The sequence below is a fragment of the Paraburkholderia sp. J10-1 genome, from assembly GCF_905220165.1.
Lineage (GTDB): Bacteria > Pseudomonadota > Gammaproteobacteria > Burkholderiales > Burkholderiaceae > Paraburkholderia.
The window spans coordinates 797237-1027922 of record NZ_CAJMYW010000001.1 but is presented as its reverse complement, the minus strand read 5'-3'; the positions used below and the strand labels follow the sequence as shown (position 1 = coordinate 1027922).

The 230686-nt window shown below is 64.5% G+C and carries 200 protein-coding genes and 1 pseudogene (2 of these 201 cut by a window edge); 67 read left to right on the top strand and 134 right to left on the bottom strand.

Annotated features, from left to right (window positions below):
• The 4 genes from U5A65_RS04505 to U5A65_RS04490 form a co-directional block, all read right to left on the bottom strand.
• Positions 1-530, bottom strand: the 5' portion of a protein-coding gene (locus tag U5A65_RS04505) for an OsmC family protein (protein ID WP_321945587.1). The gene continues 43 nt to the left of window position 1, outside the view; 530 of the gene's 573 nt are visible here — the first part of the coding sequence; it begins with the start codon at positions 528-530; the stop codon falls past the left edge of the window.
• A 47-nt stretch (positions 531-577) separates the two neighbouring features.
• Positions 578-1510 (bottom strand): hypothetical protein, encoded by a 933-nt coding sequence (locus U5A65_RS04500; RefSeq protein WP_321912031.1) that lies wholly within the window; start codon positions 1508-1510, stop codon positions 578-580.
• Between the two features lie 232 nt (positions 1511-1742).
• Entirely contained in the window at positions 1743-2786 is a 1044-nt protein-coding gene (locus U5A65_RS04495; protein ID WP_321945586.1) for an AraC family transcriptional regulator, read from the bottom strand.
• A gap of 714 nt (positions 2787-3500) precedes the next feature.
• Positions 3501-3842 carry a hypothetical protein gene (locus tag U5A65_RS04490; protein ID WP_321912034.1) on the bottom strand — a complete coding sequence of 114 codons (342 nt, stop codon included), beginning with the start codon at positions 3840-3842 and terminating at the stop codon, positions 3501-3503.
• A gap of 426 nt (positions 3843-4268) precedes the next feature.
• On the opposite strand from U5A65_RS04490, the gene U5A65_RS04485 reads away from it, so the two are divergent.
• Together U5A65_RS04485 and U5A65_RS04480 are read left to right on the top strand one after the other, a co-directional pair.
• Positions 4269-5552 carry a diguanylate cyclase gene (locus tag U5A65_RS04485; RefSeq protein WP_321912251.1) on the top strand — a complete coding sequence of 428 codons (1284 nt, stop codon included), beginning with the start codon at positions 4269-4271 and terminating at the stop codon, positions 5550-5552.
• Between the two features lie 24 nt (positions 5553-5576).
• Positions 5577-5963: an MAPEG family protein gene (locus tag U5A65_RS04480; protein WP_321912036.1), complete on the top strand. Its 387-nt coding sequence runs from the start codon at positions 5577-5579 to the stop codon at positions 5961-5963.
• A 41-nt stretch (positions 5964-6004) separates the two neighbouring features.
• Here U5A65_RS04480 and U5A65_RS04475 read toward each other — a convergent pair whose 3' ends face one another.
• On the bottom strand, positions 6005-7354 hold the full coding sequence (locus tag U5A65_RS04475; protein WP_321945889.1) for a pyridoxal phosphate-dependent decarboxylase family protein: 1350 nt from the start codon (positions 7352-7354) through the stop codon (positions 6005-6007).
• Between the two features lie 43 nt (positions 7355-7397).
• Positions 7398-8579, bottom strand: a complete 1182-nt coding sequence (locus tag U5A65_RS04470; protein WP_321945888.1) for an MFS transporter — start codon at positions 8577-8579, stop codon at positions 7398-7400.
• Positions 8580-8763: 184 nt separating this feature from the next.
• Here U5A65_RS04470 and U5A65_RS04465 point away from each other — a divergent pair, with 184 nt between their 5' ends.
• Positions 8764-9210: a helix-turn-helix domain-containing protein gene (locus tag U5A65_RS04465; protein WP_321934716.1), complete on the top strand. Its 447-nt coding sequence runs from the start codon at positions 8764-8766 to the stop codon at positions 9208-9210.
• Positions 9211-9243: 33 nt separating this feature from the next.
• Here U5A65_RS04465 and U5A65_RS04460 read toward each other — a convergent pair whose 3' ends face one another.
• From U5A65_RS04460 to U5A65_RS04440, 5 genes are all read right to left on the bottom strand, one after another.
• Positions 9244-10644: an amidase family protein gene (locus U5A65_RS04460; protein ID WP_321912040.1), complete on the bottom strand. Its 1401-nt coding sequence runs from the start codon at positions 10642-10644 to the stop codon at positions 9244-9246.
• A gap of 38 nt (positions 10645-10682) precedes the next feature.
• Positions 10683-11873, bottom strand: a complete 1191-nt coding sequence (locus U5A65_RS04455) for an MFS transporter (RefSeq protein WP_321912043.1) — start codon at positions 11871-11873, stop codon at positions 10683-10685.
• A 157-nt stretch (positions 11874-12030) separates the two neighbouring features.
• Positions 12031-12819 carry an alpha/beta hydrolase gene (locus tag U5A65_RS04450; protein WP_321945585.1) on the bottom strand — a complete coding sequence of 263 codons (789 nt, stop codon included), beginning with the start codon at positions 12817-12819 and terminating at the stop codon, positions 12031-12033.
• Positions 12820-12870: 51 nt separating this feature from the next.
• On the bottom strand, positions 12871-13218 hold the full coding sequence (locus tag U5A65_RS04445; RefSeq protein ID WP_321945584.1) for a DUF4148 domain-containing protein: 348 nt from the start codon (positions 13216-13218) through the stop codon (positions 12871-12873).
• Positions 13219-13478: 260 nt separating this feature from the next.
• Positions 13479-15332 (bottom strand): cytochrome c biogenesis protein DipZ, encoded by a 1854-nt coding sequence (locus tag U5A65_RS04440; RefSeq protein WP_321945583.1) that lies wholly within the window; start codon positions 15330-15332, stop codon positions 13479-13481.
• Between the two features lie 304 nt (positions 15333-15636).
• On the opposite strand from U5A65_RS04440, the gene U5A65_RS04435 reads away from it, so the two are divergent.
• Positions 15637-16200, top strand: coding sequence for a thioredoxin family protein (locus U5A65_RS04435; protein ID WP_321912050.1), 564 nt, complete (start codon positions 15637-15639; stop codon positions 16198-16200).
• 85 nt (positions 16201-16285) lie between these two features.
• Entirely contained in the window at positions 16286-16696 is a 411-nt protein-coding gene (locus U5A65_RS04430) for a GFA family protein (protein WP_321945582.1), read from the top strand.
• 6 nt (positions 16697-16702) lie between these two features.
• On the opposite strand, the gene U5A65_RS04425 is transcribed toward U5A65_RS04430, so the two are convergent.
• The 3 genes from U5A65_RS04425 to U5A65_RS04415 form a co-directional block, all read right to left on the bottom strand.
• On the bottom strand, positions 16703-17110 hold the full coding sequence (locus tag U5A65_RS04425) for a GFA family protein (protein ID WP_321912054.1): 408 nt from the start codon (positions 17108-17110) through the stop codon (positions 16703-16705).
• Positions 17111-17185: 75 nt separating this feature from the next.
• On the bottom strand, positions 17186-17737 hold the full coding sequence (locus U5A65_RS04420) for a cytochrome P460 family protein (RefSeq protein WP_321912056.1): 552 nt from the start codon (positions 17735-17737) through the stop codon (positions 17186-17188).
• Positions 17738-17749: 12 nt separating this feature from the next.
• On the bottom strand, positions 17750-18793 hold the full coding sequence (locus U5A65_RS04415; RefSeq protein ID WP_321934711.1) for an alpha/beta hydrolase: 1044 nt from the start codon (positions 18791-18793) through the stop codon (positions 17750-17752).
• A 408-nt stretch (positions 18794-19201) separates the two neighbouring features.
• Here U5A65_RS04415 and U5A65_RS04410 point away from each other — a divergent pair, with 408 nt between their 5' ends.
• Positions 19202-19450 carry a DUF4148 domain-containing protein gene (locus U5A65_RS04410; RefSeq protein WP_321945581.1) on the top strand — a complete coding sequence of 83 codons (249 nt, stop codon included), beginning with the start codon at positions 19202-19204 and terminating at the stop codon, positions 19448-19450.
• A 40-nt stretch (positions 19451-19490) separates the two neighbouring features.
• Positions 19491-19913: an organic hydroperoxide resistance protein gene (locus U5A65_RS04405; protein WP_321912061.1), complete on the top strand. Its 423-nt coding sequence runs from the start codon at positions 19491-19493 to the stop codon at positions 19911-19913.
• An 89-nt stretch (positions 19914-20002) separates the two neighbouring features.
• On the opposite strand, the gene U5A65_RS04400 is transcribed toward U5A65_RS04405, so the two are convergent.
• Both U5A65_RS04400 and U5A65_RS04395 read right to left on the bottom strand, forming a co-directional pair.
• Entirely contained in the window at positions 20003-21037 is a 1035-nt protein-coding gene (locus U5A65_RS04400; protein WP_321912063.1) for a 2-hydroxyacid dehydrogenase, read from the bottom strand.
• Between the two features lie 234 nt (positions 21038-21271).
• Positions 21272-21631 carry a DUF4148 domain-containing protein gene (locus U5A65_RS04395; RefSeq protein ID WP_321945580.1) on the bottom strand — a complete coding sequence of 120 codons (360 nt, stop codon included), beginning with the start codon at positions 21629-21631 and terminating at the stop codon, positions 21272-21274.
• Positions 21632-21953: 322 nt separating this feature from the next.
• Between U5A65_RS04395 and U5A65_RS04390 the strand changes: the two genes are divergently transcribed.
• Complete coding sequence (locus U5A65_RS04390; protein WP_321945579.1) at positions 21954-22079, top strand: hypothetical protein; 126 nt, start codon at positions 21954-21956, stop codon at positions 22077-22079.
• Between the two features lie 82 nt (positions 22080-22161).
• Here U5A65_RS04390 and U5A65_RS04385 read toward each other — a convergent pair whose 3' ends face one another.
• Genes U5A65_RS04385 through U5A65_RS04370 form a run of 4 tightly spaced genes read right to left on the bottom strand, consistent with a single transcriptional unit; the run spans position 22162 to position 26840 of the window.
• Positions 22162-23106, bottom strand: coding sequence for a YkgJ family cysteine cluster protein (locus U5A65_RS04385; protein ID WP_321945578.1), 945 nt, complete (start codon positions 23104-23106; stop codon positions 22162-22164).
• Positions 23100-23891 (bottom strand): MetQ/NlpA family lipoprotein, encoded by a 792-nt coding sequence (locus U5A65_RS04380; RefSeq protein ID WP_415764130.1) that lies wholly within the window; start codon positions 23889-23891, stop codon positions 23100-23102. The genes U5A65_RS04385 and U5A65_RS04380 overlap by 7 nt, the downstream gene beginning before the upstream one ends.
• Positions 23888-24934, bottom strand: coding sequence for a formylglycine-generating enzyme family protein (locus U5A65_RS04375; protein WP_321945577.1), 1047 nt, complete (start codon positions 24932-24934; stop codon positions 23888-23890). Before U5A65_RS04375 ends, U5A65_RS04380 begins: the two co-directional genes overlap by 4 nt.
• 10 nt (positions 24935-24944) lie before the next feature.
• On the bottom strand, positions 24945-26840 hold the full coding sequence (locus tag U5A65_RS04370; protein WP_415764128.1) for an arylsulfatase: 1896 nt from the start codon (positions 26838-26840) through the stop codon (positions 24945-24947).
• A gap of 321 nt (positions 26841-27161) precedes the next feature.
• On the opposite strand from U5A65_RS04370, the gene U5A65_RS04365 reads away from it, so the two are divergent.
• The 5 genes from U5A65_RS04365 (at position 27162) to U5A65_RS04345 (ending at position 33404) form a co-directional block, all read left to right on the top strand.
• Complete coding sequence (locus U5A65_RS04365) at positions 27162-28718, top strand: nodulation protein NfeD (protein WP_321934705.1); 1557 nt, start codon at positions 27162-27164, stop codon at positions 28716-28718.
• The gene (locus U5A65_RS04360) at positions 28715-29488 is read left to right on the top strand and encodes a slipin family protein (protein ID WP_321912074.1); all 774 of its coding nucleotides are present in this window, start codon (positions 28715-28717) and stop codon (positions 29486-29488) included. The genes U5A65_RS04365 and U5A65_RS04360 overlap by 4 nt, the downstream gene beginning before the upstream one ends.
• Positions 29489-29673: 185 nt before the next feature.
• On the top strand, positions 29674-31728 hold the full coding sequence (fusA, locus tag U5A65_RS04355) for an elongation factor G (protein WP_321907927.1): 2055 nt from the start codon (positions 29674-29676) through the stop codon (positions 31726-31728).
• A 120-nt stretch (positions 31729-31848) separates the two neighbouring features.
• Entirely contained in the window at positions 31849-32406 is a 558-nt protein-coding gene (locus U5A65_RS04350; RefSeq protein WP_321907928.1) for a TetR/AcrR family transcriptional regulator, read from the top strand.
• Between the two features lie 77 nt (positions 32407-32483).
• On the top strand, positions 32484-33404 hold the full coding sequence (locus tag U5A65_RS04345) for an alpha/beta hydrolase (protein WP_321907930.1): 921 nt from the start codon (positions 32484-32486) through the stop codon (positions 33402-33404).
• Between the two features lie 12 nt (positions 33405-33416).
• On the opposite strand, the gene U5A65_RS04340 is transcribed toward U5A65_RS04345, so the two are convergent.
• The 3 genes from U5A65_RS04340 to U5A65_RS04330 are packed head-to-tail and all read right to left on the bottom strand — an operon-like array spanning position 33417 to position 34668.
• Positions 33417-34160 (bottom strand): response regulator, encoded by a 744-nt coding sequence (locus tag U5A65_RS04340; RefSeq protein WP_321907932.1) that lies wholly within the window; start codon positions 34158-34160, stop codon positions 33417-33419.
• A complete protein-coding gene (locus tag U5A65_RS04335; RefSeq protein WP_321907934.1) occupies positions 34157-34288 on the bottom strand; it encodes a hypothetical protein in 132 nt (43 codons plus the stop codon). Before U5A65_RS04335 ends, U5A65_RS04340 begins: the two co-directional genes overlap by 4 nt.
• Complete coding sequence (locus U5A65_RS04330) at positions 34285-34668, bottom strand: GFA family protein (RefSeq protein ID WP_321907936.1); 384 nt, start codon at positions 34666-34668, stop codon at positions 34285-34287. The genes U5A65_RS04335 and U5A65_RS04330 overlap by 4 nt, the downstream gene beginning before the upstream one ends.
• A 371-nt stretch (positions 34669-35039) precedes the next feature.
• Between U5A65_RS04330 and U5A65_RS04325 the strand changes: the two genes are divergently transcribed.
• A complete protein-coding gene (locus U5A65_RS04325) occupies positions 35040-35405 on the top strand; it encodes a hypothetical protein (protein WP_110383838.1) in 366 nt (121 codons plus the stop codon).
• Positions 35406-35439: 34 nt separating this feature from the next.
• Here the strand turns inward: U5A65_RS04325 and U5A65_RS04320 are convergent, their stop codons facing one another.
• Both U5A65_RS04320 and U5A65_RS04315 read right to left on the bottom strand, forming a co-directional pair.
• Positions 35440-36789 (bottom strand): ATP-binding protein, encoded by a 1350-nt coding sequence (locus U5A65_RS04320; RefSeq protein ID WP_321945575.1) that lies wholly within the window; start codon positions 36787-36789, stop codon positions 35440-35442.
• A 113-nt stretch (positions 36790-36902) separates the two neighbouring features.
• The gene (locus tag U5A65_RS04315; RefSeq protein WP_321945574.1) at positions 36903-37844 is read right to left on the bottom strand and encodes a LysR family transcriptional regulator; all 942 of its coding nucleotides are present in this window, start codon (positions 37842-37844) and stop codon (positions 36903-36905) included.
• 139 nt (positions 37845-37983) lie between these two features.
• Here U5A65_RS04315 and U5A65_RS04310 point away from each other — a divergent pair, with 139 nt between their 5' ends.
• Positions 37984-38967 (top strand): aldo/keto reductase, encoded by a 984-nt coding sequence (locus U5A65_RS04310; RefSeq protein WP_321945573.1) that lies wholly within the window; start codon positions 37984-37986, stop codon positions 38965-38967.
• Between the two features lie 19 nt (positions 38968-38986).
• On the opposite strand, the gene U5A65_RS04305 is transcribed toward U5A65_RS04310, so the two are convergent.
• Positions 38987-39925 (bottom strand): helix-turn-helix domain-containing protein, encoded by a 939-nt coding sequence (locus U5A65_RS04305; protein WP_321907943.1) that lies wholly within the window; start codon positions 39923-39925, stop codon positions 38987-38989.
• Between the two features lie 87 nt (positions 39926-40012).
• Between U5A65_RS04305 and U5A65_RS04300 the strand changes: the two genes are divergently transcribed.
• Positions 40013-41425 carry a cytochrome P450 gene (locus U5A65_RS04300; RefSeq protein ID WP_321945572.1) on the top strand — a complete coding sequence of 471 codons (1413 nt, stop codon included), beginning with the start codon at positions 40013-40015 and terminating at the stop codon, positions 41423-41425.
• Between the two features lie 19 nt (positions 41426-41444).
• Here U5A65_RS04300 and U5A65_RS04295 read toward each other — a convergent pair whose 3' ends face one another.
• A complete protein-coding gene (locus tag U5A65_RS04295; protein ID WP_321907947.1) occupies positions 41445-42188 on the bottom strand; it encodes an SDR family oxidoreductase in 744 nt (247 codons plus the stop codon).
• A gap of 100 nt (positions 42189-42288) precedes the next feature.
• On the opposite strand from U5A65_RS04295, the gene U5A65_RS04290 reads away from it, so the two are divergent.
• Positions 42289-43194: an AraC family transcriptional regulator gene (locus U5A65_RS04290; protein ID WP_321945571.1), complete on the top strand. Its 906-nt coding sequence runs from the start codon at positions 42289-42291 to the stop codon at positions 43192-43194.
• Positions 43195-43200: 6 nt separating this feature from the next.
• On the opposite strand, the gene U5A65_RS04285 is transcribed toward U5A65_RS04290, so the two are convergent.
• The 3 genes from U5A65_RS04285 to U5A65_RS04275 all read right to left on the bottom strand — a co-directional run bounded on the left by U5A65_RS04285 (position 43201) and on the right by U5A65_RS04275 (position 47663).
• A complete protein-coding gene (locus tag U5A65_RS04285) occupies positions 43201-44655 on the bottom strand; it encodes an MFS transporter (RefSeq protein ID WP_321945570.1) in 1455 nt (484 codons plus the stop codon).
• Positions 44656-44704: 49 nt separating this feature from the next.
• Positions 44705-46675: an aconitase family protein gene (locus U5A65_RS04280; RefSeq protein ID WP_321945569.1), complete on the bottom strand. Its 1971-nt coding sequence runs from the start codon at positions 46673-46675 to the stop codon at positions 44705-44707.
• A 94-nt stretch (positions 46676-46769) separates the two neighbouring features.
• A complete protein-coding gene (locus tag U5A65_RS04275; RefSeq protein ID WP_321945568.1) occupies positions 46770-47663 on the bottom strand; it encodes a LysR family transcriptional regulator in 894 nt (297 codons plus the stop codon).
• 641 nt (positions 47664-48304) lie between these two features.
• Here U5A65_RS04275 and U5A65_RS04270 point away from each other — a divergent pair.
• Together U5A65_RS04270 and U5A65_RS04265 are read left to right on the top strand one after the other, a co-directional pair.
• Complete coding sequence (locus tag U5A65_RS04270) at positions 48305-50239, top strand: hypothetical protein (protein ID WP_321945567.1); 1935 nt, start codon at positions 48305-48307, stop codon at positions 50237-50239.
• A gap of 227 nt (positions 50240-50466) precedes the next feature.
• Complete coding sequence (locus U5A65_RS04265) at positions 50467-51126, top strand: M24 family metallopeptidase (protein ID WP_321945566.1); 660 nt, start codon at positions 50467-50469, stop codon at positions 51124-51126.
• 24 nt (positions 51127-51150) lie between these two features.
• Here the strand turns inward: U5A65_RS04265 and U5A65_RS04260 are convergent, their stop codons facing one another.
• From U5A65_RS04260 to U5A65_RS04250, 3 genes are read right to left on the bottom strand one after another with little or no spacing between them, the layout of a single operon-like run.
• Positions 51151-52485, bottom strand: a complete 1335-nt coding sequence (locus U5A65_RS04260; protein WP_321945565.1) for an MFS transporter — start codon at positions 52483-52485, stop codon at positions 51151-51153.
• A 4-nt stretch (positions 52486-52489) separates the two neighbouring features.
• Positions 52490-53356, bottom strand: a complete 867-nt coding sequence (locus tag U5A65_RS04255) for an alpha/beta hydrolase (RefSeq protein WP_321945564.1) — start codon at positions 53354-53356, stop codon at positions 52490-52492.
• Between the two features lie 45 nt (positions 53357-53401).
• Entirely contained in the window at positions 53402-54535 is a 1134-nt protein-coding gene (locus U5A65_RS04250; RefSeq protein WP_321945563.1) for a C45 family peptidase, read from the bottom strand.
• A gap of 168 nt (positions 54536-54703) precedes the next feature.
• On the opposite strand from U5A65_RS04250, the gene U5A65_RS04245 reads away from it, so the two are divergent.
• Positions 54704-55585, top strand: coding sequence for a LysR family transcriptional regulator (locus U5A65_RS04245; RefSeq protein ID WP_321945562.1), 882 nt, complete (start codon positions 54704-54706; stop codon positions 55583-55585).
• Between the two features lie 138 nt (positions 55586-55723).
• Positions 55724-56161 (top strand): hypothetical protein, encoded by a 438-nt coding sequence (locus U5A65_RS04240; protein WP_321907971.1) that lies wholly within the window; start codon positions 55724-55726, stop codon positions 56159-56161.
• Positions 56162-56166: 5 nt separating this feature from the next.
• Here U5A65_RS04240 and U5A65_RS04235 read toward each other — a convergent pair whose 3' ends face one another.
• From U5A65_RS04235 to U5A65_RS04225, 3 genes are all read right to left on the bottom strand, one after another.
• A complete protein-coding gene (locus tag U5A65_RS04235; protein ID WP_321907973.1) occupies positions 56167-57549 on the bottom strand; it encodes a sigma-54 dependent transcriptional regulator in 1383 nt (460 codons plus the stop codon).
• Complete coding sequence (locus U5A65_RS04230; protein ID WP_321945886.1) at positions 57539-59413, bottom strand: sensor histidine kinase; 1875 nt, start codon at positions 59411-59413, stop codon at positions 57539-57541. The genes U5A65_RS04235 and U5A65_RS04230 overlap by 11 nt, the downstream gene beginning before the upstream one ends.
• A 129-nt stretch (positions 59414-59542) precedes the next feature.
• Positions 59543-60814, bottom strand: coding sequence for a 2-hydroxycarboxylate transporter family protein (locus tag U5A65_RS04225; protein WP_415764298.1), 1272 nt, complete (start codon positions 60812-60814; stop codon positions 59543-59545).
• A gap of 498 nt (positions 60815-61312) precedes the next feature.
• Here U5A65_RS04225 and U5A65_RS04220 point away from each other — a divergent pair, with 498 nt between their 5' ends.
• Positions 61313-61612, top strand: a complete 300-nt coding sequence (locus tag U5A65_RS04220; protein WP_321907975.1) for a hypothetical protein — start codon at positions 61313-61315, stop codon at positions 61610-61612.
• Positions 61613-61676: 64 nt separating this feature from the next.
• On the opposite strand, the gene U5A65_RS04215 is transcribed toward U5A65_RS04220, so the two are convergent.
• The 4 genes from U5A65_RS04215 to U5A65_RS04200 form a co-directional block, all read right to left on the bottom strand.
• Entirely contained in the window at positions 61677-62816 is a 1140-nt protein-coding gene (locus tag U5A65_RS04215) for a porin (protein ID WP_321908567.1), read from the bottom strand.
• A 172-nt stretch (positions 62817-62988) separates the two neighbouring features.
• A complete protein-coding gene (locus U5A65_RS04210) occupies positions 62989-63669 on the bottom strand; it encodes a response regulator (RefSeq protein ID WP_321907978.1) in 681 nt (226 codons plus the stop codon).
• 19 nt (positions 63670-63688) lie between these two features.
• Positions 63689-65065, bottom strand: coding sequence for a sensor histidine kinase (locus tag U5A65_RS04205; protein ID WP_321945561.1), 1377 nt, complete (start codon positions 65063-65065; stop codon positions 63689-63691).
• A 60-nt stretch (positions 65066-65125) separates the two neighbouring features.
• Positions 65126-66145 carry an ABC transporter substrate-binding protein gene (locus U5A65_RS04200; RefSeq protein WP_321945560.1) on the bottom strand — a complete coding sequence of 340 codons (1020 nt, stop codon included), beginning with the start codon at positions 66143-66145 and terminating at the stop codon, positions 65126-65128.
• 681 nt (positions 66146-66826) lie between these two features.
• Between U5A65_RS04200 and U5A65_RS04195 the strand changes: the two genes are divergently transcribed.
• A complete protein-coding gene (locus U5A65_RS04195) occupies positions 66827-67186 on the top strand; it encodes a hypothetical protein (protein WP_321945559.1) in 360 nt (119 codons plus the stop codon).
• Positions 67187-67283: 97 nt separating this feature from the next.
• Positions 67284-68036, top strand: coding sequence for a hypothetical protein (locus tag U5A65_RS04190; protein WP_321945558.1), 753 nt, complete (start codon positions 67284-67286; stop codon positions 68034-68036).
• 60 nt (positions 68037-68096) lie between these two features.
• Here the strand turns inward: U5A65_RS04190 and U5A65_RS04185 are convergent, their stop codons facing one another.
• The 3 genes from U5A65_RS04185 to U5A65_RS04175 form a co-directional block, all read right to left on the bottom strand.
• Positions 68097-68951, bottom strand: a complete 855-nt coding sequence (locus U5A65_RS04185) for an AraC family transcriptional regulator (RefSeq protein WP_321945557.1) — start codon at positions 68949-68951, stop codon at positions 68097-68099.
• A gap of 120 nt (positions 68952-69071) precedes the next feature.
• Entirely contained in the window at positions 69072-69335 is a 264-nt protein-coding gene (locus U5A65_RS04180) for a hypothetical protein (protein WP_321907986.1), read from the bottom strand.
• A gap of 22 nt (positions 69336-69357) precedes the next feature.
• Positions 69358-70428, bottom strand: a complete 1071-nt coding sequence (locus U5A65_RS04175; RefSeq protein WP_321945556.1) for an MBL fold metallo-hydrolase — start codon at positions 70426-70428, stop codon at positions 69358-69360.
• Positions 70429-70710: 282 nt separating this feature from the next.
• Here U5A65_RS04175 and U5A65_RS04170 point away from each other — a divergent pair, with 282 nt between their 5' ends.
• The gene (locus U5A65_RS04170) at positions 70711-71070 is read left to right on the top strand and encodes a hypothetical protein (protein ID WP_321945555.1); all 360 of its coding nucleotides are present in this window, start codon (positions 70711-70713) and stop codon (positions 71068-71070) included.
• A gap of 91 nt (positions 71071-71161) precedes the next feature.
• Here U5A65_RS04170 and U5A65_RS04165 read toward each other — a convergent pair whose 3' ends face one another.
• Together U5A65_RS04165 and U5A65_RS04160 are read right to left on the bottom strand one after the other, a co-directional pair.
• Positions 71162-72121: a hypothetical protein gene (locus U5A65_RS04165; RefSeq protein ID WP_415764296.1), complete on the bottom strand. Its 960-nt coding sequence runs from the start codon at positions 72119-72121 to the stop codon at positions 71162-71164.
• A gap of 337 nt (positions 72122-72458) precedes the next feature.
• Complete coding sequence (locus U5A65_RS04160; protein ID WP_321945553.1) at positions 72459-73400, bottom strand: LysR family transcriptional regulator; 942 nt, start codon at positions 73398-73400, stop codon at positions 72459-72461.
• A 102-nt stretch (positions 73401-73502) separates the two neighbouring features.
• Here U5A65_RS04160 and U5A65_RS04155 point away from each other — a divergent pair, with 102 nt between their 5' ends.
• Positions 73503-73967 (top strand): RidA family protein, encoded by a 465-nt coding sequence (locus U5A65_RS04155; RefSeq protein ID WP_321945552.1) that lies wholly within the window; start codon positions 73503-73505, stop codon positions 73965-73967.
• 50 nt (positions 73968-74017) lie between these two features.
• Here the strand turns inward: U5A65_RS04155 and U5A65_RS04150 are convergent, their stop codons facing one another.
• The 4 genes from U5A65_RS04150 to U5A65_RS04135 form a co-directional block, all read right to left on the bottom strand.
• Positions 74018-75121: a nitronate monooxygenase gene (locus U5A65_RS04150; protein ID WP_321907994.1), complete on the bottom strand. Its 1104-nt coding sequence runs from the start codon at positions 75119-75121 to the stop codon at positions 74018-74020.
• A gap of 29 nt (positions 75122-75150) precedes the next feature.
• A complete protein-coding gene (locus U5A65_RS04145) occupies positions 75151-76431 on the bottom strand; it encodes an MFS transporter (RefSeq protein WP_321945551.1) in 1281 nt (426 codons plus the stop codon).
• Between the two features lie 7 nt (positions 76432-76438).
• Complete coding sequence (locus U5A65_RS04140) at positions 76439-77647, bottom strand: YbfB/YjiJ family MFS transporter (RefSeq protein WP_321945550.1); 1209 nt, start codon at positions 77645-77647, stop codon at positions 76439-76441.
• Between the two features lie 150 nt (positions 77648-77797).
• On the bottom strand, positions 77798-78724 hold the full coding sequence (locus U5A65_RS04135; protein WP_321908000.1) for a LysR family transcriptional regulator: 927 nt from the start codon (positions 78722-78724) through the stop codon (positions 77798-77800).
• Positions 78725-79088: 364 nt separating this feature from the next.
• Here U5A65_RS04135 and U5A65_RS04130 point away from each other — a divergent pair, with 364 nt between their 5' ends.
• Positions 79089-80438: an MFS transporter gene (locus U5A65_RS04130; protein WP_321945549.1), complete on the top strand. Its 1350-nt coding sequence runs from the start codon at positions 79089-79091 to the stop codon at positions 80436-80438.
• On the opposite strand, the gene U5A65_RS04125 is transcribed toward U5A65_RS04130, so the two are convergent.
• A complete protein-coding gene (locus U5A65_RS04125; RefSeq protein ID WP_321945548.1) occupies positions 80432-82660 on the bottom strand; it encodes a SulP family inorganic anion transporter in 2229 nt (742 codons plus the stop codon). The genes U5A65_RS04130 and U5A65_RS04125 overlap by 7 nt on opposite strands.
• Positions 82661-82868: 208 nt before the next feature.
• Between U5A65_RS04125 and U5A65_RS04120 the strand changes: the two genes are divergently transcribed.
• On the top strand, positions 82869-86192 hold the full coding sequence (locus U5A65_RS04120) for an adenylate/guanylate cyclase domain-containing protein (protein ID WP_321945547.1): 3324 nt from the start codon (positions 82869-82871) through the stop codon (positions 86190-86192).
• A gap of 98 nt (positions 86193-86290) precedes the next feature.
• On the top strand, positions 86291-86695 hold the full coding sequence (locus U5A65_RS04115) for a hypothetical protein (RefSeq protein WP_321908006.1): 405 nt from the start codon (positions 86291-86293) through the stop codon (positions 86693-86695).
• Between the two features lie 25 nt (positions 86696-86720).
• On the opposite strand, the gene U5A65_RS04110 is transcribed toward U5A65_RS04115, so the two are convergent.
• The 5 genes from U5A65_RS04110 to U5A65_RS04090 all read right to left on the bottom strand — a co-directional run bounded on the left by U5A65_RS04110 (position 86721) and on the right by U5A65_RS04090 (position 92652).
• Complete coding sequence (locus tag U5A65_RS04110; protein ID WP_321934681.1) at positions 86721-87836, bottom strand: malate/lactate/ureidoglycolate dehydrogenase; 1116 nt, start codon at positions 87834-87836, stop codon at positions 86721-86723.
• Between the two features lie 41 nt (positions 87837-87877).
• Positions 87878-89152 (bottom strand): MFS transporter, encoded by a 1275-nt coding sequence (locus U5A65_RS04105; RefSeq protein WP_321945546.1) that lies wholly within the window; start codon positions 89150-89152, stop codon positions 87878-87880.
• A gap of 71 nt (positions 89153-89223) precedes the next feature.
• Positions 89224-90771: an altronate dehydratase family protein gene (locus U5A65_RS04100; RefSeq protein ID WP_321945545.1), complete on the bottom strand. Its 1548-nt coding sequence runs from the start codon at positions 90769-90771 to the stop codon at positions 89224-89226.
• Positions 90768-91688: an SMP-30/gluconolactonase/LRE family protein gene (locus U5A65_RS04095; protein WP_321908012.1), complete on the bottom strand. Its 921-nt coding sequence runs from the start codon at positions 91686-91688 to the stop codon at positions 90768-90770. The genes U5A65_RS04100 and U5A65_RS04095 overlap by 4 nt, the downstream gene beginning before the upstream one ends.
• Positions 91689-92013: 325 nt before the next feature.
• Positions 92014-92652, bottom strand: a complete 639-nt coding sequence (locus U5A65_RS04090; protein WP_321934677.1) for an FMN-binding negative transcriptional regulator — start codon at positions 92650-92652, stop codon at positions 92014-92016.
• Positions 92653-92774: 122 nt separating this feature from the next.
• Here U5A65_RS04090 and U5A65_RS04085 point away from each other — a divergent pair, with 122 nt between their 5' ends.
• Positions 92775-94262 (top strand): PLP-dependent aminotransferase family protein, encoded by a 1488-nt coding sequence (locus tag U5A65_RS04085; protein ID WP_321945544.1) that lies wholly within the window; start codon positions 92775-92777, stop codon positions 94260-94262.
• Between the two features lie 7 nt (positions 94263-94269).
• On the opposite strand, the gene U5A65_RS04080 is transcribed toward U5A65_RS04085, so the two are convergent.
• The gene (locus U5A65_RS04080) at positions 94270-95208 is read right to left on the bottom strand and encodes a LysR family transcriptional regulator (protein WP_321945543.1); all 939 of its coding nucleotides are present in this window, start codon (positions 95206-95208) and stop codon (positions 94270-94272) included.
• A 110-nt stretch (positions 95209-95318) separates the two neighbouring features.
• Between U5A65_RS04080 and U5A65_RS04075 the strand changes: the two genes are divergently transcribed.
• Positions 95319-96401, top strand: a complete 1083-nt coding sequence (locus U5A65_RS04075; protein WP_321908022.1) for a tartrate dehydrogenase — start codon at positions 95319-95321, stop codon at positions 96399-96401.
• A 101-nt stretch (positions 96402-96502) separates the two neighbouring features.
• The gene (locus U5A65_RS04070) at positions 96503-97810 is read left to right on the top strand and encodes an MFS transporter (protein ID WP_321934675.1); all 1308 of its coding nucleotides are present in this window, start codon (positions 96503-96505) and stop codon (positions 97808-97810) included.
• A 99-nt stretch (positions 97811-97909) separates the two neighbouring features.
• Here the strand turns inward: U5A65_RS04070 and U5A65_RS04065 are convergent, their stop codons facing one another.
• Positions 97910-99178: an MFS transporter gene (locus U5A65_RS04065; RefSeq protein WP_321945542.1), complete on the bottom strand. Its 1269-nt coding sequence runs from the start codon at positions 99176-99178 to the stop codon at positions 97910-97912.
• 303 nt (positions 99179-99481) lie between these two features.
• Between U5A65_RS04065 and U5A65_RS04060 the strand changes: the two genes are divergently transcribed.
• The 4 genes from U5A65_RS04060 to U5A65_RS04045 all read left to right on the top strand — a co-directional run bounded on the left by U5A65_RS04060 (position 99482) and on the right by U5A65_RS04045 (position 102413).
• Positions 99482-99838 carry a FecR domain-containing protein gene (locus U5A65_RS04060; RefSeq protein WP_321908026.1) on the top strand — a complete coding sequence of 119 codons (357 nt, stop codon included), beginning with the start codon at positions 99482-99484 and terminating at the stop codon, positions 99836-99838.
• A 5-nt stretch (positions 99839-99843) separates the two neighbouring features.
• Positions 99844-100449: an OmpA family protein gene (locus tag U5A65_RS04055; protein ID WP_321908571.1), complete on the top strand. Its 606-nt coding sequence runs from the start codon at positions 99844-99846 to the stop codon at positions 100447-100449.
• 83 nt (positions 100450-100532) lie between these two features.
• Positions 100533-101936 carry a CHASE2 domain-containing protein gene (locus U5A65_RS04050; RefSeq protein ID WP_321945885.1) on the top strand — a complete coding sequence of 468 codons (1404 nt, stop codon included), beginning with the start codon at positions 100533-100535 and terminating at the stop codon, positions 101934-101936.
• Between the two features lie 69 nt (positions 101937-102005).
• On the top strand, positions 102006-102413 hold the full coding sequence (locus U5A65_RS04045) for a DUF1801 domain-containing protein (protein WP_321908027.1): 408 nt from the start codon (positions 102006-102008) through the stop codon (positions 102411-102413).
• A gap of 10 nt (positions 102414-102423) precedes the next feature.
• Here the strand turns inward: U5A65_RS04045 and U5A65_RS04040 are convergent, their stop codons facing one another.
• Together U5A65_RS04040 and U5A65_RS04035 are read right to left on the bottom strand one after the other, a co-directional pair.
• Positions 102424-103527 carry an aromatic ring-hydroxylating dioxygenase subunit alpha gene (locus U5A65_RS04040; RefSeq protein ID WP_321945541.1) on the bottom strand — a complete coding sequence of 368 codons (1104 nt, stop codon included), beginning with the start codon at positions 103525-103527 and terminating at the stop codon, positions 102424-102426.
• Positions 103528-103635: 108 nt separating this feature from the next.
• Entirely contained in the window at positions 103636-104547 is a 912-nt protein-coding gene (locus U5A65_RS04035) for a LysR family transcriptional regulator (protein WP_321945540.1), read from the bottom strand.
• Positions 104548-104630: 83 nt separating this feature from the next.
• Here U5A65_RS04035 and U5A65_RS04030 point away from each other — a divergent pair, with 83 nt between their 5' ends.
• Positions 104631-105557, top strand: coding sequence for a carbon-nitrogen hydrolase family protein (locus U5A65_RS04030; protein WP_321908033.1), 927 nt, complete (start codon positions 104631-104633; stop codon positions 105555-105557).
• A gap of 27 nt (positions 105558-105584) precedes the next feature.
• Here the strand turns inward: U5A65_RS04030 and U5A65_RS04025 are convergent, their stop codons facing one another.
• Positions 105585-107033, bottom strand: a complete 1449-nt coding sequence (locus tag U5A65_RS04025; RefSeq protein WP_321945539.1) for a PLP-dependent aminotransferase family protein — start codon at positions 107031-107033, stop codon at positions 105585-105587.
• A gap of 250 nt (positions 107034-107283) precedes the next feature.
• Here U5A65_RS04025 and U5A65_RS04020 point away from each other — a divergent pair, with 250 nt between their 5' ends.
• From U5A65_RS04020 to U5A65_RS04005, 4 genes are all read left to right on the top strand, one after another.
• Complete coding sequence (locus U5A65_RS04020; protein WP_321908038.1) at positions 107284-108423, top strand: mandelate racemase/muconate lactonizing enzyme family protein; 1140 nt, start codon at positions 107284-107286, stop codon at positions 108421-108423.
• 81 nt (positions 108424-108504) lie between these two features.
• Positions 108505-109545, top strand: coding sequence for an ABC transporter substrate-binding protein (locus tag U5A65_RS04015; RefSeq protein ID WP_321908040.1), 1041 nt, complete (start codon positions 108505-108507; stop codon positions 109543-109545).
• A gap of 107 nt (positions 109546-109652) precedes the next feature.
• Positions 109653-110789, top strand: coding sequence for a porin (locus U5A65_RS04010; protein ID WP_321908043.1), 1137 nt, complete (start codon positions 109653-109655; stop codon positions 110787-110789).
• 81 nt (positions 110790-110870) lie between these two features.
• Positions 110871-111809, top strand: a complete 939-nt coding sequence (locus U5A65_RS04005; protein ID WP_321908044.1) for a LysR substrate-binding domain-containing protein — start codon at positions 110871-110873, stop codon at positions 111807-111809.
• A gap of 37 nt (positions 111810-111846) precedes the next feature.
• On the opposite strand, the gene U5A65_RS04000 is transcribed toward U5A65_RS04005, so the two are convergent.
• The 3 genes from U5A65_RS04000 to U5A65_RS03990 all read right to left on the bottom strand — a co-directional run bounded on the left by U5A65_RS04000 (position 111847) and on the right by U5A65_RS03990 (position 116021).
• Entirely contained in the window at positions 111847-112899 is a 1053-nt protein-coding gene (locus U5A65_RS04000) for a hypothetical protein (RefSeq protein ID WP_321945538.1), read from the bottom strand.
• Positions 112900-113473: 574 nt separating this feature from the next.
• Entirely contained in the window at positions 113474-114943 is a 1470-nt protein-coding gene (locus tag U5A65_RS03995) for an amidohydrolase family protein (protein ID WP_321908046.1), read from the bottom strand.
• 28 nt (positions 114944-114971) lie between these two features.
• Positions 114972-116021: an AI-2E family transporter gene (locus U5A65_RS03990; protein ID WP_321908050.1), complete on the bottom strand. Its 1050-nt coding sequence runs from the start codon at positions 116019-116021 to the stop codon at positions 114972-114974.
• 321 nt (positions 116022-116342) lie between these two features.
• On the opposite strand from U5A65_RS03990, the gene U5A65_RS03985 reads away from it, so the two are divergent.
• Positions 116343-117428: a S1C family serine protease gene (locus tag U5A65_RS03985; RefSeq protein ID WP_415764107.1), complete on the top strand. Its 1086-nt coding sequence runs from the start codon at positions 116343-116345 to the stop codon at positions 117426-117428.
• A gap of 34 nt (positions 117429-117462) precedes the next feature.
• On the opposite strand, the gene U5A65_RS03980 is transcribed toward U5A65_RS03985, so the two are convergent.
• The 6 genes from U5A65_RS03980 to gcvA all read right to left on the bottom strand — a co-directional run bounded on the left by U5A65_RS03980 (position 117463) and on the right by gcvA (position 124898).
• Positions 117463-118923: an alpha/beta hydrolase gene (locus U5A65_RS03980; RefSeq protein WP_321945537.1), complete on the bottom strand. Its 1461-nt coding sequence runs from the start codon at positions 118921-118923 to the stop codon at positions 117463-117465.
• A 56-nt stretch (positions 118924-118979) separates the two neighbouring features.
• On the bottom strand, positions 118980-120812 hold the full coding sequence (locus U5A65_RS03975; protein ID WP_321934665.1) for an SLC13 family permease: 1833 nt from the start codon (positions 120810-120812) through the stop codon (positions 118980-118982).
• 158 nt (positions 120813-120970) lie between these two features.
• Positions 120971-122086, bottom strand: coding sequence for a sensor domain-containing diguanylate cyclase (locus U5A65_RS03970; RefSeq protein ID WP_321945536.1), 1116 nt, complete (start codon positions 122084-122086; stop codon positions 120971-120973).
• Positions 122087-122230: 144 nt separating this feature from the next.
• Positions 122231-122518, bottom strand: a complete 288-nt coding sequence (locus U5A65_RS03965; protein WP_321945535.1) for a hypothetical protein — start codon at positions 122516-122518, stop codon at positions 122231-122233.
• A gap of 695 nt (positions 122519-123213) precedes the next feature.
• A complete protein-coding gene (locus U5A65_RS03960; RefSeq protein ID WP_321908058.1) occupies positions 123214-123585 on the bottom strand; it encodes a BON domain-containing protein in 372 nt (123 codons plus the stop codon).
• Positions 123586-124007: 422 nt separating this feature from the next.
• Positions 124008-124898, bottom strand: coding sequence for a transcriptional regulator GcvA (gene gcvA / locus U5A65_RS03955; protein ID WP_321945534.1), 891 nt, complete (start codon positions 124896-124898; stop codon positions 124008-124010).
• Between the two features lie 109 nt (positions 124899-125007).
• On the opposite strand from gcvA, the gene U5A65_RS03950 reads away from it, so the two are divergent.
• On the top strand, positions 125008-125850 hold the full coding sequence (locus tag U5A65_RS03950; RefSeq protein ID WP_321908060.1) for a DMT family transporter: 843 nt from the start codon (positions 125008-125010) through the stop codon (positions 125848-125850).
• Positions 125851-126047: 197 nt separating this feature from the next.
• On the opposite strand, the gene U5A65_RS03945 is transcribed toward U5A65_RS03950, so the two are convergent.
• From U5A65_RS03945 to U5A65_RS03925, 5 genes are all read right to left on the bottom strand, one after another.
• Positions 126048-126824: a radical SAM protein gene (locus tag U5A65_RS03945; RefSeq protein ID WP_321945884.1), complete on the bottom strand. Its 777-nt coding sequence runs from the start codon at positions 126822-126824 to the stop codon at positions 126048-126050.
• Positions 126825-126869: 45 nt separating this feature from the next.
• Entirely contained in the window at positions 126870-127439 is a 570-nt protein-coding gene (locus U5A65_RS03940; protein ID WP_321908063.1) for a 3'-5' exoribonuclease, read from the bottom strand.
• A complete protein-coding gene (locus U5A65_RS03935) occupies positions 127436-128263 on the bottom strand; it encodes a toprim domain-containing protein (protein WP_321945533.1) in 828 nt (275 codons plus the stop codon). Before U5A65_RS03935 ends, U5A65_RS03940 begins: the two co-directional genes overlap by 4 nt.
• 183 nt (positions 128264-128446) lie before the next feature.
• On the bottom strand, positions 128447-130048 hold the full coding sequence (locus U5A65_RS03930) for a DUF2357 domain-containing protein (RefSeq protein WP_321945532.1): 1602 nt from the start codon (positions 130046-130048) through the stop codon (positions 128447-128449).
• Positions 130045-132309: a hypothetical protein gene (locus U5A65_RS03925; RefSeq protein WP_321908068.1), complete on the bottom strand. Its 2265-nt coding sequence runs from the start codon at positions 132307-132309 to the stop codon at positions 130045-130047. Before U5A65_RS03925 ends, U5A65_RS03930 begins: the two co-directional genes overlap by 4 nt.
• Before the next feature lie 425 nt (positions 132310-132734).
• On the opposite strand from U5A65_RS03925, the gene cysS reads away from it, so the two are divergent.
• Positions 132735-134141, top strand: a complete 1407-nt coding sequence (gene cysS, locus U5A65_RS03920) for a cysteine--tRNA ligase (RefSeq protein WP_321908070.1) — start codon at positions 132735-132737, stop codon at positions 134139-134141.
• A gap of 160 nt (positions 134142-134301) precedes the next feature.
• On the opposite strand, the gene U5A65_RS03915 is transcribed toward cysS, so the two are convergent.
• The 3 genes from U5A65_RS03915 to fae are packed head-to-tail and all read right to left on the bottom strand — an operon-like array spanning position 134302 to position 137322.
• Positions 134302-135756 (bottom strand): NAD-dependent succinate-semialdehyde dehydrogenase, encoded by a 1455-nt coding sequence (locus U5A65_RS03915; protein WP_321945531.1) that lies wholly within the window; start codon positions 135754-135756, stop codon positions 134302-134304.
• Positions 135753-136772 carry an aldo/keto reductase gene (locus tag U5A65_RS03910; protein WP_321908075.1) on the bottom strand — a complete coding sequence of 340 codons (1020 nt, stop codon included), beginning with the start codon at positions 136770-136772 and terminating at the stop codon, positions 135753-135755. The genes U5A65_RS03915 and U5A65_RS03910 overlap by 4 nt, the downstream gene beginning before the upstream one ends.
• Before the next feature lie 28 nt (positions 136773-136800).
• A complete protein-coding gene (gene fae, locus U5A65_RS03905; RefSeq protein ID WP_321945530.1) occupies positions 136801-137322 on the bottom strand; it encodes a formaldehyde-activating enzyme in 522 nt (173 codons plus the stop codon).
• A 268-nt stretch (positions 137323-137590) separates the two neighbouring features.
• Between fae and U5A65_RS03900 the strand changes: the two genes are divergently transcribed.
• The 5 genes from U5A65_RS03900 (at position 137591) to U5A65_RS03880 (ending at position 142717) form a co-directional block, all read left to right on the top strand.
• On the top strand, positions 137591-138628 hold the full coding sequence (locus U5A65_RS03900; protein ID WP_321908078.1) for an ABC transporter substrate-binding protein: 1038 nt from the start codon (positions 137591-137593) through the stop codon (positions 138626-138628).
• A gap of 60 nt (positions 138629-138688) precedes the next feature.
• The gene (locus U5A65_RS03895) at positions 138689-139654 is read left to right on the top strand and encodes a proline/glycine betaine ABC transporter permease (protein WP_321945529.1); all 966 of its coding nucleotides are present in this window, start codon (positions 138689-138691) and stop codon (positions 139652-139654) included.
• Between the two features lie 89 nt (positions 139655-139743).
• Complete coding sequence (locus U5A65_RS03890) at positions 139744-140568, top strand: betaine/proline/choline family ABC transporter ATP-binding protein (protein WP_321945528.1); 825 nt, start codon at positions 139744-139746, stop codon at positions 140566-140568.
• A gap of 7 nt (positions 140569-140575) precedes the next feature.
• Positions 140576-141748, top strand: coding sequence for an MFS transporter (locus U5A65_RS03885; RefSeq protein WP_321945527.1), 1173 nt, complete (start codon positions 140576-140578; stop codon positions 141746-141748).
• 90 nt (positions 141749-141838) lie between these two features.
• Complete coding sequence (locus U5A65_RS03880; RefSeq protein ID WP_321908574.1) at positions 141839-142717, top strand: LysR substrate-binding domain-containing protein; 879 nt, start codon at positions 141839-141841, stop codon at positions 142715-142717.
• Here the strand turns inward: U5A65_RS03880 and U5A65_RS03875 are convergent.
• The 4 genes from U5A65_RS03875 to aldA all read right to left on the bottom strand — a co-directional run bounded on the left by U5A65_RS03875 (position 142690) and on the right by aldA (position 148531).
• On the bottom strand, positions 142690-144366 hold the full coding sequence (locus U5A65_RS03875) for a choline dehydrogenase (RefSeq protein ID WP_321934657.1): 1677 nt from the start codon (positions 144364-144366) through the stop codon (positions 142690-142692). The genes U5A65_RS03880 and U5A65_RS03875 overlap by 28 nt on opposite strands.
• A 17-nt stretch (positions 144367-144383) precedes the next feature.
• Positions 144384-145601, bottom strand: coding sequence for a mandelate racemase/muconate lactonizing enzyme family protein (locus tag U5A65_RS03870; protein ID WP_321945526.1), 1218 nt, complete (start codon positions 145599-145601; stop codon positions 144384-144386).
• A 13-nt stretch (positions 145602-145614) separates the two neighbouring features.
• Positions 145615-146946: an MFS transporter gene (locus tag U5A65_RS03865; RefSeq protein WP_415764293.1), complete on the bottom strand. Its 1332-nt coding sequence runs from the start codon at positions 146944-146946 to the stop codon at positions 145615-145617.
• 163 nt (positions 146947-147109) lie between these two features.
• Entirely contained in the window at positions 147110-148531 is a 1422-nt protein-coding gene (gene aldA, locus U5A65_RS03860) for an aldehyde dehydrogenase (protein ID WP_321908090.1), read from the bottom strand.
• 253 nt (positions 148532-148784) lie between these two features.
• On the opposite strand from aldA, the gene U5A65_RS03855 reads away from it, so the two are divergent.
• Entirely contained in the window at positions 148785-149513 is a 729-nt protein-coding gene (locus tag U5A65_RS03855) for a DeoR/GlpR family DNA-binding transcription regulator (RefSeq protein WP_321945525.1), read from the top strand.
• Positions 149514-149558: 45 nt separating this feature from the next.
• Here U5A65_RS03855 and U5A65_RS03850 read toward each other — a convergent pair whose 3' ends face one another.
• The 12 genes and pseudogenes from U5A65_RS03850 to U5A65_RS03795 form a co-directional block, all read right to left on the bottom strand.
• Positions 149559-150596, bottom strand: coding sequence for an ABC transporter permease (locus U5A65_RS03850; protein WP_321934655.1), 1038 nt, complete (start codon positions 150594-150596; stop codon positions 149559-149561).
• A 35-nt stretch (positions 150597-150631) separates the two neighbouring features.
• Positions 150632-152152: a sugar ABC transporter ATP-binding protein gene (locus U5A65_RS03845; RefSeq protein WP_321908096.1), complete on the bottom strand. Its 1521-nt coding sequence runs from the start codon at positions 152150-152152 to the stop codon at positions 150632-150634.
• A 74-nt stretch (positions 152153-152226) separates the two neighbouring features.
• Complete coding sequence (locus U5A65_RS03840; RefSeq protein ID WP_321908099.1) at positions 152227-153231, bottom strand: autoinducer 2 ABC transporter substrate-binding protein; 1005 nt, start codon at positions 153229-153231, stop codon at positions 152227-152229.
• 143 nt (positions 153232-153374) lie between these two features.
• Entirely contained in the window at positions 153375-154412 is a 1038-nt protein-coding gene (locus U5A65_RS03835; protein WP_321945524.1) for an ABC transporter permease, read from the bottom strand.
• A 53-nt stretch (positions 154413-154465) separates the two neighbouring features.
• Positions 154466-155407, bottom strand: coding sequence for a ribokinase (gene rbsK / locus U5A65_RS03830; protein ID WP_321945523.1), 942 nt, complete (start codon positions 155405-155407; stop codon positions 154466-154468).
• Positions 155404-155883, bottom strand: a complete 480-nt coding sequence (locus tag U5A65_RS03825; protein ID WP_321945522.1) for an RbsD/FucU family protein — start codon at positions 155881-155883, stop codon at positions 155404-155406. The genes rbsK and U5A65_RS03825 overlap by 4 nt, the downstream gene beginning before the upstream one ends.
• Before the next feature lie 173 nt (positions 155884-156056).
• Positions 156057-158438 (bottom strand): aldehyde dehydrogenase family protein, encoded by a 2382-nt coding sequence (locus tag U5A65_RS03820; protein ID WP_321945521.1) that lies wholly within the window; start codon positions 158436-158438, stop codon positions 156057-156059.
• A gap of 13 nt (positions 158439-158451) precedes the next feature.
• Positions 158452-159465: a deoxyribose-phosphate aldolase gene (gene deoC / locus U5A65_RS03815; protein WP_321945520.1), complete on the bottom strand. Its 1014-nt coding sequence runs from the start codon at positions 159463-159465 to the stop codon at positions 158452-158454.
• A gap of 190 nt (positions 159466-159655) precedes the next feature.
• Positions 159656-160822 (bottom strand): annotated as a pseudogene (locus U5A65_RS03810) (GNAT family N-acetyltransferase).
• Positions 160823-161060: 238 nt separating this feature from the next.
• Positions 161061-162341, bottom strand: a complete 1281-nt coding sequence (locus U5A65_RS03805; protein ID WP_321945519.1) for an MFS transporter — start codon at positions 162339-162341, stop codon at positions 161061-161063.
• A 2-nt stretch (positions 162342-162343) separates the two neighbouring features.
• The gene (locus U5A65_RS03800; protein ID WP_321908113.1) at positions 162344-162850 is read right to left on the bottom strand and encodes a flavin reductase; all 507 of its coding nucleotides are present in this window, start codon (positions 162848-162850) and stop codon (positions 162344-162346) included.
• 53 nt (positions 162851-162903) lie between these two features.
• Positions 162904-164277 carry an LLM class flavin-dependent oxidoreductase gene (locus U5A65_RS03795; RefSeq protein ID WP_321945518.1) on the bottom strand — a complete coding sequence of 458 codons (1374 nt, stop codon included), beginning with the start codon at positions 164275-164277 and terminating at the stop codon, positions 162904-162906.
• A 172-nt stretch (positions 164278-164449) separates the two neighbouring features.
• Here U5A65_RS03795 and U5A65_RS03790 point away from each other — a divergent pair, with 172 nt between their 5' ends.
• From U5A65_RS03790 to U5A65_RS03780, 3 genes are all read left to right on the top strand, one after another.
• Positions 164450-165016: an XRE family transcriptional regulator gene (locus tag U5A65_RS03790; RefSeq protein ID WP_321908116.1), complete on the top strand. Its 567-nt coding sequence runs from the start codon at positions 164450-164452 to the stop codon at positions 165014-165016.
• 181 nt (positions 165017-165197) lie between these two features.
• Complete coding sequence (locus U5A65_RS03785; protein ID WP_321945517.1) at positions 165198-165605, top strand: VOC family protein; 408 nt, start codon at positions 165198-165200, stop codon at positions 165603-165605.
• Between the two features lie 95 nt (positions 165606-165700).
• On the top strand, positions 165701-166381 hold the full coding sequence (locus U5A65_RS03780) for an O-methyltransferase (protein WP_321945516.1): 681 nt from the start codon (positions 165701-165703) through the stop codon (positions 166379-166381).
• 111 nt (positions 166382-166492) lie between these two features.
• Here the strand turns inward: U5A65_RS03780 and U5A65_RS03775 are convergent, their stop codons facing one another.
• Both U5A65_RS03775 and U5A65_RS03770 read right to left on the bottom strand, forming a co-directional pair.
• Positions 166493-167659, bottom strand: coding sequence for a porin (locus tag U5A65_RS03775; protein ID WP_321908120.1), 1167 nt, complete (start codon positions 167657-167659; stop codon positions 166493-166495).
• Between the two features lie 567 nt (positions 167660-168226).
• Entirely contained in the window at positions 168227-169012 is a 786-nt protein-coding gene (locus tag U5A65_RS03770; protein WP_321945882.1) for a helix-turn-helix transcriptional regulator, read from the bottom strand.
• A 92-nt stretch (positions 169013-169104) separates the two neighbouring features.
• On the opposite strand from U5A65_RS03770, the gene U5A65_RS03765 reads away from it, so the two are divergent.
• On the top strand, positions 169105-169929 hold the full coding sequence (locus U5A65_RS03765; protein ID WP_321945515.1) for an alpha/beta hydrolase: 825 nt from the start codon (positions 169105-169107) through the stop codon (positions 169927-169929).
• A 17-nt stretch (positions 169930-169946) separates the two neighbouring features.
• On the opposite strand, the gene U5A65_RS03760 is transcribed toward U5A65_RS03765, so the two are convergent.
• From U5A65_RS03760 to U5A65_RS03750, 3 genes are all read right to left on the bottom strand, one after another.
• Positions 169947-171185, bottom strand: a complete 1239-nt coding sequence (locus tag U5A65_RS03760) for an amidohydrolase family protein (RefSeq protein ID WP_321945514.1) — start codon at positions 171183-171185, stop codon at positions 169947-169949.
• A gap of 24 nt (positions 171186-171209) precedes the next feature.
• Positions 171210-172517 carry an MFS transporter gene (locus tag U5A65_RS03755; RefSeq protein ID WP_321908124.1) on the bottom strand — a complete coding sequence of 436 codons (1308 nt, stop codon included), beginning with the start codon at positions 172515-172517 and terminating at the stop codon, positions 171210-171212.
• Positions 172518-172675: 158 nt separating this feature from the next.
• Positions 172676-173584 (bottom strand): LysR substrate-binding domain-containing protein, encoded by a 909-nt coding sequence (locus U5A65_RS03750; protein ID WP_321908125.1) that lies wholly within the window; start codon positions 173582-173584, stop codon positions 172676-172678.
• 150 nt (positions 173585-173734) lie between these two features.
• Here U5A65_RS03750 and U5A65_RS03745 point away from each other — a divergent pair, with 150 nt between their 5' ends.
• Positions 173735-176515: an HAD-IC family P-type ATPase gene (locus U5A65_RS03745; RefSeq protein ID WP_321934643.1), complete on the top strand. Its 2781-nt coding sequence runs from the start codon at positions 173735-173737 to the stop codon at positions 176513-176515.
• 39 nt (positions 176516-176554) lie between these two features.
• The gene (locus tag U5A65_RS03740; protein WP_321945513.1) at positions 176555-178297 is read left to right on the top strand and encodes a Na/Pi cotransporter family protein; all 1743 of its coding nucleotides are present in this window, start codon (positions 176555-176557) and stop codon (positions 178295-178297) included.
• Between the two features lie 22 nt (positions 178298-178319).
• On the opposite strand, the gene U5A65_RS03735 is transcribed toward U5A65_RS03740, so the two are convergent.
• The 15 genes from U5A65_RS03735 to U5A65_RS03665 form a co-directional block, all read right to left on the bottom strand.
• The gene (locus U5A65_RS03735) at positions 178320-179840 is read right to left on the bottom strand and encodes an ATP-binding cassette domain-containing protein (protein ID WP_321945512.1); all 1521 of its coding nucleotides are present in this window, start codon (positions 179838-179840) and stop codon (positions 178320-178322) included.
• Positions 179837-180763 (bottom strand): branched-chain amino acid ABC transporter permease, encoded by a 927-nt coding sequence (locus tag U5A65_RS03730; protein ID WP_321934640.1) that lies wholly within the window; start codon positions 180761-180763, stop codon positions 179837-179839. Before U5A65_RS03730 ends, U5A65_RS03735 begins: the two co-directional genes overlap by 4 nt.
• Positions 180764-180784: 21 nt before the next feature.
• Positions 180785-181660, bottom strand: coding sequence for a branched-chain amino acid ABC transporter permease (locus U5A65_RS03725; protein ID WP_321908130.1), 876 nt, complete (start codon positions 181658-181660; stop codon positions 180785-180787).
• An 88-nt stretch (positions 181661-181748) separates the two neighbouring features.
• On the bottom strand, positions 181749-183014 hold the full coding sequence (locus tag U5A65_RS03720) for an ABC transporter substrate-binding protein (protein WP_321908132.1): 1266 nt from the start codon (positions 183012-183014) through the stop codon (positions 181749-181751).
• A 260-nt stretch (positions 183015-183274) separates the two neighbouring features.
• Positions 183275-183721: a lipocalin-like domain-containing protein gene (locus U5A65_RS03715; protein WP_321945511.1), complete on the bottom strand. Its 447-nt coding sequence runs from the start codon at positions 183719-183721 to the stop codon at positions 183275-183277.
• Positions 183722-183754: 33 nt separating this feature from the next.
• Positions 183755-184006, bottom strand: a complete 252-nt coding sequence (locus U5A65_RS03710; RefSeq protein ID WP_321945510.1) for a hypothetical protein — start codon at positions 184004-184006, stop codon at positions 183755-183757.
• A 169-nt stretch (positions 184007-184175) separates the two neighbouring features.
• Positions 184176-184574 carry a VOC family protein gene (locus U5A65_RS03705; protein ID WP_321908135.1) on the bottom strand — a complete coding sequence of 133 codons (399 nt, stop codon included), beginning with the start codon at positions 184572-184574 and terminating at the stop codon, positions 184176-184178.
• A gap of 97 nt (positions 184575-184671) precedes the next feature.
• Complete coding sequence (locus U5A65_RS03700) at positions 184672-186237, bottom strand: methyl-accepting chemotaxis protein (RefSeq protein WP_321945509.1); 1566 nt, start codon at positions 186235-186237, stop codon at positions 184672-184674.
• A gap of 238 nt (positions 186238-186475) precedes the next feature.
• The gene (locus U5A65_RS03695; RefSeq protein ID WP_321908138.1) at positions 186476-186916 is read right to left on the bottom strand and encodes a CBS domain-containing protein; all 441 of its coding nucleotides are present in this window, start codon (positions 186914-186916) and stop codon (positions 186476-186478) included.
• Positions 186917-187079: 163 nt separating this feature from the next.
• Positions 187080-188090 carry a DUF2891 domain-containing protein gene (locus tag U5A65_RS03690; protein ID WP_321945508.1) on the bottom strand — a complete coding sequence of 337 codons (1011 nt, stop codon included), beginning with the start codon at positions 188088-188090 and terminating at the stop codon, positions 187080-187082.
• A gap of 10 nt (positions 188091-188100) precedes the next feature.
• Entirely contained in the window at positions 188101-189051 is a 951-nt protein-coding gene (locus tag U5A65_RS03685) for a DUF979 domain-containing protein (RefSeq protein WP_321908142.1), read from the bottom strand.
• Positions 189048-189758 (bottom strand): DUF969 domain-containing protein, encoded by a 711-nt coding sequence (locus U5A65_RS03680; RefSeq protein WP_321908143.1) that lies wholly within the window; start codon positions 189756-189758, stop codon positions 189048-189050. The genes U5A65_RS03685 and U5A65_RS03680 overlap by 4 nt, the downstream gene beginning before the upstream one ends.
• Before the next feature lie 287 nt (positions 189759-190045).
• On the bottom strand, positions 190046-190774 hold the full coding sequence (locus U5A65_RS03675) for a 2OG-Fe(II) oxygenase (protein WP_321908144.1): 729 nt from the start codon (positions 190772-190774) through the stop codon (positions 190046-190048).
• Position 190775: 1 nt separating this feature from the next.
• Positions 190776-191327, bottom strand: a complete 552-nt coding sequence (locus U5A65_RS03670; RefSeq protein ID WP_321945507.1) for a methylated-DNA--[protein]-cysteine S-methyltransferase — start codon at positions 191325-191327, stop codon at positions 190776-190778.
• A 27-nt stretch (positions 191328-191354) separates the two neighbouring features.
• The gene (locus tag U5A65_RS03665; RefSeq protein WP_321945506.1) at positions 191355-192080 is read right to left on the bottom strand and encodes a 2OG-Fe(II) oxygenase; all 726 of its coding nucleotides are present in this window, start codon (positions 192078-192080) and stop codon (positions 191355-191357) included.
• Positions 192081-192323: 243 nt separating this feature from the next.
• On the opposite strand from U5A65_RS03665, the gene U5A65_RS03660 reads away from it, so the two are divergent.
• The gene (locus U5A65_RS03660) at positions 192324-192773 is read left to right on the top strand and encodes an ester cyclase (protein ID WP_321945505.1); all 450 of its coding nucleotides are present in this window, start codon (positions 192324-192326) and stop codon (positions 192771-192773) included.
• A gap of 31 nt (positions 192774-192804) precedes the next feature.
• Here the strand turns inward: U5A65_RS03660 and U5A65_RS03655 are convergent, their stop codons facing one another.
• The 10 genes from U5A65_RS03655 to U5A65_RS03610 form a co-directional block, all read right to left on the bottom strand.
• On the bottom strand, positions 192805-193140 hold the full coding sequence (locus tag U5A65_RS03655) for a Rieske (2Fe-2S) protein (RefSeq protein ID WP_321934631.1): 336 nt from the start codon (positions 193138-193140) through the stop codon (positions 192805-192807).
• A gap of 3 nt (positions 193141-193143) precedes the next feature.
• Positions 193144-193464 (bottom strand): YciI family protein, encoded by a 321-nt coding sequence (locus U5A65_RS03650; RefSeq protein WP_321945504.1) that lies wholly within the window; start codon positions 193462-193464, stop codon positions 193144-193146.
• Positions 193461-194333 (bottom strand): intradiol ring-cleavage dioxygenase, encoded by an 873-nt coding sequence (locus U5A65_RS03645; protein ID WP_321945503.1) that lies wholly within the window; start codon positions 194331-194333, stop codon positions 193461-193463. The genes U5A65_RS03650 and U5A65_RS03645 overlap by 4 nt, the downstream gene beginning before the upstream one ends.
• Positions 194334-194373: 40 nt before the next feature.
• The gene (locus U5A65_RS03640) at positions 194374-195441 is read right to left on the bottom strand and encodes a maleylacetate reductase (protein ID WP_321945502.1); all 1068 of its coding nucleotides are present in this window, start codon (positions 195439-195441) and stop codon (positions 194374-194376) included.
• A 7-nt stretch (positions 195442-195448) separates the two neighbouring features.
• Positions 195449-196915 (bottom strand): aldehyde dehydrogenase family protein, encoded by a 1467-nt coding sequence (locus U5A65_RS03635; protein ID WP_321908154.1) that lies wholly within the window; start codon positions 196913-196915, stop codon positions 195449-195451.
• A 51-nt stretch (positions 196916-196966) separates the two neighbouring features.
• Complete coding sequence (locus U5A65_RS03630) at positions 196967-197986, bottom strand: hydroxyquinol 1,2-dioxygenase (RefSeq protein WP_321934627.1); 1020 nt, start codon at positions 197984-197986, stop codon at positions 196967-196969.
• A 42-nt stretch (positions 197987-198028) separates the two neighbouring features.
• On the bottom strand, positions 198029-198523 hold the full coding sequence (locus tag U5A65_RS03625; RefSeq protein WP_321908157.1) for a hydroxyquinol 1,2-dioxygenase: 495 nt from the start codon (positions 198521-198523) through the stop codon (positions 198029-198031).
• A gap of 141 nt (positions 198524-198664) precedes the next feature.
• A complete protein-coding gene (locus U5A65_RS03620) occupies positions 198665-199594 on the bottom strand; it encodes a LysR family transcriptional regulator (RefSeq protein WP_028204520.1) in 930 nt (309 codons plus the stop codon).
• 117 nt (positions 199595-199711) lie between these two features.
• A complete protein-coding gene (locus tag U5A65_RS03615; RefSeq protein ID WP_321945501.1) occupies positions 199712-200986 on the bottom strand; it encodes an MFS transporter in 1275 nt (424 codons plus the stop codon).
• 352 nt (positions 200987-201338) lie between these two features.
• Positions 201339-202424 (bottom strand): FUSC family protein, encoded by a 1086-nt coding sequence (locus U5A65_RS03610; protein ID WP_321908162.1) that lies wholly within the window; start codon positions 202422-202424, stop codon positions 201339-201341.
• On the opposite strand from U5A65_RS03610, the gene U5A65_RS03605 reads away from it, so the two are divergent.
• Together U5A65_RS03605 and U5A65_RS03600 are read left to right on the top strand one after the other, a co-directional pair.
• Entirely contained in the window at positions 202423-202686 is a 264-nt protein-coding gene (locus tag U5A65_RS03605; RefSeq protein WP_321908164.1) for a hypothetical protein, read from the top strand. The genes U5A65_RS03610 and U5A65_RS03605 overlap by 2 nt on opposite strands.
• A 64-nt stretch (positions 202687-202750) precedes the next feature.
• A complete protein-coding gene (locus tag U5A65_RS03600) occupies positions 202751-203761 on the top strand; it encodes a glycosyltransferase family 2 protein (protein WP_321945500.1) in 1011 nt (336 codons plus the stop codon).
• Positions 203762-203769: 8 nt separating this feature from the next.
• Here the strand turns inward: U5A65_RS03600 and U5A65_RS03595 are convergent, their stop codons facing one another.
• From U5A65_RS03595 to U5A65_RS03580, 4 genes are all read right to left on the bottom strand, one after another.
• A complete protein-coding gene (locus U5A65_RS03595; protein ID WP_321945499.1) occupies positions 203770-205188 on the bottom strand; it encodes an MmgE/PrpD family protein in 1419 nt (472 codons plus the stop codon).
• Positions 205189-205295: 107 nt separating this feature from the next.
• On the bottom strand, positions 205296-205979 hold the full coding sequence (locus U5A65_RS03590) for an MmgE/PrpD family protein (RefSeq protein WP_321945498.1): 684 nt from the start codon (positions 205977-205979) through the stop codon (positions 205296-205298).
• Positions 205972-207330: an MmgE/PrpD family protein gene (locus tag U5A65_RS03585; protein ID WP_321945497.1), complete on the bottom strand. Its 1359-nt coding sequence runs from the start codon at positions 207328-207330 to the stop codon at positions 205972-205974. Before U5A65_RS03585 ends, U5A65_RS03590 begins: the two co-directional genes overlap by 8 nt.
• Positions 207327-208739, bottom strand: a complete 1413-nt coding sequence (locus U5A65_RS03580) for an MFS transporter (RefSeq protein ID WP_321945496.1) — start codon at positions 208737-208739, stop codon at positions 207327-207329. The genes U5A65_RS03585 and U5A65_RS03580 overlap by 4 nt, the downstream gene beginning before the upstream one ends.
• A 213-nt stretch (positions 208740-208952) precedes the next feature.
• Here U5A65_RS03580 and U5A65_RS03575 point away from each other — a divergent pair, with 213 nt between their 5' ends.
• Entirely contained in the window at positions 208953-209636 is a 684-nt protein-coding gene (locus U5A65_RS03575) for a GntR family transcriptional regulator (RefSeq protein WP_321945495.1), read from the top strand.
• A 162-nt stretch (positions 209637-209798) separates the two neighbouring features.
• Entirely contained in the window at positions 209799-211133 is a 1335-nt protein-coding gene (gene argG, locus U5A65_RS03570) for an argininosuccinate synthase (RefSeq protein ID WP_110383903.1), read from the top strand.
• A gap of 508 nt (positions 211134-211641) precedes the next feature.
• Here argG and U5A65_RS03565 read toward each other — a convergent pair.
• The 5 genes from U5A65_RS03565 to U5A65_RS03545 all read right to left on the bottom strand — a co-directional run bounded on the left by U5A65_RS03565 (position 211642) and on the right by U5A65_RS03545 (position 215357).
• The gene (locus U5A65_RS03565; RefSeq protein ID WP_321945494.1) at positions 211642-212127 is read right to left on the bottom strand and encodes a lysozyme inhibitor LprI family protein; all 486 of its coding nucleotides are present in this window, start codon (positions 212125-212127) and stop codon (positions 211642-211644) included.
• On the bottom strand, positions 212111-212671 hold the full coding sequence (locus tag U5A65_RS03560) for a lysozyme (protein ID WP_321945493.1): 561 nt from the start codon (positions 212669-212671) through the stop codon (positions 212111-212113). The genes U5A65_RS03565 and U5A65_RS03560 overlap by 17 nt, the downstream gene beginning before the upstream one ends.
• On the bottom strand, positions 212672-213205 hold the full coding sequence (locus U5A65_RS03555; protein WP_321945492.1) for a PAAR domain-containing protein: 534 nt from the start codon (positions 213203-213205) through the stop codon (positions 212672-212674).
• Between the two features lie 171 nt (positions 213206-213376).
• The gene (locus tag U5A65_RS03550) at positions 213377-213520 is read right to left on the bottom strand and encodes a hypothetical protein (RefSeq protein WP_321945491.1); all 144 of its coding nucleotides are present in this window, start codon (positions 213518-213520) and stop codon (positions 213377-213379) included.
• Positions 213521-214013: 493 nt separating this feature from the next.
• Positions 214014-215357 carry a replication initiation protein gene (locus U5A65_RS03545; protein ID WP_321908184.1) on the bottom strand — a complete coding sequence of 448 codons (1344 nt, stop codon included), beginning with the start codon at positions 215355-215357 and terminating at the stop codon, positions 214014-214016.
• A 1393-nt stretch (positions 215358-216750) separates the two neighbouring features.
• Between U5A65_RS03545 and U5A65_RS03540 the strand changes: the two genes are divergently transcribed.
• The 6 genes from U5A65_RS03540 to U5A65_RS03515 all read left to right on the top strand — a co-directional run bounded on the left by U5A65_RS03540 (position 216751) and on the right by U5A65_RS03515 (position 228315).
• Entirely contained in the window at positions 216751-217959 is a 1209-nt protein-coding gene (locus U5A65_RS03540) for an AAA family ATPase (protein WP_028208684.1), read from the top strand.
• Complete coding sequence (locus U5A65_RS03535; protein WP_321908187.1) at positions 217956-218951, top strand: ParB/RepB/Spo0J family partition protein; 996 nt, start codon at positions 217956-217958, stop codon at positions 218949-218951. Before U5A65_RS03540 ends, U5A65_RS03535 begins: the two co-directional genes overlap by 4 nt.
• A gap of 3040 nt (positions 218952-221991) precedes the next feature.
• The gene (locus U5A65_RS03530) at positions 221992-223242 is read left to right on the top strand and encodes a DNA repair exonuclease (protein WP_321945490.1); all 1251 of its coding nucleotides are present in this window, start codon (positions 221992-221994) and stop codon (positions 223240-223242) included.
• Positions 223243-223245: 3 nt separating this feature from the next.
• The gene (locus U5A65_RS03525) at positions 223246-226716 is read left to right on the top strand and encodes an ATP-binding protein (RefSeq protein ID WP_321945489.1); all 3471 of its coding nucleotides are present in this window, start codon (positions 223246-223248) and stop codon (positions 226714-226716) included.
• Positions 226717-226949: 233 nt separating this feature from the next.
• Positions 226950-227408 (top strand): H-NS histone family protein, encoded by a 459-nt coding sequence (locus U5A65_RS03520; protein ID WP_321908192.1) that lies wholly within the window; start codon positions 226950-226952, stop codon positions 227406-227408.
• 109 nt (positions 227409-227517) lie between these two features.
• Positions 227518-228315 (top strand): sulfite exporter TauE/SafE family protein, encoded by a 798-nt coding sequence (locus U5A65_RS03515; RefSeq protein WP_321908193.1) that lies wholly within the window; start codon positions 227518-227520, stop codon positions 228313-228315.
• Between the two features lie 12 nt (positions 228316-228327).
• Here U5A65_RS03515 and U5A65_RS03510 read toward each other — a convergent pair whose 3' ends face one another.
• Positions 228328-229653 (bottom strand): MFS transporter, encoded by a 1326-nt coding sequence (locus U5A65_RS03510; RefSeq protein ID WP_321945881.1) that lies wholly within the window; start codon positions 229651-229653, stop codon positions 228328-228330.
• 295 nt (positions 229654-229948) lie between these two features.
• A protein-coding gene (locus tag U5A65_RS03505) for a GGDEF domain-containing protein (RefSeq protein WP_321945488.1) crosses the window boundary here: on the bottom strand, positions 229949-230686 show its 3' portion. It continues 654 nt past the right edge of the window; the window shows 738 of its 1392 coding nt (coding positions 655-1392); its start codon lies beyond the right edge, outside the window; its stop codon occupies positions 229949-229951.

Sequence of the window (230686 nt, the reverse complement as noted above, 5' to 3'; positions counted from 1 at the left end):
AGGTTGTAGACGTTAGGGGACGTCGCCATCACCGCGTCATGCACTTGCTCGAATTGCTCCCTGGTGCCGTTGCCCCTGATACGAACGGTGTACCGCAAAGACTCGTAGCCGTTCGCGATCTGCGGGTCGAGACCGAGAAAGCCCCTCAGGTCGATGTCGCCCTCGGTTTCTATCTCGAGCGACTGCAACGTGATCCCGCGGACGGCGCATTGTGCGACGTAGCCCACCGTCATGCACGCGTTCAACGCCGCGATCAGATGTTCCTGGGGATTTGCAAACCGATTCGCACCGCCGAGTTCGCATGGCTCGTCGATATCGATCGTGAACCGGCGCGGCACCTGCTGGCCACCGATCGAAAACCCGTGGACCTCGGCGCGACTGCGCGTCTGGCCGAGCCAGGCAGTCGCGACGCGCCAGTTGGTCGCCGCTTTCGACGTATCGCGCTTGACGTCTTCGATCAGTGCGAGCAGATCGTCGACGTTGAGCCCGTTGACGACGTTCGCTGCGGTTGACTGTGCATTGGCATTCATGATTCTCTCTCCTTGAACTTGAATGTTTCATTCACGTTGCGTCACGCTCAATGCAGTGTGGCGAGCGCAGCGCGGATACGCATTCCTTGCTCTTCGGAAACGAGCCGATCGAGCACCTGTGCGAAATGGGGATGATGCATGCCGGAATGAATGTACTGCCACCGGTAGGCGTGATGGAAATTCGCTTCGATTGACGTGGCTTCGTCCTCGTCGACCACGCGCCCGCAGTTCGCCATGAAATATCGCGAGTCCGCAGCCGCCTGCGCGCGCAAGAAGCCGTCGAACGCGACCACCAGGTCGATGAACTCGTTGACTGCGCTATCGCGCGCTGCATCCGTGAGGGTGGCGTCGTTTCGTTTCCACTCGAGTTCGTCGAGAATGGCGTGCTGACTTTCTTCCTTCCAGTGGTAAAGAAATACATCCTTGAACAGTTCGGATAGCTGATCGTCTGCATGAATACTCTGTCGATAGTGAATCTGCGAGAAGAGTTCGATATGCAGCGTCATGGCCTGCACCGCCCAGGTACTCTTGCCAAGGACCACGGCGGCGAGCGCGTCGGGGTCGACGTCGAAGCGATAACCAGCAGGCAGCGTTTCGCCGATCATGTGCTCGATACGGCGAAACAGCGCCTGGTGTTTGAGCTCTTCGTCGCTGAAGCGAACGAGCGCTTCGAGCGCCACCTGATCGCCGAGCCAATAGTCGCGGCTCACTTCCAGCACTTTGGCGTTGATGAAGCGCTCGACCAGCCCGAACACGTTCGCGTAAGTGCGCCCCTGAATCTGGCTGACGAACCGCTTCTCGCTTTCCGAGAGCGTGTTGAAATCCGGCACTAGCGAGAGGCCGTCGGGCAAATATTTCTGGGACATATCGAAGGCACGGCCGCCAATCACGTCGCGGTCGATGTCCCAACTGACCCTCTTCGAAGCGCGAATGCATCGGGCGTACCGATCGCGATCGGACTCGGGCAATACCAGGTTCATGGAAGTTCTCCCAATAGAGACCGTGGAGCGGTCTGGTGTTGAGCGTGGACTCGCCGGGCATAGCCAGTTGAGCGAACTGGCATTCCCGGCACGCTCAATCTACGATTGGGTGTTTTGAAGTTCTATGATCGAGTCGCCGGGCGATATGACTGAAACGCCTTTTCGGCTCGCTGGCGGACATGCTTCGAGCCAGACGATGCTGTCGAGAGTGCACTGCGTCTCGCGGCATGCATCACGAATCCGGCGATGCCGCAACGCCACTCAAGTGTTGTGAGTGCCGAGCTGATGCGTCCAGGTCGTCCGTCTTTTCCTTGCTCTTGCGCCAGCCGGCCGGCGGCATGCCGAATTCGCGTCTGAATGCGCGACTGAACGCGGCTTCCGACTCATAGCCGATCTGTTCAGCAACAGCGATCATCGACTTGCTACTGGTCAGAAGTTCGTGCGCGGCAATCTGCATGCGCCATCTCGCAAGGTATTGCATGGGCGGCTGGCCCAGAAGCTCGGTAAAGCGTTGCGCCAGCGCGGAACGCGACAAGCCCACTTTTCGTGCGAGCTCGTCGACGGTCCACGCATGCGCCGCTTGAGCATGAAGCAACGACAGCGCGCGTCCAACGTAGCGGTCACGCACGCCGGCAAGCCAGCCGGTCTGGTCCTCAGGTAGCGCTTCAATACAGCTACGGATCGCTTCGACAAACAACAGCTCCGAGAGCCTCGCAAGCACAATCGTGCCGCCCGCGCGCGCCTCGGCCGCTTCGGCGGCGGCCAGCTTGAGAGAGGATTCGAGCCAGGCGGCACGCGGATCCTGGCGCATATCAATCTTGAAGAGCCGCGGCAGCGTTGAGAGCAGCGGGTTGTTCAGGGTGTCGTCGCAGGCCAGAAAGCCGCACACGATGCGCGTCGCCGCCCCGCCGCCGCCATGGCACAGCGTCATCACTTCACCGGGCGCTGCCGCCATCTGCCCGGCCAGCAGCGAGTCCGACGGCACGGGCGCAAGATCGATCGCGCTACCCATGATGTGCGTCTCGCCCTGCGGCACCACGATCAATTCCCCGGCATGGACGTGAATAGCCGAACCGGGATCGTCGGCGAGCTGCGCCCAGCAATTTCCCTCGACGACCAGATGATAGGAAACGATACGCTCGGAAGGGGGCAAATACGCGCCGCAGAGCGACGCATCGGTGCGACCGATCAGACACCACGGCGCGGTGAATGTCCCGTTCAGAAACACGGCGCCGCTTAGACGAATGGCGCGCAGAACATCAGAGACTGCATCCATGAATAGCTCGCGTGAAATGCGATTTCCCTGGCGGCAATTCGTGCCGCCGGTCATTCGTCACGATGGACAAGGGCTACATGTTATACCCGCAATCTCACTCAATGACAGTTCCCTTACTGACGATTTCAACCTGCTTAATGAAGCACTTTGCGCGTATCGGACGCTTGCCATATCGCCGCGCGGCCACCGGAGCGCACGCTCGATCAGGATGACCTGGTAATTTTTGGACGCCCGGCAATGGGCACGCAACGCATCGTCAAGAAGTGGACGATCGGTCAAAAAAGATCGACGTACGAGCAGGACTGCAAAGGCTCCACGCAGGCAATGTTCGTCACAGGAAGGAACATCACGGACCGGCGTCATCCCTGCATCGCAATCAAGCCTTCCTCGGACTCTGGAAACCTGGCGCGCCAACCCACTCGCACGAATCGGTTCACACACAGTGACTTACCGCTTCGGGCAAATGCGAAAAGCGTGAGATACCGATGAAATGCCTGATAAGCCGTGTGATCCATCACCCAATGGTCGCGCTATCCGTTTTCTATGTGGCCGACGTGATGCATCACGTCGATTACAGCGTCTCTGGCGCTCTTCTGGTTCTGACCGCGAAAACGGTCTCGCGCATTTTCAGTGTATTGAACAGGCAATAGCGCGGAGATATAAAGCGGTTACGGATGAATTCCCAGGCGCAGCGCGGGGCTTGCAGGGTCAATTTCAAATGTTTTGTGCGAGTTGCGGATTCAACTCGAGATGCAGCACGACGAGCCAGCGGCGGGGGCACGCGTTGGCAATGTCGAGTGGCGTTCCCTGAGCGCCGCCGGTCGGCGCGGGCCCGATGAATCCCTGCTCTTTTGCCGCAGCCCATGCAGCCCGCGCGTCTGCCACCAGCCAGTGGCTCACGAGAAAGCACGTAATGCAGCTGAAGATCACCGTCTCGACGTCCGAAATGCCCGGATCGATTCGTTGGGTCGCGTAGCCGAACACGGCAGTCAGTATCTGGTCCACGGAAAACGTGAGCAGCGCGAGCTTGAGCCAGCCTCGAAAGCGCATTGGCATGATTAACGGAGTACCACGGGATTGAACGGCGGGTGATCAAACACGGCAACGCCTCGGGCAGATTCGACGCGCAAGTGTAGGCGTGGCGTTGTTGCCCGCACAAGAAAAAATGCCGTAAAAATCGCTGCATTGACGCACCGGCAGCCGATCTTTTACCGCGTAAGGCGTGCCGTACCGCCACGCTCCGGGACCCGCGGAGCGCGGCATCGCAGCGTGCGTGGAACGCGGCGGCGCAATAGCACCGCGCCACGTGAATGCGCGGTCAACGCGAGGTCAACCCGAACGCGTGCATGGCGACAAGGCACAGGGACCATCCGAGCCATGGCATGTTCGAAAACGTGCAGCGTGCGACATTGCCGTGCCGCCGCCGCGCAATGCGGGCTACTATATTGTCAGTGTATTGGGCTAGCTGGCAAAGGAGGCTCGATGGCCGACTGGTCGAACATGATTCGAGATTTCGTCGACGAGATCGCTGCGAGCGTGGCCATGATCGGCCGCGACGAGCGGGGGCAGTTCGTCGTCTCGGCCTGCAACGATCATTTCATGCGGATGACGGGCGGCAGACGCAATGCGATCAAGTCATTCCCGGCGTCGTTCGATGCGCTCATTCCCAACTACGCCAGAACCGAATTCCGCCAGAAACTGACCGAATGCTTTGAATCCGGCGTCGCCCGGGAACTCGAGCAAGCCTACGACCTGAGGGACGGAACGCACTGGTGGCGCTTGTCGTTGAAGCCGATACGGCACGCCGAAAGCGGCGTCTCCGTGCTCGAAATCATGGTGACGGGTCTGGAAATCACCACGAAAATGTTGCTGACACATGAACTCGAAGTCAGCACTTCGCGCTTTCGCTCCGTCGTGGATGCAGCGTACGACGCGATCATCACGATCGACCAGCAGCATTGCATTACGCTGTTCAACCGTGCCGCCGAAAACCTGTTCGGCTACTCCGCCACGGAAATGCTCGGGCACCCCATTACGGAACTTCTGCCGGAGCGCTACCGCGCCAATCATTCGCAATACGTCCACCAGTTCGCGCGCTCGCCCGTACGCTCGCGGCAAATGGACGAACGCAATCGTGTTTATGGGCTCCATCGCGACGGTTCGCTATTGCCGGTTGAAATCGCGATTTCGAAAATCAACGTGGGCGGGCTGATCGAATTCACCGCCGTGATTCGCGATATTGCCGATCGCGTTCAATTGATGGACTTGCTCCAGAAGCAGGCCGTGACCGACGAGCTGACCGGCCTGCCGAACCGCCGTGAATTCGCTGACACCGTTGAAAAGCTGCTCGAATCGGACAACACGCTCTCCGTGTTCATTCTCGATATCGATTACTTCAAGAAGATCAACGACAGCTACGGACACGACATTGGCGACGAAGTGCTGCGTGTCCTGGCCAAGGTCGTGATGAACTCCGACTGCCGGATTCGCGTGTTTGCCCGCTGGGGCGGCGAAGAATTCGTCGCTGCATTGCCCGACTTCGATATCGAGCAGGCAACGGCGGCAGCCGAAGAATTGCGGCTTACGATCGAGCAGCGCAATTTCGAACACACCTGGCGGCTGGGCAAGCCCGTTCCATTTACGGTTAGCATTGGCGTGACCGAGCGCCTGCCGGGCGAGTACGACCTGGGTCCGCTCATCAAACGCGCGGACCTCGCGCTCTATCGAGCCAAGGACAACGGACGCAACCGCGTGGAAATCGGTTAGTCCTCTCTCGCCAAGGAGCCTCTAATGGACAGAATCGCGCTGGCCTGTGTGGCCGTGCTGGGTCTTTTGCTGTTTGGCCTCGGCGTGAGCATATCCATGCTGCGCTTTCGCGAGGGCACACTCTCGGGTTGCGCAACGGACCCGGCCAGCCTGCTGCACAAGCTGGTTCGCGCGCACGCGAACACCGCCGAATATGCACCCTTCCTGGCCGTGCTGTTTCTCTATCTGGGCGCACACTCGCCCTCGCCCGCAACGCTCGCGCTGATCGTGGCGGCAACACTCTGCCGGTGCCTGCTCGTGGTCGGGCTGATCGCGTTTCCCTCGATGGCGAAGCCCAATCCCGCCCGATTTGTCGGCGCGCTCGGCACTTACGCTGCCGGCATCGCGTTGAGTTTTGCGTTGCTGCGTTGAGTCGGGGGGGGCGTGAGCCGTGCGCGGCGACGCCCCCTTCATTATGCGCGCAACGATGCGAGCAATTGCACGAGCGCTTCGATGTCTTCATCCCGCGTGCGCCACGACGACACGCTGATGCGCAACGCGGGCCGCCCTTGCCACGTCGTACCGCCGAACCACGTTTCGCCACTGGCCTGCACGGCGCTGCGCAGCGCCTGCGTTTGCACGTCGGTTTCGCAGCGGAACAGCACCTGATTCAGCACAACGCGATTGAGCACCTCGTAGCCGAGGCGCTCGAGTTCCGCACCGATGCGCTGCGCCTGCGCGTGGTGGCGCTCGACCATGGCCGCGACACCGCCGCGGCCCAGCGTGCGCAGCGCCGCCCACACGGGAATACCGCGCGCGCGGCGTGAAAACTCCAGGGTGAGGTTCTTCTGCGCGTCGGCACTCGCGGACAAATAGGCCGCGTCGCTGTTCATCGCCTCGGCCAACGCCTGCGCGTCGCGGCAAATAACCATCGCGCAGTCGTACGGCGTGTTCAGCCACTTGTGGGCATCGGTCGTCCAGCTATCGGCGCCTTCGATGCCCTCGGTCAACGCGCTCAACGCGGCTGACGGTGCGGTGCGCGCCCACAGGCCGAACGCACCATCGACATGCACCCACGCGCGTGCCTCCCTCGCACGCGCAATGATCGACACAAACGGGTCGAATTCGCCGGTATTCACCTCGCCGGCCTGCAGGCAGAGGATCGTATGGTCGTCGAGCGCCGGAAGGCGCGCAACATCCACGCGCCCATGAGTGTCGACGCTCGCATAGACGATGCGATCGAGCCCGAAGCCCAGAATGCGCAGCGCCTTCTTCACCGTGATGTGGGCGAGTTCCGATATCACGACCTTGATCTCGGGCGCGCCGATCAACCCCTGGCGGTCGAAATCCCAACCTTGCCGTGCAAGCAGCGCGCGCCGGGCGGTCGCGAGCGCGCCGAGCGTACACGCCGTGGCGCTGGTGCCGAAACCCACGGCGCTTTCGCGCGGCAGGTCGAGCGCTTCGAGCACCCAGCGGCCCGCAATGCGTTCCACCGTGGCGGCGACCGGCGAATTGTCGAACGTCGAGGCGCACTGGTCCCACGCCAGCATGAGCCGCTCCACCGCGGCTGCCGCAGGCAGCGCCGCGCCGATCACGAAGCCGAAGTAGCGCGGGCCGTTCGAAGCCGTGGTCGCCGGCGAGCCGACACGGTCGAGCAAAGACAGCGTGTCTTGCGCGGGCAATCCGCTTGCGGGCAGCGGCTCGTCGAACGCACTGAGCGCCGCGATGGCTTCGTTCGAGGGGAAAACACGCCGCGTGGCGTTTCCTTCGACATAGCGCAGCCCGCGTGTGTCGGCATCCGCCAGTAGTTTCAGTTCGTCCATTGATGCCCCCTGTTCGATGTCCATTCATATCTCAGTTCAACGTTCACGCACGCGAGGCCGCGCACGGCATGCTTCGCACCGTAACGGCCCAGAACAGCAGCGCCAGAAAACTGACTGCCGCACCTAGCATACACACGCCATGCCAGCCAGCCACGGCATACGTCGCCGTCGTGCCAATCGCGCCCAGCCCGCTGCCAACCGCATAGAACAGCATGTAAAGGCTCACGAGCCGGCTATGCAGTTGCTCGCTGCCGCGAAAGATCAAGCTTTGATTGGTTACATGCAGCGCCTGGCCGCCAAGATCGAGCAACACGATTCCAGCCAGCAGCATCCACAGCGAATGCCCCGGCATCGAGAGCGGCCACCACGCCAGCAACAAGAGCACCAGCGCGGCAGCGCTGGTGCGCTGGCCCCAACCCCGGTCGGCCCATTGGCCGGCGCGCGCGGCGGCAAGCGCGCCCGTCGCCCCGGCGATACCGAACGCTCCAATCGCCGTATGGGAAAAATTGTAGGGTGGCGCACTCAACGGCAGGACCAGCGCGCTCCAGAAGATATTGAGAATCGCGAACATCAGCAGCGCGAGCACGCCGCGCGTCTGCAGCACGCGATCCGAGCGCAGCAACGCGAACATCGAGATGATCAGTTGTCCATAGCTCATCGTGGCCTGCTCGGTGCGCCCAAGCTTCGGAAGCCGACGCCACAGCGGCACGGCAAGCGCGAGCATGACGGCGGCGGAACAGCCATACACCCCGCGCCAGCCCGCCAGATCGCTCACGCCACCGGCGAACACGCGAGCCAGCAGCAGGCCAATGAATACACCGCTGCCCGCTGCGCCCACCACTCGCCCGCGCTCGTCGGGCGCGGCCGCCGCCGCCGCATAGGCGATCAAACCCTGCGTCATGGCCGTACCCAGCATGCCAACACCGAGCATGCCAGCCAGCAGCACCGCGACGGATCGCGCGAGACTGACCACGCACAGCGCGCCCGCCAGCGCCAGCAATTGCACGAGCATCAGGCGGCGGCGCTCCACCCTGTCGCCCAGCGGCACGAGCAGCAGCAACGCCAGCGCGCAACCGGCCTGCGTCGCCGTGACCACGCCGCCAACCGCGGCGCGGGTAATGCCGAAATCGCGCGCCAAAGCGTCCAGCAAAGGCTGCGCATAGTAGACGTTGGCAACGCTCAGGCCGCTCGCCACAGCGAACAGCAGTACACGGCCGCGCGGCATCGGCGCGCGCGACCGGACGAAAGCATCGCGGGCTGGCGATGCAAGCGCGATGGAATCCGCGTCCATGATTTGCAATCCAGTTTCAAAACAAAACTGGTTGAATGGTAGGGCAGCTAGTTTTAAAATGCAACTACGTGAGGCGAGCCCATTTCGTCGCTGCGTACCCGCAAATCAGGAAATCGCCATGGCAAGCCGCAAATCCGCGAAGAAGGAAACCTGTCCCGTTGCACGCTCGGTTGACGTGATCGGCGACCGGTGGTCGCTGATGATCCTGCGCGACGTCTTCGACGGTGTTTACCGCTTCGGTGACATTCAGCGCAATCTGGGCGTGGCGCGCAATATTCTCTCTGGCCGTTTGAGCCAGCTGGTCGAGGCCGGCATTCTCGAAACACGGCCGGCCTCCGACGGCACGGCCTATCAGGAGTACGTGCTAACGAAGAAAGGGGAAAGCCTCTTCCCCGTTATCGTCGCCCTTCAGCAGTGGGGCGAGCGCCATTTGTTCGAACGCAACGAGAAGCATTCGTGGTTGATCGACAAAGCAACGGGCAAGCCGTTGCTTTCCATGTTCCCGCAGACCCGCGAAGGGCACCCGCTCACGCCTCACGACACCGTGGTCAAGAAACCCGCGTGACGGCCCTTTCGTCAGGCGCAGCGCCTGCCCGGCTCACACGGCCGGGTCGATAGGCGAAGGCGGCGCGCCGCGTTCTTCGATCGCCTGGCCCGCCAGCAAACACAGGTCCTCGCGAAAGTGCCCGGCCACGATCTGCACGCCCACCGGCACGTCCTTCACCATGCCCGTCGAAACGACGAGTCCCGGCAAGCCCATTGCGGGCAACGCGCGCATGGTGAGTTGCGCATCCCATACGCGCTGGAAGCCCGCTGCGCCCTGCATGTCGAGGTTATCGGGGAACGGCAGTTCGCCCGAAACCGGCAGCAGCAGCACGGGATACTCCGCAAGGAACAAGCGCCATGCGCGCGTGAGCGTCGTGCGGCGCACCAGCGACGGCACCACCACGTTCTCGGGCATCGCCGCGACCTTGGCGCGCACGCCATCCACCACGGCCTGCGCACCCGGGTCGCCGTCGCGCGCCACGGCGTCGGCGAGCGCAGGGAAACCGTCGCCGAGCCACAGGCGCTCCTGCACTTCGCCGGCGTCGCGCAAGAGCGGCACGTCGTCGATCTGCTCGACCGTCCAGCCCGCGTCGGCGAGCCGGCGGCCGGCGTCGAGCAAGGCGTCCTCCACTTCCTTCGTAATGCTCATGCCGCCCGGGCGCAGGCACAGCGCCGCACGCCGCGGCACGTCGGGCCCGATGAGCGGCGCAGGCGCCCACCAGGGGTCGCGCAGGTCGGGCGCCGCCAGCGCCGCGAGCGCCACGCGCAGGTCCTCGACCGTGCGCGCCATCGGGCCCGCGCCCGACATCATCTGCGCGCCGATCGGCCGCTCGGGCGACGACGCGTTGAACGCCGGCACGCGCCCGATGCTGGGCCGCAAACCATGCACGCCGCACGCATACGCGGGGTAGCGCACCGAGCCGCCAATGTCGGTGCCGAGTGCGATATGGCCGATGCCGGCCGTCACCGCCGCCGCCGCGCCGCCGCTCGAGCCGCCCGGCGTGAGCGACGCATTGCGCGGGTTCTTCGTATGCCCGTGCACCTGGTTGCTCGTGAACCAGCGCAGCGCGAAAGTCGGCGAATTGGTGCGGCCGAGCAGCACTGCGCCCGCGCGCACGAGGTTCTCGACAGCGGGGCTGTTCACCTGCGCGATCAGATCCTTTTGCAGGCGCGTGCCGTTGGTCGTGGCAAAGCCCGCCTGGTCGATGTTGATCTTCGTGGTCACGGGCACGCCCGCGAGCGGCCCCGGGTCTTCGCCGCGCGCGAGCGCCGCATCGATCCTGTCGGCCTGCTGGAAGACCCATTCGGGCCGATAGTCGATCACCGCGTTGATGAGCGGATTGACGGCTTCGAGGCGCTCGAGCGCGGCCTTCGCGGCCTCGCGGGCGGACACCTCGCGCGCGCGAACCTGCTTTGCGAGTTCAGTTGCGGTTAAACGCCAAAGTTCAGTCACGATCCCTCCGGTTCGTTGGCAAATTGAGAATGAGTCGGTCAGGCGCTCGCCGATAACGTCTCGACACGCCGCCTGTCACGCAGGACGGCCAGCGCGAGCGCCGCCAGCCCGCACGCCGCGATGAGCGCGAGCAGCGCCGCGCGGCCGCCGTGCACCAGCACCCAGCCGCCCACAGTCGGAAACCCGAATGCGCCGACGAAGTACGCCGCGACGAACCACGTGAGCGCGGCGCGGCGGTGCGCGGCGACGGAGTCGTTGACGGCCTGAAGCTGGACGATCGGGTAAGCGAGCCCGTACCCGGTGCCGAGCAGCACCGCGGCGGCCGATTGAAACAGCACGTGAAACGGCACGACGAACATCGCCGCGCTGCCGAGCACCATCATCGTGAGCAGCACTTTCGTCGCCGTTTCGGAGCGCAGCTTGATGACCACGCGCGAGAGCAGCCAGCGCGTGGCGATGACGGTCACCGTGTAGACGCTGAAGAAGGTGGTCGCTTTCGCCTCGGTGCCCTGCACAAGCGACATCTGGAATGTCATGAGGCCCGAGAACACGCAGCCGCCGAGCGCGATGATGACGATGGGATACACCGCGCGCGTGCGGGCGATCACGCCGGCCTTCAGGAGCCACGGGTCCGGCGAGGCCGGCTCCTGCGTCACGGAAGCGGAGCGCACGTGCGGCGCAATGCGGCCGAATAGTTCGAGCAGCACGGCCGCCAGCACGCACAGGCCGCCGATCGCGTAGAGCACGCCGCCAAGCGGCATGCGCCAGAAGCGGATCGCAAAGCCCGCAATCGCCGGGCTGCCGCCGATGCCCGTCATCTGCATGGTGGCGAAGCGCAGGAACCAGAGCCCGCGTTCGGCGTCGTTCGTGCGCTCGGCGAGCGCCATGGGGGCGGCGAGACAAAACGCACCCCAGCCGAAGCCCACGAGGAAGCCTGGCACGACATCGAAGCTGCTCACGTGCTCGACGAGCGCGAAGCTCACCACGCCCGCGCCCACACAGAGCGCCGCCAGCGCCGCCATGCGCGCCGCGCCCACATGCTGGGCGACCCAGCCGGTGAGCGAGACGCCCACGAAGGTGCCGAGGGCCGCGCCTGCGAGCGCCACGCCGGTGTTGATGTCGTTCCCGCCGATGGCGTGCACGCGCATGGAGAACAGGAACGTCGCGCCATAACCTGCCGATGCGAGCAGGACGCCGACGAGCATGATGAGGGCACTGAATGGACGCACGGCAGGCCTTCCGGACGATGAGGCAAGCGTGCACATTATCAGTCCCTGTGCCCAGCGCTGCATTCGGGTGCTCCTCGGGGTGCGATGACGGTGGCATGCGGGCCGCCGGGCAGTGGAAGCGCTTCCACTGCCCGGCGGGTTACGGGCGGCGTGCGGGTTACTTTGCGTCCTGCTGCGCGTGCTCGGCAGCGTCGATGATCGCGTCGGCCACCGCCTTCGGCTGGCTCAGGATCGAGACGTGGCTGCCGTTCACGCGCGTCACCTTCGCGCCGATATGCTTCGCCATCGACTCCTGCAGCGCGGGGGCGATCATGCGGTCGCGCGCCGTCACGACGAAATACGAAGGCTTGTCATGCCACGCGGCCTGCGTGACCTTCTGCGAGAGCGCGCCGCTGAACCACGGGCCCTGAGTGGCCGCCACGACGCGTTGCTGCGCGGGCGGCAGGTCGGGTGCGAAGTCCTCGCGAATCGCCTTGTCGGAAAGCGTCAGGTAGCCCGCCGAGTCTTTGCGCAGTTCGCTCGCCCACGGTGCGTCCGGCTGGCCCTGCGTGATATCGGCGATCGACTGGCCGTTGTCGGGCGCGAAAGCCGCGACGTACACGAGCGACTTCACCTTCTCGTCGTTGCCCGCCTCGCTGATCACGACGCCCGCCCACGAATGGCCAACCAGCACCACCGGGCCCTTCTGCTGCTCGATCACGCGCTTCGTCGCGGCCGTGTCGTCGGCGAGCGAGCTGAGCGGGTTCTGCACGGCGACCACGTGCAGGCCGCGCGCTTCGAGCAGCGGGATCACGCGGCTCCAGCTCGAGCCGTCGGCGAACGCGCCGTGCACGAGCACGACGTTGGTGCCTTTCAGATCCTGCGGCGGCGCGGCGTGCGCCGCCTGCAGCGCGAAGAGGCCGCCGATGAGCGCCACGGAAGTGAAAATCTTTTTGATCGAAGCCATCGTCTTTCTCTCTTCTTTTATCGGGTCGTTCGGTGGGTCGGGACGGGCGTATTACGAATGCGCGTAGATCGGGCCGAGGCCGGGGACATCGTCCTGCGCAGCGCGTGCGGCGTTCGCGTCGCGATGCGCCGCGCCCGAAGCGGACGAGCCGTTCGCCACGCCGCCATACGACGGCGCGGTGGCTTGCTGCGCGGCCTGCGAGGCTTCCACGCGCGAGAGCGCTGCCTGGATGTTGCGCGGGTATTGGGTTTCGTCGGCGGCGGGGTTGTAGCCTGCCTTCTGCAACTGCACGAGTTCGGCGCGCACCTGCGCACGGGTAACGGGCTCGTTCGACTGCGCGAACGAAAGAACCGGGGCGGCGGCGAGAGCAGCAAGGGCGAGGAGCTTGAGGGCTTTCATGACGTTCTCCAAAGATGAGGTCGGGTTCGAATCGGGTTGCCGTTCAGCGCGAGGGGTGTATCGAGCTGGTGTAGGGGTATTTGAACGCCCGGATGTATCTGCCGTGTTTCCATTTGGGGCGCGGTTTGCGTATCAACGTGTCCGGATTGCGCGCAGATACATTGCGCTACAAAAAGCCCCCATGAGGCGCGGCGCGGGCCGCAACGCAAACGCCGCCGCGCCCGCGAGGGCACGGCGGCGTGGCGTGGGGTTAGCGCGTATCAGCCGAACGTGAAGCTGTAGACGTGCGCGCCCGGGTCGAGAAAGCGGATCTCGAAGGTGTGATCCCCGATGCGGCCGGACTGGCGCACGAGCTGATACAGGCTCGGGCTCGTGGCGACGCCCGTGCCGTCCGCTGCGACATCGGCGCCATGCGCGGCGCCCGGCGGCGCGCCGTCGATGCTGATGCGAAAGCGCACGGGCTTGCCGTCGGCGGCGGGCGCAAGCACCAGGTGCAGGTCGCGCGCATGGAAGCGATAGGCGATGCTCGCCTGCGGCGCCCCCGCCACGGCGGATTCGGCGCCCACGTTCCACTGCCCGCCGAACGCCCACTGGTTCAGGCCGAGCTGCCCGGGCAATGTGTAGGCCGCGGCCGTATCGCCCTGCACGCGCTGCGGGTTCGCATTGCCCTGCGCCTCGCGATAACCCACGTACGTTTCGCCCGAGCCGATGTCGCGCAGGTCCGCCGGCGCCAGCGCGCCGCTCGCCTGCGGCGCCTGCGGCGTGGCGGCGGGCGTGGCGCGGCCGTTGTCGGCGAGCAGTTGCTGGATCGCCTGCTCGGCCTGGGCGTAGTCCCCTTCGCCGAAGTGGTGATAACGCACGCGGCCCTGGGCATCGACGAGATAGAACGCCGGCCAGTACTGGTTGCCGAAGGCGTTCCAGATGCGGTAGTCGCTGTCCACGGCAACGGGATAGCGGATGTTCAGGTCGGCCAGTGCCCGCTTGACGTTGCCCGTGTCATGCTCGAAACCGAACTCGGGCGTGTGCACGCCGATCACGACGAGACCGTCGTTGCGGTAGCGCTCCGCCCACGTCTTCAGATACGGCAGGGCTCGCAGGGAGTTGATGCACGAGTAGGTCCAGAAGTTGACCAGCACGACCTTGCCGCGCAGCGCTTCGGGCGTGAGCGGCGCGGAATTGAGCCAGGTGATCGCGCCGTCGAGCGGCGGCAAACGGCCTTCGACCGGCAGATCGGCGGCCGCGTGAGCGGGCAGTGAGACGCGCACGATGTGCGCGGACAGATCGGCTGATTGAGAGGCGAACTGCGAGGTCAACCGCGGCGCCGGGCTCAACTGTGCCTCCCGTTCCAGATGCGGCGCCGGTTCCGCGCGCTTCGCGTGATTCGCGGCGGGCGACGCCAGCAAATCGACGAGGCGCGCTTCCACGCCATTAGTCGGCGCCCCTGGCAAGAGGACGAGCAAGCGCGTATCCAGACCCAGCGCGATCGCACCGACCGTGAGGACCACGAGCGCACCCATTGCGCGCCGCACATGCTCGCCCACGCCGAGCGAGCGCTTGAGCGCGGCCATCGCGCGATGACCCAGACCCGCCACTACCGCGAGCGAACTGGCGGCGCCCACGGCGTAGCCCGCGAGCGCGGCCCACGTCTGCCAGGTCACGCCGTGGCGGGCTGCACCGGTAATGATGAGACCGAGGATCGGCCCGGCGCACGGCGCCCAGAGCAGCCCCGTCGCCGCACCGAGCAACATGGCGGAGCCGATGCGGCGCGACGCGCCGTCGTCCTGCGAGCGCGCCATGAAGCGGTCGGCGAGCGCAGTAAGCGGCCCGGAGAGACGCGCAGCAAGCGCGGGAAAGAGCAGCGCCGCGCCGAACAGCGCGAAAAGCCCGAGCGCGATCCAGCGGCCGTACTCGCTCAACTGCGCCGCGCCGTTCAGACCCGCGGCGCCCAGACCCGTGAGCAGCGCGAACGTGAGCGCGAGGCCGAGAAGCATGGGCAGGCGGCCGCTCAGGAACGGCTCTTCGGAGCGCGCGAACACGAACGGCACGACCGGCAGGATGCAGGGGCTCAGGACGGTGAACGCACCGCCCACGAATGCGACGACGATGAGTAACATGAGTTCGGTCTCCAGACGAATGTCGGCGGACTTGCCATGTGGCGTATTTCAGCGCGAGCATGTATCCGGGGAATGTCTGGAACGCGTGCGTCGTGCATCGTCATGTATCGCGAAAGCGGTTTGATACATGCCGATACAAACGCGCAGCGGTGGACGCGCTGTGGATGCGCAGCGAGCGATTTGTATCGCTACGTATCGCGCCCCGGCGGCGACACACTACGTTTCAACAGTGCCGCGGCGGGGACACGCGCCAGATACGTGGGAGCGTTCCAATACGCTCGTCGTCCACACAAGGAGAACCCTCATGATCTCTCGTCTCAAGATTGCCGCTGTCGCCATCGGCCTCGCCGCTAGCGCCGGGCTCGCCGCCTACGCCTCCAGCGAGGAACCTTCGCTCGGCTCGGCCGCGCTGCAAACCGGCGCGCAGGCGCCCAACTTCACCGGCATCAACAACTGGCTCAACAGCCCGCCGCTCGACCTCAAGCAGTTGCACGGCAAGGTCGTGCTCGTCGACTTCTGGACCTTCGACTGCATCAACTGCGCGCACACCATCCCGCATATCAAGGAGCTGGATGCGCGCTATCGCGACAAGGGTCTGGTGGTGGTCGGCGTGCACACGCCCGAGTATTCGTTCGAGCGCGACACCGACAACCTGAAAAAGGCGATCAAGCGATACGGCATTACGTACCCGGTTGCGCAGGACAACGGTTACGCGACGTGGAATGCCTACGGCAACCAGTACTGGCCGGCGGTGTATCTGATCGACCAGAACGGCAAGCTCGTTTATACGCACTTCGGCGAAGGGGATTACGCGCAGACCGAGCAGAAGATTCGCGATCTGCTGGGCATTCAGGGCAAGCAAGGATGATCGACTGGCGCGCGCCGCTCCGGGTTCCGGGGCAGCGCGCGTACCATGCGATATTGGGCGCAAACCCGAAAAAGGAAAAAGGCCAATGTCGAATGCCTGGAAAGGCCGCTGCCTGTGTGGCGCGGTGCAATACCACGCGCGCGGCGCCGCGCTGACGCAACTCATTTGTCACTGCCGCGATTGCCAGCGCGCTTCAGGGTCGGGCGGCTTGCCTGTCGTCGTCGTGAGCGCGGGCGAGTTCTCGTTCGACGGCAAAATCCGGTCTTACACGATAACCGGCGGCAGCGGCATGCCGACCACGCGCAATTCGTGCGCACGTTGCGGCAGCCTGCTCTTTGGCACGCCCCAGCATGCGCCGGATATCGTGACGATCTACGCGGGAACGCTCGACGACCCTTCACGGTTCCATGCCGAATTCGTTCAGTTCACGTCCGAACGACATCAGCTCGATGCCCGCGAGCCCGGCATCGCTCAATATTCGGGACGCGCGCCCTGAGGCGATTCAAAGATGCCGCGTTTCCGGAGGCGGATTGCCCCAATCGTTCGCGAGACCATTGGCGTAGGAGATCGGTGCATTCAACGCTTCGTTCAGGTCGAAGTCGTCGATACACATGATATTCACGTTGATGTACGGATAGCCCGTGCCGTTGGGCATGTCGATGCGGTCGAATACGTGCACGCCGCAGTGTTTGCAAAACGGATGATGGGCGACCGGGTTTTTCCCTTCGTAGTGCGTGAGTTCGCTTGCGCCGGAAAGTAGAACAAAGTCTTCCGGGCGGACCTGCACCAGCCAGAGCCGGAGTTTTCCACAGAAGCTGCAGTTGCATTTTCCCGTGCCCTTGCTGAAATCGATCAGGGCTTCGAACTTTATCGACTGGCAATGGCAACTTCCACGGTATGTCCGCTGCATGAGGGCGCTCCCGATCGGTTTGGCGACAACTGCGGATTATGTCACCGAATGCGCGGCTAGCACCCGTGCCTCCCATCAAGGCGCAAAGCGCGTAAACACGTAGTCGCGATCCTTCACCTTCGAAGCGTGGCACGCAAAACAGGTTTGATGCTGCGCCAGGTCGGCAGGCACGCCGTTCACGAAACGCCCGTACCCCCAGCCGCCCGTGGACGCATAGCGGCGCGAGTCCTTCACCATGACCTGCACGGTCGTGGGCTGGCCCGGCACCGTGGCGGTTGCGAAATCATCGGACTGCTTACGCTTGTACGCAAGCTTCACGAGGATCGTGCCGTCCGGATATGGCAGCGTCGCATTCTCGATGGCCTTGATCGCCACCGGATTGCCGAGCACCACGCGCAGTTCGTCGAGCGGCGCGGCCTCCTCCGCCGGGGCGATCATTTCCCACTTGCGGTAGCCGGGTGGAATCGTCACGCCGTAGATCGGCGAAGCCGCGTGGCCCGGCGCCTGCGATCGTGCTTGCGGCTGCGCTTGCGCGCCTTGCTGCGCCCATGCGGCGTGACCTTGCGTCAGACTCGCGAGCAGCGCGCCCGCGAGGAGCGCGCGACGCCTGAAAAAACGTATTTGCATCGCGGCCTCCGATCACAGATGCGTGACTTGCAGAATGGCCTGCGCGAACTCCTTGGGCGCTTCCTGCGGGAGATTGTGGCCAATGCCGCCGTCGATCGTGCGGTGCAGGTACTTGCCCGTGAACTTCTTCGCATAGGCGGCCGGCGCGGGATGCGGCGCGCCGTTGGCGTCGCCTTCGAGCGTGATGGTCGGCACGGTAATGGCCGGTGCGGCGGCGAGACGCTGTTCGAGGCTGTCGTACTTCGCTTCGCCCTGCACGAGCCCGAGGCGCCAGCGGTAGTTGGAGATCACGATGGCCACGTGGTCGGGATTCTGGAACGACGCTGCACTGCGCTCGTAGGTCGCGTCGTCGAAGTTCCACTTCGGCGAGGCAAGTTGCCAGATCAACTTGTTGAACGCGTCGCGATTCGAGGCATAGCCCTGCGCGCCACGCTCGGTCGAGAAGTAGAACTGGTACCACCACTGCAGCTCGGCTTGCGGCGGCAGCGGCTTGCGGTTCGCCTCCTGGCTGCCGATCAGATAGCCGCTGACCGAGACGAGACCCTTCACGCGCTCTGGCCACAGCGCCGCGACGATGTTCGCCGTGCGCGCGCCCCAGTCGTAGCCGCCCAGAACGGCCTGATCGATCTTCAGGGCATCCATGAACGCAACAAGATCGACAGCGGTGACGGCCTGCTGGCCGTTGCGCGGCGTCTCGTCCGAGACAATGCGCGTGCTGCCGTAGCCGCGCAGATACGGCACGATCACGCGGTAGCCCGAAGCGGCCAGCATCGGCGCGACCTCGACATAGCTATGGATGTCGTACGGCCAGCCGTGCAGCAGGATCACCACCGGGCCGTTCTTCGGTCCCGCTTCGGCGTAGCCCACATTGAGCAGGCCCGCGTTGATCTGCTTGATCGGGCCGAACGACACGCCGTTGCCCGTGCGCGTGTTGCCTTCCGTACCGCCAGCCGACTGTGCGTGCGCGAGACCGCCGAATGCGAAGTCCGCGAGCGTGAGGCCGGCAAGCGACGTGCCGAGAAGACGACGGCGACGGACGTTGACGGGATCTGACATGACCACTTCTCCTTGATGTGCATGCATGCAGGCCGCGCCCGAACGGCTTGGCCTCGTTGATTGAGCCCGCGGCAGCAGATCGGTCGATCGCGCTCGCGGCGGCAGGCAAAACGCCCCGGTGAATTTATATCCGAGCAGGAAAAGCGCCATGTATCCCAATGTGTCTGTTGCGAGCGTGGACACACAACGAATCAAAAAATGTCGGCGTGGCGCGATCGGTCGCGGAGAGCGCGAGGTTGAACGAACGGCGGGTTTGTATCGCAATGTATAAGCGCCTGGACGAGATACATACCCTTGCAAAACGCGGCGTTCATGAAACACGGCAGATACGTCCGGCGGTTGTAATGCATCAACGCCGGAACTTGCTGATGACCGGACGGATTTCCCAACCCATCCCAGGAGAAAGTCATGAACGCATCGAAGCTCGCCCTCGCCTTTGCCGCCAGCGCCGCAGTCCTCGCCGCCACGCCGGTGTTCGCCGCCATGCCCGCTCAGTCGAGCGCAGCACAATTCACGGTTGCGCAAAGCCAGGCATGGACGCCCGCCAGCAATGCGGCGAACGCGAAGCTCACGCGTGCACAGGTTCGCCAAGAACTGATCCAGGCGCAGCACGACGGACAGCTCGCCGCCATCCAGCAGCTGTATCGCGGCAGCTAAATCACTGCCATCACGAAGCCAATTTCAGGAGATACACACCATGACTCAGGCAGAAAAAGTGCTGTACACCGGCAAGACCCACACCACCGGCGGCCGCGACGGCGCAGCCCGCAGCGAAGACGGACGTCTGGACGTGAAGCTCTCGCCGCCCGGTTCGAGCGCGCCGGGCACGAACCCGGAGCAGATGTTCGCGGCGGGCTGGTCGGCGTGCTTCATCGGCGCGATGGGCCGCGCCGCCACGAAGCTCGGCACGACGCTGCCGCGCGACGTGGCGGTCGACGCCGAGATCGACCTCATCAACGCCGACGACGCCTTCAAGCTGCGCGGCCGCCTGAACGTGACGCTGCCGGGCGTGGATCGCGAACTGGCGCAGCGTATCGTCGAAACGGCCCATCAGATCTGCCCGTATTCGAAGGCGACGCGCGGCAATATCGACGTTACGCTCGCAGTCGTCGAGGCGTGATCGCGTAGCGGTAGAAAACGGAGAAAGCAAAAAAGCGGGGCGGCTTGTGCGCGCCCCGCTTTTTTGCGTGTCGCTGTGTGCGTTGCGCTTTAGCCGTGCCGCGCGTCCACGAGATTGCCCGGCGTGCCGTTACGCCAGGCTTCCACGTTGCGCAGTGTCGTTTGCGCAATCTCGCTCATCGCCTCGCGCGTGAAGAACGCCTGATGCGACGTGACGATCACGTTCGGAAACATCAAGAGACGCGCGAGCACATCGTCCTGCAGCGGCGCGTCCGAATGGTCCTCGAAGAACAGGCCGCCTTCTTCCTCGTACACGTCGAGGCCGAGATGACCCAACTGGCCGCTCTTGAGCGCATCCACGAGCGCGCTGCTTTCCACGAGCCCGCCGCGCCCGGTGTTGATGAGCATGGCGCCGCGCTTCATCTTCGCGAGCGCGTGGCGGTCGATCAAATGACGCGTGGCTGGCACGAGCGGGCAATGCAGACTCACCACGTCCGACTGCGCAAGCAGCGTATCGAGCGGCACATAACGCACGCCGAGCGCGAGCAGGTCGGCGGCGGGCGTGCCCGGGTCATGGGCGAGCACCTGCATGCCGAAGCCCGCCATGATGCGCGCAAAACACCGGCCGATAATGCCCGTGCCGACCACGCCGGCCGTCTTCCCATGCAGATCGAAACCGAGCAGCCCCGCGAGCGAGAAGTCGCCTTCGCGCGTGCGCGACACGGCGCGCGGCAGCTTGCGGTTCAGCGCGAGGATCAGCCCGACGGCGTGCTCGGCCACCGCATGCGGCGAATACGCGGGCACTCTCGCGACGGTGATGCCAAGACGCTGCGCCGCTGCGAGATCGACGTGATTGAAGCCGGCCGAGCGCAGCGCCACGAGCCGCGTGCCGCCCTGATGAAGGCGCTCGAGCGTGGCGGCGTCGACCGTGTCGTTCACGAACGGACACACCACGTCGTAGCCGTCGGCGAGCACGGCGGTCTCGGCGTCGAGGTGCGATTCCTGGAAGTGCAACTCATACTGGAAAGCGGCGTTCGCCTCGGCAAACGTATCGACGTCGTACTGGCGCGCGCTGAACAGGATCATGCGTGGGCGAGCGGAAGTGGGGAGCTGGGTTCCCGGCATGTTGACCTCGTGCGAGCTTCGGGGGTAGGCGCGCATTGCGCGTTGACGCGCGGGGATGCGTCTTGAACTCGAACGCGTAACGTTCGCGCGTGCCGCGTGGGCACGCTGGCACATGGTATCAGCAGGAAGGCGAGCGATCAGGAACAAGCGGCAACAGGCGGGCGAGGCATGGACGCGGCAAAGCCGCGAAGCTTGCCGAAGTGCGGCGAACTTCGCGGCATGGTGCCGCGCGCATTACGAGTGAGCGTAGATCGGTTCGAGGCCAACGACATCCTGGTCCGCCGCATTCGCACCGGAGACCTTCGATACGGCGCGAGCGTGCGTGCTGCCTCCCGCGGACGCGCCCTCAACCACCCCGCCGAATGCCGACGCCGCTGCGCCATTTTCCGCGCTCAGGCGCGAGAGCGCGGCTTGCAGGTTCGCGGGGTATTGCGTGTCGTCGCTGGCAGGGTTGTAGCCCGCCTTCTGAAGTTGCACGAGTTCCGCCTTCACTTCGGCGCGGGTGACCGGCTGGCTCGACTGTGCGAACGAGAGCGCGGGAACGGCAACGAGGGCAGCAAGAGCGGCGGCGGCGAGCGATTGAGCGAGCTTCATGGTGTTTCTCCTGACGTTGGCTGAGTGGTTGCGCACTGTTGTGTATCAACCTTGCGTAGGAGACATTTGAACGCCGCGATGTATCTGGCTTGTTTGCGTGCGCGCCCGTTTTTGCAAGCGCGCTTGTCCCGCGGGCGGCCAGACACAGTGCGATACAAGAAGGCGCCCAGCCGCCCGCGCGCCGCCCGCTAACACGTCAATAAGGGGCGAATCAAAAGTGTTGCTGCACTGCACACTTAGCGCCCTTGAGCCTTGCATTCTGTCCCGAGATCTCTATAATAAGGGTTATCCCTTAGGCACTAACCCTAGCAAAGAGGAAATCATGGGTGTAATCGTCGAAAAGCTGGCTCAAGCCCTGGCTGCACTGCGTCGCCTGGGCGCCGAAGCGCTGGACCGTCACCTCGAATACTGCGAACTGCTCGCAGAAGCTCAGCGCCGCTGGTACTAATGCGCGCCTGACTGCGGCAAGCGTCCCTGCCCGTGCACACGGGGGACGAGTAGCAACACGCGACCGCACTGCGCGGTCGGGTTTATGCGGCGCCCAGCCATGCCTCGATTTCGGGGGCATCCGCGCGCGCCGCATCGGGCCGCCATCCTGGCGCCACCAGAAGTTCGCGAGCGCCGGCGTAGGCCTGCGCAAAGCCACGCAGTTCACGCGTAACCGGCCGGTCGTCCAGACGACGCCGGACTAGCGCCGCTTCCACGGTGCGCTCGATCAGCGCGACCTGGTTGTCGATATACGCGACGCAAAGCTCGCGGCAGCGCGCCGACACACGCGCCGCCGCCATGAGCGCCGGAACGAGCGAAACCGTGAGATGCCCGCCCGCGCCAAGCCGGGCCAGCGCGCCGCGCAGGTCCGCGGCTGCCTCGTGGAGCGAGGCGAACACAGCGTCGCGCCAAACGCCGCGCTCGAACACGAGCGCGCCGCGAAAGCGCGCCAGCGCCTCGGCATCCGCCACCCTCCCCTCGAGCACCAGCGGTGCGGCGCCCGCCGTCGCCGTCGTACGGATGCAATCCGCACCGAGCCATTGCGCACTTTCGCGCCTTCCTTCCAGCACCCGCGTTTGCAGACGATCCGGCAATAACGGATCGAGCGGCACCGCTGCGCACATTGCGGGCTTGCCGGTTTCGTGCAGCGTGCAACGCCCGTCGTCGGCCAGCGCCGCGCAGCGGCCAAGCGACGGGTAGTCGTAGCCCTGCAGCGTCAGCACGATCCAGTCGCTGCCGAATGCCGCGCTGCGGTGAAAAAGCGACTGCGAGAGTTCGTCGATCGCCACGGCGTCGGCGGCGGCAAGCCGGTGCTCGCGCGCGCGGCGCACCGGCTGACGCCCGATTGCAAGGCACCCGACAAAGCGCTCCCCATGCCGCAGCAGTTCCGCCAGCGACATCGACGGCGCGCTGTTGCAGCATTTCCCGCACGCCGTGCACGCGAGCGCGTAGTGCGGCATGCCGTGCCCTGCATCGTGACCTACCATGGCCGCCGCACCGAGTCCTGGTAGCGCGTGAGGATGAAATGCGCGACCTCATTCGAGTGGTACGCGTCCACCAGTTCGCGCGCCCAGGGCTGCGTCCGGTCCGCGTCGCGCACGGCGAGCACGTCGGCGTAAGGCGAGCGCGCGTCTTCAATGCCGATGCTGTCGCGCGCCGGCTGCAGCCCGGCGCGCGCCGCGTCATCGACTTCCATCGCCACGAAGGCCGCCGTGTCGAGCGCATGCGCAAGGCGTGCGTGCGGCACGCGGACGATCTTGAGTTTTAGCCGGTTGCCCGTGATATCCGCCGTCGTGGCGTGCAGCCCGGCGCTTTCGCGCAGCGTCACCAATGTGTAGTTCTGGAGCAGGATCAGCGCGCGGCCCATGCCGCGCGCGTCGTCGGGAATCGCGATTGTCGAGCCGGGGCGCAGTTGGCTGAGGCTCGGCAGTTTGCGCGAATACAGCGCCATCGGCAGCGCGACCGTGGGCGCAATGGCCGCGATCGCGTAGCCATGCACGTGGCGCGCGTCGGCCAGGTCCGCTTCGTCCTCGAAGCTCGCCGCGTCGATACGGCCCGCCGCCAGCGCGCCGTCGATCTTCGCGGCGTCGTCGAACACGACGACGTCGAGCGCCAGGCCGCGCGCCGCTGCCGTGCGTTGGACCTCGCCCATGATCTCGGCGTGCGTGCCGCGCGTCACACCCACGCGAACGGGATCAGGCGCCGCATGGGCCATGCCGCTCAGCGCCGCGCCAAGCACCCATGCGGCCAGCGGCCAGCGGCTTGCGTTCATGACGCGTCCCTCAAAATCGTGCGAAAGCCAATATGCGAAGCCGCGAGATCGGCCTCCTGCTGTTCCCGCGACGAGGCCCGATAGCGCACGCAATAGTCGCGCGCGCACAGGAACGAGCCGCCCTTGATGACCATGAGCGTGTCGTGACGCCGCCCCGCCGGCGCGACCGCCGCCGTGTCGCCATTCGTGTGCGACTGGTGCGAGCCCGTGTACGCATCGCGCGTCCATTCCCAGGCATTGCCGATCATGTCGTAGAGGCGAAACGCATTGGCCGCGTAGCAGCCCACGGGAGCGAGGCCGGCATGGCCGTCCTCGACGGTGTTGAGCACCGGAAATACGCCCTGCCAGTAGTTCGCCGTGGGCTTGCCGTTGGCGTCGGTGGGCGCGGTGTCGAGGTCCGCGCCCGCGCGGCCCGCCTTGCCCGCGTATTCCCACTCGGCTTCCGTCGGCAAATCGCGGCCCAGCCAGTGCGCGTACGCGAGCGCGTCGCGTAGCGTTACGAGCGTGACGGGCAGGTTGCCCCGGCCCTCCACGTCGCTGCCCGGCCCTTGCGGATGCCGCCACGACGCGCCCGGCACCCACGACCACCAGGCGAGATCGCGCGCATTCATCTGCTCGGCCGTGGGCACGCGAAACACCGCTGCGCCGCCCTGCTGCTCCGCTTCGCTCACGTAGTGCGTGGTTTCGACGAACGCGGCGAACTGCGCCACCGTCACGTCGGTCTGGTCGATCCAGAAACCCGCCACGCGCGTCTTGCCGCCGCCGGGCGCGGGGCGCTCGTCCGGGTAGCCCGCCGTGCTGCCGAGCACGAACGAGCCGCCTTGAAGATGCACCATGCCCGCCTTGCGGTCGCTGCCCCAGTTGTCAGGCAGACCCGAATAGCGTTCGCACTGACGCTCGTTGCCGAGCGGCGCGAGCGGCCGGCCGCGGTTGAGCGAATCGAAGCCGTCGCCGGGCGATGTGAGTGTCGAGGCGCTCGATGCCGCGAACGCCGCAGCGAACACCGTCACGGCCAGCGCCGCGAGTGTCAGTCGATACCGCATGGCCACGCCCTTAGTAATAACCTTGCGGACGCAACGGTTCGACACCGCCCACGTTGCTCATATACGTGTTCCACTGGTTCACGAGGCTTTGGATCACCGAGGGATTCTGCGTCGAGACGTCCGTGGTTTCGCCGCGGTCCTTCGTGAGGTCATAGAGCTGCCAGTGGCCGTCCGTGGGTCCGAGCGGCGGCTCCGTCCATAAGGCCTTCCAGCGGCCATCCGCGCTGCGCAGATACGCACGGCCGTAGGCTTCGTCGCCGAACGCTTCCGTGTGGGCTTCCGCAGTCGTCTTGCCATTCAGTTGCGCAAGCAACGACTTTCCGGTGACCGGATACACATAGCGGTTGTTGTAGACCACCTTGCCCTTGTTCTGGTCCACGCCCGTGAGCGCATTGATGAGCGCGGGCGCGGGCTGGCTCGGCGGCGTTACGCCGGCCACGTCGAGGAAGGTGGCCGTGTCGTCGGTAACGTGCGTGAAAATGCTGAGCGACGGCAACTGCGTAGCCTGCCCCGGCAAATGAACGATGGCCGGCACCGACACGCCGCCCTCCGCCGAATACCCCTTCGTGAGCCGCAGCGGCGTGGCGCTCACTTCGGCCCAGCGCAGGCCATACTGCAGGCGCTTCGCATTCTGCAAACCGTTGTCGGTCCCGAGCGACGAATACACGGGTTCCTGGGCGTTCGCCGTATCGGTGGCGGTGGGGTCGGCGCCCGAGTCGATCGGCCAGCCTTCCGCGCCGTTATCGGACTGGAACATGATGAACGTATTGTCGTATTCGCCGATGTCCTTCAAATGCTGGATCAGGAGTCCGATGTTGTAGTCGAGATTCTCGACCATGCCCGCGTAGATCTCCATGTAGCGCGCCTGCGCCTTGCGCTCGTCCGCGGAAAGGCTGGCCCACGCCTTGTCGACGTTGCCCTGGCCGTAATCGGCGTACCCATCCGACGCCGGATGCACGGCGCTGATGTACTTCGCGTTAGCCGTGCCGTTGTCTGTCGTGGCGGGCGAACGCGTGAGCGCTTCGGGCAAGCCTTCGAACGGCGTGAAGTCGGCGGGAATCAGGCCGAGCGCTTTTTGCCGCGCGATGCGCGCGTTGCGGATCGCGTCGTAGCCTGCGTCGTACACGCCCGCGTATTTGTGCAGCCACGGGTCCGGCACCTGGAGCGGCCAATGCGGCGACGTATAGGCCGCGTAGGCGAAGAACGGCTTGCCGTCGCCCTTGTTCGAGTCGATGTACGCGATGAGCTTCTGCGTGTAGAAGTTCGTGGAATAGAACACGGCAGGACTGCCGCCTGAGCCGCCGGGCTGCCCCGGTTGACCGGGCTGCACGTACTGGCCGTCTTCGGTGTAGTTCTTCGAGCCCGCGAGTTCGTGCGCGAAGTGATTGGTCGCGGCGCCGCCCAGCAGCGCGTAGCTGTGCTCGAAGCCCCATTGGTCGGGGGTTTGCCCGCTACCCGTAGCACTCCCAACGATACCGGAGCCGAGATGCCACTTGCCCGCCATATAAGTGTGATACCCGGCGTCCTTGAGCAGTTGCGCAACCGAAAGGGCGCGGTCGTTGAGATAGCCTTCATAGCCGGGCAGGCCGCGCCGCTCGTCGGTAGGCACGCCCATGGTGCCCTCGCCCACGAGGTGATGGTCGGTGCCCGAAATCAGCATGGAGCGCGTGATCGCGCACACCGTGCCCGCGTGATGGTTCGTGAGAATGCGGCCCGACTGCACGAGCGCGTCGAGGTTGGGCGTGTTGATCTCGCCGCCGAACGCATGAATGTCCGAGTAGCCCAGATCGTCCGCCATGATGTAGAGGATGTTGGGCTGCTTGTGCGTGACGGCGGCGCTCGCCACCGGCGAGCCGCTGCTGTTCGTGCCGCCGCACGAGGCAAGCGCGACGACGCTGGCGACCATGGCGCATGCGATGCGGATACGGGGAACCTGCGTCGACCGGTGAGCTTTTTTCATTGTTCTCGTGCGCTGCTTGTAAGGGAGTGCAATGGTAGCCACGAAGCCCGGTGCGCCAAATCTCGATTCCTCCATTGCTTTCGGAGCGGTGGAATAAGTGTGCGGCGCAACGTTCGGCGCGTGTAGCGGCCGTTCATGCCGACCATGCATTCCGGTCATTCGGGCCGGTTCGCGCTTTGCGCGGAAAGCGCCTAATCTTGAGGTATCGGCTCTTGCCCCATCTGTGAACCGGAACCTGCGCCAGCTGCGCCATGCTCCGGACGCCCGATGCGCGATCATCGCCCCTCGCATGTCGCGGTGCACGACGCGCCGCCTGCTCACCCGCACCATCCGCTCACGGCGCGGCTTGCCCGCGCCGTTGTGTTCGTCGCCTTGCTGCTCGCGTGGGCCGCTCTGGCGGCTGGGATCGCTTTGCCGGCGGCCTTCGCTGCAGCCAGTCCGCCCGTCGTCGTGATGACCGTGAACGGTGCGATCGGACCCGCCAGCGCCGATTTCATCGTCCGTTCGCTGGAGCGCGCCGCGAGCGAGCGCGCGCCGCTTGCGATCCTCGAACTGGATACGCCCGGCGGCCTCGACACCTCGATGCGGCAGATCATCAAGGCAATCCTGGCCTCCCCGGTGCCGGTCGCGGCATTCGTCGCGCCCGGCGGCGCACGCGCCGCGAGCGCGGGCACCTATATCGTCTACGCAAGCCATTTCGCGGCCATGGCGCCGGGCACCAATCTCGGCGCGGCTTCACCGGTGCAGCTTGGCGTGGGCGGCGGCGGTGGCCCCGCGGGTGGGCCCATGGGTGGTCCGGCAGGCTTTCCGGAAGCCGCCTCCGGCGCCTCGGCCCCGCGCGCCGACGACAACGCCTCGACGGAAGCCCGCAAGGTCATGCACGACTCCGCCGCCTATATTCGCGGCCTGGCGCAACTGCGCGGGCGCAACGCGGCGTGGGGCGAGCGCGCGGTGCGCGAGGCCGTGAGCCTCTCCGACGAAGAGGCGCGCGACCAGCACGTGATCGACCTGATCGCGCAGGACCCCGCCGATCTCGCGCGCCAGCTCGACGGCCGCACCGTCACGACCACGGCCGGCACGCTGCGCCTCGCCACCGCGCACGCGCCGCTGGAAGCCGTCGCGCCCGACTGGCGCAACCGCTTCCTTGCGATCATCGCCGACCCGAATGTCGCGCTGATCCTGCTGACCATCGGCGTGTATGGGCTCTTCTTCGAGTTCGCCAACCCTGGCTTCGTGCTGCCCGGCGTGGCCGGGGCAATCTGCCTGCTCGTGGGTCTGTTCGCCATGCAACTGCTGCCCGTGAACTACGCGGGCCTCGGGCTCGTGCTGCTCGGGCTTGCGTGCCTCATCGCGGAGGCTTTTTTGCCGACGTTTGGCGTGCTGGGCTTTGGCGGTATCGTGGCCTTCGCCATCGGCGCGCTCATGCTGATGGACACCAGCGCGCCCGGCTACGGCATCCCCTTGCCGCTCGTTGCGGGCCTGGCACTCGGCGGCGCGGCGTTCGTCGCCACCGTGTCCAGCGTGGCCCTGCGCGCGCGGCGGCGCCCCGTGGTGACCGGCGCGGAGGCCATGGTGGGCGCCGTTGGCGAAGTGATCGACGAGGGTTTGCATCCCGAATCGCGGCCCGGCCACGCGGCATTGTCCACGGGCTGGGCCCGCGTGCACGGCGAGCGCTGGCGCGTGGCCTGCGCCACGCCGCTCGCCGCCGGCAGCCGCGTGCGCGTCAGCTCGCGCAGCGGACTCACGCTCACCGTCACCCCGCTGCACGGCGCGGTGCACGACAACGCACACGACAAGGCACAAAACGAGGGAGAACGTTCATGATCGGCTTCACGTTCGGCTTCACAGGTCTACTGATCGCGCTCGTGGTGCTGATCGCGTTATCGTCCATCCGCATCTTCAAGGAGTACGAACGCGGCGTCGTGTTCATGCTCGGACGCTTCTGGAAGGTCAAGGGGCCGGGCCTCGTGCTCATCATTCCCGTCGTGCAGGTGGCCGTGCGTATCGACCTGCGCACCGTGGTGTTCGACGTGCCTTCGCAAGACGTCATCACGCGCGACAATGTTTCGGTGAAGGTGAACGCCGTGGTCTATTTTCGCGTGGTGGACCCGGAAAAAGCCGTGATTCAGGTCGCGCGCTACGTCGAGGCGACGAGCCAGCTCGCGCAAACCACGCTGCGCGCCGTGCTCGGCAAACACGAACTCGACGCCCTGCTCGCCGAGCGCGAGCAACTGAACGCGGACATCCAGAAAGTGCTCGATGCGCAAACGGACGCGTGGGGCATCAAGGTGTCGAACGTCGAGATCAAGCACGTCGACCTCAACGAAACGATGATCCGCGCGATCGCGCGCCAGGCCGAAGCTGAACGCGAGCGCCGCGCAAAGGTCATTCACGCGGAAGGCGAACTGCAGGCGTCCGAAAAATTACTGCAAGCCGCGCAATGTCTCGCACAGCAGCCGCAGGCCATGCAACTGCGGTATCTGCAGACGCTTACCACGATCGCCGCCGACAAGAATTCCACCATCGTCTTCCCGCTGCCGATCGAGTTGCTCAACGCGCTGATCGACCGAGCCGGGCCGCCGCGCGGGCCTTGAGTGATCCGTCCCCTCAGTTCAGGCATCCAGCGTCTTCTCCAGTTCACCTGAATATTGCAGCGCAGCGAAAATAGCCGGCCAGCGCGCTGCGCGCGTTCGTGCACGCTTCTTTTGCGCGTGGGATTGGCAGAGCGCGGAAATATCGCCAATAATTGCCGAACATCCACTAACGGACGACGGCGGCCATGGATTACAGTCCCGAAGCCATCCGCACGATCGCTCTGGTCGGCCATGCCGGCTGCGGCAAGACCTCGCTTGCCGAAGCGCTCCTGCACCAGGGCGGCGCGCTGCACGCGCCAGGCAGCGTGAATCGCGGCACCGCCCTCTGCGATTTCGATCCCCTCGAACGCAAATATCACCACTCCCTCAACTCCGCCATCGCCCACTTCGAACACGAAGACACGCGCATCTACCTGCTCGACACGCCCGGCTACCCCGACTTCGCCGGCATGTCGATGAGCGCGCTGCCCGCGGTGGAAACGGCGGCCATCGTCGTCAACGCGCGCACCGGCATCGAAATGACGACGACGCGCATGATGGCGTACGCGCAGCAACGCAAGCTGTGCCGGATGATCATCGTGAACGGCATCGACGCGGAGAAGGTCGATTTACCTGGACTGCTTGCGCAGATACAGGAGACCTTCGGCAAGACGTGTTTGCCGATCAATCTGCCTGCACAAGGCGGACGTGAAGTGGTGGACTGCTTTTTCAACCCCGCGGGCGAGGCCGATTTCTATTCGGTGGAAGCCGCGCACAATGCACTCATCGACCAGGTGATCGAACTCGATCCCGAGTTGATGGAGCTGTACCTCGAACAGGGCGAAGCCATCAGCCCCGAGCAACTGCACGCGCCGTTCGAACGTGCGTTGCGCGAAGGGCATCTCGTGCCGGTGTGCTTTACCTCTACGGCGACGGGCGCGGGCATCGCGCAGCTGCTCGACGTGTTCGTGAAGCTCTTGCCCAATGTCACCGAAGGCAATCCGCCGCTGTTTTACCGCGAGGTGGACGGCAAGGAAGGCAAGGAGCCCGTGCGCGCCGAACCGGACGCCGATAAACACGTGCTCGCGCATGTGTTCAAGATCGTGATGGACCCGTATATCGGCAAGGTGGCCGTGTTTCGCATTCATCAGGGCACGGTAACGCGCGACAGCCAGCTGTATATCGGCAACGCGCGGCAGCCGTTCAAGGTAGCGCATTTGCTCATGCTGCAGGGCAAGGAGCATACGGAGGTCCAACGCGCGGGGCCCGGCAATATCTGCGCGGTGGCGAAGGCCGACGATATCGGCTTCGACGCCGTACTGCACGACGCCCCCGAAGACGGCAACATCCACCTCACGCCACCGGCGTTTCCGAATCCGATCTACGGTCTCGCTATCGAACCGGCGCGCCCTGGCAACGAGCAGCGCGTGTGGGAAGTGCTGCAAAAGCTCGCGGCGGAAGATCCTTGCCTGCAGATCGATCACCCCGAGGGCACCAACGAGACCGTTGTACGTGGGCTCGGCGAACTGCATTTGCGCTACATGCTGGAGCGGCTAACCGATCAGTACAAACTCGAAGTCGTAACACGTCCGCCTACGATCGCATGGCGCGAGACGATAGGCGGCAAAGCCGAGGGACATTGCCGCCACAAGAAGCAGACCGGCGGCGCGGGCCAGTTCGGCGAGGTCATGCTGCGCGTCGAGCCCTTGCCGCGCGGTGCGGGCTTCGAGTTCGTGGATGCCGTGAAAGGCGGCGCGATTCCTTCGCAATTCATGCCAGCGGTGGAAAAAGGCATCTTGCAGGTGATCGACAGCGGGCCGCTCGCCGGTTTCCCCATGCAGGACGTGCGCGTGATCGTGTATGACGGCAAGCATCATCCGGTCGATTCGAAGGAAGTCGCGTTCGTTACCGCGGGGCGCAAGGCGTTTATCGATGCGGTCTTGAAGGCGCAGCCTATCGTGCTCGAACCGATTGTCGATATCGAGGTGATGACGCCCGAGGCCGCGATGGGCGACATCATCGGCGATCTTTCCTCGCGGCGCGGGCAGGTGCATGGCACGCGCACGATGGGCGGCCAGGCCATGGTCATTGCGGGGAAGGTGCCGCTGGCCGAACTCAACGACTATCAATCGCGGCTGAATTCGCTCGCGGGCGGGCATGGGAATTACAGCATTCAGCTGAGCCACTATGATCCGGTGCCGCCGACGCATCAGGAAAAGCTCGCGGCACAGCACAAGGGGCGGGGGGAGAGTGTGGAGTGAGGGTGTCTTGAATGAGGCAGTTGATTAGGAAATGAACATTTCCTATAATCCCCCCTCATGGCATCCGAGCACCCGTCCCAACCCGTGGCCCGCAGCCCAGGCCGCCCGCGCGAATTCGACATGGACACCGTCGTGGACGGCGCCGTGCGCGTGTTTCGCGAGCGCGGCTACCACGCCACGTCGGTCGGCGATCTCAGCGAAGCAACGGGCCTGACCGCAGGCAGCCTCTACAAAGCCTTCGGCGACAAGCGCGGCGTCTTTCTCGCGGCGTTCGATCACTACGTCACCACGCGCCACGCCGAATTGCGCCATCGCCTCGACAAGCAGTCCAAAGCAAGCGAGAAGATCCGCGTCATCTTCATTTTCTACGCCGAATCGTCGCATGGCAGCGAGGGCCGGCGCGGGTGTCTCGTCGTTTCAAGCGCCACGGCGCTCGCCACCTTCGACGACGAAATCGCCACGCGCATCGAAGCCGCCATGCGGCGCACCGAAGAGATGCTGCGCGAACTCCTCCAGCAAGGCCAGAAAGACGGCTCCGTTGCACCGGAAATTCATGTCCCGGCCATGGCGCGCACCTTGCTCGCCCTGCTCCACGGCTTTCGTTTGATCGGCAAATCCGGGCGCACACAGCGCGAGATGCTAGCCGCGGCTGAAGAAGCCATGCGTTTGCTGCGTTGAAATTTTTTTGGCCAATTTGGAAATGATTATTTCCAATTTATGTCTGCGTTTTTCTGCAACCACAGGAGCTTCACGTCATGAGCACGCCCTCCCGCATGATCGACCACGGTTCGGCCTCGCTGCCCGACCCCATCCTCCCCGGCTTCGCGCATCGCTTCGAAACCGTTGAAGGCACGCGCCTGCACTACGTCATCGGCGGAAAAGAGGAAGGCGAGACCGTGGTGCTGCTGGCCGGCTACCCAGAAAGCTGGTTCGCGTGGCGCAAGGTCATGCCGCTCCTCGCGCAAAACTACCGCGTGATCGTCCCCGACCTGCCCGGTCAGGGCGACTCGGACCGGCCGCAAGACGGCTACGACACACAATCGCTCGCCACTGCCCTGCATTCGTTGCTCGGCAAGCTCGAAGCGCGCCGCCACCATCTCGCCGCCCACGACGTCGGCGCATGGGTCGCTTATCCTTATGCGGCCCTATTCGGCGACGAAGTGTCGAAGCTCGCATTGCTCGACGCCGGCATTCCCGGCATCACACTGCCGGATGCGCTGCCCGTTGCGCCCGAGCGCGCGTGGCGCACCTGGCACTTCGCCTTCCATGCAGTTGCCGATCTGCCGGAGTTGCTGATAGCGGGCAAGGAGCGCGCGTACCTGGACTGGTTTCTGCGCCGCAAGACGGCCAATCCGCACACCTTCACGGAGGCTGATATCGACGAATATCTGCGCGTGTTCACGAAGGAAGGCGGATTGCGCGCGGGACTGGCCTACTACCGCGCGGCCCATATTTCAGCGCGCCAGAACCGCGAGTTGAGCAAGCGAGGCAAATTGCGGATGCCCGTTCTCGCGCTGAGCGCCGATCAGGGCTCGATTGCGGATATGGCGAGTCCGCTGCGCGATTACGCCGATGAGGTGCAAGGCGCGACGATCGCCCACTGCGGCCACTTCTTGCCGGAGGAACAGCCCGCAGCGGTTGCCGAAGCGCTGCTGCGTTTCTTCGCTCAACCCTGACGCTCGCCGTCCTTACTCCGGCGCCTCGACCGTGGTCACCGCCGAGGAAAACACATACCCCTCGCTGCGCAGCGTCTTGATGTAACGCGGCTCACGCGCCTCGTCGCGCAGGCGCTGGCGCAGCCGGCTCACGAGCAGGTCGATCGAGCGGTCGAACGCATCGGCCTGGCGGCCTTGCGTGAGGCTCAGCAGCTGGTCGCGCGTGAGCACGCGCTGCGGGTGGTCGAGGAACACGCGAAGCAGCCGGTATTCCGCGCCGCTAAGCGCGACGATCGTGCCTTCGGCGTCGAGCAGATGGCGCGCCGTGGTATCGAGCCGCCAGTCGCCGAACGCGAGCAGTTGCGCCGATTCGCTCACTTCCATGCCCGGCGGCAGCATGCGCGTGCGGCGCAGCACCGAGCGGATGCGCGCGAACAGTTCGCGCACGGCAAAGGGCTTGGGCAGATAGTCGTCGGCGCCCATTTCGAGGCCGACAATGCGATCCGTCTCCTCATTGCGCGCGGTGAGCATCACCACGGGCACGGCGCGGAACTTGCCCGCGCGCAGCTCGCGGCACAGCACGAGGCCGTCGTCGCCGGGCATCATGAGGTCGAGCACGATCAGGTCGGGCGCGCCGCTCTCGAGCACCGTGCGCATCTCGCGCCCGTTCGCGGCCAGCGACACGCGCATGCCGTTCTTTTCGAGGTAGGCCCCGACCAGTTCACGTATGCCGCGGTCGTCGTCGACGATCAGGACGTGATCGATCTTTTCCGTCATGGGTTCTTTTTCTCCTTGCGCGCGAGGCGTGAACGGGTTTCCGCGATGCACGAACAGTACACCGGATGGGCAATCTCCGCAGCCAGGCCGCTCGCCGCGAAGAACAGGATCGCGAACAGGCGTTTCATGCGTCCTCCAGGACCGAAAGGCTCGCACCGTCGGCAACCGACGCTTCGAGCGCGTAGACATCCACGCCTTCCAGGCAGCCGAGATTGACGCGCCAGCGCGCCGGGTCCCTTCGCGTCTGGTGAAACGGATAAATGCCGCAGTGCTTGCAGAAATAGTGCTTCGCCACGCGCGTATTGAACTGGTACAGCGTGAGCGCGTCTTCGCCCGCGAGGATCGTCAGTTCGCGAGCCTCGAACATCGGGCTCATCAGCGCGCCCTTGCGGCGGCACAGGCTGCAGTTGCAGCGCCCCGCCGGCTCGATGGCCGTGTGGACTTCGAACTTTACTGCACCGCAATGACAGGACCCCGTCCAGCGAGTCGTACCGGTCGACGTGCTCATATTGCCCTCCGCTCGATTGATTTCGTTGGCTGATTGATAACGCAGCGCGCGCGAGGCGCGGTATCACACCGTATCCACCGCGCCGCCAGACACAACACATTGCAATGCGCTCGCAAATTAGTTCAAAGCGCAGTGCAACAAGCAGTGCACATCGCAGTGCACAACGCGCGACACGGCGCGTACAACCCACAACCGCGCCACCCGATTCGGGACCACAATGTGCGCTAGCGCGTATCCGGCGCGCCGCCCATCGACCCGACATGACCTGAAGCGACCGGCAATGACCGCTGCCGGTCGAGCAACAAACCGGCATTGTTTATGCGCGTTTGCTGTAGCGAGCGAAACTCATAGAACGGCTCCAGGAGGTCTCCATGAAATGTCTGCGAATCTACGCCGACGCCCAGGGTGAGTCCCATTTCGAGGACATCGATATCCCGCTCACGCCGCTGGAGCTCTTTCCCAACATCCCGCCCATTTATCTTTCGACATGGGAGCAGGCGAAGGCGGTGCGCTTTGGCTGGGTGCCGGCCGGTCTCAAGGAGGCGGACTGGCACACCACGCCGGTTCGTCAGTTCGTGATCTGGATGACCGGCTGGGTCGAGTTCGAAACGAGCGACGGCGACACGCGCCACTGCGAACCGGGCACGGTCGTGCTGTGCGAAGACACCGTGGGCAAGGGCCATCGCTCGCGCCACCCCGAGGAAGGCCAGTTCAACGTGTTCATTCCGCTTGCGTGAGCGACATGGGCGCGCGCTCATGGCGCGCCGCCTTTCACGCATCCGCGCCGCCAAGCACGAGCCGTCCTTCCAGCCCGCCTTCGGGCCGGTTGCGCAGCGTAAGCTGCGCGCCCATCGCCACGGCAAGCTGGCGCGAGATCGCAAGGCCGAGACCCGTGCCGCCCGTGCCCCGGTTGCGCGAGGTTTCGAGCCGGTAGAACGGCTCGAACACCTTTTCGAGCGCTTCTTCGGGAATGCCGGGGCCGCTGTCGAGCACCGAGATCGTGACAGTCTTGTCGCGCGGCGACGCGCTCACTTCAATGGCCGCCGTGCTGCCGTACTTCAGCGCGTTATCCACAAGATTGCCGACGATGCGGCGCAGCGCCTGCACGCGCGTGACGATCGCCACGTTCAAACGCCGCTCGAAGGTCACGGGCGAGCCCGCATCCACGTAGTCGCACACGAGGCTGTCTAGCAGCGCGTCGAGATCGACGCGGGCGGGCGCTTCACCGGTGCCATGCAGCGTGCGCGCGTAGGCCACGCCCTCCTTCACGAGTTGCTCCATCTCGTGCAGGTCCTGCGCGAGCTTTTCCGCCTGCGTGCTGTCGTCCATCTGGTCCACGCGCAGGCGCATGCGCGTAATCGGCGTCTGCAAATCGTGCGAGATGGCCGCGAGTATCTGCATGCGCTCGGCCACGTGCGCCGAAATGCGCTCCTGCATGGCGTTGAACGCGCGCGCCGCGCGCGCCACTTCGGAAGGCCCTTCTTCCTCCAGCCGCTCCGCCTTCAGGTCCGGACCCAGTGCATCGGCCACGCGTGCGAGTTCGTGCAGCGGCCGCGTGGCCGTGCGCACCGCGAACCAGCAGCATGCCGCCAGCACGACGAGCTGGGCGACGAGCACGGCCGGCAGCCAGCCCGACAAGGGCAGCGCGGCGCCCGGGCGGTAATCGATGGTGAGCGGCGAGCCGTCGGAAAGCCGCAGATGGATCTGCAGACGTTCGCCGTCGCCGGGCACCGAATTGGTCGTGAGCGCGTACTTGTCGGCAATGCCCGCCGCAATGGCCGACGCCACGGTCTTCGAGCGGCTTGCGTCGGGCGCTTCGCCTGGGGTGCCGGGGCCGAGAATGAAGCTATAGGTGCGCCGCGCGAGCTGCGGCAGCCACGCCGCGCGTTCGGCCGCGGGCAGATGGTCGAGCAGCGCCACGGAGATGGCGACTTCACGCGAGATGTAATTGGTCATCATGTTCGCGGTGGCGTCGTTACGCTCGGTCATCGTGAGCTTGAACGACAGCAACTGCGCGAGCGCGAGGCCGACACAAAGGATCAGGGCGAGGCGCGCGAACAGCGTGCGCGGCCAGTGCAGCGCGCTCATCGCCGCCCCGCCCGCAAAACCAGCGGCTTGCATGTTCGGACTCCGTATGCAGGGAATGATGGGTTTATACCGCATGCCGCGCGCGGCTTTGTATCTCACTGTATCGGCGCAGGCGCGGGACACAATACATTGCAGCCCGGTTCATTTCAGCGCGTTTGCGTCTTGCGCTGCGGCGCGGCATCGGCCGTGCCGGCCGGGTCGGCCCATTCGCGCACGGCCTGCGCAAAGAGGCGCAGCGCCGCGGGCGGATGCCGGTTGGACGGATAGTAAAGGCAGAGCCCCGAAAACACCGGCCCCCATTCCGGCAGCAAGTGGACGAGCCGGCCGGCGGCCACATGCTCGGCCACAAGCGACTCCGGCACCCAGGCCACGCCGACCCCGGCGAGCGCGGCCTCGACCATCAGGTTCAGATTGCCGAGCGTAAGCGGCCCGTCCACGTCGATGCTGGCGCTCTTGCCGCGGTGCGCGAAATCCCAACGGAACAGCGCGCCGCTCTCGAAACGAAAGCGGATGCAGCGGTGCTGCTCCAGGTCGTGCGGCGCGCGCGGCGGCGCATGCTGCGCCAGATACGCGGGCGAGGCCACCGCGCCAAAACGCATGTCCTGCGTGAAGCGAATGGCGATCATGTCGCGCGGCACGTCTTCGAGCACGCGCACGCCGGCGTCGAATCCGCCGGCCACGATGTCCACGAGCCGCGAGTCGACCACGAACTCCACGCGTATGTCCGGATAGCGGGCGAGGAACGCCGGCAACACATGTCGAATGAGCGGGCGCGCCCCCGATTCCGAAGCGCTGATGCGGATCGACCCCGAAGGCCGGTTGCTCGCGGACGTGACGTCGTTCACGGCGTCTTCGAGATCGGCCATGGCGGGCCGCACGCGGCTGAGCAACTGCTCCCCCGCCTCGGTCAGCGCCACAGAGCGCGTGGTGCGGTTCAGGAGACGCACGCCGAGTTTCGCCTCCAGGTTGCGCACGGTGTGGCTGAGCGCGGACGGCGAGACGCCCAGCACACGCGCCGCGCCGCTGAAGCTGCGTTGCTCGGCGATCGTCACGAAAGCCGTCAGTTCGGATAAGCCGGTGCGCACCATTTGTGAATTTTCCTCAGTACCCCATGCAAGTCTAGCGGGATTGTTGAGCGGCATGCAGCAACCTACACTCGTTTGGGTAGAAGGCGGCTCGCGCGTGAACACGGGGGCCGTCCGTCCAATCGCTTTCAAGGAGCAAGACATGCAAAAGCGCACACTCGGCAAGAACGGCCTCGAAGTTTCGGCGTTGGGCCTCGGCTGCATGGGGCTCAGCTTCGGCTATGGGCCCGCCACCGAAAAGGCGGACGCGATCCGCCTGATCCGCACGGCGTTCGAGCGCGGCGTCACGTTCTTCGACACGGCCGAAGTCTACGGCCCCTTCGTCAACGAAGCGCTCGTGGGCGAGGCGCTCGCGCCGATTCGCGACCAGGTGGTGATCGCAACGAAGTTCGGCTTTCAGGACGGCGACTCGAAAAAGCCCATGGACAGCCGGCCCGAGCGCATCCGCGCGGTGGCCGAAGCGTCGCTCAAACGCCTGAAGACCGACCGCATCGACCTCTTCTACCAGCACCGCGTCGATCCGAACGTGCCCATGGAAGACGTGGCGGGCACGGTCAAGGATCTGATCCGCGAAGGCAAGGTGAAGCACTTCGGCCTTTCCGAAGCGGGCGAGCAGTCCATTCGCCGCGCCCACGCCGTGCAGCCCGTAGCCGCGCTGCAAAGCGAATATTCGCTCTGGTGGCGCGAGCCGGAGCACAAGGTGATGCCGGTTCTGGAGGAGCTGGGCATTGGCTTCGTGCCGTTCAGCCCGCTCGGCAAGGGCTTTCTGACCGGCGCGATCGATGAGCGCACGTCATTCGATCAAAGCGACTTCCGCACGATTGTGCCGCGCTTTTCCGAAGAGAACCGCAAGGCCAATGCCGGTCTCGTCGACGTGCTGGGCCGCATTGCCGAGGGCAAAGGCGCCACGCGCGCGCAGATCGCGCTGGCCTGGCTGCTCGCGCAGAAGCCGTGGATCGTGCCGATTCCTGGCACCACGAAGCTTTCGCGGCTCGACGAGAACATGGGCGCGGCCAGTCTCGAGTTGAGCGCAGGCGATCTCGCCGCCATCGAAGCGGCGCTCAAGGCGATCCAGGTGGTGGGCGACCGGTATCCGGCGCAGATGCAGCAGCGGGTGGACCGCTAGGTTCGCGCGCGCGGCCCGCTCATACCCACAACCGGTACATCCAGAACGACTCGTCCTCGACATAGCGCTGCGCGAAGTCGGTGGGCGAGAAGCCGGTCATGCGGCGGGTCGTGCGGCTCAGGTGCGCCTGATCAGCGAATCCTTCGTCGTGGGCGAACGCCGCCCAGTCGAAGGACTGACCGTTGGCGAGGCGCTCCGTTGCCGCGAAATACGCGCCCTCGGCCTTCACGAGCGAGTGCCACTCGCGCAGCGAGCGCCCGCTGTAAGCCTTGATGCGCCGCTCCACCTGCCGCGCGCTATGGGTGCGCCCCCATTCGCGCGCCTGCCAGGCAAGACGCCCTACCCAGCGGCGGCCCGCCTGGCGCAGCGTGGCAACGGAGGAGCGCTGGCCGCGAACAGCTTGCCAGCGTGGCGCGAGATGCGTTTCGAGCGTCGCGAGCGTCTGCGCATCTTCGGCAGTGCAAAGCAACGCGTCGAGGAGCGCGAGCCACTCGCGGCCCAGCGTTTCGCGCGCGCACAGAAAGCGGTCGTGGACCGCAGCCAGATTGAGATCGAACAAGGCCTTCGCTGCGTCGGCGTTGAAGCACACCATGCCGCCGAAGCCCGCGGTGGGCGCCCAACTCGTGGTGGGCTGCGACTGGCTGCCCGAGAGCGTGATCGCCGTGCCGAAGGGCCGCCACCGCGGCCCGTTCGCGGTCGATTCCACGAGCCCGGCATCCAGGTCCCGATACCACGAGAGGCACACGAGCGGCGAGGCCGGGAAATGCGAGAGGCGTTGCGCGTCGTTCAGGTCGAAGCCGCGCGTGTCGCGGCAGGCCACGGCCACAATGGCATCCGCCAACGCCGCAGGCGGCGGATAGAGCCGCGCGTGAGGACGCTCGGCGCCGCGCAATACGCGCGGGCCGCGTGCCCAACGGTCGGGGCAAGCAATCGAACTGGAAGGCGTAGCGGTGGACATGACCGCGCAGTATAGGCGAGCGCTGCAAGAGCGTCGATGTCGTTTGCGTTCAAGACGCGCGGCGGCCGTTGGTGTGCAATGCGTGGCATGAAAACGCCATCGACCGCTCAATGTCCGTTCCACGCGAAGCGCGACGGGACGCCGCCTTCGCCCCCGCCCACCGGCGCATGGCCGCCCGGCCCGCCAGCCGGCCTGACCGGCTGGGGCCTGTTGCGCCGCATGTCCCGCGACCTGCTCGGCACGCTCGGCGAGTGGCAGCGCAGCTACGGCGACGTCGTGCATGTGCGCTCCTTCCCCGAGCACGCGGTCATGGTGGCCGACCCACAGCTTGCGCGCGACCTGCTGGTCACGCATCACGACGCGCTGGTCCGCTGGGAACGCGGCACGAGCATATTCGCGCAGCTACACGGCCACAGCGTGCTGACATCCGAAGGCGATGCATGGCGCGTCAAACGTCATGCGATGCAGCCCGGCTTCGCGCCGAAGACCGTGCAGGCCTTCGTGCCGGGCGTGGCGGCGGCAACGGCGGCCGCGCTCGCGCAGTGGCCGCAGCAGTATGCGCGCTGGCCGGTGGAAAACGCGCTGACCTCGCTGACCATGGACGTGATCTTGCGGATGATGTTTTCCGCGCAAGTCGGCGCGCAGGCTCGCGAGGCCGAAGACGCCGTGCGGGTGGCGAGCGAAGCCGCCAATGCCGAATTCTATTGGCCTGCCAGCGCACCCGACTGGATGCCCTGGAAGCGCGCGAAGCGACGGGCCATACGCGTGCTGAAGGGTCTCATCGAGCAGCATCTGCAAGCACGCCTTGCGCTCTCCGCTAGCGCGTGGCCCGACGACCTGCTCTCGCGTCTCTTGCATCTTCATCGCGAAGACGCGGCTACATGGCCACTGCAGGCGGTGCGCGACGAATGCATGACGACGTTTCTCGCCGGTCACGAGACGACTGCGGCCACGCTCACATGGTGGGCATGGTGCATGGCCTCGAACCCATCGGCGCAAGCGGCCGCGCGTGCGGAGGTGAGCGAGGTGCTGCAAGGCCGCGCGCCGGGCGCCGATGTCCGCACCGCGCTGCCGTGGGTGACGCAAACCCTCGAGGAAACGCTGCGCCTCTACCCCGCCGCGCCGGTGCTCATCAGCCGCCGCGCGACGCGTGCGGTGGAACTCGGTGCGTGGCGGTTTCCGGCGCGCACGCTGTTCATGCTGCCCGTGCAGTTGATGCAGCACGACGCGCGCTGGTTCGCCGACCCGTCCGCATTCAAGCCCGAGCGCTTCGCCCGCGAAGCCGCGCCTGCCCAGCGCGGCGCGTGGTCGCCGTTCGGCATGGGTCCGCGTGTGTGCCTGGGGCAGCATCTGGCGATGACCGAGATGACGGTGATCGCCGCAATGGTCTTGCAGCGCTACACGCTCGCGGTGCCGAACGGCACGGCGGCCCCGCGCCCCGTGCTCAACGTGACGCTAAGGCCGCAGGCGCCGCTACATCTGGCGCTCGCACCGGCTTAGCCTTAGCGGTTCGGGGGGATCACGGCGCCCCGGCCAACGCCAGCGCATCCGCACCCGCGACGATGCGGGCCGGAGCCGCCGCATCGGTCGCCGCGCGCCAGACCGCCTCGGCCACGTCCTGCGAGCGCGTGATCGCCGTGGACTGCGCCCACTGCTCGAACACGCGCTGTCCCAGCTCGACATAAGGCTCGGGAATGCTGCCCTCCATGCGTTGCTGCGCGTTCTCGCCGAAGCGCGTGTCGGGCGCGCGGCCCGGCAGCACGACGCACGTGCGCACATTGAACGGCGCGAGTTCGTGCGCCAGCGACTCCGTGAACGCGTTGACCGCCGCCTTGCTCGCCGCATACACGGCGAGCAGCGGCAACGCGCGCAGCGTCACGCTCGACGTGACGTTCACGACGACACCGCTCTTACGCTGCCGAAACTGCGGCAGAACCGCCTGCGTGAGCGCAATGGTGCCGAGCGTATTCGTCTCGAACACGTCGCGCGCGGTCTCCATCGACATGCCTTCGAGCGCGCCCAGCACGCCAATGCCCGCGTTGTTCACGAGCACGTCGATCGGCCCGGCGGCCTCCACGGCCTCGCGTATGCTCTGCGCCTGCGTGACATCGAGCGCGAGCACGCGCAGGCGCGGCGACCGCGGCAGCACATCCTCGCGCGGCGTGCGCATCGTCGCGACGACGTTCCAGTCGCGGTCGAGAAAGTAGCGGGCGATTTCGAGGCCGAAACCGGACGAGCATCCAGTGATCAAGACGGTTTTCATCAACGCTCCTGCAGGTGGGTTGGCAGTACCGAGACGATAAGCCTCCGTAGCCGGACTTGCTACAATCAAACGTCCACGTTTCATTTGCAGGAGTCCGGTCATGATCGACCCACTCGCGGAAGTGGTCGCGCTGCTCCAGCCGGGCGCCTCGATCTCGAAACGAGTGAGCGGTGCGGGCGCCTGGCGTATCCGGCGCACGGATGCCGGGCAGCCCTTCTACTGCGCGATCCTCGAAGGTTCATGCCGCCTCGAGGTAGATGGCCAGGCGCCGCTCACGCTCGAACCCGACGATTTCGTCCTGATTCCGGAGGCCCACGGCTTCGCGATGTCGAGCCTCGACCCGGCGACGACGCAGACCACGGACACCACCCCCGTCGCGCAGCTCAGCGGCGAATACCGGCTTGGCGACCTGAGCGGCCCGCCCAATGTGCAGATGCTCGTGGGTTACTGCGTGTTCGGCTCGCCCGATGCGGCATTGCTCGTCTCGCTGCTGCCGCAGCGCATTCATGTGCGCGGCGAAAAGCGCCTCGCCACGCTCGTACAACTCGTGCGCGACGAGTCGCGTGCGCAGCGGCCCGCGCGTGAGGTCGTCCTCGCGCGCCTGCTGGAGGTGCTGCTGATCGAAGCGCTGCGCTCGACAGGGGATGCGTCGGCTACGCCGGGCCTGCTGCGTGGGCTCGGCGACCCACGCCTTGCGCCCGCGCTGCGGCGCATGCACGAAAGCCCGACCGTGCCCTGGACCGTCGCTCAGCTCGCGAAGGAAGCGGCGCTGTCGCGCTCGGCGTTTTTCGAGCGCTTCCGGCGAGCCGTGGGCGTCGCGCCGATGGAGTATCTGCTCGGCTGGCGCATGGCGATCGCGAGAAACCTGCTGCGCCGCGAGACGCAGGGCGTGGCCGAAGTTGCGCTGCGTGTTGGCTACAGTTCGGCCAGCACATTCAGCGTCGCGTTCACGCGACATGTGGGCGTGCCGCCTGCGCAATACGCACGGGAGCAGGCGGCGGGTTGAGGGCGCTCAGTGCGAAATGCTCTCCAGCGACTTGCCCAGCGTGCGCGGCCCCATCAGGCCGATGGCGACCATCACGAGCGCCATCGCGCCCGCGATGAAAACGAACACGCCAGTCACGCCGAACTCCTTGAGCGTGAAGGCGATGACGAAGGAACTGAACACGGCCGAGAGCCGGCTCCACGAATAGACGAAGCCCACGGCGCGCGCGCGGATGGCCGTGGGGTAAAGCTCCTGCTGATACGTGTGATAGGTGAACGAGATGACGTTGCCCGCGAGCGTCAACAGCACGCCAAGCGTGACGATCGCCACCGCCGCCGACGCCTGGCTGAACAACAAGCCGCTCACGATATTGATCGCCGCCATGCCGACGATCACATGCTTGCGCTCGAAACGGTCGGCAATCCAGTAGCCGAGCAGCGGACCCAGCGGCGCAGCGAGCCCGATCACCGTGGTGTACATGAGGCTCGACGTGACCGTGATGCCTTGCTTCACGAGCAGCGTGGGCACCCAGTTCGCGAAGCCATAAAAGCCCACCGTCTGGAAAACATGGAAGACGATGAGCATGACGGTGCGCTTGCCGTACGGCGGCTTCCACATGTCCGCGAATCCCGCCTTTCGCGGCACCGGGTCGGCGGGTCCTGGGGCAGGGAGCGGCGCTCCGTATTGCCGCGCCACCTTCTCTTCGAGATCCGCCAGCACCGCAGCGGCTTCTTCGGTGCGGCCTTTGCCCGCGAGCCAGCGCGGACTCTCGGGCAAATTGCGCCGGAAGTACCAGACAAAGAGCGCGCTAATGCCGCCAAGCAGCACGACCCAGCGCCATCCGTCGAGTCCCAGCAGCGCACGCGGCACGAGCAGCCACGAAAGAAACGCCACGACAGGCACAGCCGAAAAGCCGATCGCCTGGCACACCGCAAACGCTCTGCCGCGCAAATGTTTCGGCGCAAGCTCGGACAGGTACGTGCCGATGGTCACCAGTTCGACGCCTATGCCCACGCCCGAAACGAAGCGCCAGAAGTTCAGGCCGCTCGCCGTATCCTGGAAGGCCATGACCGTGTTCGCCGCGACATACCACAGCAGCGACCACGTGAAGATGGCGCGCCGGCCAAAGCGGTCCGCGAGAAAGCCACACGCGGCCGTGCCGATAAAGAGTCCGCAAAACAGCGCGGCGATGAAGCTCGCCACACCCGAGGTGCCGAAAAGGCCCGGTGTGGTCGAAGTGAGAATGCCGCTTTTGACGAGACCCGGCGCGACGTAGCCTGTGAAGAGCAGATCGTACAGTTCGAAGAAGAACCCGAGGCTCAGCAACAGAATCAGCTTCCATACCGCGCGCGTGGCTGGAAGCCTGTCGAGACGGGCCGATATCGACCCGTACTGCCCGCTGCCGTCGGCCAGCGCGTTCGCATCGCCGGGGGTTCCATGGTCAGCGGCGCGCAAGCTCGCCGTGCCCTCCAGAATGGCCATGTTTTGTCTCCAATGTAGTCATTCGAATGAATTGTTCTTGACGCTGCGCTCACGGATACCGCGCTTTCAGCTCGTCAAACGAAGCGATCTCTCCCGCAAGCGCGCTCGCCACGACCGTCGGCGGGCTCGCGAGCCAGACGCGGCCAGGACCCGAGCGTCCCGGAAAATTACGGTTGATCGCGCTGATCGTAACCTGGCCCGCGTCGACAGAGGCGCCAGGTCCGCAATTCGCGCACGCACCGCATGAGGGTTGCAGGAGAACCGCGCCCGCCTGTTCGAAAGCTTCGATGTAGCCGCGCTGCACGCAATAGTCGCGCACGTCGGACGTACCGAATTGCAGATAGAGCTTCACATCGGCGGGCACGCGTATGCCGCGCGCCGCCGCCCACGCCAGCACTTCGTGGTAGTGGTCGAAGTCTTCGCGCTTGCCCGCCGTACACGAGCCGCCGTAGGCGATGTCGACGCGCGGCCGCGCTTCAAGGTCATGCAGCGCAATGCCGTTGCCGGGGTCGCCCGGCGCGGCGAGCATGGGCGAGAGGCGCGTGCAGTCGATGTCGATCACTTCGGCGTAGGGCGCGCCGGGGTCACTGCACATCCACGGCTCGATGGCAAACTCGATACCGCGACGCTCCCGCAGAAAGCGCACGGTTTCTTCATCGGGCGCAACGATGCCCGTGAAGCCGCCCAGCTCCGCCGTCATGTTCGTGAGCGTCGTGCGCTCGTCGGTGCTCAACTGCGCGATCGCGGAACCGGCGAACTCGAACACTTTTCCTACGCCCGCGCCGGCGCGGATTCCTGGTTGCGCGAGCAGGTGCAGCACAAGGTCCTTTGCCGTCACGCCGGCGGGAATCGGGCCGTGGAAATTCACGCGCAAGGACTGCGGCACGGTCATGCGCACCGCTCCCGTCACGAATGCATTCGCCATGTCGGTCGTGCCCACGCCAAACGCGAGACACCCGAGCGCGCCGCTGTGCGGCGTATGCGAATCGGTCCCTGCCACGACCTGCCCCGGCAGCGCGTAACGCTCGGACATCATCGCGTGGGAAATGCCTTCTGAGCCTTCTTGTATGCCGCTTTCGAGTTCGCTCAAATAGCCGTGATTGCGCACCCCATAGTCGTGCGCGAATTGACGGTGTGCAGCCGAAAGCTCGCGTACGTCAGGCAGCAGGCCGTTACGCACATGCAGCTCGCTCTTGTGCGAATAGGAAAGGTGATCTTCGAACGCGAGCAGGGTTTCGGGCTCATGCAGTGAAAGCGGCTTGCCGAACGTGGCATGCAGCATGTGCGTGGCCATCCCCGTGTAGTACTCGTGGATGAAGCGCCAGTCCGCGCGAACGAAAACGCCCGCGCCCGGCGCGAGCGATTCGCCCGTGTGCTCCGTGCGTAACACATGCCGTTCGAGGATTTTCTGCGCGAACGTACGCGGCGCGTGATTGACGGACCGCGCGACAGGCTCGATCTGCCGCATGTATTGCGCGCCGTATTTCAACAGCCCGCCGCTGCGCAGAATCGACGCCGCCAGGCCGTCGCGGGAGGCGACCAGCTCCTCGATGTCGATCGGCTCGCCGCGCCGGATGCGCTCGATCAGGCCGAAATCCGTCGATGTGAACAAGCCGATGTTGTCCGCGTTCTGACGATAGATGCGCTCGAAGCTGCGCGCGATGACGAGCCGGATGCCCGCACGGTATTCCGCCAGCGGGCTGTGCTCGCGCGATGAGCCCTTGCCATAGCGACTCCCTGCCACGGTCACGCTGAAGCCGCCATTTCGTACGGAATCCATACCAATTGGATTGCGCCCGCCGGCCTGAAAGCCGACGTAGGGCACGCGGCCAAGACGGTCGTCGAAACGCGTGAGCACGCTCATGGGCGTGATCTCGTCGGTCGAAACGTCGTCTCTCAACGCGTCGGGCGTGACGCCGTCCAGATCGGCGCCTCGCATGTCTGCATGCAATTGCCGCTCGACCCGCTCCGGGTCATTGCAAAGAAACAGCACGCGGCCAGTCAATTCCAGTGTTGCCATCCATTTTCTCCTTGAGAGGAAATCTAGACGGCAGCAAGCGGCGCAATGAAGTGCTCGATCGGCAAAGGGGGCATCGCCGTTCGCGATGTCCTCGTTAACCCTCGCGCTGGACGAGCGTATCGATCAAGGCCTGCACGGCCCTCAGGCGCGGCGACTTGCGCAACGCGTGCAAGCGCAGGCTGCGGCTCGTCGCCCAGGGCTCATCGAGCGGCCGGCGCACGAACCCCTGCGAGCCCGCGAAGGCAGACGCCGCGCTGGTCGGGACGATGCCGATGCCAAGCCCGGCCTCGACCATGCGGCACTGCGCGTCGAAGCTGTTGACCGTCACCGGAATCTTGAGCGGCACGCGCGCAGCGGCGGCGCGCTCCTTGAGCATCTGGTCGAGCGAGCCGCCCGCCTGCAGCGCCACGAGCGGAAAACGCAGTACGTCGTGGAACGTGAGCGCCTGCATGGCGGCCAGTTCGTGTTCGGGCGGAAGCACGACCATGAGCGGGTCGGCGGCGAAATGCCATGAGTCGAGCGCGCCGGGAATCCTGCCGTTCGCGGAGATCCCCACGTCGGCGCGATCTTCCATGCAGGCCCGCACGACCTCGTCGCTGATCTGTTCGGTCAGCGCGATCTGCACGAGCGGAAAGCGCGCCTGAAAGGCCTTGAGCCGCTCCGGCAAAAAGCCGACGATCGCGGACGCGTTCGCGAACAGGCGTACGACGCCCGCCACCTCGCCGCTGAGCGACTGGACTTCGCGCGCGAGCGACTGCAACTGGTCGTGCACCGCCGCCGCACGAGAAAACGCGTGACGGCCCGCCTCGGTCAATTCGACGCCCGCAGGAGAACGGATGAGCAAAGGCAGCCCCATTGCCGCTTCCAGATCCGCCATGCGGCGGCTGAGTGCCGAAGGCGCAATGTGATTGCGGCTGGCCGCCCGGGCAATGGAACCTTCCTCCACGACCGAAATGAACAGCTCGAGGCTATAGGGATCGATTCGCATGCCCGCAATCATATCAGCAGAGTCAATTAAATTCCGACCCGATTTAAATCAGAAAGGCATTTAAAAGGGAGATATAGACAAAAGAATGAATGACATCTGCGCTCTTCAGATCGCCCCATAGTTGCCGATATAGCCGGAAATAGCGGGTGAAACACGCGATCGATGCAGCAAGCATTACCGTCTTCTTTTGAGGTAATTCATACCTTGCTATTGGCGGAAATTCACTAAGTTTCGGTAATTGAAACTGATGTGAATTCGTGTGACATTTTGTTACGTCTGATTTTCACATGTCAGGGGGAATTATCGGTAACATCCGCCGCGCGTCTGACTTCAAGCAGTGACTTAATACTTCTTCGTCCGAAAATATTGCGCACGTCTCCCCTCCTCCAGGGATCCAGCGCAGGGCCGAAATTCCCGACGGGCAGCCGTAGCGAGGGCGCAATATTTACCCCCGCGAAAGCAAAGGACAGATACGCACGTTCGCGCAGTAGCGCGAGCCGCGCGGCGCACGTAGCGGGCGCAGGGCTCATCGAGCCGTTGTGCGGCGTCTGCCAAAACTCATTCTTCAGACCTTAGCCAGCCTCTGAGCGCGCACCGCGCGCCGTCGCCGGCTGGGCGTCGCTTTGTCTTTTTCGAGCACGATGAAACTCTTTTATCTCTTGCTGTCCTCGTCGCTATTCCTCGCGGCGTGCGGCGGCGGCGGTTCCGGAAGCTCCGGCGATGCAACCAATGCCTCGGCCACGTCGCAAAACTCGAGTGGCGCCAATGGCGGCAGCAACGCGGCCGCAGCGAATGCGGGCACGACCGCGCTCAAGCCCGGAACGATGACCTGCGGCTCCGCCTCGACATCGAGTGCGAGTTCCGGCAGCGCGCTCGTTTCAGCCGATACGCCGACCACACAAAGCGGCCGCATCTTCGCCTCGGCCACAGCGTTCCCTGTGGCCTTGACGACCAACGCGCCCGCCGCCGACACGCTGATCTGGTCGATCGCCGACCAGTTCGGCAACGTGGCCGCGAGTGGCCGCCTGCCCGTGACGGCAGGCCCCCTGACGACCACGCTGTCCTGCTCGTCCACGCTCGCGGGCTACTTCGCCGTGTCCGCCACGCTCGCCAACGCCGGCGGTCAGCTGCCCTCGCTCGGCACCCGGCCCGCGGGCACCGCGACCTTCGGCGTGCTGCCCAATCTGGCCAACATCGTGCCGACGGTCACGTATGCGCATCAGGACCTGCATCGCTTCGGCATGCAAGGTGAGGACGACAACACCTCCGTGCTCTCCTCGCTCGGCATTTCGTGGACGTACGACCATCGCGAGCTGTACAACATGGAGCCGAACGGCCCCAACACCTTCAACCCGAACGCCAATAACCTCGATCCGTTCTACACCACGGGCCAGGTGATGCGGCTCGTGCGTCTGGACGGCATTCCCGCGTGGGCGAGCCCCACGGGCGCGTTCGAGGACGAAGCGCTTGCGCCTTCCGATCTCTCGTACTACCAGAACTACATGGCCCGGATCGGCACGGAGTCGAATCTCATTCGGACGACTTATTTTCCGAACCAGTCGGCCAACTACTACCAGCTCACCTGGGAACCGGATGCGCAATGGCAAGGCACGAACGCGCAGTTCGTGCAGCTCTATCAGACCGTTTATCAGGGCATCCATTCGACTGACCCGCACGCTGTCGTGATGGGTCCGACCGATACGGCGCCCTCCGGCACCGCCAGCCAGCTCAAGACGCTCGCGCCGCTCGGCTACGCGCAGTACATCGACGGCGTGACGACGCACGGCTACTACGACATCAATGGCACTTCGCCTTCGTATGCGCCGGAACGTCTCGCGACCGACCCCGCCAACGCATCCGGCTCGCTGATCGGGCAAATGCGCGCGCTGCGCAGCGAAATGGCCGCCGACTACAAGCCGGGCATGAAGCTGTTCAGCACGGAGCTAGGCATCAGCTATGACAACGGCTCGTCGTACGGCGCCAACTATCCGAGCGCCAACATCCTGTACGCACAAGGTGCACTGGTGGCGCGCAGCCACGTGATCATTCTGGGCGAAGGCGCCGATCAAACCTGGATCTTCTATGGCGCGGACTTCCCGGGCCTCGTGGGCTATGGCACGTTCTTCGATCTCGCCGACGCCCAGGGCCAATACGGTGCGCAGAACATCAGCCCCAAGCCGGCGGCGATGGCTGTCGCGGCGATGACGCGCATTCTCGACGGCACCAACACGCTCGGCCCGGTGAACGGCACGCCCTCGGGTGTCTACGCCTATGCGTTCCAGCAGTTGAACAACGGCGCGGTCATCACCGCGCTCTGGACGCACAACAACAGCGTGTGGAGCGCGAGCAGCGGTTACAGCTCGACCTATAGCGTGGCCTATAGCCTCGCAGTGGATGCGCCCGGCACGAGCGGCACGGTCACCGTGCTCGACGAGATGGGCAACCCGACCACGATGAGCTACACCAATGGCCAGCTCGCGCTGAATCTGACTGAATCGCCGGTATACGTGGTTTCGCAGAATGCCTCGGTGGCGAGCGCCAATGCGACGCTTCCCACGGGCTACATGGCGAACTAAGCGAACTGCGCGGCCACCTGACCGCGCGAAAAGCGGCACCCCGAAGCGCCCGGCCCGCGGACACGGTTCCGCGGGCCGGGCGCTTCGGCCGTTTACCGTCGACAGGCTTGCTCCCCTTGAGCCGCACATCGTTGCGGTTGGCAACGAATCGAAATATACGCGAGAATATAGCGCTACCGCCCCGGTCCCCTCCTCAATGGGCGGCAAGACAACTGGAGCGACATCAGGTGAACACTGGCAGCAAGGAAGCGGTGGGAGAAAAATTCTCGGCCGACGCCATGGAGCACGCACGCGTGATGACCTGGAAGGCAATCGAGCAGATTGCGGCGGCTATCCGGCCCGGCATGCGCGAATCGGAAGCCACGGCGCAAAGCAAGGCCATCCTCGAAGCGCTGGGCATGGACCGCATCTGGCATCCCGTGCTGATCCGCTTTGGCGAGAACACGCTGCGCATCTTCAAGGAGCGCTCCGAAGGCGACCCCGTTCTGGGCGCGGACGACATCTTCTTCATCGACCTTGGCGTCGTGTGGAACCAGCATGAAGGCGACGCGGGCGCGACTTTCGTCACGGGCAGCGACCTGGAAATGCGGCGCTGCGCGCGCGACGTCAAGATCATCTACGACGAGGTGGCCATCCACTGGCGCAGCACGGGCTGCAGCGGCAAGGCGCTCTACGAATTCGCCGCGGAACGCGCGAGCGCCTATGGCTGGCGCCTGAACGTCGATATCAAGGGCCATCGCGTGAGCGACTTCCCGCACGCCATCTACCGGGCCGGCGACCTCGGCGACTTCGAAACGGTGCCGGCCGCCGGGCTGTGGATCCTCGAAATTCAGATCGCTCACCCCACGCGTGCGTTCGGCGCGTTCTACGAGGACCTGCTCGCGTAGCGCCAGGCGTTGCGGGTAACGCAATCAGGCTGACGACGTCTGCGCCTCATAGCTGCGCTGAGCGCGGTCGTCCTGCAACACGCGCCGCCCCGTGCGCGTGAGCAGCACGAGCACGATGGCCATCAGACTCGTGCCGAACAGATAGCCCGGTGGAATGAATCTGGCGTCCGTGAATCGCGCCACGACCGAGATATAAAAAGGCGCCAGCCCGCCGAACAGCATCACCGCCGTGTTGTATGCGATCGCCACGCCGGTGGAGCGGCCTTGCACCGTAAAGATCTTCACGAGCATGCCGGGGTGGGCGGCGCCTTGCAGCGTCAGGAACAGCATGCCGACGACCTGCACGAACATCAGCCTGTTCTCGCTCGGCTGGGCGAGCAGGTACCAGAAGAGCGGAAAGACGCACACCATCCACCCCGCAATAAATAAGCAGAACAGACGATAGGCGCCAATGCGGTCGGCGAGCTTGCCGAACACGGGTGAAAGGATCGACATCACGAGGCTCGTCACGAACACGCCGCGCAGCGTCGAGCCCAGCGAAAGATGCAGCTGGAACTGCGCATAGTTCGGCAAATAGGCATTCCACACGTAATTGAGCGAGGTGCCCGCGATCATCACGCCCATCGCGCACACGAGCGCATCGCCGTTTTCGCGCACGAACTGGCGCGCACGCACGAGCGTGGGTGCCTGCGCGGCGGGGCGCGCCTGCATGCGCTGAAAGTCGTCCGACTCGCCGATATGATGCCGCAGATAAAAGCCGATGGGCCCGACGAGCGCGCCGACCAGGAACGGCACGCGCCATCCCCACGCGGCGAGCGCGTCGTGCGAAAGATGACTCGTCAACAGGTAGCTGCAACCCGAAGACAGCATGGCCGCGACACCGAGCGAGACCATGTTGAAGCTACCGTAGAACATCTTCTTGCCCGGCGGCGCCACCTCGTAGATCGTGACCGACGAAAGCGCGAACTGCGCGCCCACCGCAAAGCCCTGCACGAGGCGGCCGATCACCACCAGAATGGGCGCCGCGAGCCCGAGCGTGGCGTAGCCCGGCGTCAGCGCGAGCAGCAGCGAGGCCACGGACATTGCCACCATGATCCACGAGAGCGCCTTCACGCGCCCGGCGCGGTCGGCGTACATGCCCATCACGACGCCGCCTATCGGCCGCACGAGAAAGCCGACCGCGAACGTTGCGAACGTCAACAGCAAGGACTCGCCGCGATTCACGCCAGCGAAAAACGTCCGCGCAATCAAGCTCGAAAAATAGGCGTATACCGCGAAGTCGAACCATTCGAACGTGCCGCCCGCCACGGTCGTGATGATGACTTTGCGGATCTTTCTGGCTTCGCTGACCGTTTCCATCGGCTTAGGCTCCCGTGCGCATCGCGCGCAGGCTTTGCGCGAAGAAGTCCTGGACCACCTCGACCACCTGCAGGCCGCTGTGGGCGATGTTCTCGAGTTCGTCGAAGCGTACGTCGATACCGGCCGCCTCGAACGATGCCTTGAGCGCTCTAAGGCGCTCCGGGCGCGTTCTACCCGCATCGTTGATACCCGGCAGGTACATCGGGCTGTCGTCGCGCACGGTGATTTCCCACGTTTCGAGGTCCGCGCGGCCCACCACCATCTGCACCGGCACCCGGCGCAGCGCGGCGAGATCGAAAGGCTTGCCGAAATGCCGCTCGAAGCCGCCCACGCCCAGCCACCAGTCCTTCGACGCGTCCAGCAGCGTGACGTTGCCCGGCGCGCCGATGGTAGCCGCCCACAAGCGTTCGGGGTGAACATACGCGAAACGGTTGACGAACTGGCCGCCGCCCGAGTAGCCGAACAAGGCGAACTTCTCAAAGTGCTTGCCGTAACGTTCGCCGACTTCGCTCACCATGTCGAGCAGAACTTTGTCGTAGTGGATGTCGCCTTCCACGAGGCGCTTGAAGCCACTGCGATCGCCGTCGCCGCGCACGCCCACCGGAAAGAGCGGACAGAGCACGATGCAGCGGTTCCAGCGGCCGAAGCCCGCAAATGCATCGCGGTACTGAATGAATTGCCGGCCGGTGCCGTGCATCACGACAACCAGCTCGACGTCGTTGCCAGGCGTGGTCACTTCGGGCGGCACGTAAAGCGTGTAGGGGAACCGCGCATCGTGCCGGCTCGCGTACACCGTGGTCGAGCCCAGGTCATAGAGCGCTTCGGCTTTCGCTTTGTCCACCGTAAGCGGCCTTTCTGCAACTTCGGACATCGGTCTCTCCTCCCAATTCGTTTCGGGTATGGCGTTTATCAAGCTTCAAGCCGCTTCGGCAATCGGCTCGTGCTGGAGGCTGTAGCGAGTGAAAACGCGGTTCAGCGCAGGCATCGGCGCGACGTCCATCTCGCCGCTGGCCGGTTCCATGACGATCATCGCGACCGTTGCACTCAGCGTGTGGCGCGTGCCCGGGCGCGGCGGACGGCAAACCGAATGCGGCGTGCCGAACGCGTCGAACAGCGCGGCTTTCACCGCATTGCGGTCCACCTTCGGCGCGGCGTTGAGCAACTGACGCACGCGCCAGTCGCGGTAGTAGCTGTCGGGCGAGTTTTCGCAGCCGGTGTCGCGCAGCTTCGTGCGGGCGACCGGACTCATCCAGTGGTTCGCATGCACGATCAGTTGATCGTCGTTTGGCCAGATCGGAAACGCCTCATCCGGCGCGCATTCGAAATCGATGCCGAAGCCCTCGGCCATGCCCAGCATGATGTTGTTCGAGCACGACTTGGGCGTCGTGGCGATCGTGCGCATCGCGTTGGCGAAGACCGGCTCTTCGAGCACGCGGCGGCGCAGAAGCGAAAGCGGCACGCCCATCTGCGTGAAATCGCGATCCGATTCGAGGTAGTTCGCCGTGATCGACACGCCCGCCGCGTTCAGGCCGCTGCGCGCGAGGCCGCCCGCTTCGACGAAGGTCAGATAGTCGGGGCCCTCGTCGTTGCGCACGCGCAGCACGATGCCGGTATCCACGCAGTCGGCTTTCCAGTCCCAGTTCTGCGCGTGGATCAGCCGCCCGTTCGCGGAACGCGAAGGCAGCACGAGCACGCCCGTGCAGCCGTCCTCGTCTTCGGCATCCGCCGGTGTCGTCTTGTCGGCGCGCGCCTTGGCCAGCACCTCGGTGCGGGCATTGATCATGACGATGTCTTCGAACGGCACGTCCGCGCCCGCCGCAATGCCGCGCATTTCGTCCAGATACGCCGGCTGAAACTCGCCGATCGCCTGTTCGAGCGAGCGGATCAGCGCCGTTTGCGACGCTTCGCTATAGCCGATATTGCGCAGCGTCTGGCCGTAGCGCGACGCGCTCAAACGAACGCGGCCGGCCACGGCGCGGCCATATTGCACCCCGCGCTCATAGGGCTTGCCGGAGACGCTGACGAACGGAAACGGCTGGATTTGCGGCATCGAATCACTCCCACGCAAGAAACGAATGAACTTGATGAAACGATTCTCGGGCGAGAGAAATAAAATAAAAAGCGTTATTTTGTTTACTGAAAGGAAAGATTTTTTTGTGCTTCGTGCGATCATGCGGGCACGGCATGACATGCCAGAAACGGCCCGAGGAGGCGAAAGATGAGCGAAATCCGGATGCTCCGGACCTTTCTGGCGATCGAGAAGCACGGCACCATGGCCGCCGCCGCCGATCGCATGGCGCTGACCCACGCGGCGGTCGGCGCGCAAATGCGCACGCTGGAACGCGTGTGCCAACGCCAGCTGTTCGACCGCAGCGGCCGCAGCATCCAGCTCAACGACGCGGGCCGCTCGATCATCGAGCAGGCGCGCACGGTGGTGGCGGCCTACGACTCGCTGCTGCGCGGCGTGGCCGACACGCACAGCATCGAAGGCACGGTCACGATCGGCTCGACCGTGTCGTCCATGGGCTTTCTCGCCGCCAACGTCATCAAGCTCAAGGTGCCGTACCCCGCGCTGAACGTGCGCCTCACCCATGGCAGCAGCCCGGAACTGGAGCGCCAGGTGCGCGCGGGCGAGATCGACGCTGCGGTGCTCATCAGCGAACCGCGCAACACCACGCTGCCGGAATCGTGGGAGTCGCTCTATGAGGAGCCACTCGTGCTGCTGGCCAATCCGGCAGTCGGTCCCGCCGACGCGTCGGCGGCCTCGCTGCTCAAGCGCTTGCCGTTCATCGGCTTCGAAGCAGCATCGCTCACAGGCAGGCACGTGGCGAGCCTGCTGCGCCGTTTGCGCGTGGAGGTCAATCCGGTGCTGGAAATGAATTCGATCGCGGCTATTGCCGATCTGGTACGGCAGAACGTGGGGGTGTCGATCGTGCCGAGCCTGCGGCACGCCGCGTGGGCCGACGACCCGCAACTGTTCGTCAAGCCGATTCCCGGCGCCACATGGCGCCGGCACGTGGCCTGGTACGAGTTCGGCCGCCAGCCGCGGGCAACGGCGATCGTGAAGAATCAGCTGCTTGCGGCGCTCTCGAATTCGTAAGTCTTCCTGATTGATTTCATCGCGTGGCGAAGAAAGCCGGAATGGCGGATGCGACCAGCGACCCCGTCCAACGCGATCGCAGGATTCGACGCAGCGACCAAAATCAACGAAAATACCGCGAACCTACTGGAAAGAAACATGAAACGACTGTTACTCGCCGCGCTCACCGCCGCCTCGTTCGCCACCTGCGCTCATGCACAGAGCAACGCGGCCGGCTCGTTCGCCACCCCCGCAGGCACGGTGCAATTCGTGCGCGACGACCGCGACTTCGTGGCGGTCCTCGGCAAGGACATCTTCGACCGCTTCGACGCGAAAACGCTCGCGCATTTCGACGAAGTGGGCCACGACAACAGCACGATTACGCGCATGCTCGTGCAGACCGACTTCGGCCCGGTGCTGTACGACTTTCGCCGCAATCCGCCGCTCGTGCAGCACGTGAGCGCGCGCATGACGATCAAGCGCGTGTTCTGGCAACCCGACGAAGTCGTGATGCAAGGCTCGGAGGGTTGGTTCCGGCTCAAGAACGGCGCGCTCACCAAGCTGCAATCGTCGACGACCACCTACCGCACCAACTAGACCGCTCAGGCGTCTTTTTCGTCCTTCTCCTCGCCCTGCGAGTCGCGAGCCGCGATCTTCAGCTGACGCAGCTTGTGATAAAGCGTTTTCTTCGGCATGCCAAGCTCGTCGCTCGCCTGGGCGACGTTGCCGTGATGGCGCCGCAGGGTGTTCTCGATCAGCATGCGTTCGAAGTACGCAATCTGGTCCGCAAGCGTCTCCCCTTTCGCCGTCGCCGCGCCTGCGGAAAGCAGGCTGTCGCCGGTTAGTCCAAGCACGAAGCGGTCGGCGACATTCTGCAGCTCGCGCACGTTGCCGGGCCACGCATGCGTCATGAGCTCGGACACCTGCGCGGCGGTCACGACCGGCGCCGGCGTGCCGAAGCGGCGCGCGGCCGCGAGCACGAAATGTTCGAACAGCAGCGGGACGTCTTCGCGCCGCTCGCGCAGCGGCGGCAATTCGATCTGCGCAACGTTCAGCCGGTACAGCAGGTCCGCGCGGAAGTTGCCCTCGGCGGAGACTTCGGCGAGGTCCGCCTTCGAAGCGGCGACGATGCGGCAATCCACCGGAATCAGCTCGTTCGCGCCGAGGCGCTCGACCACGCGCTCCTGCAGCACGCGCAGCATCTTGATCTGCAGCGGCATCGACATCGTTTCGATTTCGTCGAGAAAGAGCGTGCCGCCGTTCGCCCATTCGATCTTCCCAACACGCTTCTTGATCGCGCCCGTGAACGCGCCCGCCTCGTGCCCGAACAGCTCGCTCTCGAACACCTGCTCGGGCAGGCCGCCGCAATTCAGCGCCACGAAATGCGCGTCGCGCCGCGCGCTGAAGTCGTGCAGGCTGCGTGCGATCAGTTCCTTGCCGGTGCCCGTTTCGCCGGTAATCAGCACCGACACGGACGTATCGGCGAGGCGCAGAATTTTCTTGCGGACTTCCGCCATGGCCGGCGACTTGCCGAGCACGAGCGCCTCGATCCCCTGCCAGTTGTGCAATGACGCGCGCAGCCCCTCGACTTCGAGTGTGAGCCGCCGTTTCTCGACCGCGCGGGCCACGCGGCCTGCGATCACGTCGGACGAGAACGGCTTTTCGATGAAGTCGTAGGCGCCCACGCGCATCGCGCTGACCGCCGTCGAAATGTCCGCGTGCCCGCTGATCAGCAACACCGGAATTTGCGGGTCAATCGCCATCACATGGTCGAGCAGCTGCAACCCGTCGATGCCGGGCATGCGCACGTCCGAGACGATCACGATCGGGGCGCCCGGGGCGATGTCGGCATAGGCATCGGCCGCCGACGCATACGCGCTCACTGGAAAGCCCGCGAGCGCCACCGCCTGCTCGACGCCGATGCGCACGTTCTCGTCATCCTCGACGACCAGCACGCGAATCTCATTTGCCCTGTCATCTGCCATGTTCTGTCCTTTGCGGCTCCGCGGCCGCGAATTCGATCGTGAAGCGGGCCCCGCCTTCGTCGCGATTCGTGGCCGTAATTTTCGCGCCAAAGCCTTCGACTATGCGCGACGTGATCGCGAGCCCCAGCCCGAGGCCTTGCCCGCGCGGCTTGGTCGTCACGAACGGCTCGAACAGGTGCGCCAGCACTTCCGGCGCGATGCCGGGGCCGCTATCGTCGATCGTAAAGCGCACGCGGCCGTGTGCGTCGGGCTCGCTCGCCTCCATCGCGATCACACGCTTGCTCGCGTCGCGCACCGCGTCGAGCGCGTTGCCAAGCAGGTTCACGATCACCTGCTGCAACTGGCTCGACTCCGCGTACACGGTGGTGCCCGGCGCGATCCGCACGTCGAGCTGAACCGCTTCGTCGCGAATGCGCGACTCGTAGATGAGCCTTGCATGCGCCACCGCTTCGCCTAGCGACACCGCTACACGCTCCACGTCCGGCTTGCGCGCGAACGCCTTCAGCTCGCTCGTGAGCACCGCCATGCTGTCCACGAGACGCCCGACGCGCTCGAGATTGGCGATCGCCTGCGCGGGTTGATTGCGTTCGAAGAAGGTGCGCGCATTGTCGCAGAGCGTGCGGATCGCGACGAGCGGCTGATTCAGCTCATGCGTGAGCGCGGCCGCCATCTGGCCGATCACGGCGAGCTTGCCGGCATGCACGACTTCCTGCTGTGTAGCACGCAGGCGCTGCTCGGTGCGTTCGCGCTCGGCGATCTCACGCTGCATCTGCGCATTGGCCTGAGTGAGCGCGGCGGTGCGCTGCGCGACGGTCGTTTCCAGCTGGTCGTTCGCGCGCCGCAAGGCTTCTTGCGCCTTGAGCTTTTCCACGATCACGCGGCGGCGCTGCACCGCATAGAGCGCATAGAGCGCGGCAATCACAAACAAGCCCGTCACGAACGCGAACGCAAGCCGCTGCTGCCGTCGCGCGCCCGCCGTGTCGAGCAGCACCATGATCGTGTCCTGGCCTTGCGGCGCGGGGCGCGACATCACGAGAAAGCGTGCGGTGCGGCCCGCGCGGCGCAGGTCGGGGAAGAGGCCGATCCACGCGTTGTCGTTCCAGTCGCCAACGCGCCGGTATTGCAGCGCCTCGACAATGCGGCCCGCGTATTGCCGCGACGCCTGAATGTCGCGCTGCTGCGGCTCGGTCATCGCCCGCATGGCGGTGAATTTCCATTCGGGCTGGGTCGAGATCACGATCACGCCGTTGCTGTCGACGACGACGGCCGCTTCGCCAGGCGTGCGCCATGCCGATTCGAGCGCGTCGACGCTGACCTTCACGGCCGCAGCTCCAATTGCCGCATTGCCAACATTGCCATCGTGAATCGCATTCGCGAAGTACAGCCCCGGCACGCCGGTGTTCGTGCCAATGCCGAAGAAGCGGCCGCGGCCCTGCGCGAGCGCGTCCTTGAAGTACGGCCGATACGACACGTTGGTGCCGACGAAGCTAACCGGCTGGTTCCAGTTGCTCGCGGCGATCACGGTGCCGTGCGCGTCGATCACGTCTACGGCGCCGCTGCCGACATCGTTGTTGACCGCTTCGAGGTAGGCATTGACTGCGGGCAACATGCCGCGCGCTTCATCGGGCGATGCCTTGAGCAACGCGCGCACGCTGTCCTGGCGCGCCACGAGCGCGGGGACCATCTCGAAGCGTCCCAGCTCGCTTTTCAGGCTCGCGGCGTAGAGATCGAGGCGATGCTCGCCCACGTCGGCGAGCGCGTCGATCGCGCGGTTCCATGCGAACTCCACCGCGGCGGCGGCCGCGCCGACATACAGCACGGCCGCCGCCGCCCATCCCCACCATGGAATGCCCTTGTAACGCATCTGCACGTTCACCCTCGTCGATTGGCTGCCGCCAGACGGCGGGTTCAGCGAACACCGCGCGCCGATTGGACCGGCGACGCTATCGCGAAGGCGCGTGCGAGGCTCGCTCGAGAGGCGCACGGCGGCGCGTCACGCGCCGAAATGCGCGAGCAGGATGAGCGTCACGGTCACGACGATGGCGCCGCCAATGCGCGTGGCGATCTGCGCAAACGGCATGAGCTGCATGCGGTTCGCGGCGGTAAGGATCGCCACGTCGCCGGTGCCGCCCTGGCCGCTGTGGCACGCGTTCACGATTGCGGTGTCGATAGGGTACATCTTCATCAGGCGGCCCACCACGAAGCCCGTGCCCATGAGCGTGACCACGGTCGCGGCAATCGTCACGACGTTGACGAGCGTGAACGCGGCCATGAGCTTGTCCCACGGCGTCATTGCCACGCCGATGGCGAACAGCAGCGGGTACGTAACCGCCGTCGAGAAGAACTTGTAGACGACGAACGCGCCTTCCTGCAGCGGCGGCGAAACCGCGCGCGCGAGCTTCACGAGCACGGCGAGGAACAGCATGGCCACCGGCGCGGGCAGGCCGAACAGCTTGTTCGCCATCAGGCCGATCAGGTACAGCGTGATCGCCGTAATACCGGCCGCAGCGATGTGGCTCACATCCACATGCCCGCGAATTTCGTCGTTCGACGACGACGCCAGTTCATCGGTTGCGCCGACTTGCAGGCGGCCGTTGCCGGTGAGATGCGGCATGCGCCGGCCCAGCATGTCGAGCATGCCCGAGAGGATGATGGCGATGAGGCTGCCGAGCATCACGGGCGGCAGCACCTGTGCGAACAGATCGCCTTGCGCCACATGCATGATTTCCGAGTAGCCCACCGAAAGCGGAATCGCGCCTTCGCCCACGCCGCCCGCCATGATCGGCACGACGATATACAGCAGCGTGTGTTTGACGCCGAGGCCGAGCGCAGCACCCACCGCCGTGCCCACGATAGTCGCCGCAACCGTGCCGGCCGCGAGCGGAATGAAGATCTTCAGGAAGCCTTGAATCAGCACGCGCCGGTCCATGCTCAGAATGCTGCCGACGATGATCGAGGCGATGAAGAGATACAGGAAATTGGTCTGCTTCGTGAACTCGACCGTGAGGTGCTGCACGGGTTGGGGCAGCACGTGGTAGTACACGAGCGCCGAAGGCACGAAGGTCGCGAGAATCGCCGCCGCGCCGATATTGCGCAGGAGCGGCAGGCGCTTGCCGAGTTCGGCGCACGTGAAGCCGCAGAACGCGAGCACGGCGATGGCCATCGAGATTTCGCCGGGCACCTTGCCGGTCACCGCGAAGCCAGCGATGAGCGCAAACAGGATCACGTAGATCGGCAGCGGAATGATGCCGATGCGGATTTCCATCAGCTTCCACCAGCCTTCGGGCCAGAAGCGGGTTGGAGTCGTGGAGGATGATTCGGGGACCGACTGGCTCACTTGCGAGGCGGTGGATGCGGATGCGCTGTTCTGCACGGGATGTCTCCTTCGTTTTCGCGACCGGACTGCGTCGCGTCTCCGGTGCTTGTTTAATAACGGGTGCGGACTATCGAGGAATAGGCCGCCGGGCGTCTATATAGCAGTAGCCGTGCCAGCGCGTTTCATCCTGCCGCGCCAACCATAACTTGTTGATTTTTTTATTATTTTCAAGAAACGCCTCCACTCCCGTCACCCCATCGCTCCGAAATTTCAGAATCGGCCCGAGCCGCAGGCTGAAATCTCGGCCTGCCTGCCGACCGCTTGCATCCGTCGCCAATAACAACGGCCCGACCCTTGAGCCCATCGCAAGAATCATTTTCAGAATTTGTTCTGGTACAGCACCGAACGTTGGCCGAAGATGAATCACCGCAACTTGAGGAGCGAGCCATGAAGATCGTCTTGCCAGGATGCGCCGCTGTTTGCGCCGCGGTGCTGTGGAGTACCGGCGCGCTGGCCGCGCCACCGGGTTCCGCTTACCAGACGCCGGTGCAGTTATCGAGCGGAAGAAACCTGCTTTGCAGCGTGAACGAATCACAGCCTGCCGGCGAAACCGCGGTGCTCACGCGCCGCGAGCAAGTGGAGGCCGATGTCCTCGCCACGCAGCGCTTGCGGCTCGTGAGCGGACCGGAGTCGCCTTATCCCTCTGCCTATACGGCGCCGAGCGTGGCCTGCGTGAACGCAGGTTGATGCCGCAACAAGACAACGGGCTCGATTCGCCTGACGAATCGAGCCCGTTTGTTTTGAACGCGGATCAGAAGCGCGTACGCACGCCCGTCGTCACTTCGACCTGATTGGTCGCCCCGAAGGTCGTGCCAACCGTGTAGCCGCCGTGCAGCTTCATGTAGTCGCCCGCCAGGTACACTTCGGTGCGCTTCGAGAGGTGATAGAAGACCGAGCCGTAGAGCGTTTCCTTGAAGCCGTTGTGCAGCCCGCTCGCAGGATCGAATGCGCCTACGTTGGCGTTCGGAATATCGCCATCGACGTTGTACGCAGCGTTGTGCGTGCGCATTTGCTGATAGCCCAGTTCGTAGTCGAACGCGCCCTTCGGCACGAGCTTGAACGACACCGTCCACGCGTTGTCCTGACGCTGCCCGAGCGCACCCTGATTGCCCCAGTAGCGGAAATAGCCCGCATTGGCGCGCACGATGCCGATCGTGTAGTTGCCGCCCACCGAGAACGCCTGGTTCGTGTTGCCGTTGTTGTTCACATGGTTGTAGAACGTCGAGGCCGTCCAGGTCGGCGCGTTGTAGCCGAGCGCGAACTGATAGTTTGCGTTATTGCCAAAGCTCGTTGAATTGCCGAACGCGTAGCCCGCTGCCGCGTAGATCCCGTTGTCGAACACCTTCTTCCATGCGACGCCATTGTTATAGCGGGTGCCCGTTGCGCTCGCAGCGTAGAAAATCATCTGCTTGAAGTTGTTCGCGTTGGTCCAGCCGCCCTCTTCCGTCGTGAGCTTCGCGTTGCCGTACGGGTCGCCGTAAATGGCCGCGGCGTCGCGCGCAATGGTGTTCTGGAAGCCCGCGGTGATCTTGCCGAAGCGGTCGTCCTCCAGGCCCACCCACGCATCGCGGTCGAAGATCTGGCCAGGGTCTTCCATCTGGCCGTCGCTCACGCGGTATTCGCTTTCGAGCCGGAAGATCACCTTCGTGCCGCCGCCAATGTCTTCAGCGCCCTTCAAGCCCCAGCGGCTGCCGCTGAACCACGGTTCACCGGCAATGCCCATGCCGATCACGTGATTGCCGTTGGCGTCGGCATGCGACTGATACGTGGGAACGCTCAGGTCGATAAGACCATAGAGTTGAACGCTCGACTGCGCGTGTGCGCCGCTCGCCGCCAGTGCGCCAACCGTCACGGTGAATGCAAGGTGCCTTCTCTTCAAGATCGTCTCCAGGGGTGCTGTGTTGAAGTTTTCATGGACCCGCTGGCATCACTCACCGGTTGCGGCGAGCCGTGTGAATCAGCGGGTGAGACGAATAGTAGAGAGGTGAATCCTTCGCGATTCTTTCACGACCGCTTGGTAATGCTAAGTAAAATCACTAATACCGGTAGAGAAGCGGACCTGTTCACGCCGGCATGGGCTCCTTCGCGCGAAGGATGTAGCCAAGGCCGCGCAGCGTGGTGATTTGCACGCTCGACTCCGCGAGATGTTTGCGCAGCCTGTGAATGTAGATGTCGATCGCGTCCACACTCGGGTCGTCGCTCAGGCTGCAGATGCGCTCGAGCAGCGCATGCTTGGGCACGGCCTTGCCCTGGCGCAGCATCAGTGCTTCGAGTATGGAATGCTCGCGCCTGCGTAGCGTGAGCGGCGCGTCCTTGTGACGGAATTCGCGCGTGTCGCAAACGTACCGCAGGTCGCCGCAGGTGAGCCAGCCCGACTTCTCGCCCGTCTGCCGCCGTATCAGCGCCTTGATGCGCGCCACCAGTTCGCGGCTGTCGAACGGCTTGACCACGTAATCGTCGGCGCCGGCGCCGAAACACGCCACCTTGTCGTCGATCGAGCCATGGGCGGTCAGCATGAGCACGGGCACGTTATTGCGCCTGCGCCGCAAGCGGTTGAGCACGTCCTTGCCGCTCAGGCGCGGCAGGCGCATGTCGAGAAGCACGAGATCGTAGCTCTGCGTAAGCAGCACGGAATCCGCGGCCTCTCCGTCGACCACGCAGTCCACCGTGAAATTCTCGGCGCGCAACAGGTTGACGATCCAGTGCGCGAGTTCGGCATTGTCTTCTACGAGCAGCAGCTTCATGGTCCTTCCTCACTTCCTCTCATCCGGGCCATACAGGCAAGCGCACCGTCGCAACAAGACCCACGCGCGCGGCCCCCGCGGCCACGCTCACCGAGCCGCCGTGCGAGCGCGCGACCTGGTGCACGATGGCAAGACCGAGGCCTGTGCCTTCGGTATCCGCCGCCACGCGATAGAAGCGCTCGAACACATGCGCGCGCGCCTCGGCGGGAATACCTGGGCCGTTGTCCACCACCTGCAGCATGACCTCGCTGCCTTCGCTGCGGCAGATGGCGGTCACGCGGCCGCCGGGCTGTGTATAGCGTATGGCGTTGTCGATCAGGTTCGACACGAGCGATGCAAGCAGGCCCGTGTTGCCCGCCACGTGCACGTCGTCGGCAAGTTCCGCGCCGAGATCGATGCCGCGCCGCTCGGCGGCCTGAACCATCTCCTCGAGCACCGAAGACACGACCTCAGTGAAATCGACACGTGTCTGGCTGCGCGACGACTGCGCCATCGACTCTGCCTGCGCGAGCAGAAGTAGTTGATTCGTCAACTCCGCCATTTTCTGGCTGGTGCGGCGCACGCCTTTGAGCGCGTCGTAAAGCGCGGGGTCGCGCGCGTCGCATTGACTCGCGAATTGCGTTTGCGTGGTGAGCAGCGTGAGCGGGGTGCGCAACTGGTGCGCCGCGTCGGCAATGAACTGACGCTGCATGGCGGCGTGCACCTTGAGCCGCGCGATGCACTGGTTGATCGCTTCGACGATGGGCCTCAGCTCCGAAGGCAGATGGTCCGGGCGGATCGGCTCCAGTTGCACGGGCTCGCGGTCGGCCACGTCGTCCTTGAGCTTCATGAGCGGCCGCAGTTCGAGCGTGAGCCCGAGCGGCACGAGCAGCGCGACGAGCGCGAGCATGAGCCACTGGCGTGCAAGCTGCGGCCTCCACAAGGCGCTGATCATCGCTTCGCGCGACGCGCTCGTCTTGCCGACGATCACCACGACGCGTTCGGCGCGGCCCGAGTCGTAGAGCATGCGCTCGTAAGCCACGGCGCGAATCGGCATACCCGCGTACGCGGTGTCGTAGAACACTGGCGCGTTGGCGGTATCCGCACGCGGCAGCGGCAAGTCCGGCGCGCCGCCCAGCAGGCGGCCATTGCCGGCCAGCACCTTGTAGAAAACGTGGTCCTGCCACGGCGATTCGAACAGCTCCAGCGCCGCAGGCGGAATCGACGCGCGGAGGGAACCGCTGTCCCAGTCGACGTCTTCGATGATCGTGCGCGCCGAATTCAGCAGCGAATGGTCCTGCACGAGATCCGCGGTCTGACGTGCGGCGTCATACGACACACCGCTCGTCACGACGACAAATACGGCGAGCGGCACCAGCAGCCACAACAGCAATCGCGCACGCAGGCTATGCACCATGTCACGCTCTCTCTGGTACGAGCCGCGAGACGGCGCGCGCAGAACGGCGCTCGGCGTGCTTCATTTCGCGCTGACGAATTCGTTCGTATACGTGCCAGACAAATCCACGTGCTTCCCCTTGACCGAAGGATTGAAACTCGAAAGCACCTTCAGCACGGTCGCCGGACCGTCGGCCGGCATCTTGCCGTCTGCGGTGTACATCGGCAGCGAGGCCTTGAGTGCGCTGACATACAGCGCCTTGTCCTTTTGATAATCGGCCGGCATTTGCGCGGCGATTTCCTCGGCGCTATGCGTGTGAATGAACTGCATGGTGCGCACGAACGCGTGCGCGAGCTTCGCCGCCTGCGCCTTGTGCGACTCGGCCCACGCGTTCTGCACGTAAAGGCTCGCGGCGGGATAGGTGCCGCCGAGCGCGGCGCGCGTGCCTTCCACCGAGCGCATGTCCACGAGCACCTTCGCGTCGCCGGCTTTCTGCAGCGCCGAAACGGTCGGCTCGGTCGTCATGCCCGCGTCGATGCGCCCTTGCTTGATGGCGGCAATGAAACTCGCGTCCGCACCCACCGGCAACATGGTGTATGCGCTGGACGCGACGCCGTGCTGGCTCGCGAGATACTGCGTGAGAAAGCTGGTCGAGGAGCCCAGGCCCGTCACGCCCAGCGTTTTGCCTTTGACGTCGCCCATGGACTTGATGGTGTCGGCCGCTTTAGACGACACCATCTCCACTTCGCCCGGCACCTGACCGAACACGACGATCGCCTTGACGTCCTTACCTTTGGTCTGCAAGTCGATGGTGTGATCGTAGAAGCCCACAACGCCCTGCACTGCGCCCGCGAGCAGTTCGTTCTCGGCATCCACGCCCGCGGGTTGCGAGAGCAACTCGACATTCAGCCCTTCGTCCCTGAAATAACCCAGTTGCTCGGTGAGGCGCGCGGGCAGGTAAATGAGCTTCGTAATTCCGCCCACCATGATGGTGATCTTGTCGCCGGCATCGTCGGCGGCATGAGCGCCGTGAAGCGCCATGGCAAACAGCAGGCCGCCAGCGAGTGCGACTTGACGCAGCGCGCCAGAACTGGGTTGCATTGAGTGTCTCCGTCAGAATGGGCCGGCGGCGCAAGGCTGGCCGCCTCGATCGTTTCGGGGATTTTAGTGATCCAAACCCTTCCCGAAGCTTTCGCGGGTCGCGCCGATTTATACGGGATTTCCATGAGCGGCGGCGTTATTTATACTTTTTATTTTTCTGAATAAAAATAGCTTTTATTCAGCGTGAATCGCTCGGCAATTCGATGCGTCGTGGCGCTGGAATCTGCTACTGGACCGAAGTCGAACGCCAGCGGCAGCATCGCTATGACTGACTTCTACAGGATTACTTATTGATTCACGGCACGGAACGCATCGACGTTCCGTGTTCATTCAGCAGGAGCCCGCTCCAGCCGTTACCTTCGATCGAGCGGCTATCCGGCCACCCGAAGCGCCAGTCAAATAGCGCGCTGAACGGCCCGTGCAGAGTCCGTAATGTCCTGCCCGAAACCGGCAATCGTATTGCAGCCCGCCAAGGCGGCCAGTACGCCAACCATCGATACCACCACCAGAAGCCGTCCCATCATTTTTACTACCCCGTAAGCTCATTTTTAGATTGATGCGCGTGCGGCGGCGCATAGCGCGAACCCACCGCGCATAGCGTCTTTGCATCCGCTGGAATGGCGTATTCTGCCTGTGGTCGGTCCGCGTGTGCAAATTGCCCCCGCTGCGGCCTGGAGGTTCTTGCGTCAATCGATGCACGCGCAACGTGTGCAGCTTACTGAGCCTGATGAATGGGCTCCGGGCGAGAACAGTCCAAAAACACGCTCATCGAACGGCAACGCTAGCATTCACGACAATCCTGCCATCGCCCCAATGTGGCGCAACCATGACCAAGCCATCGAGGACTGCCTTATTTTCCGCAGCCCGCATGTGGGACTGGAAGCCGGTGGCAGCGCTATGCGCAGCCGCGCCCGGGCAGGTCGAAGCAAGCGAGCCGAACGGCGCGAGAGTGTTGCACTTGCGAGGGAACGCAAGCTGCCCGCGGGTATCATTGAAAGGATGGCGTCGATGCAGCGCAAACTGCGCAAACGTCGGCTTTGATCCGCGAGCGTGAGGTCGATTCGACGACCTGGGACGACTCGCCATGCCTGAAGCAGAACCACGCACCGGCAACGCACCACAACGGACCCTCTCGCCAATGCGCATATTCGGAATCAGCCTTTACGTCATCATCGCCCTGCTCTTTGCAGTGCATGCCATCCGCAACCAGCAGAACATGTACTGGCTGCTGATCCTGTTTCTTTTCCCCGGCCTTGGCAGCCTCGTCTACTTCTTCGTGATTTATTTGCCGAGCCTGCGCCAGTCGCGCGGGGCGAGGGCGACTGGCCGGGCCATCTCGCAACTGGTCGATCCCAACCGCGCGGTGCGCGAGGCGCGCACGGACTTCGACCGCGCGCCGACCGTCGCGCACCGTATGCGGCTGGGCGCGGCGCTGCTCGACGCGGGCAATGCCGTCGAAGCGCTGGAGCATTACGAGGCGGCGGCAACCGGGCCGTTCGCCTCCGATCCCGCCCTGCTCGAAGGCCTCGCGCGCGCACAGTTTGCAAACGGCAATGCCGCTGCCACGCAAGAGACGCTCGAAAAGCTGTTCGCCGTGCAGCCTGTCGCCCGCCAGCAGCCGGACCCCACTTTGCTGTATGCACGGGCGCTCGCCGCCAATGGCGCAGCGGGCACGCGCGCCGCGTTCGACGCCGCGCTTTCTTGCGCAAGCGACGCCGCTCCGCGTTGCCTCTTCGCCGACTGGCTGGCCAAGCAGCCAAGCGACGCCGACCGCCAGCGCGCACGCGAGCTTTACGCCGATATCGTGCACGACGCAAAGCACTGGCCGCGCCATGCCCGCGAACACAATAGCGAATGGCTGCAACGGGCCCAGGCCGGGTTGAGCCGCTAGCGCAGCCGCAGACCTTTCCCGCGAGGCGCGCCCATGCGAAACGCCAATCGCGGAATTCGCCTAGTCGCGCCTCTCCTCGCACATGCGCCGGTAGGTGGCCGGCGTCATCCGGTACGCGCGGCGAAACCAGCGTCCCAAATGGCTCTGGTCCGCGAAGCCGACTTCCGCGGCAACCTGGGCCGGCGTGCGCCCCGCCGCCAGCAGTCTGCGAGCGGCGCGCAGACGCAAGCGCACCAGGTATGCATGGGGCGACGTTCCGAACTCGCGCTGGAACAGGCGCGTCAAACGAAACCGGTCGATGCCCGAGCTATCGACGAGTTCGTCGAGCCCGATGTTCGCGGCCATGTGCTCGTGCAGCAGGTCACGCACGCGAGCCAATGCGGGCGGCGCCGGGGCCGCTGCTGCGGCCGTATCGACCAGATGGCCGCCCAGGTGCTCCAGCAAGCGGTCGAGCGCCTCGTCGCGCGCGAGCCGGCCTTCCTCGCCGTATAGCGCGAGAAAGGCGCGGCGGATTGCGTCGGTCAGGCGCGGGTCGTCAACGAGCGTCTGGCCGAAAGCGGCCTCCACGGCGCCCAGACCCGCAATGTTCAGCCTGCGCGCCGCACGTTCGACCCACGGCTGCGGCAGATACAACATCGCGTAGGTGAAGCCGCCCGGTTCGGGCGCGTGGCCGTCGTGCAGCGCGCCCGGCTCGATCAGGATCGCGCGGCCCGGCACGCTCGTGTGCAAGGACCGGTGACACTGAAAACGCTGCACCCCCTGCTCCGTATAGCCGATCAGCATGTCGTCGTGATCGTGGGGGTCGTAGGCGTGGCCGCTGAAATGCGCGCGCAAACTCTCGATACCTGTTTGCGCGTCGCGCCGCGCGACGAGCCAGTGATCGTTCCGGCCCTCAGTCACCGTCGCGTTCGTCATGGCCAGCGTCGCTCCTCGTTCCCGGTTCCTTGCCCAAGGGCACGAGTGTACGCCAGCCCTGCGCGAAGCACGCCGCGCGCTCGCGGCGTTACCGGGTTCCCGGCGCCCGCTCGGCCTGGTTCAGTCGTCGAACTCGCCGGCCTGCAGCGCTTCGTCGAAATCCGTGATCCACGGGGCGAAGTGGTCGGTGTCGTAGGTGGCCGTCTTGCCATTGGCGATCCGTGTGACGGATACCTGCCGCATCGCCGCGCGCTCGCCCCCCGCAGGGCTTTTCTCGTTGTCCGAGATGCGGAACTCGCGCAGCTCGAGCCCCCGGCTGGCGAGCACAGCCTTCACGTCTTCCTGTTCGTCCCAGGAAAACTCGGCGAAGTCGTGGGCTGTCATGTTCGTCTCCTCCAGGGCGTCATCACGGACTGCACGGCGCGACGGGCAGTCCCTCGGCCTTCCAGCGCAACATGCCGCCGGCGAGATTGGCCACCTTGCCGAAGCCCGCCTTCGTGAGCAATACGCTTGCCTGCGCGGAGCGCACGCCGGAACGGCACACGGCCACGACCGGCCGGTCGCGATCGAGCTCGTCGATGCGGGCAATCAGTTGCGAGAGCGGCACGAGCTTCGCATCGGGCAGATGGCCGAGCTGGTCGATGAACTCGGGCGGCTCGCGCACATCGACGATCTGCATGGCCGCCACATGCTCCAGCAACGCCATGGGCTCGATTTCCCACACGCCGCTAAAACGCAGCGTGAGCGGGGCCCAGTCGGGCGTTTCCTGGATCGGCGCCTCGCCCTCGGGCTTGCCGCAGCGCAGGTTGGCGGGCACCGCGACGGCCATCTGCTTGGGGTGCGGCAAATTCAGGTTGTGCATGTAGCCCGCGAAGTCGCCGAGATCGACGTCGCCGCCCAGGCGCGGATTGAAGCGCCGCTCTTCGGCCACGCTCGTGACCGTAATGCCGCGATAGTCGTGCGCCGGGTAAAGCAGGCAGTCGCCGGGCAGCGTGAGAATCTGCTCGCGCACGGAAGCGAACAGCTGCTCCGCGCTCCCGCCCTGAAAATCGGTGCGGCCGCAGCCGCGAATCAACAGGCTGTCGCCGGTGAAGGCCATGCTTGCGTCGTCGAGCACGTAGGTCAGGCAGCCGCTGGTGTGGCCGGGCGTGGCGCGCACCTCCAGATACCGCTTGCCGAAAGCGATGCGGTCGCCATGCCGCAGCGGGCGGTTCACGCCCTCGGCGCCCACCGTTTCGGCAAGCGCGATCTGGCTGCCGCTGCGCTCGCGCAAGCGCCACGCGCCGGTCACATGGTCGGCGTGCACATGGGTGTCGAGCGTCGCCTGCAGACGCAGGCCCAGTTCCTGCAGCAGCGCGAGGTCGCGCGGCACCTGCTCGTAGACAGGGTCGATCAGCAGCGCCTCGCCGCTTTCGGGGTCGCCGAGCAGGTAGGTATAGGTAGACGATACCGGGTCGAAAAGCTGGCGAAAGATCATCGCGGCTCTCTGTAATGGCAAACGCGTGGTGCGCTTTGCAGTATGCCGCATCCGCCTTCGGCCCGGTGGCTCGACGTGCGCGATAGGCCCGCGTTTATCCGCCGTTTGTTCGCTGTGTGTTCGGCACCGAACGTAGGGCGCGCGGCGGCCATTTCACCTGCCCTCGAGAAAATGGATGTCACGCGCCGCGGAGCGCTTCCCAACGACGAACCGAAAATGGAAGAAAGCCAGCCGTCAGCCGTTTATCACGTATCCCAGCGGGTTTTTACAAGGACTGAAATCATGACCAAAATCTTGTTGTGCGCCGTGGTTTGCTTTCTACCCATTGCGGTGTTCGCGGAACCGCCGAAAGTGGCCAACGGCATGGTCGTCGACGACGACGGCATGACGCTCTATACGTTCGACAAGGACACCGAGCAGGGCAAAAGCGCGTGCGCCGGCGCATGCGCAACCATGTGGCCAGCCGCGCTCGCCGACCCTTACGACAAGGCCAGCGGCGACTGGGGGTTGATCGCTTCCGCAGACGGGAAGCATCAATGGACCTACAAGGGCCACCCCCTCTATCGCTACTCGAAAGACACACACGCTGGACAGATGACCGGCGACGGCTTCAAAGACATGTGGCACGTCGTGAAGCCCTGATATTCTTTCGGCACACTAAGCAATTTCCACCACCTGCCCCGCTCCAGCGCTTCGGAGCGGGGCATGGGTCATCACGTTGCGCGCTTGCTGATCAGTTGCCGGTGCGCAGCGTCCAGACCGTCGTCGTGTTGGTGGCGTCGTCTACGGCGGCAAACTGCGAGTGATGCTGGCTGTCCATGCCAAATGCCAGCCCGAATGCAGAACCCGCCGCGGGATCGACCGACATCTGAGCGACGAATTGCCCGTCCACCGTGAACTCGACGATTTCGCTAGGCTGTTTCGGGTCGGCGTTCACGGCGTCGCCGTTGGCCGTGACGAGATGCCCGTTGGGTGCGAGTGCAAGGGCAAGCGGTCCATGCAGATGGGTGTTGTCCTGATAGATCAGCCGCCCCATTCCGCCGCTATGGCTCGCGAGCGCCGCGCCGTAAATGGCGAACACCGCGTTGTCGCCGGTCGAGGCGACATAGAGCACGTCGCGCAGGCCGTCGTAGGCGAGCCCCGTGGGGCCGACAACCAGCGCCGCCGGATCGGTCCGATGCAGGTAGCCCGAGGCGACGATCGTCGAGGTCGGCAACTCGGTCACGCCGTTCTCGCCGATCAGGAGGTCGATTCTCGCGACGGTGCCGTTCAGCACGTCCGAGACGAATACCTTCACGAATGGCCCGCCGTCGATCACGGTGAGGTCCCAGGGGCCGTCGAGCAGGCGCGCATCTTTCAGTTCCTTGACGAGCCGGCCTTGCGGATTGATGACGAGCAGCGAGCCCGGCGCGATGACGTTCTTGCCGTCGGCGGTCGGCACGTTGCCCACCAGCACGAAGCCGCTTCTCAGCACGGCGAGCGCCGTTGTGAGACCGAGGTTGTGCCCCGCGAAGAAGGTCACTGGCTGGCTATTGGGAACGATCTTCACGATCGTCGTGCCGGTGCCTTGCAGATTCGATTGCGCATTGAAGTTGGACACCACCACGTCGCCGGGTTTGAGCGGACTCCACGACGGCACGCCGGCCGGTACGAATGCAATGCCGTACGGATTGACGTCGCCATTGGTCGGCACAGTCGATGAAGTCGCAAACGCCGGCGGCAGGATCGCTTGCTGGGCGTCCACGCTAACCGCGCCGAGTGAAAGGGCGAGGAGCCCGGCGCCCAACGCCAGGTGACGCAGTCGCGGCACGAACGCCGTGCGGTTCCTGCCGATGTATGAACGACATGCAGACAACGAGCGAGAAGCTTTCATCTGACACCTCCTTCTCGCGGGGACGGGCCGCCAATGCCATGACGACTCGCGCGGCCGGTGAACCCACCATGCTTCGCGCGCCCCGCGTCTTGCATAAACGCAGCAGCGGCGGGGCTATTCCCTGGCAAGCAATGAATTCAGGCCGTCGCCCGAGCCCTCATGTTGCACGCTTCGCACGCGGCGCAGGCGCCGCCAGTTGCTCCACCAGAAAATCCACAAAGGCCCGCACGCGCGACGTCAAATAACGCGCGTGCGGATACAGCAGAATGAAAGGCCGGGTACGCCCGCCCTCCTCGCGCAGCACCTCAACGAGCCTGCCTTCGCGCAGGTCGTCCGCCACCACGAAGCGATACGTCTGAAAGAGCCCCGCCCCCGCACGCGCGAGCGTCACGCCTGCGAGCGCGTCGCCGGAGGTTCCGTAACTTCCGCTCGTCGCCACATCGCCATCTTCATTGGCATTGCCGTCGAACGTCCAGACAACATGGCGCCCGCTACTTGGCAGTTCGAACTGTATGCATTCGTGCTTCTGCAGATCGGCCACGGTCTTCGGTGTACCCGCACGCTTCAGATAAGCGGGCGTGGCCACCACCACCATCTCCGCGTCTTCCAGCTTGCGGGCCACCAGGTTGGAATCGGCAGGCGCACGCCCGCGAATCGCCAGGTCGAAGCCTTCGTCGGCGAAGTCGATGTTGCGGTTGCTCAGGTGCGTGTCGACCTGCACCTGCGGATAGCGTTCGCGAAACGCCGGCAAAAGCGGCAGCACGCGATAGTGCCCGTAGGGCGTGGGCATGCTGATGCGCAGCACGCCGGCCGGCGTGGTCTGCTCGCCCGTGACCTCGCGCTCGGCGTCGACGAGTTGCGACAGCGCCTCGCGGCACTGCTCGAAGTAGCGTCGCCCCGCATCGGTCAGGCGGATCTGGCGCGTCGTGCGCACGAACAGGCGCACGCCAAGCCGCTCTTCGAGCCGCGCGACGGACCGGCTCACCGCAGCGGGCGTGACGCTCGCCGCATTGGCCGCCAGCGTGAAGCTGCCCAGTTCCGCCGCCTGGCAGAACAGCTCGATGCTGCCCAGCAGCAGATCGTCGAATTTGCGTTGCATGCCCGTTTTCTCCTGCCTGCTCCGATTCGCGCCCGCTGTTTTCGCTCTATTCTGAAGGCGCCAACATGAGGCGAATGCTCACCACCACTCAAGGAGAACATCGTGTCCGTCGAACAGAAACTTGCCGATCTCGGTCTCGCCCTGCCCGCCGCGCCGCAGCCGCTCGGCAACTACACGGCCGCTTCCGAGGCGGGCGATCTGCTCTTCATCTCCGGCCAGGGGCCGCTCGCCGACGGCAAGCTGCGCTGGACCGGACGCGTGGGCGCGGAGTTGACGCTCGAACAAGGCCGCGAGGCCGCGCAGCTCACCGCCTTGAACGTGCTCGCGCAAATCAAGCGCCACCTGGGCGGCTTCGAGCGTCTGCATCACATCGTGCGTATGGAAGGCCACGTGAGCAGCGCCGAAGGCTTTCTCGATCAGCCTGCCGTGCTCGACGCCGCATCGGATCTCTTCGCCGCCGCGCTCGGCGAGAAGGCCGGCCACGCGCGCTCGGCGTTCTCGCATTCGCAACTGCCGCTGAACTTGCCCGTCGAACTCGTGGTGATCGCGCAAATCGTGCCTGCCTGAGCGCGTCTTTTGCGGCGGGCGGCGAAACGTTGGCGGCAGTCAGACCCGGCTCAACCCCACACGGACTGCAAGCGCGCGATGCTTTCGCGCGTCTCGCGCTCCAGTTGCGCCACGAGTTCCGCCGCCGGCAACGCGCGAGCGAGCGGCGCGGCCTGGCCCGCCCATTGCGCGCCGTAGCCGGATTCGCCCTTGGCCTTCGCAGCCGCGATCAGGGATTTGCCCGCGTCGTAGGCGATCGGGTAGGACGGAATGCGCGGCGCCTTCGGGTCCTCGCCAAGTGCGGTGAACCGGTTGACGATGCTGCGCGCAAGGCGCCCCGAAATCGCCGAGGTGAAGGTGGTATGCCGCGCCGCGTCGCCAAGCAAGGCCGCGCGATAGCCCTCGTCGGCCGCGCTCTCCGGGCAGGCCACGAACGCGGTGCCCAGTTGCGCCGCCTGCGCGCCGAGCGCCAGCGCGGCGGCAATGCCCGCGCCGTCCATGATGCCGCCCGCCGCGATCACGGGTACGTCGAACTCGCTCACGAGCAGGCGCGTGAGCGCGAACGTGCCAAGGCCGTCGTCGCGGGCGTTCTGATCGAACACGCCGCGATGGCCGCCCGCCTCCACGCCCTGCGCGACGATGGCATCCACGCCCGCCTCCACGGCTGCGGCCGCTTCGTCGAGACTCGTTGCGCTCGCAAACAAACGGATGCCCGCGTGTTTAAGTTCGGCGATCACCGCATCGGGCGGCAGGCCGAAATGGAAGCTCACCACCGCGGGTTTTTCTTCGAGCAGCATGCGCTGCATGGCCTGATCCGCGACGAAGCTCGTGTAGATCTCCGAAAGCGATTGCGGCGGCGTGGCGCCGTATTGCTCGAACACCGGTGCGAGCCAGTCCAGCCACGCGCGCTCGACCGCCGCATCGGGCGTGGCCGGGCGATGGCAGAACACGTTGACGTTGAACGGCTTGGCCGTCAGTTCGCGCGTCTGGCGAATGGCGTTGCGCGCGTTCTCCGCGCTCATCGCGGCCACGCCCAGCGAGCCGAGCGCACCCGCGTTCGACACGGCGGCGGCCAGCGCGGGCGTGGTGGTGCCCGCCATGGGCGCCTGAATGATCGGCTTTTGAATGCCGAGCGAGCGCAACAACGCGCGTTCGTCCACTTGAGTGCTGCTCATGTTGCGTTACCTCCGGATGCGTTCCACTTTCAAGCGTGAGCGCGGCGCTGCGCCCAGTGCGCGAGTCCACCGCATGCGACCAGCAGTGCGCCGGTCGCGAAGAACACGGCGTGCAGGCCGAAGTGAACGCCGATCACGCCGCCGATCACCGGGCCCACCACCTGGCCGCTGAATTGCGCCGATTGCAGATAGCCGAGCATGCGGCCCGTTTTGCTTTCGTCTACCGATTGCCGCGCGAGCTTGCCGATGGAAGGCAGGAGCCCCGCGAGCGTCATGCCCATCACCACGCGCAGGCCCGCGAGCTGCCACCAGTGCGTGACGAACGCTTGCGGCACCATGGCGAGCCCCGTGAGCACGAGGCACGCGACGATCACGCGCCAGCTCCCGAAGCGGTCGGCGAGCGCGCCAAGGCGCGCCGCCGTAAGCATGCTGCCAAGCGCCGAGCATGCCATGACCACGCCCGCCACGCGCGCGAGATGCGCCGCGCCCACGCCCAGACTGCCGATAAAAACCGTGATGACGGGTTCGATCGACATGTTGGCGAGCAGCACCATCATCGCGGTCACGAGCAGCGCGGCTACGACCGCGTAATCGGGGCGGCGCGCGCCACTGCCTGAACCCGCTGCTGCATGGCGCGCGTGTGGCTTCGCGTCGCTTTCTGGATGAAACTCTTCCTTCACCACGAAGATGGTCAGGAGCGCCGCCACGGCGATCATCGCGCCGCCGGCGAAAAAGGTGCCGCGAATGCCGATCCAGCCAGGCAGCACGCCGCCCACCAGCGGCCCGACGAGATTGCCCGCCAGCGCGCCCGTGGAAAGGATGCCGAGGGCCCAGCCCGCGCGCTCGCGCGGCGCCTGGGTGCCGACCATCACGGTGGAAGCCGACGCATAGCCCCCCACGAGACCGGCGATCAGACGCAGCGCGACGAGCTCGTACACATTGTGCGCCACGCCGATCAACGACATCACCACGGCCATGCCGATCGCCGCGCGCACGAGCATGGGCTTGCGGCCATAGCGGTCGGCGAGACGCCCCCAGATCGGCGCGGTAAGCGCCGTGCCGAGGAAGGTCGCGCCGAATGCGACGCCCGACCACTGGATCACGGCGGACTGCGAGCTCACGCCGAGCTGCCGCACGTAGAGCGGCAGGAACGGCAGCAGCATGCTCAGGCTCACGAGCGTCGTGAACGAGCCGATCACGCACACCACGAGATTGCGCTGCCAGTACGGCGCATTGCGCTCCACATAGCCGCGCGGCGCAGGCGTGGCCTGCCGCAGCGCAGCGGCGGGGGAAGATGCGGTGGTATTCACCTGGCCCTCACTTGGCGCGCAGCGCGGAGCAGAGATCGACAAAGAGCGCGAGCACGAGAGCCGCAGCGCCGATGGCGAACAACACGAGGTAGTTGCCGCCGCTCGACGAGAACACGAACGACAGCCCGTAGGCGGCGGCCGCCTGCATCACGGCAAAGCTCGTCGTGGCGCGGCTCCACGCGCTTTTCACGGCGGACGGATGATGCGCGAGCAGCTCGTTCACGCGGCCGAGCACCAGCGGCACGATGGCCGGTGTAAAGGCGCCCACCAGCACGGCGGAGACCATGAGCCCCTGCGCGCCGAACATGCCAAGCGCCGGAATGGCGACCGCGACGGCCTGCAGCAGATACGCCGCGCGCAATGCCGGCGCGAAGCCCGAGCGGTCGGCGAGATGTCCCGCCGCGAGCGGGCCGACGATCGCGCCGATGCCGTACAGCACCCAGAATTCGGCGCCTGCATCGACGCCGCGACCGAGACCGCGCGCCACGTAGTCGACGAGGAAGATCATGTGCGGCACGAGCCCCACGGCGTTCAGCCCGTATTCGACGTAGAGCGCGCGCAGCTTCGCGCGGGGGTAGGCCTTGGCGTGTTCGAAGCGTGAAGGCGTATGAGCGGGCGCGCTCGCGCCGTGCTCGGGCCAGCCGTTCCACGCCACGGCCGTGAGCAGCGCCGAGACGACGGCGAGCCCGAGCCACGTGGCGCTCAGGCCCTGGCGCAGCAGGATCGGCACGATCGTGCCCGAGGCCGCAATGCCGAGCCCGATGCCCGTGAAGATGCCGCCGCTCGCAAAGCCCCTGCGCGCCGCAGGAACGTGCGCAAGGATCGTGGGCGCGGCGAGCACCATGAGCGCGCCGCCCGACAGGCCCGAGGCGAAGCGCCAGGCGAAGAACCAGAGGAACGAAACGGGCACCGCGCAGGCGGCGAAGGCGAGCGTCGCGAGCAGCATCATCGCGCGCAGCACGGTGGCGGGCCTCGCGGCGCGAGCCATTGCGCCCGCGAGCAGCGCACCGGCCAGATAGCCGCCCAGGTTCGCGGCGCCGAGGTAGGCGGCGGTCGAGGCGGGGAACCAGTGCGCGCCGATGATGGCGGGCAACAGCGGCGTGTAGGCAAAACGTGCAAGGCCAATGCCGATGAGGCTGGCGCTGGCCCCGGCGAGCGTGCCGCGCCACACGTTGTAGGCGGCAGGCGTGGACGGATTCGAAACGGCTTGATGCATGACGACTCCCGGCAAGCGAGGCAATGAAGCACCTGCTGAAGATGGGAGTCAGTCTAGGTTAGATCGAATGGCGGGAGAATCGCCGCAGTACGGAAGTCATTCTTCCGCGCCGCGAACGAATGCGCGTATGGCGGCCACGTCGAATATCGCTTAATCGGCGTCGGTAATGCGCCGGGCCTGCGCGAAGTACTCGCGCAGCCGGGGCGCGGCGAAATCGACGAAACTGCGCACCTTGGGCACCGAAAGACGCCCGTGCGGCGTGACGAGATTCGCGGGCAGCGGCGCATGCTCGCTGTCGCGCAGCACGATCTCGAGCCTGCCCGCCTCGACCTCCTCGGCCACGTGGTACGAAAAGAGCCGCGTGAGCCCATGCCCCGCCACGGCCGAAGCTCGCGCCGCGCGTATCGTGTTCACGATGAAGCGCGGCGAGAACTGCACGACCTGGGGCAGCGCCGTCTGGCGCGCGGCCGGGAAGCTCCACGAGTCGAGCCCGAAATGCGTCATCGAAATGATCGGGTGGCTCGCGAGATCGGCGGGCGCCTCGATGGCCGCATGCGTGGCGAGATAGCCGGGCGAAGCGACCACCACGCGCCGCACCTCGCCCACCGGAATGGCGACGAGCGTGGAGTCCTGCAAATGCGCAATGCGCAACGCCACGTCGATGCCCTCGTCGATCAGGCTTGCGGGCCTGTCGAGCAAGTGCAGGCGGATCGACACCTCGGGGTGGCGGTCGATGAACTCGTCGATCATCGGGCGCAGCACCTCTTCGCCCACCGCCACCGCCGCCGTGACGCCGAGCAGCCCGCGCGGCGCGGAGCGCTCGTCGGCGGCGAGCAAGTCCGCCTCCTCGAGGTCGGCCAGAATGCGCCGGCATGCGAGCGCATAGCGCTCGCCCGCCTCGCTCAGCCGAATCGTGCGCGTGGTGCGGTACAAGAGCGGCGTGCCGGTGTGCTCCTCCAGGAACGCAATGGCCCGGCTCACCGCCGCGGGCGAGCGGCCCAGGCGGCGGCCCGCGCCCGCGAGACTTCCCTCGTCGAGCGTGGCGACGAAAACCTTCATGGCGTCGATTCGGTCCATTGCGTATTTCTGGTTGGGTGGCCGCTTTGCGTTGTGACCTTGTATCACGAACGCGCATTCCGGTTGGCACGTCGTGCAGGCGCATTCAATCGAAAAGGCAATGGCGATTCGACCGGAGCGACCGGCTCTCGCTGAATAAAACCATTCAAAAAAACGGCATTGTCTGGTCATCGCGCGACAGCAAAACCGGATGTCGCTTCCAGCGCGTCACCATGTCGCCTTTGTTCTAGGAGCGCCATTTATGGTCGCATTTACTGTGCAAACCAATACCGTGCGACTTCAGCGTTAAACCGCTCGCCTCAAGTGGCTCTGCCATTCATGGTGATACGCACACCTTATTCAACGCATAAGGGACGGCCAGAACATGAAAGCGTATCAGCCAGACGTGGACCCAAAAACGCTTCGCAAGGTGATCATCGCCGCTGCGGTAGGCAATTTCGTCGAATGGTTCGACTTTGCCGTTTACGGATTTCTGGCAACCCTGCTGACTCGCCAATTCTTTCCGAACGGCGACCCCGCGATCGCGTTGATGAAAACCTTCGCGGTTTTCGCCGTCGCTTTTGCATTCAGACCGCTCGGCGGCATTTTCTTCGGCGTGGTGGGCGACAGGGTAGGCCGCAAGAAAACGCTCGCCATGACCATCCTGATCATGGCAGGTGCAACTACGGTTATCGGCTTGCTGCCGACCTACGCATCGGTCGGCATGCTCGCACCGTTGCTGCTCGCGATCGTGCGATGCGTGCAAGGCTTTTCCGCCGGCGGCGAGTACGCAGGCGCCTGCGCGTATCTGATGGAACATGCGCCGAAGCACCAGCGCGCGCGCTACGGCAGCTTCATTCCGGTCTCCACGTTCCTTTCGTTCGCGAGCGCCGCCGTGGTGGCATCCGGACTGGACGCCCTGCTGTCCGCAGAGGCAATGAGCAACTGGGGCTGGCGAGTCCCGTTCATCGCTGCTGCGCCTATCGGCCTCGTCGGACTGTATCTGCGCACGCGCCTTGGCGAAACGCCGTCGTTCGCCGCAGTCGAACACGATCACGACCTGGCCCACGCCCCGCTGCGTGAAACGCTCAAGACCCAAGCAAGCGCGATTGTGCGCCTTGGGGCCTTTGTTTCCGTCACTGCGCTCTCGTTCTATACCTTTACGACCTACTTCGCCACGTATCTGCAGGTAGTCGGTCATCTGAGCCGGGCCAGCGCGTTGTTGATCACGGTAATCGCGCTGGTCTTCGCCGCGGCACTCTGCCCGCTTGCCGGCCTCTACTCGGACGCAGTGGGAAGACGCAAAACCGTTTTCACGGTATGCGCCATCCTGATCGCCGCGGTCTACCCTTCTTTCGTGCTCGGTGGGTCAGGCGATTTCCGCTCCGCACTGCTTGGCGCAGCCATGCTCGCGGTCGGCGCGGTCTTGTCGGGCGTGGTCACGGCGGCCCTGCTGTCCGAAGTCTTTCCGACCCGAACGCGCTATACCGCTTCGGCGATCACGTACAACCTTGCCTATACGATCTTTGGCGGAACGGCGCCGCTCGTTGCCACCTGGCTGATCGAGACGACGGGCAACAACATCTCGCCCGCTTTCTACCTGATCGCCGTCTCGCTGCTGGCGCTGGTTGGCGGCATGTCCTTGCCGGAAACGTCGCGGATATCGCTCGACGATCACCTGCATGAAGAGGCCACTGAAGGCGTACGCGACTGGCAGGCTCCCACCGCTCAGTAGGCCGCGCGCAGAGCCTCCGTGGCGAGGGCGAGGCGCGACGCAATGACCTTCACCAGAAAGCGGTGAAACTGCTGGGCGGCTGCGGGGTCGTCCCGCTCCAGCGCAACGAGCGCGGCCAGCGACAACCTGCGCACCCGCGTCGGCACCTCGGCGAACACATCCGCGCTGCGCGGCCGCTGCGTATACACGGCCATTTCCCCGATGACCGTACCCGGAAGGCAGGCGCGCAACCGCACCGAGCGCCCGTTGCCGAGCGGCAGCGAAACGGCGACGCGCCCGCGCTCGATGATGTACAGCGCGTCGCCGGGATCTCCACGAAGAAACAGCGCCTGGCCCGCTTGCAGATCGTGCACTTCGAGCCGGGTGGAGAGCGTGATCAGCGCGCTGGCCGTGAAATGCAGCGCGAGCAATGCGTTCAGGTCGTCCCCGCGCTTCGGCGCGAACGCGCTTGACGCGAGCAACTGGTCTTCCACCCATTCCAGGCCCGCATCGAGCGTGTCGAATTCACGAATGCGCAGATTGAGCGTGCCGGTTTTGGTCAGCAGGTCGCGCGAGCGCGGCGGCAGCGCGGTCAGGATCAAGTCCGCGTTCAAGGCCGCGCAGAGCTGCCGCAGCTTGACGAAGCTGATCGAAACCGACGCGTCGATGCCTTGCGTCGACGCGAAATCGAGCACGACGAAATGAACCGGCACCGCGTCGCGCGCGGCTAGCCGCTCCCGTATGCGCTGGAGGATCGAATTGGCCGTGCCGAAAAAAAGAAATCCTTGCAGGCACATTCCGCACACCTGCGCGCCGAGTGCGCGCAATGCTTCGGTCTCCTCGATGTTGCGCTCGACATTCGATCTGCGGGTGCGAAGGTCGAACTCCATGCGTATGCAACTCACGCGGCCGTAGAGCAGCGTGAACATGATGCACGCGGCGATCACGCCCGCGCCTACGCCGACAATCACGCCCCAGGCCGCGATCGTGCCGAGAATGACGGGCACGAGCAGGTACTCGTACCAGGCGAGCTTCGTCCATGCGCCGACAACCCACTGCACGATGAGGCGCAGCCCCATGAACAGCTGGAGGCCGACGAGCACCGGCACGGGAAAGAGCGCGACAAAACCTGGCGACGACGCCAGCACGACGAGACACGCGAGCGATGCGAACACGCCCGCCATGCGGCTCGTCGCGCCAACGCGCGCATTGAGCATCGAGCGATTGAACGATTGATAACCCACCATGCCGCCCAACAGTCCGCTCGCGAGATTGGCGAGGCCCGCAGCCTTCATTTCGCGGTTCAGATCGACTTCCTCGCCCGTTGCCGCGCCGATCGCCGTCGAATTCATCAGGATTGTGACGGCCGAAACCGACGTGACCACGAGGCTTTCGGGGAGGTGAGAGGCAATCGCTGTCCAGTCGACGCCACCCTGCGCGAGCTGCGCCCGCAAGTGCAGCTCCGGTATGCCCGTGAGCCGCAGCGCCACGCGCGGCAGCAGCAGCCCCATGTCGCGCGCCTGATCGATCGACAAGCCAGCAGCATGTAGCAGAACGTAGAAAAGGACGATCCCGAAGGCGAGCGTGAGCGGCAGCGCCGCAACGTGTTTCCAGCTGCGCATGAGGACAGTGGCCAGCACGCCTACGATGAGCGCGGGCAGCCAGGCGAGCCAGTGAAGATGGGTCAACAGCGCGAGCGTGTGCCATTGCAGCGACTCGCCCGTCATGACGCGAAATGCGCCGGCGAGCAGCAGATAACCCGTGCCCGCGAGAAAACCGCCGAGGACCGGATAAGGCAGGAACTGCAGCGAGCGGCTGCGCTTCGAGGAGCCGATCGCGTAAAGCACGACGCCGGTCACGAGCGAACACAGCGCGATGGCGATCAGCACGGTGAGGAGGAGCGTCTGCGGGGAGCCGCCGTCCGCGCGCACGCTGCTCGCCACGCCCGCCGCCACCCCCGCGAGAAACGCAGCCGCATTGCTGTCGGGGCCGCCAATGTTCAGACGCATCGAGCTAGTCAAGGCAATCACAAGCGCCGTGACGACACAGCTGACGAGCGCGGTGGGCACGCCGAGCATCGCGTAGCGGGCGAGATCGGCGCTGAAGATCATCGTGCCGAGGCTCATTGCGTAGCACAGCATGACGAGCGCCGATACCGCGCCGGCCGCCAGATCGCCGGGCAGCGCCGCCATACGCGAGCGCGGCGGGGCGGCGGCGACGGTAGCGGTCTTGCCCGGCTTCACGTGAATGCTCAGTGGAATGCGCGAGGCGCGATTGGGGAGCGATGGGGTGCGATCCAGTATCCGTCCGCAATCGAAAGCCTGTCAAACGCCGGAAGCAGGCCATACGCGGCGCGTGGCGCGCGCCTACACTGAATATTCATCGGCACGAGTGCCCACAGGCTCGCGGCGGTTCGCATCGGGCGAGCGGCATGGGATCCAGACGGCGAACATGGATACTGAGCAATGGCTGCGCGCCCTCGGACTTGAGCAGTACGCACCCGCGTTCGCGGCAAACGATATCGATCTGTCGCTGCTCGCGCAGCTGACCGACGCGGACCTGAGGGAGCTCGGGGTGCAGTCGCTCGGCCATCGCAAACGCATCCTCGCTGCCGCCGCGCAGGGCCTGGCGCCGGCGTCCGGGCCGCAGGCGCAGACGCCGAACACACCCACCGCACCCGACGCTGGGGACATCCCCACGGACGAGCGCCGGCAGGTCACGATCCTCTTTGCCGATCTCTGCGGCTTCACCGCGCTCTCGCGCACGCTCGATCCGGAGGAACTGCGCGCGCTGATCGGCCGCTTCACGGCGCTCGTCGACGGTATCGTGCTCGCCTACGGCGGCACGACCGACAGGCACATCGGCGACGCGGTCATGGCGCTGTTCGGCGCGCCCCGCGCGCACGAGACGGACACGCTGCGCGCGGCGCGTGCGGCGCTCGACATCCATGAGGCGCTGACGCAGCTGAGCGCGCAGGCGGCGCGCACGCTGCAGGCGCATATCGGCATCGCGAGCGGCGAAGTCGTCGCGGGCGCGCTCGGCTGCGTCGACGCGCGGGACTACACTGTGACCGGCAATCCGGTGAACCTGGCCGCGCGGCTGCAGGTGGCGGCGGCGCCCGGGGAGACCTGGCTTTCCGATGACGTGGCGCGCGCGCTCGGCGACGCCGCCGTGTGCGACGCGCTCGGCGAGCAGCGCTTCAAAGGCATCGACACGCCGCTGCGCGCATGGCGGCTGCGCGCGATTTCGAACGACCCGGCGAGCGAGTCGGCCAAGGCGAGCCAGAGCCTTTTCGTCGGACGTCAGGCCGAGCTCGAGCAGTTTCACGGTATCGTCCACGCGTGCATGGCGAGGCGGGCCGGCCACATCGTCCATGTGCGCGGCGAAGCGGGCATCGGCAAGACGCGTCTTGTCGACGAGATGCGCCGCTACGCGCAGTCGCAGGGTTTCGAGATCCACCGCGGGCTCGTGCTCGATTTCGGCGTGGGCAAAGGGCAGGACCCCGTGCACACGATCGTCGCCAGCCTGCTCGGCCTGCCGGCCGGCGCTTCGGGCGACGCGCGCCAGGCCGCCGCCGATCGTCTCGCCGCTGAAGGCGTCGTCAAGGCCGAACAGCGCGCATTTGTCCACGACCTCCTCGACCTGCCGCTCGCGCACGAGTGGCGCGCCCTTTACGACGCGATGGACCACGGCGCGCGCAAGCGCGGCAAGCAGGCGCTCGCGGCGAGACTGACCGACGACGCCTGCCGGCGCGCGGCAACGCTAATCGTCGTAGAAGACCTGCATTGGGCCGACCCCGAAGTGCTCGACTATCTCTCGGCCTTCGCCTCGGGCATCGCGAACGGTCCGGGCCTGCTCGTGACGACTTCGCGCGTGGAAGGCGATCCGATCGATGCGACGTGGCGCGCGCGCTGCCGCGACACGCCGTTCGCGACGATCGATCTCGGGCCGCTGCGCAAGGATGAGGCGCTGAGCCTCGCGGGCAACTTCATCGACGCGACGCAGCGCGTGGCGCTCGCGTGCATCGAGCGCGCGGGCGGCAACCCGCTGTTCCTCGAGCAGCTGTTGCGCAACGTCGAGGAAGGCAGCGGCAGCGCCGTGCCCGCCTCGATCCGCAGCCTCGTGCTCGCGCGCATGGACCGGCTCGCGCGGCACGACCGCCTCGCCTTCCAGGCGGCCGCCGTGATCGGCCAGCGCTTCGACCTCGCCTTGTTGCGGCGGCTCATCGACGATCCCGGCTACGTCTGCGACGGTCTGCTCGCCAATGCGCTCGTGTTGCCGGAGGGCGAGGAGTTCCTGTTCGCCCATGCACTGATCCAGGAAAGCGCCTATTCGACGCTGCTGCGCGCGCGCAGGCGCGAGCTGCACCGCAGCGCGGCCGACTGGTTTGCGCACGGCGACCCCACGCTGCACGCCCAGCATCTCGACCGCGCCGAGGACGAACGCGCGCCGCAGGCCTACCTGGCCGCCGCGCTCGCACAGCGCGCGGCCCACCTGCTCGAAGCCGCGCTGCGCCTCGCCGAGCGCGGCCTCGAGATCGCGCAGACAGAGGCGGACCGCCACGCCCTGGCCTGTTGCAAGGGCGAACTCCAGCGCGACCTGGGTGACATTGCGGGATCGATCGAGACCTGGCGCGCGGCGCTCGCGGCCGCCCCCGACGACGCCAGTTTGTGCCGCTGCCAGCTCGGGCTCGCGGAAGGCTTGCGCGTGAGCGAAGGGCTCGACGAAGCGCTAGACCTGCTCGACGCTGCGCAGCGGATCGCGGAGCGCGACGACCGGGTGGCCGAACTCGCGAGCCTTCACTATTTGCGCGGCAACATCTACTTTCCGCTCGGAAAGATCGATGCCTGCAGCACCGAGCACGAACGCGGACTTGTTTATGCGCGTCGCCTCGGCCTGCCGGAGGCAGAGGCCCGCGCGCTGGGCGGCCTCGCCGATGCCGCGTACGCGCAAGGGCGCATGCGTACCGCGTTCCGCCATTTCAGCGATTGCGTGACGTTGAGCCGCGAGCACGGGTGCGGCCGGATCGAAGTCGCCAACCGGTCGATGCAGGGCTTCAGCCGCATTTATCTGAACGACCCGCGGCAGGCGCGCGAAGACGCTGTCGCCGCCGTGGGCGCCGCCGAGCTGGTCGGGCAGCCGCGCGCGCAATTGCTGGGCGAAACGCTCGGCGTATTCTCCTGTTACGAGCTGGGCGATATGCAGGCCATGCAGGTCCATCTGGACCTGGAGCGGCGCGTGATCCGGCAATTGGGCGCACGCCGGTTCGAGGCGCAGAACGTGGAAATGCAGGGGCGCGTCTGGCTCGCCAGTGGGCGCCGCAGCGAAGCGCTCGAAGCGCTGCGTGAGGCGATTGCGATCTCGCGCGAGGTGGGCACGCAGTTCAGCGCACCGAAGGCCCTGAGCGCGCTCGCCGGCGCAGTCGACGAGCATGACGAACGGCTGCGGCTCCTCGCAGAAGGTGAGGACCTTCTGCGCCGCGGCGCGGTTGGCCACAACCACCTCTGGTTCTATCGCGACGCGATCGAAGCGATGCTCGCGGCCCGCGATCCGGCCGGCGTGCTGCGCTATGTGAGCGCGCTGGAGAACTACACGCGGCGCGAACCGCTGCCCTGGGCCGACCTGTTCGCGGCGCGCGGACGCGCGCTCGCGAGCGCCCTGCATGAGCGCGCTGACGAAGCCGCGCGGTGCGAGCTTGCACGCGTGCAAAGCGTGCTGTTGCAGGCTGGCTTCCAGCAATACCAGGCCGCGGTCGATGCAGCGCTTGCCGCTTGAAGCGGGCGGACCACCGCCATGCGGTGCGTTTGGCCCGATAGCGAATTGCGCGCAAGCGTTAAAATCGCGCATTCCACTTTTGCGGCAATAGAACACCCATGAAGTGCCTCACCCTCTCGTGCGCCCTCGCTGCCATCGCTCTGGCCGCCGTTCCCGCCCTTGCCCAAACGTCGTCGGGCGATTCGAATTCGAAGCGCGATTGCGCGATCGGCTACGTCACAGGCGTTGCAGGCTCGGCGCAAAGCGTGCGCGACTATCTGGCTACGCCCGACCGCGACCGCATTCGCTACCTCAAGGAAAACGAGATCCAATGCAAGATCGCCGACGACGACAGCCACGCGTCCGGCTGCACGGGCGTCACGCTATTGAAGAACGAGAAGGTGAGCGTGTACGACGATAGCGACCCCGCTACCACCGCTGTCGTCGTACGCGTGGAACTCGATCGCGGCACCTACCCCGTGATCATCGTCGCGCCCAAGAGCGAGGTGAAGTGCGACGAGTGAGCGGCAGGTAGTTGGTGCGTCGCAGTTAGCCGGGTTGCTCGCACGCCGCGATTTCCGCATCCGTCACGCCCGCCATGCGCGCGGCATCGACAATCTGCGCCCAGCTCGTCGCATCCACAGGAATGCCGTGCGCCTCGCGCGCACGCCGTGTTGCGTCCTCGCGCTCGCCGGGCAGCAGGATCTCGTCGACACCCGCCGCGCGCCGCGTGGCCTTGAGCCATTCGACGAATGCGAGCGCCTCGTCCTCGCGCGAGGGCGCGTCGAACGCCGCCGGATCGACGATCACCGACATCATGCAATTGACGATCGCGTGCGTGGAGACGATGGTTTGCTCGCGCGTCGTGAAGCCGCCCGAGAGCGCACCGGCCAGAATCTCGCACATCGCGGCAAGCCCCGAACCCTTGTGCCCTGCCACCGCGCCGCCGAACGCGCGCAGCGCGCCATGCTGGGTATCGCTAAAGAGCGCGCCGGGGTCGCGCGTGGGGCGGCCGTCGCTGTCGATCAACGCGTCGGCGGGTACATCCACGCCTTTGTTGTAGGCCACGCGCACTTTGCCCGCGGCAATCGCGCTCGTGGCGAAGTCGAGCACCAGCGGCGAGCGGCCCTCGAGCGGAAACGCTGCGCAAAACGGATTGGTGCCGAAGCGCCGGTCGATGCCGCCGAACGGCGCGACAAGCGGGTCGCCCGCGACGTTGACGAAGTGGAACGACACGAGCCCGGCGCGCGCGCATTGCTCCGCCCAGTGCCCGATACGTCCGATGTGATGGGCATTGCGCAGACCGAGCGCGCACACGCCGAGCGACTTCGCACGCTCGATGCCGTGCTCCATCGCTTCGAACGCCGTGACTTGCCCGAAGCCGCGCCCGGCTTCGATGGTGAGCACCGCGCCCGCGTCGCGCGCGACTTGCGCGTGCGCGTTCAGTTTCAGCTCGCCTTCGCGGCACGCCAGCATATAGCGCGGGATCATGCCCACGCCGTGCGAGTCGTGCCCCGCGAGATTCGCTTCGACGAGATGATCGGCAACGAGCGTCGCCTCGCGCGCCTCGCTGCCGGCCGCGCGCCAGATGGCGACGACGAAAGCATGCAGCGCGCGAGCCTCGACAACGACTTCTGAACCTTTTGCAGCAGTGGAATTCGACATGTACGTGACCCTGTGTATGGCAGCGGAACAAGAGGCGGCGCTCAGGCGCGCGGCGCGTAGGCCGACTCGTCGACACCCTTGGCCTCGGGCGCCAGCAGCGGCTCCACACGCCCGACTATCACAAGATAGCTCACCGCGCCGAGCACGCAAAACCCGCCGGCGACAACAAGCGGAATCGTGAAAGAGCCGCGCGTGAGCTGCAACATCACGCCTGTAAACGTCGTAAGCGCGATGCCTGCGAGGTTCGACGCGAAGTTCTGGATGCCCGCCAGCGAGGCGACGTGCCGCGGCGTGGGCGCGACGTCGGCAGGCAGCGACCAGATGCTGGCTGCGGCGGCCGCGAGGCTCCCGTAAGCAACCGCGAAGAGTGCGAGCATTAGATAGACATCCTGAACAATGCCGGTGAGCGTGATCACGGACGAAAGCAGCATGCCGCCGACAATGCAGGTCTTGCGCGCGGCCGTCAGGCTCCAGCCGCGCTTGACCAGCGTGTCGGAAAGCCAGCCGCCCAGCCAGCCGCCGGGGATCGAGGCAATGGCGGGCAAGGTGCCGAGCGTGCCAAGCGACTTGAGCGAGAAGCCGCGCGCTTGCACGAGATAGCTCGGAAACCACGTAATGAAGAAGTAGATGACGAAGTTCAGGCAGAAGAAGCCCAGCATCATGCCCCACACGGTGCGGTAGCGGAACAACCCGCTCCAGCGGATCGAGGCGGCGGCCGGCACGGGGGCGCGCGGCTGATCGAGTGCGGCGCGTGCCTCAGGCTCCCGATACATCACGAGCCAGCCCACGATCCACACGAAACCGAGCGCGCCGGTAATCACAAATGAAGCCTTCCAGCCCCACGCGGCCATGATCGCGGCAACGAGCGGCAGCGACAGCGCGGAGCCCACGCGCGAGCCGCTATCGAAAATGCTCGTGGCAAGCGCGCGTTCTTCGCGCGAAAACCACTGGCTAACGAGTTTCGCGCACGACGGATACGCACCCGCCTCGCCCGCGCCGAGCATGAGCCGGCAGCCGAACATCGCCGCGAAGCCGCCCGCTACCGCGGTGGCCGCGGTAAACACCGACCACCAGCCCACGGCGAACGGCAACGCGATGCGCGCGCCGGCCCGGTCGACGAACCAGCCGTAGGGCAACTGCATCACGGCGTAAGTCCAGAAGAAGCCGCTCAGCAGCAGCCCCATGGCGGCAGGACCAATGCCGAGGTCCTTCATGATGTGGGGCGCGGCGACCGCGAGATTGGCGCGGTCGATGTAGTTCACTGCAATCGCCAGAAAACAGAAGAAAATGACCAGCCAGCGCGACTTTTCCTTCATGGAAAGCACTCCTTCTGAATGTGGCGTCGTGCCTCCATCGAGTTGCGGCGCCTGTCCGAATCGCTCCCGTGTTACATGACCGCCCCCAGATGCCAGGGCACGAATTCATTCTGGCCGTAGCCGTGCAGCTCGCTCTTCGTGCGCTGCCCGGAGGCCGTCGCGAGCATCAGCGCGAAGATCGCGGCGCCCGTCTCGTCCACGCTTTGCTCGCCGTCCAGAATGCGGCCGCAGTTCAGGTCGATGTCCTCTTCCTGGCGCCGCCACAGCGCGCTGTTCGTGCCGAGCTTGAGCGAAGGCGAAGGCGCGCAGCCGTAGGCCGAGCCGCGTCCCGTCGTGAAGCAGATCAGATTGGCGCCGCCCGCCACCTGGCCCGTGGCGGACACAGGGTCGTAGCCGGGCGTGTCCATGAACACGAGCCCCCGCGCATGCACGGGTTGCGCGTACTCGTAGGTTTCGACGAGCCGTGTCGTGCCGCCTTTCGCCACCGCGCCGAGCGACTTTTCGAGGATCGTCGTGAGGCCGCCCGCCTTGTTGCCGGCAGAAGGATTGTTGTTCATGTTCGCTTCCATGCGCGCGCAATACGCTTCCCACCAGCGGATGCGCGCCACGAGCTTTTCGCCCACTTCGCGCGACGCCGCACGCCGTGTGAGCAAATGTTCGGCGCCGTAGATCTCGGGCGTTTCGGAGAGAATGGCCGTGCCGCCGTGCATGACCAGTCTGTCTACCGCTGCGCCGAGCGCCGGATTCGCGGAAATGCCGGAGTAGCCGTCCGAGCCGCCGCACTGCAGGCCGACCATCAGATGACGCGCCTCCACCGGCTCGCGCGTCACGCGATTCGCATCGGGCAGCAGCGCGCGCACCTGGTCGATGCCCGCTGCAACCGTGCGCGCGGTGCCGCCCGTTTGCTGGATCGTCATGGTCGAGAGGCGCGCGCCGCGCTCCAGTTGCTCGGCTTCCACGAGACCGTCGATCTGGTTCGTCTCGCAGCCAAGACCAACGATCAGCACGGCATAGAAGTTGGCGTGACGCGCATAGCCCGCGAGCGTACGGCGCAGCACCGTAATGGGCTCGCCCTCTGCCGCGAGCGCACACCCTTCGCCGTGCGTGAGCGCCACCACGCCATCCACGTTAGGGAACGCTTCGAGCGCTTCGGGGTGGATATCGCGGCGGAAGTGGTCGGCTATCGCGCGCGCAACCGTGGCCGAGCAGTTCACGGACGTCAGGATGCCTATGTAATTGCGCGTGGCGACGCGGCCATCCGCGCGCCGGATGCCGAGGAACGTCGCAGGCTGCGCAGCGGCGGGCGTGTCGTGCGCATCCACGCCGAATGCGTAGTCGCGCTCGAAATCGCCCATCGAGAGATTCTGGGTATGCACGTGTTCGCCACGGCGGATCGGCCGGCTCGCGAAGCCGATGATCTGCCCATAGCGGCGCACCGGTTCGCCTTGCTCGATGTCGCGCAGCGCGACCTTGTGGCCCGGCGGAATCATGCCCGCGACCGTGTGGTCGCCATAGAGTACCGAGCCTGGCATCAACTGCCCGCGCGCGATGGCAACGTCGTCGCGCCGGTCGAGAAGAATGAGCGCGGCCGAAAGCTGAGCGGGGTCGAGAAGTGTCATAGCCGGTCTCCCTGGGAAGCGCCGCGCACGCCAACGTAAAGCGAATACAGCGAGGTGTTGGCCGCGATGAAAAGACGATTGCGGTTCGGGCCGCCGAACACGAGATTCGCGACCGTTTCCGGCACGAGGATCTTGCCGAGCAGCGTGGCATCGGGCGCATAGCAGTGGATGCCGTCTCCCGCGCTCGTCCACACGTTGCCGTGCTCGTCCACGCGCATGCCGTCCGGCACGCCCGGCGCAATGTCCGCGAACACCCGGCCGTTGTGCAACCTGCCTTGCGCGTCCACGTCGAATACGCGGATGTGATGCGGGCCGTTCTCGATATGCGACGCGCCCGAGTCGGCCACGTAAAGCCGCGCTTCATCCGGCGAGAATGCGAGGCCGTTGGGCTTCGTGAAGTCGTCGGCCATGCGCTGCACCACGCCCGTGTCGGGCGCCACGCGATACACGTGGCAGCCGCCGATCTCGCTCGGCGCGCGAAAGCCCTCGTAGTCGCCGAGAATGCCGTAGTCGGGGTCCGTGAACCAGATCGAGCCGTCCGACTGCACGATCACGTCGTTGGGCGAATTCAGCCGGTGGCCTTCAAAGCGATCGGCGATCACGGTGATGCGCCCGTCGTGCTCCGTGCGCGTGACACGGCGCGTACCGTGCTCGCACGTCACGAGCCGGCATTCCCGGTCGAGCGTATTGCCGTTGCTGAAATTCGAGTTCGCGCGGAACACGCCGGTGCCGATGCCGGGCACCCAGCGCATCATGCGGTTGTTGGGGATGTCGCTCCAGACAAGAAAGTCGCCGGCGGGAAACCACACCGGCCCTTCCGCCCACATGCAGCCGCCCGCGAGCTTCTCGAACTGCGCGTTGGGCTGCAGCAGCATGCGAAAACGCGCATCGTGGATTTCGTATTCGTGGGGATTCATCGTTCCGGCCTCGTACCGTCAGGGTCAGGTCACGGCGACGCGCGTGACCCGTCGCTCACTGCCGCGCCGGTTTATTAAATACTAGTTGAATAGGCCTGTGAAGATTTTCTTCAAGCGCCTGGAATGTGGTTTACCCGCGTTTGCTCATCGGCCCGCGCGGCGACAACCGTGCAGCGCGCCGGCGGCCGCCAGCCGCTTTGTACCGCCTCGCCTTCGAGCAGGTAGAAGAACTCGGGACCGGTATGGCGGTGCCTCGGAAATGTTGCGCCTGCAGCGAACCGCACCCGTTGCATGGCGCGGCCCGCTGTTGTGCGCCCGGTATGCGTTATCGTGTCTTTTCGTCGGCAGCGGCAAGCATGGCGTCGCCAATGCGGGACTCGCCGCTCGATACGAGCGCTTCGCCGGCGCCGCGAATATCGCGCTCTTCCTTGTTCTGGCTGAGCTTGCTCTTGCCGACCAGACGCGTGATCTCGATCTCCACGCCAACGATCAGCTTCACGAGCGTGTCCGTATAGTCCTTGGGCGCGTCGGCCATCTTCCAGGGCTTGGGCTGCGTGGCTTCGTGCGTGCGCGTCAAGCGGCCGACCACGCCGCGCACGTAGCGCTCGTCGTCGAGAATCCTGATGCGCCCATGCGCGTGAACGACCACGTAATTCCAGGTCGGCACCTGCTTGTGCGCCTCGTGCTTGCTCGGATACCAGTTCGGCGAGATATACGCGTCGCCCGCGCGGAAAATCACGAGCACGTCGTCGCCGTTGGCCACGTCCTGCCAAACCGGATTGGCCCGCGCGACGTGCGCGCGCAAGACACCCAGTTCGCCTTCGCCGGCCGCGAGTTCGAAGGGAATGTGATTGGCGTCGAGCCCGCTTTCTCCGTGCGTGACCAACGTGCCGAACGGATGTTGGGCAATGCAATCGTGCAGCACGTCCTTGCGGTTTTCGGCGAAATGGGCTGGTACGTACATGCGGGTGTCCCTGCTCGTAAGGTGAATGGATAGCGTGGCCGGCGCTGCCACACGCCCAAGTCTGCCCCAAAAGTGGTTTATTCTATAGATCCAGTTTATTTAAATTCCAGTGAACCAGTATCATGCCGAGAACAGCGCAGGCCGCGGAAATGCCATCGTTCGGCACGCTGGACCGTGAGGCCGGCAATCTCAGCCGCCAGGTGGCCGAGGCGCTGCGCGAAGCGGTGCGCAAAGGGGACTTGAGGCCCGCCGACGCGTTGCCTTCCACGCGCGCGCTCGCCGCTTCGCTCCAGATCGCGCGCGGCACGGTGGTCGAGGCGTACGAGCAATTGATCGCCGAAGGCTTCCTGGAATCGAAAGCGGGAGCCGGCACGCGCGTGGCGCTCGCGCTGTCCGAGCCGCCGCCCGCGCGCGAGCCTCGCGCAACTTCGCGCCACGCGGAAGCAGCCGGGCTGCCGGAACGCGCCGAAGCGTTCGCCAGAATCGGACGCGAGTTCAAGCCGCTTCCTCCCGTGCCGTTTGCCATTTCGGTGCCAACGGGCCTGACCGCGCCCGGCGATATCTGGCGCCGGCTCGGCAACCGCTTGCGCGCGCGCGGTCCGGCCTCGCCAACCGGTTACGCCGATCCGCTTGGCGCGCGGGCGCTGCGCGAAGCCATCGCCGACTATGTGCGCAAGTCCCGCTCGGTGCGATGCGATGCGGATCAGGTGATCGTCACGAGCGGCACCCAGCAGGGCCTCTTTCTCGCCAGCCAGGTGCTGCTCGGGCCGCGTGACCAGGCATGGGTCGAGAACCCGGCCTACCGTGGCGTCACCGCCATATTCGAAAGCCTGCCCTACCGCGACGCCATGGTCCGCGTGCCCGTAGATGCCGAAGGTCTCGACGTCGAGGCGGGCATACGCATGGCGCCGAAAGCGCGCGTGGCATTCGTCACGCCTTCGCATCAATATCCGCTCGGCATGCCGCTGAGCATGGCGCGGCGCGCGGCGTTGCTCGCGTGGGCGCGCTCGGCCCACGCGTGGATCGTCGAGGACGACTATGACAGCGAGTTGCGCTACGAGGGCTATCCGTTTCCGGCACTGCAGGGCCTCGCGCCGGATCGCGTGGTGTATCTCGGCACCTTCAGCAAGATCCTCTTTCCATCACTCCGGTTGGGCTATGTCGTCGTGCCACCCAATCTCGTCGATGCGTTCTGCGGCGCGCGCGTACTCGTAGACCGCCATCCGCCCACTGCCGATCAACACGTTCTGGCCGCCTTCATGACCGAGGGGCACCTGGAGCGGCACGTGCGCAAGGTTCGCAACGTCTATGCGGAGCAGCGGCTCAGCCTGATCGAGACCCTCGAAGCGCTATTGCCCCGGAATCTGGCGTGGATCGAGCCCGGCGATCAGGGCATGCATCTCGTGCTCTGGCTTGCAGCGGGACTCGACGATCACCGCGTAGTCCGGCTCGCCGCCGATGCGGGCGTCGCGGTGCGCGCGGCGTCGCCCATGTTCGCGGCGGGCACGGCGCGCCCGGGGCTGATCCTCGGCTTTGGCGGCTTTAGCAGCGCTCAAATGAAAGCGGCTGCGCATCGCCTTGCCGCCGTGATCGCCTCAGTGGCGAGATAAGGCGAGATCAAGTATTTCGGGCTACTGGATATCGCTGCGACTTGCTGAGTTCAATGGCGAGAAAGTCGACAAACGCCCGAATGCGCGTGGAAAGCTGATGCCGCTGCGCATACACGGCGTAGATGTCCGCGCCCGGCGTTTCATACTCGGGCAGCACGACCACGAGCCGCCCGTCCGCGAGATATTCGTTGATATCCCATTCCGCGCGCATCAGAATGCCGTGCCCGTCCAGCGCCCACTTCACCGCAATCTCGCCGTCATTGGTCGTGAGGTTGCCATTGATCCGGATGGCTTCCGATTTGCGCGTATTGCCGCGCTCGTTCGAAAGCCGCCACACGCCATACGCTTCGTCGCCCTGGCGAATGCTGATGCAATTGTGCTTCGCGAGGTCGTGCGGCGTAGCCGGCGTGCCCCGGTTCGCGAGATAGGCGGGCGAAGCGCAGAGCAAACGCCGGTTCGCCGCGAGACGCCGGGCGATCACGCGCGTATCCGGCGGCTCGCCAAAGCGGATGCAGACATCGTACGAATCCTCCGTGAGCGGCGGCGGCATGACCGAAAGCTGAAGCTGCACGGAAACCTGCGGATACTGCGCGACGAAACGCGAAAGCGCCGGCCCGATGTGGCTGCGCCCAAAGCCGAGCGTGGCGTTCACGCGCAGCAAGCCCTTGGGGTGCTTCTTCGAGCCACCGAGCAGTTCACCCAGTTCGTCGATCTCGTCGAGAATGCGCCGCGCATGCTCCAGGTACACCTCGCCTTCGGGCGTGAGCATCATGCGGCGCGTCGTGCGGTTCACGAGCGGCACGCCGGCGCGCTCTTCCATTTGCGCGAGCCGCTTGCTCACGGCAGCGGGCGTGAGGCCTAGTTCGCGTGCGGCGGCGCTCAGGCTGCCCGAGGAGGCGAGCGTGGAAAAAAAGCCGAGATCGGCGGGCAGAACGGTGTCGGTCACGGTCGCCACTTGTGAATTCAGGTTAAGGATGCTTTGAGTCTAGCACCGGTTTTTGAACCAGGAGTTGGGTAAAGTGCACCCACACTGGCCACATTCCAAAGGAACGAGACATGAAGACCTATCGCATCGCAACCATTCCCGGCGACGGCATCGGCAAGGAAGTCGTGCCCGCAGGCAAGGAGGTGCTGGAAGCGCTTGCGAAAACCACGCAGCGCTTTGCGTTCGAGTTCGAGAACTTCGACTGGGGCGCCGACTATTACCGCCAGCACGGCGTGATGATGCCCGCTGATGGCCTCGACGCCATTCGCAACAAGGACGCGATTCTGTTCGGCTCCGCGGGCGACCCCGACGTACCCGATCACATCACACTGTGGGGCCTGCGCCTGAAGATCTGCCAGGGCTTCGACCAGTATGCGAACGTGCGCCCCACGCGCATCCTGCCCGGCATCGACGCGCCTTTGAAGCGCTGCAAGCCCGAGGACCTCAACTGGGTGATCGTGCGCGAAAACTCCGAAGGCGAATACTCGGGCGTGGGCGGCCGCGTGCACCAGGGCCATCCGCTCGAAGCGGCAACCGATGTCTCGATCCTCACGCGCGCCGGCGTCGAACGCATCCTGCGTTTTGCGTTCCGGCTCGCGCAGTCGCGCCCCCGCAAGCTGCTCACGGTCATCACCAAGAGCAACGCGCAGCGCCACGCCATGGTCATGTGGGACGAGATTGCGCAGCAAGTCTCGAAGGAATTCCCGGACGTGAAGTGGGACAAGGAGCTGGTGGACGCCGCCACGGCGCGCATGGTCAACCGTCCCGCCTCGCTCGACACGATCGTCGCAACCAACCTGCACGCCGACATTCTCAGCGACCTCGCCGCCGCGCTCGCGGGCAGCCTGGGCATTGCGCCTACGGGCAACATCGATCCCGAGCGCCGCTACCCGTCGATGTTCGAGCCAATCCACGGCTCCGCCTTCGACATCATGGGCAAGGGGCTCGCCAATCCGATCGGCACGTTCTGGTCGGTCGTGATGCTGCTCGAACACCTCGGCGAAACCGAAGCCGCCGCTCATGTGATGCAGGCCATCGAGACCGTGACGGCCAACCCCGCGCTGCACACCGGCGATCTTGGCGGCAAGGCGACCACCGCGCAGGTCACGGCCGCGGTGTGCGAACTCGTCGAGAAGGCGGCCGTCGCTGCCTGAATGCAGGCCTGAGCGCTACCGCGCCGTCAAATCAAGCAGACACGGGGGCGTAACACAAAAAATACCCGCACGCCTCCGTCAACCCTCCAAGGAGGAGACACATGAATTCGGATACCGAAGCAATTGTCACGCGCAAACTCATGTGGCGCATCATCCCGTTCGTCATGCTGCTCTACTTCGTGAGCTTTCTCGACCGGGTCAACGTGGGCTTCGCGGCAATGACGATGAATAAGGCGATTGGCCTTTCGCCTACGGCCTTCGGTCTCGGCGGCGGGCTCTTCTTCATCGGCTACTTTCTGTTCGAAGTGCCTTCGAACCTGATCTTGCACCGCGTGGGCGCGCGCATCTGGATCGCGCGCGTCATGGTCACGTGGGGCATCGTCTCGGCGGCCTCCGCATTCGTGACCGGGCCCACGAGTTTTTATGTACTGCGCTTCTTGCTAGGCGTGGCGGAAGCCGGCTTCTTCCCCGGCATCATTCTCTATCTCAGCCTCTGGTTTCCGGGCAAGCAACGCGCGGCAGCCGCGGCATGGTTCATGGCAGCCGCGCCGATCTCGACTGCGCTCGGCTCGCCCATTTCAGGCGCGCTCATGCAATTGCCGCGCACGTTCGGGCTCGCCAACTGGCAACTGCTCTACGTGATCGAAGCAATTCCCGCCGTGCTGCTGGGTTTCGTGGTCCTGAAGGTTCTCACCGATGCGCCTGCCAAAGCGCGCTGGCTGAAGCCGCAAGAACGCGACTGGCTGATGGCGAAGCTCGCCGAGGAAGCGCGCGAGAGAGAGAACCACACCGGCCACACGGCAGGCGCGCTGAGCGCCCTGCGCGACCCGCGCGTGCTGGCGCTCGCGCTGATCTACTTCGGCACATCGGCAGGCCTTTACACGCTGGGGCTGTGGGCGCCGCTCATCATCCGGCAATATGGTTTCAGTGCGCTCGAAACCGGACTGCTCAATGCCATTCCGAGCATCGTGGCGGTCGTCGCGATGATTCTGTGGGCGCGGCACTCCGACCGCACGGCGGAGCGCACCTGGCACGTCGTCGTCCCTTGCGTGCTCGCTTGCGTGGGCTTCATCTTCGCGGGGCAAGCCAGCACCGCGCTGATGATCGTGCTGGCGCTCGTGGTGGTCAATATCGGCATCAGCGCCGCGAAGGCGCCGCTCTGGGCCATGCCCAGCATGTTTCTCTCTGGCGCTGGAGCAGCGGCGGGAATCGCCATGATCAATTCGATCGGCAATCTCGGCGGCTTCGTGGGGCCCGCCGTGATTGGCTGGCTGAAAACTCAGACGGGGGGTTATGCCGCCGGCTTGTACGTCGTTGGCGCGACGCTCGCGCTTTCCGCGGTGGTCACGTTGATGCTGAGCCGCAAAGCAAGCCAGCCGGTCATGGCGCAGGTGAGGCACGATCACTGAAGGGGCCGCGCGGAGCTTGTGGCAATCCAGGTGCATGCTGCCATGCTCCGCGCGAGCGCGATAAGCCGATAACAGGGTTGGCATTAGCGGCCGTGCGCGTTATCTCGGCCGACCCGCTGCGGCAGATTCTGTATCGCCGACGCGGGGCGTGGCCATGCGCACCGCAACCACACAAGCCGCCATCGATATCAACGAGACGATCAGCACGGCCCACTCCACCGGTACATAGCTGCCGCGTATCGCCCAGATCGCTGCGCCCGCGATAGGCGCAATGCCTTTGGCGATGTTCGCAGGCATCGAGAGCAGGCCGCTCACCGCGCCGTAGCCTTCGGTTCCCAGCAGCGTCTGCACGAGCATCCCGCGCAGGATCGTCATCATGCCGTTGGCGCCGCCGTAGACGATGGCGAACAGCATCAACCACGCAGCCGACTTCCCCGCACCCATCAGGATCACGACGGAGCACGGGAACGCAGTCGTCACCACAACGGCGACACGCCCCGGTGGCGCGCGCCTGCCGACGGCGAACCACAGGACCCGCGCAAGTACCTGTGCCGGCCCGATCGCCGCCATGGTGACAATGACCGTTGCGCCCGCAACGTCACGCTCGTGCATCAACGGGATCAGATGGAAGGTGAGTGCGACGAAGGTGGAGTAATACGCCGTGAAGCAAACGGCCAGCGCCCAGAATACCGGCGAGCGCAAGGCGTTGCGCGTCGAGGTGCGGCTCACTTCGCGGGCGCGTTGCTGCGTCGCGGTGTCCGCATCCGGCTCGCCGCGATGAATCGCAAATACGTGCACCGGCAAGCAGACAAGCAGATTGACGAGCGCAAGCGCGAGCAACGCGCCCCGCCAGCCGAACGCGACGATCAAGCCTTGCGTGAGCGGAATGAACACCGTGCTCGCGAAACCCGCCACAAGCGTGATGAGCGTGATTTTCCTTGCATAGCTGCGCGGGAAGTCGCGCGTCACGACTGCAAACACCGGGTCGTAGAGCGTCGCCGCAATGGCTACGCCCAACCCGCACCACACGGCAAAGAGGGCCGGCAGACTGCGCGCCTGCGCCCACAGCACGAGCATCGCCGATGCAAGCAGCGTACCGCCCGCCATGACGCGCCGCCCATAGCCGCGGTCGATCAGGGTGCCGACCGGGTAGGCCGCGAACCCCGAGACCAGCAAACCTGTTGAGAGCGCAGCGTTCGTCGCCGTGCGGCTCCAGCCCAACGCGCTTTCCATGGGCACGACGAAAAGCGAGAACGCGTAGTAGATCGTCCCCCACGAAACGAGTTGCGCCACCGCGAGCGCCCATGTCTGCGCTGCGGCGTGCGGTCGGTCCAGTCCGTGCGGTCTCGCGTGGGTCGGTGTCGGCATGGATGTGAGTGCCGGGGCGCGCTGTTCGTCGGGCGCGAGCCGGACCCGATTTGCCGATTCTGGCGCACCTTCAGCGCGATTGCACTATGTACGCTAGCGCACGGAACGGGCCGCGCTCGATCGCTATGCTCGCCAGGTGCCCGAGAGGCCCGGCGCTATCCCTCACGTTCGTTTCTCCAAACGGTATCGCCAGTGCGCAGCCAAGCCATCCAATATGCCTTGCTTCTCGCCTGCGGGTGCCCGCCAGCATTCGACGCGCACGCAGCCGATGCAATTGGCATAGTCAAGACGATCAAAGGCTCGGTGCAAATCGAGCGCGCAAGCCAACCGGTCAGCGTGGCGGTCGGCAGCGAGGTGTTCGCGAGCGACCGTGTCACGACCGGCCCCGCATCCGCCGTTGGGATCACGCTGCGCGACAACACACTGCTGACCGAGGGCGCCAATTCCATTCTCGATCTCAACAAGTTCGCATTCAACACGACCACCTACGACGGCGCGCTCGACGTGAGCATCAAGCGCGGTTCGCTCGCCGTGGTCGACGGCAAGCTCGCGAAGGCCAATCCGGAAGCCGTGCGCTACAGCACGCCCACCACCACGCTCGGCGTGCGGGGCACCGAATTCATCATCGAGGTAGGGGGAAGCGGGGAGAACGGTCATTGAAGACAATGAACGCCGGGCACTGGCTTGCGCGATACATGGCCCTTACGCTGTGCTTGTGCCTCTTTGCATGCAGCACGCCCGACAAGATCACGCTGCTGCCGAATCCGGACGGCAGCGTCGGCAACGTGATCGTGCATAGCGGCAGCAAGACGCAAGTCATCGACAAGGCCTACACACGCGCCGATGTTTCGAAAGGCGGCGCCATCGCGGAAACCGCCGATAACAAGGCCGCCGTGGAGGCGCAGTACGGCGATCTGCTGGCCGCCCAGCCGCCACGGCCCCGCACGTTCACGATCAACTTCGTTTTCGACTCCGCCACGCAACTTGCACCCGAGTCCGCGGCCACGGTTGCCGAGTTGAAGAAGGTGCTGGCAACGTGGCCGGCCCCTCACCTCACGGTGGTCGGCCATACCGACATGGCGGGCTCGCAGGCGTTCAACGACCAGCTCTCCATGCGCAGGGCGCAAAGCGTAGCGTCGTTTCTGGTCAAGTCCGGCATACCCGCGCAGCAGATCGAAATTGCCGGCCGGGGCAAACGCGAGCCACTCGTCCACACTGCAGACGGCGTGCCCAACCAGGCAAACCGGCGCGCGGTCATCACCGTTCAGTAATCCGTATCGATGCGCGGCGCTCATCGTCAGCCCCCATCCCCATGAAACGCTACCGCAACGCATGCATCGCATTCTTGAGACGCATGATGCGGGCGCGCAAAGGGCGCCCCTGGGCGCTCGCGGTGCTCGTGACGCTTTTGTTCATCAACCTGTGCAGCGAATGGCCCGGCGACGTGGTGCGCCCCGCCTTCCTCGACACACTCGACAATGTGTTGCCCGATACCTTCGGTTCGGCGCGCCAGCTGCTTTTCGACCACTATCAGCGCCGCTTTCCGCGCGTACCCGCCGCGCAGCCGGTGACCATCGTCGAGATCGACGACAAGACGCTCGAAGCCTTCGGCCAATGGCCCTGGCCGCGCAACCGCCTCGCCGGCCTCGTCGATGCGATCGAGGCGGGCAAACCGCTGGCGATCGGCCTTGATATCTACATGCCCGAACCCGACCAAACCTCGCCGGGCATCGTGGCCGACAACCTGCCCGCTTCCGAGGTCTCGCTCGCCACGCAACTGCGCGCGCTGCCCAGCCACGAGCGCATTCTTGAGACCGCGTTGCGCGCGTCGCCTTCCATTCTCGGTGCGGCCGCGTTCGACTACGCGACCTCCACCACGCGCACCGACATGCTGAGCGCCCCCGTGCTCGTGCACGGCCCGGACGCGCTCGCGAGCGTTCACCGCTTCAATTACGTGCTCGCAAGCCTGCCCGAACTGCAAGGCGCGGCCCACGGCCAGGCCATGCTCAACGTCGCGCAGGAGCAGGGCACGGTGCGGCGCATTCCGCTCGTGCTGGGTCTTGGCGACAAGCTCGTGCCGAGCCTGCCCATTGAAATGCTGCGCGTGGCGACCGGCTCGCCCGCCATCGAGGTGTTTGCGGGCCTGTCCGGCGTGCGCGCCGTGGGCGTGGCGGATGTGCGGGTGCCCACGCAACCCGACGGCGATATCTGGCTACATTTCGCCTCGATTGCGCGCACGCAGCAGCGCTATGTTTCCGCACGCGACGTGCTGCAAGGCAAGATCGAAGCGAGCCGCATCCACAACAAGCTGATTCTCGTCGGCCTCACCGGCACGGGCCTGACCGACATGCGCACGACGGCGCTAGGCGAGCTGGTGCCCGGCATCGAAATTCAGGCGCAAGTGATCGAGACGATCTTCGAGGGCCGTTTCCTGCAGCGCCCGGCCTGGCTGATCTGGTGCGAGAGCGCTTTCATCCTCGTGGTCGGGCTGTTCTTCATCTGGTACGTGCCGCGCAACGACTCGCGGCTCGCCGTCTTCATGCGCACCGTGCCGAAGGCCTCGGCCATCATTGGCCTTGTGCTCAACGTGTTGACGCTCTCGGTTTGCTTCCTCGTGTTCCGTTACTTCGGCTTCCTTGTCGATGCCGCATCGATCTTCATCATTCTTTCCGCTGTCATGGGCAGCTTCTTCACGATCTCCCTCATGGAGCCCGAAGCGCAAAACGCACCCAGCTCCGGCCGCGCGCACGTCAGCTGAGGTTGCCGAGTGCTACATTACGGTCCTGATCGCCCGGCAACGGGAAGCCATGCAAGGCACGGAGCGCGAATGACCCCATCGGAACGTATTGACCAGCTAATCGCGGACCTCACCGACTGGCGCCGCGACACCTTCACCGCCATGCGCGAGGCGATTCTCGAAGCCGACCCGGCGATCGTCGAGGAATGGAAATACATGGGCAGCCCCGTGTGGTATCGGGACGGCATGATCGCCGTGGGCAATGCGCACAAAGGCAAGGTCAAGCTCACGTTCCTGTACGGCGCGAGCCTGCCCGACCCGAGCAAGCTCTTCAACGCCGGGCTCGAGGGCAACGCGCGGCGCGCCATCGACTATCTCGAGGGCGACAAGGTCGACAAGCGCGCACTGAAGGCGCTCATTCGCGCGGCAATCGAATTCAACCAGGGCAAGGCGAAGAAAAAAGCGCCCGCGAAGCCGCGCGCCAGCAAAACCGCCTGACGCGAGCGCCTCACACTTCGCTCACCTCGCGAATGGGAATCACGGTGCGCTCGCCGCATTCGCGCAGCAGGTCGCGCAATTCGTTGATGACGGGAAAGACTTCGTGATTCCAGTCGGCGCCCTGGTTGTCGTGCGCCGCCTGTTCGAGTTCCACGATCGTGCGGTCTTCCTTGAAGATGCGCTCCGTGAACCAGACCAGCAGCGGCCACGCCGCGTCGAGCAGGAACGGCACGGCGGGACGCTTCACCGAAAGGAGTCCGAAGGTCCGGTTCGTGCGCTGCTGCGCGTCGAGCGGCACATACACGATCCACAGGTCCATGAGGAGCGACTCGTCGCCCGACCGGATCTTCAGCGTTTGATACGGATATTCCGTGCGCACAGTCATCACGCTCTGATCGCTCGGGTCCGCGCGGTTCTTGCTCGCGCCGAACACGAGCGCCTCGCCCGCGGGCTGCTTGCCCGCCATGCGCGCGAACGTGTAATCCACTTCGATGGACTTCTCGCCGCGCCGCCGGCCGAGCGAGCGCGCCCGCATCTGGCCCATCTGGCGGCGGTGGAGAAACTGGTGGTTCATGTCCATCAGATTCTCGTGCATGAACGAGTAGTGGCACTTCACTTCCTGGCCGAAGCGGCGCGTCTTGTAGGCCTTGTTCGTGACCGAATCCAGCACGGGCAGCGGATGCGCTTCGGCGAGCGTGGCATTGCCGGGAAAGACGAAGATCATGCCGTGCGCCTCGCGGCACGGATAGGCGCGCACGCCGTTGGGCAAGCGCTCCCTGCCGAGGTACGGCACGTCCACGCATTGGCCCGAACAATCGTAGGTCCAGCCGTGGTACCCGCAACGAAGCGACTCGCCGTCCACCACCCCCGCATGTAGCGGCACCTGGCGATGCGCGCAGCGGTCTTCGAGCGCGTACACCGCGCCTGACGCAGTGCGAAAGAGCACAATGGGCTCGCCGGCGAAATGCGTACCCAGCGTCTTGCCAGGCTTGAGTTCGCGCGACCAGGCAAGCGGATACCAGTAGTCGGGATGAATGGGCACCCGGCGCAAATCGCGCGGTTCCTGCAAATGTGACTCGATCGTATAACCATCTGGCAAAGGCACTGCGCGCATGCGGAGAATCTCCTTGTCGAGTCCGTTGTTATCGTCGTTCCGTTAAGAGACTGGCTGGAGGCAAATCTCGTGCCCGATCATTCAACGCGAATGCCGCCTGGGTGTCGATCAGTGTTTAGCCGGAAAGCACGCGATGATGGCGGCCTGAACCTTGACGACGGCAGCGTCGCGCAGCGAGCTGTTGCGCCACCCGAGTTCCACCGGATAGCGCGGCAGATCGATCGGGCAAGCAAGCAGCTTCAGGCCCGTCACGCGCGCGATCGCTTCGGCCGCATGGCGCGGAATCGTGGCGACGCTGCGCGTGCCCTTGAGCAGGAAAGGCAACGCGGCGAAATGCGTCGTGGAGGCCACGACATTGCGCTTCAGGCCGCGCGCGGCGAGCCCTTCGTCGACGATCCCGACCACGCCGCCCGACGACACCAGGATGTGCCCTCTCGACACGTAGTCGGCAAGCGTCAGGCGCCGTGGCGTGCGGGGAGCGTCGTCCACGAGGCACGCATAGCTGCCCTCGCCGAGCACCCGGTGGCTCAGCCCGCGCGAAGCGAAGCCGCCCGCCGCGACGGCGAGATCCATGTCCTGATTCGCGAGCGCGTCGGCGACGATCTGGCTGTGCGTCTGACGAAAGATGATGCGCAGGCCCGGCGCGCTCGCTTCGAGCGTTTCGATGATGCGCCGGCCAATGGCCACCTCGAAGTCGTCGGAAAGCCCGATCGACACCGCGCGCCCATGAAACGTGGTCGCGTCGGGCGAGGCAATCGCAAGGCTATGGCGGCAACGGTCGAGCGCCTCGCTAATCACAGGCTTGAGTTCCTGCGCGCGCGAGGTCGGCGCGAGCCCGCGCCCGGTACGCACGAAGAGCGTGTCCGCATAGAGCGCGCGCAAGCGCCTGAGCGCGGCGCTCACGGCGGACTGTGTCATGTCGAGGCGTATCGCGGCGCGGCTTGCCCCGCCCTCCTCGAACAGCGCCTCGAAGATCTTCAGCAGATTCAGGTCCACGACTGCGATATCAAACTGGTTCATATCACATAGTATCGATATACGTTCTCGCGATTTTATCGCCGTGGAAAGATGTGAGCTGTCCAAACCCCTGGGAGCACGCCATCATGGCCAAGTCGAAAGTCGCCGCGCTGCAGATCGGTTCATCCGCCGCCGGCAAAGCGCAGACGCTGGAACAGATTCTCTCGTTCGAAGCGCAGATCCGCGCCTCGGGCGCGAAGCTCGTGGTCATGCCCGAGGCGTTGCTCGGCGGTTACCCGAAGGGCGAAATATTCGGCACGCGCCTTGGCTACCGCCTGCCCGAAGGCCGCGAGGCATTCGCGCGCTATTACGAGAATGCGATCGACGTGCCGGGCGCGGAAACCGAAGCGCTCGCCGAGCTTTCCACGCGTTGCGGCGCGTCGCTCGTGCTCGGCGTGATCGAGCGCGATGGCAGCACGCTCTATTGCACCGCGCTGTTCTTCAATCCGGGTGAGGGGCTCGTGGCGAAGCACCGCAAGCTCATGCCCACCGGCACCGAACGGCTCATCTGGGGGCAAGGCGACGGCTCGACGCTGCCGGCCGTTCGTACGGAATCCGGCGTAGCGGGCGCTGCGATCTGCTGGGAAAACCACATGCCGCTGTTGCGCACGGCGATGTACGCGAAAGGCGTGCAGATCTGGTGTGCGCCCACCGTGGACGAGCGCGACATCTGGCAGTGCTCCATGCGCCATATCGCGCACGAAGGGCGCTGCTTCGTGATCAGCGCATGCCAGGTGCAGCCCTCGCCCGCGGCGCTTGGCGTCGAGGTGCCGGGCTGGGACGAGAACCGGCCGCTCATCAATGGCGGCAGCTTGATTGTCGGGCCGCTTGGCGATGTGCTGGCCGGGCCGTTGCGCGGCGAAACAGGCCTTATTGTCGCGGAGATCGACACCGAAGAACTCACGCGCGCCCGCTACGATTTCGATGTGGTGGGCCACTATGCGCGGCCCGATGTGTTCTCGCTTTCGGTCGATGAGCGGCGCAAGCGTACGGTCTCGTTTATCGCCGAGTGAGCGCGCGTAACGTTACGCCGCGCGACGTCACGCCGAATACAACCCTTCCGGCCCGTTGCGCAGCGTGCGCGCCAGCAACTCCAGCCCCTCGCGCAGCGCCTCGTGGCTGCGCGCGCCGCCCAGACTCAAACGCACCGCGTGCGGTGCAGAGCCGCGCCCGATCACGAAGCTGTCCGCTGTTTTCGCAAGCACGCCGGCCTGACGCAGCGCCGCCGAGAATTCGGCGGCACGCCACGGCTCGGCGAGCGGCAGCCAGAGATGCGGGCTTGCGGGGTCGGTGCGATACGTCCAGTCCGCCAGCACCTCGGCGGCGATCGCGTGGCGCGCGTCCACCTGCGCGCGCTGCTGCGCGATGAGGCGATCGATCTCGCCATCGACGATCCAGCGCGCCGCAATCTCCGCGGCGAGCGGCGACGTCATCCAGCAATCGCTGCGTATCACCGCGAGAATCTTGCCGACCCAGTCCTGCGGCGCCTGCACATAGCCAATGCGCAGGCCCGGCGCGACCGCCTTCGAAAGACTGCTGATCACGATGCCATGCTCGGGCAGGCGCGCCGCGAGCGGCGTGGGCGGGGCGTCGAGCAAGGCGGCTGGCACGAGATCCTCGATCACGACGAGGTGATGGCGCACGGCGATCTCGGCGATCATCGCGCGGCGCGCTTCGGAAAGCGTGGCCGTGGTCGGGTTGTGCAGCGTCGGCACGCAAAAGAGCGCGCGCGGCGCGAGCAGGCCGCACGCGCGCTCGAGCGCCGCGGGCACGATGCCCTCCTCGTCGATTTCGATGCCGACGAGATTGAGCCGCAGCTGCCGCGCGAGCGCGACGATACCGGGATAGCTCAAGGCCTCGGCGAAAATCGTGTCGCCTGGACGCAGCACTGCGCGCAACACACAGGCAAGTCCGTGCTGCGCGCCCTGCGTGACCAGCACGCGCTCGGCGGCCACCGTGCAGCCCATGCGCGCAAGCCAGCGCGCCCCCGCCTCGCGGTGCGAGCGGCGGCCGCCTTCGGGCTGGTACAGCAGCAGCTCGCCCGCCAGCCGCTCGTCGGCGGCCAGTTCGCGCAGGGTCTGCGTCAGCAGGAAGGCTTCGTCGGTCGGCATCGGCACGTTCTGGCCGAGATCGATCAGGCGCCCCGGTGCATAAGCGCCCGGTGCACCCGGCGTGGTCGCCGCAGCCCGCTCGGTGGATTCGGGTGCGGGGCGCGTACGGTCCTGCATACGCACGCCGTCGGCGTCGGGCTCGGCCACGTAGGTGCCGTCGCCCACGCGCGCCACCACCATCCCGCCGCGCTCCAGCTCCGCATACGCGCGGCTCACCGTGCCGGTCGTGACATTGAGCTTCTTCGCGAGCAGCCGGTGCGCAGGCAGCTTTTCTCCGGGCAGCATCTGGCCGCCATGAATGGCCTGCGCGTAGGCGTGAGCGATTGCGCGGTACTTGGGTTCGCTGCTGCGCGAGAGCGTGGGCATCCAGCCATTCATGGTTTTCCCGAAGGAGAAAAGCACGCCGCGGCACGGCGCGGCGGCTGCGCCATTATCGCGCCCAATTCGCGGAAATGAAGGCTGTCATTTACTTCAATTGACTTCATTGAGTGCGTGGAATTGACCCTCTAGGATGCCGTAACGCCTGACAAGGCCAAGGAGACAATGCCCGCCCCACGGCGCACTGCGTGCGTATCTTCATACGTAAGTTACGCAATGTTGCGCGCCACCGGGCGGCGCCCCACGCGCCATGACGAACCGCATCGCCCGCATCACCGTGAGCCAGCACCGGCTGCCGCTCGACCCGCCGTTCCCCGCCTCGTGGGACAGCCGCCCGCGGCGCGCCTTCCCGGCGACGATCGTGCGCGTGGAGGACGACGAAGGCCGCGTGGGCATCGGTTCCGGCGACGCCATGTATGGCTTCGACGACTACCGCGATCTCTTTATCGGCACAGATCCGCTCGATCTGGCGCGCCACTCGGCGGTGCTCGACAACCTCAGCTTCCACGCAGGCCGCCTTTGGCCGCTTGACGTCGCGCTCTGGGACCTCGCCGGCAAGATTCGCGGCGAGCCTTGCTGGCAGATGGCCGGCGGCCGTTCGAAGCGGGTGCGGGCGTATGCGTCCTCGGGCGTGCATCGCACACTCGAAGGCATGGCGCAGTGGGCCGAGCATGCCGTCGCGCGCGGCTTCCCGGCGCTCAAGGTGCGCTTCGGCCGCGCCACGCTCGCCGACGATATTGCCGCGCTCGCCGCCGTGCGCGAAGCCGCTGGCGACGCGATCGAACTCATGGTGGATTGCAACCAGGGCTGGCGCATGCCCTGGGACACCCAGGCGCCGTGGCGCGCCGACGAAGCACTCGCCGTGATCCGGCAGATCGAAAAGTATCGCGTGTACTGGGTGGAAGAGCCGCTGCATCGCGGCGACTACGCGGGCTACGCGCAGTTACGCAAACAAACGGCAGGACTCGGCATACGCATCGCAGGCGGCGAGATGACGCGCGACGCGCACGAATTCGCGGCGCTCCTTGCACACGACTGTCTGGACGTCTATCAGCCCGATGTCGTCTGCACGCTCGGCATGGAAGGCGCGCGGCGGCTCGCGGCGCAGATCGAAGCGCACGGCAAGGTGTTCACGCCGCACACGTGGGGCAACGGCATTGGCCTCGCCGCGAACCTGCATATCGTGGCGGGCGCGGCGCACGCGCCGTTCGTCGAGTTTCCGTACGACCCGCCCGAATGGACGCCTGCGCGGCGCGACTTTCCGATCAAGCACGTGATCGACATCGACGCGAACGGCTGGATCGAGCTGAGCGATGCGCCGGGCCTTGGCATCGAACTCGACGAAGCCATGCTCGCCACCACACGCGCACACGACAGCCGGTACGACTGAAGCAAAACGGGCATGGCATGAAGACGATGCCATCCTCTATATGAAGCATTCCGAAACAATTCAATAAAGTGGAGACATGCAATGAAAAGCTTGACGTCCCTCTTGCGCGCGGCCTGCCTCGCGGCGCCGCTCGCCCTTGCCGCGTTGCCGGCGCACGCCGCGGGCACCTGGTGCAGCAGCGGCAAACCCGTGCGCTTCGCGGGCATCACGTGGGAAAGCGGCAACTTCACGAGCGAAGTGCTGCGCTACATCCTCAAGAACGGCTATAGCTGCCAGACCGACAGCGTGCCCGGCAGCACCGCGGCCACCGAAACGGCGCTCTCGCGCAACGACCTGCAGATCTGGGCCGAGCAGTGGACGGGCCGGTCGGAAATCATCGCGGGCGCGGTCAAGGCGGGCTCGGTCAAGCTCGTGGGCGACACGCTGCCGGGCGGCACGAAGGAAGGCTGGTACGTGCCCGACTACGTGGTGCACGGCGACGCGAAGCGCGGCATCAAGGCCAGCGCGCCCGACCTTCAGTCCGTGAGCGATCTGCCCAAATACAAGGGCCTTTTCGTCGATGACGAGGAACCCGATCGCGGCCGCTTTCTCAACTGCCCCTCGGGCTGGGATTGCGAACGCGTGAATACGCGCTTGCTCAAGCTGCTCAAGCTCGACGACACCTACACGAACTTCCGCCCCGGCACGGGCGCGGCGCTCGATGCGGCCATCTCCTCGGCCTACGCGCGCGGCAAGCCGATTCTCACCTACTACTGGGAGCCGGCCGCGCTGATGGCGAAGTACAAGTTCGTTCAGCTCAAAATGCCGCCGTTCAACGAAGCCTGCTGGAAGACGCTGCGCGACGCCAACAGCGCGCAGCAATGCGCCTCGTCGTATCTGGTCTCGCAGTTGAAGATCGGCGTTTCGACACCGTTCTATCAGGCGGAGCCCGACGTGATGACCTTCTTCTCGAAGGTGAGCTTCCCTATCGACTTCCTGAACACGACGATCCTCGACATGACCGAGCACAAGGTCGATGCGCAGGACGAAGCGCTCAAGTTCCTCAAGCAGCACCCTGAAATGTGGAAGACCTGGGTGCCTGCGGATGTCGCGGCGAAGGTGCAGAAATCGCTTGGCGCGTAATACGAATCCGATACCGCGCGATACCAGCGCGATACCAGCGCGATACAAGCCTGATACCAACCAGAATGCCGAGCCGCGTTACGCGGCTCCATGATAAGGAGACTTAATTGAAGAAGAAGATTCTCGCGGCGCTGCCGCTGGCGCTCGCCGCAGCAGGCGCGCACGCGCAAAGCAGCGTGACGCTGTACGGCCTCATCGACCTCGGCGTGGACTACGCCAGCAATGTGGCGAACGGGGCGAACGGCCAGCTCGTGCCGGGCACGGGCAGCAAGCTCGTGCAGATGCAAAGCGGCGTGCCCGCAGGCAGCCGCTGGGGTCTGCGCGGCACCGAAGACCTGGGCGGCGGCTACGCCGCGATCTTCCGGCTCGAAAGCGGTTTTAACGCTGCGACGGGCGGACTTGGCGGCGGTCTCGCGTTTTCGCGTAATGCCTATGTCGGCTTCAAGTCGGATCAGTATGGCCAGATCACCTTCGGCAAGCAATGGGACGCCACCGTCGACCTGATCGAACCGTATTCGCTCAACGGCAACTACGGCGGCTGGTATTTCGCCCACCCGAACGACATGGACAACCTGGACAACGGCTTCCCTGTCAACAACGCCGTGAAATACGTGAGCCCCGTGCTCGCCGGCTTCCAGTTCGAAGGCCACTACTCGTTTGGCGGCCAGGCGGGCCAGTTCTCGAACAACGCCTCGTATAGCGCGGCGGCAGCCTACACGCTCGGCTCGTTCAGTGCGGGCGTGGGCTACCTGCGCGTGAACAACCCGATCACGGCGGTGGCCGGTTATGGCAGCGGCGGCAGCTTCGTGAATTCGGTGTTCGGCGACGCGCTCGCCAACGCGCGCTACCAGGGCATTCTCTCGGCCGGCGCGTCATACGTGATCGGCAGCCTCAAGCTGATGACGAACTACTCGAACGTGGACTTCTCCTCGGCCACCGGCAGCGGCGACCTGCACTTCCAGAACTTCGAAGTGGCCGGCACCTACGCCGTGACGCCCGCCTTCACGGTGGGCGCGGGCTACACCTACACGGTGGGCCAGGACCACGCCACCGACAACTCGCCGAAGTATCACCAGGTCAACCTGATCGGCCAGTACGCGCTCTCCAAGCGCACGTCGCTCTATGCGATGGGCGTGTACCAGCATGCGGCGGGCTCGGCGGAAAACGCGCAGATCACGGGCTTCAACCCCTCGGGCACCGACAACCAGGCCGTCGCCCGCGTGGGTATCACGCACGCGTTCTAACGTTCTTGACGTAGTCCTTATCAATGTCAATACGCCGGCGCGCATGACCATGCGCCGGCGTGCCTGCATCGCGAGGTTTGCATGCGCCGCCTTCCCTCTTTATCGGCACTGCGTTCATTCGAGGAGGCGAGCCGCACGCTCAGCTTCACCCGGGCAGCGCAAAACCTGCACGTGACCCAGGGGGCGATCAGCCGCCAGATTCGCCTGCTCGAAGACTATCTCGGCACGCCGCTCTTCATGCGGCATCATCACCGGCTCGAAATCACGGCAGCAGGCAAGCGTTTGCTGCCTACGCTCCAGGCCGCGTTCGACAGCATCGCCCACACGCTCGACACGATTCGCGCCGATCCGTCGAACAGCCTGCTCAGTCTGAACGCCGCGCCTACGCTCGCCACGCGCTGGCTCACGCCGCGCCTGCGCGACTTCCAGGTGCGCCACCCCGATCTGCGCATCTCCATCACCAACGAATACGGCCCGCTGCACGGCACGGAGCGCAACGAGGACTGCCAGATCCGCTTCGGCATGGAACCGCTGCCGGGCGGGCAGAGCACACTGCTCATGCGCGAGCGCCATGTACTCGTCGGCTCGGCGCGCGAGTTCTCCGAGGCCCCCGCCGATCCAGATGTGCTGCGCGAGATCCTCGCACGGCATCCGTGGCTCTATATCCTCGATATCGACCGGCGCCTGCTGGTCTGGGAAGCGTGGCTCGAAGCCGCGGCACTCGACGTGCCGATCGCCCCGCGCGGGGAGCTGGAGTTCAGCACGCTCGATCAGGTCATACACGCGGCGGTGGCCGGGCTTGGCATTGCCGTTGCCGACCGGCACATGATCGCGCCCGAACTGGCGAACGGCACGCTCGTCCAGCTGAGCGAGGTGGAAGTGGCGGGACCTTCGGGATACTGGCTCGACGTGCGCCCCGAAGTGCAGGACACACTACGCGTTCGCAACTTCAGCAACTGGCTGGTCGAGCGCCACAGCGAGCAACCGGCCAGGCAATGCGCGGCTAGCCCGGGCGCATGACTGGCGTCACCCACCCGGGCCTACGCTGCGCAATGCGTCAATTGGGATCGATTGGCGGGCCAGGCGGACCCGAGTCCACCTGCCTCATCGTGGGCGCGGCGGCCGCGCCCTGCGCCATGTTGCCCGCGCCCTGCGCCGCGATCGAACGCGAGAGGATCGCCCGCGCTTCGCCGCTCGACGAATCGACGGTCAAGGCATGCCCCGCGTTGTGCCAGGCGCATAGCCACCGCCCGTCGCGTGCGCACAGCCGTGCGTAGCCAAGCAACGAATCGCGCTGATCTTCACGCGAAGTCAATTCGGCCTGCATTTGCAGCGCGTTGCCGTTGCCCGGTTGCTCCGCAAGTGCGGCATTGATCGCACTACGCGCAGGCCCCAGGTTGTTCTTGTCGAGGCTCGCACGCGCGCTTGCCAGATTTCGCGCAACGTCGGCGCGCGCGTAGCTGGCCTTCGCGGCGTTGGCCTTCGCTTCGTTGGCCTTCTCCGCCTTGATCTTCGCGGCAGCGAGTGCGCGTTCATCAGCGCTGCTCTTTCGTGCAGCATTGCCCGGCGGCAGCGTCACCGTATGCACTGCAGCGGTACGCGGCTGCGCTTGCGGCGCTTGCGGCACTTGATGCGGCAGTGGCACCTGAGCGGTCATAGGCGGCGGCGCGCTCACGGCAGGAGGCGGCAACTGGGCGACGGCTACCGGCGGCGCGCTGCGCACCGGATGCAGCACCGATGGCGGCTTCGTGGCCGGCACAGCCGATGGGGTCTTCGGCCCGAGGATCGCTCCCTCGACGACCTGGGCACCCTGCGCCGGCTCCCGCTCGGCTCGATGCGAAACGATGTATGCGGTCAGCAGGAACGCGATCGACACCACGCTGCCAATGGCATAGAAAGGCAGCCACGAGCGTGGCGCGGCAGGCGCTTCATCGCGCGGTTCGTAATCACTATCGCGCGCCGCGCCGCCGAAACTGAACGCCGGAGCGTTCCACTCCGTGCGCGCATGGCGTGCGAAACCGTCGTGCCATTCGGGCGCGGCGGATTCGCTTGCCGGCGACATGCGCGGGCCAGAGGAAAGCTGCTTCGCGCCGCACTGAGGGCAAATCATCAGTGGCGCATTGAAGCGGGTCCCGCAGTATGGACATCCCCACGGACCAGACGTGGCTCGGCCAGGTTCGTTGAACATTGCAGGCATGGAAGCTTTGACAGGATAGGTTCGGGTTTGCTACCGGCGGCTGGTGCGCGTCACGTCACGGCGGAGGCATCCAGGCGGCACGGATTCGAAGTATTCGCTGTAATCCCTACTGTATTTCGCGGAGCGTGGGAGGGTTGTAACAAATAGTCGTTTTGAATATGAGCTACTTCGCGGCGAAGTTCAACCGGCTTAATCGGCCAGATGGCGGATTTGGACAGGCGGGATTTCGACCCCCGCAGAGGGCTGGAGGGCCATGCCATGATGGCTGCGCCACGCGGGCAAATCTGCCCGGTCGATGGGGACCTACGGCGTGACATCTTGATACAGAAAACGTGTGGCTCATACGTGAAACACAGGCGTTTTCGCAACGCCTCGCGCAAACAACCGACAAAAAGCGCCACGGCAAGCGGACTTACAACCTCCTTGCGCCAGATGACGCCCACCGACTCGAGCACGCTGCCTCGCGAAAGCGGCACGCCTCACAGCGTCACGCCTTCAACGCATCCTTGAAAATGCGGCCATCCTTCATGATCAGATTCAGGTTCTGATCGGGGTTGGCCAGCAGCGTCATATCCTGGAGCGGGTCACCGGCCACGAGCAGCAGGTCCGCATACGCGCCCTCTTCCAGCACGCCAAGCTTGTGAGGATAGGGATTGCGCTCGCCCGCCAGCGCAAGCAATTGCCCATTCGTGGCCGTGGCCATGCGCAATGCCTCGGCGTTCGAATACCAGCGCGTCATGTGCCCGAGCATCGTGCCCTGGCGCGTCGCCAGCGCCTGGGAGAAGATCAGATCCGTGCCGAACGCGACCTTGAGCCCGTGCTTGCGCGCGAGCTTGTACATGTTGTCGGTCCCGGCGGTCACTTCCAGAAACTTCTCGCGGCTCGACGGCGCCATTGGCGCCACATCCTCTTCGCTCGTAAACGGTTGCGTGCTCAACCATGTGCCGTTCTTCGCGATGACTTCGGCGGTCCGGTCGTCGATGAGGTGTCCGTGCTCGACGCATTGCGCGCCCGCCGCCACACTGCGCTTCACCGCTTCCGGCGTGTAAGCATGCACGAGCACGTAGGTGCCCCAGTCGGCTGCGGTTTCCACCGCCGCTTTCAGTTGCGCCTCGGTGAACGTGAGCATGTCGAGCGGGCTGCGCGGCGTGGAAACGCCGCCGCAACCCACGATCTTGATCTGCGTCGCACCCATCATGAACTGCTCGCGCACACGCAGGCGCACTTCGTCGGAAGAATCGGCGATCGCGGCGGCGCCGGTCCGCTCTATTTCGCTGATCTGGCCGGTCGTGCGCGGCACATCGGTCAGCAGACGAAAGTCGCCGTGCCCGCCCGTCGTGGTGATCATCGCGCCGCAGGGGTAAATACGCGGGCCGCTCAGCATGCCCGCGTCGATAGCCTGCTTCAGGGCGAACGCGGGCCCCCCCACATCGCGAATGGTCGTGAATCCGCGCAACAGCGTGCGCTGTGCCTCCGCGCCCGCGGCCAGGTACACGAAGCTCAGGTCGGATTGCATGATGGCCGCGATCGGGAGCGAGGCGAGCAGCGAATGCCAGTGCATGTCGATGAGGCCCGGCATCATCACCTTGCCGCCGCAGTCGATCACGCGGCCGCCCGACGCGTTCTGCGCGTCGGGCGAGCCCCGGCGCAACTGCGAGATGCGGTTGCCGTCGACCACGAGATACATGCCGTCCTGCAGCGCGGCCGACTTGCCGTCGAACAAGCGGAAGTTCGTGAATGTCGTGGGCTGCGCGGGGGCCGCGGCGCCGGGCTGCTGCGCGCTGCTGAACTCAGGCAAGACCGCGCTCAACAACGATGCGCCCATGCCGACCAAAAAGCCGCGCCTGGAAAGATCGGCGCTGATGCGGCGATTCGCGAACGCTGCGAGCGCCTTGTCGCACAGGCACGAGGACACCGGGCCGATTGCGTTGCCGCGGCGGTTGATTCTGGAAGCCATAGATCACCTGTGAGAGTAAGCCACGCATTTATTCTGCATGCCTGACGACATCGTCCTTCGTCAACAGCAACGCTAGCGGCCGTGTGGAGCTGAACGCGGAGAAGATGATCGTGAGCGCCACGGTCCCCGGCACGGCGAGAAAGGCGCCCGGAATGCCCCAGATCGCCGTCCATGCGGCGAGGCTCATGAGAATGACCGCGGGGCTCAGGTTCAACGAGCCCGCCATCAACCACGGGTCGAGCACGTTGCCCATCACGAAGTTGATCGCCGAAAGCGCAATGAGCAGTGTGATCGCTTCGTTCCACTGACCGAATTGAAGCGCGGCGAGCAAGGCGGGAAGCACCACGGAGATGAGCGAGCCCGCATACGGCACGAAGTTGAGCAACACGATGAGAATGGCCAGGAGCGGCGCGAACTCGAGCCCGACCAGATGCATGCAGATCCAGCTGAGAATGCCGAGCACCACGCCGAGCAGCGCTTTCAACGCCAGATACGTGCCGATCTTCGCGTTGATGGCGTCGATCACGGGCTCCATGTCGGCCTTGCCGCGCATGACCGCAGAGAGCTTGCGACGAAAGCGCCCCATCTCGATCATGAAGAACGCCGTGTATAGCAAGACGACGAGCGTCGTGGCCATGAGCGAAGAGAGCGAGCCAAGGAGCGAGGTGAGCAGCGACTGCACGTTGACGGTCGCGAGCAGTTCGCGCCGGAATGCTGCCCACGAAGCCTCGGTTTCCAGATGAAACAGCGCGGTGATCTTGGCGAGCAACGCGAGCAGCGTGGCTTCGTACTTGGGCGCCACGGCGACCATGCGGTCCGTGTCGGAAAGCAGCAGTTCGGTTGCGAGCCACGCGGCCGCGAGGATGAGCGCGGCGGCGCTCCAGTAGCGCACGCCCGCGCGAATGCGCTTGCCCACGTGGGGCACGCGCCGCAGGATGTCGGCGAGCCCGTAGATCACGTACGACGTGATGATCGCGAATGCAATGGGCACCAGCACCGGCCGCCCGATATACAGCACCCATCCCGTGATGACGGCGATGACGACCACGCAGGTGAACGTGACGAGATCCTGTTTCATGGAGATGCTTTGGATGACGAACCACGTTGCGTTGATGAGACGTTTGCAAGCCATCAACGTCCCGCTGTGTTTTATCCGGCCCCAAAAAAGCGGCTTCGGGGCGTGATCGGGCACGACTTCGAAAGACTAGCCGCTTTGCAGAAGACTTGCGCGCTAGCTGGCGAGGATTCCGAACCACGTTGAAACAAGCGCGCCCCAATTTCGTTGCGCGCACATCGACTCGTCGATCGGTCAAAAGATCCTTCTTTCCTTTAAGTCACGTTTAAGCAGCAAAAAGTACCTTACGCCCCACCTTCACCAACCTCTTCGAAGACCATAGCAATGAGTACCATCAAATATCGGCGCCGGGGCCTGATCGCCGGTGTAGCGGTGGCGCTTGCCGGCGCCTGGGTTGTTAGCCATGAGCACGCCAGCGCGGACGAACGCGGCATCATGAAAACGTCGTTGTCGACGCCTGTGCCCAAAACGGACGACGTCAAGGGCACGGCGCCGAACTTCTCGGCGATCGTCGCGCAGTACGGTCCGGCTGTGGTCCATGTCGAAGTCGTCAAGGAAAACCCCGACTCCGAAGACGGCCATTCGGGCGCCCTGGGATCGGGCTTCATCGTGAGCCAGGATGGCTACATCCTGACGAACAACCACGTTGTCGAAGGCGCGGACGACGTGACGGTCAAGCTCACCGACGGCCGCAAGTTCCCCGCACGCGTGATCGGCACCGACAAGGCGGGCGACGTGGCCGTGCTGAAAATCGCCGGTACGGGTTTCCCCACGGTGAAGATCGGCAATCCGGCGAACAGCAAGGTCGGCGACTGGGTCGTTGCAATCGGCTCGCCTTATGGTCTCGACAACACCGTGACCTCGGGCATCATCAGCGCGAAGTCGCGCCAGCTCTCGGAAGACAGCCCGACGCACCTCATCCAGACCGACGTGCCCGTCAATCCGGGCAATTCGGGCGGCCCGCTCTTCAACCTGAACGGCGAAGTCATCGGCATCAATTCGATGATCTATTCGCGCACGGGCGGCTTTCAGGGCCTCTCGTTCGCCATTCCCATCGACGAAGCCATGCACATCAAGGATCAGATCGTGCAAGGCGGCGGCAACGGCAACGGCGGCACGCTGGCCCACAATGCGCGTCCGCGCCTTGGCGTGGCCGTGCGCTCGCTCACCAGCGACGAAGCGCAGCAAGTCGGCGTGGACGGCGGCGTGCTCGTCGTGAAGTCGGGCGGTGCGGCCAAGGCGGCTGGCATCAGCGCCGGCGACGTGATCGTTGCGATCAACGGCATCGAGGTGGAGAACGTCGAGCAGCTGCAAAGCATGATCGCGCGGGCTCGCAGCAACGTGTCGATCGTCGTTGCGCGCGACGGCGAGCAGATGACCGCGAAGGTCGAACTCGCACCGCGCGCCTAAGCGAGGGCGGGCCGGGCGCGTGTTATTTGCGCGCTCACGGCCCATGACTCGCCAGAGCGTCGATGCGCTCGACGATGTACCCGTAGAAGGGGTTCCACGAGAGCCGCGTGAGGAACCCCGCCCCCACCATCAGCGCCCCGGTTTCGCCGCGTACGGATTGGGCGCCCAGGTGGATGCCCATGTCGTCGTCGGGGTCGGGGGTGCGGCCGTACAGCGAGTCGGTCACCGGAAACGGCAGGGCCACGTGTGAAAGCGAATAGACGTCAGGTGGATAGTCGAGCCCCGTGGGTTCGACTTTCGCCGTTGTTTCGTTCGGTGCCGTGCTCGCTTCGACCACTTGCGGCGAGGTGGCGGAGGCGTTGGTCAGCACGGTCAGCCGGTAGCGCAGCGGCGGCACGGGCAAGAGACGGCGCAGCGCGTCGCGCATCGAAGCGCGCAGCAGCGGGCTCCATTGCGCCGTGCGATTGATGTCGAACAGCACAAGCTCGCTGCCATTGGCCGGCAGTTGCGAGTACAACGAACTGATAATCGCGCTCGTGCTGACCGTGGAGTCGAGCACGGACTGGAATGCGAGCGTGGGCGGCAGCGACGCGAGTTTGCCGTTGCGCGCCGCGGCCGCCACTTCCTGCTGGATCTTGCGCGTGACCCGCCATGACTGGCGCGCGCCGTTCACCGGAAACGAGTTGTACTTGAACGGATTGAATTCCGGCACGATGTCGAGCCACGCGGCTTTTGCAAATGCAGGCAGGATCGCGGGCAAGGCCGCAAGCCCCGCAAAGCGCGCGAAGGCCGTAACGCCGATCATCGGCGAAAGCAGGATCAGGCGATCCGCTTTCGGCAGGCTCGAGTCGTCCAGCACTTCGAGCGAGTATTGCAGCGCGAGTGCGCCGCCGTTCGAATAACCCACGATATGCAGCGGCGCAGGCGCCGGCACGAGCCGCCGCGCTTCGCGCACGGCCAGACGCGTGGCCGCCTCCCAATCTTCCGCCGTCACCTCGGTCAGACCCGCTGGCACGGTGCCGTGCCCCGGCAAGCGCACCCCCACCACGGCGAAGCCATCTTGCTGATAACGCTGCGCGATGTGCCGCAGGCTGTATGGCGAATCGGTCAGCCCGTGCAGCATCACGGCCACGCCGCGCGGCGCGCCCTGAGGCATGAGCGTGAACGAACGGTTCCAGTCGGCGCGAAAGTGGCCCGGATAAATCGGGCTGCCCGAGAAATAGCGGTTAGCGGGAACGCGTTCGTCCGCCGGCAGTTTGTCGGTCACGTTCTTCCTGACCGAGTCGAACACGCGGTTCTCGTTCGCGATGTATTCCTCCCACGTCGCGTGATCGATCTCGTGCGCGTGCATGTCTTCCGGGACATACGTGTGCCACAGGCTCAACGGCGCCTTGCGCTGCGCGTCGTACAGGCGCACGCCGGCAATGCACACAAATGCGATCACCACGAACAGGAGAAGCCGCTTGATCCAGCGAAAAGCCCACGTTCTCGTCAAGAAGTTCGCCATGTCCGGTCAATGCCTCGCGAACGGGTGGCCGGCCGTTCTTCGCGCTAGCGCGGGTAAACCGGCCAGATGAGCGGTACCAGCAATACGGTGATCACGAGCGCCCCGAGGGCGGCGGGCGAGCCCACCTTGAAAAAATCCCGGAACCGATAGCCGCCCGCCGTGCTGACGAGCGCATTCACAGGGGTCGATATCGGCGACATATAGGCCGCGGACGCGGCAACGGCCGTCGTCATCGCGAACGGATACGGCGACGCATGCAGGTGCGCCGCCATCGCGAGCACCACGGGCGCCATCAGCACCGCGGTCGCCGTGCCGGAAATCACGGTGCCGATCACGAGCGTGAGCAGAAATACGGCGCCCAGCAGACCATGCGCCCCCCAGTTGCCGGCCACGCGCAGCACGGCGTCGGCGGCAATGTCGATGCCGCCCGTGCGTTGCAGCGCGATGGAAAACGGCAGCATGCCCACGATCAGCACGAGGCTGCGCCAGTGAATCGCGCGATACGCGCTGTCGAGGCTCACGCAGCCGAACGCGCCCATCAAGAGACACCCGATCAGGCCCGCGAGCACGTTCGGCACGCGCGGCGTGAGCATCATCGCGATGACGAGCGCCATGATGGCGAGCGCGTGCAGCGCCTTGTGCGGCACGGGCACGTAGGCGTCGCTTTCGACCGGCATGGCGAGACACACGATATCGCGCTCGACCGACTGCATCGAGAAGATATCGATCCACGGCCCCACCACCAGCAGCGTGTCGCCCACTTTCAGCCGCGTGGCCTGCAGATCCTGCTCGAGCGCGGCGTCGGCGCGGCGCAGGCCGACGACCGTCACGCCGTGGCGGCGCAGCGCGGCGGAACTGCGCGCGACGTTGCCCACGAGCGAGGAGTCCGGCGGCACGATGACCTCGGCCATGCCCACGTCGTGGGTCTGGTCCGTGAAGTACGCGCCCGACATGTGGCGCACCGCGAGCGCATAGCGCCCGCAAAACGCCTTGACGTCGAAGCTCGCGGACTCCACGTCGAGCAGCAGCACGTCGCCGGGCGCGATGCTGCTGTCCGCAGTCGCGGGCAGCACCGTTGCGCCCATGCGCGCGCGCCGCTCGATCGCGACGACGTGCGCCACGGGGTCGTCATCGAGCCCGGTGTGCCCGAGCGTTTGCCCCACGAGCGGGGACTCCGCACCCACCTCCAGGCGAAATGCGCGCCCTTCGAGCGAATAGCGCGCAACCCAGTCGTTCAGCGACGGGCGCGTACTCGCCTCCGCGCCGCCGGTGCCGTTCAGAAAGCGCCTTGCGAACAGCATCCAGGCAATGCTCGCCGCGAGAATCGGCAGGCCCAGCGGCGTGATGCCGAAAAAGCTGAAGCCCGGGTAGCCGTGATAGACAAGCGCGCTGTTGATGACGAGATTCGGCGTGGTGGCGACGAGCGTGAGCATGCCGCTCGTGAGCGCGGCCATGCTGACCGGCATGAGCATGCGTGCGCGCGACACGCGCGACTGCCGCGCAATGCGAATGACGATGGGAATGAAGATCGCCACGACGGCCGTCGAACTCATGACCGAGCCCATGACGCCCACCACGACCATGATCAGCACGACGAGGCGGCGCTCGTTGGAGCCGCCGCGCGCGATCAGGTAGTCGCCCACGCGCTGGGCGACGCCCGTGCGCGCGAGCCCGTCGCCGAGCACGAAAAGGGCCGCGATGAGCACGATGTTCGGATCGGAGAAACCGGCCAGCGCCTCGTTGACGGTCACGATGCCCGAGAGCGACAGCGCGACGATCATGATGAGCCCCACCGCGTCCGAGCGGGGCCGGCCGATCAGGAACATCGCGATCGCGCTGGCCAGACAGGCAACGGTCATCAAAAGGTCGGTAGACATGATTTCGGTTTGCCTGGTCGATGTACCGCTCAACGGGCCTTTGAAACCACTGCTACCGCAAATAGTGCCGGATTTTGAAAACTTACGTTTCAGCGCGGCCTTGGGTCATGCCCGGGGCGCGGCTGGTTTGATGGCATGTTTGTGAACGTTTTCGGCCTTCACGCTTCCAGCAGGGAAACGCGGTTGCGCCCCTGGTGCTTGGCCCGGTACATGGCCTGATCGGCCTGCTCCAGCAGCGAGCGCGCCAGCACCTCGGGGCTCGCGGCGAGCGCGTTCATCCGATACGCCGCCACGCCGATCGACACGCTGAGCGCAATGCGCTCGCCCTCGTCGTCGAGCACTTCGAGCGCCTCGACCGCATGCCGGATACGCTCCGCAACCGCCAGCGCGTCGGGCAACTCGCACATCAGCAGCGCGACGAACTCTTCGCCGCCGTAGCGCGATACCGTATCCCCCACGCGCACCTGCTGCTTCAGGCACGTGCCGATGGCGCCCAGCGCGAGATCGCCGGTTGCGTGGCCGTGCGTGTCGTTGATCTGCTTGAAATGATCGATGTCGATGAAGAGGCACGACATGGGCGCGGCGTGCGAGCTCGCGCGTCGAATCTCGTGATGCAGGCGCTCGTCGAAATAGCGGCGGTTCGAGAGGCCGGTGAGCGGGTCGGTCACGCCCGTCTTGCGCAGATGCTCACGGTGGGCGACGTTGTCGAGACTCGCCGCCGCCACGCTGCTGAAGCGCATGAGCAGGTCGGTGCCCATGCTGGCGTCGAAGCGCGCGGGGTCATCGCTTGCAAGGCACAAGTAACCGAGCACCTGGGTACGGTTCAGAAGCGGCAACACGATCGCGCTGCCGGTCGCTCTCTGTGCTGGCTGCGCCGCTCGCGCGCCGAAGAAGGTCTCGCTCACCGCAGGCTCGAGATCGCTCATTTCGCTCACGCGGCCCAGCCACGGCTGGTTGCCCGCGCACAGGCGCGACAGCGCGAGGCCGCCCTGAAACCCGGACCGCAGGTTCGCTTCGAGGTCGGCGCGCCCGCAGTCGGTTTCGAGCAGGTCGCGCAGGAGCGGCGTGCGGGCATCGAGCCAGATGCCGGACGAAGCCAGCCGGAACACCTCAGGCAGATAGACGAATATCCCTTCGAGAAAGGCGCACCAGTCGTGCGCGCCGATCAGGCGCAGTTCCACGTCCTGGAAGGACTTCGACGCGCGCTCGTTCCGCTGGACGGTTTCGATAAGCGCAGCAAGATCCAGTGAAGGCTGAGTCCCGGGATGTGTCACGATGCATCGAGAATATTCCGAAGCCTGCTATTACGGCAGCTTGGGGCCAGACTTGAGGCCGCATTTCACCTGCCGGACCAGGGAGAAAAAGAAAAGGCCGCTGCCCGTGAGGGCCGCGGCCTTGCTTACGGCGAGAGGCTGCTGTTATTTGGCGGCCGGCGACGCTGTGGTCGGGGTCGCCAGCGTATTGTTGTTAGGCCCGCCCGGGACCGCCGCCGCGCCATTGTTCGCGCTATTCGGCGACGCAGCGCTCATGCCGCTGTCCGAGCTGGTGGCGCCTGGGGTGCCGTAGCCGCTCGTTGCGTTGTTATTGGCGGCGGCGGGCGATACAACGCTCGGGGTTGCCAGCGTATTGTTGGCCTGTGCATACGCACCGGCCGACAGCGTGAGTGCGGCGACACCCGCGATGAATGTGCTGATTGTTCTGCTCATGACTCGCTCCTCCTATGATTGGACTGGAATTCCGGCACAAACGATCCACTCCTTTATCTCCTTGGCGGTCGTTATATGCGCGGCTCGCGGCGATCAAAATCGCGTAACTGTTCGCAGCGGTATGCGTATAACAAACCACTACCAGTTGATATCAAGTTTAGGAAAGCGATGGCAGATTATTAAGCGCATTGCACGCAACGATTTATTTCGCTTTTTGGCATTAGAGGTAATGGATTCGGGTCGCCAATCCTCTGGGCGCACGATTGCCGTATTAAGGGGAATTTCCTGTAAATCGGCTCGGAACGGATATTCGACGGGCCTCAACGCGTGCAAGGGTCCGTACATCCGCAATGATTCGCGTTTTGGCCAGTCAGGCAGGCATTGACAAGCAGCCCTTTGGCACGCTGATTGAAATCCGGTTCAGCGATAAATGCCGACTTTTGCGAAACGTTGTTTTCGCAACGGCGTTTCGAAAAATCGTTGCATACGCATCGAGGTCGTCTGTCGTTTCCGCATTGGCATGCGGTCCGCGGCGGGGCGGCAAAGCACAGCCAAAGCGCGGGAGAACCCACCGGGCGCGAGAAGAGCGCGTCTGGCGCGCTTCGCGATATGAAACCTTCAGCAGGAGCCCGGAGACTCGTCTCCGGGTATCGGCGCATGCGCCCGGGCGGGCGCATGGCGATGGCGAGGAACGATCAGGACTCGTTCGGGCGGATCGTCAGCGCGTTCTTGACCGACGTTACGCCTTGCACGCCCTTGGCGACTTCGGTGGCGTGGTCGATCTGCGCCGACTCGGGCACCGAGCCCTGCAGCACCACGGCGCCGTCACGCGCGCGCACGGTGATACGGGCAACGTCGATCTTCTTGTCCTTGGCCAGCGCCGTGCGAACCTTGCGGCTGAGCGCCCGGTTAGCGGCCTTCTCCTGCTTCGTTTGCGCGTGCGACGGGCTGGCCTGCTGGGCAGCGGCGGCCGCGCCGCTCGCTGCGTCGTCCTGCGCATAGGCGTGCAGGGACGCAGCCACGAGAGCCGTCGCCGCGGCCAGCTTGAATACTTGAAGAGCCTTCATGCAGTTTCTCCTGTTGTCACAGTCTTGTTGTGGGCCCACGAACGAGCCGGTGCACTACCCCATCCACTACTCAGCATTCGCGCGTCAAACGCGAGCACGCGCCAGATTATAGGAATGTAATGTGCGGTGCAGGGCGGGAAAATGCGGCTCCATCACTAGCTTGATATCGATCCCATCATGGAGTAGGCACACCGTTTGTAGCCATGAACTCATGGTCACATCGCCCCCAACTCCAATCGGGTCCGTCAACCATGAAATGGCTTCGACGCGCTGTTTTACGGATGTGGGAGAAATAGAGCGCCTATCCAGCAGCGCGTGCGCGAAAAAAGTCTGCCTGGCGTCGCATAATTGCGACGCCGGTTCTCGCGGCGCATCGGCACGACAGCAGGCTTTCTCTTGCATCGCGTGGCGCCCCGCTGCGTTCATGCAGCCATCCCCTCCCGCTCGAGCCACGCACGGAACAACGCGACCCATTCATCGCCGGACTTTTCGTGCGCAACGTAAGTGCAATAGCTGCGCGACGGCAGGCGCGGAGCCGCGAACGGCGCGACGAGCCGGCCAGCAGCGAGATCGTCGGCCACCAGCGCGGTCGGCCCCATCGCAATGCCGATTCCGTCGATCGCTGCCTGCAAAGTCAGATAGAAATGGTCGAACGTCAAAGCGGCCGCCGGCCTCAGTTCGGCAATCTGCGCGCTCGCCAGCCAGTCGGGCCAAAGCCGCGGAAGACTCGAGGTATGCAGCAACGTGTGGTCTCGCAAGTCGCGAGGCGTGCGCAGCGGCACGCGCTGCAAAAGCGCAGGACTACACACCGGAAGCCGCTCCTCACACAAGAAAGGCCGCATTGAATAGCCGTAGAACGTGTCGGGACCGCCGCGGATGACGACGTCGTAGTCATCGTTCAGACTCTCTAACGGCTCGTTCGACGTTTCCACCTTGACGTGCACGTCGGGGTGCCCGGCGCGGAACGTTGCCAGCCTCGGCACCAGCCAGCGCAACGTAAATGTCGCGGGCGCGTTCACGGACAGCGTGCGGGAGACCGTTCGCGGCACGCCGTATCGCGCGGTTGCCTGCGCGAGCCGTTCGAACAAGGGGCCGATTTCCTCCAGATACGCCTTTGCCGCCGCAGTGAGCGCCACACGCCGGTTGTGCCGTTCAAACAGCGACGCGCCAAGCCACTCCTCCAGCAGGCGTACCTGCTGGCTCACCGCGCCTGGCGTCACGTGCAACTCCGCGGCGGCTTCCTTGAAGCTGCCGAGCCGGCCTGCGGCCTCGAAGGCCCGCAGGGCATTTAGCGGGGGCAACATCGGTTTCATTCGCAATAGTTTATCTAACGTGAACGAGCAATTTATCTGGTTTGCCGGTCCATCACAAGATAGATATCCTGCCAGTGAAAATCACTCATGAAACCCGACCCGCGCACTCATGCTCAGCTATACCGGCGGTATCGTGCTCTTCGCAGCGCTGCTCCACGCAAGCTGGAACGCGATGCTTCACGGCAACCGCGACCGGTTTTTTTCCATGACGTGGATGAGCATCGCCATCGCGGCGGTCGCCACGCTCGTCGTCCTGTCCACGCCCTGGCCGGCTAGCGCCGCCTGGCCGTACATTGCCGCGTCGGGGCTCGTGCATATCTTCTACAACGTGAGCCTCGTGCGGTCGTATCGGCGCAGCGATCTGGCGTTGGCGTATCCGATTGCGCGAGGCTCGTCGCCGCTGCTCGTCACGCTCGGCGCGGCGCTCTTTGCACACGAAGCGATCGGCCTCTTGCACGTACTCGGGATCTTGATGATTTCGGGAGGCATCATCGCGATCGCGCTGCAGGGGCGCCGCGTGCCGCGCGCGGGTGCGCTGGCCGCGTTGACGACCGGCGCGACGATCGCGCTCTATACCGTAATCGACGGCATGGGCGTGCGCTTGTCCGACGGCCAGCCGCTCAGCTACACCGCATGGATGTTCCTGTTCTACTGGGCGATGCCGGTGCTGTTCGTCGCTGCGCGCGGGTTCGCGCCGTTGTGGACGCCGGTGCGTGACGAGCCATTGTCGATCGCCTCGTCGCTGGCCGGCGGCCTCGTGTCCATCGCGGCCTATGGCATCGTGATCTGGGCGCTGCAGTCAGGCGCGATGGGCGCGGTGTCGGCGTTGCGCGAGACCAGCGTGGTGTTCGCGGTGCTGATCGGGCGACTGTTTTTGCGGGAAACGGTGAGCGCAGCGCGCTGGCTCGCCTGCGTGGTCGTCGCGGCCGGTGCGGTTTGTCTTGGGCTTTGACGGGGCCGTGGGCGCGTTATTTTGGGGAAACGCCCCAACGAATCCTGCGCAACCGGAGCGGGCTGGAGCGGGTTACAGGGTAACAAGCGCAATGACCAGTTGATGCGCCATAGCGCTGGCCCGACAACCGTTTGGGTAGACGACTGCGTCCTCCGCGACTACAGAAAGCGATCCCCCGGCTTCGGCACACGCTTCCCCTAACTTGCCCGGATGGCGATGCGTTTCCTGGGTACCTGGGTCCCTGGAATCGTGCATAGCAAGGTGTCCATAGCTTCGGTCGCGTATTCGAGCACAACACGGCCATCGGCTTCCACCACAGGTAGCGGCCGCGCCGAAAAGTCGAGCCAACGCACATCCACACGCCCCTGGAGCGATCTCCGCTTCCGCCTGACATGCTCGTGAAGCGTGTTCCGCTGCGCCGGAGTCAGTCCATATTCGCCCTGCGTGCCAAAGCCGCTTCCACGCGGAATAAACGGAAGAATATTGAGTTGCCGTACGCGCTCGGCTACGCAGAAGTCTGCCATCCAGTCGACCACCCATTCGCCGTCAGCCACGATCGTCGTTTGTATCGCCGTCGGAATTCCCTCATCGAGCAGACGGCGCACATGTCCGATTGCCAGATCGAACGCCGCGCGCCCGACCAGTGCGTCGTGCCGCGCACGATCGCCATGCAGGCTCACCCTGACGCGCGTGCCTGCCATGCGCAAAGCAGGCAACAGCGCCTCAGGCAAGGCGATACCGTTTGTCGTGAGCCTCGAACCCGAGCCGCGCGCAGCGACATGCGCGACCAGTTCCGGCAGCGCCGGATGAATGGTCGGCTCGCCGCCGCAGAAGTGAATAACCCGCACGCCCTGTTCGGCCAGCCAGTCGAGACGCTGCATGAGCACCGATGAAGGCGGATGCGCGCCGTCGGGCGGAGCGAGGCAAAAGCCGCAACGCGCATTGCAGTAGCGCGTGACCCTGAAGCAGATCATGGACGGCAGGTGCAGGTTCATGGCGATGGATCACCGAGGCGGCGCTCAGCGCTCGCGGCTCTCTCTGAGCATGTTGCAAAACAGTGCGCCCTGCTCGAGCGCATCGTCAAGTGCAACATGGCGATGCGGCACGTCGTCAAACCAGCGCTTGGGCATCGCGCTCTTCGTGCTGCGGCGATACTCCCTGCGCAGAAGCATCATGGCCATGGTCTTGATGTCGAGCGCGGAAAAGCTGAAAGGACTTCGCCCCACAAACCGCATCATGTACCAGTACACGAACATAAAATCAAAGGCTGCCGGATATCCGACGAACACGGGTAGCCCCGGTAGCGACTCGAGCCACGCGACATACTCGGTCATCGCTGATTGCGGGGGCTGCTGATTCGTGCGCGATGCTTCCCAGGCCTCGGGATGTTCGCGCCACCACGCGAGCGTGTCGGGATGGCCGCTCGCACCTGGTAGCAATTCGAGGTTGGCAGAAAACGTGCCATGCAGCACCTTGTCGGCGCCGTATGCCGCCGACGCGAAACTCAACATCGAATGCGGCCCGGGAATTGGACCGTCGACCTCGACGTCGGTGCTGACATAGACTTCGGTTCTGGTTTTGCCGCTCATCGGATGCTTGTCTCATTGGTGTCTGCAACATGATCGCGCAACCAGCGCGCGACGGTAGCGCTCCCGCGCTTGGCGAGCGCGGTGTTCCAGTCTTTGCAGCGCGGCGGCGGCAATAAACGTGAGATGCTCGATTGAGCAAGCAACTGCGCATAGCGCGCCGCCTCACGATCGCCTGGCGCGTTCGCGTCGAAGCCCAGCCACACCGCACGCTGTGCGCAGACCTGCGGCAACCACGAAGCCCAGCGGCCGATGGTGGCGACGCTGGGCCATCCGCATGTGGCGAGCGAAAGCGCATCGAAGATGCCTTCGACCAGAATGAGGTGTCTCGCATGCCAGCCTTCGCCGACGTTGGCCACGCCGCCACCGCGACCGACCGTCAGCATCTTGTTTTGGCCGCGCAAGGCCGTAAGATAGCGGCCGTGAACCGCAGTGAGCGCTCCCTCGCAGTCATACAAGCCGATCAGGACCGCGGCGCGGCCGTCCCAGTCGGGATCAAAGCGCATGCCGGCCGCGTCGGCGACGGCGAGCGGAATGCCGCGACGCTCGACGTATGCCTCGCCCGGCGTGGCGGCGAGCGGCGCAGCTCGCGCAATGCGCTCGTCCGGTAAATCACCGGAGCGCGGCATCCGCAGGCTATCGACGAATCCAGACTGGGCCATGTGCGTTGGCGTGCCACTGCCCACGTGCAAACGGCTCCGGCCGCTCTCTTGATTGGGTCGCATACAGCGTTCGACCAAATGCACCACTATGCATTTAACGAATTCCGATACACGTCTTGCGTCTTCATGTATCAGTGTATGCGCACGAGGCTGCTCTTGCCACAAAGCCTTGTCGGATTGACCGCCTCACAGAGGCTGCCAAACATATGTTCGCATCGCCAACAAACGACCGTTCAACTCGCCGCTGGAGACGCGAATCCATCCTGGAGCGAGTCGGACTGGCTCGACAAGGTGCACGGAAGAACACCGATGCCACAGAAGGGCTGCTCCATCGCGGCGATGTGTGCGTCAGCTTGCAGCATGCGGATGATTGCGCCCGAACCCGTTGATCCAGGCGGTGAGGAAATCAACACAGCGCTTGACGCCCTGACCACCTGGCGCGAAATGACTGAACGTTCCAACACCATGCTCGATGAGGAACGCATCACGCTCGAGATGTGGTAGATCCGGCGCGGCGGGCAGCAATAGCGCGCAGAAGTCCGCACGCTGAAGATCGACACGAAGCGAGTCATGGTAGATGTGCGCGGATTCCATCGCTTCGAGCACGTTCTCGCGGTACCTTCGATATTTGGCGTCCAGCACCAGAAATGAACATGCGCCTTCTCCCCTGAGCACAAATACGATGTCAGGAATACGCGAACGCGACAAACTCCACCCCTGCCGGCCGGCCTCCGGGTAGCTCGACCGGAAGTTCGCCTGAAAGTGCGCCTCGAGCAACCTGCCGTCCGCAAGCGTCAACTCATAGGACTCGGCAGCACTCACGATACCTGAGCGCAAGATCCACCATGCAGACTGGCCTACTGATTGCGCGACCCTGCCAAGCAAATGGGCGAAGCACCATGTTTCATACACGCCCCAAGTCGGACTGACATACAGCGGGCTCTGATCGTTCGTGCCATCCACGCCTCGCAGCAAAGCCCGGTTGCCTTGTCGATACGCGCTGCTGTAGAGGGGCTGTGCCGAGATTTGCGTCAGGCTGGCGGCCGACGTTTCCAACCGCGAAGCGCTGGAAAACGGCTCCTGTGCCAATAGCGGCTTCAGTTCTCGTAACAATCCGGAAAGAAAGCGGACTCGTCGTGGCCGTCGAAGCTGTTGCTCTGCTATGTCACCCTCCAGCCGGCTATCCTGCACTGAGTCCAGAAGGTCGGTAATGCGCGTTTCCAGTCGAATGGCGAGCGCTTTCAGTGCGCGATTGGCGGGTGTGTCGAAAGTCTGCACGGCCGTTGGCGTGGCGACCTGCAGAGAATCGAGAGGCGCGGTGTCGACAGCTCGTCTCGCGACGACCGCGGCGATGCGCGGCTCGCGCAGCGCAAGTGGATGAAGACGTTTCGCGCGCGAAAGAGGAATCCGGTGCTCGCCATAAAGTATCGAGCGGTGCGGCATGCGACAAATCGCGCGAAGACTTCGGAGGAAACCGGGCGCATAGCGCTTCAGCCGGGCCAGTAGAACCAGCCGTTCGAATGCATGCGTGCCAAACTCGCTTCCAAATGTCGTCGTGGCACTCGAGATTCCGAGCAGGAGCGCCGCCCGGAACGCGCGAATCTCATCGATCATCGCATCGAACTGCTCATCAATCATCTTGCTGATCGACGGTCCGACAACGGCATGGAAAGCAATTTCATTGTCCTGATCAATCGCCACGACGATTTCGACGCGTCCCGCGAAGAATGTCGGCGTCCACGCGAACCGGCCGTGCTCGTCTTGCCGAACCTCCACGTCATCGATGAACAATCTCGCGTGCCGCGCATTCACAATTTCAATCTGACATGGTTCGCATTCCCGCAGTCCGACGATGAGAGACCCTGCTGCATAGGTCGCCGTGGGCGTCTGGTCGCCAGGCAAAGAAACTTTCAGGAGCACACCGTTGGACTGCGCATCTTCGAAGCTCATCGCCAGAATCTGGCCGTGCCAGTCTCTTTCAGATCGACCAACAGTGCAGCAACCTTGTTCGCACAACGCTTCAGATCCTTCTTGAGCAGCGCCGCTTGCGTCGACGTGAGGGCCTGATGAAATCTCTCGGTGCTCTCGCCTCGCAGCTTTGGCAGGACTCTCGCGTAGATGACCGCGTCGAGCGCATCGCGCTCCGCCGCACCGGCCTCGATAGCGAGCTTCATATAACTGAGCACGTCCTCGATGGTGCGCCAGCCAAAGTGCAGCCGGACAGGGGCGAGCGCTTCACTCAGCTCCGCAAGCAGTTCGCGCAAGGAGTTCTGCAAGCCCGAAGACAATTCGAATCGATTCCAGCCCGGAAAGGCATCGACACTGATGTTCCAGAATTCCAGTGTGAATGCACGGTCTAGCACTTTGTCCGATAGGCCATGCGTGGTCTCGTCCATGTTCAGCGTTCCGATAACCGCGAGATTGGCAGGATATTGGATACGTTGCGGCACATCCGTTGCATCCTCAGGCAATTCGTGCAGATCGATCCAACCACGTGTCTCCATGGCGGACAGAAGCGGCGCGAGGTACTGCTCCGGATGCGACAGATTCAATTCGTCGAGTATGACCACATAGGGCCGCTCAGGGTCCTGTGCGGCGCGCAGGAACAGTTCCAGAAAGGGGGCCGAACAGTACTGTTGGCTCAGGGGGCTAACGTAGCCGAAAAGTGGCGTTGGATCGAACCAGCCCGGTTGAACCGGGATGACACGGACGCGCTCCGATTGCGCGTCTTCGCCTCCGCATAGTGCCGCACCATAGTTCAATGCGAGCTGGGTTTTTCCGGAGCCGGAGATTCCAGTTAGTACCGCGAAGTGCCGTACGGGATGAGACCAAAGCCCGACGTGAAGTTGACGAACGAGATCGTTCGGAAACAGAAACTTCCCACCGTTGATCGTTTCCAGCGTCAGTGCGATCTCGGCAAAAGCTGGGACTTTCACTACGGCGCCAGTAGTCTCGAGCATCGGCGTTACCGGCGCTGAAGCGAGCGACAGCGATTCGAGGGGCCAAGTGATCTTGCCAGCCCACACGTTCCCTCGTTCCGTCAGCACACACCTGTTCGAAGCATCCTGCGCGACGACATCGAGGCTGACAAGCCAGGCGATGATCGAGCGCGGCATAAAGTCCGAAGTCCAGCCCGGATTGACGTGCTTGACGGTCTTGACCAGATCCACGAGTGGCAAGGGACCTTCCTGAAGCGCCTTGATAGCATGGTCTATGCCGAGAATACGCGTGAGCAGATGATCGACGAACTCGTCGGGGTCGCGCGTGTCGAGCAGATTGAAACCACGCCGGTTCAGGCGGTATTCGTTCCCCTCACGGACACAAAGATCAAATTCCCGGGTAATCGTGCTGATGGTCGTACTGACGCTGCTTTCCGATAAGTTGGCATTGCTGCGCCTGACTTCGTCGGCCAGTTCCTCTCTGGTCAGGCCGTCCTTCAAGATCTGGACGAATTCGAGCAACGTGCCAAAGTAGCCCTTGAGCGCAGTCAGTCCCTTGCGCCGCAGTGGTGCCGGCAGCGGCCGCAGACTGGTCGAAGTCGGAGTGGAATCTCCCGAAGAAGCATTCGTCTCGGTTTGCGCATCGTCGGCTATGTGTTGATACAAGTACCACGGCAATGACAAGCGCTCGAGATCGCCATCGGTCTTGTTGGGATCGATCGGACCGAGCACTTCGTCTATGCGCCGTCTGATGGTGAGATGCGCGTGAATGGCATGATCGCTCGACGCTCCGCCCATCGAACGATGAAGGACCTTGAGGGCCCCCGTATCCGCGACTGTTGTTAAATGCTGCGGGAAACGTGCGCACAACACTCGATTGAGTTTGAGACGGGCGACGCGACCGCACTTCTCGCCCAAGCGTTGCTCCAGTTCCCCGTACAACGCGGTCAGATGCGTCTCGATCTGAGCGTCGTCCGAGGGGAGCGCAGCGCTGTAGGCGTGGCTGAACCATTCGCGAAACGCTGAATCCTCGAGCGCGGGCCCCACTTTGACACTACCCATGCCCGTCGCCGAAACGGACTCGTCGCTCCAGAGGGCTTCGAGAAAATCTTTATCGGAAAAGTCAGCCGTCGTCGCCGCGGCGACTCTTGCCAGGTGCGCGCGAAGGCGCGGATACCACGCCTTCGCCTCGCTCGCCGACTCCGCCAGCGTTGCGGCAATTGCTTCTGTCAGCGCCTCGTCGGAACTTAGGTCCTGTGTTTTTTCTCTCATATCGAAAGCCTGCAATCTTGCGTTGGGCTGACGTGCTCGAAGGCACCGGGGTCGAAGTGTGCATGCTATCCCGAAGAGGGCGGTCGCGCGCGGCACCTCGCTGTCATATCTACCCTGATACCAGAATCGATGTTGCGGTGATAGGCCGATCAGACGGCAGCCGGTCATGAGCGGTCATCGGAAAGTATTTGCCGAAGCAGTCATTCGGCAGTGTTGACCTGCGCAAACAATAGACGCTAGGATTAACGCTATGCCTATTCTCAGCCACTTCCTCTCTTTGCTGGTTCACGCATGTTGTCAGGACATGCCAGGAGGGCGCTGCGTCTAGCGATCTAGCGACACGTTGAATCAATCGCCTTCTGGCCGCCCGTTGAGAAACCGGCGGCCTTTTGTTTTGTCCCAATCCTTTCTGGACGGAGAATTCGATGCCGCTCGTGCTATATGACACCTGGTCGCGCACGGTGCGCCCGTTCAAATCAATCCATGCCGGCACAGTTGGTATGTATTGCTGCGGCCCCACCGTCTATGACTATGCCCATATCGGCAATCTGAGAACCTATGTGTTCGAGGACCTCCTGCGCCGCACGCTGATTCGCAACGGATATGAGGTTCGGCATGTCGTCAATATCACCGACGTCGGGCATTTGACTTCGGATGCTGACGAAGGCGAAGACAAAATGGAAAAAGGCAGCCGGCGTGCCGGAGAGTCTGCGTGGGTCATCGCGCGGCGCTACACCGACGCCTTCGTCACGGACTGGCGAGCGCTTCACCTGTTGGAGCCGACTGTTTGGTGCCGCGCGACCGATCACATCGCGGAACAGATCGAGTTCATCGGCGAACTCGAACGGGCGGGCTACGTGTATCGGACCGGTGACGGTTTGTATTTCGACACCAGCAAGCAGGACGATTATGGCTTCCTGGCCCGGCTCGATCGCACCGGCCTTCAGGCAGGCAAGCGCGTCGCAGTGGGCAGCAAGAAGAGCAATACGGATTTCGCATTGTGGAAGTTTGCTCCGGCTGGCACCACGCGCCAGATGGAATGGGATAGCCCATGGGGCCGGGGATTTCCAGGCTGGCATATCGAGTGCTCGGCCATGGCGGCGAAATACCTTGGCAACTGGTTCGATCTTCACTGCGGCGGTGAAGACCATATTGCAGTCCATCATAGCAATGAGATTGCGCAGACTCAGGCGGCACGCGGTACGCGGCTCGCGAACTTCTGGATGCACGGACACTTTCTGACGCTTGATGCCAACGCAAAGATGTCCAAGTCGAGCGGCGACTTCATTCGTCTCCAGACCCTGCGTAGCGGCAATATTGATCCGGTCGCGTTTCGTTACCTGTGCCTGACAGCCCACTACCGAAGCAAGCTGCATTTCAGCTGGGCGTCGCTTGATGCGGCGCAGACGGCTTTGAACCGGCTGAGGCACCTCTATTCGAGCTGGCCGGAAGGGGGGCGTGTCGACCCTGACTTCGCCGCACGCTTCGACGCTGAAGTGAACGAAGACCTGAATCTGCCGCGGGCGCTGGCCGTGCTGTGGCAACTCGTCAAGCGTCCTCTGCCCCCCGCGATCTTGCGAGCCACCGTGGACAGCTTCGATTCGGTGCTAGGTCTCGGGCTTCGCAACTGGAAGCCGCTTGTGTCTGATATTCCGGAAGACGTCCGGGCCTTGCTTGGCGAGCGCGAGCAGGCCAGAGCGGTAAGGGACTGGGCAAAATCCGATGCAATGCGGGACGCGTTGAACGCGCGGGGCTGGCGAGTCGAGGACAGCAAAGAAGGGCAGCGCCTAATCGGAATCCCCGCAGACTCGGCAGATATCAGGCACGATTGATGACTGAATTGGCGTCATCTGAGCGTCTGGTCTGCATAGGGATCGGCTGACCGCCTGAGGTCGAACAGAGCCTCCGCTGAAGCCCGCAAAAGAAAACCGCCGCGCAATCGCGCGGCGGCCTCCGCCAAAAACCTGCCAGACGTGGCAACGGCGCAGAAAATCAGCCAAGCCCGCCCATCATCAGGTACTTCGTTTCAAGGTACTCATCGAGCCCGTACTTCGAGCCTTCGCGCCCGAGCCCCGACTCCTTCACGCCGCCAAACGGCGCGACTTCCGTCGAGAGAATGCCTTCGTTGATGCCCACCATGCCGCTTTCCAGCGCGCCCGCGACGCGCCACACGCGCCCAATATCGCGCGCATAGAAGTACGCGGAAAGCCCGAACTCCGTATCGTTCGCCGCCTGGATCGCTTCCTCTTCGGTCTCGAAGCGGAACACCGCCGCCACGGGCCCGAACGTCTCCTCATGCGCGAGCATCATGCCGCCGTGCGCGCCCGTAATGACCGTGGGCTCGTAAAACGTGCCGCCCAGCGCATGCGCGCGGCCGCCGCACACAATGGCGCCGCCCTTCTCGAGCGCGTCGCTCACGTGCGCCTCGACCTTGCGCAGCGCGGCGCCGTTGATGAGCGGCCCTTGTGTGGCGCCGGGCTCCATGCCGCCCGCCACACGCAGCGCGCGCACCGCCTTCACGAGTTTCTCGACAAACGCGTCGTGCACGCCGGCCTGCACGTAGAAGCGGTTCACGCATACGCAGGTCTGCCCCGTGTTGCGGAATTTCGAGGCCATCGCGCCTTCCACGGCAGCGTCGAGATCGGCGTCGTCGAATACGATGAAAGGCGCATTGCCGCCCAGTTCGAGCGAGACCTTCTTCACCGTATCGGCGGCGGCGCGCATGAGCAGCTTGCCCACGCGCGTCGACCCCGTGAACGAGATCTTGCGCACGGCCTTCGAGGCCATGAGCGTGTCGCCAATGGCCGGTGCATCGCCCGACACGACGTTGAACACACCGCGCGGAATGCCCGCCTCGAGCGCCAGTTCGGCGAGCGCGAACGCCGAAAGCGGCGTCTCCTCCGAAGGCTTGAGCACCATCGTGCAACCTGCAGCGAGCGCGGGGCCAGCCTTGCGCGTGACCATCGCGAGCGGGAAATTCCACGGCGTGATCGCACCGACCACACCCACGGCCTCCTTCGTCACGACGATGCGCGCGCCCTTCTTCGGCGCGGGAATCACATCGCCGTAGGCACGGCGCGCTTCCTCCGCGAACCACGTGAGAAAGCTCGCCGCGTAGGCCACTTCACCCAGCGCTTCCGCATAGGGCTTGCCCTGCTCGGCCGTCATGATGCGCGCGAGGTCTTCGCGATGCACCTGCATCAGCTCGCCCCAGCGGCGCACCTTCGCGCTGCGCTCCGCCGCCGTGGCGTCGCGCCATGCGGGGAACGCGTGCGAAGCCGCCGCCACGGCCTGCAGCGCTTCGCGCGCACCGGCGCGGGCCACTTGCGCGAGCGGTGCGCCCGTTGCCGGGTCGACGACCGGATAGGTCGCTTCGCTTGCGACCCACTCGCCGTCGATGAAGCTCGACGTGCGCCACAGGCGCGTTTCCTTGAGGCCTTGGATCATGCTGCGATCTCCAGGCGTCGCGCCGCGCGCGGCACGCGCGGAATGCGCGCGCTCACGTAGTCGTTGATCACGTCGCACGGCGTATAGTTGCGCTCGAGTTCGTAAAGCTCGTCGGCGCTCAGTTGCGTGTCGAGCGCGGCGAGCGCGCTCTCGAACTGCGCGACGGTGTCCGCGCCCACGAGCATCGACGAAATACCCGCGCGCCCCAGCACCCACGCCTGCGCGATCTGCGCGCTCGACACGCCGCGCGCCGAAGCGACCTCCGCCACCGAACGCGCGATATTGCGCGAGGCTTCGTCGTCGTACATTTGCACGGTGAAGAAGTCGGTCTGGTTGCGCACCGACTTCGCGTCGCCGGAAAGCAGGCCGCGTGCGAGCGGGCTGAACACCGAAACGCCTACGCCCTGGTCCTGGCAGAACGGAATCATCTCGCGCTCTTCTTCGCGATACGCGCAGTTCAGCTGCAACTGCATATTGATTGGTCGTGCGAAGTTATAGCGCTCGCACGCCTGCAGAATCTTGGCGAACTGCCACGTGAACATCGTCGAAACGCCGATATAGCGCGCCTTGCCCGCGCGCACGATGTCGTTGAGCGCATCCATGGTTTCCTCGACAGGCGTGTTCACGTCGAAGTAATGCAGCATGTAGATGTCAACGTAGTCGGTTTGCAGCCGGCGCAGCGACCCGTCTATGCCTTCCATGATGTGCTTGCGCGAATGCCCCTGGTTATTCACGCCATTGCCGATCGGATAGCCGACCTTGGTCGTAAGCACGAGTTCGTCGCGCTTCGCGAGGCGCCGCACGATGCGCCCCACCACTTCCTCGCCCACGCCCGTCGAATAAAAGTCCGCGAGGTCGATGAAGTTCACGCCCGCTTCGAGCGCGCGGCGCACGATCGGCTCGCTCTGCTCTTCGTTGTAAATCCACGGCTTCCAGTCGGGCGTGCCCATGTTCATCGTGCCGAGGCACAGGCGCGACACCTTCAGGCCGGAGCGGCCAAGTTGCACGTATTGCATCGTAGTCACCTGTAACGATTTGCGCGGCTCAGGCCGCCTTGGCCTTCGGCGTGTAGAACGGATTGCTGATCTGATCCTTGATCTTCGCAATGTCGTCGAGCTTGGGCAGGCCGTTCATCGCGGCGCGGATGGCTGTTTTGCAGGCCACGTAGTTGTTCTCGTACACGGCGTCGAGGTCGTCGCACGACCAGTTCACCCAGTTCGCCGTGACGACGCACCATTCGTTCTCCGCTTGCGGCGGCAGCGTGCCGTCGAGCATCGCTTCCGTCACGGCCTTCGCAATGGCCGCTTGCGACGCGCCCCACGTGGCGTTGCCGTGCAGGTCGCCGCGAATGTCGGCCTTGTTCACGTAGAGCGTGGCGGGCTTGACCGGCACGTTGGGCTGCGCCACCACCATGAACGGCACGTGGCCTTGCGAAGGCGACGACAAGCTGTTCGTAAACGCCTGCCCCACGGGGCCGTTGCGCGGGCCGATCATGATGTTGATGTGAGCAGCGTTTACGCCTGGTCCAGCGAAACCTTCGCCGATATAGACTTGCAGGTCTTTCATGTTTGACTCCGTCTCCTGTGTCGTGAGTTCGAATTGGCCAGACGCATTCCAGCACACGCCGCAAGCGCTCAAAAGCTATGAAATCTCATGGGGGCATGACGCGCAGTCATCGCTCGTACCTGAGTCATTCGCGCGCTGAAAGTGGCATGAGATCAGGTAATGCATCGATGACTATTCGTGGCTTTCGCAACCCGAAATGCCACGGCTAGACTCTGGTCGGATCGATTCGAAAAGCACGGCCCATCGTGCCTATAAAACTGGAGACGACATGAGACGTATCACGCTGGCAGGCGTACGTATTGCCGCCGCCCTCGCGCTGACCAGCGCGGCCACGAGCAGCTTTGCCGCCCCCGGCTGGTGCGAGGCAGGCAAAACCGTGAAGCTCGCGCAAATCACCTGGGAAAGCGGCGCACTGATGACCGAAATGGTGCGCACGGTGCTGGAGAAGGGTTACGGCTGCAAGACCGAAGTCGTGCCCGGCGCCACGGCCGCCACCGAAACGGCGCTCACGAAAAACGACCTGCAGGTGTGGGCCGAGCACTGGACCGGCCGCAGCCCCATCGTCGCGCGCGGTTTGCAGGACGGCAGCGTGAAGCTCGTGGGCGAACTGATTCCCGGCGGCGACAAGGAAGGCTGGTACGTCCCCGACTACGTGATCAACGGCGACCCGAAGCGCGGCATCAAGCCCATGGCGCCGCAACTGCGCTCCGTCGCGCAACTGCCGCAGTACAAATCCCTCTTCACCGACGACGAAGAACCCGGCAAGGGCCGCTTCTACAACTGCCCGGCGGGCTGGGACTGCGAGCGCTTCAACAATCGCCTGCTCACGGCCTACAAGCTCGGCGACGACTACACGAACTTCCGCCCCGGCACCGGCGGCGCGCTCGACGCGGCCATCGCCTCCGCCTACGAGCGCGGCAAGCCCATTCTCTTCTACTACTGGCAGCCCGCCGGCCTGATGGCGAAGTACCGCTTCGTGCAACTGGAGAGTGCGCCGTATTCCGACGCCTGCTGGAACACCATCGCCGACCCGAAGGGCACGCCGTGCGCTTCCGCATTCAAGGTGTCGCATCTGAAGGTCGCGGTCTCCACCCCGTTCTACGATGCGCAGCCCGACGCGGTGGCGTTCTTCGGCAAGGTCAGCTTGCCGCTCGCGCTCGACGAGCAACTGGTCCAGCAAATGCACGACAAGAAGCTCGACGCCTCCACGGTCGCGCGCACGTTCTTCGAGCAGCATCCGGAAATCTGGAAGCAATGGGTCACGCCGGAAGTCGCGGCGCGCGTGCAGGCCGGCCTGCGCACGTAAGCCACGATACCGACCGCAAGACGGCACGCATCACATGACACACGCAGAATGAGGCTCACCATGGGATCTCCCTTTCTTCACCTCTCGATCGCCGACTGGGTCAACGACCAGGTCGCCGCGTTCGTCCAGCGCTACGGCGACGCGTTCCACAACTTCAGCGTGCTCATGCTGCGCGACATACTCGTGCCGCTCGAAAGCCTGTTGCGCGCCACGCCGCCTGTCGTCGTGCTCGCCGCAGTGGGCCTGCTCGGCTGGCATGCGTCGCGGCGCGTTGGCGTGGCGCTGCTGTTTGTCGTCCTGCTCTGGCTGATCGGCTGCTTCGGGCTGTGGGACAAGCTCATGCAGACCTTCGCGCTGATGGTGGTCGCCACGCTCATCTCGGTCATGCTCGGCGTGCCGCTCGGCATTCTCGCGGCTTCGAGCAGCGGGCTGCGCCGCGTGCTGCTGCCGGTGCTCGACGTGATGCAAACGCTGCCGAGCTTCGTGTACCTCATCCCGGTGCTCATGCTGTTCGGCCTCGGCAAGGTGCCCGCCATTCTCGCCACGGTCGTCTATGCGCTGCCGCCGCTCATTCGCTTGACCGATCTCGGCATTCGCCACGTGGATGGGGAAATCGTCGAGGCCGCGCGCGCGTTCGGCACCACGCGCATGCAATTGCTGTTTGGCGTGCAGTTGCCGCTCGCGCGGCCCAGCATCATGGCCGGTATCAACCAGACCACGATGATGGCGCTTTCCATGGTCGTGATCGCCTCGATGATCGGTTCGCGCGGTCTTGGCGAAGACGTGCTCGCGGGCATTCAAACGCTCGATGTGGGCAAGGGCACGCAGGCGGGCGTCGCGATCGTGATTCTCGCGATCGTGATCGACCGCATCAGCCAGGGCTATGGCCAGGGCCGGCGCACACGCGGCCTCGCGCGCAAGCAGAAGCAGCCCTCGCGCATTCCGTTTCGCCGCGTTCGGGAGCAGGAAAGCGACAGCGCGCAAGCAGCCAAGGCCAGCGACCTGGCGAGCCAGCCGGCCAAATAACGAACGCGAAGGCACAAGCGCCGGCACAATGGAAGCGATCCGGCCGGCGCATCCCGCATACGCAATGAGCATGGAATGAGGTAACGATCATGAGCGGCATCGAAGTCAAGAATGTCTACAAGATCTTCGGCACGCGCGACGCAAGCCAGCGCGCGCTCGACCTGCTGCGCGGCGGCGCGGGCAAGGCCGAGGTCCTCGAAAAGACGCGCTGCAACGTGGGCCTGAACGACGTGAGCCTGTCGATCGGCTCTGGCCAGATCTTCGTGATCATGGGCCTTTCGGGCTCGGGCAAGTCCACGCTGGTGCGCCACTTCAACCGGCTCATCGAGCCGACCGTGGGCGAGATCCTGATCGACGGCAAGGACGTGCTCAAACTCTCCGACAACGGCCTGCGCGATCTGCGCCGTTACGGCGTGAGCATGGTGTTCCAGAGCTTCGGACTCCTGCCTCACCAGACGGTGCTCAACAATGCCGCGTATGCGCTCGCCACGCGCGGCGAAAAGAAGGCAGCAGCGCAGGCAAGCGCCCGCGAATGGCTCGGCAAGGTCGGTCTTTCGGGTTATGCCGACCACTACCCCGACGAGCTTTCTGGCGGCATGCGCCAGCGCGTGGGCCTCGCCCGCGCACTCGCCGCGAACACCGACGTGCTGCTCATGGACGAAGCGTTCTCGGCGCTCGACCCGCTCATCCGCACCGAGATGCAGGATCAGCTGCTCGAACTCCAGGCCACGCTCAAGAAAACGATCGTGTTCATCACGCACGATCTCGACGAAGCGCTGCGCATTGGCAACCAGATCGCCATTCTGCGCGACGGGCGCCTCATCCAGTGCGGCACCCCCGACGACATCCTGCATCGCCCCGCCGACGACTACGTGCGGCGCTTCGTCGAGCGCCGCGCCGGGACCACGCACTAAGCCGTAGATGCGGGCGCTCATCGGCCTGCTGGGCGGCTATACGATCCTCGTTTGCGGGAACAGCCTTCTCACGACGCTGATCTCGCTGCGCATGCTGCACGGCGAGCAAACCGCGCTCGCCGTCGGCCTCGTGCAATCGTGCTACTACGTCGGCTTTATCGTCGGCGCGCTGGGGCTTGGGCCCATCGTCGGGCGCATCGGACCGCAGCGCGCCTTCATCGGCTTCGGCGCGCTCGCCGCGCTGGCGGCGCTCGGCTATCTCTCCTTCGATTCCCCTGACGTTTGGGCCGTGCTGCGGCTCATTACCGGCTTCAGCATGGTGGGCGTGTTCACGTCGATCGAAAGCGGCGTGAACGGCGCCGTGCCGAACGAGCGGCGCGGGCGCGCGTTCGCGCTCTATCTCGTGCTCACGTATCTCGGTGTGAGCGCCGGGCAGTTCCTGCTGGGGCTCGGCGCGCCCGGCGGCATTTTCGAGCACGCGCTGGTGAACGGCCTGTTCGTGGTCGCGCTCATTCCCGTGGCGTTGATCGGCGAATGGCAATCGGCCGAAGGCACCCTGCCCGCGGCCGCAGCCAGGCCGCCGGACTCCGCGCTCGCCACGCCCAAGCGCCCCACGCTGCTGCTCGACGGCCTGCGCGAGTTGCATCGCGCCGCGCCGCGCAGCGTGCCGGCCTGCATTGGCGCGGGGCTGCTTTCCAGTGCGTTCTATGCGCTCACGCCGGTGTATCTCGCGCGCATCGGCTATCCGCCTGGCAGTATTTCGCGCGCCATGGGTGTCGTGCTGATCGGCGCCCTGCTTTCGCAGTGGCCCGTGGGACGGCTCTCCGACCGCCTCGGGCGGCGCGCCACGCTCGGCGTGATCTCGCTCGTCTCCGCGTGCGCGGCCGCGGCGCTCGCCGTCCTGCGCGCGCCGGCTTTCGTCGATACGCTGCTCTTTCTCTATGTCGCGCTCACCTTCACGCTGTACGGCGTGATCGTCTCCGACGTGAACGACCGCGTCGATCAGGCGCGGCGCGTGCAAACGAGCGCGACGCTGCTGCTCGTCTTCTCGCTCGGCGGCGCGGCCGGTCCGACCGTCGCTTCGTTGTTCATGCGTCTTTTGGGGGCGGGCGGGCTTTACGTGTTCGCGCTCGTCGTCACGCTTGCGCTGGCCGCACTCTCACGCGCGCGGGGCGCCTGATTGGCGGTGCGGGCCGGTATACTGCGTCGTTTGCATGAGGCGTCATTTCGAGATGGCGCCTGGAGCGAGGAGACGACCTTGAAGCGAAAGATGCCGGCGCTGAACGCCCTGAAGGCGTTCGAGGCGGCAGGCACGAGCGGCAGCTTCACCCGCGCCGCCGAGCAGCTGAACGTGACGCAGAGCGCGGTGAGCCGCCAGGTGCGCCAGTTGGAGGAACAGCTTGGCGAGGCGCTGCTCGAGCGCCATCACCACCGGCTCGAACTGACCGATGCCGGGCGCGCGCTGCTGCGCACGCTCCAGCAGTCGTTCGACCGCATCGAGTTGACGGTGCGCACGATCCAGCAGAAAAGCGACCTGAACCGCCTGCGCGTGAACGCGCCGCCCACCTTCGCGAGCCGCTGGCTCGTGCCGCGCCTCACGCGGCTGCGCGCGCGCCATCCCGAACTGGAGCTGAGCCTCACCACGCATCTGCAGGACAGTCTGGCCGATTCCACGGCGCTAGACTGCGCGATCCGCTTTGGCGATGGCGAATGGGAAGGCCTCGACAGCTCGCTGCTGATGCACGAGTCGCACATTGCCGTGTGCTCGCCCGCGCTGCTCGCTCATGGGCCCGTCGACCTCACGCAGCAAACTTTGTTGCACGTGCTCGCGGGCGACAACCAGCGCTATCTCACGTGGCGGCACTGGCTCGACGCAGCGCGTATCGAGGACGTGGACACCTCGGGCGGCTACGAATTCGACCTGCTCGATCACGCGATCCGCGCGGCCATCGAAGGGCTCGGCGTGACGATGGCCGACCGCCACATGATCGAGCACGAGCTGGCCCAAGGCCTGCTCGCGCCCGTGCGCGACATCCACGTGGACGGCCGCCAGTCATACTGGTTCGTCGTGCGGCCCGAACAAAAGGCTTCGAAGCCGCTCAAGCTTTTCCGGCAGTGGCTTCAGGACGAAATCGCCGCCATGCGCTGACGGCCCTGCGCGACGGCCTTCGCGGCAATCGCCTGATCCGCGTCTTCCAGAATCAGATCCGCGCCCTTTTCCGCGACCATCATCGTGGGCGCGTTCGTGTTGCCCGATGTGATATTTGGAAAGATTGATGCATCGACCACGCGCAAGCCTTCGATGCCATGCACGCGCAGGCGCGCGTCCACGACCGCCGTGCGCGGGTCCGGCCCCATCGCGCAGGTGCCGCACAGGTGATAGATCGAGCCGCTTTGCTCGCGGAAGAACTTGAGCATGCTCGCGTCGTCGGTCACTTCGCCTGCGGGCGTCACCTCGGCAACGGTAATGTCCTGCAACGCGCGCGCCGTCATCAGCTTGCGCACGAGGCGGCTGCCTGCAATCGCCTCGTCGCGGTCCTTCTGCGTCGAGAGGTAGTTGCCGCGAATTTTCGGCGCGTCTTCCACGTTCGCCGAAGCGATCTCCACCGAGCCGCGGCTCGTGGGCCGACACGGATTGAAGCAGACGAGAAAGCCCGAGTATGGCTCCGGCGTGAGCTGCGCCCGATTTGACTTAGGAATCCGATACGACAACGGATTGAAATACAGCTGCATGTTCGGGTGCGCCTCAGCTTCGCTGGTGCGGAAGAAGCCGCCCGACTGGTTCACGCTCATCGAGAACGGTCCCTTGCGCTGGAACACATACTGCAGGCCGAACTTGAGCTTGCCCGCCCAGCTGCTGAACGAGTCGTTGAGCGTCTTCACGCGCGAGCGATAGTAGAAGCTCACACACAGGTGATCCTGCAGGTTCTGCCCCACTGCAGGCAACTCGTGCACCACGTTAATGCCGTGCTTCGCAAGCAGCGCGCGCGGGCCCACGCCCGAAAGCTGCAGCAGCTTCGGCGAATCGACCGCGCCCGCCGCGACGATCACTTCGCGGTTCGCGTGGAACGTGCGCTTTACGCCCTGCTGAACGATCTCCACACCAACCGCGCGTTGCTTGCTCTCGTCGAACAGCACACGCGTGGCGCGCGCATGATGCTCGATCTTCAGGTTCGAGCGGTGCCCCGCGCGATGCAGATACGCCACGCTGCTCGAATCGCGCTTGCCGTCGCGCGTATTCACGTCGTAGATACCCACGCCTTCGAGCCGTGCGCCGTTGAAGTCGTCGTTGCGCTCGTAGCCCAGTTGCGTGCAGCCTTCGACAAACGTGCGGCAGACCGGATGCGCACCGTCCTTCATCGGCGTGATGCGCACCGGGCCGTTCGCGCCGTGCCACGGCGTATCGCCAAGCGGATGCGACTCGAGCTTGCGGAAGTACGGCAGCACTTCCTGGTACGACCAGCCCGCATTGCCCGCAGCAGCCCAGTCATCGTAGTCGCGCGCGGCGCCGCGCACGTAGATCATCGCGTTGATCGCGCCCGAGCCGCCCTGCACCTTGCCGCGCGGCGCATAGATCTGCCGGTTGGCAAGCTCCGGCTCCGGCTCGCTGTAATACATCCAGTTGTACTGCTTGTTGTAGTACAGCTTGGCGAAGCCGATCGGGATCTTGAACCAGAACGAATCGTCAGGTCCGCCCGCTTCGAGCAGCAGCACCGAATGCCGGCCGGAAGCGGAAAGCCGCTCCGCGAGAATGCAGCCCGCCGAACCGGCGCCGACGATGATGTAGTCGTAGTTCATCTGTGTGCTCCGGCAGATCAGCCGCGTGCAGGCGAGGTGTCGCGCACGTCGGCGGGCTGGCTCGCCATCTGCAAATGCAGACGCTTGCCCGTATAGGGCGAGTGCGCACGCACAACGTCCATGTTGAGTTCGACGCCAAGGCCCGGCGCCTTCGACGGAATGATGTAGCCGTCTTCCCACTGAATGGGCTGCTTGAGCACTTGCGCGTGGAAACCGTCCCACGTGCCAATGCTTTCCTGAATCAGGAAGTTCGGCGTGCAGGCCGCCAGTTGGATGCTCGCCGCCGCGCCGATGGGCCCGTTGTACAGATGCGGCGCGATCTGCGCGTAGTGCACCTCAGCCAGCGTGGCGATCTTCTTCGCTTCGAGCAAGCCGCCCACGCGCGCCACGTTCAATTGCAGGATCGACGCGCCGCCCGCCTGCAAGAGCTTGTGGAATTCGTATTTCGTGGTGAGGCGCTCGCCCGTGGCAATGGGAATCGACGTACGCTTCGCAACATTGGCGATGGCCTCTTCCTGCCCCGGCGGCACCGGCTCTTCGAACCACAGCGGGTCGTACTTTTCGAGCCGCTTCGCCAGCCGGATTGCCGAAGAAGGCACCATCTGGCCATGCGTGCCAAACAGCAGGTCGGCCTTGCTGCCAACCGCTTCACGCACCTTGCGGCAGAACGTTTCGCAGCGGTCGAGCACTTCGAGCGAGAGCTGGTGCCCCGAGTAGGCCGTGTACGGACCCGCCGGGTCGAACTTGACCGCGGTGAAGCCACGCTTCACGTTCTCGGCCGCGCATTGTGCAGCGAGGTCCGGGTCGTCGTAATCGTATTCGCCTTTCGCGTTCTTCGGGTACAGGTAGGTGTACGAACGAAGACGCTCGTTCACCATGCCGCCGAGCAGCGCGTGCACGGGCTGGTCCGCCGCCTTGCCGATGATGTCCCAGCACGCCATTTCGAGGCCGCTCACGATGCCCATCATCGTGAGGTCCGGGCGCTGCGTGAAGCCGCTCGAATACGCCTCGCGGAACAGGCGCTCGACACGATGCGGGTCGTGGTCGAGCAGATAGCGCGTGAAGACGTCTTCGATCGCGCGCACCATCACGTCGGGGTGGAACGTGGCGGAGTAGATTTCGCCCACGCCCTCGATGCCGCAATCCGTTTTCAACGTGACGAAGATCCAGTACATGCCGCCGAGATGCGGAGGGGGCACCGCAACGATGTGCGTTTCAATTGCAACGACTTTCATGGTTCAGGCTGTTTCAGGCAGGTTTGGAGTGGGTCATGCGCTTGAGCACGAGCGCAGCGATGCCGCCGAGCGTGCCGATGGCGGCCACATAGGCGAAATAGATCTGGTAGCCGAGCATGCCCGCATAGTGCTCGGTGATATAGCCGTTCACGAGCGGCAGGAAGATGTCCGACGAATAGCCGATCAGCGAAACGAGACCGATGGCGAGGCCCGTTATGCGCATGGGAATGGCGCAGTAGTCGAGCAGCGTCCAGTAGAGGCCGCGAATCGCATACGTCATGAGCCCGATGAACAGCACGACCGCGCCGAGCAGCGCCATGTTGCGCAGCGCAGGCAACAGGATCAGGCCGATCAGCCCCGCGACGGCGAGGAACAGCGCCCAGATCAGCACGCGCAGGTTCGAGAGACGGTCGCCGAGAAAGCCGCCGCCAATGCCGCCGATGGGACGCATCCAGAGTTTCGCGGTGGTCACCATGCCGGCAGCCACGACGCTCATATGCATCTCGCCTTGCTGGAGATACGCGGAAAAGCTGTAGGTCGCCCAGAAGATCTGATAGCCGCAGAACACGACGGCCGCCATGAGCCAGAGTTGGGGAATCGAGGCGAGCGTCGCAAGATCGCGCCAAAGCGAACCCTTGGCATTCGCTTCGTCCGACTTGCTTTCAGCCTGCGCGGGCGCGGGATCCTTGAAGAAGCTCATCAACGCGCCAAGGCCGATACACGTGAACGAATACAGATAGATCACGTGGCGCAGGCCCGTTGCTTCACCGCGTCCCGAACCGGTCGCAGCCGCGAAGAGCGCGAGCGCGGCGGTGGCGAGCAGCGCCTCGACGAGCCCGCGTCCACCGTCGAGCAGTCCGAAGAACCGGCCTTGCTCATTCGCCGCTGCGATCATGCGCACGCGCTTGAGCACCGAGGCCCAGAACGTGAGGCCGGTGGTGATGCCCCAGCAGCAAAAGATCACGAGCAGGACATTGAACGAGGGCGCCGTGGAGTACCAAAGGCCCAACGCCCCGGTGCCGATGAGAGAGAAGCAGATCAACAGACGCGGCGCGACGCGGTCGGCGAGCCAGCCGCTTGGCAGATAGCACACGAAGAACACGATGCCGAGCACCGAGTAGAGATAGCCGAGCTGAGCGTTATCGATATGGAAAACGTCGAGCATCGTGGTCTGATAGACCTGACGCAGATACAGCAGCGGGTAGATGCCGCCCGCGGCAAGCACGAGCAGCAGCAATTGCACGTAGCGCTGCGTGGACCCTGATGCGGCGATCGCGTGCGATGAGGTTTCGGCGCGCGGCAAACCAGCCGCCGAATTGGGCTTTCCGATGGACTTCTGCAAGATTGTCTCCTGTCGACCGGAGCCAGCGATTCAACGCTTACTCTGGTCCCATGCAAGGCTGACGCCTTCGAGCGGGCGGTTGCCCGCGCGAGGCGCTATTTCTTCATTTGTGGCACCCGTTGCAAGGGGCGCCGTTGTTGCAACGATTAATCAGTAACTCGAATGATCAGAACGGCATCACGACAAGGCGTGTTTGCGTGAATTCGAGCATGCCGTGCTTGCCGTCGTCGCCGCCGAGTCCCGAGCGCTTCCAGCCAGCGTGATAACCCTGGTAGGGATCGGCGGGCGTGCGGTTCACGTACAGTTCACCGGCTTCGATCTCGTTCGCCACACGCATGGTCGAGCGGTAGCGCTCCGTAAAGAGCACCGACGAAAGGCCGAACTGGTGATCGTTGGCCATGCGCAGCGCGTCGTCGAGCGTCTCGTACGACAGCACCGGCAGCACCGGACCGAAGATCTCCTCCTGCACGATCTCCATGTCCTGGCGGCAATGCGTGAGCAGCGTGGGTGGGTAGAAATGCCCTTTGCCTTCAGGCACGTAACCGCCCGTTTCGAGCTTCGCGCCTTCCGCCACCGCGCGTTCGACCATCGCGTGGATCGCCGATCGAGCGCTGGCGCTCACGAGCGGACCCATACGGGTTGCGTCTTCGGCGCGGTCGCCGAAGCGCACGGCGCTCATCTTCTCGCGCAGCAGCGCGACAAAGCGGTCATGCACGCTGGCGTGCACGTACACACGCTCGATCGCCGTGCAAAGCTGGCCGCAATGCGTGGTTTTCGAGCGCACGATGGCCGTTGCGGCCGCTTCGAGATCGGCGTCGTCTTCGATGATCGCGGGTGTCTTGCCGCCCAGCTCCAGCGACGGCTTGGCGATGTTTTCCTTGCAGTAATCGAGCACCTTGCGGCCCGCGCTCACGCTGCCCGTGAGCGTGATCATGCCGACGTCCGCGTGCGTGCAGAGCACGGCCGCCGTGTCGTGGTCCATGGCCAGCACGTTGAAAATGCCCGGCGGCAGTTCTGCTTCCTGCGCTGCGCGCGCCACTTCGAACGCCGAAGACGGCGTGTTGTTGCTCGGCCGCACGACCACCGCGTTGCCCGTGATGAGCGCCGGCGCGATCTTGCGCAGCAGTGTGTACACGGGGAAGTTGAACGGAATCAGGCAGGCGGCCACGCCGATCGGCTCGCGCATGAGAATGAGGTTTTCGTTTGCGCTGTCGCTCGGAATCACCTCGCCTTCGATGCGGCGCGCCCATTGGGCGTGGTAGCGCAGGATTTCGGCGGCGTATTGCGCTTCGGCAGTTGCGTCGGCGACGCTCTTGCCCGACTCGGCGGCCAGCGCCGCGCCGATCTTCGGCGCGCGCGCGACGATCGCGTCCGCAAAACGGTTCAGGATCACGCCCCGTTCGGCGGCGGGCAACTTGCGCCAGCCACGCTGGGCGGCCTTCGCCGCCTCGACCGCACGAATGGCATCGGCGGCGCTCGCCGCGCTCACCTGACCGATCGCGTCGCCGGTTGCGGGGTTATGGACAGCGATGCGCGGCCCTTCGGCGCCGACGAACTGCCCATTGATGAAATTGAGGTCTGATCGCATGGATTGCTGCCGGTTTGGCGTTGCCGCCGCTTCTTGAGAGAGGGCAGTATCCGTGCGGCATCGGGACGCGACAAACGATTAATTGTCGAGCGAAGCATGCGAAAAACGCATGCTCGCCGAAGGCCGCGCGGCAGCCGCGCGCAGCAAAGCGCGTGGCCTTCGCACGCCGTGCTTGTTATAATTCGATCACGCGGACGAAACAAATCTAACGCTCGCCGGAAGGCAGCCCATTCCGGCGCGCAGCACCCACTCCATGGCCAAAACCGACCGGCTGCGCGCCCTTGCCGACGCGCTCGCCAAACACAACGTCATGCATCTGCGCGATGCCGCCAGCGTGCTTGGTGTCTCCGAAATGACCGTGCGGCGTGACATCGCCGCGAATCCCGAGCGTTTCACGTATCTGGGCGGCTATATCGTGAGCGCGCAGGACGTGCCCAACACCGCCGGCTACTCGCTCGAGCACGAAAAGGACCACTTCGCGCAGGCCAAGGCGCAAGCGTCGGCGCACGCGGCACGGCTCATCGCGCAGAACGACACCGTGTTCATCGACTGCGGCACGACGCTCGCGGCGCTCGCGCGCCTGATCCCTTCGCAGTTGCAAATCACGGCGGTGTGCTATTCGCTCAACGTGGCCGAGATTCTGCGGCGCATGCCCAATGTGCGCATGATCTTGCTGGGGGGCGTATATGTGCCGTCGTCGGACTCGTTTTCCGGCGAGGAGAGCCTTGAAACGCTGCGCCGCATGGGCATCAACAAGGCGTTTATTTCGGCGGGAGGTGTGGACGCCGCGCGCGGCGTGACATGCTGGAACTTCCACGAAGTGGCGCTCAAGCAGGCCGCCATGGCCAGCGCCGTAGAAAGCCATCTCGTTGTGGACGCAAGCAAATACGGCGTCGTGAAAGCGTGGCGCTTTTCGCAGATGGACGACTTCAGTTCCATCATCACCGAAAAAGGCCAAACGCTGCGCGCGCACGGCGCTTAAGCGCCGACCGGCCACGAAGGCCGGTCGCTCTGAGTGCCTGCTGGCTTAGCCACGCCGGCGCAGCGCGAACAGCGTGCCCGCCACCAGAATGAACGCGCCGACAATCACCTTCTGCCAGGTGCTCGGCACGCCCACGAGAATGAGCACGTTGTTGATGAGCGTAACGAGCGCGACGCCGAGCAGCGTGCCCACGACCGTGCCGCTGCCGCCCGTAATGCGTGCGCCGCCCAGGATCACCGCCGCGATCACGTCGAGTTCCGAGCCCACGAGGTCGAACGGATTGGCGAGGCGGTTGTTCGAAACGTGCAAAATGCCCGCTACGCCAGCGAGAAACCCGGTATAGCCGAACACGAACAGCCGGATCGCGCGCAGGTTGAAACCGAGCCGCTCCGCAATGGCCGTGCTGCCGCCCATGGCGTACACGCCACGCCCCATCATCGTGCGGTTGAGCAGCCACCACGTGAGAATCGCGCCCGCCACGAGCGCGATCGCGGAAACGGGCAGTACCGCGTTGAGCCCGTCGGCGGTCTTGTACGCAATGAGCGGAATGCGGCCGAAGTGGTCCATGCTGTGCGGAATGTTCATGAAGAACGTCGTGCCCACGAAGGTGAGCAGCAGGCCGCGATATAGGTATTGCGTACCGATCGTTACGATCAGCGACGGCGCTTGCAGCCGGTGCACGAGCATGCCGTTGATCACGCCGAGCACGATGCCGCCCACCGCGCCCGTGAGCAGAATGAGCGCGAACGGCGCGTCGGGCCACCACGCGAACACGGCCTTCGTGATCGCGTACATCGTGAGCGCGCCGATGGCCGTGAACGACACATCGATGCCGCCCGAAGCCAGCACGACAAGCGTGCCGAGCGCGAACAACGACGTGGTCGTCGCCGAGTGCAGCAGGTCGAACAGCGTCGCCCACTGGAAAAAGCGCGGGTTGATGGAGGCCACGATCACGCAGGTCATGACGATCAGCGTGGCCGTGAACCACTCGGGATTGCGGGCGAGCTTCGCGCGCCAGTTGAGCGGCACGCGCTGGCGCGCGACTTCGACGGTGTTGGACGACGTGCTCATTATCTGATTCATGCTCATGCGGTGTCCGGCAAAACGTTACGCGAAATTCAGGCCGCTTCGGCAAGCAGCGCGCGGTACAGCTCGGCCTCGGTCAGGCCAACGGCGTGGTGCTCTTCGGCGAGGCGGCCTTTACGCATCATCAGCACGCGGTCGCAGTTCTGCAGCAGTTCGGGCAAGTCGTCGCTCACGAGCAGAATGCCGATGCCACGCTGCGAGAGCCGCTGCATGATGCGATAGATGATGTCCTTCGAGCCGACGTCCACGCCCACGGTCGGCCCGTGCAGAATCAGCACGTGCGGGTCGATGGCGAGCCAGCGGCCTATCAATACGCGCTGCTGGTTGCCGCCCGAAAGCGACTGCACGGCCTTATCCACATCGGGCGTGGCGATCTGCAGTTCCTTCACGGTGTTCTCGGCCAATGCGCGCGCACGCGTGCGGTCGATCTGGCCGAAGCGGTCACGCAGGCTCGCGATCATCGCCGTGATCACGTTGTCGCGAATCGGCTTGTCGAGGAAAAGGCCTTCGTTCAGGCGGTCTTCCGGCACATAGCCAATGCGCGCGCGTCGCGCGTCGCCGGGCGTGGCAAGCTTGATCGCACGGCCCTCGAGCACGATCTCGCCCGCGTCGGCCGGCGCAACGCCCGCAAGCGCACGCGCGAGTTCGTTGCGGCCCGAATCGAGCAGGCCCGTCACGCCGAGAATCTCGCCGCGATGCAGCGTGAACGACACGTCGCGAAAGAGGCCCGAGCGGCCAAGGCCGCGAACGTCGAGCAGCACGTCGGCTTCGGCCGCGACGTTGCGGTACCGTTCGGTGGAGAGCGCGCGGCCAGTCATCAGTTCGCTCAACTGCGCCTTGGTGTAATTCGTAATCGGGCCTTGCGTCACTTTCTGGCCATCGCGCAGCACGATCACTTCGCCGCCAATCGCGTAGCACTCGTCGAGCTTGTGGCTCACGAACAGCACGGTCACGCCCTGCGCGCGCAAGTGCGCGAGCACGGCGATCAGGTTGGTGACTTCCTTTTGCGTGAGCGAGGTCGTGGGCTCGTCCATGATGACGAACTTCGCTTCGCTCGCAATGGCGCGCGCGATCGCCACGAGCTGGCGTGTGGCGAGCGGCAGTTGCTCGATGAGCGTCGCCTGAAAGTCGGCGTCGCCTGGCAGCCCCACGGCCTTCAGCGCGCGCTCGGCCGTGCGGGCGAGTTCGCGGCGGTCGAACGTGCGAGCAAGGCGCCCCGCATGTTCCGCGAGTTCGGTCGTGAGCCCCACATTCTCCGCCACGCTCATGTTGGGCAGCAGCGAAAGATCCTGATAGACGGTCTCTATGCCCGCCGCAAGCGATTCGAGCGGCGAGAGCCGCGCATGGCGCGCGCCGTCGATCACGAGTTCGCCTTCGTCGGGCGGTTGCGCACCGGAGATGATCTTGATGAGCGTGCTCTTGCCGCACCCGTTCTCGCCGAGCAGGTGATAGATCTGCCCGCGCTCGAACGCGAGCGTCACGCCTCGCAAGGCGTGCACGCCCGTAAAGCGCTTGTGCACGCCGAGCACCTGCAATAACGGTTCTGAAGCCATGTCGTCTCTTCGTGACGTTACGACCAGGCGCGCGCTTGGGCCTCACGACCGTTGCGCGCGCCACCTTCTGCCGATCAGAAGTTGTATTGCTTGTAGTTCGACTTGTCGACGCTCACCCAACCCTGGCCGCGCACGATGATGCCCTTGCCCGGACCCTTCGACACCGTGACCTTCTCATAGCCCGGCAAGCCGAGATTCGCGCCGTTTTCGACCGTCTTGCCGTCGATCAGCATCATCGCGATCTTGTTCATCGCCATGCCCGCCAGCTTCGGATCCCAGAACGCAATACCGTTGATCGCGCCGCTTTCGAGGTACTTGCCGGCTTCGGTCGGCAGGCCCGTGCCATACACGCAGATCTTGCCCTGCAGGCCCGCTTCCTCGACCGCGCGGCCAATGCCGATCACGTCGAGCGACGACGAGCCCTGGAAGCCCTTGATGTCCGGATGCTTGCGCAGCACTTCCTTGGCCACTTCATAGGCGTGCTCACCGTCGTTGTTGGTCTCGAGGTTCGTTTCGACGAGCTGCATCTTCGGGAACTTCTTCTTCGCGTTGTCGATGCCGCCGTCGGCCCACTGCACCTGCGAGCGGCTGCCGAGCGATCCGACCATCGTCGCCCACTTGCCGTCGTTGTGCATGCACGAGGCGAGGCGGTCGTTGAGCGCGGCGCCGTAGGCGGAGTTGTCGAACGCCTCGACGTCGACCATGGTGTTCTTCTCGTTGTCGGCCTCATGCGTAACCACCTTGATGCCGCGGTCCATCGCCTTCTTGAGCGCCGGCTCGAGCGTGGGCGGATCGTACGGCACGACGGCGATCGCGCTCACTTTCTTCGCGATCAGGTCGTCGATGATCTTCAGTTGCTGCGCGGCGTCCGCGCGGCCCGGCCCCGTCTGGTAGACCGAAACCTTCGGGTTGTCCTTGCCGAACTCCTTGATGCCGTCGTCCATGCGGTTGAACCAGCTGATGCCGGTCACCTTCACCACCGTGACGATGGTCGGGTTTTCCGCCGCATACGCCACGGCCGCCATGCCAGCGGCAAGTGCACATGCTGTGATTGCCACGCTGAGTCGCTTGATCTTCATGTCATGTCTCCGTTTCTTTTGTGTCGATCCGCAGTTTGTGCGTCGGCACTTACTGCGGTCCCATGCAACGCAAGCTCTCGCCCCGAATTAGATGGCGGCGGACCTCCGAGGCTCGAGGCCCGCCTGTTGCACGGTTCAGCCGGTCAGCCCGAGGTCCGCCCTTTGCCCGCAGACGGGGAGCCCCCGAAACCGAAAATCGCGCGTACCCGCTCACCGCCCGCAAAGGCGAGCGAAAGCAACAGCAGGAAGCCCCAGGCGCAGTCGCCGAAAAACTGCGAAACGCCCATCAAATTGAAGAGGCTCGAAAGGAATTGCAGCACCGTCGCGGCAAAAAACACGCAGATGATGCGTCCATAGCCGCCCGCCGGATTTACGCCGCCCATCACCGCGATGAGAATGGCGATCAGCAGATAGGAATTGCCGTAGTCCCATTTCGCGCTGAGCGTGTGCGAAACGCTCACGAGCCCCGCAAGCGAAGCGAGCACGCCGCACATCGCATAGGTCATGATCAGCATGCGCGCACGCGGAATACCTGCATAGAACGCCGCGCGCTGGTTCGTGCCCATGAGGTAGAGGCGCAGCCCGAACGGCGTGCGCCTGAGCAGCCAGCCCAGCAGCACGACCACGGCCACGAATAGCAGGAATGAGATCGGCACCTGGAAGAACGTGCCGTTGCTGATGTCGGCCAGCGGTTCGACATAATCCACGTGCACCGAGGCGCCGTTGGAAAGCGCCACCGCGAAGCCCGTGAAAAGCAGTTGCGTGCCGAGCGTGCAGAGAATGGGCGTGAGCCCGAGGCGCGCGATCAGCACGCCGTTGAGCAGGCCGCCAATGAGCCCCATGCACAGGACGATCACGCAAAAGAGCGTCGTATAGAGCACGGGTGAGTCGTCGCCGCTCACGAGGCGCGGCACCACCAGCGCGGCGATCATGCCCGAAAGATTCGCGAGCCCGACGCCTGAAAGGTCGATGCCGCCGTTGCCCGAAAGCATGGAGAGCATGATGCCAAGCGCGAGCAGCGCGACTTCGGGCAGTTGCGCGCCCATCGACTGCAGGTTGTCGATGCCGACGAACTGCCCGCGCGATACCCAGACCGCGACCAGCACGACCAGCAGGTTCACCGCCAGCAGGAAGTTCAACTGCCGGTCGCCGAACCATTTGGCAAAGAGTGCAGACTTCATGGACCTCATCCTTTGCGGTGTGTTGTCACCTGGCAATGCTTAACGTGCTGCGCTCAATGCGCGTCGGCGCTCGCCGTGCGCGCAAGCATCGCGTCGACTTCTTCCTTTCGCGGCATGGAAGGCGCGGTGCCCGCGCGCGTGACGGAAATGCCCGCCAGCGCACAGCCAAAGCGCGTGGCCGTGAGCGCGTCGTCGCCGCGTGCGAGCGCCGCCGCGAAGCCGCCCGTGAAGCCATCGCCCGCGCCCGCCGTTTCCACGACCGGGCCGCAATTGAACGCGGGCAGCAAGACCGAGTCATCGCGCGTATGCAACAGCGCACCGGCTTCGCCCAGCGTCACGATGACCGCGCCCGCGCCCTTGGCGAGCAGCACGTCGGCGGCGCGGCGCGCGTCGTCGGCGTTGCGGATCTCGATGCCGGTGAGCGCCTGCGCCTCGGTCTCATTCGGCGTGACGTAGTCGCACAGCGGGAAGATGTCGTCGGGTAGCGCGATGGCGGGCGCCGGATTGAACACGGTCTTCACGCCATGCCGGCGCGCGAGTTCGAGGCCGCGCCGCGCCGCCGCGAGCGGCTGTTCGAGCTGCGTGACGAATACCTGGGAGGCCGCAATATCGGCTTCGATTGCTTCCGCGTCGCCGGGCTCCATCGTGGCCGCCGCGCCCGCCGCGACGATGATCGCGTTCATGCCGGTCGTGTCGTCCACGAAGATGTGCGCCGCGCCCGTGGCCAGGCCTTCCACGGCCCGGGTGCGCGCCGTGATGCCTTCGGCGGCCCACGTCGCCCGCGCGATATCGCCGAACGCGTCGTTGCCCACGCGCGTGCAGAACACCACCTGCGCGCCCGCGCGGGCGGCCGCCACCGCCTGATTCGAGCCCTTGCCGCCGGGCCCCATCGCGAATGCCGAGCCGGCGAGCGTCTCGCCGATCATCGGCATGCGGCTCGCACGGAACGCGAGGTCGGTCACATAGATGCCGAGGATGACGACGCGTCCGCTCATTGGCCTGGCTCCTTCGCACGCGGCGCGTCGGGCGCAAGCAGCACGCCTTTGGTGAACACGAAGCAGCCGTAGCCACGCGTTTCCCCCGTGGCGATCACGCAGTAGGCCTTGCGGGCGCGCGCGTAGAACGCATGACGCTCGATGGGCGCGAACGGCACGGAGCGGCCTTCCGCGGCATCGACTTCGGCCTGCACTTCGTGCTGCACCGTGGGGATCGTGTTGGGCTCGCCCACCACTTCCATGCGCATGGCCGGGGATTCGACGAACGTGTCGAGCGGCAGCACGGAGAGAATTGCGCGCACGGCGCGAGGCGCATCGGCGCCGTCGATGCGCAGCAGCTTGCCGAGCACCGTTGCGCGTGCAACCGAGTCGGCGGGAAAGTTGGCGTCGCAAACGACGAGTTCGTCGCCGTGACCCATTGCGCGCAGCGCCTGGAGGACATCGGCATTCAGAAGCGGGTCGAGATTCTTCAGCATTTTTTGTCTCCTGTCGACGGCACTTAGCGCTTTAGCGCTTAGTGCCGTCCCATGCAAAGCTGTCGACCGGAGTTAGTGCTTCAGCACTTACTCCGGTCCCATGCAAAGCTGTCGGCAGCACTTGGCGCTTCAGCGCTTAGTGATGCCCTTTGGCGTTCTCTTGTTCGAAACGCTCAGTCGCCGTACGGTATCCAGATGTTCTTCACCTGCACGGCCTGGCGCAGGAACGGCAATCCTGCGCTCGTCCGGTCGAACCAGTCAACCTCGCGGCCATGATCGACGAAGGTGCGCTTCAGGTTGCCGACCGATTCGCGCTCCACAAGGGACGAATCGGCCGCCGTGCCGAAGCACCAGAGCGCGTCCACATCGTCGTGCTTCGCCAGCGCCGGCAGCAGCGCCGCTCGCTCGCCGGTCAGAATGTTGAGCGCACCCGCGGGCACATCCGAAGTCTCCACGACCTGATAAAAATCCGTTGCCGCCAGCGGGCATGCCTCGCTCGCCAGCGCCACCACGCGGTTGCCCATTGCGAGCGCCGGCGCGATGAGCGAAACGAAGCCAAGCAGCGGCGCTTCGTCGGGGCAGGCGATGCCGACCACGCCTAGCGCCTCGTGCATCGCGAGCGCAACGCCGCGCAACGGCGGCGTATGCACCGCGCCATCGAACTTGTCGGCCCACGCCGCGTAGCTGAATAGCCGGTCGATGGCCATTTCCACTTCACGCTCGGCCGCGCGCGCGTCATGTCCCGCGCGGCGCGAAAGTTGCCGCGCGAATTCTTCGGCGCGCGCGCTCAGATTTTCCGCGAGGTAGTACAGCACCTGGGCGCGAGCGTGCGTGCTCATCTGCGTCCATTTGCTCGCACCACGCGCGGCGGCAACGGCGTCGCGCACGTCCTTGCGGCTACCCGCGGCAACTTCGCCCACCCACTCGCCATTGGGCGCGTACACGGCGTGCGAATAACCGCTATCGGGCCGCACCTGCTTGCCGCCGATGAAAAGCTTCGCAGTGCGATCGAGACCTGTGCCTGCATGCGCAAAGTCTTGTGCGGGCGAGCGCGCCTTGCGTTGCGCGCGCATCGGCAGCGTGCTCCAGGCTGCGGGCTTCAGATATTCGAACACGCCTTCGCGGCCGCCTTCGCGCCCGAAGCCCGATTCGCGGTAGCCGCCAAAGCCCACGCTCGCGTCGAAGAGGTTTGTCGCGTTGATCCACACCACGCCGCATTGCAGGCGCGGCGCGATGTCGAGCGCGCGACCGATGGTTTCGCTCCACACGCTCGCGGCGAGTCCGTAGCGCGAATTGTTCGCGAGCGCCACGGCCTCTTCCGGCGTGCGAAAGCTCATAGCCGCGAGCACCGGCCCGAAGATTTCTTCCTGCGCGAGCGTCGACGCCGGTCCCACGCCCGTAACTAGCGTGGGCGGATAGAAACAGCCGCCCGACGGCAGCTCGACTTCGCGCGGCTGCCACACGTTGCAGCCTTCGCGCCGCCCGGCTTCCACGAGCGACTCGATGCGTTCGAGCTGCACCGGATCGACGATCGCGCCAATGTCGATGCCCTTGTCGAGCGAAGGCCCCACGCGCAGCGTCGCCATGCGGCGCTTGAGCTTTTCGATGAAGCGCGCTTCCACGCCTTCCTGCACGAGCAGGCGCGAACCCGCGCAGCACACCTGGCCCTGGTTGAACCAGATGGCGTCCACCACGCCTTCCACCGCGCCGTCGAGGTCGGCGTCGTCGAAGACGATGAACGGCGACTTGCCGCCCAGTTCGAGCGTGAGCGACTTGCCCGTGCCGGCCGTCGCGGTACGGATGAGTCGGCCCACTTCGGTCGAGCCGGTAAAGGCGATCTTGTCGACGCCCGGATGCTCGACGAGCGCCGCGCCCGTGCTGCCGTCGCCCGTCACCACGTTGAGCACGCCCTTGGGCAGCCCCGCGCGATGCGCCAGTTCGGCGAACAGGAGCGCGGTGAGCGGCGTGTATTCGGCGGGCTTGAGCACCACGCAGTTGCCGAGCGCGATAGCGGGCGCCACTTTCCACGCGAGCATCAGTAGCGGAAAGTTCCACGGCACGATCTGACCGATCACACCAAGCGGCGACCAGCCAGGCAGTTCGTTCTCCTGAAGCTGCGCCCAGCCAGCGTGATGGAGGAAATGGCGCGCCACGAGCGGAATGTCGATATCGCGCGCCTCGCGAATCGGCTTGCCGTTGTCGAGCGCTTCGAGCACGGCAAAGAGGCGGCTGTGCCGCTGCACCATGCGCGAAAGCGCGTAAAGATGACGTGCCCGCGCCGCGCCGCCCATGGCGTACCACTCGGGCTGCGACGCGCGCGCTGCCGCCACGGCCGCCGCCACATCGGCCGCGCCGCCTTGCGCCACGGCGGCGAGCGCCTCGCCGGTGGCCGGCGCGCGCACTTCGAAGCGCGCACCATCGCCACTCTCGCGCCATGCGCCATCAATGAAATGCCCGAACGTGGCTTCGTGCTGCGCAAGCCAGGCGCGCACGGGCTGATCGTCCTCGGGGGCGGGACCGTAATCCATCGTTCGGAAGTACTCGGCTACGCTCATCGGTATGGTCTGCTCAGGCTACGGGGTGGCGGTGGAAGGCGGAATAGCGGCCGCTCACGTGGTGTTCGAGCTGGCGCTCGATGTCGGCAAGCAGGCTCGACGCGCCGAAGCGGAACAGCTCGGGCTCGAGCCAGGGCCGCCCCAGCTCTTCCTTCATGAGGATCTGGTACGCAAGCGCGGTTTTGGCGTTCGAGACGCCGCCCGCGGGCTTGAAGCCCACCAGCGCGCCGGTGCGCTCGCGGTATTCGCGGATCATGCGCACCATGACGAGCGAAACGTCGAGCGTGGCATTGGTGCCTTCCTTGCCCGTGGACGTCTTGATGAAGTCCGCGCCCGCCATCATGCAGACCATCGAAGCGCGGGCAATGTTCGACAGCACGCGAATGTCGCCGGTGGCGAGAATCGCCTTCAGGTGCGCGTGGCCGCACGCCGCGCGGAAATCGCGCACTTCGTCGTAAAGCGCGCGCCAGTTGCCGGTTAGCACGTACTCGCGCGTCACGACGATGTCGATTTCCTCGGCGCCGTCCTTAACGGAGGCCTCGATTTCCTTGAGCTTGAGCGCGTGCGGATTGAGGCCGGCCGGAAAGCCGGTGGACACCGCCGCAACGGGTATGCCGCTGCCCGCCAGCGAGTCCACGGCCGCCGCGACGAAGCGGTGGTACACGCACACCGCGCCCGTGGTGATGGCCTCGGGCGCGAAGCCGAGCGCGGCCAGCAGGTCGGCGCGCACGGGGTGGCGCGCCTTCGTGCACAGGCGCCGCACGCGGCCCTCGGTGTCGTCGCCGTTGAGCGTGGTGAGATCGATGCAGGTGATGGCCTTCAGGAGCCACGCGGCCTGCGCGTCCTTCTTGACCGCGCGGCGCGTGCCGAGCGTGGCCGTGCGCCGCTCGACGGCGGACTGGTTGACGCGCAAGGCGTCGAGCCACGCCGCGTCGAACGCCACGCCGGCGTTGCGCGCGCCATGCGCAGCGTGCTGGGCGGGCGCGCCGCGCAGCACGACGAGCGAGTTCGTTGAGGCTTCTGACATAGGCTGGGAGGCGAATTTGTGCAATGCACATCAAACCGTGGTGGTTTATTCGCACTCATCCTATACCGATGAAACGATCGTGACAATACTCGTTACAATCCTATCTATCACACTCGGGACGTGAGAACGCCGGCGCGCGCGTTCAAGCCTCCGCGCGAAGCCGCCGTTTGCGCGTATCCGCGCGCCGGGTTCAGAACTGCAATCGATAACGCACGAAATCGTCGGCTTGCGCGAATTCGTCGTAGAGCTTGCGCGCGGGGTTGTCCTCGCGCGTGTGCCAGTAAAGACGCGACCATGCGCGCGAACGCGCCAGCGCGATGAGGTCTTCGATAAGCCGCCTGCCTATGCCCTGGCCGCGGCAGCCGGGATCGACGAAGAGGTCTTCCAGATAGCAGATCGGCGCGTCCACCCATGTGCCTTCATGCAGCACGCAGAGGCTGAATCCCGCCAGCTTTCCCTCGACTTCAGCCACGCGCGCGAACAGCGGCGCGTTCGCATCGAGCATGCGCTGCCATGTTCGCTCGCTGATGTGCGGCGCGACGCGCGTTTCGTAGAACGCGTTGTAGCCGGCCCAAAGGTGGAACCACGCGTCGCGGTCGGCGGGCGCGACATCGCGGATCAGGATCGCCGCAGACATTCAGGACGCCGCCGGGTCTCTCAAGCTGGCAAGCGAGGCGCGTTGCTGGCCGTGCGCGTCGAAGTTCTCTTTCGAGAGCCACTTCTCGAACGCGGCTTTCACGAGCGGCCAGTCCTGGTCGATGATGGCGAACCACGCGGTGTCGCGGTTGCGGCCCTTGTACACGATCGCCTGGCGGAAAATGCCCTCGAACTGGAAGCCAAGACGCAGCGCCGTCTTGCGCGAAGGCGCGTTCAGGCTGTCGCATTTCCATTCGTAGCGCCGGTAGCCGAGGTCGTCGAACGCGTAGCGCATCAGCAGGTACTGCGCCTCGGTCGAAACCGGCGTTTGCTTCAGGCGCGGCGAAAACGTCACGCTGCCCACTTCGATCACGCCATGCACCGGCTCGATGCGCATGAGCGCGAACGTGCCCACGGCCTTGCCGCTCGCGCGGTCGATCACAGCGTAATGGAACGGGTCGCTCGATGCGGCCGCTTTCGCGAGGTACTCGCGAAACGCCGCGAAGTCGGTGAACGGCTCGGCGAACAGATAGGTCCAGTCGCGCCCGTCGGCCGCCGTGCCGTACGCTTCGAAGAGATCGGCGGCATGCCGGTCGAGGTCGATGGGCTCGATGCGGCAGAACCGACCTTCGATCGTCACGCGCGCGGGCCGCTCGCGCGGCTGCCAGCCGGTTACCGGGTCGCCTATGGGCTGCTGGAATTCGTTCAGTCTTGCTGACATGCGTGACAAGCTCCTCTTGCGCGAGACAGATAGGGTATCCGCACAAAGGTAACGTAGCCGTGGCTCCGTGAAAAGGTCCACGGTTTATGGCTGCGGTGGAGCCACAACCGGACTTGAACTCCACCGGTTCTCGCGGCGTCGCGGCGGGCGTGTCCTGAGAGATGCATGCGCGCGCAACGATTCGCGAGTTTTCGCTTTGATTGACCGTATCAGCGCACGGCACGTGCTGACTCGATCCTCAACGCCGCCCGCCCGCCAGCCTCACCGCGTCGGGATGACGGCGCAAGCGCAGCATCGCGACGCAACCAAGCGCCGGCCCCACGGCCAGCATGCCGAAGCCGCCCCGCCATCCGAGCCACGCCACCGCGTAAGGCACGAGATGAATGCTCACCAGCGTGAGCAAAAAGCCCGCGCAGGTTTGCGCGGTCAGCAGCGTGCCGACCGAGTCCGGATCGGCCAGTTCGGCCACGCTCGCCGAAAACTGCGCGGAATCGGCGATCACCGAGACGCCCCACACGAGCGCGACGGCCCCCATTACGGCAAGCGGCGCGTTGGCCAGCCAGCCCATGAGCGCCGCGCACGTTGCGCTCGTCGCCATGGCGCCCACCGTGACGGCCGTGCGCCCCACGCGGTCCGCCAGCACGCCGCCTAGCCACGCGCCTGCCGCGCCGATCGCGATCACGCTGAAGGTCATCCATTCCGCGCGCGTGCGGGCGTTGGCCATGCCACGTGCGATAAAGGTTTGCTGAAGAAACAGCGCGAGCCACGCCCACATCGCGTAAAGCTCCCACATGTGGCCGAGATAGCCGAGATTGGCGAGCCGCAAGGCGGGCTTACGCCACGCCTGCGTGACCTTCGCGAAGTCGATGCGCGTGGCGCGCCGGATATTCGGCCCGATGCCCGCAAAGCCGATCAGCACTGCGGCGCACGCCGCGCATGCGGCGGCGACGCCATAGATCGTGCGCCAGTCGAGCCCGCCCGTCGCGGCCAGCAAATGCGGGCTCGCCGAGCCGAGCGTGAGCGCGCCGACGAGGAGGCCAACGAGCAGGCCGAGATCGCCCTTCGCCCAGGTGGCCGCGAGCCGCATGCCGACCGGATACACGCCCGCCATGCACATGCCGGTGACGAAGCGCAGCGCGACGACCGCGCCGCCAACCGGCGGCAGGAACGCGAGCGAGGCGGTAGCGACGGCCGCCACGAGCGCGGAGCCCGCGAGCAGCCTGCGTAGATCGTAGCGGTCGGGCAGCGAAAGCAGCGCCGAAGTGATGGTGCCCGCTACGAAGCCGCACTGCACGGCGCTCGTGAGCAGCGCCTCATCGAACGCCGCAATGGCGTGTGCCTGCTTGATGAGGGCCACCACCGTGCTCGACGAAAACCACACGCCCATCGCCGCCACCTGCGCGAGCAGCAGCAACGCCAGCGATGCGGCCTTGCCGCGTTGCGCCGCGCCTTGCCCAGGCGACCCCGTTTCGTCAGGAGAACGGGAACCGCCAGCCCCTTGAGAAGGCGTGCGCGCCACGCTCAGACCGCCGCCGCTGCGTGCGCCTGCGCAAGCACGCGATGAAACGCGCGGCCGAACCAGATCAGCCCGTCACGCCCGCCCACCATGCGTGCCGCCTTGATCTCGCAGAAAAACACCGTGTGCGTGCCGACTTCGGTCGTGCGCGTAATGTGGCAATCGAATGAACTCACCGCGCCGCGCAGTGCAGGCGCCCCCGTTTCGAGCCGATACCAGTCGGCGAGCGCGAAACGCTCGTCCATGTCGATGTCTTTCGTGGCGAAGCGCGTGGCCACCTCGCGCTGGTCGGCCGCCAGCACGTTCACGCAAAGCCGGCCGTTCTCGCGCAGGATCGCGTTGTTGCGGCTCGTGCGGTTGATGCAGACGAGCAGCGTGGGCGGCTCGTCCGTCACGCCGCATACGGCGGACGCCGTGCACCCGGCGCGCCCGGCGTCGCCATCGGTCGTGACGATGTTCACGGCGGCCCCAAGACCTGCCATGGCGTCACGAAAGAGGGATTTGTCTACCATGTTCTTGCCCGCTTGCCGCGGTCTCCTCGTAGCGGGAATTCAGTGTCCGATGCTCATGCGTCGTTGGCGCGCGCGCCGCGATAGCGTGCCGCCGCGTGCGAGGCCGGCAGACGCGCGCCGCCGGAGAGCTTTTCGCGCAGCGTGCCCTCACGATACGCGCTCTTGTACGCGCCGCGCGTTTGCAGTTCCGGCACCAGCAGTTCGACCACGTCGTCGAAGCACTCCGGCACCACCGTGCGCGAAAGATTGAAGCCATCCACGCCGGCCGTTTCGCTCCACTCGATCAGCGTATCCGCAATGCGCTGCGCCGAGCCCACCCACGGCGCCTGGCGGCTGCCGAGCACCATTTGCTCGAGCAGCTTGCGGCGCGTCCATTGCGGCCCGGCGCTGCGCGTCATGGCTTCGACGTTCGAAACAATCGCCTGGCTCTGGCCTGTTTCGATCGGCTCGTCGAGATCGTAGCGCGCGAAGTCGATGCCAAGCGAAGCCGCCGCGTGTGCGAGCGCCGCTTCGGAGCTCACGTAGCGCCGGTAGTCTTCGAACTTCTCGCGCGCTTCGTTATCCGTGCGTCCGACGATCAGCGTGGCGCCAAGAAAGACCTTCACGTCGTCGGCCGCGCGTCCGAGTTGCACCGCCTGGCGCCGAATGTCTCCGACGATCTCCTTCACGCCGTCCATCTTCTGACCATTGATGAACACGCACTCGGCGTGCGTCGCCGCAAAGCGCCTTCCGCGCGTGGACGATCCCGCCTGGTACAGCACGGGCGTGCGCTGCGGCGACGGTGCGCACAGGTGCATTGCATCCACCTTGTACTGCGGCCCGCGATGATGAATCATGCGCACGCGCGCCGGGTCGGCGTAAATACCGCCCGCGCGGTCGTTGATCACCGCATTGTCGTCCCAGCTGCCCTCCCAGAGCTTGTACACGAGCGACATGTATTCGTCGGCCAGATCGTAACGGTCGTCGTGGGCGTTCTGCCCGTCCATGCCGATCGCGCGCGCGGCGCTATCGAGATAGCCTGTGACGATGTTCCAGCCGATGCGCCCGCCCGTGAGATGGTCGAGCGTGGACATGCGCCGCGCAAACAGAAACGGCTGCTCATAGGTGAGATTGGCCGTCACGCCAAAGCCCAGATGCTGTGTAACCGCGGCCATGGCGGGAATGACGAGCGTAGGGTCGTTCACCGGCACCTGCACCGCGCCGCGCAGCGCGGCATCCGCGTTGCCGCCGTAGACGTCGTACACGCCCACGACATCCGCGAAAAAAATGCCGTCGAACAGGCCCCGTTCGAGCTTCTTCGCGTAGTCGGTCCAGTACTGCAGCTCCGTATAGCGGCTCGACTGGTCGCGCGGATGCGTCCACAAGCCTTGCTGAATGTGGCCCACGCAGTTCATGTCAAAAGCGTTCAGACGGATTTCACGCGGCATGTCGGCTCCTTTTCGGCGCACTCGATGCCATCTACTATAGTAGACGAACGGATACTAATGAAACCGGGATTTGATCCGGGTTAACTCGGATGCCGTTCGATCTGCTAAACAGCGCGCCGCGACTGGCCCCGTATAATCGACTCGCTCGCGCCCCAACGCCAACCTTCCAGGTATGAACCGACCGCTCACCGATCCCACCTCCGCCATTTCCACGCGCGTGCGTATCGAGCGCGAATCGCGCGGCTGGTCGCTCGCGGACATGGCCGAGCGCTCGGGTGTTTCCAAGGCCATGATCAGCAAGATCGAGCGCGGCGAAGCAAGTCCCACGGCGACGGTGCTCGGCCGGCTTTCGGGCGCCTTTGGCCTGCAGCTTTCCATGCTCCTCGCGCTCGCCGAGCAAACTGGCGAGCGCTTGAGCCGCGCCGCCGATCAGCAGCTCTGGCAAGACCCCGAAACCGGCTATACGCGCCGCGCCGTCTCGCCGCGCAACGGCGGCATGCTCGAACTCGTGGAAATCGCGTTGCCGGGCGGGGTTCGTGTTGCGTATCCAGCGTCGGCGTTTGCGTTCCAGCATCAGCAGATCTGGGTGCGCAGCGGCACGCTGGTATTCGAGGAAGGCGAGCAGGTTCATACGCTCGAAGCCGGCGACTGCCTCCAGCTCGGGCCGCCTGCCGCCTGCGCGTTCTTCAATCCGGGCAAGGGCCCGTGCGTCTACGTCGTGGCGCTCGTGCGCCGCTGAATGCGAGCACGCGTTGGCGCGGCCGCTGTCTTTCATCGTTGAATCGGCTATGGCGCAGGGGTTTTGCGCGCATGGCGCGTGCGCACCCAATGCGAGTAGCCGAATGTGAGCATTTGCTTATATTCTGAAGTCCTCAGGCGGTAACGGCACAGGGCCGCCGCCACACCATGAGAGACCGACGATGAATGACGTGATTCAAGCCATGAAGCTCAATCACCTGAGCTTCCCCTCCTCCGACACCGCCGCAACGGCGGCCTTCTTCGAACGCCACCTGGGATTCACGATAGCGGGAGCGTGGGACCAGTCGTTTATCCTCAAGCGCCCCGGCTACGACGTTGTGATCGACCACGCAAGCGGCGACGCGCCGGCGTGGCCCGAGAACTTCCACGTGGGCTTCGAGCTGCCGAGCCTCGACGCCGTGCGCGACCTGTATGAGCGCTTCGCGGCGGAGGGCGTCCACATGGAAACCGGCATCTTCAACAATGGCCGCGGGTCACGCTTTTTCTGCCGCGCGCCGGGCGGCGTGATGTTCGAAATGAACACTCGAGCGGACGCCGCTCCCGAATATCGCGGCACGTTTGACAACTGACTGGTGTGATTGCCAATCTCGATCAAGCCGTTTTTTAATGTTTAGTCATGCTATGCAGTTACGCGCCGTTTCTGCATTAGCGAAAGGAGAATTCCATGAACACATTGACCTCGCCTCAACTCGCGCCGTTGCTGGATCGCCTGTTCGACGAAGCCGATGCCATTTCCCCGGCGTCCATTTCCGCAGTGGCCGCACTCGCACCCGAGGAACGCACACGGCTGATGCACAGCAAGACGGACTATCTCGACTTCTACGGCCGCCTGAAGGACATTGCCCTTCCCGTTTCGCGAGAAACGGGCATGCTGCTCTACATGCTGGCGCGCGGCGGTCGTGCGCGGACCATCGTCGAATTCGGTACGTCGTTTGGCATTTCCACGCTGCAGCTCGCGGCGGCGCTGCGGGACAACGGCGGCGGCCGGTTGATTACGTGTGAATTCGAGCCGTCCAAGATCGCGCGAGCCCGCGAAAACCTCATGAGCGGCGCACTATTCGATCTCGTGGAAATTCGCGAAGGCGATGCCTTGCAGACGCTGAGTGTGGACCTGCCCGATTCGATCGAGCTTCTGCTGCTCGATGGCGCGAAGGCGCTTTACGGCGACGTGCTGAGCCTCGTTGAGTCGCGCCTTGCGCAGGGCGCGTTCGTCGTCGCGGACAATGCCGATGAGAGCCCCGACTATCTCGCGCGCGTGCGTGCACCGGGGAATGGGTATCTCTCGATTCCGTTCGGCGGGGATGTGGAGGTTTCGATGCGGGTGGGTGTTGGCAAACCCTCGTGAAAAAACACCCCAAAGGTTGGATCAATGTCCAACTTTTGGGGTGCGATTCACAAGCGGAGCGCTTCTTTAACTGGGTAACGTGTCTGCTACCCCGCGCTTCCGAACCTGCGATTAGAACCGATGGTACATGCCAATGTTGGCTTGAACCTGGTTGCCGCCCGATGCGGTGTTGCCGAAGTCAGCAGCCGAAGCCTGAGCGCCCTGAGCATGAACGTAGGCACCCATTGCGTAGACCGACGTGAGCTTCGACAGCGCGTACGTCGCACCCAGCGAGACCTGGTTGATCGAAGCCATGGTGCGGCCCTCAGCGGCTTGCGCAGGCGTGGCTTGCGAACCGTAGACGTACGTGTATCCCGCAGCCAGCGACAGCGCCGGGGTTGCCTGGTACTGCAGAAGGCCGCCCAGCACGTTGAAGTGAATCGACTGTTGGCCGTCGTTGCCCTGGTACTGCGCGTTCGAGTAACGCAGGCCGGCCGTGTACGGACCAAACTGGTATTGACCGGCGATCTGAGCGATGCCCGCGCTCTTGAACGCATTGCCGCCGTAGTAACCCGAGCTCGGATAGCCCAGCGCACCACCGAAGGACGGTTGTGCCGTTGCGTTCTGCCAGCCGGCCTCACCCTGGTTTGCGGCGTGGAAGTAGCCGCCAGCGACCGTCAGACCACCCTGATCGTAGTCCGCAGCCACCGACCACGACTGACCCGAGCCCATAGCACCGGCAACGCCGCCGAACGAGTACGCGCCTTCAGCCTGGAAGCCGTGGAAAACCGGCGAGATGTACTTCACCGCGTTGTTCTGGTTCGTCGTGTTGTCGTTGTTGTCCACGTCGCCCGGGGTCGAGAACGTCGACGCCGAAATGGCGTCGCCCGTGAGGCCTTGAACCATTTCCGTCACGGCGTCGATCTGGCGACCCAAACGCACGGTACCGTACTGGTCCGAAGTGAGGCCTACGAACGCCTGGCGGTTGAACAGCGAACGCGAGGAGCCAATCGGGCCCTGGCCGCCAATGCCACCGGTGGCAATGTTGAAGCCATTTTCGAGCTTGAAGACTGCCTTGAAGCCGCCGCCGAGGTCTTCCTGACCCTGCATGCCCCACTTGTTCGAACCTGAGGCGCCGCCGTCGAGGCTGACCTTCGAGTGGCCGCCGACGTTGGAGGTGTAGCCGATACCGGCGTCGAGCATGCCGTACAGGGTGACCGACGACTGTGCCATTGCTGCCGAGGATGCTGCGAAAGCGGCAACCGCGATAACGCTTGCCTTGATGTTGGTGTTCTTCATCTGTAATTCAGTAACCAGTAGTCTCTTTTGGATTGATGTACTTTTTTGTTGCGCGCCGGAGAATACGGTACCGCCCTGCAACTCAAGAAACGAAAAAAAATGACTGTCGCGAAAACGTAACAGTAGGCGCAATGTCTTGTGGAGCGGGCGATCGACGGATTGCGCCACATTATCGACGCCGGATTGCCCCCTTCAATTATTACGAGATTTGATACAATTGGGGTCGCATTCACTTAAATGGTGCATGCGCGGGTGCCGCGCGAGCCGGTCTGAGTTGGGTGCCGCGCCAGGTGGCGGCGTGCGGCAACTGCAGTCATGGCAATCGCCGCGACCGCTTTCAGCAGCACTGAACGCTATGGATGACGCTTGACGAAACGGGCGACGGCCACGACCGTGACCATGTGGCGGCTGGAGATGATCAACGTATACCCGGGTGGCGCAGATTAGGTATTTCGCACCGCGATTTATGCGCCGTTGCGGTCGACGATCCAGTCATCTGGAAGGTCGCAAAATGGGCAGTGAAGGGGCATGCCGCGCTCGCACGCCGTAAAACGAGCGGCTGCGCCTTCACGCCGCTCGTCGCGTCTCCAGATATTGGCTCGGCGCTTCCCCCAGCACGCGACGAAAGGCGAATGAGAACGCGCCAGGACTCGCGTACCCAAGGTCCAATGCAACCCGAGTCACGGGCTCCCCTCCACTCAAACGCTCGATGGCAGAAAGCAGGCAGACCTGCTGGCGCCACTCCGCAAAACTCACGCCGGTCTCTACACGAAAAAGCCGCGTAAGCGTTCGCCGGCTCATTCCGACTTCGGCGGCCATCATGTCCAGCCCGACGGCGATCGATGGCGCGTCAAGCAGCATCCGGCACGCGCGAACGAGACGAGGATCACTCGGCAACGGCGCATGGAGTGAGAGTCGCGGCATTGACGCTATCTCCGCCACGAGCAGGCTCATCAGCTTGCCTGCACGCCCACCAACGTCGTACATGGCCGGCAAATCGATGGCCTCTTCGAGCAATTGTTTGAGAAGGGCCGAAACGCCGTAGACGTAACAATGGGCCGGCAGTTGCGCATCGCGCGCTTCTTCCAGCGACACGAAAGCGTTGAGCATGGTGACGGGCCCGCGCATCGTCATTTCGTGCGCTACACCGGCGGGCACCCAGCACGCTCGCTGCGGCGGCACGAGCCACCGGCCTTCCGGAGTCGCCACGCTGATCGTGCCGCGAGAGGCAAACGCGAACTGACCGCGTCGATGCGCATGCACGGGAAATGATGAGCCGGCCGCGTATTCGTTCGCGGTCACGACCACGCTGCGAGGAATGTCTTCGAAGGGATCGACCAAGGTATTTCGCATGGCCCGAATTCTACAGTGATTGACCCGTTTTAGAAGGCGGGCCTCGGTCATCCGACTTACGATCTGCCCATCCCATTCATTTCGGAGTCGATATGCCCAATACGTTTCATCGCGTGGGACATGGCCCTCACCCCGTCCTCGTTCTGCACGGCTGGTTCGGTGACGCTCATTCGTTCGAGCAGATTGAACCCTGGCTGTCTGGCCACGCCTTCAGTTACGTATTCATGGACTATCGCGGCTACGGAAAAATGCGGGAAGCGCGCGGAGACTACACGGTCGATGAGATCGCCTCCGATGCGCTGGTGCTTGCCGATGCGCTCGGCTTTCACACCTTCAGCCTGATGGGTCATTCAATGGGCGGCATGGCGATCGAACGGATTGCGACACGTGCTCCCGAGCGGGTCAGGGCACTGGTTGCAGTCGCGCCGGTTCCATGCGGCGGCATTGCATACGATGCGGCAACGCGGCGCCTGCTCGAAGACGCCGCCGGGTCCATCGACAATCGCAGAACCATCATCGATCGCAGCACCGGCGGACGGTTACCCTCGTCCTGGGTCGACTGGAAAGCCGCCTGGTCGGCAACGCATTCCTGCCCGCATGCGTTCGCCGCGTACTTCCGTGCGTGGGCCGATACCGACTTCAGCGACGCGATCACCGGCAGGCATCCGGTGAAGGTGCTGGTGGGCGAGCACGATCCCACCTTCAACGCCGCATTGATGGCCAAAACCTACCTCCTCCGCTATCCCCGGGCCACGGTTGAGATACTGAGGAACGCCGGCCACTATCCGATGAATGAAACACCCCTCGCGCTTGCCGCGGCCATCGAATCCTTCCTTATCGAAACGGCCGTGGCCGCGAGTCCGTCCCAAAACGGCGCCGATGCTCCTCCGGATCGCCCCGCTTGCGCGGAAAATTGATTCATGCCCGAGGGCGATCAGCCCTCCACTCGCGCCTTCACAATCTTCCCCCGCTGCAGCACATACTCGATCCGCTCGCCCTCACCGGCCACGACGCCAATGTCGTCGAGCGGATTCCCGTCGAGCACCACCACATCGGCAATGGCGCCCGCCGCGATCACGCCCAGTTCGCCCTTCATGTTCACGATCTCCGCAGCCACGCTCGTAGCCGAACGCAACGCCTCCAGATTACCGAGCACTTCCGCGCGGATGCGGAATTCGCCGGTCTGGAACGCGTGCATCTCGCCGAGCAGGTCGGAGCCGAAGCCCATCTGCACGCCGGCCTTTGCATAGATTTCCAGCGATTCGCGCCCCTTCTGCTGCACGGAAGCCACCTTCGCCACCGAATCCGGCGGCAGTCCGAACTGCGCGCCGTGTGTGGCCAGTGCGTCGTAGGTCACGAGCGTCGGCACCACGAAAGCACCGAACTCGCGCATCACCTGCGCGGCCGCTTCGTCCACGAGATTGCCGTGCTCGATCGTGCGCACGCCGCAGCGCACCGCGCGCGCAATTGCGCGACCCGTGTACGCATGCGCCATCACATAGGTGTTCGCCGCTTGCGCCTCCGCCACGATGGCGCGAATTTCATCTTCGGAGTACTGGGTATTGTTGATGGGGTCCGTAGGCGAAGCCACACCGCCCGACGCCATGATCTTGATCTGCGTGGCGCCCTTCTGGATCTCCTCGCGCACGGCGAGGCGCACGGCATCCACGCCATCCACCACGCGCGCAATCGCGCCCGTGCGAAAGCAGCACGAGCACGGTTCGAGCAGGTCGCCTCGCGGGCGGAAATCGCCGTGACCGCCCGTTTGCGAGAGCGCCTTGCCCGAGGGGAAGATGCGCGGCCCGGGCACGAGGCCCGTTTCCACGGCCTGCCTCAAGCTCCAGTCGGCGCCGCCCGCGTCGCGCACGCTAGTGAAGCCGCGCGAGAGCATGGCGTCGAGAATCGGCAGCGAGCGGATGGCCGCGAGAATATTGGGCTGCATGGCGTTCGCGCCGAGATTCGCGTTCGAGGCGAGCACGTGCACGTGACAGTCGATAAAGCCCGGCATGACGGTCTTGCCGCGCACGTTGACCACGTTTGCATTCGGCAGATCGATGGGGCGATCGGTCACTTCCACGATGCGCTCGTCTTCGATCACGACGTGATGGTGTTCGAGCAGCACGCCGCGTTCGAGATCGAGTACGTTGCCGCCTTTGAGAACCGTAATGGCCATTGTCTGGATTCCTTATAGAGTCGTTCAGTTCGCGCGCCGCATGTCCTTCACGAAGAAGGTGCCAACCAGGCTGATGGCGGCCGCAACGATCACATAGAGCGCGGGCGCCATGTTGCTGCCCGTGCGGGCGATGAGCCACGTGATCAGGAACGGCGCGAAGCCGCCGAAGATCGTGACCGCGAAGTTGTAGGCCACCGAAAGGCCGGTCGAGAGCACCTTGGTCGGGAACAACTCGGAGAAGGCCGCGAGGATCGGCCCGGTGTAGGCGGCGATCAGCACGCCGAACACGGCCTGAAACACGATGAGCGAAGCGAAGCCGGGCGCGTGGTTGATCCACGTGAACATGGGCCATGCGAGCACGAGAATCAGGAACGCGGCGCCGCTCAGGAACACGCGCCGGCCCCACGCATCCGCCAGCTTGCCCACAATGGGCGCGCCGCACATGATCATCAGGCCGCCTACCATGCCCGCGGAAAAGCCCGTCGACTGCGGCAAGTGCAGCGTGCGCACCGAATAGGTCGGCATGTAGAACAGCAGCACGTAGGTGCAGACCGTCCAGAGAATGACCATGGAAAAGCTCGCGAACGTCTCGCGCGGGTAGCGCTCGAACACTTCCTTGAGCGGCGAATTGTCTTTTGCCTGCGCTTCCACGGCGCTGAACGCGGGCGTTTCGTCGATATGGCTGCGGATGTAATAGCCGACCGGCCCCACGAGAATGCCGATCAGGAACGGCAGGCGCCAGCCCCAGCTATGCAGCGACTGCGCGTCGAGCGACGAGGTCACGAAGGTGCCCGTGGCCGCGCCCAGCAGCACGGCAAAGCCGATGCTCGACTGAATCCAGCTCGAATAGTAGGCACGCTTGCCCGGCGGCGCGTACTCGGTAAGGAACGCCGTGGCGCCGCCCATCTCGCCGCCTGCGGAGAAACCCTGCAGCAGGCGCGCAAGCACGATCAGCAGCGGCGCGGCGATACCGGCTTGCTCGTAGGTGGGCGCGAGCCCGATGAGCGCGGTGCCGAACGCCATCAGCAAGATGGTGAGCGAGAGCGCGGCTTTGCGGCCCACCTTGTCGGCATAGATGCCGAGCACGATGCCGCCTACGGGCCGCATGAAAAAGCCCACGCCGAAGGTCGCCACCGTGAGCAGGACGGAGGTCAGCTCGTTGCCGGTTGGAAAGAACAGCTTCGCGATGATGACAGCGAAGAAGCTGTACACCGTGAAGTCGAACCACTCGAGGCCGTTGCCCAGTACCGTCGCGATGATCGCGCGGCGGCGCTGCTGCGCGGTTGTCGCGACGGCGTCATGCGCGACGCGAGGTGAAAGCGTTCCTTGCATGGTGTCTTCCTGATCAGATTAATCGTAGCTGCGCGCCAACTGCCACGCGCCCGGAGCCCCAACATGCTCCCCATGCTAATGACAGCACGATTAATTTCTGAAACGAAAGATACGCATGCATGCATGCGCTGGGCGCATGCATGGCCCCTGAACGCTGCTTACACCGCCGTCTGCGCCTCCGCCTGCTCGAAGAGCCAACGTGTGAACAAACGCGCCGCCTGGTTCTGCGCGCGGTCGTTGGGCGAGATCACGTAATAGCCGCCGCCGTGGCTCGCCGAACTCTCGCCCACACGCACGAGCAAACCGTCGTCAATACAGGCGTCGATCATGTAGCGCCAGCCTAGCGCCACGCCCTGGCCGAGTATGGCCAGCTGCACAAGCTGCGGATAGTGGTTGATCGTGAGGCCCTGTGGTGTTTTCGGCATCGTCACGCCATTCAGGTCGAACCATTCGGGCCACGACATCCATTGGCGCTGGCCGTCTTCGAGCAGCAGCAGCGTTTCGTTCGCGAGGTCGGCGGGCGCAAGCAAGCGGCCCGCGAGATAGCCCGGCGAGCACACGGGAAACACTTCTTCGTTAAAGAGGCGGCGCGCGGTGAAATGCGCGGGCGCCTGCTGGCGCACGTAATACACGCCAACGTCGAACTCCGCGGGCGACATCGAGGCGAGCCCGTCGCGCACGATCAGGCGCAGCTTGATGTTGGGATACGCCTTGCGAAATGCCGGCAGGCGCGGCGTGAGCCATAGCACCGCCACGCCCGACGAGCAGGCAATGGTTAGTTCGAGGTCGCCATAGTGCTTCATCACGTCGAAGGTGGCTTCGGCGCATTGCGTGAGAAGCCGCTGCACCTGCGCCGCATATTGTTCACCCGCTATCGTGAGCCGCAGCGAACGGTGCTCGCGCACGAACAGCGAGCGGCCAAGAAAATCTTCGAGCTGCTGGATCTGGCGGCTGATTGCGCTTTGCGTAAGGTGCAGTTCGGCGGCCGCGCGCGTGAAGCTGGCGTGCCGCACGGCGGCTTCGAACGCGACGAGGCAGGGCAGCGGAGGCAGTGGCGTGATGCGCATGGAATGACTCGGGCGGGTCGTGGCAAGGAGATGTTGCCATACATCCCGCCGCGGCTCGCTCCAACGGATGTTGCGCGCACCAGGTTGCGCGTGCCTGCCGCGAAAAAAACTTACTATTGCGTTGAATCTCTGTGCAACCGGAGGGCGAAGATGAGTTCTGGGGAGAAAGCGGCAACAGGCGCAAGCGCAGGCGCGGCGCAGTGGCACGCCATGCCTGCCGACGAGATCGAGCGCCAGCTCAAGGTGAAGCCGTCGCAAGGGCTCGATGGGGCGGAGGCCGCCCAGCGCCTCGGTACCTATGGGCCGAACGTGCTGCCCCAGGGGAAGAAAAGCGGCCCCCTCGTGCGCTTCCTGGCACAGTTCAACAATGTGCTCATCTACGTGCTGCTCGCGGCCGGCTTCATCAAGCTGATGTTGAGCCTGTGGCTCGACGCCTCGATCATCTTCGCGGTGGTGATCCTCAACTCGTTGCTCGGCTTCCTGCAGGAAGGGCGCGCCGAGAAAGCGCTCGACTCGATTCGCAACATGCTTTCCGCCGAAGCGCGCGTGCTGCGCGCGGGCGAGGTGCGCCTGATCCCCGCCGACGAGGTCGTGCCCGGCGACATCGTGTTGCTGGAGTCGGGCGACAAGATCCCCGCGGACATCCGGCTCGTCGAAGCGAGAAACCTGCGCACGGAAGAGGCGGCGCTCACAGGCGAGTCGGTGCCTGCGGAGAAGAACACCGGCGCGGTGCCGGCGCAAGCCACCGTGGGCGACCGCGAAAACATGGCGTTTTCCGGCACGATGGTCCTTTCGGGCCGCGCAACCGGCATCGTCGTCGCAACGGGCAGCCAGACGGAGCTTGGCCGCATCAACCAGATGCTCGCCGAGGTCAGCGCGCTCGAAACGCCGCTCCTTCGCCAGATCAAGAAGTTTGGATACGTCATTACGATCGCCATCGGCATTCTCAGTGTGCTGCTCTTCGCGTGGGGCCACTGGCTCGGCCACATGACCTTCATCCAGTTGTTCCAGGCGGTGGTGGGCATTGCGGTGTCGGTGATCCCCGAGGGCCTGCCAGCGCTCATCACCATCACGCTCGCCATCGGCGTGCAGCGCATGGCGAAGCGCAACGCCATCATCCGCCGCCTGCCCGCCGTGGAAACGCTCGGCTCCGTCTCGCGCATCTGCTCGGATAAAACCGGCACGCTCACCCTCATGGAAATGATGGTGACGTCGGTCGTGACGGCGGACGCGCCCTATGAAGTGACCGGCGACGGCTATGCCCCCGAAGGCGAAGTCCGCGCGGGCGGCAAGGCGCTCGACGCCGCGCCGCCGGAAGTCCTCACGCTCATGGGCCGCGTATCGATCCTGTGCAACGACGCCGGACTCTTCGAGGAGGACGGCAAATGGAAGGTGGAAGGCGACCCGACCGAGGGCGCGCTCTATCCGTTCGCCGGCAAGCTCGGCATGGACCGCGGCGCGGAAGCCGCCGCCGCACCCCGCATCGACGGCATTCCCTTCGAGTCCGAGCACAAGTTCATGGCCACGCTGAACCGGTCGGCGCAAGGCGAGATGCTGCTCGTGAAGGGCGCGCCGGAAGTGATCATCGAGAACTGCGACCGCCAGCAAACGGCTAGCGGCCCCGCGCCGCTCGACCGCGAGCGCTTCGCACGCGAAGGCGAACGTCTCGCCTCGCAAGGCGAGCGCGTACTGGCGTTGGCGTGGCTGCCAGATCCCGGCCTCCAGGTTGGCAACCTCGGCCCGCAGGACCTGCCGAAGACGCTCGTGCTGCTCGGCCTCGTGGGCCTCATGGACCCGCCGCGCAAAGAAGCAATCGACGCCGTGCGCGAATGCCACGGCGGCGGTATTCGCGTGACGATGATCACGGGCGACCACAAGGTCACGGCGGCGGCAATAGCGGGCATGCTCGGCATCGGCGACGGCAAGACGGCCGTGGCCGGCACCGAGATCGAGGCGATGAACGACGCCGCGCTGCAGGAATGCGTGCGCGACGTGGACGTGTTCGCGCGCGCGAGTCCCGAGCACAAGCTGCGGCTCGTGAAGGCGATCCAGGCCAACCGCCAGGTGGTCGCCATGACGGGCGACGGCGTGAACGACGCGCCTGCGCTCAAGAAGGCCGATATCGGCGTGGCAATGGGCATCAAGGGCACGGAAGTGACGAAGGAAGCGGCGGGCATGATCCTCGCCGACGACAATTTCGCCTCGATCTCCGCGGCGGTGAAGGAAGGGCGCACGGTCTACAACAACATCGAAAAGGCCATGCTCTTCATGCTGCCGACGAATATCGCCCAGGGCGCGGTGATTGCCATCGCGATCCTGTTCGGCTTCACGCTGCCGATCACTGCGCCGCAGGTGCTGTGGGTGAACATGGTCACCTCCGTTGCGCTCGGCCTCGTCATTTCCTTCGAGCCGCACGAGGACGACGTGATGCAGCGCCCGCCGCGTTCGATCGACCGGCCTATCGTCACACCATTCGGCGTGTGGCGCATTCTCTTCGTCGGCGCCGCGCTCGTGCTCTATACGCTCGCGGCATTCTTCTGGATGAAGTCGCAGGGCGCATCGGACTTCATGGCGCGCACGGCCGCCGTCAACGCCATCACGATGGGACAGGTCTTCTATCTGCTCAACAGCCGCTCGCTGATCAATTCGGCGCTATCGGTGCGCGCGCACATGGGCAACGCGTATCTCTGGTACGGCATTGGCGCGGTCGTGGTGCTGCAGATCCTCTTCACCTATACGCTGCCCTTTCACGCCATCTTCGAAACCGAGTCGCTGCCGCTCGCGGCCTGGCTTTGGCTCGTGGCGGGCGCGATCCTGTTCTTCCTCGTGGTGGAGCTCGAGAAGCTCGTCATTCGCTCGATACCGGCGCTCAAGCGGTCCGTGAGCCCGCCATCGCGCGCCGCGGCCACAAGGCAGTACCATGACGCGTAGAATCGTTTCGTCCCGACTCGAGAGCGAGGGCCCATAGCCATGCTGCCTGGTGCGAATCTGAATCTGGTCGAGGTGATTGGTCTGCTCGTCGGCGGCCTCGCCCTGTTCCTCTTCGGGCTGGACCTCATGACGGGGGCGCTCAAGACGCTTGCCGGCGCGCGCCTGCAATCGCTGCTGGGTTCGCTTACCGCCAACCGCTTTCGCGGCGTGCTAGCGGGCGCGGGCATCACGGCGCTGCTCAATTCGTCGACCATCACCACGGTGCTGCTGGTGGGCTTCGTTTCCGCGCGGCTCATGACGCTGCGGCAGTCCATTCCGATGATCATGGGCGCCAACATCGGCTCGACGCTCACCGCGCAGATCATCGCGTTCAATATCTCCGCACTCGTGCCGTTCATGCTCGCCGGCGGCTTCCTGCTCTACGGTTTTGCGAAGCGCGACACGCTGCGCGAACTGGGCGGCGCGCTGCTCGGCCTCGGCCTGCTGTTCCTCGGCATCGAGATGATGGGCAACGCCACGCGGCCCTTGCGCGACTACCAGCCGTTCATCGACGCGATGCAGGACATGCGCAATCCGCTCGTCGGCATTGTGATCGGCGCGGTGTTCACGGCCATCGTGCAAAGCTCGGCAGCCACGCTCGCCATCGTCATCGCGCTCGGCAGCCAGGGGCTGATTCCGCTCGAATCGGGCATTGCGCTGATACTCGGCGCCAACGTGGGGACCTGCGGGACGGCACTGCTCGCCTCGATCGGCAAGTCGGCGGAAGCGGCGCAGGTCGGTATCGTTCACCTGCTTTTCAACGTGCTTGGCGTGCTGTTCTTCGCCTTTGCGATTCCACAGTTCGCCGACTTCATACGCATGATCTCGCCTTCCGCGCCCGACTTGAGCGGCACTGCGCGTCTCGCGGCGGAAACACCGCGTCAGGCCGCCAATGCGCACACGGTGTTCAGCGTGTTCAGCACCTTCGTGCTGATCTGGTTCACCGGGCCGATTGCGAAGCTCGCCGAACGCCTGGCCCCGGTGCGACGCGAAGCCTGGCAGGACCCAGGCGTGCCGCGCTACCTCGACGAAACGCTGGTCGAAATGCCGGCGCTCGCCATTGCCCGCGTGCAACTGGAACTGGCTTCGCTCGGCAAGCTCGTGCAGCTTCTGGTCGAGCAAAGCGCCAAGCTCCTGGCCGAGAGTTCCTCGCAGGCGCTTTCCACGGTGGCAAACGAGGACAAGGCGGCGGACTCGCTAGCCACCGCCATTCTTACCTATATCGGCAAGCTCTCCGACGCCGTGCATAGCGACGACGAAGGGCGGCAACTGGTCGACCTCGCGCGCATTGCGACGTGCCTCGACGCTATCCGCGAAGTGGCCACGACGAGCATGCTCGCGCTGAGCCAAAGGCGTGCCGCGCAAAGCGCAGACGTGAGCGTGTTGGCGAGCAACGCCGAATTGCTGCAATTCGGCCGGTCCGTGATCGAGCATTTCACGCTGGCCGTGCAGATGATCGCGCACCCCGAGGCCGACGTCGTGACGCGCATCGTCAACGCCAAGCCGGAAATCGAAGCGCTGTCCGACTCGGCGCGGCAACGCATCCTGTCCGCGCTGCAGTTGCGCAACGAGGGCGCGGCGTTCATTTTCCGCTTCGCCAACGACGTGATCGAGCAGCTCAACGAAGTGGCGCGGCTCTCGCGCGCCATCGCCAAGGCCACGCGGTGGCTGCACGACGTGAAAGTGCTGGAACCTCAAGGCACCGAGGCCGTGGCCGAAGCTGAGGCCGAAGCCCAGGTGTAATGCCCGCGCGCTGGGTTGGTCCTCAACGCGCAGCGCCCGAGGTCAGTGCCTGAGGATCGCTCGTGGGCACGGCTTCGAGAAAACCGCGGCCCATCTCCGCTTCGAAACGCGAAGCGCTGCCCTCCCAGATAATGCGCGCGTGCTCCAGCACATAAACGCGGTCCGCGTGCGGCAGGGCGAAGCGAACGTTCTGCTCGCCTAACAACACGGTAATGGGCGTGGACTGCTGCAGCGCATCGAGCGCCTTCGACAACTGTTCGAGGATCACGGGCGCAAGCCCGAGCGTCGGCTCGTCGAGAATCAGCAGCTTGGGCTGGGGCATGAGCGCACGCGCAATGGCCAGCATTTGCTGCTCGCCGCCCGAGAGCGTGCGCGCGGTTTGCCCCTGGCGCGACTTGAGAATGGGAAAAAGGTCGAAGAGCCAGGTGAGCTGCTGTTTGCGCACTTCGTCCGAAAGATGATAGCCGCCGAGTTCGAGATTCTCGCGCACCGTCATGTCGCCGAACAGCTCGCGCGTTTCCGGGCATTGCACGAGGCCCGCGCGTGAGACGGCCGCCCCGCTCATGCCCTTCAGGTCGCGCCCGTCGAAGCGGATCGCCCCTTTGTACGGCAGGAGGCCCGAGAGCGCGTTGAACAGCGTGGTCTTGCCCGCGCCGTTGAGGCCGACCACCGAGACGAACTCGCCCTCGCGAACGTGGAGGCTCACACCGTCGAGCGCACATGCCTTGCCGTACAGCACGCGCACGTCCGAGACCTCGAGAATGGCGCGCTTCGCCTCGCCCGCGACGCTCGCACGCTGGCGCAATTCGAGCTTGCCGCCCAGATACACGCGGCGCACCGTTTCGTTTTGCATCACCGCTTCGGCCGTGCCTTCGGCGACGTGCTCGCCCAGGTACATGGCGAGCACGCGGTCGGCCAGCGCGGAGAGGCTCTTCACATTGTGATCGACCAGCAGCACCGCGCGGCCCTCCGCGCGAAAACCGCGTATCAGCTCGGAGAAGGCCTCCGACTCCGCGACCGTGAGTCCTGCGAACGGCTCGTCGACGAGCACGACCTTCGGGTCGCGCGCAATCGCTTTCGCCATTTCCATGCGGCGCAGGTCGGCGAAAGGCAGCGTGGCGGGATGCCGGTGCATGACGGCGGCAAGGCCCACGCGCGCGGCAATTTCCTGCGCGCGCTGATGCACGTGCGGTTCTGCCGCCAGCTTCACCAGCGAATCGGGCAGCAGCGCGAGCTTGATGTGCTCCAGCACCGTTTGCCGATGCAGCGGCCGTGAATGCTGGAACACGATGCCCACGCCCGCACGCGCGATGCGGTGCGGCGCCCAGCCGGCCATCTCCACGCCGTTCACCTTGACCGAGCCCGCGTTGGGCCGCTCGATGCCCATGATGAGCTTCATCACGGTCGACTTGCCGGAGCCGTTGGGTCCGATCAGGCCCAGTATCTCGCCGGGCCGGATGTCGAAGCCAATGTCCTTCACCGCGACGAGACCGCCGAAGCGCTTGGTCAACCCGCGAACTGAGAGCAGCGGCGTGTCGTTCATTGGCGTTCCCTCGCGCGCAGCAGGTTGCCGAGCAAGCCGTCCGGAAAGAACAGCAGCGCGGCGAGCGCGACTGCCGCGACGACGAACGTATTGAGCTGACCGAGCGGGCGCAGAAATTCGCCGGCCACGATCAGGAAGATCGATCCGAGCACCGCGCCGAGTATCGTGCGCCGGCCGCCGAGCACGGCCGCGATGATGATCTGCACGCCCACACTCAAATCCACCACCGTGCTCACGGAAGCCGTGCCTTGATAGAACACCAGCATCGCGCCGGCCACACCCGAAAACACGGCACTGATGCAAAAGGCCACGAGCTTGTGCCGCGTAACGTTGAAGCCCAGCGCCTGCGCGCCGGTGGCGTCCTGGCCGCTCGCCTGCAAGATGAGGCCGATTGCCGAGCGCGAGAGGCCGAACAGCAGGATCGCGCACACCACCAGAAACGCCAGCGCGATCCAGTAGTTGTGGTTGGCGTCGACGGACATCACGTCGGGCACCATCATGCCGATCTCGCCGCCCGTCACGCCCGCGAAGATCACAATGGCGTTCTGCAGCAGCAGCACCGCCACGAGCGTGACGAGACCGAAGTACGGACCGCGCAGCCGCAGCGCGGGCACCGCGAGCAGCAGCCCGCCCACCAGCGCGACGAGGCCGCCCGCGATCACGCAAACGGGTATCGGCATGCCCCAATGAGCGTCGATGATCGCCGCGGAATAGGCGCCGAGGCCGATCAGAAACGTGGGGCCGAAATTCACCTCGCCGGCAAAACCGAACAGCAGGTCCCACGACATGGCAAACACGCCGAAGTAATACGCGACCGTGAGCACGCCGAGGATATAGCCCGACATCCACCACGGCAGCGTGGCCGCCGCAACGGCGAGCAACACGGCCACCCAGATCCCACGCGAACGAAGAAGACCGGACATGTCGATGCTCCCTGCGTTCGGTTAGCGGCGGCCCAGGAAACCCTGGGGCCGCACATACACGACGAGCACCAGCAGCAGCAGCGCGGGCAGCGGCCGCAGCGTCGGCGCAACGAGGTACGCGGTGACGGTCTCCAGATAGCCCACGACATATGCGGCCATCAGCGACCCGGAAACGCTGCCGAGGCCACCCAGCACGACGATGGAGAACGCGCTCGCGGTGAGCTGCCCGGCGTTGTTCGTGCTCACGCCGAGGAACGAAGCGAGCAGCACGCCCGCAATGCCCGCCAGCACGCCGTAAATGGTCCACGCGAGCAGATAGATGCGCGAGAGTTCGAAGCCGAGCAGCGTGAGGCCGCGCGGATTCATCGAGGCCGCGAGCAGCGCCTTGCCCGCGCGCGTGCGGTTCACGAACAGCCACAACAGGCCGATCACGGCCCAGCAGACCACGGCGATCATGATCTCGTTGAACGGCACGCGCACGCTGCCTATCATCGCCACGCCGCTGATGAGCGGTCGCATCGTCACAGGATTGTCGGTGAAGAGCCAGGCCATGCCCTGCTGGATCATGATGCCCCACAGCAGCGTGCCGGTGAGCACGAAGATTTCCTTCTCTTCGTTCGGAATGGCGGCGGAGCGCTGAATGGGCCGCACCACCATCAGGTAGGTGACGTAGGCCGCGACGAGTCCGGCGACCACGCCGAGCAGCGTGCCGAGGTAGGTGCCGAGGCCGGCTTCGCCCGCAAGCATCCAGCCCATCAACGCCGCGACGAGCATCACGCCGCCGTGTGCGAGATTCAATATGCCCGAGACGCCGAAAATCAGCGTAAAGCCGATGGCGCCGAGCGCGTAGAGCGAGCTGATGGCAAAGCCGTCGATGAGAATCTGCAGGAGCAGCATGACCGGCCTTTCATTTGGGTGGGTCGCTGGATGCGCAGCGCGGCCCGACGCCTGGGCGTTGGACCGCACTACGCGACGCACTACGAAGCTAGTTCGCGCTGGCCTGCTGGATCTTGATGAAGGTCGGGAACTTGACCTTGCCGTTCGCGACGGACTTCGGCCAGATCGCAATCTGCTTGCCGTCCTGCCACTGCAGGTTGATGCCGGTGATATAGCCCGGGCCGTACTTGAGCGCGTGCGTGAACTGGTCGTTCTTGCCGTAGAACTGCCAGCGCCCGATCGTGCCTACATAGTCGGTTTTCTCGAGCGCGGCGACCATCTGGTCCGGATCGGTCGAGCCTTTGTTGCGCTTGATCGCATCCGCAATGATGTGGACGAGGTCATACGTCGAGAAGCCGCAATACGCTGGCGAGACGCCGAACTTCTTCTGATACGCATCCGCGAAGGGCACCGTCTTCGGCGTAATTGCCACGCCCGGAGCCGCAGCGGAAGCCGTGATCACGCCTTCGGTCGCGCCGTTCGTGTCCTTCCAGAAGCTCGTGGTCGTGGCCTGCGAGCTTTGACCCGACATCGGGATCGGCACCTGCTGGTCGTGCCATTGCACGGTTGGCTGCACACCCACATGGCTGATGCCCGTGGTGATCGTGTCGGGGTGCTTCGCCTCGATCTGGTTGAAGATTGGTGTGAAGTCCGAAGTATCCGGATTGAAGCGGATATGATCGAGCACCTGGAGACCGGCCTTGGGCAGGCATTCCATGAAGCGCTCATCGAGCGGCTTGGTCCACGCCGCGTCCTCGCTCATCACGACCGTCGACTTCATCTTGAACTGGCCGACGAGAATATCGTGCGAAAAGTCGCAGATCGACTGCGCAATGAAAGCCGACGTCATCCAGCCATGGAACGTGTACTTGTAGTTGTCGTAGTCGTCGTGAACGTGCTTCGAAATGTCGTTGCTCGCGGCGCCCGGCGTAACAAAGGGCATTTTCAGCCGCGCCGACCACGGCTCCATGGCGAGCGCCACTTCGCTGATATAGCTGCCGATCACGGCGACCACCTTGTCCTGGGTCGCTGCGCGCTGGAATGCGCGCACGCCGTCGGAGGCCGACGAGTGGTCGTCATACGCGATGATCTGGATAGGGCGGCCATCCACGCCGCCGCTCGCGTTGATCTCGTCCGCGGCGAGTTGTGCCGCCTTGCTGATCGAGGCGCCCGCCACTGCGGACTCCTCACTGATCACACCGATCTTGATCGGGTCGCCCGCGGCATGCGCGCCGGCCGCGAGGCCCAGCCCTGCTGCCACCATACCCGTCGCCGCTACGCGATAAAGGTTTCGCCACACGCCGTTATTGGACATCCTGCATCTCCGATTCGCCTGGATCGTTGAGGAACATCTGCCCGCCACATTGCAGCTTTGAAGAATGCGCCCACAACAGTATCACCAGCCTTTGCGCGCTCAATCGGTAAAAACGATGACAGGTAACGTGCAGCTTTCATGGTGCAAAGCGGCAAAAAAATGCGCCGCCCCGCGCGGCTGCGAACGCGACGCGCAACACCTCGCGCATGCCTCACGTCGATGATTGCGATCTTCACGTATACGACAGTTGAACGTGCCGTCTATTCGACCTTCACCCACGCCAGCTCTGAAATGCATTCCTTGCCCGTGACCGGATTGCGGGCGGGCGGCGTCGTGAGGTACAGGTTGTTGCCGTCGATTCTGAAACGGCGCAACTGAATCGTCCCCGTCCATGATTCATTCCACGAAGTGTCGACATGGTGACTCACGAGGTCGCCCTCGATGCTCCACGTCCCCGCGTAAGCGCATAAGCCGTTGAACAGCGCAATGCGATCGGCGTCGGTGGGCACGAGGTCGGCGGGCGCGTTGCGGTGCTTGTCGACCACAATCGCGTACATCCGCTTGTCGGCGCTGTAGTTGAGATAGCCGCCTGGGTGTGAGCCGAACAACTCGGTCTTTTCTCCGGTGTCCAGATCTTCGGTCGTGAAAGATTGCAGCTTCCATGTGCCCAGCAGCGCAGCGCTGCCGGTTTGCTGTGCTTGTGCCATTGCGTTCCCCTTCAGCACAACCTGGGCAGCGCGCTAGCGCTGCTTGCCCCACCGCCAGCGAGGCGGCTCGCCCTTGAACCAGCACACCGCGCAAAGCGCGAGCGAGGCGAGTATCACGAGCCCCGCGAACGCGAACGCATGCCGGTGCGGTTCAAAAAAAACAGCAATCAAACAGATCGACAGCACATACACAGCTAGCGCCGCCCAACCCTGCCAGGTGAGCGGAAGTCCCCACCCCCAGCCATAGCGTTTGGCGCGAAACCAGTATTTTCCCGTGCCTGACATTTTCCCTTCTCCTACGAATCGCGTTTGCGCCGCTGCGTCAATGATCGGCGTTTGGAAGGGCGTTTGGCAACCGCATTGCGGCCTCGCCTCGTTCCGGGTCAACCCGGATCGAGAAGGATTGCGAAGTTTCAATGACGGTGGATTTGCGCATATAGCGCGTTACGAAACGTCAGGCGGGTGCCAAATGGCACACCGCCTCGACGCGGTTGCCGGCCGGATCGACAAGAAAGGCAGCGTAATAGTCGGCGTGATAGTGCGGCCGCAAGCCCGGCTCGCCATCGGAGCGGCCGCCCGCCGCGCAACCGGCTGCATGGAACGCATCGACCTGAGCGCGCGAAGCGGCCTTGAAGCACCAGTGCCGCTTGTTCGGCACGATGGCACTGGAGTCCAGATAGACGGAAAGATAGGACGATTGCGTTTCGGCGGCGTCGCACCGCTCGCCGTAGCCAAGCGCGCCAGGGCGGTCATAGACCTTGAGCGCGCCCAGCGCGTTCATGATCGCGTCGTAAAAGTGGCGCGCTGCATCGAGATCGGGAACGCCGATCGAAACGTGATCGAGAAGCTGCATGGTGTCCGAGGTCCGCAGTCGTCAATGCATGACTATAACCGGCGATTCACACCATGCAGCGTGCGCGTTCGTGCGCGTTCGTGCGCCTTCGTGCGTGTTACCCCGTGCGCCCGGTGCGGAACACCGAAACCGCGGCATTGAGCCGGTGCGCTTCGTTTTCGAGCGACGAAGCCGCGGCCGTTGCCTGCTCAACGAGTGCCGCGTTCTGCTGGGTCACGAGGTCCATCTGGCCAACGGCGATGTTGACCTGATCGATGCCCGTGCTCTGCTCCGCCGCCGCCGATGCGATCTCGTTCATGATCGCGCTCACGCGCGCGATCGCCTCGACGATCTCGCTCATCGTCGAGCCCGAGCGCTCGACGAGGCCCGCGCCGGTTTCCACGCGCGACGTCGACGACTCGATCAGCTCCTTGATCTCCTTGGCCGCCGCGGCGCTGCGCTGCGCGAGCGAGCGCACTTCGCTCGCCACCACCGCGAAGCCGCGCCCTTCCTCGCCCGCGCGCGCCGCTTCCACGGCCGCGTTCAGCGCGAGAATGTTGGTCTGGAACGCAATGGCCTCGATCACACCGACGATCTCGCCCACGCGCCGCGAGTCGCCCACGATGTCCTGCATCGTGCCGACCACTTCGCGCGAGAGCGCACCGCCCTGTGCCGCGAGACCGGAAGCGCCCTCGGCGAGCGTGCTGGCCTGGCGGGCGTTTTCGGCGGTCTGCTTGACGGTGGAGGTCAGTTCCTCGATGCTCGCAGCCGTTTGTTCGAGCGAGGCGGCCTGCTCCTCGGTGCGCTGCGAAAGATCCGTGTTGCCCGCGGCAATCTCGCTCACGCCCTTGTCGATCGACAGCGCGCCTTCGCGCACGCTGCTGACCGTCTTGATGAGCGCATCCTGCATCTGCCGCAATGCAGCCTGCAGGCGGCCCATTTCGTTGTTGCTCGTCGCCTCGACCGTGCCGCTCAGATCGCCCGCGGCGATACGCTGGAACTGCGCGATAGCGGCGTCGACGGGATGCACGATCGCGCGCATGAGCGCGGCGCGGCCAATCCATGCGAGCAGCAACGAGAGCACCATGCCCACGGCCACGGCGATGCTCACTGCATTGAAACGGTCCTGCGCTTCCTGGTAGCGCTGCGCGCCGAGGTCGATCTGGCGCTTCTCGAGCACGAGCATCGCCTTTTCGTAGCTGCCGTAGAGCGACGGCAGCTTGTGGCCCTGCATTTCCTGGAACGCGGTCTTGTCGCCGGCCTTGAGCGCCGCGAGCGCCGGTTCGACGCCGTCGCGCAGGAAGCTGTTGCGCTTGGCCTGCATGTCGGCGATGAGATCCTGCGCCTCGCCTTCGCCGCTCGCAATCGACAGATAGTGGTCAAGACGCTCGTTCGAGTTCTTCAGGTACTGGTCGTAGCGTTTGAGCACCGCGTCGGCGGCGTCGTGGTCGCCGAGTTCGGAAAGCGAGGCGTTGGTGGCGAGCGCGAGGCGCAAACGCAGCAGCTGGCCGGCACTGCCTTCGAGGTCCGCGACGGCCGGCGTATCGACGGTGTACATCGTGCGCAGCGACTCGTTGCCCGCTCGCATCGACAGCAGTCCTGTGGCGGCCCCGCCAATCAGGACGATGCCGAAGAAGGCGATCATCAGCGTCAGGCTGGCGCGTATTGACAGCTTGTGAAGCATTCCTGGTCTCTCTCCGTGGGGCGCGCAGCACTGGAGGCCACGCGTGTCCCAGTCGTTTTCATCGAATGTTCCGGCGCGCTTACCCAGTGCAGCCCGGTCGTGCGGGCTGTTTAAGCGTCCAGTACATAACAACGGCAGGAGAGGTTGCGAACTTTATGGTTCGCCGCAAAGAAGTACGACCGTTAGCAACACTTCGTATTACAGACCGAAATACGGGATGCCTGCGAGTCAATGCGCATCACGCGCTGACCGCTTCCCCGCCCGCCTCGCCCTCGTCCATCGGCACGAGATAGCGCAGCACGTCGCGCCAGCTCACGATGCCCACGGGCCGGAATTCGGCATCGACGATGGGAATGCACGAAATCTTGTTGGCGAGAAAGAGGGCCACAGCTTCGGAAAGGGTCGACTCGGGCCGCAGCGTAAGCGGCTTCCGGCTCATGATCTGGTGCACGCGCTTGTTAAGCGTGCCGAGGTCGCGCGCGGATTCGACCACGCTGTCGATGAACGGGCTGATTGCGCGCAGCAGGTCGCGGTCGGAGACGACGCCTTGCAGCTTGCCGTCTTCGACCACGAGCAGATGGTGAAAGCTCGCCTCCGTGAAGATCTCGCGCACCGTTGCGAGCGTCTCGTCGAAACCGACGGTGACGACACGGCTCGTCATGAATTTCTCTACTTGCATACCTTCCAGACCTGAGTGGGTTCGACGTCCCGAGCCAGTCTATGCCCTGCGCAATGGACTGCGGATTCCGGCGGCGGCTCGGGGCTTCAGCCCGTTATATCGACCGCGCGCGCGGAAATCTTCAGTCTGGAAAGGGGCGCGCCCCACAGGTTTCACGCGTTTGTCATGCTTCGAGCGCGAGCGTCGCGAAGGTGGCGAGCCAGTGCTCACCCATATAGTCGCCGGCCACGTGGTCGAGCGCGCTGGCCAGATGCACTTGCGCGGCATCGTTGAGCACAGCAACGCGAGCGTCGCCGGCGGGCAGTGCGCGTGCGAGCGAGCGCTGGCACCACGCGCGGCTCAGGTTGAGCCCGTCGAGGTGGGCGATCTTGCCGTCGCTGCGGTCCGTCACGGTCGCCGGCGTAAAGAGCGTGGCGGGATCTTGCGCCGCGAGATTGGGCAAGAAGCGCGTGAACCACGGCTCGAACTGCGGCGCGCGCAGTACGCGGCTCATCAGCAAGGCGACGCTCAGTGCGGGCGAGAGGAATTCATCGCCGCCCGGTTCCCACGCCTGGCAGCCCGCGTCGTTCGCGTGCCAGCGCGTAGCCGTGTCTTCAATCAGCGTCACCAACGCCGGGCGCGACGTGGCCTTCGCGAAGTCATACGCGAGCGTGAGCGCGAACGCCGTGTTGAAGTGCGTGCCCACGCGCAGCGGATACGTCGCCTTCGGCAGAAACTCCTCGAAGCGCTCGACGAACCACTCGGTGAGCGGCGCCAGCGCCGCCTTCCAGCGCGCGGCCTGCGGCAGTTTCAGCGCGTCGACCTGCGCCGCGAGCGCCAGCAGCCACGCCCAGCCATAAGGCCGCTCGAAGCCGCGGTTGTGCGCGAGCGTGAGGTAGGCCATTTCGCCCGCCATTTTCTCCGGCGTGAAGTGCTCGTCGACCACGGCGACGATCTGCGCCGCCTCGGGCAAGTCGGGAAAGCGCTCCAGCAGATGCAGCACGAGCCAGTAGCCGTGCACGCACGAATGCCAGTCGTAGCTGCCATAAAACACCGGGTGCAGCGCGCGCGGGCCCTGCACGTCCTGCGGGCCTTCGAGCGAGTGCGTCAGCTTGTTCGGATACTCGCGCGTGAGGTGGGCGAGCGCGAGCGAGGCGAACTTCGAGGCGTGGGCGGCGGTGAGGTGTGGGGTCATCGTGAACTCGTCAGAACCGGAAAACGAAGGCGTACATCAGCAGCGTGTTGACGACGAGAAGCAGCACGGCGGTCGGCCATTGCGCCTTGATCACGCCGTTCTTGTCGCTCAATTCGAGCAGCGCTGCCGGGACGATGTTGAAGTTCGCGGCCATGGGCGTCATGAGCGTGCCGCAGAAGCCCGAGAGCATGCCGATCGCGCCGAGAATCGCGGGGTTGCCGTGGAACTGATGCACGATCAACGGCAGGCCGATGCCCGCGGTCATCACCGGAAAGGCCGCAAAGGCGTTGCCCATGATCATCGTGAAGAGGGCCATGCCGAAAGTGTAGGCGGCCACGACCGCGAACGCCGAGTTTTGCGGAATCCAGTTCGTGACGAGTTCGGACACCACGTGGCCCACGCCCGCCGCCGCGAACAGCGCGCCGAGCGCCGCGAGCATCTGCGGCAGGATGGCGGCCCAGCCCACGGCGTCCATGGTGTGCCGTGCGCCCTTGAGCGCGTGCACGGGCGAATCGCGCAACATGACGAGCGCCGCGCCGAAGGCCACGAGCGTGGCGATTACGAGCGAGATCAGCGTGACGTTCTTCGCCTCGACGAAGGGCGCGTACTTGAGCGTGAGCGTGCCGACGAGCGTGATCACGGGAATCAGCAGCGCGGGAATGAAGAGCCGGCTGCCGAAGCGCCCCGCCCCTTGTTCGCGGCGCGCCTGGGCCGTGGCGTTGTCATTGCCCGCGGGGCTGCGGCCGAGCTTGCCGGAGCCCGCGATCAAGGCGAGCGCGATGGCAAGGCAGCCCATCACGAAATGCGGCAGCACGCCGCCGAACAGGAACGTCACGGCATAGACGCCCCAGAACACGAAGTTGACGACACGGCGCGGGTTCGCGCGGTCGAGCAGGTTAAAGAGGGCGAACGACGCGAACATCAGACCCGCGACGATATAAAGCGATTCGAGCTTGATCACGATGCGGCTCCCTGGCGGCTTGCTGCGCCCGGCGCATTGGCCGCGCCGAGGCGCCGCGAGAGATTGTGATCGAGCAGCTTCAGGCGCACGCAGTGAATGAGGAGCGCCGCGAACGCGGTGGGAATCGCCCAGACCGAGACTTGCAGCGGCTGAACGATGATGCCGTTCTGCTCCAGAAAGCCCTTGATGAGCAGGATCGACTGGATCGCGATGAAGATGTCTTCGCCGAAGAACACGGCGATGTTGTCAACGGCCGAGGCGTTCGCGCGGATCTGTTGGCGCACCGCGTCGGGTACGTCGCCGTAACGCTGCGTGGCGGCACCTTCGGCCATGGGCGCGATGAGCGGACGCACCATCTGCGCGTGGCCGCCCAGCGACGTGAGGCCGAGTGCGGCCGTGATCTGGCGGATCACGAAGTAGAGCATCAGCACGCGGCCGGTGGTGGCGGCGTGCACGCGCGAAATGAGGTTTTTTGCCTGCTCGCGCAGGCCGTTGCGCTCGAGCAGCGCGATCACGGGCAACGTGAGCCAGACAAGGCCCATGTAGCGGTTATCGGCAAACGCCTTGCCGAAAGCGCTGACGATCTCGACCGTATGCAGGCCGCCCGCAAGCCCCGTTGCAATACCCGCCGCGGTCACGACGAGCAGCGCGTTCAGGCGCAATGCAAAGCCGATCACCACGATCGGCACCCCTATCAGAACCAGCATCTCTCCTCCGCCTTGTGTCTTTGCGCCGGACTCGTGACGCCGGCCGCGCGGGCGCGCTTCCCCGTTGCGCCCGATTCAGGCCAGGAATCTATCACGACAATTTATCGACAAATAGTCGATAAAGTCTTTTTAGGGGAAGTCCCTGGGCCAAATGCGCTATCTGGAAGCGGAGTGAGGCCGCCGCAGGGCGGCGCTGGTCCGGGGCGGGCGGACTAGGCGGTTAGTTGCATCTGCATATGATGGATCGGAGTGCCTGTGCGCGTCTCAGCGCGACCGCATGGGATGCGTCAGGTATCCAGATCGAAGGCGTGTTGACCGTTTGCCGCTTGCGGCGCGTCGTGGAACGACAACTCAAAGCCGATGCGCTCGCCGCTGCGCACCCGGCTGATGGCGTGCCGAAGGTTCACACGGTAGTAACCGCTGCTGCCTTTGAATGGCCGCTGGGCCGTGGCGATGATCGCCGCGTCGCCCAGGCCAAGCGGAACGACTGTCGGGCGCGACTGCATGCGCGGGCGCTGCTCCGTCAACACCAGTTCGCCGCCCGTGAAGTCTTTCCCCGGCGCCGCGAGCAAGGCGACCACTTGCAGCGGAAAGACATGCTCTCCTTCGCTGCGTTGATGCAGCGCCAGATAGTCGTCGGCGCGCAGTTGATTCAAATGCGATTGCGACTGCGTTTGCCCTGCTCGCCGGTTGTGCTCGAGAAATGCAGTCAGTTCAATCGGAAATCGATAAGGCATGCCAAGGATCTCGTTCCAGCGATTCGCGAGAGGCGCTAGTTGGCGATAGAGGTCCGCACGCCAATGCGCCCAAGGCTGCGGCAAAGCGGCGTCGAAATACAGCAGATCGCCGCAACCGAGATCGAGCGAATCGAGCGACACGCGGCGCAATGCGCTCGATGCGCTGGCCTCGCGCGCAAGCACACGGGCTTCGTCCGCGCCAAAGAGTCGAGGCAGTGCCGCATAACCTTCGCTATCCAGTTGCGCGGCGATCGCACGCCAATCCATTGCGTCGATCATGTCAAAACCCCGGGAGTGTTGCCGTTCGCGGAACTTCGCGCGTAGCGGGAATCGCCTTCTCGTGTTCGAGCAGCCAACGCTTGCGATGAAGGCCCCACGCGTAGCCTTTCAACTCGCCGTTGCTGGCAATCACGCGATGGCACGGCACGACGATCGCGATGGGATTCGCGCCATTCGCCGCACCGATGTCGATTGCCGCGCGCGGATCGTCGAATCCCAGCGCTTTCGCGAGCTTGCCGTAGCTCGTGGTCGTGCCAGCCGGAATGCGACGCAACGCGGCCCAGACCTTTTCTTCCAGATCCGAACCCGCCATGACGACCGGTAGCGCATCGAGCGCGCCCAATTCGCCGGAGAAATAGCGCGCCATGGCGTCCGTTATCAAAGACGGCGCGGCAGCGTCGATCAATTCGGCGCTGCCGTAACGTTCGCGCAAACCACGATGCAGGCGCGAGCGGTGATCGGAGAATTCGAGCGCGTGCAACCGGTGCTGCGCATCGCTCACCAGCATGAGATCGCCAGGCGGCGACTCGATATGGCCAAGAAACAATTGCATGATGCAGTCCTTCGCGTTCTGCGCGCACTAACGTGAATCGTGAAAAATCAGGCCGACGGTATGACGCTTCCCACTGCGCACCACGCTCACGCCGTGGCGCATGGCGACCTTGCGCGTACCGCCGCGCCGGTTCGCCGCCGGCCGCTGGTTGACGGTGAACAGCACCGCGTCGCCCTGCTCAAGCGATATCACTTCCGCACATTGGCCGTTCGAAGCGCTCTGCGTCATCACGAACTCGCCGCCCTCGAAGTCAACGCCGGGCCGCGAGAGCAGCATCGCCATCTGCAGCGGAAACACATGTTCGCCGTAGAGATCCTGGTGCAGGCAGTTGTAGTCGCCTGGGCCGTATTCGAGGATGAGCGGCGTTGGGCGTGTCTGGCCTGCGCGGTGGCATTGGTCGAGAAACGTATCGAGGTTGGCCGGATACTGCGTGTCGATCCCCAGTCGCTTGTTCCATCGATTGGCGATAGGCGCGAGGTGCGGATAGATCGCCTGCCGCAACCGCTGCAACAACGACGGCAGTGGATACGAAAAATACTTGTATTCCCCGCGCCCGAAGTTGTGACGCGCCATCACGATGCGCGAGCGGAAGCCATCGTCGCTCGGGTATAGCGCGGCGAGTTGCGTGCACTGCACGGGCCTGAGCACACGGGGCAAAACGGCGTAACCGTGCGCATCGAGCGATCGCTCGATCTCGACCCAATCGTAAGTGCCGGATTCCGGCTTGTCCGCCCTCATGGCTGCGGTTTTCATCGCTCCGTTTCCTCATGTCGCGACGGCTATTCTCGCCGACATCGTATACGGGCCTACGATACGCCGACGCAACACGTGTTCCGATCCGAATGTTGCGCTCTAATTCCGCGCGCGCCGCCACGTGAATCGCGCTCGAACGTCACGGCAAGAAACGGGTATCTGCTCGGGTTGCTGCTCGATATTGTGCGTTTCAGGCGAAGCAATCCCGCTTCACCATGAATCGAAATCAGCAAGGAGTCGAACATGTCGATGCAAGAGGACAACAAGGCGATCGTTGGCCGCTGGTTCACGAGTTTCTGGGGCGAAACCTGCCACCTGGATATCGTCGACGAACTGGCCGCGCCGGACATGCTGCTCAAGTATTCGCTGCACGAGCCGCGCCGCGGCCGCGAGGACATCAAGGCGTTCATGAGCGGCTTTCGCACGGCGTTCCCCAATCTGAACTTCTGGGGTGCAGCCGACCTCATCGCCGAGGGCGAATTCGTCGTGGGTCAGTGGGAAGGCGGCGGCACGCATTCGGGCCCGGCGTTCGGGGACTTTCTCGCGGGAGCGTTGCCGGCGGCGAGCGGCCGCAAGATGCATTTCACCGGCACGACGGTGTTGCGCCTGAAGAACGGAAAGATCGTGGAAGAGATCGGACTGGACGACGGCGTAACGGCGCTCACACAGCTCGGGCTCATCAAGCCGGCCTGACTGCGCCGCTAACGGCGCGTACCTGGGCGGCTCATGCGCACTGCGTCACGACGTTGGAGTGCGCATCGAGCCACACGGGAATCGCATCGAGCTTCGCGCCTGCGCACGGACCTTCGATGCACTGCCCGTCTTCAAAGCGAAACAACGCACTATGATGCGCGCACATGATCACTTGCGCGCGATACGTTGGCACACGGCCTGGCTCGTAGTCGAGCGGCACCGAGAAGTGCGGGCAGCGGTTTGCGTACGCCCACACTTCGCCGGCACGCCGCACGACGACGACCGGCCGCCCTGCCAGCGCGGCGTCGATCACGCGCGCGCCGCCATCGGGCACATCGTCGAGGCAACACAGGCTCACCGTCTGCATGACTCACACTCGTTGCTCAGGATTGCCAAGATTCCAGTCCCACGGGCGAATCTCGACACGTTCGAACAAACCCGCCAGCGTATAGGGATCGTCGCGCACGAAGCGCACTACGTCGTCGTATCCTTCCGCCTCGATCACGAGCAGCGTGCCGTTGAGCGCGTTGCAATGCGGCGCGAGCGTCGAACCGCCCAGCCTCACGAACACGCCGCGCTGCGCGGCGGCGCGCAGATACGTGCGATGCCCCGCGCGCTCGCGCTCGCGCACTTCGCGCATGCCGGGCTTGTCGGTGGCGAATACCGCGTAGTAGCGCGTGTGTGGTCTCATGCGCGCTCCAGCACGAAGTCGTAGCGCGCCTCGCGAAAGCCGCGCTCGAAGCCAAACTGCTGCGCGGTCGCGTCGCCCACCACGTGCTCGCGATAGTCCACGAGCAGCGAGGGCTTCACGCCGAACACGGCATCCGAGTCCAGATACGGGTCGTTCTGGTTGAACAGGTGTGTCACGAGCGTGCTGTGGTCCGGCGCCGTAATCATGAAGTGCAGATGCGCGGGTCGCCACGGATGCCGCCCGGTGGCGTTGAGCATGCGGCCCACCGGACCGTCGGTCGGAATCGGGTAGCACACCGGCACGATGGTGCGGATCGCGTAGCGGCCTTCGGCGTCGGTGCGATAACGGCCGCGCAGGTTGCCGTGCGGCTGCGCGGTGTCCTGCCCCGAGTACATGCCGTTGTCCGCCGTCTGCCACACGTCGAGCAGCGCGTTCGCCACGGGCTTGCCGTCGGTCGTCAGCACGCGGCCATGCACGAGCGCCGGCGTGCCCGGGGTGAACGCCATGTTCTCGCCATAGGCGCGTTCCGGCATGCCGTCGATATAGAACGGGCCGAACACGGTCGTATCAGTCGCACCGGAAGCGTAGCGGTGATTGATCGCGTCGACGAGCATCGACACGCCAAGCGTGTCGGAAAGCAGGATGAATTCCTGGCGCACGACGTCGTCGCACATCTGGCCGGTTTCGGTCAGGAAGCGGATCGCGGCAAACCACTCCGCCTCGGTCGGCTCGACTTCACGCACGTAAGCATGCAAATGCCGCACGAGGCTTTGCATCAGCGTGCGCAGGCGCCCGTCGGGTGTGTTCGCGAACCGGGCCACGACCTGTTCGGTCAAGGCGCGTTCGGCCTCGGTGCCATGCATCGACATGGTTGTCTCCTTTCCTCTGTTTTGTGCGCCACGCGCGCGGCTAGCGCGGCGCCGCGCCTTCCCACGCCCGTTGCAGCAGCGCGCGGATCGCCTCGCGCTCCAGCGGACGCGGATTGGGATAGGCATTCGTACATGCGAGATCGGCGGCTTCGTCGAGGCCTGCTTCGGGCATGCCGATTTCCTTGAGCGACAGTGCAATGCCAAGCGATTCGTTCAATGCGTAGAGCCGCGGACCGGCTTCGTCCGCATGCGCGCCGCCGAGCGCCCGCGCCACGCGCTCGATGGCCTGTGGCGCAGCCGCGTGGTTGTAGTGCGCCGTATGCGGCAGCATGACCGCGTGCGTTTGCGCGTGCGGCAGGTTGAAGGTGCCGCCTAGCGTGTGGCAGAGCTTGTGATGCAGCGCCATGCCCACCGCGCCGAGACAAGTGCCCGCGAGCCACGCGCCGTAGAGCGCGCGACTGCGCATCGGCGCGTCGTCCGGGCGACGCACGACAACCGGCAGCGCTTCACCCAGCGCGCGAATCGATTCCTCGGCCATCAGGCTGATTACCGGGTTCGCGTCCTCGGCATAGAGCGCTTCTACCGCATGCGCCATGGCGTTCACACCCGAGGCCGCCGAAATACCGGCCGGCAGCGAGACCGTGAGCGACGGGTCGTAGATCACCGTGCGCGGCAGGACGCGCAGGTCGCGCCCGGTCTTTTTCAGGCGCCCTTCGGTGAGGCCGTAGATGGGTGTCATCTCCGAGCCCGCATAGGTAGTGGGCACAGCGACGATCGGCAGCGACGATTCGAGCGCGATGGCCTTGCCAAGGCCGATGGTCGAGCCGCCGCCCACGGCCACGCAGCACTGCGCGTCCAGCGCCGCCGCCTGTTCGCGTGCGGCCCGCGCGACTTCCACCGGCACGTGCATGACCGCTTGCGCGTGGACGCCGGCGGCGCGCTCGCCAAGCAGGCGCGCGACTTCTTCCGCGAGCGGACGCTGCTCGGGCGTCGAGAGGATCAACGCGCGGCGCGCGCCTAGCCGGTCCACTTCCTCGGGCAAGCGCGCGAGGTTGCCCCAGCCGAACACCACGCGCGACGGCAAGCCCTGATAGACGAAGCGATCCATACGTGCCTCAACGCTTGAAGTGCGGGGGCACCTGCGCGTCCACGTTGACCCACACCGAGCGGGCCTCCGTGTAGTCGTGCATCGCCTCGAAGCCCATTTCGCGGCCGTAGCCCGATTGACCGACGCCGCCGAACGGGCTGCCCGGATTCACGCGCTTGTAGCAGTTCACCCAGCACATCCCCGCGTGAATCTTGCCCGCCATGCTGTGCGCGCGCGACAGGTCGCGCGTCCACAGGCCGCTGCCAAGCCCGTACTCGGTTCCGTTGGCAATGGCGAGCGCCTCCTCGTCGGACTTGAAGCGCAGCACGGTCACGAACGGGCCGAACACCTCTTCCTGTGCGATACGATCGTCCGCCGTCTTCGCCTCGATCACCGTCGGGCGCACGTAGTAGCCGTTGGCGAGTGCGGGGTCCTGCGGCGAGGTTCCGCCCGTGAGCACGCGCCCGCCCTGCTCGCGCGCCACATCCACGAATGCCTTCACACGCTCCAGGTGTTGCAGCGAGGTGAGCGGCCCCATTTCTGTTTCGGAATCCAAAGGATTTCCCACACGAATCGAGGTGGCGAGCGCCACGAAGCGTTCGAGAAATTCGTCGGCGATACGCTCGTGCAGCACCAAACGCGAACCGGCAATGCACGCCTGGCCCTGGTTGTGGAAGATCGCCCAGGCGGCGCCGTTGATGGCGGCGTCGAGATTGGCGTCGTCGAACACGATATTGGCGCCCTTGCCGCCGAGTTCGAGCTGGACGCGCTTCAGGTTCCCCTTCGAGGCCTCCACAATGCGCCGCCCCGTAGCCGTCGATCCGGTGAAAGCGATCTTGCCCACGCCCTCGTGCTCCGCGAGCCGCTGCCCGGCCGTATGGCCATAGCCCGGCACGATGTTGACGACACCCGCGGGAAAGCCGACTTCCGCCATCAGTTCGACAATGCGCAGCGTGGAAAGCGGCGTGATTTCCGAGGGCTTCAGCACGACCGTGTTGCCGGCTGCGAGCGCCGGGCCCATCTTCCAGCTCGTGAACATGAGCGGAAAATTCCACGGCACGATTTGACCCACCACGCCAATGGGCGCGCGCTGCACGTAGTTGAGAAAGCCTGTTTCAACGGGAATGACCGAGCCCTGGAGCTTGTCGGCCATGCCGCCGAAATAGCGGAAGCACGCCGCCGTGCGCGGCACGTCGAGCGCGCGCGAATCGCGAATCGGGTGCCCCGTGTCGAGCGATTCCAGTTGCGCAAGCTCTTCACCGTTCGCTTCGATGGCGTCGGCCAGACGCAGCAGCAGCCGGCCACGCTCGGCGGCGGGTATCGCGGCCCACTGGGGGAAAGCGCGCGTGGCGGCGGCCACAGCCAGATCGATATCAGCGGCGGTGGCGGCGGCGATCTTCGTGATCAACGAGCCGTCGTGCGGGTTCAGCACGTCGATCGTGCCGCCTTCGACGGCGTCAACGAATCGGCCGTCGATGAACAATTGCGTTTGCATGAGTCAATCCTCGATTAATGCTTAGGCATGCTGCATAACTTCGCGGCGCTTTCAGAAGTCGACCGGATACGGCTTGAGATCGCCGCTCTCGTAGCGCTTGGGCAGGTCCGCGGTCGCGTTCTCCCACACGAGCAGCATCGAGCGCTTGGTCGAATAGCCCTGATGGCGGATATCGGCGGGCATGGCGCAGATGTCGCCCGCGCGCATGGTGATACGGGCGCGCGGCGCGCCGGTGTTCTTGTCGCCGATGTCCCAGACGATTTCGTCGGAAAGCTGCAGGAACCATTCCACGCGGTCGTTGCCGTGGAAAACCGGCAGGATGTATTCCTCCGTGGTCGGGCAAAACAGGCTCTGCCCGCATACCGAAGTGACCGAGGGGTTCCACGTCACGTCCGAGCGCGAGAGGTACTTGAAGAGGTTGAACGCGTGCAACTCGCCTTCGAAGCCGGGCTCGGCGTGCACTTCGGGGTTGTCCTGAGGCACGTCGGCGAAGGCGCGGTTCACCGGCAGGTCGTCGCGCAGCGGCGAGTCGCCTTCGAGGCCCGGCATGCGGCGCGTGGCGATGCGCGTGCGCTCGATTGCGGCGTCGTTCTCGCCATGCTTGCGGCCGAATGCGGTGCCGGTTTCCTCGGGCGCGGCGAACGGGTCGAAGCCTTCGTTGGTCCAGTCGTGCAGGATCGCCTTGAAGGTCGCCATGATGGTGGGCGTTTCGAAGGTCTCGATATAGTCCACGCCGGCTTCCTTCATGATGCCGTTGAACGAACCGGCGTAGACGTCCACCTTGCCGTAGTGATTGCGCGTGCCGAACACGTGATCGAAATTCACCCAGCCGTAGAAGAAGCCCCACGCCACGTCGCGCATCATCGCGCGCAGGAAGGCGTCGGCGGGAATGGCGTGCGTGCGGGTCTGCCCTTTCGCAGGCCACAGTACCTTCACGAAGTATTCGTCGCGTGTGAATTCGAACGCGCCAAGCGTGTAGCGGCGATAGCCGGTCACGGCGTCGGGCTCGCTCGCGCGTACGGTGTCGGCGGCAAAACCTGCGGAGTGGTCGAGGGTTTCGAGGGTGGCCATTTGTGTCTCCAGTCGTCTCTAGTGATGGGTTGGCGCGTGTTTTCAGTGCAGGCAGATATCTGCCCACTTCTGCACGGACAGTTCACCGACCATGGTCTGCACGAGCGCCACGCCAGCCTTCTGCGCGCTGAAGCGATACGCGCAGCCCGCCGGCAGCAGCGCCTGGTGTCCGCGGCGCAGCACCACGTGGCCCATCTTGCGGCCTGCGGGTTGCTCGCCCGCGTCGACCGTGCCCGTAGCGCCCTTGGGCGGCGTATCGAGCTTGATGAAGTCGATGCGCACTTCACCATCCATCAGAATCACGAACTCGTCGTGTGCGCAGGCGAACCAGCGCGACTGTCCCTGCGTGCGCAGCACCTCGATCACGTATTCGAGGTTCTTGCCGACCACGACCTTTTCAAAGGGCGCCGAGTTTGCAGCGACTTCGAAGACGTTCGAGAAAACATAGTGGCGGGCGTCGCCGCTCGTGATTTCGATCTCGCCCTTGCGGTACTGCTCGAGCGAGCCGAAGAGGGTGTGGAACGACGAATCGGTCATGGCTGTCTCCTGTTTTGGAAGGTGTCGTTGGAAACAACTTTAGGAGCGCTGCACGGCGGCCACAACCGGCGGCCAGGCGACTACGGCATTCGCGTTTCGCAAATAATCGCGGCAGGCAAATCCAGCGGCCCGCCGCGAGCGCTAGCGCACCCAGCCGCGCTCGATCAACGGCACGTCCCATGCGGGCTCGGGGCCCAGATATTCGGCGAGAAATTCGACAAGCGCCTTCACTTTCAGGGCCTGGCGCTGCGTGGAGGGATACACGGCGGCGAAGCTCAACGCCGAGAGGTGGTAGTCGGTGAGGATCGGCACGAGCGAGCCGTTCAGGAGCGCCTCGCTCGCCACGAGCGTAGGCAGGCACACCACGCCGCCGCCCGTGAGCGCGTAGTCGCGCAGCAAATGCACGGAGTTCGAGCGGATCATGCCGGGCAATTCCATCTCCACGACTTCGTCGCCGCGCGTCATCGTCCAGCGGTTGCGCGAGGGATAACCCGAATAGAGCGCCGTGGTGTGCTGCAGCAATTCGCGGGGATGCTGCGGCGCGCCATGCTCCTCCACATAAGCGGGCGTGGCGCAGAAGAGCCGCCGCACGGAAAAGAGCCGCCGCTCGATCAGCGAATCGGAAATAGGCGGGAAGATCTGGAAAGCGACGTCGAAGCCTTCTTCGATCGGATCGACCACGCGGTCATTGACGATCACATCGAGCTGAATGCCGGGATAGCGGCGATTGAACTCGGCAAGCGGCGCGCCGAAATGGCCCAGCGCGAAGCCCGGCAGTATCTGGATGCGCAGCCTGCCCGTTGGCGTGGCGCGCAGTTCGCGCATCTGGTCGGTCAGCTCGTTCACGCGCCCCACCACCTCGGCGCATTCACGATAAAACGCCTCCCCGACTTCGGAGAGGCGCACGTGCCGCGTGCTGCGATGAAAGAGCGGTGCGTTGACGAACTTCTCCAGTTGCTGGATGCGGTTCGTCACGACCGAACTGGTAACGCCGAGTTGCCGGGCCGCTTCCGCGAAACTGCTCGTTTCCGCGACGCGCACAAAAGCCTCGATGCTCAGGAATCGATCCATGCTCCTCTCTTCTTTATGGGTTCGCGCCCTCCCAGTATAGGGCCCGCTTCCCGTCGGCCATGCCGCTGCTTCACGAGCGGCATGGCAAGAGTGGGCGAAGTGGACGGCGCGCTTCGCCTACTCGGCCTGCCCCGCCGCGGGCAATGGCGCGGCGGCGGCAACCGTCTCGCTGCGCCGCAGCTTCGCGGGCGCGGTTTCCTTGAGCAAGAGGCTCACCAGGACACCGAGCAAAACTGCGCCAATCGGCAGCCACAAAATATTCTGGATACCGAAATGCGCGGCAACGAATCCTGCAAGCGCGGGCGCCACGCCACCTCCGAATATTTCGCCCGCGCCTACCACGAGGCCAATCGAAGTCGACACCATGCCGGCCGGCGCGGCTTCGGTGGCAACGGGTCCCGAGAGCAGCGAAACGAGGCCCAGCGTGAAGAAGGAAGCCGCGAACAGCACCGCGAAGAGTTCGAGCGGCTGTGCACCGAGACCACGAAACACGATCAGCATGACAGCGGTGCCCACGAAGCCGAGAATGCTCGCCATGCGCCGGCCCAGCAGATCCGAAAGACCCGGCAAGCCGAACTGTCCGACGAAACCGCCAAAGCCGATCGCCGAGGCCACGATGCCCATGCGCTGCGTGTCGAGCGACAGATACTGCGTGAGGTAGAGCGGCAGCATGGCGCCAAGCACGAACACGCCCGTCATGGCGCAGAAGAGCGCGACCATGGCCACGGGAATGTTGCGGCTGCGGATCACGTCGCGCCAGTGGCCGCGTTCGGCCTTTGCCGCGTGCGCGCCTGCGCCGGGCGACGAGGCGCCTTGCGGTTCCCGGATCACGCGATACATCAGCAGGCCGAGAATGAGGCCCGGCACCGAGACGAGCGCGAACACCCAGCGCCAGCTCATCACCCCCAGCAACTGCGTGGCGATGATCGGCGCGAGCGCAAGCCCGAACAGCGCGAAGCCGCTTTGCTGGAGCCCGAGATTGAAGCCGCGGCGCTTCGGGTGCGAGGCATCGGCCGTGGCGGCGAAGCTCGTTGGGCAAAACGAGCCTTCGGCCACGCCCATCAGTGCGCGCACGGCCAGGAGGCTGGCAAAACCGCCTGCGATGCCGGAGAAGCCCGAAAGCAACGAGAACGCGATGATCGCCGGAATCAGCACCTTGCGCCGCCCGACCTTGTCGGACAGGCCGCCCATGACCGCCGCGAACAAGCCCCACGACAGGCCGAGTATGCCGATGCAGTTGCCGACATCCTGCGCATTGAGGTTGAGGTCTTTCATGATGGACGGGAACAGCGGCGCGATCAGCCAGCGGTCGAGGCCCACGAGGCCAAAGCCCAGTGCCAGCAGCGTCACGGCCTTCCATTCGTAGGCCGTATCCCATGTGTTCGGTTTCATCTCTGTCTCCTTGGGCCGGCCGGATGCCGCGCCACACGCTCATGTTCGAAAACGGTGTGCGACGCGAGGTGTCACGCTGCAGGCTTGCAGGACGCCATCGACATCGACGCCGCAAAGATAGTCGCAAGCGAGGCGTAATCAGTACCGGATAACGCCCGAATACGTCATTTGCGAATCGCGAACAATCGGGCGCGCAAGGCCGGCGGCCAAGGCTGAAGGGAGGCTGCGACAGGAACGCGCCACGCGTGGTAGCGCGGCGCGCCCACCCCAGGAGAAGTACGGGTAGACGCTCGCGCCTGCGCCGGGCGGTATGCCAGTGCAGACGCCCAATACGTCTAAGGCATAGCCGCGCTCACGCCTTGCGCAAGTGCTCGGTATGCATGTCGCTCAAGCGGTTGAGCAGAATGCCGTAGCCGGTCAAATGCCCGAGATAGACGCTCGTAAACACACCCGTGGCGGGGAGCGTCTCGACCAGCGCATGTAGTTCCTCGCGCGCGAGCGGCGCCACGAGAAGACCCGGGCGTTCCACCCGCAGGTCGGCCTGTGAAGCCAGTTGCCGGTGCACGTCCACCAGGCGCGCGAGCCCACGCCGGTACGCGTCCTTCCATTGCGCGTCCAGCGCCTCGTATTGCGCGTTGAACGTGTCGAGCGTTTCGAGAAAGCCGACGATCGAATCGAATAGCTCGTGGTAGCACGAGAACAGCGGCAGCCGATCGCGGTTGCGCTTCAGATGCGGCGACACCCACGACTGCTCCAGGTCCGACTTGAGCAGATCGTGCGCCTGCTTCAGATTGCTGCTCGACACCCGCAGTGCGGCCGTCGCTGATTTCAGCTTTGCACGGTCCAGCGTTTTCGTTGCGACCTCGGTGAGCAACGCTTCGGCCTGCGCGTTGCCGTCGTTGACGAGCGTATTCGCCCAGAAGCCGTGATCGGGCGGAAACGCAATCTGCTGGATGATGAAACCGAGCAGCATGCCGAGCACCACGCCAATCAAACGCTGCTCCAGCAACGGTATGTGCTCGCCCGTGTACAGCACGAGCGTCATGGGCACGGTAACGCTCGTCATCTGGAACACCGAAGGCCTGATGCGCACGATCGTGAAGATCACGAGCGGCAGCAGGATCACCCCGAGCCACAAATGCGGCGCGGTCAGCCAGATCAGCAGCGTGCCGATCGGCATTGCCACGAGGTTCGACATCACGCGCTTGTAGAAGTAGCCGCGCGCCGCCGAGATGGAACTGCCGAGCGCGAGCGTGAGCATGGCCGAACCCGAGAGCGCGACCGCCGCTTCGGGATATCCGCACGCGTACGGAACGCCGAAGCCGATCCACATGCCGAGCGTGAGCTTCGTGTATTTCGCGAGTTCGGAGAGGGAAAAGCGGGCGAGCGCACGGCGAAACGGCGTGAGCGGTTTGTGGGCGTAGGAGATCGAAGCCATGGATGCCAGCGGTCGTGTCAGGCGGAGCGCCAATGTTAACGCGATTGACGCGAGTGTTCCGGCACTCAGTGCATTGACCAATCAATCCGGATTATTTTGCCGCCCGGATTTTCTTTCCGATTTGTCAGATAAAAGATCGGCGCCTTGCGCGGATGGCCGCCGCAAAAGGCTCTGCGGGCCGCCGTGCGCAAGTCGCATTCCTTCCGAATTATTTCCCATTTCTTTCGAGTTTTTTTCATTTACCGTCATGTCCAACGGATGAAGTTCGCATTACGAACCCGCTTTTTGCGAACGTCTCCGCATCCCTCAAGCACTGGGGTCTGCCCATGACGACAACAACGAAGGTCTCCATTTGCCTGCCGACGTACAACCGGCCTGAACTGCTCGTTCGCTGCATCGAATCGTGCCTCATGCAAACGCATGCGAACATCGAGATCGTGATCGGCGACGACTCGAGCGACGACCGCACGGCGCAACTGGTCGCCTCGCGTTACGGCAACGACCCGCGCATCGCCTACCGGCGCAACGTGCCCGCGCTCGGCCAGGCGCCCAACGTGGCCAGCCTCTTCGAGCGCGCGAGCGGAGACAAGATCCTCCTGATCCACGACGACGACTACCTGCTCGTGCACTGCATCGAGAAGCTGCTTGCGCAGTGGGAGCGCTACCCGGATCTCGAAGTCGCGTTCGGCGATCAATACGAAACCGACCATGACGGGCGCATCATGCACGCGGCCAGCGAGCGCATGAACATCGCTTATCACCGTACGGCCAGCGCGGCGGGCCTGCAAAACCCGCCGGGCCGCGTGGGCATCGTGCAGATGTTCCCCAACAACGGCTGGCTCGCGAATGCGGCACTCGTCAAGCGCATCGGCTACGATGACCGCTACGGCACCTGCTGCGACTACGTGTTCGGCACGCAGCTTTGTCTCGCCGCAAAACGTGTGTGCTACGTGAACGAATACGTCTCGTGCTATCGCATCACCGATGTTTCGGTTTCCCAGGCAACACGCACGAGCATCAATGCGTCGTCGATCTCGGCGTGGCGCTTTCTCAACGGCCTCGCGCTGCCGCGCGAACTCGAACCGGCCCGCAAGCTCGCCATGCGCCGGCTCGTGCCGATCGTGGTCTCGCTGCTCGCGCGCAATCGCGAAGCGCGCGCCGGGCTGCAGCTCGCGCTCGGCAATCTCTACGCGTACCGCTTCGGCTTCAGCCCGCGCCTTTACTACCATCTGCTGATGATCTGGAAGGCCACGCGGCGGCCCGGCACTGAGTCCGTCGCCCTGTTGGCCATCAAGGACGAGCCAGGCGTGGATACTTCCCGAACGCGCATGCCGTAACGCGCGTTTCACGCCGTGAACAGCGGCCGCAGGTCGGCGACGTTCGCGACGTGCTCCAGCGCGTTGATCCGCTCGATCAGTTGCGCGGTTTTTTGCTGGCCGAGCACCGGCTCCATGAGATCGCGCGCCTTCTCGTTCACCTGCGCGACGCTCAGTGGGTTCTCTTTCGTGCCGGGCGGAAAGCGCGTGTAGTGGCTCACGGTGCGCCCGTCCGTCAACGTCACTTCGACGATGCCGCCGCGCGGCGCGGCCGGGTCGCTCAGCTTCGGGTCCGCAGCGACACTCACCTTCGCGCGCTGCGCCAGGATCTGCGGGTCGCGCATGAGCGCGGCGTCGTGGCTGTCCGCGAACGACACCGCGCCCTTCACGAGCGCCAGCGCCACCATGTGCTGGCAGTTGACGTCGGGCATCGCGCTGTCACCGACAATGCCGATGGCGTCGGGCGGCACCTTCACCGCCACTGTTCGCACGTTGTCCGGCGTGAGCTGATATTGCCGCCGCAGCGTGAGCAATGCGTCGAGCGGGGATTGAATCGGATAGCCCACCGAATACGTCTTGATCGCCGTTTCGGTCACGAAGAAGCGGCTGCCGAGCTGGTCGATCATCGCCGGGGGCTGCGGCTTCGTGGAGAGCGCAATGAAGAGATTGTGCGTGCCGTCGAGCACGTCGGCCACGCCGGTCATGCCCGACTGCACCATGGTTGCCGCCATCACGCCATTGCGCGCGCCCATACCCGCGAAATCGAACGCCTTTTCGATGTGATCGCGGTCCTTCACCCAACTCCACAGCCCAGAAACCTGTTGCGCCGCGTAAGAGATCGCGTAACGCGTCTGGCGTTCGTCGAGCCGTGCAAGCGCAGCGGCCGCACCAAGCGCGCCGAACGTCGAGGCCGTGCCTTCCGCACTGCGATGTGTCGCGCGCACGAGGTCCGGGCCGAGCGCCATGAGAAGCCGGCACGCGGTGTCGTAACCCAGCGCGACGGCACGCACGAACGCCGCGCCCGATGCGCCCTGTGCTTCGCCTAGCGCGAGCGCGGCGGGCACCGTGGAGCAGCCGGGGTGCGCCTTCGTGACGGGCTCGAAGTCGTCGGTCTCGTCGGAGTGCGCGCACATGGCGTTGGCGAGCGCGGCGTTCACGGCGCTCGTGCGCAGGTCCGAGCCAACGACCGAAGCCTGGGGTGCGCCGCCAAGCGAACGGACGTATTGCGTCGCCAGCATGCCGGGTCGCATGCGGGAACCCGACACCATCGCGCCGATGGTATCGAGTATGTGGTTCTTGCATTCGATCAGCACGGCGTCGGGTAACGGCTTGTCGAGCGCGGCGACGATGTAGCGCGCGAGTTGCGCGGTGATGCCGGTGTCGTCGGGCGATGACGAAGGCGATACGTCGGCGGCAAATGCGTGCTTTGCGCCGAGGACAGGCAGCATGCTGTACGCCGCGGCGCACTGAAGCATGCGGCGGCGCGATGGCGAAGGCGTTATTGGCATCTTTATCCGTTCGGAATCCGTATTGATATCGTTCTGCTAGCTGCGGCTCATGCCGTAATGGCGCCCGCGTCGAAACGATAGGCCATGAGCGCGGCCAGCCCGCGCCGTCCGTCTATCGAAGCCGCCGCGCTCGTAAAGCCGTGCTTCGCGAGCAAGGCCGCTTCGATGGCGTCGGCGGCCGCCTTGCCGGTCTCCAGCGCGCCCATGACTTCGCCCACGTTGCGTGCAAGCCCTGCGGCCTGCGTGGCGGCAATGCCGAGCGCGTGGCGCGTGCGCAGCGCGTCGAGCCCGAGAAGACGCGCTGCCGCGAGCGTCGCCCCCACAATCCCGAGCGACGCGGCCACGTTCCAGCGCGCGCGAAACGCTTCGTCGTCCAAGGCGGCCCCCAGCCGCGCCGAAGCGCGCGTACCGACCGCGACGGCAGCGGCGATGTCCTCATCGGCGGCCTCGAGAGACTCGCCCAGCGCAAGCGCTGCCGCAATGACGGGCGTGGCGGTCGAACCGGCATCCAGCGGGGCGAGCGCAGCGCCGAACTGCCACGCGCGCGAGCGCGCGTCGGCGGCCTGGCCAAGCATTTCGCTCAGCGGACTGGCATTGCGGGGCTGCGCAGCGCAGCGGCGCGCGTTGGCCACCGCGCTGCGCGCGGCCTCGAGTTCGCGTGCGCCGGGCCGCGCGACGGCAAGCGCCACGAATGCGTCGGCAACGGCGGAGTGAGCGGCGGGGTTATGCATGAACCAGATCCTTGTTAGGCGTGCACAGGGCGAAGAACGCATCGAGACCGGCGGCGCGCTCCACGTTCTCAACGGCAGCGGCAATACGATCCGCCGCGCCTGCGCCAAGTCGCGGGTCGATCAGCAAGCGCACCTTGTCGCGCAGTTCCTCGTCAGTCAGGGGTCGCGCGAGACTGCCGCGCGCGTGCTCGACGTGATGCGCGACAACGCTGCCGTCGTGAAGCCGCGCCTCGATATACACCTCGTCGCGGTTCACGGCGGCGTCGGGCACAAGCGTTGTTTTCGCGCGCAGCGTCTTCACGTCGTCGCGCGTCACGCGGCTGTCCTCGTACTGCGCGAGCCCCACCTGGCCGTCGCACAGCGCGGCGGCCACGCCATGGATCGCGCTGAAACGTGCCTGCAGGCCGTCATGCGGCTGCGGATTGCCCATCAGCTCGGGCACGAGCGGATGGCAGCGCAACACGATCGCGTCGACTGAAGCGGCATCCGCAATGCGGCCCGCAATCGCGAGGCCCGCGTCGATGGCCGGATGCGCGACGATCCCGCACGGATAGGGCTTATAGGTGTTGAACAGCAGTTCCCAGCGCTCGCCGAACTCGCCGTTCATGCGCTCGAAGTCCACCTTCGTCGAGAGCGATCGCGCGTAGCCTCCCGGCGCTTCGAAAATATCCGCAGCCGCCTGCTGTCCGTACTTCGCGAGCCTTGCTGCGTCGATGCCGTTGGCAGCCGCTTTGCCGGGATGAAACGGCTTGGTCATGGTGCCGAAGGCCTCGCGCTGCCCGATGAACATCGAAGCCGCAATCGATACGGCCTCCTTAAGTTTGGCTTCGTCTAGCCCGAGCAACAGCGCCGCCGTGACTGCGCAGCCAATCACGCCGCACGTGCCCGTGATATGCCAGCCCCGGTCGTAGTGCTCCGGCGAGATTGCCACGCCCACGCGTAATTGCGCCTCGCATCCCAGCGCGAAAGCCGTGAGCGCCTGTGCGCCGGTGGGCCGCATTTGCGGCGCGAGCGCGGTGAGCACCGCGAGCGTGGACGCGGCGGGATGGATGACGGTGGCGAGATGCGTATCGTCGAAATCGTCCAGATGACCGGCGAAGCCGTTCGCCAGCGCGGCGAAATGCACGTCGGTGCGCTCAGTCCGGCCCAGCACGCACGCCTCGAGCGCAGCGCCCAGATCGCGCGCAGCGGCGAGTATCGCCTCCACGCCCGGATGCATGCACGCGCCTATTGTTGTGCCCACAACGTTGATGAACGAACGCTTCGCTTCCTTCAAAACGCCGGCGGGCAACGGACGTTGTGCCAGCCCATACAAGCCCTGCGCGAACGCCGCGGCGATGGAACCCCTCATTGCGACAACTCCTCTAGACGGACACCGTTGGTTTTCGGACCCCACACGCCCACCGCCACGACGATCACGACCATGGCCGACGAAATCAGCAGGAACACGGCGGGCACGCCGTAGTGCTTGAGCAGCGCCGCCACCCAGAAGCCGACAAAGATCGAACTCACGCGGCTCCAGCTGAAGACGAAGCCCACGGCGCGCGCGCGGATGCGCGTGGGATACAGCTCGGCCTGATAGGTGTGGAAAATGCCGATGAGCCAGTTGTTCGCGATCGTGACCGCGCTGCCGAAAAGCAGGATCGGCACCGGGTCGCGCACCTGGCCGAACATCACGCCCGCCACGGCCACGACGATGGCGCAGCCGACCAGCTGCCACTTGCGCTGAAAGCGCTCCGCGCACGCCATGGCGCCAATCGCGCCGAGCGGCGTCGTAATGGCGATCACCATGGTGTAGAGCAGCGAATGCGTGATCGTGATGCCCTTCGAATACAACAGCACCGGCACCCACGCGCCGAAGCCGTACACACCGAAGGTCTGGCAGAAGTTGAAGAGCGAGAGCATCACCGTGCGCTTGAAGTAGCGTCCCTGCCACATCTCGATCCACGCGCCGCGTGCCTGCAGTTGGCTCGCGTCCGGGCCATCGGGCGGTTCGGCGAGCGGCTTGCCGGTTTCGGCGACCACCTTGCGCTCGATCTCGTCGACGATCTGGCGCGCCTCGCTCACGCGCCCTTTGCTCTCCAGCCAGCGCGGCGACTCCGGCAAGCCGTGGCGAATGAACCAGATAAAAACCGCGCCGGCCACGCCGATGATCATCACCCAGCGCCAGCCTTCCATGCCGAGGAAGGTGCGCGGCACGAGCACATAGGAAATCACGGCGACCACGGGCACCGAAGTGAGAATGACGAGGATGCTGAACGCCGTGTAGCGCCCGCGCGCGTCGCGCGGCGTGAGTTCGGAAATGTAAGTGTCGACAGTGATGAGCTGCATGCCGATGCCCACGCCCGCCACGAAGCGCCAGGCGTCCATGCCCAGCGGCGAATGCTGGAAGGCGGCGATGAAGCTCGCCACGGAGTACGTCAGCATGGCAAACGTGAACACCACGCGCCGGCCAAAGCGGTCGGTAATCCCGCCCAGCGCCACGGTGCCGACGAACATGCCCGCGAAGAACGAACCGAGGAAGCTGGCGAAGCCGTTGACGTCGAAGAGGCCGGCGGTGGTGGCGCGGTACAGCCCGCTGTGGATCAGGCCCAGCGAGATATAGGCCGCCATGAACATCTCGTAGAACTCGAACCAGCCGCCCACCGCGATGCGGGCGACGAGCCCGCGAAAGTACCGCGTAGGCGGCAGCCGGTCGAGCCGCGCCGAGACGCTCGCCTCGACGTGCGTTGACCCGGCAATCTCAGTTCCCATGTACATGGCGTCTCCTTGCCTGACGGGCAGCCGATCGGACTTTGTTTTAGTGTCGACAGTATGAGGCAGTATATGGCGACATTTCGCGTTTTACCGAGATATTCTCGTCTTAGTGTATACACTTAAACAACCAGCCTGTGACTTCGAAAGCGAAGCCGACTCTGGATTTGTTACAATCGGCGGCGCTGCGGCCGGTCGCGGCGCCTCGGGGGAAAGCGCATGGATGAAGATGTCGACGTAATGGCCGCCCCGGAAACGGGCGACCCGTCGAGCGTGGCCGAGATCGTCGACTGGGTGGCGCGCGGCATCATCGAAGGCCGGCTGCGTCCCGGCGACGACCTGAATTCAGTCGATCTCGCCAAACGCTTCGGCGTGAGCCGCACGCCAGTGCGCGAGGCGCTTTTCGCGCTCACGCGCGAGGGACTCGTCGACTGGTCGCCGCGCCGCCGCCCGCGCGTGGCCGCCATGCAGCTCAAAGAAGTGCGCGAAATCTATGCGCTGCGCGCCCTGCTCTACGGCCAGGTGTCGCTCGCGATCGTCGAGCACGCCACGGACGAGGACATCGCGGCGCTCTGGCGCGCGCATGGCAAGCTGGCCGAAGTCGCGGCCAAGGGCGACGTGGACGGCTACTTCTGGGCAAACGTCGCGTTTCGCGACGAGGAACTGCGCGTGAGCCGCAATGGCATCTTCAAGGAAGTGCTGGACTCCATGCGCATGCGCACGAACCGCCTGCGCCACCTGAGCACGTCGCTGCCGGGGCGCTTGCAGCGGTCGTGCACCGACCACCAGCGGCTGTGCGAGGCCTACGCCGAGCGCGACGGCGTGCTGGCCGCCGCGCTGAACCGCTCGATCGTGATGGGCGCACTACATGCGATTGAAGCCGCGTGGGACAGGCTGCGCTGAGCACGCACCCTCGCTGCGCCCCTTTTTTATTTACGCGGATGCCGCGTCGAACGGGGCCTGCCGCCCTACCCGCCAGGCTTGCCGAAAGGCCAGGGATACAACATACTTGACGATTCGACCGAATTCCCTCCGCATTCTCGTTCTACCGGGTTCTTTCTGATCATGAGCACAATTCTTGAAAGCCTTCCGACCGGCCAAAAGGTCGGTATCGCCTTCTCCGGCGGCCTCGACACCAGCGCCGCGCTGCACTGGATGAAGCTCAAGGGCGCCGTGCCTTACGCCTATACGGCGAACCTGGGCCAGCCCGACGAAGACGACTACGATTCGATCCCGCGCCGCGCGACCGAATACGGCGCTGCCGGTGCACGCCTGATCGACTGCCGCGCGCAGCTCGTGGCGGAAGGCATCGCCGCCCTGCAATGCGGCGCGTTCCACATCTCGACGGCCGGCGTCACGTACTTCAATACGACCCCGATCGGCCGCGCCGTGACGGGCACGATGCTCGTGGCCGCGATGAAGGAAGACGGCGTCAACATCTGGGGCGACGGTTCGACCTACAAGGGCAACGACATCGAGCGCTTCTACCGTTATGGCCTGCTCGTCAATCCGGACCTGAAGATCTACAAGCCGTGGCTCGACCAGCAGTTCATCGACGAACTCGGCGGCCGCTCGGAAATGTCCGAGTTCATGCGCCAGTCGGGCTTCGAGTACAAGATGTCGGCTGAAAAGGCTTACTCGACCGACTCGAACCTGCTCGGCGCCACGCACGAAGCGAAGGACCTCGAGAGCCTCGAAAGCGGCATCAAGATCGTGAACCCGATCATGGGCGTGGCGTTCTGGCGCGACGACGTCAAGATCGACCGCGAAGAAGTGACGATCCGCTTCGAGGAAGGCCAGCCGGTCGCGCTAAACGGCCAGACTTTCCCGAACGCCGTGGAACTGCTGCTCGAAGCGAATCGCATCGGCGGCCGTCATGGTCTGGGCATGAGCGACCAGATCGAGAACCGCATCATCGAGGCGAAGAGCCGCGGCATCTATGAAGCCCCGGGCCTGGCGCTGCTCTACATCGCGTACGAGCGCCTCGTGACGGGCATCCACAACGAAGACACCATCGAGCAGTACCGCGAGAACGGCCGCCGTCTGGGCCGCCTGCTGTACCAGGGCCGCTGGTTCGACCCGCAAGCCATCATGCTGCGTGAAACGGCCCAGCACTGGGTGGCGCGCGCCATCACCGGCGAAGTGAAGATCGAACTGCGCCGCGGCAACGACTACTCGATCCTCAGCACGAAGTCGGACAACCTCACGTATCAGCCGGAGCGTCTGTCGATGGAGAAGGTCGCCTCGACGTTCTCGCCGCGCGACCGTATCGGCCAGCTCACGATGCGCAACCTCGACATCACCGACACGCGCGAGAAACTGCGCGTGTACTCGAAGGTCGGCCTGCTCGCGCCGGGTGCGGCTTATACGCTGCCGCAACTGAACGACGAGAAGAAGTAAGGGGTCGTCGCTTGATGAAGAAAGGGAAGGCACTGCGCCTTCCCTTTTTTTATGGCTTCGCGGGGTGGTATCTGGCGTTCGAGTTACCCACAGATTGTGGTGACAAAGCAGCTCCACGTCACAACGGCTAGCGCCACCTCGCCATGAAACCGTCGCCGGACGAGTTGCCCCTCTACCAACGCGCCACGATTCAGCATGAACGCCATCCCCTGGTGATAGGGCTAGACATCAAACGGCTTACTCTTCCGGTCCGCCAGCACCGGGGCAGCGAAAAGCGAACAGGTCAGTATTCGCACGCCCTCCAGCGGTTGTGGCCGGGCAGCATCCTTGAGGTCAATCATCAGCAGCGAGCGGAATGCAGGAAGAGCGCCGCGAGCTTGCAGCGATGCTCCCCGATGTAGCCCTCGATGCCGGCCGCAATCCGCTGCCACGTAGTATGGATTTGCTCTTCGTTTTCATGGAAATCACACCCTGTGATTTTTCCATTCGCATACTCGCAAACTGCCAATCAATTTTTTAATAGATCGTCTAGTTCCTTCACACGACTGTTCGTGATATTCGCCATACATTCCCAAAAGAATATCTCGCGTTCGGCCGCTTCACCCATGGCGTAGGTTTCGCTATAGCATTCGTTATCACGATACGTATACCACGCGTTTTGCGCTTTCTCGAAGTAAGGCGATGCCGCTGGGTCGCCGGTAGTTTTAAGTGACTTATCGCCTTTCTCGTTCATCAGGCGTACCGTTTTAAGCCTTTTGTCTAGTTGGTTGCTCGACTTGTTGAACTTTAAGTGGGAACACTGTCCCAGATCCTCGTTACTCGCATGCTCGCCTGAGTCGCACATATGTGCGACCTCGGCGGCGGATCGTCCCGAAAAGTAGGCTTCAGGCGATTTGAAGTAGTGGTAGTCAAATTCCCCAGAATAGACAGTCTTCGCACTCGCAAAGATCGGGAGAATCGCCAGAGCACATAGAATGTCAGTGTGACGAATCATAAACTCCCGCCTCGAACATTTCCGCCTCACGATGGCGACGCCTGAGTAAGCCCTTCACAGGATGACCTTTCGATGTCGCATACGTCCTCATCTTGTCGCCGACTTTGTTGTATTGTCCGGTATTGACAAAATCTAGCATCCCGTTTCCGTGTCGCTGCAAGTTATACATGAAACATACCAAGGCATCATACTCAAACTGAAACAGCGGCACCTTAACGGTGTCGTTGATTATCCCCTCAGCCCATCCGATATCTTGTCGAAGAAGTGCCTCCGCTTGCGGCTCCGTAATGCGCTTAAGAAAGGGCTTCTCGGACACAGCGCCGGAGATTTTTCCTAAGTGGACCAGATGGCCGTATCCGACCGTAGCGTTCCCGTCCTTACTTCCGTCTTTGTCATACATCGTTGCACTATACGCTTCCCAACCCTCAAGAAATCTAATGCCGTCTTCCGACATTTTCCACGGTTTACACAAACGCTGCGTATACGCTGTGACGTTTGAGTTCGGATCGGTGTTCGTTTTTACCGTACAAAGTGCGTCAGACATTTACGCCTCCTGTCTGTGACCAAGATAGAGTTTGATGGATTGAACGCCGTCCGTTTCGTAGCGCTCGGTGTGTCCGCGTGAATCAGTTACGCCGTGTCGTAGTTCGCGCGAAGACATGCGAACGGTGTAGTACGTGTCTGCGAGCGGTGAACCCTTCGCGTCGCGAAGCGTGAACTGTTCGTCATACCTGCCGGGATTTCCGCCAGCCATCAATTGGCCTGCGCCTGTTGCTTCCCCCAACTCATGCGCCTCGAACACATGCCAGGCGCTCTTCTGCGACGCAAGAAGCACAGGCGGCGGATCGCACTTGCACAAGCAGATATCGCCCTCCAGGGCCTGCTGCTTGCCCATCATCGTCGCTGTTCGATGTGGCCCCTTCCAACCAATCACGCCTTCCGAGTTGCATGCGCAACACCATATCTTCGCGCCGATGAACGTCATTGGCGTACCGTGGTGTGTACAGGTTTCGATGCCTTCGAGCACGACGCCGCCAGCCGTTGTTTTGTCACCCTTCTTCAGAATGGCTCGCCTCATTCGACACCTCCGTGAAATAGAAGAACAACCTGCCCGGTGACGCGACCGATGATGTTTGTTCATGCTCCGTTGACCAACTGGTCGCCTGCAACCGGACAAATCCGAAATTGATTCGCAGTCCGATACGTAACGCATGAAACAAATGAGAAATGGTGTAGAGGCTGATCGGTATCAGCCAGTGACGAGTAAGTCGGGGTAGTTGGTCGCAGCCTGCTTCGCCACCTCAATGAAGCGCGAAATGCGCTCGAGGCGCTTGCGGTCGTTGCGCGAACGCAGCTGCCTGTGCCAGGTCAGACATGCGTTCGATGACGGCATACTGGTCATCCAGCTCCACCGCAAGACCGGCGATTTCACTGACCAACTCTTTGCGCCGCCTTTAAATTGACGTTGCACGGCATCCGTACCGGCTCAGGAAACGGCACGCTCGGGAAGACGGCATGAGGATGAGCGGGCACTAAACAAAGTTGGCAGATCGGAGGCACTGACAGACGCTCGCGCGTCTCCCTGTCCGCGTGCCCGTAGAAGTCTGTGGGCGCAAAGGGACAGCCGCGCGGACTCAGATCCGGCAGGTGAACGCCTGGATTGTTGAACCTAAACCGTGCAGACGTTCGTGTGACCTGCGCGCCGTGGACCAAACTTCTCCACAGATTGTGGTGACAAACTTGTGGAGAACGCCTGGGACGAGTGCCCTAACCCATTGATCGGCTGGAGATTTTTCACCGCGTGAACGCGATAGGCAGTGACGGGCTGCCAGGCGTTGCCTCAATACGCCCACCGGCCTATCAGCCGTCAAGCGTATTGAAGACACTCACTGCACGGCAAGCTGCTTCATCTTCCCGTAGACGAATTGCCCGAAGTACCACGACAAATCGGAGTGGTTGAGGATGTTCGCGTCGGAGAGGGCCCCCGCCTCGAGCTTCAGGCGGCGCAGCATGAGCTTGCCGGCCTGCGAGGCAATGTAGAGCCGCACCAGCTCCTTGCGGGTCTTTTCGTCGGCCGATTCGAAGTGCTCGCGGCCTTGCTTGACCTCCTCGTTGCGCTGCGACCTCGCCTCTTCGTCGCGCGCCGCGATGCTCTGCTTCACCGCCGTGGTCGCGACCGTCCTGGCGCTCTCCTGAGCGGTCGCTGCCACGGCCAGCTCGCTCTGGATCGCCACCATCTTCCGCTCGGCCTCCGAGACCTGCCAGTTGTGGCTCAGCGCCTTCATCAGATAGCCCGCGGGGCTCTTGGTCACCTTGCCCTGGTTGAGCCGGAAACGCGTGTATTCGATGGCCTGCTGGATGCGCTCGTCGGTCCAGCTCATGCGGTGCTCCGCAATCACGTCGAACTGCTTGTTGCTCAGGCCGAACTCCTCCTTGAGCGTGAGCAACAGGTCGTGCGCGTCGGGCTGCCGGGAGAGCAGCGCCGCGACCGTGTCCTTGCGCTTCATCCGAAAGCGGATCTTGTTGATTTTGCGCGAGGTTTCCGAGTCGGCCCGGGTTTCGTAGCTCAGGTCGATGTCGGATAGCTCGTTGATCTGGCGCACCGCGGGGTCGAGGTACTTGGGCCGGAAGTGCTTGAACTCCGACGCGCTCGTACCGAGTTTGCCGGGCCAGCGCCGCATGACGTCGAGCTCGATCCAGTCGGTCAGGCCCGCTGCCACGTAGGGCAGCACGTAGTCGTAGATCGCGCGGGCGTAGGTTTGCGAGAACGACGCCGTGATGCACAGGTTCAGCCAGTGATGCTTGTCGGGCCCGGTGATGTGGCGCAGCATGAGCGGCGGAATACGGAACTGGATGCGCCCCTTGCCGATCTTGACGCTGCCCATCAGCTGCTCGGATATCCACTGGTCGTCTTCGTTGGGCGCGCGGTCGGGCGGCGTGTCGGTCACCTCGATCAGCACGCGCTGTGCTTCCTTGATGACGCTCTGCAAATGGCGCACGTTGCGGCTCTCATAGCGCATGAGCCACTTGAAGTAGTTCAGGTCGACGTCGTAGGTATCGCGCGGTGCGGGCTCCTGGGCGGCAATGAAATAGGCGGCGTCGATGAAACGGCGCGACGACAGCCCAAGCCCGTTGATGGCGACGAACACGTTGTTGCGCTGAAAGCCGATCTCGCGCGTGCTCTCATTGATCGGCTGGCCGGACATCTCCTCAAAGAGACCCAGCGACATCTGCAGTGTTGTTGTCCTTCGCCCGCTCTCCTCCGACATACGCACGCTCTCCCCGTCGACATTGGCGGGCACTCTATCACTACGCAAACACAAGTCAACACAATAAACGTTACCTCAAACAGGCGCCCGATTTGACTCGCGCACAATAAACGTACCTGAGTGCACAAATTTCTCTACACCTGCAGCACATAAAACGGAACTTCGCTGCACATAAAACGGTGCAGCGAGCACAGAGAACGGTGCTTTTGACGAACAAGCCCTTGAAATCAAAGGAAACGCATGCGTACGTTAGTTGGTTGGTGGGTTTTTATCTTTAAGTAAACAAACAAACCGCGCTCAAAAAAGATGCTCTGCGCGAAATTTGACGTGCTGTGTCTCGCAAACTGGTCAAAATATTTACGCAAAAGTGCCCGCAAAGGCCCATTTGACAAGGCTTTCAGCGATCAGGACTCAGGACGCGCGCCGCCTTCGGACCGGTGGAACACATCGACGGGTAACGATTTCTGTGCAGAACGGCTGATTCAAGGAAGCGGTTTATGTGCAGAAGATCTAATGAGCGGCCGAGATCGGGGTGAACCGGGCAACGGTTGTCGGTGAGACTCGACTCAGGGTGACTTTTCGACAGGAATTGCCGAAGGCAACGGATTTTGTGCAAGCCTGAGACAGGCCGCGATAGCAACGTTTTTTGTGCAGACCAAGTACAGCGCTCCGGGAGGTAACGTTAATTGTGCCGTTGAGGCGTCGCGGTTCACTGGTTCGCCATAGGCGAGCGGTAACGGAATTTGTGCAGCTAGAGCGCGGGAAGGCTTTTTGGGGAATTTGACCACCAGGATGCCCGGATTCGCAGCCATGAGGCACATGGCGAGGCAACGGGGTAACGGTTTTTGTGCAATGCAGGGTGGGGCGTACGCGGCAGAGCCCTTTTCCAGACGCACGCGGTAACGGTTTTTGTGCAGTCGTGGCTGGCTAAGCGCGGTAGCAGAAATCAGGAAGCACAAAAATCGTTACCCGGCGCCGTCATCTTCGCGCGCCGTCGTAATCGCCGACGGAAGTGCACAAAAACCGTGACCGCAAGGGGTATCTGCAAGCGATGCAGTTAGTGTGGATCCGATTGGTAACTGCATTTGCACAAAAACCTCGACCGTGAGCGCTGCGACGAATCGTTCCGACCCTGGGTGATTGCGCAAAAAATAGGCATATCGGACAGAGCAGGCCTATACGGGCGCTGGTGGCTTTGCCGGTTCTATTAGTACGTTGGCCTTGGAAATGTCTCGCGAGGGCCATACGGGCCGTTTTGAAGGGTCATTTTTTTCATATCGCCCTCAATTAGTGTGTTTTCACACACTTTTCCTGTATTCTACGCTTTATCCAAATTCTGATAAAAAGCGTATTAATGGCGAAAACTATCGAATTGCCGTCGATCGATCGACGTGTGGATCTTTCCGCGATCACTGAGTTTGCCGAAGAGGCTGGCCGTCTGTCTGAAGAGCTTCGGGAGATGATGCTGGCGCCGCGGCCGCGAAAGATGGCGCCCACCTTTACGTCGGCTCAGGTCGCAGAGATGTGCGGCATTGACCGCATCAAACTAAACAATCTGCTTGCCACCCGCGAGGGCCTCCCGCAAGGCGTGGCACAAGGGTCCGGGCGAAGCCGGGTCTTCACGCTGCCGGAAGCGAGAACCTGGGTCCAGCAGGTTTCCGATATTTATCAGACGCCGCTCCATACCGGCGTACGCGACGCTGACGGCAAGGTAATTCTCGTTGCCAACTTCAAGGGCGGCTCGACGAAAACGACCACGACCATGTGTCTCGCTCAAGGCCTGACCTTGCGCGGCCGCAAGGTCCTGCTGATCGACCTGGATCCGCAGGCGTCGCTGACGGAACTCTGTGGTCTGTATGCCGAAAAGGAAGTGACCGAGGATAGCACGGTCCTGCCGTTCATCTACGACCCGCATATGGAAGGCGGCCTGCTGAACTTCGTGCAGGAGACCTACTGGGATGGGCTCGATGTGATTCCGGCGCACCCCACGCTTTTTTCCGCAGAGTTCCATATTCCGGGCACGGTGATCAAGAACCCGGGATTCAAGTTCTGGGACCTGCTGCGCCAGGGCGTGGAAGTGCTGCGCAAGCAATACGACTACATCATTCTGGATACGGCGCCGTCGCTGTCCTATCTCACAATCAATGCGCTCATGGCCGCCGACGCGATGGTCATGCCGCTCGTGCCCGAGAGCCTGGATTTCATCAGCTCGGTGTCGTTCTGGAGCCTGTTTTCCGACCTCGCGCACACGATCATGGAACGCGGTGACGAGAAGACGTACGACTTCGTCTCCGTTCTGCTTTCGAAGGTGGACTACGGCAAAACGTCGTCGGCACCGGTCGTGCGCTCCTGGGTGCAGCGGACCTACAAGGATTGGGTGAACGCGCTCGAGGTGCCGGCCAGCTCCGCGATGAGCAACGGCGCACTGGCCATGGCCACCGTGTTCGATATCAGCAAGGGCGACCTCGCAGACAAGACGGTGGCGCGCGTGCGTCAGCCGCTGACGGATTACGTACAGTGGATTGACGATCTTTACGTAGAACAATGGAGGGCCGGCAAGTGAGTTCATTCCGCGACAAGATGGCGGCGAAGACCGCTGAACTCGGCTCGTCTTCGGAGCGGCCCGCTGCCGAACGCCCGGCTGCCGTGGCTCCGGCGGAGCCGCGCCGCAGCAGCGCGTTCAAGACCGGACCGGGCATGCTCGGCGCGTTGGCGGTGGCGCAGCAGCGCATCCAGGAACTGGAGAACACGAGCGACAAGCTCATGCTTCCGGTGAACGCCATTCAGCCGAACCCGTGGCAGCCGCGCAAGATTTTCAGCGACGAGGGCCTGGCATCGCTCGCCGAATCGATCCGCGAAGTCGGGCTTGTGGAGCCGGTCGTCGTTCGCCGCGCGGAGAACGGCTATCAGCTGATCGCCGGCGAACGACGTCTGCGTGCGCACGCCCTGATTCAGGCGCAGGACATTCGTGCCTCGGTGATCGAGTGTTCCGATCAGGACATGGCCGTGCTCGCGCTGGTCGAAAACGTCGGTCGCGAAGACCTCACTGATTATGAGATTGGGCAATCGCTGCGCCGCGCCGAACGGGAGTTTCCGACTCGCAAGCGCATGGCCGAGGCGCTGGGTATGTCGCGCAAGGGCTTGTACCGGTTTTTGGCCTTTGAAAATCTGCCGGATTTCATTCGACGCGATCTTGATTTGAATCCCCGACTGCTCGGCGGATCGGCTGCAGACGAGGTTGTTTCGGCGATCAAGAAGTATGGGGTGGCAGGGCTTTCGGCGGCGCGCGAGTTGTGGCCGGCCGTAGTCGGCCGGACGCTGGATCAAGGTAAGCTGGCTGCGGCGATCGGTGCACAAGCTAGCCGGGGTGAGTCGACTGAAAGCGTTTCCGAGCGCAGCATCGAGAAGATTTTTTCGGGCAAGAGCCACGCCGGGAGCATCACCAAAGATACCAACAGCTTTACGGTGAAGCTCAAGACGGGCGTGCTTTCGGATGCTCAGGAAACGCAAATCCGGGAGCTGATTAGTCAGCTGTTCAACGTAAAGCCAGGCTGATCGAGTCTTGGGATTGTTGGTGTGGAGGGAAGCCCGCTTCGGCGGGCTTTTTCTTTTTGTGGCTTGGATTGTGTGTCAAGTCGACACAACCCGCACCTGCGGCTGCAGACGGCGCATCAAGGATCCGCGCCGGACAGCTGCTCGCCGGTCGGTGGAACGCGACGGACCGCGTCGTGTGTCGAGTCGACACACGACGGGGCGGAGTGCGCCTGGCTAGCGTAGAGCTGTCGAGCGGAAACATCGGAAATGCCTGTACCACGCCGTTGAGCGCTCGTGTGTCGACTCGACACACGACGACCACGCCCGTTGAGAGCCTGAGAATATGGCGTCTCGAGTACGACGCAGAAGGGGCTCTGCCTACCGGTTGCTGTCGGTGCTCGGCGTACAGGAAGTCAGAAAACCTGGGTACTCGAATTCGGCTGATCGGGGCGATGTGTCGAGTCGACACACGCTGCGGATGGCCACAAACCGGAGGGAGTCGGCGGAGGCACAAGAGCAAGCACGCGGGATTCTCAACCGTTGCTCTATCTATTGTGTTGCGTGAGAAATTGGCCCAGCGCGTACACGCCAACTTGCACTCGGGCGCGGTGTGTCGACTCGACACACCGCGCCGCATCTTCGCCGTGGCTGACTGATGGGATTGCGAACTGCGATACGTCGCATCGGTGGCGGGACGAGAACCAGACTTGATGTCGCGTTCCCGACGACTCCATCGTACTGTGCGCGCGGGCGGGACTCCCGTCTAAGGGGACTCGCTGGGTGAAACAGTGTGTCGAGTCGACACACTATCGCTGCTTCGGCGCCTTGGCGGCCTGACACGATTATGGTCCGAGACGCGTCGCTTTGGGCGGCAGACATGGACGCTCCATTTGCGCGGTGGCGTGCATCCAATGGGCGCGTCAGTAGCGTCTGCGTGCAACTCGTCGATCGGGTGGCCATGGTTCATTGTGCTGACCAACCACGGTTGGAGTCGACGGATGCGCTATGTTTGTCGGCTCGCGCATCTTGGTGTGTCAAGTCGACACACTGACTGTGTTTCACGACGCTCTGTGATCGGCTCGTCAATCTTCATTGCGCAGCCCGCCACGGTTGGAAGCGGCGTAGCCGGCGTGCGTGTGATCTGGCGCGCCACGGTGTGTCGAGTCGACACACCGACCGCGTATCTCGACTCCTCTGTAATCGGGGCGCCAATCTTCATTGCGCTGGCCGCCACAGTTGGAACCGGTGTAGCCGGCGTGCGTGTCGTCTCGCGCGCCAGGTAAGCAGCGCTCGCGAGCCAACGGAAAGCGCCAACGTTCCGGCGGCTGGACTCGAGATCACGCTCCCTCAAAAGGCCGGCCGAGTTCCATGCTGGATTAGTTTCCCAAAGAGCAGGTACCGGAGCCAATTCGACGCCCCTAAGCGTCGTTCGATAACTAGGGGTTGCGTGCGGCGGGAGTCGTCTACTTCGGTCCCCTTGTTGCGGTTAATTTCCTGATTGACCTACGAGCCGCAGAGTGGGGCATCGTCCACGTAGCCTGGAGCCTCTGCCTTCCTCCCAACACCGACGTTTTCTCACAGCAGATACCCCCACCGCGATAAGCTCCTTCGACGACTAGCCGCATCGAATCTCACGCCGCAAGTTCGTGCCGACGGGTCTAACTCACCAGCGTGCGAGCGCAGCCCGCTTGCTCGCCTGACATCTGACGGCGACACCCAACGCCATGCGATTACTCTCGTTCTTTGCACTCTGAGCTAGGACTCCCCCAGAAGGTGGCCGCGTGCACGGTCGAACAAACACTGCCCAGCAACTCTCGATTGACGCGTGTCTTGAAGGAGGACTGGCAGGCCAGCGCGCGACAGATCGGATAGCCAGTGTCAGCGGCGTGCTCGGAACACGCTGTGCGCGAGCAGGGGAGGACCGTTCGATACGATAGCGGCCCACGGCACTCGACCTTCGTGTTCCGCAGCTCGGGGCTGTTCGGCTCGTTACTCTTCTGGCAAGTCGCGACCGCATTGCCACTCATCACCGAATAACTCGCTTTCGTCTCGCCCGCGAAATTCACCATAAATGCAACTAACCGACAATCTTCTTCGGCACCACAGAGCACCCTAACCGTCAATGCGCAATACGCACGCTAGTGCCTCGGCTATCACAACCAACAAACCACCAACCAACCAACGGAGCGATCGACGTGTCGACCGTCAACAAACACGAAATGAGGGGGGAGCAACTTCGGGAAGCGAGCCGTCCACACATCGACCTAAAAGGGAACGCCACGGATGCTTTGCCGCGTAAATCACCGGCGCTTGCGCTTACCCTGTTTCAAACAGCGTTCAATTCAGCGTGAAACATTTCTCTCCAAACCGCTAAATCGGCGAAACCTACGCCCCTTGGGGCTTTCACGCCCAAAACAAACCAAATTCTAGTACTTGTTTCACGATCATAACGGCTCTCCGACCCTGAAACACTGCCAGATTGGTCGTTACCGAGGTAAAGCGCACCTCATCGGAGTTGGTCGTATATTTCAATACGTATTTTGTAGTTTTCGACAATGTCGCGACGCCAATCGAAAACAACCCTCGGAGGCACGCCTGCAAGCAATTCGCGTCGACACAAGATTGCTCACGGCATTCGACAGCATGAAGAGCAAACCGGTTCGTGTTTGCGGGCGATACGCGCAACGCCACCCCCTGGCTCTAATCATCGCAGCGTCATGTTCTGCAATTCATTCGGCCATCACAATCCACAGCGCTCACTTCGCGCCTGATTGACGTGCCATCTATATAGAACAGTCTCGCGCAACGATACACTCCACAGTCGATGAATTGACAGCGCGCGGCGCATGCCAACAGATGCCGGGTCCTTCATCGCACAACGCTAGCCAAAACAGACCCACACGCGTCGATTAAAATTGGCCCGCATTCGCGAGCCACATGCCCGGGCTTCAACCCGGGCTCATGTTCGTGCTGAAAGCGCTAGCCCGCATCCCGCTCGCGCGATACCGCAGCAATCGCCCTTTCTCCATTCAGCGCCCGCAAACACAATAGAGGACACGTCGTGAAGTTTATCCACGCGGCAGACCTGCACCTCGACAGCCCGCTACACGGTCTGAGCGCCTATCCCGATGCGCCGGCCAGCCAATTGCGCAATGCCACGCGCGAGGCATTGCGCCTGCTCGTCGATCGCGCCATTGAAGAAGAGGTCGCGTTCGTCGTCATTGCCGGCGATCTCTACGACGGTGACTGGAAGGACCACAACACCGGCATTTTCTTCGGCCAGCAGATGGGTCGTCTGCGCAAGGCCGGTATTCGCGTTTTCGCCCTTTGGGGCAATCACGACGCGGAAAGCGAAATGACCAGGAAACTCACGCTGCCCGACAACGTGGTGGTGTTCAGTCATCGCAAACCCGAAACGCACATGCTGGACGACATCAAGGTCGCGCTGCACGGTCAAAGTTTCAAGGACAAGGCGGTAGTCGAAAATCTCGCGGTGGGCTACCCGTCGCCGGTTTCCGGTTACTACAACATCGGTGTGCTCCATACCGCGCTCGAAGGCTATACCGCCCATGCGACCTACGCGCCATGCACGCGTGCCGAATTGCACGCGAAGGGCTACGACTACTGGGCGCTTGGCCACGTACATGAATTTCAGCAGTGGTCGGAACAATCGACCATCGTATTCCCCGGCAATCTCCAGGGGCGGCACATCCGCGAAACCGGGCGCCGCGGCGCCGTGCTCGTGAATGTCGAGGGCAGCCGCACGGAGGTCGAGCGTCTCTACCTCGACGTGCTGCGCTGGGAATCGGTGCGCGTCGATGCGAGCGACTGCGAAAGCGTTGCGGGTCTCGCGCGCAAGATTGGCGCTGCGCTCGAAGCGCTGCTGTCAGTCGATGCCCATGTGCCGCGCGCGGTGCGCGTAACGGTGACGGGCAGGTCGCCGGCGCATGGGCTGTTTTTCGGGCGCGCCACGCAATTGCGCGCCGAAGTGCTCAACCAGATCGGCATTATCGGCAATGACAAGCTGTGGCTGGAAAAGGTCAAGCTCGAAACAAGCCCAGCCGACACGGCCGCCGCGCAAAACGAACAGATCGAAGCGCTCGCGGATCTCAAACAGATACTCGACGCCGCCACACAAGACCCCGAATTCCTCGCGCTGCTCGAACGCGATTTGCGTGCGTTCGTCGGCAAGGTGCGCAGCGAAGTGAAAGAAGACGCGCCACTGCTCGAACTCGCCCGCGACGGCAAACTCGCGGCGCTGGTGGAGCAGGTCGGTCCCGCGCTGCTCGCGCGCCTTTCCACGGGAGAATGACCAGTGCGTCTCAAGCAACTCGATTTAATCAAATACGGTAAGTTCACCGATACGACCTTGCCGTTTCCCCACGCGGCGTACGATTTTCACGTGATTGTGGGACCGAACGAGGCGGGCAAGTCCACGGTGCGCACGGCCGTGTCGGAGTTGTTGTTCGGCATGCGCCTGCAAACGCCGCTCGATTTCCTCCATGGCACGCCGGAACTGCGTCTTGGCGGCGTGCTGGAAAACGGCGCGGCCGAGCAGCGTTTTCATCGCGCGCGCGGGCGCAACTCGCTGCGCACCCCGCAGGACGACAAGCTGCCCGACGATTTTCTCGCCGCATTTCTCGACGGCGCGAGCAAGGAGTTTTTCGAGCAGATGTTCGGCCTCGATCATGCGCGGCTCGTTGAAGGCGGCCGCACCATTCTCGACGCATCGGACAAGCTCGGTCAGGTGTTGTTCGAATCGGCAGCGGGCGTGGGGAGCCTCGGGCCCGTGCGCGAGGAACTGGAGAATCGCGCGGCCGAACTCTGGGCTCCGCGGCGCAGCGGCAGTGCGTATGCACAGGCGGAAACGTCGTTCGCCGAGGCAACGAGCGAACTGAAGGCGGCGCAAGTGCGCACGCGCGACTGGGTCGAGAAAAAGGACGCGCTTGAAGCGGTCGAGCAGGCTATCGAGCGTTTGCGTGCCGAACAGCGCAGTCTCGAATCGCAGCGCTCGAAGCTCGAGCGCGTGCGTCGCCTCGCTCCCTATATAGAAGAGCTTTCGCTCAAGCAGAGCGAGTTGGCCGCATTGGGCGAGGTCGTCGAATTACCGCCGACCGCGTATGCCGATCTGTTGAAGGCGCAAGCCGACATCGCCGCCGAGCGCAAAGTACAGGAAGCGCGCCAGCTCGATCTCGCCAGCAAGCAGGCGTCACATGATGCGATCGAGCCCGATCGCGCGGCACTCGCGCTGGCCGCCGAAATCGACGCGCTCGACGCGCTGCGCGGCGAATGCGTCAATCATCCGCGCGAATTGCTGGTGCGTGAAACGGAAATCCGTAACCATCTCGACGCCGCATTCGCCGCTGCGGCGCAGCTTGGCTGGCCGGTCGAAGAAGCCGCGTTGCGCGCCGCGCTGCCCGGTGCACTGGCGTTGAAGACGGTGACGAACCTGCTGCGCGATCACGGTCTGCGTGAGCAAGCGCTCACGACGGCGCGCGAGGCGCACGGCGAACAAACGCGCAAGCTCGCCCAATTGCAGGAGCAGCTTTCGCGCTTGCCCGGCATCGACGTGCCGCATGCGTTGCGCGCCGCGCTCGACGATGCGCGTGAATGGCGCAACAGCGTGACGAAGGAAAGCGCGCTCGAGCGCGAACTGGCGGATGCGCAGCGCACGGTCGAAGAAAAGCGCCAACTGTTGGGCCAATGGAGCCAGCCGGTGCAAGCGCTGCGCGCGCTCGACCTGCCATCGGCTACGCGCCTGGCGGCGCTGCAAAAGGAAGAAAGCGAGCGCGTGAGCGCGGTCGCCGCCGCGCGAGAAGCGGCGGCGGCTGCGCAAGAGGATATCGAGCGCTTCGCGTTGCAGGAGACGCAGTTCACGCAGGGCAACAAGGTTGTCACGACGGCTGAAGTACAGGCGGCGCGCCTGCGCCGCGATAGCGCGTGGGGCGAGGTCAAGGAGGCGCGCGTCAGTCTCGCGCAAGGCGCGCCCGCCGTCGACGACGCGATGCGTCTGGCCGACGAACTCGTCGACGCGCAACTCGGCACTTCGCAGGCGGCGGCCACCTTGCAGAATCTGCGTCAGCAAGTCGAAACCGCGCGCGCGAATGCGCAGCGCAAGCTTGCTGCGCTAAGCGACCGCGAGCGCGAACTCGAAGCCTTTCGCAATGGCTGGACGCAGATTGCGAATGACGCACGCCTGCCAGGCATGCCGCTAGCGGACATGGGCGCGTGGCTGGCGAATCGCGAAGCGGCGCTCAATGCGCAGAGCGAAAGCGACCGCCGCGCGAGCGAGCTGGAAGCGCGTCGAGCGGCGCGCATCGCGGCCCATGCAGCGCTGCTCGAAACGTTGCGCCCGGTGGCGAAGGCAAACGAAGACGATGCGCTGACGACATTGATTGGCGTGGCCGAAACCGTGGTGCAGTCGGCTCAAAAGAGCGCGGTGCAGCGCGAAGGTCTGGAGGCCCAGATTCGCGACGCTGAACGCGCGAGCGAATCCGCGCAATCCAGATTGACGATTGAGCAGGACGCCTACGCAAAGTGGCAGATGCAATGGCGCGAGGCGCTCGCGCAGGCGAATCTCGGCACGCGCGCCGCGACGCTCGCGGCGGCGGAAGGCGCCGTCGAACTTGCCAATGTCATTTCGGCTGCTTTTTCGGATGCCGAAGTACCCCGCAACCGCATTCGCGCAATTCGCGCGCAATTGGAGACGCTGGAAACCGACGCGCGACGCCTGGCCCAGACGCTCGCGCCCGAAGGGCCTGCGTCGAGCGATGGCATCGACGTGGCGCGCCAACTCGCGGCGCGACTCGCAACCGCGCGCGAAATGGCGAAATCGCTCGCCCAGGCCGAAGCCGAGGTGCAGGGCGCCCGCACGCGCGTTGCCGATGCCGCCGCGGCGGTGGCGGGCGCACAGGCGCGCATCGAGCCCATCCTGAAGCTCGCGGGCGTGAATGAAATCGACATGGCATTGCCGCTCGCCGAGCGCTCCGATGCTCGCCGCGCGTTGTCGAATGCGATTGCGGCAGCGCGGGACAGGCTCGTGCGCGAAGGCGACGGGCTAGCGCAGGAAACCATCGCCGCGGAAATTGCGGAGCAACCCATCATCGAGGTGCCCGCACTGCTCGCAACCGTGAACCAGCAACGCGAAGCAGGCAGCCGCGCGTTGAGCGAATGCCTGCAGCAACAGGTGAGCGCGAGGCAGGCATTCGACGCGATCAACGGCCAGGCCAATGCCGCGCTTGCGGAGGCAAAGCGCCAGGAAGCCTTGAGCGCCATGGGGGAAGCCGCGGAACAGTACCTCGAAGCCGCGACCGCGAGCCGCCTGCTCAAATGGGCAACCGACCGTTATCGCGACCAGAAGCAAGGGCCGATGCTGCGTCGCGCGGGGGAAATATTCAATGGACTCACGCTCGGTGAATTCGCGCGGCTAGTTGTCGATAACGAACGCAATCCGCCCGCGTTGCATGCGCGGCGCAGCAACGGCAAAACCGTGGAAGTGAGCGGAATGAGCGAAGGTACGCGCGACCAGCTTTTTCTCGCGCTGCGTATCGCAGCGCTCGAATTGCAACTGGCGAGCAAGGCGGCGTTGCCCTTCGTTGCCGACGACCTGTTCATCAATTTCGACGACGAACGCGCAAAGGCCGGGTTCGCGGCGTTACGGAATCTATCGGCGAAAACGCAGGTGCTGTTTCTCACGCACCACGATCACCTTTTGCCGTTGATTCGCGAGCTATTTGGCGATCAGGTCAATGTGGTCGAATTGCAGCGCGCACCCGCCGTCGCGTAGCGGCGCGAATGTTGCGTAATGAGAATTCATGGGGACCTGGTTTGCGAAACAATCAATAGTCTGATCAGGAAACATGTTTTTCACTACAAAATATTCGTCTAAAATTGCCAGCATGCGTGATTTGACTTCATAATCACGCTGTCTTTCGCGACGCCCCGGCCGACAAGATCGCAATTCGATCGGCCAGTGATGGTTGAAGGGTGTCCGTAAAAACCGTGAATAAGGAGGCGTGAATGGTCACCCTGGATGCAATTCAATCGAAGATCGCAAAGCTGCAAAAGCAGGCCGAATCGATCGTGGAAAAGCAAACGTCGCTCGGTCTCACGAAAATTCGCGATCTGATGGCCAGGCACGGTCTGAGCGTGGCCGACATCGAACAATTCATCGGCAAGAGGCGTGGCCGCAAACCCGGCAAAGGCGCCAAAGCCGTTAAAGCCGCTGGACCGAAGCGCACCGTTGCGGCCAAATATGCCGATCCGAAAACCGGCGCAACATGGACCGGCCGCGGCCGTGCACCGGTATGGATTCGCGACGTGAAAGACCGTTCGAAATTCCTGATCAATGGCAGCGCAGCAAAACCGGCTGCCAAAGTCGCACGGAAACCGCGTGCCAATGCGGCAGCGGTGAAAAAGACCGTTGCGAAGCGCGCCAAGGCAGCAACCGCGAAAAAAGCTGCACAGAAGACCGCATAAGCGACAATCGCTTTGTGCACCCGGTGGCCGCTCCGGCGTTTCGACGCCCGCGGCCATTTTCACATGAGTAGCGCGAAACGACGCGCGCCCCTTGCCATCTTTGTCACCGATGTCCGGCCTATCTTTTTCCTCGGGCCTTCTCGCGCCCCATCTGCAGTCGCTCGACGTGCTTCAATTGCTCGGCATTGTGATTGCGCTCGTGCTGGGCGGCATGGTGAAGGGCGTGACGGGCATTGGCGTGCCGCTCGTGGCCATGCCCATCGTCACGCATTTCTTGCCGGTCAAGGAAGCGGTGCTGCTACTGTCCATGCCGATCATTCTCGGCAATATTCCGCAGGCGCTGGAGGGGGGCGAAATGCTGCCTACCTTGCGCAATATCGCGGCGCCATTAATTGGCACCGTGATCGGCAATGTGATCGGAGTGTCGGTGCTGATCGCGCTCGAGCCGCATCACGCGCAGGCGGCTTCGGGCGTGGCGTTGATCGTGGCGGCTGTGCTTCTGCTTGTCTCGCCGCGCTTCAAACTCGCGCCTGCGCTCGCGAGGCCAGTGGGCTTCGCGCTCGGCTTCGGAGCGGCGCTCATGGAGAGCATTGCCGCCGTGCCGGGGCCCTTGCTCGCCATGTATCTGATCGCGTCGGGCGCCACGGGCCGTGCCTTCACGAAGCAGATCGCGATTATTCTCGTGGTTTCGGTCATCACGCTCATCACGACGTTCAGCCATGGCGGGCACGCCAATCTCGTCGATCTCGCGATTTCGGCGGCGGCCAGCGTCCCCGCCATCGCGGGCATGCTGCTGATTCGACCGTTGCGCGACAACCTGCATCCGCTCGCGTTTCGGGTTGTCGTGCTCGTGTGCGTGCTGGCCGCGGCCGCGCAAATGATCGTCAAATCACACGTGCTGTTTTGACGATCGCACTCGTTAATGGCTGATCGCTTCGAGTGAGAGCCCGCGCGTCACCGGCCCAAGAAAAATCATCACGATACCCACAAGCATCGAAGCGCCGATAAACACCGCCACGCCTGGCACACCGTAATGATGGAGCAGGATACCGATGGCGAGGCCCGCGAACGCGGCGGCAATGCGGCTCCACGAATACACGAAGCCGACGGCGCGCGCACGGATACGCGTAGGGTAAAGCTCGGCCTGATAGCCGTGATAGGCGTAGGACATCACGTTCGAAGCGAGCGTGAAGAGCACGCCCAGCACGATCAAGACCGCCGGTTGCGTGGCTTGCGCGAATAACGTAATCACAACCGCCATAATCAGCAGGCCGCCGACGATTTGCGTCTTGCGCTCGAGTTTGTCCGCGAACCACACGCCGATCAACGGTCCGAACGGATTGGCGATGGCAATCACAAAGGCGTACGCGAGACTCTGCGTGATGTGAACGCCACGGGCGATCAGCAGCGTGGGCACCCAGGCGGCAAAGCCGTAAAAGCCGATTACCTGCGCCATGTTGAAAATCGACAAAATGACCGTGCGCCGCAAATACGGCGCACGCAGCACTTCGCCAAGCGAGCCGCGCCCGGCCTTTTCCAGTGAGATCGGCCCGAGCGGCGGCAAAGCTGTGCCCGTTTCGGCGCTTACGCGGCGCTCGATGTCGGCCACGATCCGTTCGGCTTCGTCCTCGCGGCCATTGCGCGCGAGCCAGCGCGGGCTTTCGGGAATGTGACGGCGCAGGAACCACACCACCACGGCGCCGACCGAGCCGATCAGGATCACCACGCGCCAGTAGTCGAGACCAATCGGATGGGAGTCCTTGAGGATGTAGGCGAGAAACGCGACCACGGGCACCACGCTGAACGTGATGAACTGGTTGACCGCATAGGCGCGGCCGCGCTCGCCGCTCGGGATCAGCTCGGAAATGTACGTGTCGATGGTCACCAGTTCGATGCCGATGCCGATGCCGGCAATGAAGCGCCAGATATTGAGCGCCTGACCGCTCGTCTGGAACGCCATGATGGCCGTACAGACGATGTACCAGATCAGCGACCATGTGAAGATGATGCGCCGCCCGAAGCGGTCGGCCACCTGACCGAACGCGAGCGCACCGACCCACAGCCCCGCGAAAGTCGAGAACACAAAGGTGCCGAAGCCTGCCACCTTGAGCGGCCCGAGTGCGGAAAAGAAGCCGAGCGACTCCGGCGTGAAAAGACCCGAATGCACCATGCCGGGCGCGACATAGCCGGTGAAGAAGAGGTCGTAAAACTCGAATACACCGCCAAGCGACAGCAGAATCACCATCGTCCAGACTGTGCGCGATGGCGGCAGCCGGTCGAAGCGGGCGGCAATTTCCGCCGATTTTTCAATGGACATCCCGATTCCTCATTACATTTTGAAAGCGTGTAGGGAGCAAAATGGGCATGCATCGAGGGATTTGCATGGGTTGCGCGCAAAGTATGCAAATGCCGAAACAGGCCATAGCACGCACTTTATTGATGCCGCGACGTGGAAGCACCTGGTTGAAACCCAAATGCGTTGTGCTTATCGCAACGGTGTTTCAGGCAATGGCACTAACGCCAACGCAGCAGGCAATGTTTCAGGCGACGCTCGCGCCTGCGTGGCTCACGCGGTTGCGGCCGGCGTGTTTGGCGGCATATAGCGCGGCATCGGCGGCTTCGATGAGCGCATTGGGGGACGACGCAACGATCGCGTCGCGGGTGGCACAGCCCGCGCTCACCGTGACGAGGCCGTCTGCGGCGGGAGAGGGGATGCCGAGCTGCTCGACGGCGGCGCGAGCGCGTTCAGCAAGCGCCGCGGCTTCATCTGCGCCGGTATCGGGCAGCACCAGCGCGAATTCTTCGCCGCCATAGCGCGCGACGAAGCCGCCCGGCTCGCGCAGTGTGCTGGCAAGCGTGCTTGCGAGCGCGCCCGCTACGGCGCCGAGGCAGGCGTCGCCGTGCAGATGGCCGAAAGCGTCGTTGTAGTGCTTGAAGTGATCGACGTCGAGCATCACGAGCGAGAGCGGCCGGCCGCTGCGCGCGGCGCGCTCGAACGCTTCGCGGAACTGCTCGTCGAAATAGCTGCGGTTGTAGACGCGCGTGAGTGCATCGCGCGCGGAAGCGCGGATCAGCGTAGCGTGTTCTTCGGAGAGCTGGCGATAGAGCGCCGTCACTTCCCATACCAGCACGCACACGAGCACGCCAGGCGCGAACATGCTGAACACGCGCGCGACATACCAGCCCACCGTGAAGCGCTCGATGCTGAGCGTATTGAGCGCGGCGTCGACGAGTGAGGCGAGCAACGCCACCACGATCCACAAATCGAGTACGAGGCG

Coding starts and splice junctions, on each gene's coding strand:
- U5A65_RS04500 (WP_321912031.1), bottom strand. CDS start 1,510: ATGAACCTGGTATTGCCCGAGTCCGATCGCGATCGGTACGCCCGATGC.
- U5A65_RS04495 (WP_321945586.1), bottom strand. CDS start 2,786: ATGGATGCAGTCTCTGATGTTCTGCGCGCCATTCGTCTAAGCGGCGCC.
- U5A65_RS04490 (WP_321912034.1), bottom strand. CDS start 3,842: ATGCCAATGCGCTTTCGAGGCTGGCTCAAGCTCGCGCTGCTCACGTTT.
- U5A65_RS04485 (WP_321912251.1), top strand. CDS start 4,269: ATGGCCGACTGGTCGAACATGATTCGAGATTTCGTCGACGAGATCGCT.
- U5A65_RS04480 (WP_321912036.1), top strand. CDS start 5,577: ATGGACAGAATCGCGCTGGCCTGTGTGGCCGTGCTGGGTCTTTTGCTG.
- U5A65_RS04475 (WP_321945889.1), bottom strand. CDS start 7,354: ATGGACGAACTGAAACTACTGGCGGATGCCGACACACGCGGGCTGCGC.
- U5A65_RS04470 (WP_321945888.1), bottom strand. CDS start 8,579: ATGCCGCGCGGCCGTGTACTGCTGTTCGCTGTGGCGAGCGGCCTGAGC.
- U5A65_RS04465 (WP_321934716.1), top strand. CDS start 8,764: ATGGCAAGCCGCAAATCCGCGAAGAAGGAAACCTGTCCCGTTGCACGC.
- U5A65_RS04450 (WP_321945585.1), bottom strand. CDS start 12,819: ATGGCTTCGATCAAAAAGATTTTCACTTCCGTGGCGCTCATCGGCGGC.
- U5A65_RS04445 (WP_321945584.1), bottom strand. CDS start 13,218: ATGAAAGCCCTCAAGCTCCTCGCCCTTGCTGCTCTCGCCGCCGCCCCG.
- U5A65_RS04440 (WP_321945583.1), bottom strand. CDS start 15,332: ATGTTACTCATCGTCGTCGCATTCGTGGGCGGTGCGTTCACCGTCCTG.
- U5A65_RS04435 (WP_321912050.1), top strand. CDS start 15,637: ATGATCTCTCGTCTCAAGATTGCCGCTGTCGCCATCGGCCTCGCCGCT.
- U5A65_RS04430 (WP_321945582.1), top strand. CDS start 16,286: ATGTCGAATGCCTGGAAAGGCCGCTGCCTGTGTGGCGCGGTGCAATAC.
- U5A65_RS04425 (WP_321912054.1), bottom strand. CDS start 17,110: ATGCAGCGGACATACCGTGGAAGTTGCCATTGCCAGTCGATAAAGTTC.
- U5A65_RS04420 (WP_321912056.1), bottom strand. CDS start 17,737: ATGCAAATACGTTTTTTCAGGCGTCGCGCGCTCCTCGCGGGCGCGCTG.
- U5A65_RS04415 (WP_321934711.1), bottom strand. CDS start 18,793: ATGTCAGATCCCGTCAACGTCCGTCGCCGTCGTCTTCTCGGCACGTCG.
- U5A65_RS04410 (WP_321945581.1), top strand. CDS start 19,202: ATGAACGCATCGAAGCTCGCCCTCGCCTTTGCCGCCAGCGCCGCAGTC.
- U5A65_RS04405 (WP_321912061.1), top strand. CDS start 19,491: ATGACTCAGGCAGAAAAAGTGCTGTACACCGGCAAGACCCACACCACC.
- U5A65_RS04400 (WP_321912063.1), bottom strand. CDS start 21,037: ATGCCGGGAACCCAGCTCCCCACTTCCGCTCGCCCACGCATGATCCTG.
- U5A65_RS04395 (WP_321945580.1), bottom strand. CDS start 21,631: ATGAAGCTCGCTCAATCGCTCGCCGCCGCCGCTCTTGCTGCCCTCGTT.
- U5A65_RS04390 (WP_321945579.1), top strand. CDS start 21,954: ATGGGTGTAATCGTCGAAAAGCTGGCTCAAGCCCTGGCTGCACTGCGT.
- U5A65_RS04385 (WP_321945578.1), bottom strand. CDS start 23,106: ATGGTAGGTCACGATGCAGGGCACGGCATGCCGCACTACGCGCTCGCG.
- U5A65_RS04380 (WP_415764130.1), bottom strand. CDS start 23,891: ATGAACGCAAGCCGCTGGCCGCTGGCCGCATGGGTGCTTGGCGCGGCG.
- U5A65_RS04375 (WP_321945577.1), bottom strand. CDS start 24,934: ATGCGGTATCGACTGACACTCGCGGCGCTGGCCGTGACGGTGTTCGCT.
- U5A65_RS04370 (WP_415764128.1), bottom strand. CDS start 26,840: ATGGTCGCCAGCGTCGTCGCGCTTGCCTCGTGCGGCGGCACGAACAGC.
- U5A65_RS04365 (WP_321934705.1), top strand. CDS start 27,162: ATGCGCGATCATCGCCCCTCGCATGTCGCGGTGCACGACGCGCCGCCT.
- U5A65_RS04360 (WP_321912074.1), top strand. CDS start 28,715: ATGATCGGCTTCACGTTCGGCTTCACAGGTCTACTGATCGCGCTCGTG.
- fusA (WP_321907927.1), top strand. CDS start 29,674: ATGGATTACAGTCCCGAAGCCATCCGCACGATCGCTCTGGTCGGCCAT.
- U5A65_RS04350 (WP_321907928.1), top strand. CDS start 31,849: ATGGACACCGTCGTGGACGGCGCCGTGCGCGTGTTTCGCGAGCGCGGC.
- U5A65_RS04345 (WP_321907930.1), top strand. CDS start 32,484: ATGAGCACGCCCTCCCGCATGATCGACCACGGTTCGGCCTCGCTGCCC.
- U5A65_RS04340 (WP_321907932.1), bottom strand. CDS start 34,160: ATGACGGAAAAGATCGATCACGTCCTGATCGTCGACGACGACCGCGGC.
- U5A65_RS04335 (WP_321907934.1), bottom strand. CDS start 34,288: ATGAAACGCCTGTTCGCGATCCTGTTCTTCGCGGCGAGCGGCCTGGCT.
- U5A65_RS04330 (WP_321907936.1), bottom strand. CDS start 34,668: ATGAGCACGTCGACCGGTACGACTCGCTGGACGGGGTCCTGTCATTGC.
- U5A65_RS04325 (WP_110383838.1), top strand. CDS start 35,040: ATGAAATGTCTGCGAATCTACGCCGACGCCCAGGGTGAGTCCCATTTC.
- U5A65_RS04320 (WP_321945575.1), bottom strand. CDS start 36,789: ATGCAAGCCGCTGGTTTTGCGGGCGGGGCGGCGATGAGCGCGCTGCAC.
- U5A65_RS04315 (WP_321945574.1), bottom strand. CDS start 37,844: ATGGTGCGCACCGGCTTATCCGAACTGACGGCTTTCGTGACGATCGCC.
- U5A65_RS04310 (WP_321945573.1), top strand. CDS start 37,984: ATGCAAAAGCGCACACTCGGCAAGAACGGCCTCGAAGTTTCGGCGTTG.
- U5A65_RS04305 (WP_321907943.1), bottom strand. CDS start 39,925: ATGTCCACCGCTACGCCTTCCAGTTCGATTGCTTGCCCCGACCGTTGG.
- U5A65_RS04300 (WP_321945572.1), top strand. CDS start 40,013: ATGAAAACGCCATCGACCGCTCAATGTCCGTTCCACGCGAAGCGCGAC.
- U5A65_RS04295 (WP_321907947.1), bottom strand. CDS start 42,188: ATGAAAACCGTCTTGATCACTGGATGCTCGTCCGGTTTCGGCCTCGAA.
- U5A65_RS04290 (WP_321945571.1), top strand. CDS start 42,289: ATGATCGACCCACTCGCGGAAGTGGTCGCGCTGCTCCAGCCGGGCGCC.
- U5A65_RS04285 (WP_321945570.1), bottom strand. CDS start 44,655: ATGGCCATTCTGGAGGGCACGGCGAGCTTGCGCGCCGCTGACCATGGA.
- U5A65_RS04280 (WP_321945569.1), bottom strand. CDS start 46,675: ATGGCAACACTGGAATTGACTGGCCGCGTGCTGTTTCTTTGCAATGAC.
- U5A65_RS04275 (WP_321945568.1), bottom strand. CDS start 47,663: ATGCGAATCGATCCCTATAGCCTCGAGCTGTTCATTTCGGTCGTGGAG.
- U5A65_RS04270 (WP_321945567.1), top strand. CDS start 48,305: ATGAAACTCTTTTATCTCTTGCTGTCCTCGTCGCTATTCCTCGCGGCG.
- U5A65_RS04260 (WP_321945565.1), bottom strand. CDS start 52,485: ATGGAAACGGTCAGCGAAGCCAGAAAGATCCGCAAAGTCATCATCACG.
- U5A65_RS04255 (WP_321945564.1), bottom strand. CDS start 53,356: ATGTCCGAAGTTGCAGAAAGGCCGCTTACGGTGGACAAAGCGAAAGCC.
- U5A65_RS04250 (WP_321945563.1), bottom strand. CDS start 54,535: ATGCCGCAAATCCAGCCGTTTCCGTTCGTCAGCGTCTCCGGCAAGCCC.
- U5A65_RS04245 (WP_321945562.1), top strand. CDS start 54,704: ATGAGCGAAATCCGGATGCTCCGGACCTTTCTGGCGATCGAGAAGCAC.
- U5A65_RS04240 (WP_321907971.1), top strand. CDS start 55,724: ATGAAACGACTGTTACTCGCCGCGCTCACCGCCGCCTCGTTCGCCACC.
- U5A65_RS04235 (WP_321907973.1), bottom strand. CDS start 57,549: ATGGCAGATGACAGGGCAAATGAGATTCGCGTGCTGGTCGTCGAGGAT.
- U5A65_RS04230 (WP_321945886.1), bottom strand. CDS start 59,413: ATGCGTTACAAGGGCATTCCATGGTGGGGATGGGCGGCGGCGGCCGTG.
- U5A65_RS04225 (WP_415764298.1), bottom strand. CDS start 60,814: ATGGAAATCCGCATCGGCATCATTCCGCTGCCGATCTACGTGATCCTG.
- U5A65_RS04220 (WP_321907975.1), top strand. CDS start 61,313: ATGAAGATCGTCTTGCCAGGATGCGCCGCTGTTTGCGCCGCGGTGCTG.
- U5A65_RS04210 (WP_321907978.1), bottom strand. CDS start 63,669: ATGAAGCTGCTGCTCGTAGAAGACAATGCCGAACTCGCGCACTGGATC.
- U5A65_RS04205 (WP_321945561.1), bottom strand. CDS start 65,065: ATGGTGCATAGCCTGCGTGCGCGATTGCTGTTGTGGCTGCTGGTGCCG.
- U5A65_RS04200 (WP_321945560.1), bottom strand. CDS start 66,145: ATGCAACCCAGTTCTGGCGCGCTGCGTCAAGTCGCACTCGCTGGCGGC.
- U5A65_RS04190 (WP_321945558.1), top strand. CDS start 67,284: ATGCGCATATTCGGAATCAGCCTTTACGTCATCATCGCCCTGCTCTTT.
- U5A65_RS04185 (WP_321945557.1), bottom strand. CDS start 68,951: ATGACGAACGCGACGGTGACTGAGGGCCGGAACGATCACTGGCTCGTC.
- U5A65_RS04180 (WP_321907986.1), bottom strand. CDS start 69,335: ATGACAGCCCACGACTTCGCCGAGTTTTCCTGGGACGAACAGGAAGAC.
- U5A65_RS04175 (WP_321945556.1), bottom strand. CDS start 70,428: ATGATCTTTCGCCAGCTTTTCGACCCGGTATCGTCTACCTATACCTAC.
- U5A65_RS04170 (WP_321945555.1), top strand. CDS start 70,711: ATGACCAAAATCTTGTTGTGCGCCGTGGTTTGCTTTCTACCCATTGCG.
- U5A65_RS04160 (WP_321945553.1), bottom strand. CDS start 73,400: ATGCAACGCAAATTCGACGATCTGCTGCTGGGCAGCATCGAGCTGTTC.
- U5A65_RS04150 (WP_321907994.1), bottom strand. CDS start 75,121: ATGAGCAGCACTCAAGTGGACGAACGCGCGTTGTTGCGCTCGCTCGGC.
- U5A65_RS04140 (WP_321945550.1), bottom strand. CDS start 77,647: ATGCATCAAGCCGTTTCGAATCCGTCCACGCCTGCCGCCTACAACGTG.
- U5A65_RS04135 (WP_321908000.1), bottom strand. CDS start 78,724: ATGGACCGAATCGACGCCATGAAGGTTTTCGTCGCCACGCTCGACGAG.
- U5A65_RS04130 (WP_321945549.1), top strand. CDS start 79,089: ATGAAAGCGTATCAGCCAGACGTGGACCCAAAAACGCTTCGCAAGGTG.
- U5A65_RS04120 (WP_321945547.1), top strand. CDS start 82,869: ATGGATACTGAGCAATGGCTGCGCGCCCTCGGACTTGAGCAGTACGCA.
- U5A65_RS04115 (WP_321908006.1), top strand. CDS start 86,291: ATGAAGTGCCTCACCCTCTCGTGCGCCCTCGCTGCCATCGCTCTGGCC.
- U5A65_RS04110 (WP_321934681.1), bottom strand. CDS start 87,836: ATGTCGAATTCCACTGCTGCAAAAGGTTCAGAAGTCGTTGTCGAGGCT.
- U5A65_RS04105 (WP_321945546.1), bottom strand. CDS start 89,152: ATGAAGGAAAAGTCGCGCTGGCTGGTCATTTTCTTCTGTTTTCTGGCG.
- U5A65_RS04100 (WP_321945545.1), bottom strand. CDS start 90,771: ATGACACTTCTCGACCCCGCTCAGCTTTCGGCCGCGCTCATTCTTCTC.
- U5A65_RS04095 (WP_321908012.1), bottom strand. CDS start 91,688: ATGAATCCCCACGAATACGAAATCCACGATGCGCGTTTTCGCATGCTG.
- U5A65_RS04090 (WP_321934677.1), bottom strand. CDS start 92,652: ATGTACGTACCAGCCCATTTCGCCGAAAACCGCAAGGACGTGCTGCAC.
- U5A65_RS04085 (WP_321945544.1), top strand. CDS start 92,775: ATGCCGAGAACAGCGCAGGCCGCGGAAATGCCATCGTTCGGCACGCTG.
- U5A65_RS04075 (WP_321908022.1), top strand. CDS start 95,319: ATGAAGACCTATCGCATCGCAACCATTCCCGGCGACGGCATCGGCAAG.
- U5A65_RS04070 (WP_321934675.1), top strand. CDS start 96,503: ATGAATTCGGATACCGAAGCAATTGTCACGCGCAAACTCATGTGGCGC.
- U5A65_RS04065 (WP_321945542.1), bottom strand. CDS start 99,178: ATGCCGACACCGACCCACGCGAGACCGCACGGACTGGACCGACCGCAC.
- U5A65_RS04055 (WP_321908571.1), top strand. CDS start 99,844: ATGAACGCCGGGCACTGGCTTGCGCGATACATGGCCCTTACGCTGTGC.
- U5A65_RS04050 (WP_321945885.1), top strand. CDS start 100,533: ATGATGCGGGCGCGCAAAGGGCGCCCCTGGGCGCTCGCGGTGCTCGTG.
- U5A65_RS04045 (WP_321908027.1), top strand. CDS start 102,006: ATGACCCCATCGGAACGTATTGACCAGCTAATCGCGGACCTCACCGAC.
- U5A65_RS04040 (WP_321945541.1), bottom strand. CDS start 103,527: ATGCGCGCAGTGCCTTTGCCAGATGGTTATACGATCGAGTCACATTTG.
- U5A65_RS04035 (WP_321945540.1), bottom strand. CDS start 104,547: ATGAACCAGTTTGATATCGCAGTCGTGGACCTGAATCTGCTGAAGATC.
- U5A65_RS04030 (WP_321908033.1), top strand. CDS start 104,631: ATGGCCAAGTCGAAAGTCGCCGCGCTGCAGATCGGTTCATCCGCCGCC.
- U5A65_RS04025 (WP_321945539.1), bottom strand. CDS start 107,033: ATGAATGGCTGGATGCCCACGCTCTCGCGCAGCAGCGAACCCAAGTAC.
- U5A65_RS04020 (WP_321908038.1), top strand. CDS start 107,284: ATGACGAACCGCATCGCCCGCATCACCGTGAGCCAGCACCGGCTGCCG.
- U5A65_RS04015 (WP_321908040.1), top strand. CDS start 108,505: ATGAAAAGCTTGACGTCCCTCTTGCGCGCGGCCTGCCTCGCGGCGCCG.
- U5A65_RS04005 (WP_321908044.1), top strand. CDS start 110,871: ATGCGCCGCCTTCCCTCTTTATCGGCACTGCGTTCATTCGAGGAGGCG.
- U5A65_RS04000 (WP_321945538.1), bottom strand. CDS start 112,899: ATGATTTGCCCTCAGTGCGGCGCGAAGCAGCTTTCCTCTGGCCCGCGC.
- U5A65_RS03995 (WP_321908046.1), bottom strand. CDS start 114,943: ATGGCTTCCAGAATCAACCGCCGCGGCAACGCAATCGGCCCGGTGTCC.
- U5A65_RS03990 (WP_321908050.1), bottom strand. CDS start 116,021: ATGAAACAGGATCTCGTCACGTTCACCTGCGTGGTCGTCATCGCCGTC.
- U5A65_RS03985 (WP_415764107.1), top strand. CDS start 116,343: ATGAGTACCATCAAATATCGGCGCCGGGGCCTGATCGCCGGTGTAGCG.
- U5A65_RS03975 (WP_321934665.1), bottom strand. CDS start 120,812: ATGTCTACCGACCTTTTGATGACCGTTGCCTGTCTGGCCAGCGCGATC.
- U5A65_RS03965 (WP_321945535.1), bottom strand. CDS start 122,518: ATGAGCAGAACAATCAGCACATTCATCGCGGGTGTCGCCGCACTCACG.
- U5A65_RS03960 (WP_321908058.1), bottom strand. CDS start 123,585: ATGAAGGCTCTTCAAGTATTCAAGCTGGCCGCGGCGACGGCTCTCGTG.
- gcvA (WP_321945534.1), bottom strand. CDS start 124,898: ATGAAACCGATGTTGCCCCCGCTAAATGCCCTGCGGGCCTTCGAGGCC.
- U5A65_RS03950 (WP_321908060.1), top strand. CDS start 125,008: ATGCTCAGCTATACCGGCGGTATCGTGCTCTTCGCAGCGCTGCTCCAC.
- U5A65_RS03945 (WP_321945884.1), bottom strand. CDS start 126,824: ATGATCTGCTTCAGGGTCACGCGCTACTGCAATGCGCGTTGCGGCTTT.
- U5A65_RS03940 (WP_321908063.1), bottom strand. CDS start 127,439: ATGAGCGGCAAAACCAGAACCGAAGTCTATGTCAGCACCGACGTCGAG.
- U5A65_RS03930 (WP_321945532.1), bottom strand. CDS start 130,048: ATGAGCTTCGAAGATGCGCAGTCCAACGGTGTGCTCCTGAAAGTTTCT.
- U5A65_RS03925 (WP_321908068.1), bottom strand. CDS start 132,309: ATGAGAGAAAAAACACAGGACCTAAGTTCCGACGAGGCGCTGACAGAA.
- cysS (WP_321908070.1), top strand. CDS start 132,735: ATGCCGCTCGTGCTATATGACACCTGGTCGCGCACGGTGCGCCCGTTC.
- U5A65_RS03915 (WP_321945531.1), bottom strand. CDS start 135,756: ATGATCCAAGGCCTCAAGGAAACGCGCCTGTGGCGCACGTCGAGCTTC.
- U5A65_RS03910 (WP_321908075.1), bottom strand. CDS start 136,772: ATGCAATACGTGCAACTTGGCCGCTCCGGCCTGAAGGTGTCGCGCCTG.
- fae (WP_321945530.1), bottom strand. CDS start 137,322: ATGAAAGACCTGCAAGTCTATATCGGCGAAGGTTTCGCTGGACCAGGC.
- U5A65_RS03900 (WP_321908078.1), top strand. CDS start 137,591: ATGAGACGTATCACGCTGGCAGGCGTACGTATTGCCGCCGCCCTCGCG.
- U5A65_RS03895 (WP_321945529.1), top strand. CDS start 138,689: ATGGGATCTCCCTTTCTTCACCTCTCGATCGCCGACTGGGTCAACGAC.
- U5A65_RS03890 (WP_321945528.1), top strand. CDS start 139,744: ATGAGCGGCATCGAAGTCAAGAATGTCTACAAGATCTTCGGCACGCGC.
- U5A65_RS03885 (WP_321945527.1), top strand. CDS start 140,576: ATGCGGGCGCTCATCGGCCTGCTGGGCGGCTATACGATCCTCGTTTGC.
- U5A65_RS03880 (WP_321908574.1), top strand. CDS start 141,839: ATGCCGGCGCTGAACGCCCTGAAGGCGTTCGAGGCGGCAGGCACGAGC.
- U5A65_RS03875 (WP_321934657.1), bottom strand. CDS start 144,366: ATGAACTACGACTACATCATCGTCGGCGCCGGTTCGGCGGGCTGCATT.
- U5A65_RS03870 (WP_321945526.1), bottom strand. CDS start 145,601: ATGAAAGTCGTTGCAATTGAAACGCACATCGTTGCGGTGCCCCCTCCG.
- aldA (WP_321908090.1), bottom strand. CDS start 148,531: ATGCGATCAGACCTCAATTTCATCAATGGGCAGTTCGTCGGCGCCGAA.
- U5A65_RS03855 (WP_321945525.1), top strand. CDS start 148,785: ATGGCCAAAACCGACCGGCTGCGCGCCCTTGCCGACGCGCTCGCCAAA.
- U5A65_RS03850 (WP_321934655.1), bottom strand. CDS start 150,596: ATGAATCAGATAATGAGCACGTCGTCCAACACCGTCGAAGTCGCGCGC.
- U5A65_RS03845 (WP_321908096.1), bottom strand. CDS start 152,152: ATGGCTTCAGAACCGTTATTGCAGGTGCTCGGCGTGCACAAGCGCTTT.
- U5A65_RS03840 (WP_321908099.1), bottom strand. CDS start 153,231: ATGAAGATCAAGCGACTCAGCGTGGCAATCACAGCATGTGCACTTGCC.
- U5A65_RS03835 (WP_321945524.1), bottom strand. CDS start 154,412: ATGAAGTCTGCACTCTTTGCCAAATGGTTCGGCGACCGGCAGTTGAAC.
- rbsK (WP_321945523.1), bottom strand. CDS start 155,407: ATGAGCGGACGCGTCGTCATCCTCGGCATCTATGTGACCGACCTCGCG.
- U5A65_RS03825 (WP_321945522.1), bottom strand. CDS start 155,883: ATGCTGAAGAATCTCGACCCGCTTCTGAATGCCGATGTCCTCCAGGCG.
- U5A65_RS03820 (WP_321945521.1), bottom strand. CDS start 158,438: ATGAGCGTAGCCGAGTACTTCCGAACGATGGATTACGGTCCCGCCCCC.
- deoC (WP_321945520.1), bottom strand. CDS start 159,465: ATGTCAGAAGCCTCAACGAACTCGCTCGTCGTGCTGCGCGGCGCGCCC.
- U5A65_RS03800 (WP_321908113.1), bottom strand. CDS start 162,850: ATGGTAGACAAATCCCTCTTTCGTGACGCCATGGCAGGTCTTGGGGCC.
- U5A65_RS03795 (WP_321945518.1), bottom strand. CDS start 164,277: ATGCCGCGTGAAATCCGTCTGAACGCTTTTGACATGAACTGCGTGGGC.
- U5A65_RS03790 (WP_321908116.1), top strand. CDS start 164,450: ATGAACCGACCGCTCACCGATCCCACCTCCGCCATTTCCACGCGCGTG.
- U5A65_RS03785 (WP_321945517.1), top strand. CDS start 165,198: ATGAATGACGTGATTCAAGCCATGAAGCTCAATCACCTGAGCTTCCCC.
- U5A65_RS03780 (WP_321945516.1), top strand. CDS start 165,701: ATGAACACATTGACCTCGCCTCAACTCGCGCCGTTGCTGGATCGCCTG.
- U5A65_RS03775 (WP_321908120.1), bottom strand. CDS start 167,659: ATGAAGAACACCAACATCAAGGCAAGCGTTATCGCGGTTGCCGCTTTC.
- U5A65_RS03770 (WP_321945882.1), bottom strand. CDS start 169,012: ATGCGAAATACCTTGGTCGATCCCTTCGAAGACATTCCTCGCAGCGTG.
- U5A65_RS03765 (WP_321945515.1), top strand. CDS start 169,105: ATGCCCAATACGTTTCATCGCGTGGGACATGGCCCTCACCCCGTCCTC.
- U5A65_RS03760 (WP_321945514.1), bottom strand. CDS start 171,185: ATGGCCATTACGGTTCTCAAAGGCGGCAACGTACTCGATCTCGAACGC.
- U5A65_RS03755 (WP_321908124.1), bottom strand. CDS start 172,517: ATGCAAGGAACGCTTTCACCTCGCGTCGCGCATGACGCCGTCGCGACA.
- U5A65_RS03750 (WP_321908125.1), bottom strand. CDS start 173,584: ATGCGCATCACGCCACTGCCTCCGCTGCCCTGCCTCGTCGCGTTCGAA.
- U5A65_RS03745 (WP_321934643.1), top strand. CDS start 173,735: ATGAGTTCTGGGGAGAAAGCGGCAACAGGCGCAAGCGCAGGCGCGGCG.
- U5A65_RS03740 (WP_321945513.1), top strand. CDS start 176,555: ATGCTGCCTGGTGCGAATCTGAATCTGGTCGAGGTGATTGGTCTGCTC.
- U5A65_RS03735 (WP_321945512.1), bottom strand. CDS start 179,840: ATGAACGACACGCCGCTGCTCTCAGTTCGCGGGTTGACCAAGCGCTTC.
- U5A65_RS03730 (WP_321934640.1), bottom strand. CDS start 180,763: ATGTCCGGTCTTCTTCGTTCGCGTGGGATCTGGGTGGCCGTGTTGCTC.
- U5A65_RS03725 (WP_321908130.1), bottom strand. CDS start 181,660: ATGCTGCTCCTGCAGATTCTCATCGACGGCTTTGCCATCAGCTCGCTC.
- U5A65_RS03720 (WP_321908132.1), bottom strand. CDS start 183,014: ATGTCCAATAACGGCGTGTGGCGAAACCTTTATCGCGTAGCGGCGACG.
- U5A65_RS03715 (WP_321945511.1), bottom strand. CDS start 183,721: ATGGCACAAGCACAGCAAACCGGCAGCGCTGCGCTGCTGGGCACATGG.
- U5A65_RS03710 (WP_321945510.1), bottom strand. CDS start 184,006: ATGTCAGGCACGGGAAAATACTGGTTTCGCGCCAAACGCTATGGCTGG.
- U5A65_RS03705 (WP_321908135.1), bottom strand. CDS start 184,574: ATGCAGCTTCTCGATCACGTTTCGATCGGCGTTCCCGATCTCGATGCA.
- U5A65_RS03700 (WP_321945509.1), bottom strand. CDS start 186,237: ATGCTTCACAAGCTGTCAATACGCGCCAGCCTGACGCTGATGATCGCC.
- U5A65_RS03695 (WP_321908138.1), bottom strand. CDS start 186,916: ATGCAAGTAGAGAAATTCATGACGAGCCGTGTCGTCACCGTCGGTTTC.
- U5A65_RS03690 (WP_321945508.1), bottom strand. CDS start 188,090: ATGACCCCACACCTCACCGCCGCCCACGCCTCGAAGTTCGCCTCGCTC.
- U5A65_RS03680 (WP_321908143.1), bottom strand. CDS start 189,758: ATGCTGGTTCTGATAGGGGTGCCGATCGTGGTGATCGGCTTTGCATTG.
- U5A65_RS03675 (WP_321908144.1), bottom strand. CDS start 190,774: ATGATCGACGCAATGGATTGGCGTGCGATCGCCGCGCAACTGGATAGC.
- U5A65_RS03670 (WP_321945507.1), bottom strand. CDS start 191,327: ATGCAATTGTTTCTTGGCCATATCGAGTCGCCGCCTGGCGATCTCATG.
- U5A65_RS03665 (WP_321945506.1), bottom strand. CDS start 192,080: ATGAAAACCGCAGCCATGAGGGCGGACAAGCCGGAATCCGGCACTTAC.
- U5A65_RS03660 (WP_321945505.1), top strand. CDS start 192,324: ATGTCGATGCAAGAGGACAACAAGGCGATCGTTGGCCGCTGGTTCACG.
- U5A65_RS03655 (WP_321934631.1), bottom strand. CDS start 193,140: ATGCAGACGGTGAGCCTGTGTTGCCTCGACGATGTGCCCGATGGCGGC.
- U5A65_RS03650 (WP_321945504.1), bottom strand. CDS start 193,464: ATGAGACCACACACGCGCTACTACGCGGTATTCGCCACCGACAAGCCC.
- U5A65_RS03645 (WP_321945503.1), bottom strand. CDS start 194,333: ATGTCGATGCATGGCACCGAGGCCGAACGCGCCTTGACCGAACAGGTC.
- U5A65_RS03640 (WP_321945502.1), bottom strand. CDS start 195,441: ATGGATCGCTTCGTCTATCAGGGCTTGCCGTCGCGCGTGGTGTTCGGC.
- U5A65_RS03635 (WP_321908154.1), bottom strand. CDS start 196,915: ATGCAAACGCAATTGTTCATCGACGGCCGATTCGTTGACGCCGTCGAA.
- U5A65_RS03630 (WP_321934627.1), bottom strand. CDS start 197,986: ATGGCCACCCTCGAAACCCTCGACCACTCCGCAGGTTTTGCCGCCGAC.
- U5A65_RS03625 (WP_321908157.1), bottom strand. CDS start 198,523: ATGACCGATTCGTCGTTCCACACCCTCTTCGGCTCGCTCGAGCAGTAC.
- U5A65_RS03620 (WP_028204520.1), bottom strand. CDS start 199,594: ATGGATCGATTCCTGAGCATCGAGGCTTTTGTGCGCGTCGCGGAAACG.
- U5A65_RS03615 (WP_321945501.1), bottom strand. CDS start 200,986: ATGAAACCGAACACATGGGATACGGCCTACGAATGGAAGGCCGTGACG.
- U5A65_RS03605 (WP_321908164.1), top strand. CDS start 202,423: ATGGATGCCAGCGGTCGTGTCAGGCGGAGCGCCAATGTTAACGCGATT.
- U5A65_RS03610 (WP_321908162.1), bottom strand. CDS start 202,424: ATGGCTTCGATCTCCTACGCCCACAAACCGCTCACGCCGTTTCGCCGT.
- U5A65_RS03600 (WP_321945500.1), top strand. CDS start 202,751: ATGACGACAACAACGAAGGTCTCCATTTGCCTGCCGACGTACAACCGG.
- U5A65_RS03595 (WP_321945499.1), bottom strand. CDS start 205,188: ATGCTGCCTGTCCTCGGCGCAAAGCACGCATTTGCCGCCGACGTATCG.
- U5A65_RS03590 (WP_321945498.1), bottom strand. CDS start 205,979: ATGCATAACCCCGCCGCTCACTCCGCCGTTGCCGACGCATTCGTGGCG.
- U5A65_RS03585 (WP_321945497.1), bottom strand. CDS start 207,330: ATGAGGGGTTCCATCGCCGCGGCGTTCGCGCAGGGCTTGTATGGGCTG.
- U5A65_RS03580 (WP_321945496.1), bottom strand. CDS start 208,739: ATGTACATGGGAACTGAGATTGCCGGGTCAACGCACGTCGAGGCGAGC.
- U5A65_RS03575 (WP_321945495.1), top strand. CDS start 208,953: ATGGATGAAGATGTCGACGTAATGGCCGCCCCGGAAACGGGCGACCCG.
- argG (WP_110383903.1), top strand. CDS start 209,799: ATGAGCACAATTCTTGAAAGCCTTCCGACCGGCCAAAAGGTCGGTATC.
- U5A65_RS03565 (WP_321945494.1), bottom strand. CDS start 212,127: ATGATTCGTCACACTGACATTCTATGTGCTCTGGCGATTCTCCCGATC.
- U5A65_RS03560 (WP_321945493.1), bottom strand. CDS start 212,671: ATGTCTGACGCACTTTGTACGGTAAAAACGAACACCGATCCGAACTCA.
- U5A65_RS03555 (WP_321945492.1), bottom strand. CDS start 213,205: ATGAGGCGAGCCATTCTGAAGAAGGGTGACAAAACAACGGCTGGCGGC.
- U5A65_RS03550 (WP_321945491.1), bottom strand. CDS start 213,520: ATGCCGTCATCGAACGCATGTCTGACCTGGCACAGGCAGCTGCGTTCG.
- U5A65_RS03545 (WP_321908184.1), bottom strand. CDS start 215,357: ATGTCGCTGGGTCTCTTTGAGGAGATGTCCGGCCAGCCGATCAATGAG.
- U5A65_RS03540 (WP_028208684.1), top strand. CDS start 216,751: ATGGCGAAAACTATCGAATTGCCGTCGATCGATCGACGTGTGGATCTT.
- U5A65_RS03520 (WP_321908192.1), top strand. CDS start 226,950: ATGGTCACCCTGGATGCAATTCAATCGAAGATCGCAAAGCTGCAAAAG.
- U5A65_RS03515 (WP_321908193.1), top strand. CDS start 227,518: ATGTCCGGCCTATCTTTTTCCTCGGGCCTTCTCGCGCCCCATCTGCAG.
- U5A65_RS03510 (WP_321945881.1), bottom strand. CDS start 229,653: ATGGTGATTCTGCTGTCGCTTGGCGGTGTATTCGAGTTTTACGACCTC.